At 65.8% G+C, this 227342-nt stretch carries 218 protein-coding genes, 10 tRNA genes and 3 pseudogenes (2 of these 231 only partly in view); 145 read left to right on the top strand and 86 right to left on the bottom strand.

Annotated features, from left to right (window positions below):
• The 3 genes in view from ACOOHB_RS15520 to hutU are tightly spaced (at most 23 nt apart) and all read right to left on the bottom strand, a layout consistent with a single transcriptional unit that may run on beyond the window.
• A protein-coding gene (locus ACOOHB_RS15520; protein ID WP_420445715.1) for a formimidoylglutamate deiminase crosses the window boundary here: on the bottom strand, positions 1-690 show its 5' portion. 678 nt of this gene lie to the left of the window's left edge; 690 of the gene's 1368 nt are visible here — the first part of the coding sequence; it begins with the start codon at positions 688-690; the stop codon falls past the left edge of the window.
• Positions 687-1256: a peptide deformylase gene (def, locus tag ACOOHB_RS15515; protein ID WP_420445714.1), complete on the bottom strand. Its 570-nt coding sequence runs from the start codon at positions 1254-1256 to the stop codon at positions 687-689. Before def ends, ACOOHB_RS15520 begins: the two co-directional genes overlap by 4 nt.
• 23 nt (positions 1257-1279) lie before the next feature.
• On the bottom strand, positions 1280-2971 hold the full coding sequence (gene hutU, locus ACOOHB_RS15510; protein WP_420445713.1) for a urocanate hydratase: 1692 nt from the start codon (positions 2969-2971) through the stop codon (positions 1280-1282).
• A 66-nt stretch (positions 2972-3037) separates the two neighbouring features.
• On the opposite strand from hutU, the gene ACOOHB_RS15505 reads away from it, so the two are divergent.
• The 4 genes from ACOOHB_RS15505 to ACOOHB_RS15490 all read left to right on the top strand — a co-directional run bounded on the left by ACOOHB_RS15505 (position 3038) and on the right by ACOOHB_RS15490 (position 6291).
• Entirely contained in the window at positions 3038-3757 is a 720-nt protein-coding gene (locus ACOOHB_RS15505) for an IclR family transcriptional regulator (RefSeq protein WP_420445712.1), read from the top strand.
• Complete coding sequence (gene hutH / locus ACOOHB_RS15500; protein ID WP_420445711.1) at positions 3754-5283, top strand: histidine ammonia-lyase; 1530 nt, start codon at positions 3754-3756, stop codon at positions 5281-5283. The genes ACOOHB_RS15505 and hutH overlap by 4 nt, the downstream gene beginning before the upstream one ends.
• Before the next feature lie 106 nt (positions 5284-5389).
• On the top strand, positions 5390-5716 hold the full coding sequence (locus ACOOHB_RS15495) for a hypothetical protein (protein ID WP_420445710.1): 327 nt from the start codon (positions 5390-5392) through the stop codon (positions 5714-5716).
• Entirely contained in the window at positions 5713-6291 is a 579-nt protein-coding gene (locus ACOOHB_RS15490; protein WP_420445709.1) for a hypothetical protein, read from the top strand. Before ACOOHB_RS15495 ends, ACOOHB_RS15490 begins: the two co-directional genes overlap by 4 nt.
• A gap of 77 nt (positions 6292-6368) precedes the next feature.
• Here the strand turns inward: ACOOHB_RS15490 and ACOOHB_RS15485 are convergent, their stop codons facing one another.
• The 4 genes from ACOOHB_RS15485 to ACOOHB_RS15470 all read right to left on the bottom strand — a co-directional run bounded on the left by ACOOHB_RS15485 (position 6369) and on the right by ACOOHB_RS15470 (position 8958).
• Complete coding sequence (locus ACOOHB_RS15485; RefSeq protein WP_420445708.1) at positions 6369-7682, bottom strand: ATP-binding protein; 1314 nt, start codon at positions 7680-7682, stop codon at positions 6369-6371.
• 95 nt (positions 7683-7777) lie between these two features.
• On the bottom strand, positions 7778-7987 hold the full coding sequence (locus ACOOHB_RS15480) for a hypothetical protein (protein ID WP_420445707.1): 210 nt from the start codon (positions 7985-7987) through the stop codon (positions 7778-7780).
• Between the two features lie 111 nt (positions 7988-8098).
• Positions 8099-8500: a hypothetical protein gene (locus tag ACOOHB_RS15475; protein WP_420445706.1), complete on the bottom strand. Its 402-nt coding sequence runs from the start codon at positions 8498-8500 to the stop codon at positions 8099-8101.
• A 373-nt stretch (positions 8501-8873) separates the two neighbouring features.
• Positions 8874-8958 (bottom strand) — tRNA-Ser (locus tag ACOOHB_RS15470).
• A gap of 93 nt (positions 8959-9051) precedes the next feature.
• Here ACOOHB_RS15470 and ACOOHB_RS15465 point away from each other — a divergent pair.
• The 3 genes from ACOOHB_RS15465 (at position 9052) to ACOOHB_RS15455 (ending at position 11712) form a co-directional block, all read left to right on the top strand.
• Positions 9052-9142: transfer RNA gene (locus ACOOHB_RS15465), tRNA-Ser, on the top strand.
• A gap of 117 nt (positions 9143-9259) precedes the next feature.
• Positions 9260-10933, top strand: coding sequence for a chloride channel protein (locus ACOOHB_RS15460; protein WP_420445705.1), 1674 nt, complete (start codon positions 9260-9262; stop codon positions 10931-10933).
• Positions 10933-11712, top strand: a complete 780-nt coding sequence (locus tag ACOOHB_RS15455) for a nitroreductase family protein (protein WP_420445704.1) — start codon at positions 10933-10935, stop codon at positions 11710-11712. Before ACOOHB_RS15460 ends, ACOOHB_RS15455 begins: the two co-directional genes overlap by 1 nt.
• Positions 11713-11817: 105 nt before the next feature.
• Here ACOOHB_RS15455 and ACOOHB_RS15450 read toward each other — a convergent pair whose 3' ends face one another.
• The gene (locus ACOOHB_RS15450) at positions 11818-12678 is read right to left on the bottom strand and encodes a sulfurtransferase (RefSeq protein WP_420445703.1); all 861 of its coding nucleotides are present in this window, start codon (positions 12676-12678) and stop codon (positions 11818-11820) included.
• Between the two features lie 38 nt (positions 12679-12716).
• The gene (locus ACOOHB_RS15445) at positions 12717-13466 is read right to left on the bottom strand and encodes an MBL fold metallo-hydrolase (protein WP_420445702.1); all 750 of its coding nucleotides are present in this window, start codon (positions 13464-13466) and stop codon (positions 12717-12719) included.
• 192 nt (positions 13467-13658) lie between these two features.
• Here ACOOHB_RS15445 and ACOOHB_RS15440 point away from each other — a divergent pair, with 192 nt between their 5' ends.
• Positions 13659-14831, top strand: a complete 1173-nt coding sequence (locus ACOOHB_RS15440) for an acyl-CoA dehydrogenase family protein (protein ID WP_420445701.1) — start codon at positions 13659-13661, stop codon at positions 14829-14831.
• Positions 14832-14858: 27 nt separating this feature from the next.
• Positions 14859-16304, top strand: a complete 1446-nt coding sequence (locus ACOOHB_RS15435; protein ID WP_420445700.1) for a DUF4349 domain-containing protein — start codon at positions 14859-14861, stop codon at positions 16302-16304.
• A gap of 66 nt (positions 16305-16370) precedes the next feature.
• On the opposite strand, the gene ACOOHB_RS15430 is transcribed toward ACOOHB_RS15435, so the two are convergent.
• A complete protein-coding gene (locus tag ACOOHB_RS15430; protein WP_420445699.1) occupies positions 16371-16727 on the bottom strand; it encodes a hypothetical protein in 357 nt (118 codons plus the stop codon).
• An 11-nt stretch (positions 16728-16738) separates the two neighbouring features.
• The gene (locus ACOOHB_RS15425) at positions 16739-17845 is read right to left on the bottom strand and encodes a helix-turn-helix domain-containing protein (RefSeq protein WP_420445698.1); all 1107 of its coding nucleotides are present in this window, start codon (positions 17843-17845) and stop codon (positions 16739-16741) included.
• A gap of 159 nt (positions 17846-18004) precedes the next feature.
• Here ACOOHB_RS15425 and ACOOHB_RS15420 point away from each other — a divergent pair, with 159 nt between their 5' ends.
• Together ACOOHB_RS15420 and ACOOHB_RS15415 are read left to right on the top strand one after the other, a co-directional pair.
• Complete coding sequence (locus ACOOHB_RS15420; RefSeq protein WP_420445697.1) at positions 18005-19564, top strand: AlkA N-terminal domain-containing protein; 1560 nt, start codon at positions 18005-18007, stop codon at positions 19562-19564.
• Positions 19565-19592: 28 nt separating this feature from the next.
• Complete coding sequence (locus ACOOHB_RS15415) at positions 19593-20132, top strand: methylated-DNA--[protein]-cysteine S-methyltransferase (protein ID WP_420445696.1); 540 nt, start codon at positions 19593-19595, stop codon at positions 20130-20132.
• Positions 20133-20212: 80 nt separating this feature from the next.
• Here the strand turns inward: ACOOHB_RS15415 and ACOOHB_RS15410 are convergent.
• Positions 20213-20296, bottom strand: a tRNA-Leu gene (locus ACOOHB_RS15410).
• Positions 20297-20346: 50 nt separating this feature from the next.
• Here ACOOHB_RS15410 and ACOOHB_RS15405 point away from each other — a divergent pair.
• From ACOOHB_RS15405 to ACOOHB_RS15375, 7 genes are all read left to right on the top strand, one after another.
• Complete coding sequence (locus ACOOHB_RS15405; RefSeq protein ID WP_420445695.1) at positions 20347-20625, top strand: FHA domain-containing protein; 279 nt, start codon at positions 20347-20349, stop codon at positions 20623-20625.
• The gene (locus tag ACOOHB_RS15400) at positions 20625-21092 is read left to right on the top strand and encodes an FHA domain-containing protein (RefSeq protein WP_420445694.1); all 468 of its coding nucleotides are present in this window, start codon (positions 20625-20627) and stop codon (positions 21090-21092) included. The genes ACOOHB_RS15405 and ACOOHB_RS15400 overlap by 1 nt, the downstream gene beginning before the upstream one ends.
• Positions 21093-21189: 97 nt before the next feature.
• Positions 21190-22029 (top strand): PP2C family protein-serine/threonine phosphatase, encoded by an 840-nt coding sequence (locus ACOOHB_RS15395; RefSeq protein WP_420445693.1) that lies wholly within the window; start codon positions 21190-21192, stop codon positions 22027-22029.
• 47 nt (positions 22030-22076) lie between these two features.
• On the top strand, positions 22077-23537 hold the full coding sequence (locus ACOOHB_RS15390; protein WP_420445692.1) for an FtsW/RodA/SpoVE family cell cycle protein: 1461 nt from the start codon (positions 22077-22079) through the stop codon (positions 23535-23537).
• Positions 23534-24805 (top strand): penicillin-binding transpeptidase domain-containing protein, encoded by a 1272-nt coding sequence (locus tag ACOOHB_RS15385; protein ID WP_420445691.1) that lies wholly within the window; start codon positions 23534-23536, stop codon positions 24803-24805. Before ACOOHB_RS15390 ends, ACOOHB_RS15385 begins: the two co-directional genes overlap by 4 nt.
• Positions 24806-24868: 63 nt before the next feature.
• Positions 24869-27172, top strand: a complete 2304-nt coding sequence (gene pknB, locus ACOOHB_RS15380) for a Stk1 family PASTA domain-containing Ser/Thr kinase (RefSeq protein ID WP_420445690.1) — start codon at positions 24869-24871, stop codon at positions 27170-27172.
• Positions 27173-27236: 64 nt separating this feature from the next.
• Positions 27237-27503, top strand: a complete 267-nt coding sequence (locus ACOOHB_RS15375) for a cell division protein CrgA (RefSeq protein ID WP_420445689.1) — start codon at positions 27237-27239, stop codon at positions 27501-27503.
• A 165-nt stretch (positions 27504-27668) separates the two neighbouring features.
• Here the strand turns inward: ACOOHB_RS15375 and ACOOHB_RS15370 are convergent, their stop codons facing one another.
• A complete protein-coding gene (locus ACOOHB_RS15370; RefSeq protein ID WP_420445688.1) occupies positions 27669-27926 on the bottom strand; it encodes a hypothetical protein in 258 nt (85 codons plus the stop codon).
• A 37-nt stretch (positions 27927-27963) separates the two neighbouring features.
• Here ACOOHB_RS15370 and ACOOHB_RS15365 point away from each other — a divergent pair, with 37 nt between their 5' ends.
• On the top strand, positions 27964-28224 hold the full coding sequence (locus tag ACOOHB_RS15365) for a hypothetical protein (RefSeq protein ID WP_419551375.1): 261 nt from the start codon (positions 27964-27966) through the stop codon (positions 28222-28224).
• Here the strand turns inward: ACOOHB_RS15365 and ACOOHB_RS15360 are convergent.
• A complete protein-coding gene (locus tag ACOOHB_RS15360; RefSeq protein ID WP_420445687.1) occupies positions 28221-28619 on the bottom strand; it encodes a DUF3499 family protein in 399 nt (132 codons plus the stop codon). The genes ACOOHB_RS15365 and ACOOHB_RS15360 overlap by 4 nt on opposite strands.
• 165 nt (positions 28620-28784) lie before the next feature.
• On the opposite strand from ACOOHB_RS15360, the gene ACOOHB_RS15355 reads away from it, so the two are divergent.
• Positions 28785-30110, top strand: coding sequence for an acyl-CoA dehydrogenase family protein (locus ACOOHB_RS15355; RefSeq protein ID WP_420445686.1), 1326 nt, complete (start codon positions 28785-28787; stop codon positions 30108-30110).
• On the opposite strand, the gene ACOOHB_RS15350 is transcribed toward ACOOHB_RS15355, so the two are convergent.
• Positions 30107-31738: a class I adenylate-forming enzyme family protein gene (locus ACOOHB_RS15350; protein ID WP_420445685.1), complete on the bottom strand. Its 1632-nt coding sequence runs from the start codon at positions 31736-31738 to the stop codon at positions 30107-30109. The two genes, ACOOHB_RS15355 and ACOOHB_RS15350, sit on opposite strands and share 4 nt — an antisense overlap.
• 162 nt (positions 31739-31900) lie before the next feature.
• On the opposite strand from ACOOHB_RS15350, the gene ACOOHB_RS15345 reads away from it, so the two are divergent.
• The gene (locus ACOOHB_RS15345) at positions 31901-32929 is read left to right on the top strand and encodes a TIGR03617 family F420-dependent LLM class oxidoreductase (protein ID WP_420445684.1); all 1029 of its coding nucleotides are present in this window, start codon (positions 31901-31903) and stop codon (positions 32927-32929) included.
• A 38-nt stretch (positions 32930-32967) separates the two neighbouring features.
• On the top strand, positions 32968-33768 hold the full coding sequence (locus tag ACOOHB_RS15340) for an SDR family NAD(P)-dependent oxidoreductase (RefSeq protein WP_420445683.1): 801 nt from the start codon (positions 32968-32970) through the stop codon (positions 33766-33768).
• On the opposite strand, the gene ACOOHB_RS15335 is transcribed toward ACOOHB_RS15340, so the two are convergent.
• Both ACOOHB_RS15335 and ACOOHB_RS15330 read right to left on the bottom strand, forming a co-directional pair.
• On the bottom strand, positions 33765-36221 hold the full coding sequence (locus tag ACOOHB_RS15335; protein WP_420445682.1) for a CoA transferase: 2457 nt from the start codon (positions 36219-36221) through the stop codon (positions 33765-33767). The genes ACOOHB_RS15340 and ACOOHB_RS15335 overlap by 4 nt on opposite strands.
• 250 nt (positions 36222-36471) lie before the next feature.
• Positions 36472-37224, bottom strand: coding sequence for an enoyl-CoA hydratase/isomerase family protein (locus ACOOHB_RS15330; protein WP_420445681.1), 753 nt, complete (start codon positions 37222-37224; stop codon positions 36472-36474).
• A 459-nt stretch (positions 37225-37683) separates the two neighbouring features.
• Here ACOOHB_RS15330 and ACOOHB_RS15325 point away from each other — a divergent pair, with 459 nt between their 5' ends.
• The 4 genes from ACOOHB_RS15325 (at position 37684) to ACOOHB_RS15310 (ending at position 45306) form a co-directional block, all read left to right on the top strand.
• Complete coding sequence (locus ACOOHB_RS15325) at positions 37684-42153, top strand: PQQ-dependent sugar dehydrogenase (protein ID WP_420445680.1); 4470 nt, start codon at positions 37684-37686, stop codon at positions 42151-42153.
• 139 nt (positions 42154-42292) lie between these two features.
• Positions 42293-43321 carry a homocysteine S-methyltransferase family protein gene (locus tag ACOOHB_RS15320; RefSeq protein WP_420445679.1) on the top strand — a complete coding sequence of 343 codons (1029 nt, stop codon included), beginning with the start codon at positions 42293-42295 and terminating at the stop codon, positions 43319-43321.
• 69 nt (positions 43322-43390) lie between these two features.
• Positions 43391-44470: a hypothetical protein gene (locus ACOOHB_RS15315; protein ID WP_420445678.1), complete on the top strand. Its 1080-nt coding sequence runs from the start codon at positions 43391-43393 to the stop codon at positions 44468-44470.
• Entirely contained in the window at positions 44467-45306 is an 840-nt protein-coding gene (locus ACOOHB_RS15310) for a UGSC family (seleno)protein (protein ID WP_420445677.1), read from the top strand. The genes ACOOHB_RS15315 and ACOOHB_RS15310 overlap by 4 nt, the downstream gene beginning before the upstream one ends.
• Before the next feature lie 153 nt (positions 45307-45459).
• On the opposite strand, the gene ACOOHB_RS15305 is transcribed toward ACOOHB_RS15310, so the two are convergent.
• The 3 genes from ACOOHB_RS15305 to ACOOHB_RS15295 form a co-directional block, all read right to left on the bottom strand.
• The gene (locus ACOOHB_RS15305; RefSeq protein WP_420445676.1) at positions 45460-46368 is read right to left on the bottom strand and encodes an IS982 family transposase; all 909 of its coding nucleotides are present in this window, start codon (positions 46366-46368) and stop codon (positions 45460-45462) included.
• 563 nt (positions 46369-46931) lie between these two features.
• Positions 46932-47771, bottom strand: a complete 840-nt coding sequence (locus ACOOHB_RS15300) for a hypothetical protein (RefSeq protein WP_420445675.1) — start codon at positions 47769-47771, stop codon at positions 46932-46934.
• On the bottom strand, positions 47768-48517 hold the full coding sequence (locus tag ACOOHB_RS15295; protein WP_420445674.1) for a TIGR04255 family protein: 750 nt from the start codon (positions 48515-48517) through the stop codon (positions 47768-47770). The genes ACOOHB_RS15300 and ACOOHB_RS15295 overlap by 4 nt, the downstream gene beginning before the upstream one ends.
• Positions 48518-48647: 130 nt before the next feature.
• Here ACOOHB_RS15295 and ACOOHB_RS15290 point away from each other — a divergent pair, with 130 nt between their 5' ends.
• From ACOOHB_RS15290 to ACOOHB_RS15275, 4 genes are all read left to right on the top strand, one after another.
• Positions 48648-49646, top strand: a complete 999-nt coding sequence (locus ACOOHB_RS15290) for a hypothetical protein (RefSeq protein WP_420445673.1) — start codon at positions 48648-48650, stop codon at positions 49644-49646.
• A gap of 48 nt (positions 49647-49694) precedes the next feature.
• Entirely contained in the window at positions 49695-50990 is a 1296-nt protein-coding gene (locus ACOOHB_RS15285) for a tetratricopeptide repeat protein (RefSeq protein WP_420445672.1), read from the top strand.
• Positions 50991-51315: 325 nt separating this feature from the next.
• Positions 51316-52551: a Fic family protein gene (locus ACOOHB_RS15280; RefSeq protein ID WP_420445671.1), complete on the top strand. Its 1236-nt coding sequence runs from the start codon at positions 51316-51318 to the stop codon at positions 52549-52551.
• 584 nt (positions 52552-53135) lie between these two features.
• Entirely contained in the window at positions 53136-57464 is a 4329-nt protein-coding gene (locus ACOOHB_RS15275) for a hypothetical protein (protein WP_420445670.1), read from the top strand.
• Positions 57465-57550: 86 nt separating this feature from the next.
• On the opposite strand, the gene ACOOHB_RS15270 is transcribed toward ACOOHB_RS15275, so the two are convergent.
• Positions 57551-57627: transfer RNA gene (locus ACOOHB_RS15270), tRNA-Ala, on the bottom strand.
• Between the two features lie 105 nt (positions 57628-57732).
• Here ACOOHB_RS15270 and ACOOHB_RS15265 point away from each other — a divergent pair.
• The 4 genes from ACOOHB_RS15265 (at position 57733) to ACOOHB_RS15250 (ending at position 63538) form a co-directional block, all read left to right on the top strand.
• Positions 57733-58941, top strand: coding sequence for an MFS transporter (locus ACOOHB_RS15265; protein ID WP_420445669.1), 1209 nt, complete (start codon positions 57733-57735; stop codon positions 58939-58941).
• Positions 58942-59028: 87 nt separating this feature from the next.
• Entirely contained in the window at positions 59029-59931 is a 903-nt protein-coding gene (locus ACOOHB_RS15260) for an LLM class flavin-dependent oxidoreductase (protein WP_420445668.1), read from the top strand.
• Positions 59932-60080: 149 nt separating this feature from the next.
• Positions 60081-60977 (top strand): TIGR03564 family F420-dependent LLM class oxidoreductase, encoded by an 897-nt coding sequence (locus tag ACOOHB_RS15255; RefSeq protein WP_420445667.1) that lies wholly within the window; start codon positions 60081-60083, stop codon positions 60975-60977.
• 440 nt (positions 60978-61417) lie between these two features.
• Positions 61418-63538 carry an HNH endonuclease gene (locus ACOOHB_RS15250; RefSeq protein ID WP_420445666.1) on the top strand — a complete coding sequence of 707 codons (2121 nt, stop codon included), beginning with the start codon at positions 61418-61420 and terminating at the stop codon, positions 63536-63538.
• 632 nt (positions 63539-64170) lie between these two features.
• Here ACOOHB_RS15250 and lgt read toward each other — a convergent pair.
• Positions 64171-65205 (bottom strand): prolipoprotein diacylglyceryl transferase, encoded by a 1035-nt coding sequence (lgt, locus tag ACOOHB_RS15245; RefSeq protein ID WP_420445665.1) that lies wholly within the window; start codon positions 65203-65205, stop codon positions 64171-64173.
• On the opposite strand from lgt, the gene ACOOHB_RS15240 reads away from it, so the two are divergent.
• Positions 65204-65941 carry a maleylpyruvate isomerase family mycothiol-dependent enzyme gene (locus ACOOHB_RS15240; protein WP_420445664.1) on the top strand — a complete coding sequence of 246 codons (738 nt, stop codon included), beginning with the start codon at positions 65204-65206 and terminating at the stop codon, positions 65939-65941. The two genes, lgt and ACOOHB_RS15240, sit on opposite strands and share 2 nt — an antisense overlap.
• A gap of 57 nt (positions 65942-65998) precedes the next feature.
• Here ACOOHB_RS15240 and ACOOHB_RS15235 read toward each other — a convergent pair whose 3' ends face one another.
• The 11 genes from ACOOHB_RS15235 to dnaA all read right to left on the bottom strand — a co-directional run bounded on the left by ACOOHB_RS15235 (position 65999) and on the right by dnaA (position 77806).
• Positions 65999-66985, bottom strand: a complete 987-nt coding sequence (locus ACOOHB_RS15235; RefSeq protein ID WP_420445663.1) for a Gfo/Idh/MocA family oxidoreductase — start codon at positions 66983-66985, stop codon at positions 65999-66001.
• A gap of 15 nt (positions 66986-67000) precedes the next feature.
• A complete protein-coding gene (locus ACOOHB_RS15230; protein WP_420445662.1) occupies positions 67001-67138 on the bottom strand; it encodes a hypothetical protein in 138 nt (45 codons plus the stop codon).
• 20 nt (positions 67139-67158) lie between these two features.
• Positions 67159-67232 (bottom strand) — tRNA-Ile (locus ACOOHB_RS15225).
• 63 nt (positions 67233-67295) lie between these two features.
• Complete coding sequence (locus ACOOHB_RS15220; RefSeq protein WP_420445661.1) at positions 67296-67991, bottom strand: DUF3566 domain-containing protein; 696 nt, start codon at positions 67989-67991, stop codon at positions 67296-67298.
• Positions 67992-68008: 17 nt separating this feature from the next.
• Complete coding sequence (locus tag ACOOHB_RS15215) at positions 68009-68542, bottom strand: pilus assembly protein TadG-related protein (protein WP_420445660.1); 534 nt, start codon at positions 68540-68542, stop codon at positions 68009-68011.
• Positions 68543-68551: 9 nt separating this feature from the next.
• Positions 68552-71098, bottom strand: coding sequence for a DNA gyrase subunit A (gene gyrA / locus ACOOHB_RS15210; protein WP_420445659.1), 2547 nt, complete (start codon positions 71096-71098; stop codon positions 68552-68554).
• 36 nt (positions 71099-71134) lie between these two features.
• Complete coding sequence (locus tag ACOOHB_RS15205; RefSeq protein WP_420446920.1) at positions 71135-73105, bottom strand: DNA gyrase/topoisomerase IV subunit B; 1971 nt, start codon at positions 73103-73105, stop codon at positions 71135-71137.
• Positions 73106-73369: 264 nt separating this feature from the next.
• Positions 73370-73690: a DciA family protein gene (locus ACOOHB_RS15200; RefSeq protein WP_420445658.1), complete on the bottom strand. Its 321-nt coding sequence runs from the start codon at positions 73688-73690 to the stop codon at positions 73370-73372.
• Between the two features lie 38 nt (positions 73691-73728).
• Complete coding sequence (gene recF / locus ACOOHB_RS15195; RefSeq protein ID WP_420445657.1) at positions 73729-74838, bottom strand: DNA replication/repair protein RecF; 1110 nt, start codon at positions 74836-74838, stop codon at positions 73729-73731.
• A gap of 33 nt (positions 74839-74871) precedes the next feature.
• Entirely contained in the window at positions 74872-75981 is a 1110-nt protein-coding gene (gene dnaN, locus ACOOHB_RS15190; protein WP_420445656.1) for a DNA polymerase III subunit beta, read from the bottom strand.
• A gap of 325 nt (positions 75982-76306) precedes the next feature.
• A complete protein-coding gene (gene dnaA, locus ACOOHB_RS15185; protein WP_420445655.1) occupies positions 76307-77806 on the bottom strand; it encodes a chromosomal replication initiator protein DnaA in 1500 nt (499 codons plus the stop codon).
• Positions 77807-78354: 548 nt separating this feature from the next.
• Between dnaA and rpmH the strand changes: the two genes are divergently transcribed.
• The 5 genes and pseudogenes from rpmH (at position 78355) to ACOOHB_RS15160 (ending at position 80759) form a co-directional block, all read left to right on the top strand.
• Positions 78355-78489 (top strand): 50S ribosomal protein L34, encoded by a 135-nt coding sequence (gene rpmH, locus ACOOHB_RS15180; protein WP_419551349.1) that lies wholly within the window; start codon positions 78355-78357, stop codon positions 78487-78489.
• A complete protein-coding gene (gene rnpA / locus ACOOHB_RS15175) occupies positions 78486-78833 on the top strand; it encodes a ribonuclease P protein component (protein ID WP_420446919.1) in 348 nt (115 codons plus the stop codon). The genes rpmH and rnpA overlap by 4 nt, the downstream gene beginning before the upstream one ends.
• Positions 78834-78856: 23 nt before the next feature.
• A pseudogene (gene yidD, locus ACOOHB_RS15170) lies at positions 78857-79048 on the top strand (membrane protein insertion efficiency factor YidD); the annotation flags it as partial.
• A 56-nt stretch (positions 79049-79104) separates the two neighbouring features.
• Entirely contained in the window at positions 79105-80352 is a 1248-nt protein-coding gene (yidC, locus tag ACOOHB_RS15165; RefSeq protein WP_420445654.1) for a membrane protein insertase YidC, read from the top strand.
• Positions 80353-80390: 38 nt separating this feature from the next.
• Positions 80391-80759: a Jag N-terminal domain-containing protein gene (locus ACOOHB_RS15160; RefSeq protein ID WP_420445653.1), complete on the top strand. Its 369-nt coding sequence runs from the start codon at positions 80391-80393 to the stop codon at positions 80757-80759.
• Between the two features lie 28 nt (positions 80760-80787).
• Here ACOOHB_RS15160 and ACOOHB_RS15155 read toward each other — a convergent pair whose 3' ends face one another.
• Positions 80788-82830 carry a cytochrome P450 gene (locus ACOOHB_RS15155; RefSeq protein WP_420445652.1) on the bottom strand — a complete coding sequence of 681 codons (2043 nt, stop codon included), beginning with the start codon at positions 82828-82830 and terminating at the stop codon, positions 80788-80790.
• Positions 82831-82948: 118 nt separating this feature from the next.
• On the opposite strand from ACOOHB_RS15155, the gene ACOOHB_RS15150 reads away from it, so the two are divergent.
• Positions 82949-84046, top strand: coding sequence for a Rieske 2Fe-2S domain-containing protein (locus ACOOHB_RS15150; protein ID WP_420445651.1), 1098 nt, complete (start codon positions 82949-82951; stop codon positions 84044-84046).
• 120 nt (positions 84047-84166) lie between these two features.
• On the top strand, positions 84167-84667 hold the full coding sequence (locus tag ACOOHB_RS15145) for a protein jag (protein ID WP_420445650.1): 501 nt from the start codon (positions 84167-84169) through the stop codon (positions 84665-84667).
• Between the two features lie 27 nt (positions 84668-84694).
• On the opposite strand, the gene ACOOHB_RS15140 is transcribed toward ACOOHB_RS15145, so the two are convergent.
• Positions 84695-85315: an RsmG family class I SAM-dependent methyltransferase gene (locus tag ACOOHB_RS15140; RefSeq protein ID WP_420445649.1), complete on the bottom strand. Its 621-nt coding sequence runs from the start codon at positions 85313-85315 to the stop codon at positions 84695-84697.
• 202 nt (positions 85316-85517) lie between these two features.
• On the opposite strand from ACOOHB_RS15140, the gene ACOOHB_RS15135 reads away from it, so the two are divergent.
• Entirely contained in the window at positions 85518-86387 is an 870-nt protein-coding gene (locus tag ACOOHB_RS15135; protein WP_420445648.1) for a ParA family protein, read from the top strand.
• Positions 86384-87289 carry a ParB/RepB/Spo0J family partition protein gene (locus tag ACOOHB_RS15130; protein ID WP_420445647.1) on the top strand — a complete coding sequence of 302 codons (906 nt, stop codon included), beginning with the start codon at positions 86384-86386 and terminating at the stop codon, positions 87287-87289. The genes ACOOHB_RS15135 and ACOOHB_RS15130 overlap by 4 nt, the downstream gene beginning before the upstream one ends.
• Before the next feature lie 113 nt (positions 87290-87402).
• On the opposite strand, the gene ACOOHB_RS15125 is transcribed toward ACOOHB_RS15130, so the two are convergent.
• From ACOOHB_RS15125 to ACOOHB_RS15080, 10 genes are all read right to left on the bottom strand, one after another.
• On the bottom strand, positions 87403-88365 hold the full coding sequence (locus ACOOHB_RS15125) for a peptidoglycan-binding protein (RefSeq protein ID WP_420446918.1): 963 nt from the start codon (positions 88363-88365) through the stop codon (positions 87403-87405).
• 14 nt (positions 88366-88379) lie between these two features.
• On the bottom strand, positions 88380-88703 hold the full coding sequence (gene trxA / locus ACOOHB_RS15120) for a thioredoxin (protein WP_420445646.1): 324 nt from the start codon (positions 88701-88703) through the stop codon (positions 88380-88382).
• A 74-nt stretch (positions 88704-88777) separates the two neighbouring features.
• Positions 88778-89737 (bottom strand): thioredoxin-disulfide reductase, encoded by a 960-nt coding sequence (gene trxB / locus ACOOHB_RS15115; RefSeq protein WP_420445645.1) that lies wholly within the window; start codon positions 89735-89737, stop codon positions 88778-88780.
• A complete protein-coding gene (locus ACOOHB_RS15110) occupies positions 89734-90078 on the bottom strand; it encodes a hypothetical protein (RefSeq protein ID WP_420445644.1) in 345 nt (114 codons plus the stop codon). Before ACOOHB_RS15110 ends, trxB begins: the two co-directional genes overlap by 4 nt.
• A gap of 59 nt (positions 90079-90137) precedes the next feature.
• Positions 90138-91637 carry a hypothetical protein gene (locus tag ACOOHB_RS15105; RefSeq protein WP_420445643.1) on the bottom strand — a complete coding sequence of 500 codons (1500 nt, stop codon included), beginning with the start codon at positions 91635-91637 and terminating at the stop codon, positions 90138-90140.
• Entirely contained in the window at positions 91634-92503 is an 870-nt protein-coding gene (locus tag ACOOHB_RS15100) for a DegV family protein (RefSeq protein WP_420445642.1), read from the bottom strand. Before ACOOHB_RS15100 ends, ACOOHB_RS15105 begins: the two co-directional genes overlap by 4 nt.
• A complete protein-coding gene (gene murJ / locus ACOOHB_RS15095) occupies positions 92500-94287 on the bottom strand; it encodes a murein biosynthesis integral membrane protein MurJ (RefSeq protein ID WP_420445641.1) in 1788 nt (595 codons plus the stop codon). Before murJ ends, ACOOHB_RS15100 begins: the two co-directional genes overlap by 4 nt.
• 23 nt (positions 94288-94310) lie before the next feature.
• Positions 94311-94793 (bottom strand): CarD family transcriptional regulator, encoded by a 483-nt coding sequence (locus ACOOHB_RS15090; protein ID WP_420445640.1) that lies wholly within the window; start codon positions 94791-94793, stop codon positions 94311-94313.
• A gap of 148 nt (positions 94794-94941) precedes the next feature.
• Positions 94942-95337, bottom strand: a complete 396-nt coding sequence (locus ACOOHB_RS15085) for a DUF5318 family protein (protein ID WP_420445639.1) — start codon at positions 95335-95337, stop codon at positions 94942-94944.
• Positions 95338-95380: 43 nt separating this feature from the next.
• Positions 95381-96706, bottom strand: a complete 1326-nt coding sequence (locus ACOOHB_RS15080) for a CCA tRNA nucleotidyltransferase (RefSeq protein ID WP_420445638.1) — start codon at positions 96704-96706, stop codon at positions 95381-95383.
• An 85-nt stretch (positions 96707-96791) separates the two neighbouring features.
• On the opposite strand from ACOOHB_RS15080, the gene ACOOHB_RS15075 reads away from it, so the two are divergent.
• The 7 genes and pseudogenes from ACOOHB_RS15075 (at position 96792) to ACOOHB_RS15045 (ending at position 102279) form a co-directional block, all read left to right on the top strand.
• Positions 96792-98528 carry a transglycosylase domain-containing protein gene (locus ACOOHB_RS15075; RefSeq protein WP_420445637.1) on the top strand — a complete coding sequence of 579 codons (1737 nt, stop codon included), beginning with the start codon at positions 96792-96794 and terminating at the stop codon, positions 98526-98528.
• A gap of 272 nt (positions 98529-98800) precedes the next feature.
• Positions 98801-99136 (top strand): 30S ribosomal protein S6, encoded by a 336-nt coding sequence (rpsF, locus tag ACOOHB_RS15070; RefSeq protein ID WP_420445636.1) that lies wholly within the window; start codon positions 98801-98803, stop codon positions 99134-99136.
• A gap of 11 nt (positions 99137-99147) precedes the next feature.
• A complete protein-coding gene (ssb, locus tag ACOOHB_RS15065; RefSeq protein WP_420445635.1) occupies positions 99148-99615 on the top strand; it encodes a single-stranded DNA-binding protein in 468 nt (155 codons plus the stop codon).
• Positions 99615-99866 (top strand): annotated as a pseudogene (rpsR, locus tag ACOOHB_RS15060) (30S ribosomal protein S18); the annotation flags it as partial. The gene ssb and the pseudogene rpsR, both read left to right, overlap by 1 nt.
• Before the next feature lie 191 nt (positions 99867-100057).
• Complete coding sequence (gene rplI / locus ACOOHB_RS15055) at positions 100058-100507, top strand: 50S ribosomal protein L9 (RefSeq protein ID WP_420445634.1); 450 nt, start codon at positions 100058-100060, stop codon at positions 100505-100507.
• Between the two features lie 195 nt (positions 100508-100702).
• The gene (gene dnaB, locus ACOOHB_RS15050; protein ID WP_420445633.1) at positions 100703-102067 is read left to right on the top strand and encodes a replicative DNA helicase; all 1365 of its coding nucleotides are present in this window, start codon (positions 100703-100705) and stop codon (positions 102065-102067) included.
• Between the two features lie 5 nt (positions 102068-102072).
• Positions 102073-102279, top strand: a complete 207-nt coding sequence (locus ACOOHB_RS15045) for a hypothetical protein (protein ID WP_420445632.1) — start codon at positions 102073-102075, stop codon at positions 102277-102279.
• 3 nt (positions 102280-102282) lie between these two features.
• Here ACOOHB_RS15045 and ACOOHB_RS15040 read toward each other — a convergent pair.
• Positions 102283-102353: transfer RNA gene (locus tag ACOOHB_RS15040), tRNA-Gly, on the bottom strand.
• A 128-nt stretch (positions 102354-102481) separates the two neighbouring features.
• Here ACOOHB_RS15040 and dcd point away from each other — a divergent pair.
• The gene (dcd, locus tag ACOOHB_RS15035; RefSeq protein WP_419551324.1) at positions 102482-103060 is read left to right on the top strand and encodes a dCTP deaminase; all 579 of its coding nucleotides are present in this window, start codon (positions 102482-102484) and stop codon (positions 103058-103060) included.
• A 121-nt stretch (positions 103061-103181) separates the two neighbouring features.
• The gene (locus ACOOHB_RS15030; RefSeq protein WP_420445631.1) at positions 103182-103739 is read left to right on the top strand and encodes an EcoRII N-terminal effector-binding domain-containing protein; all 558 of its coding nucleotides are present in this window, start codon (positions 103182-103184) and stop codon (positions 103737-103739) included.
• Positions 103740-103774: 35 nt separating this feature from the next.
• Here ACOOHB_RS15030 and ACOOHB_RS15025 read toward each other — a convergent pair whose 3' ends face one another.
• Positions 103775-104746, bottom strand: coding sequence for an HNH endonuclease (locus tag ACOOHB_RS15025; protein ID WP_420445630.1), 972 nt, complete (start codon positions 104744-104746; stop codon positions 103775-103777).
• Positions 104747-105003: 257 nt separating this feature from the next.
• On the opposite strand from ACOOHB_RS15025, the gene ACOOHB_RS15020 reads away from it, so the two are divergent.
• Positions 105004-105183: a hypothetical protein gene (locus ACOOHB_RS15020; protein WP_420445629.1), complete on the top strand. Its 180-nt coding sequence runs from the start codon at positions 105004-105006 to the stop codon at positions 105181-105183.
• A 432-nt stretch (positions 105184-105615) separates the two neighbouring features.
• Here ACOOHB_RS15020 and ACOOHB_RS15015 read toward each other — a convergent pair whose 3' ends face one another.
• Together ACOOHB_RS15015 and ACOOHB_RS15010 are read right to left on the bottom strand one after the other, a co-directional pair.
• Positions 105616-107793: a heterodisulfide reductase-related iron-sulfur binding cluster gene (locus ACOOHB_RS15015; RefSeq protein WP_420445628.1), complete on the bottom strand. Its 2178-nt coding sequence runs from the start codon at positions 107791-107793 to the stop codon at positions 105616-105618.
• A gap of 104 nt (positions 107794-107897) precedes the next feature.
• Positions 107898-108329, bottom strand: a complete 432-nt coding sequence (locus ACOOHB_RS15010; protein WP_420445627.1) for a Crp/Fnr family transcriptional regulator — start codon at positions 108327-108329, stop codon at positions 107898-107900.
• 278 nt (positions 108330-108607) lie between these two features.
• Here ACOOHB_RS15010 and ACOOHB_RS15005 point away from each other — a divergent pair, with 278 nt between their 5' ends.
• Positions 108608-108961: a P-II family nitrogen regulator gene (locus ACOOHB_RS15005; RefSeq protein ID WP_420445626.1), complete on the top strand. Its 354-nt coding sequence runs from the start codon at positions 108608-108610 to the stop codon at positions 108959-108961.
• A gap of 25 nt (positions 108962-108986) precedes the next feature.
• Here ACOOHB_RS15005 and gpmA read toward each other — a convergent pair whose 3' ends face one another.
• Entirely contained in the window at positions 108987-109751 is a 765-nt protein-coding gene (gene gpmA, locus ACOOHB_RS15000) for a 2,3-diphosphoglycerate-dependent phosphoglycerate mutase (RefSeq protein WP_420445625.1), read from the bottom strand.
• A gap of 201 nt (positions 109752-109952) precedes the next feature.
• On the opposite strand from gpmA, the gene dnaK reads away from it, so the two are divergent.
• From dnaK to purQ, 11 genes are all read left to right on the top strand, one after another.
• Positions 109953-111770, top strand: a complete 1818-nt coding sequence (dnaK, locus tag ACOOHB_RS14995; RefSeq protein WP_420445624.1) for a molecular chaperone DnaK — start codon at positions 109953-109955, stop codon at positions 111768-111770.
• Positions 111767-112441 (top strand): nucleotide exchange factor GrpE, encoded by a 675-nt coding sequence (locus tag ACOOHB_RS14990; RefSeq protein WP_420445623.1) that lies wholly within the window; start codon positions 111767-111769, stop codon positions 112439-112441. Before dnaK ends, ACOOHB_RS14990 begins: the two co-directional genes overlap by 4 nt.
• A gap of 9 nt (positions 112442-112450) precedes the next feature.
• Positions 112451-113518: a DnaJ C-terminal domain-containing protein gene (locus tag ACOOHB_RS14985; protein ID WP_420445622.1), complete on the top strand. Its 1068-nt coding sequence runs from the start codon at positions 112451-112453 to the stop codon at positions 113516-113518.
• Positions 113519-113543: 25 nt separating this feature from the next.
• Positions 113544-113990 carry a heat shock protein transcriptional repressor HspR gene (locus tag ACOOHB_RS14980; RefSeq protein ID WP_420445621.1) on the top strand — a complete coding sequence of 149 codons (447 nt, stop codon included), beginning with the start codon at positions 113544-113546 and terminating at the stop codon, positions 113988-113990.
• A 179-nt stretch (positions 113991-114169) separates the two neighbouring features.
• Positions 114170-115450 carry an adenylosuccinate synthase gene (locus ACOOHB_RS14975; RefSeq protein ID WP_420445620.1) on the top strand — a complete coding sequence of 427 codons (1281 nt, stop codon included), beginning with the start codon at positions 114170-114172 and terminating at the stop codon, positions 115448-115450.
• A 26-nt stretch (positions 115451-115476) separates the two neighbouring features.
• A complete protein-coding gene (purD, locus tag ACOOHB_RS14970; protein WP_420445619.1) occupies positions 115477-116733 on the top strand; it encodes a phosphoribosylamine--glycine ligase in 1257 nt (418 codons plus the stop codon).
• A gap of 172 nt (positions 116734-116905) precedes the next feature.
• Positions 116906-117352 carry a 5-(carboxyamino)imidazole ribonucleotide mutase gene (purE, locus tag ACOOHB_RS14965; RefSeq protein WP_420445618.1) on the top strand — a complete coding sequence of 149 codons (447 nt, stop codon included), beginning with the start codon at positions 116906-116908 and terminating at the stop codon, positions 117350-117352.
• A gap of 7 nt (positions 117353-117359) precedes the next feature.
• Positions 117360-118790, top strand: coding sequence for an adenylosuccinate lyase (gene purB, locus ACOOHB_RS14960; protein WP_420446917.1), 1431 nt, complete (start codon positions 117360-117362; stop codon positions 118788-118790).
• A 49-nt stretch (positions 118791-118839) separates the two neighbouring features.
• Positions 118840-119745: a phosphoribosylaminoimidazolesuccinocarboxamide synthase gene (locus ACOOHB_RS14955; protein WP_420445617.1), complete on the top strand. Its 906-nt coding sequence runs from the start codon at positions 118840-118842 to the stop codon at positions 119743-119745.
• Positions 119742-120014, top strand: coding sequence for a phosphoribosylformylglycinamidine synthase subunit PurS (gene purS, locus ACOOHB_RS14950; RefSeq protein WP_420445616.1), 273 nt, complete (start codon positions 119742-119744; stop codon positions 120012-120014). Before ACOOHB_RS14955 ends, purS begins: the two co-directional genes overlap by 4 nt.
• Positions 120011-120709 (top strand): phosphoribosylformylglycinamidine synthase subunit PurQ, encoded by a 699-nt coding sequence (gene purQ / locus ACOOHB_RS14945; protein ID WP_420445615.1) that lies wholly within the window; start codon positions 120011-120013, stop codon positions 120707-120709. The genes purS and purQ overlap by 4 nt, the downstream gene beginning before the upstream one ends.
• A 61-nt stretch (positions 120710-120770) precedes the next feature.
• Here purQ and ACOOHB_RS14940 read toward each other — a convergent pair whose 3' ends face one another.
• The gene (locus tag ACOOHB_RS14940; RefSeq protein WP_420445614.1) at positions 120771-121172 is read right to left on the bottom strand and encodes a hypothetical protein; all 402 of its coding nucleotides are present in this window, start codon (positions 121170-121172) and stop codon (positions 120771-120773) included.
• A gap of 62 nt (positions 121173-121234) precedes the next feature.
• Here ACOOHB_RS14940 and purL point away from each other — a divergent pair, with 62 nt between their 5' ends.
• The 4 genes from purL to ACOOHB_RS14920 are packed head-to-tail and all read left to right on the top strand — an operon-like array spanning position 121235 to position 127672.
• Complete coding sequence (gene purL / locus ACOOHB_RS14935; RefSeq protein WP_420445613.1) at positions 121235-123565, top strand: phosphoribosylformylglycinamidine synthase subunit PurL; 2331 nt, start codon at positions 121235-121237, stop codon at positions 123563-123565.
• Positions 123562-125109: an amidophosphoribosyltransferase gene (gene purF / locus ACOOHB_RS14930; protein WP_420445612.1), complete on the top strand. Its 1548-nt coding sequence runs from the start codon at positions 123562-123564 to the stop codon at positions 125107-125109. The genes purL and purF overlap by 4 nt, the downstream gene beginning before the upstream one ends.
• Positions 125106-126203 (top strand): phosphoribosylformylglycinamidine cyclo-ligase, encoded by a 1098-nt coding sequence (purM, locus tag ACOOHB_RS14925; protein WP_420445611.1) that lies wholly within the window; start codon positions 125106-125108, stop codon positions 126201-126203. Before purF ends, purM begins: the two co-directional genes overlap by 4 nt.
• A gap of 47 nt (positions 126204-126250) precedes the next feature.
• Entirely contained in the window at positions 126251-127672 is a 1422-nt protein-coding gene (locus ACOOHB_RS14920; RefSeq protein ID WP_420445610.1) for an NAD-dependent malic enzyme, read from the top strand.
• A 41-nt stretch (positions 127673-127713) separates the two neighbouring features.
• Here the strand turns inward: ACOOHB_RS14920 and ACOOHB_RS14915 are convergent.
• Positions 127714-127786 (bottom strand) — tRNA-Phe (locus ACOOHB_RS14915).
• 1 nt (position 127787) lies between these two features.
• Positions 127788-127862, bottom strand: a tRNA-Asp gene (locus tag ACOOHB_RS14910).
• A 199-nt stretch (positions 127863-128061) separates the two neighbouring features.
• On the opposite strand from ACOOHB_RS14910, the gene ACOOHB_RS14905 reads away from it, so the two are divergent.
• Together ACOOHB_RS14905 and ACOOHB_RS14900 are read left to right on the top strand one after the other, a co-directional pair.
• Positions 128062-129111, top strand: a complete 1050-nt coding sequence (locus ACOOHB_RS14905; RefSeq protein ID WP_420445609.1) for a DNA methyltransferase — start codon at positions 128062-128064, stop codon at positions 129109-129111.
• A gap of 134 nt (positions 129112-129245) precedes the next feature.
• Positions 129246-130031, top strand: coding sequence for a hypothetical protein (locus ACOOHB_RS14900; RefSeq protein ID WP_420445608.1), 786 nt, complete (start codon positions 129246-129248; stop codon positions 130029-130031).
• Between the two features lie 46 nt (positions 130032-130077).
• Here ACOOHB_RS14900 and ACOOHB_RS14895 read toward each other — a convergent pair whose 3' ends face one another.
• The 5 genes from ACOOHB_RS14895 to ACOOHB_RS14875 all read right to left on the bottom strand — a co-directional run bounded on the left by ACOOHB_RS14895 (position 130078) and on the right by ACOOHB_RS14875 (position 133735).
• A complete protein-coding gene (locus ACOOHB_RS14895; RefSeq protein ID WP_420445607.1) occupies positions 130078-130803 on the bottom strand; it encodes a GIY-YIG nuclease family protein in 726 nt (241 codons plus the stop codon).
• Positions 130804-130852: 49 nt separating this feature from the next.
• Positions 130853-132118, bottom strand: coding sequence for a winged helix-turn-helix domain-containing protein (locus ACOOHB_RS14890; RefSeq protein ID WP_420445606.1), 1266 nt, complete (start codon positions 132116-132118; stop codon positions 130853-130855).
• A gap of 58 nt (positions 132119-132176) precedes the next feature.
• Complete coding sequence (gene rpmG, locus ACOOHB_RS14885) at positions 132177-132341, bottom strand: 50S ribosomal protein L33 (protein ID WP_419930576.1); 165 nt, start codon at positions 132339-132341, stop codon at positions 132177-132179.
• Entirely contained in the window at positions 132341-132577 is a 237-nt protein-coding gene (gene rpmB / locus ACOOHB_RS14880; RefSeq protein ID WP_420445605.1) for a 50S ribosomal protein L28, read from the bottom strand. The genes rpmG and rpmB overlap by 1 nt, the downstream gene beginning before the upstream one ends.
• Positions 132578-132649: 72 nt before the next feature.
• Positions 132650-133735, bottom strand: a complete 1086-nt coding sequence (locus tag ACOOHB_RS14875; protein WP_420445604.1) for an LLM class flavin-dependent oxidoreductase — start codon at positions 133733-133735, stop codon at positions 132650-132652.
• 74 nt (positions 133736-133809) lie between these two features.
• Here ACOOHB_RS14875 and ACOOHB_RS14870 point away from each other — a divergent pair, with 74 nt between their 5' ends.
• The 7 genes from ACOOHB_RS14870 (at position 133810) to ACOOHB_RS14840 (ending at position 139036) form a co-directional block, all read left to right on the top strand.
• The gene (locus tag ACOOHB_RS14870; protein ID WP_420445603.1) at positions 133810-134367 is read left to right on the top strand and encodes an NUDIX hydrolase; all 558 of its coding nucleotides are present in this window, start codon (positions 133810-133812) and stop codon (positions 134365-134367) included.
• A 67-nt stretch (positions 134368-134434) separates the two neighbouring features.
• Complete coding sequence (locus ACOOHB_RS14865; RefSeq protein ID WP_420445602.1) at positions 134435-135154, top strand: response regulator transcription factor; 720 nt, start codon at positions 134435-134437, stop codon at positions 135152-135154.
• Entirely contained in the window at positions 135151-136542 is a 1392-nt protein-coding gene (locus ACOOHB_RS14860; RefSeq protein WP_420445601.1) for an ATP-binding protein, read from the top strand. Before ACOOHB_RS14865 ends, ACOOHB_RS14860 begins: the two co-directional genes overlap by 4 nt.
• Positions 136543-137005: 463 nt before the next feature.
• Entirely contained in the window at positions 137006-137332 is a 327-nt protein-coding gene (locus ACOOHB_RS14855; RefSeq protein WP_420445600.1) for a hypothetical protein, read from the top strand.
• Positions 137333-137361: 29 nt separating this feature from the next.
• A complete protein-coding gene (locus tag ACOOHB_RS14850; protein ID WP_420445599.1) occupies positions 137362-137604 on the top strand; it encodes a hypothetical protein in 243 nt (80 codons plus the stop codon).
• A 438-nt stretch (positions 137605-138042) separates the two neighbouring features.
• Positions 138043-138222 carry a hypothetical protein gene (locus ACOOHB_RS14845; protein ID WP_420445598.1) on the top strand — a complete coding sequence of 60 codons (180 nt, stop codon included), beginning with the start codon at positions 138043-138045 and terminating at the stop codon, positions 138220-138222.
• Positions 138223-138289: 67 nt separating this feature from the next.
• Positions 138290-139036 (top strand): transposase, encoded by a 747-nt coding sequence (locus tag ACOOHB_RS14840; RefSeq protein WP_420446916.1) that lies wholly within the window; start codon positions 138290-138292, stop codon positions 139034-139036.
• Between the two features lie 19 nt (positions 139037-139055).
• Here ACOOHB_RS14840 and ACOOHB_RS14835 read toward each other — a convergent pair.
• The 4 genes from ACOOHB_RS14835 to ACOOHB_RS14820 all read right to left on the bottom strand — a co-directional run bounded on the left by ACOOHB_RS14835 (position 139056) and on the right by ACOOHB_RS14820 (position 141172).
• Positions 139056-139128, bottom strand: a tRNA-Glu gene (locus ACOOHB_RS14835).
• A gap of 94 nt (positions 139129-139222) precedes the next feature.
• The gene (locus ACOOHB_RS14830) at positions 139223-139711 is read right to left on the bottom strand and encodes a DUF2017 family protein (protein ID WP_420445597.1); all 489 of its coding nucleotides are present in this window, start codon (positions 139709-139711) and stop codon (positions 139223-139225) included.
• A gap of 59 nt (positions 139712-139770) precedes the next feature.
• A complete protein-coding gene (clpS, locus tag ACOOHB_RS14825) occupies positions 139771-140040 on the bottom strand; it encodes an ATP-dependent Clp protease adapter ClpS (RefSeq protein WP_420446915.1) in 270 nt (89 codons plus the stop codon).
• A gap of 43 nt (positions 140041-140083) precedes the next feature.
• Positions 140084-141172 carry a COX15/CtaA family protein gene (locus ACOOHB_RS14820; RefSeq protein ID WP_420445596.1) on the bottom strand — a complete coding sequence of 363 codons (1089 nt, stop codon included), beginning with the start codon at positions 141170-141172 and terminating at the stop codon, positions 140084-140086.
• A 36-nt stretch (positions 141173-141208) separates the two neighbouring features.
• Here ACOOHB_RS14820 and ACOOHB_RS14815 point away from each other — a divergent pair, with 36 nt between their 5' ends.
• The 8 genes from ACOOHB_RS14815 to ACOOHB_RS14780 all read left to right on the top strand — a co-directional run bounded on the left by ACOOHB_RS14815 (position 141209) and on the right by ACOOHB_RS14780 (position 149748).
• Positions 141209-142093, top strand: coding sequence for a heme o synthase (locus ACOOHB_RS14815; RefSeq protein ID WP_420445595.1), 885 nt, complete (start codon positions 141209-141211; stop codon positions 142091-142093).
• Positions 142094-142295: 202 nt separating this feature from the next.
• Positions 142296-143972: a cbb3-type cytochrome c oxidase subunit I gene (locus tag ACOOHB_RS14810; protein ID WP_420445594.1), complete on the top strand. Its 1677-nt coding sequence runs from the start codon at positions 142296-142298 to the stop codon at positions 143970-143972.
• Positions 143972-144613, top strand: a complete 642-nt coding sequence (locus ACOOHB_RS14805; RefSeq protein WP_420445593.1) for a cytochrome c oxidase subunit 3 — start codon at positions 143972-143974, stop codon at positions 144611-144613. Before ACOOHB_RS14810 ends, ACOOHB_RS14805 begins: the two co-directional genes overlap by 1 nt.
• Before the next feature lie 7 nt (positions 144614-144620).
• Positions 144621-145409 carry a hypothetical protein gene (locus tag ACOOHB_RS14800; RefSeq protein WP_420445592.1) on the top strand — a complete coding sequence of 263 codons (789 nt, stop codon included), beginning with the start codon at positions 144621-144623 and terminating at the stop codon, positions 145407-145409.
• Complete coding sequence (gene coxB / locus ACOOHB_RS14795) at positions 145409-146578, top strand: cytochrome c oxidase subunit II (protein ID WP_420445591.1); 1170 nt, start codon at positions 145409-145411, stop codon at positions 146576-146578. Before ACOOHB_RS14800 ends, coxB begins: the two co-directional genes overlap by 1 nt.
• Before the next feature lie 29 nt (positions 146579-146607).
• The gene (gene ctaD, locus ACOOHB_RS14790; protein ID WP_420445590.1) at positions 146608-148686 is read left to right on the top strand and encodes a cytochrome c oxidase subunit I; all 2079 of its coding nucleotides are present in this window, start codon (positions 146608-146610) and stop codon (positions 148684-148686) included.
• Complete coding sequence (locus ACOOHB_RS14785) at positions 148679-149347, top strand: cytochrome c oxidase subunit 3 (protein ID WP_420445589.1); 669 nt, start codon at positions 148679-148681, stop codon at positions 149345-149347. Before ctaD ends, ACOOHB_RS14785 begins: the two co-directional genes overlap by 8 nt.
• A gap of 11 nt (positions 149348-149358) precedes the next feature.
• Positions 149359-149748, top strand: coding sequence for a cytochrome C oxidase subunit IV family protein (locus tag ACOOHB_RS14780; protein WP_420445588.1), 390 nt, complete (start codon positions 149359-149361; stop codon positions 149746-149748).
• 39 nt (positions 149749-149787) lie between these two features.
• On the opposite strand, the gene ACOOHB_RS14775 is transcribed toward ACOOHB_RS14780, so the two are convergent.
• Positions 149788-151524: a UGSC family (seleno)protein gene (locus ACOOHB_RS14775; protein ID WP_420445587.1), complete on the bottom strand. Its 1737-nt coding sequence runs from the start codon at positions 151522-151524 to the stop codon at positions 149788-149790.
• On the opposite strand from ACOOHB_RS14775, the gene serS reads away from it, so the two are divergent.
• Positions 151523-152857, top strand: coding sequence for a serine--tRNA ligase (gene serS, locus ACOOHB_RS14770; protein WP_420445586.1), 1335 nt, complete (start codon positions 151523-151525; stop codon positions 152855-152857). The two genes, ACOOHB_RS14775 and serS, sit on opposite strands and share 2 nt — an antisense overlap.
• A 21-nt stretch (positions 152858-152878) precedes the next feature.
• Here the strand turns inward: serS and ACOOHB_RS14765 are convergent, their stop codons facing one another.
• The 10 genes from ACOOHB_RS14765 to orn form a co-directional block, all read right to left on the bottom strand.
• The gene (locus tag ACOOHB_RS14765; protein WP_420445585.1) at positions 152879-154738 is read right to left on the bottom strand and encodes a hypothetical protein; all 1860 of its coding nucleotides are present in this window, start codon (positions 154736-154738) and stop codon (positions 152879-152881) included.
• Between the two features lie 42 nt (positions 154739-154780).
• A complete protein-coding gene (locus ACOOHB_RS14760) occupies positions 154781-155110 on the bottom strand; it encodes a CrcB family protein (RefSeq protein ID WP_420445584.1) in 330 nt (109 codons plus the stop codon).
• On the bottom strand, positions 155107-155490 hold the full coding sequence (locus tag ACOOHB_RS14755; RefSeq protein ID WP_420446914.1) for a FluC/FEX family fluoride channel: 384 nt from the start codon (positions 155488-155490) through the stop codon (positions 155107-155109). The genes ACOOHB_RS14760 and ACOOHB_RS14755 overlap by 4 nt, the downstream gene beginning before the upstream one ends.
• Positions 155491-155530: 40 nt before the next feature.
• On the bottom strand, positions 155531-156229 hold the full coding sequence (locus tag ACOOHB_RS14750; protein ID WP_420445583.1) for a poly-gamma-glutamate hydrolase family protein: 699 nt from the start codon (positions 156227-156229) through the stop codon (positions 155531-155533).
• A gap of 6 nt (positions 156230-156235) precedes the next feature.
• Positions 156236-157153, bottom strand: coding sequence for a cytochrome c biogenesis CcdA family protein (locus ACOOHB_RS14745; RefSeq protein ID WP_420445582.1), 918 nt, complete (start codon positions 157151-157153; stop codon positions 156236-156238).
• A gap of 78 nt (positions 157154-157231) precedes the next feature.
• Entirely contained in the window at positions 157232-157960 is a 729-nt protein-coding gene (locus tag ACOOHB_RS14740) for a TlpA family protein disulfide reductase (protein ID WP_420445581.1), read from the bottom strand.
• Between the two features lie 182 nt (positions 157961-158142).
• Positions 158143-158487: a WhiB family transcriptional regulator gene (locus ACOOHB_RS14735; RefSeq protein WP_420445580.1), complete on the bottom strand. Its 345-nt coding sequence runs from the start codon at positions 158485-158487 to the stop codon at positions 158143-158145.
• 128 nt (positions 158488-158615) lie between these two features.
• Positions 158616-158861, bottom strand: a complete 246-nt coding sequence (locus ACOOHB_RS14730; RefSeq protein WP_420445579.1) for a hypothetical protein — start codon at positions 158859-158861, stop codon at positions 158616-158618.
• 168 nt (positions 158862-159029) lie between these two features.
• Positions 159030-160118 carry an MBL fold metallo-hydrolase gene (locus ACOOHB_RS14725; RefSeq protein ID WP_420445578.1) on the bottom strand — a complete coding sequence of 363 codons (1089 nt, stop codon included), beginning with the start codon at positions 160116-160118 and terminating at the stop codon, positions 159030-159032.
• A 31-nt stretch (positions 160119-160149) separates the two neighbouring features.
• Positions 160150-160773: an oligoribonuclease gene (gene orn / locus ACOOHB_RS14720; protein ID WP_420445577.1), complete on the bottom strand. Its 624-nt coding sequence runs from the start codon at positions 160771-160773 to the stop codon at positions 160150-160152.
• 51 nt (positions 160774-160824) lie between these two features.
• Here orn and ACOOHB_RS14715 point away from each other — a divergent pair, with 51 nt between their 5' ends.
• The gene (locus ACOOHB_RS14715) at positions 160825-161889 is read left to right on the top strand and encodes a potassium channel family protein (protein WP_420445576.1); all 1065 of its coding nucleotides are present in this window, start codon (positions 160825-160827) and stop codon (positions 161887-161889) included.
• Between the two features lie 81 nt (positions 161890-161970).
• Here the strand turns inward: ACOOHB_RS14715 and ACOOHB_RS14710 are convergent, their stop codons facing one another.
• The 3 genes from ACOOHB_RS14710 to ACOOHB_RS14700 form a co-directional block, all read right to left on the bottom strand.
• Positions 161971-162264 (bottom strand): hypothetical protein, encoded by a 294-nt coding sequence (locus tag ACOOHB_RS14710; RefSeq protein WP_420445575.1) that lies wholly within the window; start codon positions 162262-162264, stop codon positions 161971-161973.
• Positions 162265-162321: 57 nt separating this feature from the next.
• Positions 162322-162768: a dUTP diphosphatase gene (gene dut, locus ACOOHB_RS14705; protein ID WP_420445574.1), complete on the bottom strand. Its 447-nt coding sequence runs from the start codon at positions 162766-162768 to the stop codon at positions 162322-162324.
• Positions 162769-162916: 148 nt separating this feature from the next.
• Positions 162917-162989, bottom strand: a tRNA-Lys gene (locus ACOOHB_RS14700).
• An 80-nt stretch (positions 162990-163069) separates the two neighbouring features.
• Here ACOOHB_RS14700 and ACOOHB_RS14695 point away from each other — a divergent pair.
• Complete coding sequence (locus ACOOHB_RS14695) at positions 163070-163252, top strand: hypothetical protein (RefSeq protein ID WP_420445573.1); 183 nt, start codon at positions 163070-163072, stop codon at positions 163250-163252.
• Positions 163253-163290: 38 nt separating this feature from the next.
• Here the strand turns inward: ACOOHB_RS14695 and ACOOHB_RS14690 are convergent, their stop codons facing one another.
• Complete coding sequence (locus ACOOHB_RS14690; RefSeq protein ID WP_420445572.1) at positions 163291-163995, bottom strand: histidine phosphatase family protein; 705 nt, start codon at positions 163993-163995, stop codon at positions 163291-163293.
• A gap of 51 nt (positions 163996-164046) precedes the next feature.
• Here ACOOHB_RS14690 and ACOOHB_RS14685 point away from each other — a divergent pair, with 51 nt between their 5' ends.
• The 12 genes from ACOOHB_RS14685 (at position 164047) to ACOOHB_RS14630 (ending at position 175325) form a co-directional block, all read left to right on the top strand.
• On the top strand, positions 164047-164289 hold the full coding sequence (locus ACOOHB_RS14685; RefSeq protein WP_420445571.1) for a MoaD/ThiS family protein: 243 nt from the start codon (positions 164047-164049) through the stop codon (positions 164287-164289).
• On the top strand, positions 164286-165299 hold the full coding sequence (locus tag ACOOHB_RS14680) for a hypothetical protein (RefSeq protein WP_420445570.1): 1014 nt from the start codon (positions 164286-164288) through the stop codon (positions 165297-165299). The genes ACOOHB_RS14685 and ACOOHB_RS14680 overlap by 4 nt, the downstream gene beginning before the upstream one ends.
• Positions 165300-165377: 78 nt before the next feature.
• Positions 165378-166697, top strand: coding sequence for a glycosyltransferase (locus ACOOHB_RS14675; RefSeq protein ID WP_420445569.1), 1320 nt, complete (start codon positions 165378-165380; stop codon positions 166695-166697).
• A 19-nt stretch (positions 166698-166716) separates the two neighbouring features.
• Positions 166717-167193, top strand: coding sequence for a YbjN domain-containing protein (locus tag ACOOHB_RS14670; protein WP_420445568.1), 477 nt, complete (start codon positions 166717-166719; stop codon positions 167191-167193).
• A 229-nt stretch (positions 167194-167422) separates the two neighbouring features.
• Positions 167423-168214: a pyrroline-5-carboxylate reductase gene (gene proC / locus ACOOHB_RS14665; protein ID WP_420445567.1), complete on the top strand. Its 792-nt coding sequence runs from the start codon at positions 167423-167425 to the stop codon at positions 168212-168214.
• Between the two features lie 31 nt (positions 168215-168245).
• Positions 168246-169070 (top strand): SAM-dependent chlorinase/fluorinase, encoded by an 825-nt coding sequence (locus tag ACOOHB_RS14660; protein ID WP_420445566.1) that lies wholly within the window; start codon positions 168246-168248, stop codon positions 169068-169070.
• Positions 169071-169210: 140 nt separating this feature from the next.
• Complete coding sequence (locus ACOOHB_RS14655; RefSeq protein WP_420445565.1) at positions 169211-170524, top strand: glutamyl-tRNA reductase; 1314 nt, start codon at positions 169211-169213, stop codon at positions 170522-170524.
• Between the two features lie 11 nt (positions 170525-170535).
• Positions 170536-171423 (top strand): hydroxymethylbilane synthase, encoded by an 888-nt coding sequence (gene hemC / locus ACOOHB_RS14650; RefSeq protein WP_420445564.1) that lies wholly within the window; start codon positions 170536-170538, stop codon positions 171421-171423.
• On the top strand, positions 171416-172204 hold the full coding sequence (locus ACOOHB_RS14645) for a uroporphyrinogen-III synthase (RefSeq protein WP_420445563.1): 789 nt from the start codon (positions 171416-171418) through the stop codon (positions 172202-172204). Before hemC ends, ACOOHB_RS14645 begins: the two co-directional genes overlap by 8 nt.
• Positions 172205-172232: 28 nt before the next feature.
• Positions 172233-173519, top strand: coding sequence for a glutamate-1-semialdehyde 2,1-aminomutase (hemL, locus tag ACOOHB_RS14640; RefSeq protein ID WP_420445562.1), 1287 nt, complete (start codon positions 172233-172235; stop codon positions 173517-173519).
• 188 nt (positions 173520-173707) lie between these two features.
• Positions 173708-174427, top strand: a complete 720-nt coding sequence (locus ACOOHB_RS14635; RefSeq protein ID WP_420445561.1) for a TerB family tellurite resistance protein — start codon at positions 173708-173710, stop codon at positions 174425-174427.
• Between the two features lie 232 nt (positions 174428-174659).
• The gene (locus tag ACOOHB_RS14630) at positions 174660-175325 is read left to right on the top strand and encodes a hypothetical protein (RefSeq protein WP_420445560.1); all 666 of its coding nucleotides are present in this window, start codon (positions 174660-174662) and stop codon (positions 175323-175325) included.
• 664 nt (positions 175326-175989) lie between these two features.
• Here the strand turns inward: ACOOHB_RS14630 and ACOOHB_RS14625 are convergent.
• Positions 175990-177156, bottom strand: a complete 1167-nt coding sequence (locus ACOOHB_RS14625; RefSeq protein ID WP_420445559.1) for an ATP-binding protein — start codon at positions 177154-177156, stop codon at positions 175990-175992.
• 137 nt (positions 177157-177293) lie between these two features.
• Between ACOOHB_RS14625 and ACOOHB_RS14620 the strand changes: the two genes are divergently transcribed.
• Positions 177294-177806, top strand: a complete 513-nt coding sequence (locus tag ACOOHB_RS14620) for a type II toxin-antitoxin system RelE family toxin (protein WP_420445558.1) — start codon at positions 177294-177296, stop codon at positions 177804-177806.
• Entirely contained in the window at positions 177787-179664 is a 1878-nt protein-coding gene (locus ACOOHB_RS14615; RefSeq protein WP_420445557.1) for a 3'-5' exonuclease, read from the top strand. Before ACOOHB_RS14620 ends, ACOOHB_RS14615 begins: the two co-directional genes overlap by 20 nt.
• Before the next feature lie 193 nt (positions 179665-179857).
• Here ACOOHB_RS14615 and ACOOHB_RS14610 read toward each other — a convergent pair whose 3' ends face one another.
• Together ACOOHB_RS14610 and ACOOHB_RS14605 are read right to left on the bottom strand one after the other, a co-directional pair.
• Positions 179858-180049, bottom strand: coding sequence for a type II toxin-antitoxin system HicB family antitoxin (locus ACOOHB_RS14610; protein WP_420445556.1), 192 nt, complete (start codon positions 180047-180049; stop codon positions 179858-179860).
• An 87-nt stretch (positions 180050-180136) separates the two neighbouring features.
• Positions 180137-180379, bottom strand: coding sequence for a hypothetical protein (locus ACOOHB_RS14605; RefSeq protein ID WP_419551251.1), 243 nt, complete (start codon positions 180377-180379; stop codon positions 180137-180139).
• Positions 180380-180391: 12 nt separating this feature from the next.
• Between ACOOHB_RS14605 and ACOOHB_RS14600 the strand changes: the two genes are divergently transcribed.
• The 4 genes from ACOOHB_RS14600 to ACOOHB_RS14585 all read left to right on the top strand — a co-directional run bounded on the left by ACOOHB_RS14600 (position 180392) and on the right by ACOOHB_RS14585 (position 183418).
• Entirely contained in the window at positions 180392-181084 is a 693-nt protein-coding gene (locus tag ACOOHB_RS14600; RefSeq protein WP_420445555.1) for a uroporphyrinogen-III synthase, read from the top strand.
• Between the two features lie 121 nt (positions 181085-181205).
• Positions 181206-181466, top strand: a complete 261-nt coding sequence (locus ACOOHB_RS14595; RefSeq protein ID WP_420445554.1) for a hypothetical protein — start codon at positions 181206-181208, stop codon at positions 181464-181466.
• 162 nt (positions 181467-181628) lie between these two features.
• Positions 181629-182915 (top strand): glutamate-1-semialdehyde 2,1-aminomutase, encoded by a 1287-nt coding sequence (hemL, locus tag ACOOHB_RS14590; RefSeq protein ID WP_420445553.1) that lies wholly within the window; start codon positions 181629-181631, stop codon positions 182913-182915.
• Entirely contained in the window at positions 182912-183418 is a 507-nt protein-coding gene (locus ACOOHB_RS14585) for a hypothetical protein (protein WP_420445552.1), read from the top strand. The genes hemL (ACOOHB_RS14590) and ACOOHB_RS14585 overlap by 4 nt, the downstream gene beginning before the upstream one ends.
• Before the next feature lie 72 nt (positions 183419-183490).
• On the opposite strand, the gene ACOOHB_RS14580 is transcribed toward ACOOHB_RS14585, so the two are convergent.
• Positions 183491-183676, bottom strand: a complete 186-nt coding sequence (locus ACOOHB_RS14580; protein WP_420445551.1) for a type II toxin-antitoxin system HicA family toxin — start codon at positions 183674-183676, stop codon at positions 183491-183493.
• Positions 183673-183864, bottom strand: a complete 192-nt coding sequence (locus ACOOHB_RS14575; RefSeq protein ID WP_420445550.1) for a type II toxin-antitoxin system HicB family antitoxin — start codon at positions 183862-183864, stop codon at positions 183673-183675. Before ACOOHB_RS14575 ends, ACOOHB_RS14580 begins: the two co-directional genes overlap by 4 nt.
• A gap of 264 nt (positions 183865-184128) precedes the next feature.
• Between ACOOHB_RS14575 and ACOOHB_RS14570 the strand changes: the two genes are divergently transcribed.
• The 3 genes from ACOOHB_RS14570 (at position 184129) to ACOOHB_RS14560 (ending at position 187215) form a co-directional block, all read left to right on the top strand.
• The gene (locus ACOOHB_RS14570) at positions 184129-184353 is read left to right on the top strand and encodes an antitoxin (protein ID WP_419551246.1); all 225 of its coding nucleotides are present in this window, start codon (positions 184129-184131) and stop codon (positions 184351-184353) included.
• Positions 184350-184748, top strand: a complete 399-nt coding sequence (locus ACOOHB_RS14565; protein ID WP_420445549.1) for a TA system VapC family ribonuclease toxin — start codon at positions 184350-184352, stop codon at positions 184746-184748. The genes ACOOHB_RS14570 and ACOOHB_RS14565 overlap by 4 nt, the downstream gene beginning before the upstream one ends.
• A gap of 70 nt (positions 184749-184818) precedes the next feature.
• Entirely contained in the window at positions 184819-187215 is a 2397-nt protein-coding gene (locus tag ACOOHB_RS14560) for a 3'-5' exonuclease (protein WP_420445548.1), read from the top strand.
• 402 nt (positions 187216-187617) lie between these two features.
• Here the strand turns inward: ACOOHB_RS14560 and ACOOHB_RS14555 are convergent, their stop codons facing one another.
• Positions 187618-188895, bottom strand: a complete 1278-nt coding sequence (locus ACOOHB_RS14555; protein ID WP_420445547.1) for an ATP-binding protein — start codon at positions 188893-188895, stop codon at positions 187618-187620.
• 591 nt (positions 188896-189486) lie between these two features.
• Between ACOOHB_RS14555 and ACOOHB_RS14550 the strand changes: the two genes are divergently transcribed.
• Positions 189487-189681 (top strand): hypothetical protein, encoded by a 195-nt coding sequence (locus tag ACOOHB_RS14550; RefSeq protein ID WP_420445546.1) that lies wholly within the window; start codon positions 189487-189489, stop codon positions 189679-189681.
• On the opposite strand, the gene ACOOHB_RS14545 is transcribed toward ACOOHB_RS14550, so the two are convergent.
• The 3 genes from ACOOHB_RS14545 to ACOOHB_RS14535 all read right to left on the bottom strand — a co-directional run bounded on the left by ACOOHB_RS14545 (position 189629) and on the right by ACOOHB_RS14535 (position 194528).
• Positions 189629-192139, bottom strand: coding sequence for a fibronectin type III domain-containing protein (locus ACOOHB_RS14545; RefSeq protein WP_420445545.1), 2511 nt, complete (start codon positions 192137-192139; stop codon positions 189629-189631). The two genes, ACOOHB_RS14550 and ACOOHB_RS14545, sit on opposite strands and share 53 nt — an antisense overlap.
• Positions 192140-192397: 258 nt before the next feature.
• Positions 192398-193669: a geranylgeranyl reductase family protein gene (locus ACOOHB_RS14540; RefSeq protein WP_420445544.1), complete on the bottom strand. Its 1272-nt coding sequence runs from the start codon at positions 193667-193669 to the stop codon at positions 192398-192400.
• Positions 193670-193757: 88 nt separating this feature from the next.
• Positions 193758-194528, bottom strand: coding sequence for a c-type cytochrome (locus tag ACOOHB_RS14535; RefSeq protein WP_420445543.1), 771 nt, complete (start codon positions 194526-194528; stop codon positions 193758-193760).
• A gap of 331 nt (positions 194529-194859) precedes the next feature.
• Between ACOOHB_RS14535 and ACOOHB_RS14530 the strand changes: the two genes are divergently transcribed.
• The 33 genes and pseudogenes from ACOOHB_RS14530 to ACOOHB_RS14370 all read left to right on the top strand — a co-directional run.
• Positions 194860-195294 carry a hypothetical protein gene (locus ACOOHB_RS14530; protein ID WP_420445542.1) on the top strand — a complete coding sequence of 145 codons (435 nt, stop codon included), beginning with the start codon at positions 194860-194862 and terminating at the stop codon, positions 195292-195294.
• 12 nt (positions 195295-195306) lie between these two features.
• Positions 195307-195723, top strand: a complete 417-nt coding sequence (locus ACOOHB_RS14525; protein WP_419551238.1) for a 4Fe-4S dicluster domain-containing protein — start codon at positions 195307-195309, stop codon at positions 195721-195723.
• A 148-nt stretch (positions 195724-195871) separates the two neighbouring features.
• Positions 195872-196588: a selenite/tellurite reduction operon b-type cytochrome ExtP gene (gene extP, locus ACOOHB_RS14520; RefSeq protein ID WP_419554789.1), complete on the top strand. Its 717-nt coding sequence runs from the start codon at positions 195872-195874 to the stop codon at positions 196586-196588.
• A gap of 28 nt (positions 196589-196616) precedes the next feature.
• A complete protein-coding gene (locus tag ACOOHB_RS14515; RefSeq protein ID WP_419551237.1) occupies positions 196617-197381 on the top strand; it encodes a menaquinol-cytochrome c reductase cytochrome b subunit in 765 nt (254 codons plus the stop codon).
• A gap of 12 nt (positions 197382-197393) precedes the next feature.
• The gene (locus ACOOHB_RS14510; RefSeq protein ID WP_420445541.1) at positions 197394-198281 is read left to right on the top strand and encodes a ubiquinol-cytochrome c reductase iron-sulfur subunit; all 888 of its coding nucleotides are present in this window, start codon (positions 197394-197396) and stop codon (positions 198279-198281) included.
• 1 nt (position 198282) lies between these two features.
• The gene (locus ACOOHB_RS14505; RefSeq protein ID WP_420445540.1) at positions 198283-199416 is read left to right on the top strand and encodes a c-type cytochrome; all 1134 of its coding nucleotides are present in this window, start codon (positions 198283-198285) and stop codon (positions 199414-199416) included.
• The gene (locus ACOOHB_RS14500) at positions 199413-200240 is read left to right on the top strand and encodes a hypothetical protein (protein WP_420445539.1); all 828 of its coding nucleotides are present in this window, start codon (positions 199413-199415) and stop codon (positions 200238-200240) included. Before ACOOHB_RS14505 ends, ACOOHB_RS14500 begins: the two co-directional genes overlap by 4 nt.
• 69 nt (positions 200241-200309) lie before the next feature.
• On the top strand, positions 200310-200825 hold the full coding sequence (locus tag ACOOHB_RS14495) for an NADH-quinone oxidoreductase subunit A (protein ID WP_420445538.1): 516 nt from the start codon (positions 200310-200312) through the stop codon (positions 200823-200825).
• Positions 200825-201364, top strand: a pseudogene (locus ACOOHB_RS14490) (NADH-quinone oxidoreductase subunit B); the annotation flags it as partial. The gene ACOOHB_RS14495 and the pseudogene ACOOHB_RS14490, both read left to right, overlap by 1 nt.
• A gap of 53 nt (positions 201365-201417) precedes the next feature.
• On the top strand, positions 201418-201948 hold the full coding sequence (locus ACOOHB_RS14485) for an NADH-quinone oxidoreductase subunit C (RefSeq protein ID WP_420445537.1): 531 nt from the start codon (positions 201418-201420) through the stop codon (positions 201946-201948).
• Positions 201945-203258 carry an NADH-quinone oxidoreductase subunit D gene (locus ACOOHB_RS14480; protein ID WP_420445536.1) on the top strand — a complete coding sequence of 438 codons (1314 nt, stop codon included), beginning with the start codon at positions 201945-201947 and terminating at the stop codon, positions 203256-203258. Before ACOOHB_RS14485 ends, ACOOHB_RS14480 begins: the two co-directional genes overlap by 4 nt.
• A gap of 58 nt (positions 203259-203316) precedes the next feature.
• A complete protein-coding gene (nuoE, locus tag ACOOHB_RS14475) occupies positions 203317-203955 on the top strand; it encodes an NADH-quinone oxidoreductase subunit NuoE (protein ID WP_420445535.1) in 639 nt (212 codons plus the stop codon).
• Positions 203955-205451, top strand: coding sequence for an NADH-quinone oxidoreductase subunit NuoF (gene nuoF / locus ACOOHB_RS14470; protein ID WP_420445534.1), 1497 nt, complete (start codon positions 203955-203957; stop codon positions 205449-205451). Before nuoE ends, nuoF begins: the two co-directional genes overlap by 1 nt.
• Complete coding sequence (nuoG, locus tag ACOOHB_RS14465) at positions 205444-207939, top strand: NADH-quinone oxidoreductase subunit NuoG (protein WP_420445533.1); 2496 nt, start codon at positions 205444-205446, stop codon at positions 207937-207939. Before nuoF ends, nuoG begins: the two co-directional genes overlap by 8 nt.
• Positions 207936-209228: an NADH-quinone oxidoreductase subunit NuoH gene (gene nuoH / locus ACOOHB_RS14460; RefSeq protein WP_420445532.1), complete on the top strand. Its 1293-nt coding sequence runs from the start codon at positions 207936-207938 to the stop codon at positions 209226-209228. The genes nuoG and nuoH (ACOOHB_RS14460) overlap by 4 nt, the downstream gene beginning before the upstream one ends.
• Positions 209228-209971, top strand: a complete 744-nt coding sequence (nuoI, locus tag ACOOHB_RS14455) for an NADH-quinone oxidoreductase subunit NuoI (RefSeq protein WP_420445531.1) — start codon at positions 209228-209230, stop codon at positions 209969-209971. Before nuoH (ACOOHB_RS14460) ends, nuoI begins: the two co-directional genes overlap by 1 nt.
• Positions 209971-210579, top strand: coding sequence for an NADH-quinone oxidoreductase subunit J (locus ACOOHB_RS14450; RefSeq protein ID WP_420445530.1), 609 nt, complete (start codon positions 209971-209973; stop codon positions 210577-210579). Before nuoI ends, ACOOHB_RS14450 begins: the two co-directional genes overlap by 1 nt.
• Positions 210576-210890, top strand: coding sequence for an NADH-quinone oxidoreductase subunit NuoK (nuoK, locus tag ACOOHB_RS14445; protein WP_420445529.1), 315 nt, complete (start codon positions 210576-210578; stop codon positions 210888-210890). The genes ACOOHB_RS14450 and nuoK (ACOOHB_RS14445) overlap by 4 nt, the downstream gene beginning before the upstream one ends.
• Before the next feature lie 4 nt (positions 210891-210894).
• On the top strand, positions 210895-212796 hold the full coding sequence (gene nuoL, locus ACOOHB_RS14440) for an NADH-quinone oxidoreductase subunit L (RefSeq protein WP_420445528.1): 1902 nt from the start codon (positions 210895-210897) through the stop codon (positions 212794-212796).
• A complete protein-coding gene (locus ACOOHB_RS14435; protein ID WP_420445527.1) occupies positions 212793-214439 on the top strand; it encodes a complex I subunit 4 family protein in 1647 nt (548 codons plus the stop codon). The genes nuoL (ACOOHB_RS14440) and ACOOHB_RS14435 overlap by 4 nt, the downstream gene beginning before the upstream one ends.
• The gene (locus ACOOHB_RS14430) at positions 214439-216046 is read left to right on the top strand and encodes an NADH-quinone oxidoreductase subunit N (protein ID WP_420445526.1); all 1608 of its coding nucleotides are present in this window, start codon (positions 214439-214441) and stop codon (positions 216044-216046) included. Before ACOOHB_RS14435 ends, ACOOHB_RS14430 begins: the two co-directional genes overlap by 1 nt.
• A gap of 192 nt (positions 216047-216238) precedes the next feature.
• Positions 216239-217945: an RNA-binding domain-containing protein gene (locus ACOOHB_RS14425; RefSeq protein WP_420445525.1), complete on the top strand. Its 1707-nt coding sequence runs from the start codon at positions 216239-216241 to the stop codon at positions 217943-217945.
• A gap of 329 nt (positions 217946-218274) precedes the next feature.
• On the top strand, positions 218275-218403 hold the full coding sequence (locus ACOOHB_RS14420) for a hypothetical protein (protein WP_420445524.1): 129 nt from the start codon (positions 218275-218277) through the stop codon (positions 218401-218403).
• Positions 218393-218632 (top strand): NADH-quinone oxidoreductase subunit A, encoded by a 240-nt coding sequence (locus ACOOHB_RS14415; protein ID WP_420445523.1) that lies wholly within the window; start codon positions 218393-218395, stop codon positions 218630-218632. Before ACOOHB_RS14420 ends, ACOOHB_RS14415 begins: the two co-directional genes overlap by 11 nt.
• Before the next feature lie 13 nt (positions 218633-218645).
• Positions 218646-219257, top strand: a complete 612-nt coding sequence (gene nuoB, locus ACOOHB_RS14410; protein ID WP_420445522.1) for an NADH-quinone oxidoreductase subunit NuoB — start codon at positions 218646-218648, stop codon at positions 219255-219257.
• A 2-nt stretch (positions 219258-219259) separates the two neighbouring features.
• Entirely contained in the window at positions 219260-219982 is a 723-nt protein-coding gene (locus ACOOHB_RS14405; RefSeq protein WP_420445521.1) for an NADH-quinone oxidoreductase subunit C, read from the top strand.
• Positions 219979-221193: an NADH-quinone oxidoreductase subunit D gene (locus tag ACOOHB_RS14400; RefSeq protein ID WP_420445520.1), complete on the top strand. Its 1215-nt coding sequence runs from the start codon at positions 219979-219981 to the stop codon at positions 221191-221193. The genes ACOOHB_RS14405 and ACOOHB_RS14400 overlap by 4 nt, the downstream gene beginning before the upstream one ends.
• Positions 221190-222236: an NADH-quinone oxidoreductase subunit NuoH gene (nuoH, locus tag ACOOHB_RS14395; RefSeq protein ID WP_420445519.1), complete on the top strand. Its 1047-nt coding sequence runs from the start codon at positions 221190-221192 to the stop codon at positions 222234-222236. Before ACOOHB_RS14400 ends, nuoH (ACOOHB_RS14395) begins: the two co-directional genes overlap by 4 nt.
• On the top strand, positions 222237-222914 hold the full coding sequence (locus ACOOHB_RS14390; RefSeq protein ID WP_420445518.1) for a NuoI/complex I 23 kDa subunit family protein: 678 nt from the start codon (positions 222237-222239) through the stop codon (positions 222912-222914). It abuts the gene before it with no gap.
• A 9-nt stretch (positions 222915-222923) separates the two neighbouring features.
• Entirely contained in the window at positions 222924-223418 is a 495-nt protein-coding gene (locus ACOOHB_RS14385) for an NADH-quinone oxidoreductase subunit J (RefSeq protein ID WP_420445517.1), read from the top strand.
• Between the two features lie 29 nt (positions 223419-223447).
• Entirely contained in the window at positions 223448-223747 is a 300-nt protein-coding gene (gene nuoK, locus ACOOHB_RS14380) for an NADH-quinone oxidoreductase subunit NuoK (RefSeq protein WP_420445516.1), read from the top strand.
• 10 nt (positions 223748-223757) lie between these two features.
• The gene (nuoL, locus tag ACOOHB_RS14375) at positions 223758-225971 is read left to right on the top strand and encodes an NADH-quinone oxidoreductase subunit L (RefSeq protein WP_420445515.1); all 2214 of its coding nucleotides are present in this window, start codon (positions 223758-223760) and stop codon (positions 225969-225971) included.
• A 55-nt stretch (positions 225972-226026) separates the two neighbouring features.
• Positions 226027-227342, top strand: partial view of a complex I subunit 4 family protein gene (locus tag ACOOHB_RS14370; RefSeq protein WP_420445514.1) — the 5' portion only. The gene runs 247 nt beyond the window's last position; the window shows 1316 of its 1563 coding nt (coding positions 1-1316); it begins with the start codon at positions 226027-226029; its stop codon lies off the right edge, out of view.

The following is a 227342-nucleotide window of genomic DNA, read 5'->3' as shown; positions in this document are numbered from 1 at the left end:
GGCCCAGTCCGCGGCCACCTTGATGGACGGCGGATCGACAGCCCTCACCGAGTGCACCGCCGCGCCGACCCTCACCATCGGTCCCGACACCGTCGAGGCCAGGCCCTCGATCCGATCGGCCCACCGGTCGGCGCTGCCGTCGCTGAACCGGGCCTGCTCGGGCGCCAGCGGCTCGTAGCCGCCGTCGTGCGCGGGGTCGAGCCCGCCATGGAGATACAGCGTGTCGAGCAGGGTCAGGCGGATGCCGGCGTCGCGGGCCGCGGCCACCACGGCTGCGCCCATGGCGTCAGGGTCGTCATAGTTGCCCCCGCCGGGTCGGTGATGGACATAGTGGAACTCGCCGACGATGCCGATGCCGGCCAGAGCCATCTCCGCGAACACCGCTCGGGCCAGCCGGTAGTAGCAGTCGGGGTCGAGCCGGGCCGCCACCCGGTACATCAGGTCGCGCCACGTCCAGAAGTTGCCGCGCCCTGCGTGGGTTCGGCCCCGCAGGGCTCGGTGGAAGGCGTGACTGTGCGCGTTGGCCAGCGCCGGCAGGGTCAGGCCCGCCAGTGGCACGGCTTCGGGGGGGCAGGCCGGCACACCGGCACGGACCTCGGTGATGCGATCCCCGTCGATGGTGATCACCACGCCCTCTGCGGCCCCGGACCCACCGAGCCAGGCCAGCTCGCACCAGTACTGAGCGGTCATTCCCCGACCCGCTCGTTGAACCGGGAGATGCGCTCGATGAACGCGTCGCGGTGGTGCCGTTCAAACTCATCCCAGGTGCACAGGGTGGACGGGTCGGCCCGGTCGGTGATCAGGACACCGTCGAGGTGGTCGCACTCGTGCTGCCAGGTTCCCGCGGTCAGGCCCCGTGCTTGGGTGCAGTGTTCGGTGCCTTCACGGTCGAAGTAGCGGACCCCGAGATTGACCGAGCGGACCACGTCGCCCCGCAGCGGCACCGAGAGGCAGCCCTCGTTGATGACCACGGTCTCGTCGTCGCGCACCTCGAGCTCCGGGTTGATGGCGACGGTCAACTCAATGGGCGGCTTGTAGGGGTAGCGGGGGTTCTCGTTCACTTCGATGACGACAATCCGGGCCGTCTCGCCGATCTGGTTGGCGGCCAGGCCTGCCCCGTTGGCGTGGCGCATGGTGTCGATGAGGTCGTCGACGATGCCCTGGGTTCGCTCGCTGGCGATCTCCGACTGCGGGACGACCGCAGCCGCCCTCCGCAGCGCCGGATGGCCGATGGAGAGAATGTCGCGGACGGTCATGTCCCTGCCTTCACCGCCCGGGCCTACTGCGCGGCCGCCGGAGCGGCCGGTATCTGAACGCCGCGCTCGGCGGCCACTTCCCAAGCCCTGTCGTAACCGGCGTCGGCATGGCGCATCACGCCGGTACCTGGATCGTTGAGCAGCACCCGTTCCAGTTTCTGAGCGGCCAGGTCGGTCCCGTCGGCCACGCTCACCTGGCCGGCATGGATCGACCGGCCGATGCCCACCCCGCCGCCGTGGTGGATGCTCACCCACGACGCTCCCGACGACGTGTTGACGAGCGCGTTGAGCAGGGGCCAGTCGGCGATGGCGTCGCTGCCGTCTGCCATGTCCTCGGTCTCGCGGTAGGGAGAGGCCACCGAGCCCGAGTCGAGATGGTCGCGTCCGATGACGATCGGCGCGGCCAGCTCGCCGGACCGGACCATCTCGTTGAACCGCAGCCCCAGCCGGTGGCGCTCCCCGTAGCCGAGCCAGCAGATCCGGGCCGGCAGGCCCTGGAACGCGACCCGCTCGCTAGCCAGGGTGATCCATCGCTTGAGACCCTCGTCATCAGGGAACTCCTCAAGCACGGCCCGGTCCGTAGCCGCGATGTCGGCCGGGTCGCCCGACAGCGCAACCCAGCGGAACGGCCCTTTGCCCTCACAGAACAGGGGCCGGATGTAGGCAGGAAGGAAGCCCGGATAGTCGAAGGCCCGCTCGCAGCCGCCGAGAGCGGCCTCGGCCCGCAGGCTGTTGCCATAGTCGAACACCTCGACGCCGACGTCGAGGAAACCCACCATGGCCTCCACGTGGGTGGCCATGGCCGCCCGGGACCGGCGCACGAACTCGTCGGGCTGGTTGCGCCGCAGCTCGTCCGACGCCTCGGGCGACAGGTCGTTGGGAACATATGCCAGCGGGTCGTGCGCGGAGGTCTGGTCGGTGACGATGTCGGCAGCGACGCCGTCAGCCAGAAGGCGCGGCATCACGTCGGCCGCGTTGCCGACCAGTCCCACTGACAGCGGGCGGCGGGCCCTGACGGCCTCGGAGCATCGGCGCAGCGCATCGGCGTAGTCGTCGGCGACCACGTCGAGATAGCGGGTCTCAACCCGGCGAGCCGCGCGTTCGGGGTCGACCTCGATACACAGGGCAACCCCATCGTTCATGGTGATGGCCAGCGGCTGAGCACCGCCCATCCCGCCCAGCCCGGCGGTGACGGTGAGGGTCCCTGCCAGCGACCCCCCGAAGCGTTTGCGGGCGATGGCCATGAAGCACTCATAGGTGCCCTGCAGGATCCCCTGGGTGCCGATGTAGATCCACGACCCCGCTGTCATCTGGCCGAACATGGTCAGGCCGAGCTGCTCCAGCCGGCGGAATTCGTCCCAGTTGCCCCACTCCGGGACAAGGTTGGAATTGGCGATCAGCACCCTGGGCGCCCACTCGTGGGTGCGGACCACCCCTACCGGCTTGCCCGACTGCACCAGCATGGTCTCGTCGTCGGCCAGATCGGTCAGCGTCGCGATCATGGCGTGAAAAGCGGGCCACGACCGCGCCGCCCGACCGGTGCCCCCGTACACGACGAGATCGTCGGGGCGCTCGGCCACGTCGGGATCGAGATTGTTCTGCAGCATCCGGAAGGCGGCTTCTTGGGGCCAGCTCCGGCACGTCAGCGCAGTCCCGGTGGGAGCTCTCACTCCGCCCCGAGGGGCGCTGGCGCTGTGCTGTGTGCTGCCTGCCATAGAGGACCTCGCGCTGGCTGCTGTGTGGTGTGCACACGTTACCGAACGTCGGCCTATGATGTCAATATGCAGCAAGAGATTTCATGCACTGAAATTACTGCTGCCCCGCTGCACAGGTCACGCTCGGCGGAGCGGGTGCTGTCGCTGCTGGACGCCGTGATTACCAACGGCGAACTCAGCCTGACTGCGGCAGCCGCCCGGACGGACATGCCGGCCAGCACGGCTCTGCGACATCTGCGGGTTCTGACCGACCGTGGCTACCTCGTCAAGGACAGATCCGCTTCCTATTCCGTGGGTCCGGCGTTCGTGCGCACCGCCTTGGCATCGTTGCAGTCCGGCCCCTACGCCCGGCTCCGATCGGCAGCCCAGCCAGAGCTCGAACGATTGGTCGAGGCCACCGAGGAGTCCGCATACCTCGCCGTGCGCGACGGCGACGCTGCCGTCTATATCGCCACGGTCGAGAGCCGTCGGGCCATCCGCCACGTCGGCTGGGTGGGCCGGTCGGTTCCCATCGACGGCACCGCGGTGGGGGCGGCGCTGCTCGCCGCTCCGCTCGGGCGCGGTGCCCGCCCCGCGCCCGTCTTCAATACCGGCGCCATCGAGTCCGACGTCACCGCGGTCTGCGCGCCAGTCCACGGTTTGGAGGGCCCGGTAGCGGCTCTGTCGGTGCTGGGTCCGGCGGAGCGGCTCGTCGGCACCCGCCTGCAGACCGCCGCCGACGCCGTGACCGAAGCGGCCGTCGCCACATCGGCCGCGCTCTCGTCCGTCGAGGCATTCTCGGCATGACGGTGGTACTCGACGGCCCTGGCGTCACTGTCTCTGATGTCGTCGCGGTTGCCCGGCACGGCTCAAAGGTTCGCCTCAGCGACGACGCCCGATCCGCCATGACCGCAGCCCGCGGCATCGTCGAGGCCCTAGCCGACGGCGAGCCGGTCTACGGGATCTCCACCGGCTTCGGCGCCCTCGCCAACACCACCATTCCGGCCAGCCGTCGGGCCGCTCTGCAGCAGTCCTTGATCCGCTCCCATGCCGCCGGGATGGGCCCGGCGGTAGAGCCCGAGGTGGTCAGGGCCATGATGTTTCTGCGGGCCCGGACGCTCGCCTTCGGGGCCTCAGGGTCGAGGCCGCAGGTTGCGGAATCGCTGGTGCGTCTGATCAACGCGGGCGTGGTGCCTGCGGTGCCCGAACACGGCTCACTGGGTGCCAGCGGCGACCTTGCGCCGCTTGCCCATGCTGCGCTCGTGCTGATCGGCGAAGGCGAAGTCCTCACCGACGACGGGGGCACGATTGACGGGGCCGAGGCCCTTTCGATGGCGGGCATCGAGCCCTTGGTCCTCGCTGAGAAGGAGGGCCTGGCCCTTACCAACGGCACCGACGGGATCCTGGGAATGCTCTGCCTGGCCGTCCACGATCTCGCCGGCCTGCTGAGGGTCGCCGACATCGTGGCCGCCTGCAGCGTCGAGGCTCTGCTGGCCACCGATCGGGCCTTCGCCGCCGACCTGGTGGCGCTGCGGCCCCATCCCGGCCAGCAGGCCTGCGCAGCCAACCTCCGGGCCTTGCTGGCCGGCTCGCCCATCGTGGCCAGCCACCGCTTCGGCGACGACCGGGTGCAGGACGCCTACTCCATCAGGTGCACGCCCCAGGTGCACGGAGCGGCCCGCGACACCCTCGACTTCGCAGCAGCCGTGACCGATCGGGAACTGGCCTCGGCCATCGACAATCCGATGGTGCTGCCCGATGGCCGCGTCGAGTCGTGCGGCAACTTCCACGGAGCGCCGGTCGCGCTGGCAGCCGACTACCTCGCCATCGCTGCGGCCGAGGTCGGCGCCATCGCAGAACGCCGCATCGACCGGCTGCTCGACCCCAAGCGTTCGGCTGGTTTGCCCCCCTTCCTGGCCGACGATCCGGGCGTGGACAGCGGCCTGATGATCGGCCAGTACACCGCTGCCGCCCTGTGCGCCGAGAACCGGCGCCTGGCCGCGCCGGCCGCAGTGGACTCGCTGCCCACCTCCGCCATGCAGGAAGACCACGTGTCCATGGGCTGGGGCGCGGCTCGCAAGCTGCGCCGGGCCATCGCCAACCTGCGCCGCATCCTGGCCATCGAATGGGTGACAGCCGCCCGCGGCATCGAACTGCGAGCGCCCTTGGCGCCCGCGGCGGGAACCGCCGCGGCGCTCAACTTGCTGCGGACCAAGGTGCCCGGCCCGGGTCCCGACCGCTGGCTGTCGCCCGAACTCGCCGCAGCCGAGCAGATGCTCGCCGCCGAGGCTCTGGTGACCGCGGTAGAGACAGCGACCGGTCCCTTGGCCTGAAACACCTCTGCGGAGGGAGGGGGATTCGAACCCCCGGAGGCTTGCGCCTCAACTGAAGTCGCTGCGTCGCCTCGTCCGTTGAGCAACGCTCGCCTACCTTGTGACCATGGCGGCACAAAGCGATGACGCTCACCATGGCCCAGTTGGTCGCTTGGCTCCCCATGAGGCCGATCCTGAAGCGATACGGCCTGCGGACACGTCGCCGGAAGCCTGGAATCGGCTCACCCAGACGTGGTCATCGATGACGCCATTGCAGCGAGCGAATCTGGCCGCTTCGATGTCATCGGCCATCGAGTCCGCAGCCCGTGCAGGCATTCGAAGCGATGAACCCGACGCCCGCGAGGGCCGCATCCGTTACCTCTTGGCGCAACGGCGATACGGCACCGAGATCGCTACGGCCGCGTTCGGTCCCGACGGTCGCTGGCCGCAGTGACCGATCCCTTCGCGCTGGCAATGCGCGTGGCGGACATCCTCGATGATCACGGCATCCCCTACGCACTGGGCGGTTCGCTCGCCAGCTCGATGTTCGGTGAACCACGGGGCACCGTCGACATCGACATGGCCATCCGCTTGGAAGGCCACCAACTCGAGGACTTCGTGGGGTCGCTCGAAATCGAGTTCTACGTGCCCGTCGCGGAAGCGCAACGCGCGGTCGCTGCGCACACGTCGTTCAACCTCATCGACGACAGTGGCTTGAAAGTGGACCTCTTCGTGCTCGGTGAGAGCCTTCTGGACACGCTCCAGCTCGAACGACGTCGACGCGTCATCGTCCGCGACAATCCGCCGCAGCACCTGTGGGTCACGGCGCCGGCCGAGCAGATTCTCCGCAAGCTGGAGTGGTACCGCGACGGAGGGCATGTCTCCGAACGTCAATGGCGGGATGTGGTCGGGCTGCTGCAAGCCCAACACGCGTCGCTCGACATTGCCGAACTGACCCACACAGCAGCATCGATCGGACTCACCGACCTCCTCGCTGCCGCGTTGGAGGCTGCGGACGCAAGTCCCTGAGACGCCTTGGCGGTTCTGGCTGACTTAGCGAGCGGAGGGAGTGAGCTTCAGTGAGCGCAGATCAGCGCCCATTTCTGTTACGCCGATCGGTGCGGACCGGGGTGGCCTTTCCGGCGAATGCACCTGGCATTGACCCTGGGCATCAGGTAGTGACAACGGGGTGCAAGACGCCGGCCCGTCCGCGAGATGACCGCACCCGCATCTCCGAGGTCGTAACGAGCTTCGCGGGCCGCCGCTTCCAAGACGACCTCGGCATTCATCACAGCACCGAACTCAACGCTCCCGTCTGGGCGCACGTTCACGCAGCCGACGTTGACGAGCCGATGTTCGATGTCAGCTAGCTGGGACTTGGGCATCCCCGTCCGCTGCGCGATGCGCAAGGGTTCCGCAGTTCCGCCGAGGTAAGCAACTGCGTGCAAGAACGTCTGCTCGGGCTCGCTGAGATCGTGCCACGTAGGGCGGAACACCCGGTCGGACATAACGCGATCTGTCTCACGGATGGCCTCGCTTGCCGCGTGATCGTCGATTGGCGACAGCGGCGCGTCAGCAATCAACCACGCGTGGTAGCCGAGCAATTGCATGCGGTACGGCAGCGGACCAGTCGCCTCCGCCAGACTGCGCAGCGCTGAAGTCTCGATCGCGCCGCCGGCATCGCTCACCGTCCGCTTCAGACACCGCATCACGTCGGCAACCGTGAGGGGCGGCATGTCGAACTTGCCACCACGGTGAAAGAACGTCAGCTTCTTGTCACGCAGAACGGTGTGCTTCATGTCCGACAATCCGGCGCCGATGAACGCGACCGGGAGTTCTTCACGCTTCGTGGTGTGCTGCAGGTCGGCCGCGAGGCGCCGCATCTCGTCTCGCTGAGCACCGTGCATCTCGTCCAGGCTGAGCAGCACTCCAGTCCCCCGCTGTGCAGCGTGGATCCCCAGCACCGTGAGCTGCCGCCGCAAACTCCAGTCGTGACGCACCTCGCGCACTACTTCACGCTGCACCGATGCCAGCCTGGGACCCAGTCGCGAACTCACGGCAGTGCGCTGGGAGCGACCGCTGACATCGGGGTAGTCCTCGTACTGCTCTTGGCCCCACAAGATCATGTCGCTGATGCGGTCCCCGATTCCGGCGGTACTCGCATCCAGCGCGAACACCACCCAGCCGTCTCGTTCGGCGGCATCCTCGATCATGCCGAGCGTCACCGTCTTGCCTGATCCGCGTGGGCCGAGAACGACCGAGGTGATCCGATCGTCACGGGGACCGCTGTGCAGCGCGGTTCGGACATCGGTGAGCATGGCGTCACGACCGACAAAGAAGTGCGGGGCATGACCGAATCCGGGCGTGAACAGGTTCGGCGCCGGTACCGAACCGCCTGCGCCGCGCGACTTCCGAGCCATATTGTCAGCCTACGCTGATGTGATTTCTTGCACTGTGCTTTGCAAGTTGCAACATTGTTTGCAACTTGCATAACCCCGTTGCACCAACCAGCAACTCAGAAATCTCGTTGCGGAGCGCCGCTCGCGCTGGCAGTGTCGAGGCGTGCTTGCTGTTCGGTTGTCATGTCGGCGCCGAGGGGCCCGGCAGGTGCCTCACAATCGGTGCCGACGACTCCGGCGAGCGTGACGGCGTTGTAGATGTCCGACTGCGCCGTGCCGAGACTCGTTGAGACCTGTCGTGGCCGATGAGCCCATTCGCGAGCCATTCGACACACATCACGCCCGCGAGCAACTCGCAGACGAACTCTCGGGCAAGCACCAGGTCTCGTAGAGACGTACGAGAACCTGAGGCTCAAATTCTTCGACGCCCACTCGGGCTAGGCGGGCACCGATTCGCGAGCGTCCTGCACCTGCTGGCTGTGCCGTGTCAGCATGGTCGTCGACCGAGTCAACGTCGTGGTGCGACGGCCCGCGGCCGCACCCGACAGATTGCGCCATTCCGCGCCCAGCGCCGCCCCAGCGTCATGAACGATGTCGAAGACTTCGACATCAGTGTCGGAAGTCGCTACTGGACGCAGCAACTCGAACGTGATCTCGATCTCACCTTCATCCGCGTCCCCGGACGCCACGGGGTCAATGACGCGGTCGTCGCCGAGCAGGTGCTCCATGAGATCGCTCACGAATGTGCACACTTCGTCGTAGGTCAACGGCCTCGCACCGTTTTCGTCCTCATGCACGATGCCGATCTTGCAGGTTGCCTCGGTGCGTGATCCGCTCATCCCCACCCCTCGGTTGTCTTGCACTTCCTCATGTGAACTCTTGTATTTCGCAGGCTGCGATGGTCTGACGGCGTAGCGGACACGGCCACGATGTGCTTGCCGCACTCAGCCGGACAGTACAAAGCAAAGTGTCTCTTGGTTTTCTTGATGCGCCAACCATGGTCTTCCGCTTGCCGGAATAGCCGCTCGTAGTCTCGGTTCTGGTGCCTAGTCCGATCGCTCGCCATGAACGACGGACGCTAAAGCGTACGTTGCATTCCGTCGCCCGATTTATTCGCTCGCGTCCGCCGATGAGCCGCTGGTCGCCGTGGTCGTAGTGGCTTCCAGCCGCCTGGTCCGAGACACCTCAGAGAGGGTCGGAGATCCCGGTGAGCGGAGGGAGGGGGATTCGAACCCCCGGAGGCTTGCGCCTCAACGGTTTTCAAGACCGTCGCAATCGTCCGCTCTGCCACCCCTCCGCAGGCCAACTTATCGTCGGGGACATCGCGGAAGCTTTCTGCTCGGGGCTATCTTGTTGCGGTGCGCCTGCCGCCCAGCGGCTGGTTGCGAATGGAGAGGTGGCCGAGTCCGGTTGAAGGCGCTTCCCTGCTAAGGAAGTAACTGCCGCAAGGTGGTTCGTGGGTTCGAATCCCACCCTCTCCGCACACGTGATTTCGTCACCGGCAGGTCGTGTGCCCGCTCGCGAGCCGGCTTGCATCGCCGGGAGAACTCTGGCGATTGGACGCGCCTTGTGGCAAAAAGAATTAGAAATGCAGCAGCATGAGAAACCGGCTGCTCCGCTTCGCGACGTATGTCGCCGTGGGCGTCGTCACCGGTTTGATCGTGGCCGCCGTAGCCGTGCTGAGCGAGAAGGTGCTGCTCGAACGGGTGCTGCACCTGCCGCCGTGGCAGCGAGTGCTGGCACCGGCGCTCGGACTGTGGGCTGCGGTGCTGATGCTGCGCTGGGCCGATGCCGGTCGCCGACTCTCGCCGTCCACCGCGGAGGAGTACATCCGGGCCTTCCACGACCGCAACCATCCGATGCGGTTCCGCGACCTGCCCTTCCGGCTGGCGGCCGGCATCGTCACCATCGGGTCCGGAGGCGCAGTCGGCCTTGAAGGCCCGTCCATCTATGCGGGTGCCAAGGCGGGGAGCGCGATACAACACGTCGCCCGGCGACTGTTCCGCAACCGGGAGGGCTACGCACTGCTGGTGGCCGGCGCTGCGGCGGGCGTCAGCGCCATCTTCCAAGCACCCGCCACCGGAGTGCTGTTCGCCCTCGAAGCGCCCTACAGAAGTGACCTGGGCCGCCGGGCCCTGCTTCCCGCACTGCTCTCAAGCGCGTCCAGCTACGTCGTGTACGTGCTGGTCACCGGCTTCGACGACCGCCCATTCGAAATCGGCACCGAGATGGTGAGGGTCGGATTCGGCCGCCAGGAACTGCTGGGAGCAGCCGTCGTGGGCGCCCTGTGCGGGCTTGCAGCGTCAGCGTTCTGCCGCATTCTGGGAGCCGCCAAGCGGATTCAGGAGTCCGACCGGCCCTGGTGGCTGGTGGCATTGTGCGGCGGCGGGATCCTGGTGGGCCTCGCCGTGCTCTGCGAGTTCCTGTTCGAGGCGCCGTTGTCGCTGGGCCCGACCGCCGAGGGTCAGCTGGTGAGCTGGTCGCTCGATCCCGACCAGTCGCTCGTGCTGCTCGGAGCACTGCTGGCGGTGCGCGTCTTGGCGACATCGACGGTGCTCGCATCGGGCGGCGTGGGCGGCGTGTTCATCCCGTTGGCCGTGTTCGGGTTGATCATCGGGCGCTTGGTCGGGGGCTGGATCGAGCTGGGTCCCGAATCGCTGGCGTTCTTCCCCTTCATCGGCGTGGCCGCATTCCTGGCGGCGGGCTACCGCACCCCGCTCGCAGCGGTGATGTTCGTGGCTGAATCCACGGGCGCTCCGGCGTTTGTCGTGCCCGCCTTGGTGGCGGTGGCCGTGTCGCAGGTGCTCATCGGCAACTCCTCGGTTTCGCGGTACCAGCGGGACAGCCGCACGGGGCACCTCGAGCGTCGCCTGGAGATGCCTGTCAACTCAGCGATGTCAACCGATGTGCCCACGGTGAGTGCCGACGCTCCGCTGGCTGATTTCGTGTGGGGCATCGCGCTGCCTCGCAAGCAGCTCGAAGCCGTCGTGGTGGGGCCCGAACGGAACTTCCTCGGTGTTATCCGGCTCAGCGATTCCCGCCATGTGGATCGCAATGACTGGATGTCGGTCACGTGCGGCGAGGTGATGACGACCGACATCGAACCAGCACGCCCGTCGTGGACACTGCGCGAAGTCACCGAAGCGATGGCTGACACGGAGATCGAGCTGTACCCCGTCGTCGACAGCGGTGGGCGGATCGCGGGCGTTGTCACCGAGAACGCCATCGTCAAACTGGTGGACTTCCTCAACGAGACACAGGGTGACAGGTGATGAGTCAAGCTGAGACGGACACTGGGACTGGCACTGGGGCTGACACTGGGGCTGCCGGGTCCGACACTGGGGCTGAGCCCGGGTCGATCGGGCTGCTGGAAGGCCTGGCGACCACCCGCTCCATCCGTCGCTACCTTCCCGACCCGATCCCCGACGAGGACCTGGCGTCAATCCTGTGGCACGCGAGCCGAGCACCCAGCGGCTCCAACCGGCAGATGTTCCGCTTCGTCGTGCTGCGCGATGGCCCGGTTGCGCGCCAAGCGAAAGCGCTGCTGGGCCGGTGCTTCCGGGAAGGCTGGAACTCGAAGCGCTCCGGCGACGGTTACACCGAAGGCTCCGGCGCCGCCGACAACTCGCCCAAAGCTCGCATGGCCCGCACCATGCAGCACTTCGTCGATCACTTCTCCGAGACGCCAGTGGTGATCCTGGCGTGCCTGGTGCGATACCGGAAGCCCACGTTCACCGAAGGCGCTTCGGTGTTTCCAGCCGTGCAGAACCTGTTGCTGGCGGCACGGGCGCTGGGATACGGCGGCGTCATCACTGGCTGGCACCACGATGTCGAAGACGAACTGTGCGAGCTGCTCGGCATTCCCGAGGGCGTGGCGATCCATGCGACCATCCCGCTCGGCCGGCCCGCTGGACGCCACGGCCCAGTGCGGCGACGGCCATTGCGCGAACTCGTCTTCGAGGACCGCTGGGACCAGGAAGCGGCCTGGGCCGTCGACCCGCCCGACACGCACTTCACCTCGGCAGGCCCGCCGCCCGGCTCACCGGTCTGACTCGTGGTGCCTTTTCTGTGCAGAAATGTTCGCTGAGCGAGCTTTATTGCACAGAAAAGAAGCGGAACAGTCCCGTCAGCAGGCGCGGCGGCGAGGCTAGATCGCTCAGACAGTCTCGGCGGGGCGGTCGGTGTGGCTCCACTGCGACCACGATCCGATGTAGACGCTCGGGCGGCCGAGCCCGGCGTGCTCCATCGCGAGCGCGTCCGTGCAGGCGCTGACACCCGATCCGCAATAGATGACGGTCTCGTCTGCGTCTGCGACGCCTTCGAATTCGTAACGGGCTCGCAGCGTCGCTAGGTCAGCGAAGAAGCCGCCGGCGTCGAAGTTGTCGGCGAACGGCACGTTGGCCGCCCCGGGGATGTGCCCTGGCCGGGCGTCGATCGGCTCGGTCTCGCCGCGGTAGCGATCGCCGCCGCGGGCATCGATGAGCACGCTGTTGGCGCCGGCACCGGCTGCCGCTGCTGCGTCGATGTCAACGAACGCGCCATCGGGCCAGCCCCGCACCGGGCACGTCACCGGCGCACGGTGGTTCCGCTCGGTCGCCGTCGAGCCGGGCCACGCCTGCAGACCGCCGGTGAGCAGCGCCGCGTCGTGGCCGAGCACACGCAGCATCCACACGAGCCGGCTGGCGGGCAGCCCGCCCTGATCGTCGTAGGCCACAACGGTGTCATCAGGGCCGATGCCAAGCTCGCCGAGCGAGTCAGCGAAGCTCTGCGCACCCGGCAGCGGATGGCGGCCATGCTCTGGCCCGCCGTGCGCCGACAGGTGAACGTCCAGATCCACCCAAATGGCGCCGGCAATGTGGCCGTCCAGGTAGGCGTCGAGCCCTGAGCGGCCATCGAGGTACCAGCGCACGTCGCACATCACGACGTCATCGCGGCCCGCAATCTGGGCCGAATCGACAATGGGCGGCAGCGGCGCAGCAGACCCAGGCATCAGCCCTGCCCGAACATCATCAGCCACTGCGCCACCATCACACCCTCGGCGCAGAACACATCACGTCAGCCCTGCCCGAACATCATCAGCCACTGCGCCTCGCTGCTTGGCTTGAAGACGTAGTTCATCTGGCGTGTCTGGCCCATGGTGGCGCTCGGCTCGAACGAGTACCGGTGCCCGGGAAACAGCACAGTCGAGTCGGGCACCTTGGCAAGCGTGTCGTGCAGCGAGCGGTACATCGCAGCAGGATCGCTGCCGGGCAGGTCCATGCGCCCGCAGCCGTCGAGGAACAGCGTGTCGCCGGCCACCAGCGCCCCTGCCACCAGGAAGCACTGACTGCCGGGCGTATGCCCCGGGGTGTGCAGCAGCTCGATGTCGATTGCCCCCACCGACACAACATCGCCCGGCGCGTGCAGCTCCATGTCGCTCACCGAGATGCCCGTCGTCTTTCGCACCAGCTCGGCTTCGGGCGCCTGCAGGTGGATCTTGGTGCCCTGGCGCTCGAGCAGCTGAGCCACGCCTTCGATGCTGTAACCCATCATGTTCCCGCCGATGTGGTCTGCGTGGAAATGCGTGGCCAGCACACCGGTGAGCGCCATGTCGTCTTCGGCGAGGATGCCGAGCAGGTCGTCGACGTCGTAGGCCGGATCCACAACGACCGCCTCGCGGGTCTCCCTGTCGCCGATCAGGTAGGAGAAATTCACCATCTGGCGGGCGATCGGGTCACCGGTGGCGAAATCCTGACCCGACAGCAGCTGGCGGAAATAGAGCCTGCTCTCGGCGGGCGGCGGCGTCGCCTGTGGGTCCTCGGACATAGCAGCGCACAGTACTGCGATTGGAGACGGGAAGGCACTGGGGACCGCACCGGCGACGGCACTGCGGAACGCCACAGATCTATCGCGGCGACAGGTTTCGCCGCCGGGCAGCCCATGTCGGATGCATGTCTGTTCGGCGACGATCCGAGCGGCTGGCTGGCCCGCCCTTCGCCAGCGCGGCAGTATTCGCCCATGAGCCTCACGCCTGCCCCGCTGTCGGATTTCTACGAGATGGACGAGTTCCTCACCGACGAGGAGGAGATGATCCGCGACACCGTCGCCACCTTCGTGGCCAAGGAGTGGGATCCGATCGTGGGCGACCACTTCGAGGCGGGCACCTTCCCGATGGAGCTGGTCCCGACGATCGCCGACATGGGCCTGCTGGGCATGCACCTCGACGGCTACGGCTGTGCGGGCGCTTCGGCCATGGCCTACGGCGTGGCCTGCCGGGAGCTGGAGGCCGGCGACAGCGGGCTGCGCAGCTTCGTCTCGGTGCAGGGCTCGCTGTGCATGTTCCCGATCTGGCGCTACGGCTCGACCGAGCAGAAGGAGACGTGGCTGCCGCGCATGGCCGCCGGCGAGATCATCGGCTGCTTCGGGCTGACCGAGCCCGACCATGGCTCCGACCCGGTCTCGATGACCACTCGGGCGGTTCGCCGGGGCGACACCTGGATCCTCAACGGCGCCAAGCGCTGGATCACCAACGCCGGGCTGGCCTACCTGGCCATCGTGTGGGCCAACACCGACGACGGCTTCCGGGGCTTCCTCGTGCCCACCGACTCGCCGGGCTTCGAGGCCCGCAAGATCCAGAACAAGCTCTCGCTGCGGGCCTCGGTGACCGGCGAGTTCTACATGGACGATGTCGAAGTGCCCGAGTCGATGCGCCTACCCGATGCGCTGAGCATCGGCGCGCCGCTGAGCTGCCTGTCAGAAGCGCGCTTCGGCATTGTCTTCGGGGCCGTGGGCGTGGCCCGCTGCTGCTACGAGGCAGCGCTGGACTACCAGCTCGAACGCCCCCAATTCGGCAAGCCGCTGGCCAGCTTCCAGATCAGCCAGATCAAGTTCGCCGACATGCTCACGTCGATCACCAACGCCAACCTGCAGGCAATGCGCCTTGGGCAGCTCAAGGAACAGCACCGGCTGCGACCGCATCACATCTCGATGGCGAAGCGGCACAACTGCCGGGTGGCCATCGATGTGGCCCGCACCGCTCGAGCGATGATGGGCGCCAACGGGGTCTCCACCGAATATGCGCCGATGCGCCACGCGGCGAACATGGAATCGGTCATGACCTACGAGGGCACCGAGGAGATCCACGGGCTGATCCTCGGCCAGCAGATCACCAACATCCCAGCTTTCCGCTGACACCACCGCTCACAAAAGGAGCACGCCATGACCGCCGCCACCGACCACGTTCGCCGACAACGCAAAGGAGCTGTGTGGCAGTTCATCGCGGCGGCACTTGCCCTCACGCTGCTGGCTGCGGCCTGCGCTGGTGGCGATGATGACGCCTACACCTCATACACCGAGGAAGCGGCCGCGGCGTTTGCCACCTCCGATTCGGACATGCCCGACGGCGAATTCGCCATGGCCGATGACATGGAAACGGCCATGGCGGAGGAGGAAATGGACGAACCATCCTCCCTCGGGGGCGCGGAGACGGTTGAAGTCAGATTGCTCCAAGACTCGGACGAGTCGGGCTCAGCCTCCTTGGCTGGCACACCACCGGTTGTACTCACCGATCTGGGCCGCGACATCATCCGCACGGCCTGGATCTCGGTCGAAGCTGCCGACGTGGCCGCCGCGGCTGCGCAGGCCACCTCGATCATTCAAGGGCTGGGCGGTCTCACGTTCGGCCAGGAGACCTACACCCAGGGTCGGGCCCACACCACGCTGACGTTCAAGGTGCGACCCGAACAATTCTCGGTCGCGCTGGAGCGCCTGTCGAACGTCGGCGAACTTGTGGAACAGAGCGTCAGCGCCGAAGACGTCACCGACATCGTCGTCGACCTCACCAGCCGCATCTCCACCGCCGAGACCAGCGTGGAGCGGCTTCGGGACTTCCTCAGCCGTGCCACCGACGTGGAGGGCGTGGCCGAGCTGGAACGCGAGCTCGCCCAGCGCGAGACGAACCTGGAGCGGCTCCGAGGCCAGCTGCGCTCGCTGCGAGACCGGGTCGACCTGGCCACGATCACGCTGATGATCACCGAGTCGGTCGAGGCGGTGCCGCCGACGTCGGTGATTCTGCGTTCATGGCTGGCCTCCGGCGACGACGACCCCTGCCTGGGATTCACCGATCTCGTCGCACCGTCCGAAGGCGAGGTGGGAATCTGCATCGAGCTGGAGAACGACGGCGAGACCACCCTCACCGAGGTGACTCTCAGCTCGAATGCGCTGCGGTTCGGCAACGACGACCTGACGGTTCCCGAAGGCATGAACCTCGAGAGGATCGAACCCGGCGAGCGCGCCGTCGCCACGCTGCACGAAACGGTCGAAGACGGTCGCATTGCCGGGCGGGTGGCCACCCGGGGCCTCGAGGTTGATGTCCGGCTGAGCGCCGTGCCCGTGACCGACAGCGGGCAAGAGGGGCCGCGCCTGGCTCGCAGCCACACGCTCCACATCTTGATTATCGAGGACGACTCGCCACCGGGCTTCGGCGATGCGCTGAGCGGCGGTTGGGATGCGCTCGTGGCCGTGGGCAACGGAGTGCTGCTGGTCATCGGCGCTCTGCTCCCGTTCTTGCCAGTCATCGCGATCGCGCTCTGGGTGGCGTGGTGGTGGCTGCGTCGCCGCCGAGCCCGGCGAGCTGTCGCCAGCGGCACCGAACATCAAGGCTGATCTAGGCGACCCACGGGTTCTGAAGTCGTCAACGAACATCGATCGGCGATTCCTGTTGACCGACAGTCACGCCACGAGAGCCGCGCTGTCTCGGGGGAGATACATGCCAGCCGAACGGAGCTGATCAATCAGCGTTATGGCGGCAGATCGGTCAAGGAGATTCGATTTCACACCGAGCTGGATCAACCACAGCGACCCGTGAACAGCTATGCCGTCTTGGTGCGCGATATCCCGAGCACGGGATTCATCGATAATGGCCGTGCCGCCGGTGCTCGCGCACCACGCGAGAACAGCCGCCTCGCCGAGGTTCTTACTCGGGCCGCCGCCCAATTCCCGCTTGTAACGAGCGAACAAAGCTAGGTCGCTAGCCGAGAGTTGAACGTTTCCGAGGGCGAAATAGTTCAACGCGGTGGTGTCGAACACCAACTCCCGCGTCACTCAACCGATCCAAACTCCCGTCGATACACCTCGGCCGACAGTTCGACTTGGTCTGGCAATTCCGCGACGGTCAGTGTTTCCCAGAGAAGTTCCGCCGCGCGCTCGGCGGTTAGCTTCCGGCGCCTATATGCCGAGAGCACACGCCGCCCGTACTTGGGAGGCACCGCGGGTGCCTCCAACTCTGGTTGCCACCGCTCGCCCAATTCGATGAAATCGACACGAGAAGGCGGTTGAGCCACCAAGTCCTCATATGAACCCGCATCCACGAGTCCGGCGTTGCGCAGCTGTGCACACACGGCCGTCCAGCTCAGCCGAAACCGCACGCCGGCAGCAACGGCTGCAAGCCGCACATCGGCTGAGAACTCTTCAACGAGCGATCGCGCATCGCCGAGCGGCAGCAACAGGTGAATCGCGAAGGCGTTGATCAAGCGCTCGGTGTCGTCTTGAGGCGAGAGTCGGACTTCTGGTGCATAGGCGTCCTGAAAGACATGGTGCCCAAGTTCGTGTGCGAGATTGAATCGACGTCGCCCGGGGTCCATCTTGCCGTTGATCACCACCACGCCAGCGTCCTCGACAGCAACGTATGCAGCATCGCCGCCGTCGACGCCAAGGTTGAGCGAGAAGACGAATAAGCCGATTCGCTCAGCAAGAGCTTGCAGATCACGCAGCGGGCCATCGGGGACTTCAAGATGTCGTCGAAGTGCACCTGCCGCTCTCGCTGCGCCGTCCACGGACTCAGGTGGCGCCTGCACAAACCGTTCGTACTTCGGCAGCTCGTCCAACTGATGCAGGTCAGCAATGTCCCGGGCAATCCAGTCGACCCTGGCATCCAGCGGCGCCGACAGCCCGCGAATGTTCGGGTCAGAGCGCCTGCTCACCACCGCCGGGGGGGATTCCAAGAAGAACCAATCCACCGGACGACGGAGAGACTCCGCGAGACGGACAAGTTCGGCGGCACCGAGCTTGCGAGAGCCGGCCTCAATCTTGGCAATGACGGTCCGACCCAAGTCACTGACCGCCGCCAACTCGGCCTGCGTCATTCCCGCAAGCTCACGTGCCTCAGCTACCCGGATGCCGAGGTCGCTTGCTGTCTCGGTCTTCACTGTGCCATATTCGCACATTCGAGACTAATTTCCACCCTGGGATGCGGCGATTGCTTGCTCTCGGCAAGCGTCATGAGCTGATGCCAAGTGAATCGGACACATTCGGACCTCCATCGCAATGTCCGTTTATGTCCGATCGTTGCGGGCCAGACTCGCTGCATGCAGGTAGAAGCCGTTCTCACCACGGGCATCTACTGCCGAGCAGACTGCTCGGCACAGCCATTGCCGCACAACGTGACGCACTACTCCAACCCGGTGGCCGCCGAGGTGGCTGGCTTCCGTCCATGCCTGCGTTGCCATCCAGAACGTCGCGCCGGCTCTCTGGCTGATCTGGATGTGCCCTCGCCGGTCGGAGCGGCACTGCTGCGCATCAACGACGGCTTTCTCGATCACCACGACGAAGAGGCACTGGCGGCCCACGTGGGATACAGCGCCCGCCAGCTACGGCGGCTGTTCGAGCACCATGTCGGCGCGACTCCCACAACCATCGCCCGGTCGCGCAGGGCGCACTTCGCCCGCTGCCTGATCGACGACACCGATCTGACGTTCACCGAGATCGCCCGTGCTGCGGGCTTCGGCGGGCCGCGCCAGCTTCACAGAGCCATTACTTCGGTGTTTCGTTTCACCCCCACGGAGTTGCGGTCGAAACGGCGCCGAGGCGAACGGCCTCGCCTCGACGGCGGCCTTGTGCTCGCATTGCCGTACTTGGCGCCGTTCGACTTCGAGGCGTTCATCTCGCACCAGGCCTCCAGAGCCATACCAGGTGTCGAGGCCGTCACCGGTGCTGGCGGCTCAGCCGCTTATGTCCGCAGCTTCAGCGCGTACGGGCACGCCGGCATCGTCGAGGTGGCCCAACCAGCGCCGCCTCCAACCCGTGCCAGCGCCGCCTCCATGGCGGCCGTGCCACCCAGCGCCGCCCCAATGGCGGCCGTGCTAGGCAACGGCGAACAGCTTCAGCTGCGGCTGCACCTGCCGACGTACGACTCAATCATCGACGCCGTGAGCCGCGCACGGGCCTTGCTCGGTACCGACACCAATCCTTCGGCGGCTGCAGCTGCGCTCGCCGACGATCCGCTCATCGGGTCGCTTGTGCGGGGCGCACCGGGCTTGCGCGTGCCGCGCTCATGGGACCGCTTCGAGACCGCTATCCGCATCGTCGTCGGGCAGCAGATTTCGCTCGCCGCAGCGTCCACGATGTCCGGCCGGATCGCCCAGCGCTTCGGCACACCGATTGATGCGCTCTTGGAATGCTGCCCAGGTTCAACTGCGCGCATCGAGCACGGCGAAGACGTTTCGGTGCCACTGACTCACCTCTTCCCGGACGCAGCGAAGCTCGCTGATGCCGGACCGGCAGGGCTCGCGGGGCTGGGATTCACCCAGCGACGAATCGACACCATTGTCGGCATCTCCCGTGCAGTGGCCAGCGGCGACGTGGACCTGAGCGCCACCGACACCCTCGAAGCCACCGTGGCCCAACTCTGTGAACTGCCCGGCATCGGGCCCTGGACCGCACATCTCATCGCGATGCGGGTGTTCGGCCACGACGACGCATTCCCCGCCTCCGACCTCGGCCTGCGCCGGGCAATTGAGCGCCTGGTGGGCCATCCGATGCAGCCACGGGAAATCGACTCGCTGGCCCAACGCTGGCGCCCCTACCGTGCGTGGGCTGCGCAGCATCTGTGGCACTCCGCCGGCCAAGCAGTACCGACCCTTCGCTGAGGGGCCTATGAGAACTCTGGAGCAACACATGAGCCCATCGAATTCCAGCACCGGTCCCGCCGACACGGCAGCCGCCAGCGCGGACACGCACTGGCACACGACCATCGACAGCCCGATCGGACCGTTGGGCTTGGTGGCAACCGAACAGGGGTTGCGCGCCGTCTCATGGCGTGGCGAGGAGACCTCCGTCAAGCTGCCCGACGACATGGTCGAAGATCCCGCCCACCCGATCCTGCACCAGGCCGCGCAGCAACTCGACGAGTACTTCGACGGGAAGCGCACCAGCTTCGACCTGCCACTCGACTTGCGAGGCACCCCTTTTCAAGTGGCGGCGTGGCGGGCGCTCGGTGACATCCCCTACGGCAGCACCCGCAGCTACGGAGAGCAGGCGTCGCTGATCGGCAGGCCGAAAGCCGTGCGGGCCGTGGGCCAGGCGAACGGCCGCAACCCCGTGCCGATCGTGCTGCCATGCCACCGGGTCATCGGCGCCAACGGCTCGCTCGTGGGCTTCGGCGGCGGCCTCGACCTCAAGTCGCAATTGCTCGAACACGAGGGCGCCCTCGACTGAACAGATCGACTGAACAGATCGACTGAACAGCAGTCCGCTGGCCACGCCCCGCACCGGCTGCCACCACGTCGTCGCCGCAGTGCGCGAGGAGGGACTTGAACCCTCACACCCTTACGGGCACAGGCACCTGAAGCCTGCGCGTCTGCCAATTCCGCCACTCGCGCGTGGGGCGGTCAGGCTAGCCCGCGAACCTGCGCTCCTACACTGGGCCGTCGTGGTTGGCGCCAGCTTGGTCGGCAGCGACGGACAGTGCCACGAACTGGGGCATTCGACCGTCATCGGGCGGCGCGACGACTGCGACATCGTGGTCGACGGCCCCAAGGTCTCACGACGACACGCCCAGATACGCGAGGACGCAGATGGCCTGCTCCTGGTGGACCTGGCCAGCGTCAACGGGACGCTGCTGAACGGGATCGAGATGACCAGCGATCGTCTGGCCCACGGCGATGTCGTCACCATCGGCACCCACGAACTGCGGCTGGAGCTGAGCTGATGTCCGAGCAGCTGGTGCGGCTGCTCGCGCTGGGCGTGCTTGTCCTGCTCTACCTGTTCTTCTTCCGGGTCATGCGCGCCGTGTGGGCCGGTGTGGCGACACCCCGCAATCACCTCGGCTGGAGATCGCTGCTTGCGCTGCGAGGCGACGGGCCCCCCAACGGCAACGCCACCCCGCAGCCATTGGCGCTCGTCGTGCGCTCGCCGCTGAGCGCTCAGGGCGAACGGCATCTGCTGGCCGACACGCTGACCATCGGGCGCAGCGCCGAGTGTGACGTGATCATCTCCGACAGCTACTCATCGCAATCTCATGCCCGTCTGTACCGCAACGGCGCCCAGCACCTGCTGGAGGATCTGGGATCGACGAACGGGACCTACCTGAATCGCCAGAAGGTCGCCAACGCCACCGTTGTGCGCCTCGGCGACTACGTGCAAGTCGGCTCCACCGTCTTCGAGGTCAGCCCATGACAGAACCCCGCTGCGCCCACATCGCGGACTGGCCGCGCCCTGCGTGCGCGGCACTCGGCTGTGCCGATGCCCGGCAAAGCCGCGAGACTGGTCCGCAATGAGTGCCCCCGCCCGCCAGATGCGCATCCGCTGGGGCGGAGCGTCCGACCGGGGACTGCGCCGCGCCGAGAACCAGGACGCCATGTACGCCGACATCGGTCTGTTCGTGGTGGCCGACGGAATGGGCGGTCACCTCGGCGGCAGCGTCGCATCCAGCCTCGCCGTGAAGACCGTTGCGGCCAACTCCCCCTCAACGCCGGCGGAGCTGCAGGCGGCCGTCCGCCACGCCAACCAGGTCGTGCACCATCGCTCGACCGCCCATCCAGATCTCGCCGGCATGGGCACCACGTTGTGTGCCATTGCCGTGGTGCAAAGAGACGACAGCCGGGTGTGGTGCCTGGTCAACGTCGGTGATTCGCGTGTCTACCGCTTCCAAGGGGGCGAGCTCACCCAGCTCACCATCGACCACAACTTCGTTGCCGAGATGATCCGGGCCGGCGATCTCACGGTCGAGCAGGCCGCCGACCATCCCCGGCGCAACACGCTCACTCGAGCCATCGGCGTGGAACCAGATGTGCTGATCGACGACTGGATCCTCGGCCTCACCGGCAATGACCGCTTCCTGCTGTGCACCGACGGCGTCACCAACGAACTGGCCGAAGACGAAATCGCCGAGCTGCTGGACACCGATGAGCATCCATCAGACGTGGCACGCTCGCTTGTGCGTCAGGCCAACGAACGCGGGGGACGCGACAACTCCACGGCGCTGGTGGTGGACGTCAACATCGAAGGGATCGAGATCGCCCCGACCGCTCCCGACGCCGAAGTCACACGGATGGGCGACAGCACGCAAAGCACGCCCAGACGGCGCAGCTGGCGGCGTTCTCGCTCACGCTGAGGCCACCTCTGCGCGCGCGACGCCGCACCGAGTCTGCGCTTGCAGCAATGGCGACCGTGGTGGTCTGTGCTGCCTTCGCGGTCGCCGCCATCGGTGTGTCGCGCAACGACGACACTGGATCGCTGTGGGGCACGGCGGTCTGGTTGGGAACCGTTCTGCTCGGCGGCGCGGCGACCCGTGTCGCAATCAGGCGATTGGCTCCGAACAGCAACGAGATTCTCTTCGGCGTCGTCGGTTTGCTCATCGGCATCGGCTGGGTCTTCGTGGTCCGGATCGATCCGGCACTGGCACGGGGCCACACGTTCGCGGTGCTGGCGGGGTTCGCAGCCCTCGTGGGGACCTTGGTCGCCATGCGTCGCCTCGACTGGTTCATGCAACGTCCAAGCGCCTGCGGTCTCATCGCCGCAGTGCTGGCTGGGCTCGGCAGCTTCGCCAGCGGGATCGATGTGTCCGGCGGCGCCTACGAACCGGCCCGGCAGTGGCTGAGCCTCGGATCGCTCAACGTGCAGCCGTACGGCGTGGCCAAACTCGGCGTGATCCTGGCGGCCTGCGGGCTCACGGTCACCGCCCCGCGTTGGCTGCCGGCTCGCTTGGTGCCTCACCGCCATGCCGTGGGCGCAATCGTCGCTGCGGTCGGAGCGTGGACGCTGCTCATCGCCCAAGGCGACCTCGCGTCGTCGGTGTTGATCTTCGCAGCGGCATGGTTGCCGCTGTGGCTTGACGGCGACGATCTCGTCGGCAGCGAACTGCCGACGGTCGCTCGGGCAACACGCACACGCGCACTCGGCGGCGTGATCGCCACCTACGGAGTCGGCGTCATCGTGCTCGCCTCGGTGTACGACTGGCTGTCCGCACAGATGCGCCACTGGCAGGACCCGTGGGCTGTTGGCGAGGGGGCATCCACCGTCGAGGCGGCGTTCGCGATCAGCGCCGGCGGGATCAGCGGCGCGGGCCCCGGCCTCGGCGCTCCGCAACGGATCGCGGCGGTACACAGCGACTTCGTCTTCGCCGTCATCGCGGAGGAACTCGGCATTCTGGGCGGCGCAGCGCTGCTGGCTGCGTTCATGCTGCTCGTCGGGGTCGGCGCTGGAATCGCCCAGCGGGCACGGAAGACGCATCGACTGCTCGCTGCCACGGCAACCGCCGTGATAGGGCTGCAGGCGCTTGCCACCATCGCAGGGGTGCTGCGGCTGCTTCCGCACACCGTCGGCGCCCTGCCGTTCGTGGCCCATGGACCTGCGGCACACCTCGGCAACTGCATCGCCGTCGCGATGCTGCTGGCAGTTTCCGATGTCAGCGGCACCTTGCGACTCGAGCAGAGCGCGCCAAGGGTGTCCGAACCGACGCAACTCCGTATGCCCCGCCGTCCGGGCCACGACTCAGCGGCGGGGGACGATCCGACGGGCGAACTCCGTGCCCCCACCGTCAGGCCAGCGCGTCGCAGACGTCGACCCGCGAGCGATCCCTCCCACGGCGAGCCTCAACAGCTGCCACTGGTTGACCCGTGAACCGGCGCATCACACGGTTGGCCGTCGCGCTCGCAGTGAGTTTCGCTGTGCTGCTGGTGCAGCTCACCAACATCGGCTTCCTGGGCGCCGACGAGCTGCGCCGTCACGAACTCAACACACGTGCAGCGGCGGCCGCCATCGGTTCGGCGCGCGGTGCGATCATCAGCGCGGACGGTGAGACGATCGCGCCCGGCATCGGCCCAGACGACTCCGGCGCCGTGCAGGTGCGCACCTACCCTCACGGCTCGCTCTACGCCCACATCGCGGGCTACCTCTCACCCGCTGCGGGCGCGAGCGGTCTCGAGCGCAGCTGGGATGCCGAGCTGTCAGGAACCGCGATTGATGTCGCCGTGACACAGCTGGCCGACCTGTTCGCCGACAGCGGCCGAGTCGGCGACGTGATCTTGACGGTGAACCACGGTGTGCAGCTCACCGCCCGCGCCGCGCTCGGAGACCGTGACGGCGCCGTCGTTGTCGTGGACCCCGCGACCGGCGCCATCGTGGCGATGTGGTCGCGTCCCAGCTTCGACCCCAACGCGCAAGTTCTGCTGGCACCCGATGCAGTTGCAACCAGTGCCTCGCCGCCGGTGGCACGCGCCTACCAACGCCACTACCCCCTCAGCGCCGACGCCGCGCTCGATGCGACCGGGGACGAATTGCTGGACGGGGCGCGCCGGCAGCTTGGTTCGACAGGCATCGATCTGCCCGGCGAACCCGACGGCGCCGTCTTCGGCGTCGGGGTGCCCCTGACACCGCTTCAACTGGCGTTGGCCGCTGCTGCGATCGCCAACGACGGGGTGCGGATGCGCCCCTACGTGGTGCAACGCGTTGACGCGCGCTCGGCCTCCCGCTCGGGCGAGGGCGAGCCGCCCAGCCCGGATGGATCCGCACAGACAACGCCGCGCGACGCCGGTCGCATCTTCGAGATCGCTGATGCAGCTGGGTTGCTGGCGCGCATGGCAGCACAGGCGCAGCTCGCTTCGATCAGCCTCGCACCGACCGACGGCGTCGAGTTTCCCGCAGCGGTCGCGACCGGCCAACTGCTTGATCCAAACAGCGACCGCGAACGAACCGGCAGTTGGGCGGTGCTGCTGGCCCCAGCAGAAGCACCCACGGTCGCCGTCGCGGTGCTCCTCGAACCCGACACTGGTCTTGACGTGGGCGACCCGCAGGCCGGCGGTACCTTGGCAATGATGATCGCTGCGACCGCAGCGGAAGCCGCCCTAGCGCTGCGGGCAGTCCCGACCTCATTCGAAGTCGGCCCGTAGCCCGAACCTTGCAGCCACCCCGCCGGCACGACGGCCCGACCTGGCAGCAATTGCCCTGTGCCCATGGCAGACACCGACAACCCAATCTTCGGCGGCCGCTACGAGCTGTTCAGCCGTATCGCCCGGGGCGGGATGTCCGAGGTGTTCCTGGGCCGCGACCGCCTGCTCGATCGGCCTGTCGCCGTCAAGGTGCTGTTCCCCGAGTTCGCGACCGACTCGTCGTTCGTCGAGCGGTTCCGGCGCGAGGCCCAAGCCGCAGCGAACCTGAGCCAGCCGAACGTGGTCGGCGTGTACGACTGGGGCAACCACGAGGGCACCTACTTCATCGTGATGGAGTACGTCGAGGGACGGAGCCTGGCTGAGGTCATCCGCAGCGAGGGTCCGCTGCACCCCGATCGCGCCGCCGACATCGCCATTGACATTGCCGCGGCGCTGGCGTTCGCTCACAGCAACGGCGTCGTGCACCGCGACATCAAGCCGGGCAACGTCATGATCACCCAGTCCGGCCAGGTCAAGGTGGCCGACTTCGGCATCGCACGGGCGCTCGGCGGCGGTTCTGACGACCTGACACGCACCGGTTCGGTGATGGGCACAGCCACGTACTTGTCGCCCGAGCAGGCCCAGGGGCAGGACGCGGACCCGCGCAGCGACGTGTACTCGCTGGCCGTCGTGCTCTATGAGGTGCTCGCGGCGGGGCCGCCGTTCACCGGCGACAGTCCGGTGGCCATCGCCTACAAGCACGTGCAGGAGGTTCCGGTCCCGCCGTCGCGCTACAACGCCGACGTTCCCCACGAGCTCGAAGCCATCTGCCTGCGCGGGCTCGCCAAAGATCCCGATGCCCGCTATGGCTCAGCCGCCGAGATGCGCAACGACCTGCTGCGGTTCCGGGCAGGCCAGCCGACTCATGCCTCAGCGATCGATGTCACGGCGTATTTCCCTGTGGTGACGGCCTCCACGCCGTCGGCGGCACAGCAAGCGCCCGGGTCCGCCCAGGCCGCACCGCCCGCCTACCCGCAGCCGCCCGCTACCCCGCCTACGAACCCTTACGGCCACACGCAGTACCCGCCGCAGTACCCGCAGGGCCCACCGCCCAGCGCTGTCGAGCCGCCGGACCGCACGCCGATGTGGATCACGCTGCTCGTCGTGTTGCTGCTGGTCATCGCGGGGCTGGTGTTCCTGCTGGTCAACGACCGTGGCGAATCGGAAGTCGTGACCGAGCCCGAGAGCACTTCCGACGTGCGGTTGCGAGTACCCAACGTGGTGGGCTTGCACTTCGCCGAAGCCGAGCGCGAGCTCGCCGACGTCGGCTTCGATCACGCCAGCATCGAGTTCTCCGAACGCGACGACGTCGACGAGAACGTCGTCTTCCAGCAGAACCCCCGCGCTGGGCTGCTGCTCGCCGAGCCGAACGATCCCGACAACCCGATCACCCTGTTCGTCGCTGCGCCACGCACCCTGGTCCTGTTGCCCAATGTGGTCGGGCGAACGTACCAAGAGGCTGAGACACTGCTGGTGGCGGCCGGCTTCAGCGTCGAGCGCATCGACGTGCGCAACGACAACCTGTCGATCGGGCTCGTGACCGAGCAGAGCATTCCGAGCACCGAACAGCGCCCGGCAGGCACGATCGTGACGCTGACGGTTTCAGCAGGCCGGGGCGAGGTGGAGGTGCCGCGCCTGATCGGGCAGACGATCGACGACGCGAGGGTCACGCTGGCCCGCCTCGGGCTCGTCGACCGGGTCGAGCGGGAGTTCTCCACCGAGTTCAGCGAGGGGACCGTCATTCGCAGCAGTCCCGAGGCCGCTGCGGCGGTGGAACGGGGCAGCGTCATCACGCTGGTCGTCTCCGATGGGCCTGAAGTACTGGTCGTGCCGTCGCTGGACGAGCTGGGCACTCGTGACGCTGGCGACGTCCAGATAGCGCTCGAGGCGCTCGGTTTCGACGTGAAGCGCTCGTTTCGCGAGGCCTCGAACCCAGATGTCAATCCCGACTATGTGCGGGAACTCAGCCCCGTGCCCGGCACGCAGCAGATCGCCGGGTCCGAAGTGATCATGTTCCTGTGGAAGCCGCCGGTCATCGCCACGGTCCCGAGCCTGCAAGCGCTGGGATCCTTCGATCCCGACGAGATCACCGCCGCCATGACCGAGCTTGGCTTCACGGTCACCCGTCGCACGCAGTCTGTCGCTGAGGGCGACGCGGCAGACGGGCAGGTCATCGCCCTCAACCCGGCGCCGGGAACCGAGATCAAGCTCAACTTCGCCACAGTGACGCTCGTCATCGCCGAAGCCGCCGCGGGAAGCGGCGAAGGCGGAGCCGGAACAGAGGGCGAAGCCGATCCCGGCGGGGACGACGGTTCGAGCGATTCCTGAGCTGGGCCTGGCAGTGCTGCGGATCGCCCGACAATTCACCGACAGACCACTAGGTTGATCGGCCATGGCACGGCCCCGCAAGACCAGCCGCATTACTCCCAAGGGCACGCGACCTCCCAGCGCGCCCGCCCAGCAGCTCAGCGCAAGCAGCCATGGCGAACCGAGCGGCTCGTGGTTTGGCTGGCTGATCGTGGCGCTGCTCGGGTCCGGCACAGCGGTGATCGTGGCGAACTACATGAGCTGGTTGCCCGGCAGTCCCGACAGCGCGTGGATCGCTGTTGGCCTTGGCATCGTCTTGGTGGGCATCCTGCTCGCGACACGCTGGCGCTGATCGGCGGTTCGCCGGCCCGTCCCGAGGCCGCGAGACGCTGATTTCATTTGCGGCAGTTGTCGTTCACGACAGCTCGCATTCGTAGCAGTCATGCAAATGTCGCAAAAAGGTGAACTACATCGATGTGACTTTCCCCAATTTGTGGAAAACCTGTGAACTGGGGCGCTACTCGTCCGCGTTGGCAATGAGATCCATGTCCTCGCTGCAGCAGCGAGGCGGATCCGGGTTCTGCACCGGGGCGCGAGTCATGCGCATCTCGGTGCCGCACAGACTGCACCGGAAGGTGAGCCGCACACGGCGCAGCTCCCCCGGCGGGGGCGGCGGCGGGATCGGCCGTGAGAACGTCGCCATCATCCGCAGGCCAAGCCGGTACACGATGTAGATGAACACCAGCGACAGCGGAACAGCCAGCCACAGGCTCACGCTGCCAAGCTACTGGCGCTTATGCGAAAGTGTCCCTATGCGGCCGAGTGGGACTGAGCCCGGGGACTTTGTCGAGTACGACATGGACCTCTACGAGGCGCAGCGCCGCAGCGCCATGCGTGCTGCTTTGGAGGCCAGCCGGGCTGAGCTGTCCGCGGAACTCGGCATCGAGCTGCAGGTTGCCAGCGAAGGCAACGAACTGGTGCTGGTCGACTCCGAAGGGGTGCGCTACCGGGCAACTCTGAATCACCATGGCCGGCTTGTGCTCACCGCAGCGCGAGGCGCGAGCCTGCTCTAGCGGGTGGGGGCGGCTCGGAAGGCTCGTTCGAGCAGTGATGCCGGGGCCAGCTCGGACTCCGGCTCGGGCTCGGTCATTTCAGCCGGTTCGGGGCGTGACCGGGGCTCGAAGAGCGGTGAGGCGGCAGCACTCTGGGGGGCTCTTGCGCTCGGACTGGATCGCTCCATGACGGGTTCGGGCTCGGGCGCCCGACGATCCACGAACTCCCAACCGACCGGAACTTTGATCCGGTCCGCATGGGCTCGGCACAGCGGGACGATGATGTCGCGCTGGCGAGATGTGCCAGCGATCGTGGCGGCATCGAGGTCGTAGAGCCACGCCCTTGTCTGGGGCACCTCGTAGCCCAGCCCCGCGGTGGCCGTCTCGGTGCACATCCCTCGAACACACTGCAACATGGGTTTTCAAGGTACCGGCGCTCCCGCGACGGGTCGGGGATAGGGACGTCGATCCGGTGCCGAACATCCGATCTCGCTAGGGTTCTTTGCGCCAGAAGCAGGCACGCAGCTGGCAAACACACAAGGGGAGCTGCTGTGGTTGGCGGAGCATTGAAGTCAGCGAGCATGGACGATTTCGACCTGCGGATGTCGACATCGGTCGAGCCGCTGTACGAGGCCGTGAAGACGTTCATCCGCGAAGAGGTCGACCCCATCACCGAAGAGTTCCATCGCCTCGGCGAGAACCGGCCCGAGCGCTGGAGCTGGGGGGCCGGTCAACTTGAACTGCTAGAAGTCGCCAAGACCAAGGCACGCGAGCAGGGCCTGTGGAACTTCTTCCTGCCCGACGCCGAGACCGGCCAAGGCCTCAGCAACCTCGACTACGCCTACATCGCCAACGAGCTCGGCAAGAACCGGCTGGCCTCGGAGTGCCTGAACTGCTCCGCGCCTGACACCGGCAACATGGAAGTGCTGGAACGAGTCGGCACCGCCGAGCAGAAGCAGCAGTGGCTTGAACCGTTGCTCGAGGGCAAGATTCGCTCGGCATACGCGATGACCGAGCCCGCCGTGATGAGTTCGGACGCCAAGCAGGTGCAGACCAATGCTGTGCTCGACGGCGAAGAGTGGCTCATCAACGGCGAGAAGTTCTACATCTCGGGGGCGGGCGACCCGCGCTGCAAGATCATGATCACCATGGTCCGCACCAACCCCGACGCGGACACCTACAAGCAGCAGTCGCAGATCCTCGTGCCGATCGACGCACCGGGCGTGAACATCCTGGGCCCGATGCACGTCTTCGGGTCTGACGACGCACCGCACGGACACATGCACATCACCTTCGAGGACGTGCGCGTGCCCAAGGACAACATCCTGCTCGGCGAGGGCCGGGGTTTCGAGATCAGCCAGCTACGTCTTGGCCCGGGTCGCATCCACCACTGCATGCGCTCCATCGGTGCCGCCGAGAAGGCCATCGAGATGATGGTGGACCGGGGCTTGTCCCGTGAGGGCTTCGGCAAGAAGCTCATCAACCTGGGCAAGAACATGGAGATCGTGTCGCGCTCACGCATCGAGGTCGAGGCAATGCGGCTGATGGTGCTTCGTGCCGCGAAGGCCATGGACACGCTCGGCAACGCAGAGGCTCGCGTCTGGGTCAGCGCCGTCAAGGCGATGGTGCCCGAGAAGTGCTGCGACATCATCAACGAGGCCATCCAGATGCACGGCGCTGCCGGCGTCTCGCAATGGTTCCCGCTGGCCGACATGTGGCACGCGCAGCGCACGTTGAGGCTTGCTGACGGTCCCGACGAGGTGCATCACCACGTCGTGGCACGGACAGAGGTCAAGAACCGCGAGAGCGAGCGGTCCATGGGTCTGGCTGTCGACCACACGTTGGACGGCCCGCGCCAGCCCGCAATGGCGTTCTCTGGCCCCAGCCGCCCGGGGAGCGGGTCTTAGGCGTGGGCGGGGTCGCCTAGGTCTCGCAGCGCCCAGTCGCGGAGCTCTACTTTTCGGATCTTGCCTGAGGGTGTGGTGGGCATCTCGTCCACGAAGATCACTCGGCGGGGGATTTTGAAACTCGCTATGCGGCCGCGGCAGCGCTCCAGGAGGGCATCTTCAGTGAGGTCGTTGGGGGCTGTGGCGGTGCGTTGCACGAAGGCGACCGGGACCTCGACGAGGCGGGGATCGGGGTAGCCGACGACGGCGATCTGTTCGACGCCCTCGACGTCAAGCAAGTAGCCCTCCACCTCGGCGGGCGAGACGTTCTCGCCGCCCACTTTCAGCATGTCCTTGTGGCGGCCGATGAAGACCGCGTGGCCGTCGGGCCGCATCCGGGCGATGTCGCCGGTGTCGAGCCAGCCGTCGTCGTCGAGCACTTCGGCGGTGGCTTCGGGGCGGCGCCAGTACTCCTCCATCACCGTGTAGCCCCGGACGAACAGCGCCCCGGGAACGTCGGGCGGGCATTGGTGGCCGGTCTCGGGGTCGCGGATCTGGTACTCGATGCCGTCCATCGGGTAGCCGGAGGCCTCGGTGCGCTGCTCGACGCTGTGGGTCGGATGGCTGCAGCTCACGAACGCCCAGGACTCGCTCATGCCCCAGCCCGAAACCGTCGGGCAGAACACCTCTTGTGCGCGTCGGGCTACGGGGGTGGACGACTCCATGCCCGCAGCCAGCGTTCCCATCCGCAAGCTGGACACGTCGCGGGGGTGCTCTTCCTGAGCCCGAAGCAGGTCGCCCCAGTGCGAGTCGAATCCGTGCATAACCGTGCCGCCGCGTGACTCGACTTCGGCCAGGATCGCTGCAGGGTCGAAGATGTCGAACAGCACTTGGCAACCGCCGGACAGCACCGCTTGGATCGACACCTCGCCGAATCCGAACAGGTGGAACAGCGGCAGGTAGCTCATGTGAATGTCGTTGGCGGTGTGGCCCAGCAACATGGCGCGCTCTCGGCTGTTGCGCAGGGGGCGGTGGGTGTGCACGACGCCCTTGGGGTGCCCCGTCGTGCCCGAGGTGTACGCCAGCATCATGCGGTCGGCGACGGTCACGCTGGCGGCCCGTTCGGCCAGCTCGGCGTCGGAAACGCTCTCGCCGGCGGCCAGCAGGTCGCCCCAGCTCGGAGTGTCCCCAAGGCTGTCATCGCGAGGTTCGCCGGTGAACACGAGGCGCTCCAGATGCCCTGCCTCAACGATGCCGGGGTAGGCCTCGCACAGCATCTCGCGGAAGTCGATCGGCCCTGACCGGTCGATCGAGATCATGAACCGGCTTTCGGACTGGGCCACCGTGTAGGCGACGTCGTCGGTGCGGTAGCGAGTGTTCAGCGGCACGATGCAGCACCCCACTTTGGGGATCGCGTACTGGAGCCACAGCCACTCGGGCAGATTGGTCATCCAGACGGCCACATGGTCGCCTCGCTGCGCGCCCAGCGCTATGAGCCCCTTGGCCACCCGGTCCACCTCGGCGGCGAAGTCGGTGTAGTCCCAGCGCTGCGAACCGAAGACCACCGCCGGGCGGTCCCCCCACATGCGAGCCGCACGGTCGACGGCGTCACCCAGCAGCAACCAGTCGTATTTCGCACCCTCAGCCATCGCCGCAGCGTAGGTCAATGTTCCCGTGGCACGCCCAGCCGGTGGGCCGTCCCGATGAGTCACTGCGGACGGGAAGCGGTGGTGGGGCTACGTTGAGCGGGTTCGTGCGTTCGTGGGCACTGGTGGGGCGAGCCACCTGCAGCCCGAAGGAGTGGTGCCGCCGTGGAATTCGACCTGATGACGGGATCCTCAACGTGGGGTGAGGCCGCCGAGCTGGCGCAAGCGGTCGAGGGCGCCGGTTTTTCGGGGATGCTCTACACCGAGACCGGGCAGGTGCCGTGGATGCAGCTCGCCGCGGCCGCCATGGCAGCCCCCAGCCTGACCTTCACCACCGGCATCGCGGTTGCGTTCCCACGCAGCCCGATGGTGTCGGCCCAGCTCGCCTGGGAGCTCGCCGGCGAGACCCGTGGCCGTTTCCGGCTGGGGCTCGGCAGCCAGGTCAAGGGCCACGTGGTCCGGCGTTACTCGGCTGAGTTTGATCGACCAGCTGCACGAATGCGCGACTACGTGCTGGCAGTGAAGGCGTGCCTGCGGGCGTTCCGGCGGGACGAGAAGCTCAGCCACGAGGGCGAATTCTTCAACCTCAGCCTGCTGCCGGCGCAATGGATGCCACGCAGGCACGACTACGGCGACGTCAAGGTCGATATCTCGTCGGTGGGGCCGATCATGAACCGGGTGGCGGGCGAAGTGGCCGACGGGGTGCATGTCCATCCGATGCACACGATGCACTACATCCGCGAGCGGCTGCTGCCCGAGGTGGCCCAGGGCGCCGAGCGGGCCGGCCGCGATGTCACCGAGCTGGACCTGATCGTGCCGGTCTTTGCGGCTCCCGGCGACTCGCCCGAAGAGCTGGCACCGCTGATCCGGCGTGCCAAGACGCAGGTCGCCTTCTACGGCACTACGCCGAATTATTCGTTCCAGTTCACCGATCTGGGGTACGAGGGCGTCACCGAGAAGCTGCGCGACTTGATGCGCACAGGCGACATCAACGGCATGGCCGACGTCATCACCGACGACATGCTCGAGCACTTCGCCGTCGTCGCACCGTGGGACGAGATGGGTGACCGGCTGAAAGACCGGTACGGCGGCACTGCGGCCCGGGTGGTCATGTACTTGGCCGAAGAGCAGATCCGCAAGAACCCTGACATGGTTCACAAGTGGGGCGAGGTGGCGCAGGCCACACGCTCCTGAACGCAGCTTCAACGCAGCGTTTGGCGACAGGAGATGACGTGACTGACGATGGCAACGCGGACCGGGTGGCCTTGGTGACCGGCGGTGGCCGGGGCATCGGGCGGGAGATCTGCCTGGGGTTGGCCCGCGCCGGGCGACGGGTTGCCGTAGCCGACCTGCGAGTGCCCGAGGCCACCGACACAGCCGCGGCGATCAACACTGAGAGCAGCACCGGCCGCCATGGCGGCGGCGAATCCAACAGAGCAATTGCCGTGGCGATGGACGTCGCTGACTCTGATTCGGTGGCCCAGGGACTGCTGGCGGTGGCCGATGAGCTCGGCCCGGTCGAAGTCCTCGTGAACTGCGCCGGCTGGGACGAGCTGAAGCCGTTCGGAACGACCGACGAGGCGTTCTGGGACCGCATCATCGAGATCAACTACAAGGGTCCGCTGCGGACTACGCATGGGTGCCTGCCCGCCATGATCGAGGCAGGCTTTGGCCGGATCGTGAACATCGGATCCGACGCCGGACGGGTGGGTTCGTCGGGCGAGGCCGTCTATGCCGGTGCCAAGGGCGGCGTCATCGCCTTCACGAAGACCATTGCCCGTGAGGTGGCGCGGCGTGGCATCACCGCGAACGTGGTGTGCCCTGGGCCGACGGACACGCCGCTGTTGGCAGAAATCGCCTCGGCTACCGACACGAGCGACAAGATCATCGGCGCAATGGCCCGGGCCGTGCCCATGAAGCGCATCGGTCAGCCGCACGAGGTGGCTTCGGCTGTCGTCTACCTGTGCAGCGAGGAGGCCGGGTTCATCACCGGCCAGACGCTGTCGGTCAGCGGCGGCCTCACGATGGCTTAGGTGCGCGGAGTGGTGGCGATGGTGTTGCTGTCGTAGAGGGCGGCGATCTCGCTAGGCGTGAAGTCGAGTTCGGTCAGGATCGTCTCGTTGTGCTGGCCCAGCTTGGGCGGTGGACTGACATCGGCAGGCGTGGTGTCGAAACGGAACGCCAGGCCGGGGAACAGCTGCGGCCGCTCGCCGGGGCGGGCGAGGTCAACCATGAGGCCGCGGGCGGTGCTGTGGTCGTCGTTGACGATGTCGGCGATCGTCATCACGGCTGACGCTGCGATGCCGGCTGCCTGCAGTTCGGCGGCGGCCTCGTGCTTGTCGCGGGCGTCGGCCCAGCGATTGATGATGGCATCGATGGCGTCGTGATCGGCTCGACGGGCCGCAAATTCTGCCCATTGCGGCGAACAGCACTCGTCGCCGAACTCGCTGCAGAGGATTCCGGCCAGTGCCGTCCAGGCCCGGGCGTCGGTGACCGTCAGCGCCAGCCAGGCATCTTCGCCCGCGCACCGGTACACACCCGACGGGGCTGAGTCGCGTGAGCGCGCCCCGCGGCGCGACGGCAGCGGAGACTCGGGCGGGCGCAGCGAGGCCTCCCCGAACTGGTCGCCGGCAACCGCTATGGCGGTCTCGAGCTGGGACAGGTCGACCGCGACCGACTCGGCGCAGCGCCAGTGCTGCCACAACGCAGCTAGAGCGATAACCGTGCCGTGCAGGCCGCCGACCACATCGGGGAAGGCGATGCCCTGCTTGTAGGGGCCCGAGTCTGGGTAACCAGTGGCGGAGGCCAGACCCGAGGCGGCATCGAGCACTGGACCCCAGCTGATGCGTTCGGCGTCGGGTCCCGTGGCGCCGAACCCCGACATGTCCAGCGTCACGATGCCGGGATTCATCTCACGCAACTCGGCCGGCGTGATCCCGAGCGATCGAACGCCTCGGGGGCTGTAGTTGTTCACCACGATGTCGGCGTTCGCCACTATCTGGCGCAGCACCTCGCGCCCGCCGGGCGCCTTTGCATCGAGGCAGAGGCAGCGCTTGGAGCGGTTCATCTTGTTCCAATAGCCGAGCCGGTTGAACCAGTCGTCGCCCGGGTCGTTGTTGGCGAAAACGCCGTTGCGCGACAGCGGCCCGGGAAGCTGTCCCCATTCCCAATCACCTCGCTCAGCGGCGATCATCTCTGCCGGCGGCATGGCGAGGCCTCGGGCGGTGGGGTGCTCGATCTTGACGACGTCGGCGCCGAGATCACCCAGCAACCGGCCGACGAGGGGCCCCGCCCAGGCGATGGCGAACTCCACGACACGAACGCCTGCCAGGGGCTTGATGCCCTCGGGCCAGGTTCGTTCTCTCGACGCCGGGTCCTCGGCGCCCTCGCCAAGTGCTGGGGCGCGGCAGAACGCGGGCGTCGCACCCTTGATGCGGGCGGGCGGGCCGGGCAGCCGGGCATTCTCGGCAGCGGCGTGTGGGGCGGCACTGGTGCCAAGAGGTACCCAGAAGTCGCGTGCGGCGAGCTGCGGACTGGCCAGCATGTCGTCGAGACTGGCGACCGGACCAGAGGGAACCTGGTTGTCCTGCAGCGCAGCCACCGCTTCGGTCACGGTCTTGGTGGCAGCCCAGGCGCAGATGATCTCGTCGAGCTCGTCGGCGTAGTCGAAGCGCACGGCAGGCACGTAGAAGTCATCGCGGGCCAGCAGCTCCACCTGGTCCATGGCCACACAGAGGCCTTCCCACTGGTGCGCGGACACCGCCGCAATGCACACCCAGCCGTCGATGCACTCATAGAGCGCGAGCGGGTGATGCTGCTCGCCGAAGCGATTGCCCCAGCGCTGCTTGGTGACGCCGTTGTGCGTGTAGAGGCTGAAGCTCCACTGGTGGGCGTTCGCCAGGGCCTCCAGCGCGGAGATCTCCACCAGGTCGCCGCGGTCGGCCGTCGCGGCGTTGACTAGCGCAGCCTGAGTGCCGATGGCGGCCGTGGCGCCGACCAGGTGCGTGAGCCACGGCCCGCCGCCCGGCAGCGGATGCCGGTCAGGCTCGCCGTTCAGGCTCATGTGTCCACCGAGCGCCCAATGCTCCAGTGGGCCGGCCCGCCAGGCCGATTTAGGCCCGGTGAATCCGTATGGAGTGATGGCTGTCACCACCAGTTCAGGGTGCGCCTCTCGGGTCGCAGCAATGTCGGATTGGGTCTCGCTCAGCTCTCCCTCGACGTCGAGCACGACGACGTCGAAGCCGTCGGTCAGCTCTGAGAGCGGAGTGCCAGCGTCGACGATGACGCTTGACGTGTTCGCCCGCAAGTACTCCCAGGCGATCGAGACCTCGTTGCCGTCCCGGTCGGCGACGAGACCCATCCGCCGCAGTGCCGAACCCTCGGGCGGCTCGCCCACAACAACGTCGGCACCGGCCATCGCCAGCAACCGGGCGCAGTACGCACCCGCCCGCCCGTCACTCAGATCCAGTACTCGTACGCCCCGCACATCGCCCCTGAATCGCCGACAGCCCAAAGGTCTCGGAGCGTACCGACGCCCCCCGATCCGTGCTTCAGGGAAGGGTCAGGCTCAACCTGGCGAGGGACTAGCTGCCGTGACCACAAACGTTTGCGTGGTTGAGGCGGGCTGAATGCCTCGCGCTGGCCTCGACAAAATCGTTTTCTGTGCAGAAATGATCGCTGAGCGACTGATTTTGCACAGAAAAGCGACACACTGGCAAGCGTTTGCTGACACGGCACTAGCTGCCGTAGTCAGGGTCTCGGCGTTCGGCGAAGGCGCGGAGGCCCTCGGAGGCGTCGGGGGAGGCGAAGGCTGCCCGGGTGTACTCCTGGTAGAGGCGCAGGCCGTCGGGCAGGGACATCTCGCTGCCGCGCAGTGCCAGTTCCTTCGTCATCCGGATGGCGGCGGGGCCGTTTGCGGCGATCTGGTCGGCGATGCCGCGGGCGGTCGACTGCAGGTCTTCCGGGGCGGTCATCTCGCTGACCAGGCCGACCCGCAGCGCTTCGGCGGCGTCAACGAAGGCGCCGGTCAGCAGCAGCCGCATCGCATCCGACGAGCCGATCAGGCCGGGCAGCCGCAGCGCCCCGTATCCGTGCAGGATCGCCCAGCGCACCTCTGGGCAGCCGAACTGTGCGGTGTTGTCGCAGACCCGAATGTCGCAGAACAGCGCCAGCTCGAGCCCGCCGGCCAGGCAGTAGCCTTGGACCGCCGCGATCGTGGGCTTGGCGGTCTCGAGCCCTACGTCGAAGCGGTCCGGCCGCCACGGCATCCACGCAGTCCGGTCGGCGAACTCGCCGAGATCGTGGCCCGACGTGAACGCCCGGCCGGTCCCGGTGACGATCATGCACCGCACCGCCGGATCAGCGTCAGCTTCTCCCAGCGCGGCGCCGATGCCGTGGTACATCTCGTCGGTCATCGCGTTGAGCTTGTCCGGGCGATTCAACGTGATCGTCGCCACGTGCCCGTCGACGTCGTAGGTCACCTCGTCCATTGCGCTCCCCCTGTGCCGCCCGACTGTGCTGGTCGGTCTTGGGTCCACGTCGACACTAGGTCAGTAGTTCCGAGGGGTTCGTGGTCGCAAAGGGCGACTGAGCGGCTGGGGCGGGTGCGGTCGTTGTGGCGTTCGAGGCTGAACTCGCCTTTGAGGGTCTGGTTGACGGACTCGACAACAAAGCACAGCGTCGTGACGAGTCAAGTAGGAGCGTCACGGGCCCGTTTCAATGGAACGTATGTCGTTGTCTCATAGTTGATCCAGTTCGGGTCATACTTTGGCCGCATGAGCAGGTCGCGGCCGTGGGCGGGCAATACCCATTCCGTTGTGACATCGAAGGAACTGCCTGTCAGGCCGCGGGCCGCAATGGATGTGCTGCCGACCCTGTCTCACCGCAGCAATCGTCACCGCAGCATCGCCGGAAACCAGCGATCGCGCTGACAGTCCGGCATCAAAGCGATGAATGTGCTCCGCAGGAAATGGCTGTGCACACCGATACTCGGCGCAGCAGCACTGCTCGCGGTGACGTGGGGTCCGGTGGCCTCGTCGGTATCGGCCTCGAGACCGACAGGCGTCGCCGGAACGCCTCTGCGGACCGACGTCGATCTGAGCGCGAGCGCTGACGCCGAGATGCTGCCCACAGGCCGTGGTCCCGCAGCGGCCGAGCAGCTCCCCGACAACGGCAAGCCGTCTGTTTCCACGCGTTCAGAGAGCGAGACAGTTCCCGAGCTCAAGGTGCGCACCGTGGTCTCGGGACTGACGAACCCATGGGACATAGCGTTCGCCCCCGACGGGACCATGCTGTACACGCAGCGATCCGGGGTGCTTACTGCCAAGCTGGCCGATGGAACCACCACCGCGATCACGGCGGACATGAGCGACCTGTTCGCCCGCGGCGAAACCGGGCTGATGGCGATCGCCGTCGATCCCGCCTTCGAGACCAATCGCCGCATCTACACCTGCCAGGGTCATACGGGCCCCGAAGTGCAAGTGATCGCATGGACCTTGAACGATGACTACACCACGGCCACCCGCGTCAACGATCCGCTCGTGGGCGGCATACCGGCGGACCCAACATATGGCCGCCATGGCGGCTGCCGGTTGCGGTTCGGCCCCGCGGGCAACCTGTGGATAGCCACCGGCGATGCCACTGTCGGCACTCACCCCCAAGACCAGTCCACGCTGGGCGGCAAAGTGCTGCGCGTCAGCGCCGCCACAGGCAGCGCCGCAGCGGGGAACCCGACCGCCGGCTCGCTCGTCTACTCCTTCGGCCACCGCAACGTGCAAGGACTCGCGCTGCGTCCGGGCACCAGTGAGATGTGGTCAGTCGAGCACGGCCCCACGTTCGACGACGAGATCAACCTGCTCGTGGCAGGAGGCAACTACGGCTGGGATCCAATCCCGGACTACAACGAGCGGGTCTCGATGACCGACCTCACCAAGTTCCCGAGCGCCGTCGAGGCCAAATGGTCGTCGGGGAGCAGCACACTCGCCACCAGCGGCGGAGTCTTCCTCGACGGTGACATCTGGGGGGCGTGGGAGGGTCGGCTAGCTGTGGCCACGCTCAAGGACCGCAGACTCAGGCTGTTCGAGTTCGGCGACGACGGCGCATTCATGAGCCAGACGTCTCCGAGCGCTCTGCGCAACACATATGGCCGTCTGCGGACACCGGTGCTGGGACCAGGCGGGGCGTTGTACATCACCACGTCGAACGGCAGCGGCAACGACAAGATCCTGCGGGTCACACCGAAGCAGGCACCCAGCTTCGACGAGGCCTCTTACGCCGTCAGCGTTGCTGAGGACACCGCAATCGGAAGCGTCGTTGCCAGTGTCAGCGCACAAGATTTGAACGACGACGCGTTCATGTACTCGCTGAGCGGCACCGGCGCTGCGCTGTTCCGCATCTCCGACAGTGCAACAGGCGACATCGAACTCGCTGCCGCGCTCGACTATGAGACGGACACGTCGCATGAGATCATCGTCATCGCATCCGATGTGGACCAGATGGCTGCCACAGTGATCGTGACAGTGACGGTCTCCGACGTGAATGAGCCTGCGGAGATCACGGGCGACGCGTTGATCAACTTCGTCGAGAACGGCACCGGAAGCGTCGCGGACTACAGCGCGAACGACCCGGAGCAGAAGGAACAGGTGACGTGGTCGCTGTCGGGCGACGATTCCGCGTTCTTCGAGATCGACTCGAACGGAGGGCTGCGGTTCAAGCGATCCCTTGACCCGCCCGATCGTGAGGCCGTGCGAGGAAACGTGTACGACGTGACGGTGGAGGCTTTCGACGGCAAGGACGCAGACGGAAACGCCGACCCGTCGGTCGATGACCGGTTCGATGTCACGGTGACCGTCACCGACGAAGATGAAGCGCCGGTGATCACTGCGGGACCGACCACCGCGAGCGTCGCCGAGGGGCATACGGGCGAAGTGGCGCGGTTCGAGGCGGAAGATCCAGAGGGCGAGGGCGTTACTTGGGTGCTGCTGGGCGCCGACCGGGCGGACCTCACGATTGGGCGCACTGACGGCATCGTCTCGTTTGCCGGCACGCCGGACTACGAGCATCCAGACGATTCAGACGCCGACAACTCCTACGTGGTCACCGTGCAAGCTTCCGACGGCGAGCTGACGGCCACCCGCTCGCTGAGCGTGACGGTCGCCAACCAAGATGAACCCGGCACGGTCACGTTGTCGTCGCCCCAGCCCCAGGCCGGCACGGCACTGAAGGTGACACTGGACGATCCCGATGGAGGAGTTGGCGACGAAACATGGACCTGGGAGCGCTCGCAGGTGGCGTCGCGGTCGGGATGGACAACGATCAGCGCCGCGACATCGGGGTCCTACACACCGGTCGATGGTGACGTGAGCCGCTATCTGCGAGTAACGATGTCGTACCGGGACCGCGAGGGCCCCACCGATCCGCAAGACCCCAACAAGACGATCAGCACCGAGTCCGACCGTGCAGTTCGCGCAGCGCCCGCCGACAACGAGCCGCCCGCATTCCCGTCGACGGAGACGGGAATGCGCAGTGTCGAGGAGAACTCCGCTCCAGGCACCAACATCGGCACAGCCGTTGCTGCGGATGATCCCGACGACGATGACCTGACCTACTCGCTCGCGGGCGAAGACGCGGCATCCTTTGACATCGACGCCGATACCGGTCAGTTGCTGACCAAGGCGGCGTTGGACTACGAGGACAAGGCCGCATACCAGATCAGCGTGACGGTCCGTGATCCCTCGCTTCTGTCTGCATCGCAGCCGGTGACGATCCAGGTGGACGATGTGAATGAAGCGCCAACCGTCTTCGGGCCCGCTGTGCCGGGCTACGCCGAGAGTCGCACTGATGCGGTTGCGCAGTACACGGCGGCGGATCCTGAAGACGACAACGTCAAGTGGAGCCTGGGAGGCACCGACGCCGGCCGCTTCCAGATCGACGAGGACACGGGAGAGCTGAGCTTCGTCGAGACACCCGACTTCGAGCACCCCGCTGACGCAGATCTGCGAAACGACTACCAGGTCATCGTGTGTGCCTTCGACGGCGAACAGTGCGGCACCTTTGTGGTCATCGTGACCGTCGCAGATGAGAATGAGGAGGGGTCGCTGACGCTCTCGCTCACGCTGCCTGGAGTGAATTCGAGGCTGGACGCGTTCTTGTCGGAACCCGACGCAGGTGTCGCCGACGAAGCGTGGTCCTGGGAGCGCTCCAACGATGGGACCGACTGGACGCTGATCGACGGCGCGACATCGTCGGGCTACCGGCCGAGTGCCGACGACCTGGGCCACTGGCTCCGGGTCACGGTCACGTACTCCGACAACTTCGGATCAGGCCAGTCAGCATCGGTAGAGACTGTCAGCGCTGTTCAGGCGTCAGCGGTCATCGGCCGCCCGGCCACGAGACCTACCACCGGCGCTGCTGGTGGTGGCGGCGGCGCTGGTGGCGGCGGCGGCGGCGGATTTGCTGAGAGCACAGCGGTGCTGATTGTGGCGAATGGGTGGAGTGCAGCTGATATCGGTGTGGCTGCTGCATTGTCTGCGCGCACGCCCGAATCCGCTGTGATCTATACGGCCCCGGAGCGGTTGTCGAGTTCGGCTCGTGAATTGCTGGTCGAATACTTGCCCGCGGTGGTGATCGTTGTTGGCGGGGAGGCAGCGGTCAGCGATGCGGTGTTGGCGTCAGCGCGGCGCGCGTCGGAGGTCGACGCGGTGCATCGCATCACGGGTGCAGCCCGCACCGATACCGCAGCAGCGGTGGCACGACGCATATTGGGCCAGGCTGATCAAGCAAGCGCGACGGTCATTTTGGCGAATGGGTGGAGCCCCGCCGACATCGGTTTGGCCGCGGCACTGTCAGCACGCACGCCGCGCTCGGCTGTGGCGTACGTGCGGGCGGCGGCACTGCCCCAGGCCACCAAGCGGTTGCTGGAGGATTTCCGGCCCAGCCGAGTGGTGATCGTCGGCGGCACCGCCGCGGTGCATCCCGCAGTGGAAACGGCGATCCGTGAGGTGGTGCCCCGCGTTGCCTTCGAGCGCGTCAGCGGGCCGACCCGTGCCGGAACCGCTGCGGGGGTGGCTCGACGCTTCCTGGGGCCGCCTGAAGCGGCGGTGACCGACCAACTGACCGTCATCGTCGCGAACGGGTGGAGCCCGCCCGACGTCGGCGTGGCCGCAGCGCTGTCGGCTCGCACCAAAGGCTCCGTTGTGCTGTACACCGAAGCACGGCGCTTGTCTCCCGAGGCCGAGGCGGTGCTGCGCGCCTACCGCCCGTCGCGACTGGTCTTTGTCGGCGGTCCCGCAGCGATCACCAACGAAACCAAAGAACAAGCCCGCGCCGTGGTGCCCGGCGCCAGCGCACCCCGCTACAGCGGCTCCACACGCACCCACACCGCAGCAGCCGTCGCTCGCCGCATCCTCGGCAACCCCTAGCGCATGTCCATGCGGGCGGACCGCCACGAGCACGAGTTCAGCACCGCGGAGGCCGGGTCCCGTCGTACGATCCGAGTGACACCGCGCGTCGAACCGGACGCGCGGCCGCCGCCACTCGAAGGGCATGCATGATGTCAGTGTGGGCGCAACAACTGCAGCCGCCGAATCGACGAGCGCCGCAGTGAGCATCGCCGATCTCATAGCGGACAAGGGGTACGTCGTCGCCGACGGGGCAATGGGCACCCGGCTGTTCGCCATGGGCCTCAGCTCCGGCGATTCGCCTGAGGAATGGAACGTCAGCCACGAGGCCGAGGTGCGTGCGGTCCACCGGTCGTACCTGGCCGCCGGGGCCGACCTGGTCGTGACGAACAGCTTCGGGGGCACCCACTTCCGCATGGCACTGCACCGCCTCGAAGACCGGGTGTGCGAGCTCAACGGAGCCGCCGCCCGCATCGCACGCCTCGAAGCTGACGCAGAATCCGAGCGGGCCGGGCGGCCGGTGCTGGTGGCGGGTTCGATGGGGCCGACCGGTGAGCTGCTGGCGCCGCTTGGCAACATGACGGCCGGGGAATGCGAGGCGGCGTTCGCGGTGCAGGCGACGGCCCTGGCGGCCGGCGGGGCCGACCTGCTGTGGATCGAGACGATGAGCGCTCTCGACGAGGTGGAGGCCGCTGTGCGGGGGGCGCGGTCGGCGTGCGATCTGCCGGTTGCCGCAACCATGAGCTTCGACACCGCCGGTTGCACGATGATGGGCGTGACCGGCAATGAGCTGGCCGAGCGGCTGGCGCAGCTGGATCTGGCCGCCATCGGCGCCAACTGCGGCAACAACGTGCCCGACACCGAGTCAGCGGTGGTTGCCATTGCCGGGGCTGACCATGCAACCCCGGTCGTCTCCAAGCCGAACGCAGGTGTTCCGGTCTGGAGCGGGCATGGATTCGTCTACAACGGCACGCCCGAGATGCTGGCTGCCCATGCACACCGGGCCCTGCTCGCAGGCGTGACCGTGATCGGCACCTGCTGTGGCAGCACGGCGGAGCACACCGCCAAGATCGTCGCTGTTCTGAGCGGCGACGAGCCCCCGCCGGAGGTTGAGCCGACGCCTGACCCCGGCACCGTCATCGAGAACCGCCTGGCCCGTCGCCGCCACCGGAGGCGCCGGAGCGCGTAGTCGCACCCCGGCGAAGACGCCGGACGAAGTAACCGGACGATTCCCGCACATGCAAGACCCGTACATGCAATGACCGAAGACAGTGATCTTGAGGTTGACGATCTGTGGCAGGCCATCGAGGCCTGCTACGACGCCGGCTGGACTGACGGGCTGCCGGTGGTGCCGCCGACCGAGCGGTTGGTGGACGCCATGTTGGCCGGGGGTGTCTGGGACGGTGACGAGGTGCTGTTGCGCGAGCCGGCGAGAGGCCTGGCAGTGAGCGCCCGCAAGGCCGCCGCCAATGCGGTGATGGCCGGGTGCCTGCCCGAGTACTTCCCGGTGGTAGGCGCTGCGCTTGCCGCGATGGGCACGCCGGAGTTCGAATTGCATGCGGTGGCGGCCAGCACTGGCGGTGCGGCCATTCTCATCGCCGTCAACGGGCCGATCCGTGACGAGATCGGCATCCACTACAAGGAGAATCTGTTCGGTCCGGGCTTTCGGGCCAACGCCACCATCGGCCGCACCGTGCGGCTGGTGCTGCGCAATTGCCTTGCGGCCATCCCCGGCAAGCTCGACAAGAGCACCCAGGGGTGGGCCGGCAAGTACGCGATGTGCTTCGGAGAGGACGAGGTGTCGAGCCCGTGGGAGCCGTATCACGTCTCGCTCGGCTACTCGCCGTCGGCCAGCACCGTCACGGTGATGGCTGCGGAGTCGGGCCACAACGTGCTCAACCATGCGTCGCCCGATCCTGAGGGTCTGCTGGGCACGTTCGCCGACACGATGTCGGCGTTCGGCTCGCTCAGCTCGGGGCGTTCGCTGGTCGTGTTCGCTCCAGAGCACGCCCGCAAGCTCGGGGCGGCCGGCTGGAGCCGGGGACAGGTGCAGGAATACCTGTTCGCCCACGCCACCCGGACCTATGCCGAGGTGAAGCGGGGCGGCAAGGTCGAAGCAGCCGGTAATGTGGCCGGTTTCCATGCCACCCAGTGGATGGAGACCGACCCGACGGTGCAGCCGGGCGACGAGGACATCTCGGTTCCCCGCGGCACCTGCCCCGGCGACATCGCACTCATGGTCGGCGGCGGCGATGCCGGCGGCCACTCGTCGTTCTTTCCCACCTGGAGCAGGGACCGCAGCGTTCCGCTCATCACCCAGGAGATCTTCGCGCCATGACCGTCACCCTGGTTGACCCGACGCTGCCCGCCGCCGGTTCGGGCGCCACGCTGGCGCTGCGGCCCGACACTCTGGAAGGCGCCGTCATCGGGCTGGTGAGCAACGGCAAGACACACGCCCCAGGGATCCTCCAACGTGTCGCCCAGAACCTGATCGACTCGCACGGCGCACGCGACGCCGTGCTGATGCTCAAGCCCACCGCCAACCTGCCGGCCGCCCCCGAAGAGGTGGAGGCGCTGGCCGCCGACGTGACAGCGATCATCGCCGCCATCGGCGACTGAGGCAGCTGCTCGTCGAGCAGTGTGCTCGACGCCGTCCACTTCGAAGAGCTGGGCGTGCCCGCCGCGGCCATCCTGACCGAGCCGTTCGCCAGCACTGGTCAGGCGATCGCCGAACTCGCAGGCTTCGCCGACTACCCGTTCGCCACGGTGCCCCACCCCATCGGCAGCTTGACCACGGCCGAGGCGATGGCCGTCGCCGATGCGGTGACCCCGTCCGTGCTGCGCCTGCTCACCAACGCCGACCCTCACCCGGTCAGCAACCGCGAACCGATCGGCGCCGACGCATCGAGATCATCGTCAACCGATTCCGCGCTCGCCGACGTCGTCGAAGAACTGGCCACGGTCCTGCGTGCGGATCGTGCCGACCTCACTGCCTCCGTCGCAGGACGCCACATCACCCTTCGCCTCCACATTCCCGACGAGGCCTGCGCAGAGTGCATCCTGCCCGCCTCAATGCTCGTGCCCATGTTCGGGCACCGCTTCGACACCGAACTCGGCCCCGGCTGGACCCTCACCCTCAACGACCCCCGCCAACCTCACGATTTGACACGCTAACTATCTCATCGCGTCAAATGGACACACATATGACACGCTGAGTCACTGGGATCGTTCCAGATCGAAGACGTGATGCCCCCTTAAGTCAGGCCACCAAGGGCGCTGTCGCAGCCTGCCTCATCGCCGTTCACCTAGATGATTAGTTCCAAGGTTTTAGTGGTCGTATGCGGTGAGTGAGCGTGCTGGTCGGGTGTGTCGGTAGGTCTCGTTGTGCCAGAAGGCGGCGGTGAGGGCGAGGAGGCGGGTGCCGATGCGCACGGCGATGCCGGCTTTGGTGCGTGCTTTGTGGCGTTCGAGGGTGAGCTGGCCTTTGAGGGTCTGGATGATCGATTCGATGATCTGGCGCAGGGGCCGCAGGAATCTGGCGCCGGGACGTGGGGCCTCGGTTCGGGTGGCGGGGCGCAGCAGGGTGATGCCGGCGTTGTTGAGGTCGGCCTCGAATGCTTTGGAGCGGTAACCCTTGTCGGCGATGAGGGTCTGGCCCGGCCGGGCGAGGTCGGCCGCGTCGATCATGTCTGCGCAGACGTCGCGTTCGTCGGCTTTCGCGCCGGCGAGCGCGAACGCGATCGGCAGACCTGAGGGTGTGGCGACAAGGTGCAGCCGCAGACCCCAGAACCAGCGGGAATGCGACGCGCAATAGCCGTATTCGGCCCATCCCGCGAGGTCAGAGCGCTTTTGGGTCTCGCGGCTTCGGCCGCACTCGACCGGGGTGGAGTCCACCAGCCACACGTCGTCGTGCCACGACTCGCACTCGCGTGCGAGGCATCCCATGACACCTGCGATCATGTCGCCGCTGCGCCGCAGCCGCTTGTTGTAGCCGTCGCGGTTGGGCAGATAGGGGAACCACGGCCCCAGATGCGCGTGGGCGAAGCGCACGAACTGCGACTCGTTGTCATAGCCCAGCAGCGCCGAGATCACCGCCAGAGTGACCAGCTCCGCGTCCGACAGCTTCGGGGCGAACCCCACCACAGGCCGCTCGGGAGCCCACCCAGGATTCTGCGCCAACAGGTCATCGATCCTCACATACAGTGCGGTCGCGAGGGTGTCCAAGTCCGGGTTCATGCTCCGGTCCTCCGAGATCGAGGTGTTGTTTCACACCCCGAGCTTGGACACCCTCACCCCACCACAGGTGGACCCGACCCCTTGGAACTAATCATCTAGGGTGACGCCCTGAATTCCGCCAAGCTTTCGCGGACAAGAGCGCGAACGGCATCTCGATCAGAACCGTTTGGCGCCGAATGGATCCCACGCTTGACGACGTACTCAGATTCATCACCCGTGAGCTGCAAGTCACCAGAAATCTCTTCTGCATTGAAGTACTTTGACAAGTGTCTCGCGCACCATTCGGGCACATCGCTTGCCGGAGAGGGCACTGACAATCCACACGGCCTCGTTGCCGGCTGCTGCTTGCGAAGCACCGTGTAGAACGTTGTTTCGTCGACTTCGAGCTGCTTCAGGACGCCTGACTTGAATTTCTTGCTGTAGTCCTTGTGGCCCCGAGAAATGATTGTGTGCAGCAGCTTCCCACCTACACGTTTGAAATACCTCTCGTGGCCGGATCCCTCTCGCTTGTCCCAACGATCATGTTGAACAAAACGTCGATGCTCGTCGGTGTCAATCTCGAATCACCCCCCGAAGAGTATCTCTGCAAGCATTGAGTTTCTGTCCGCTTGCTTGAGTCTGGTCACTAGCTCTTCACGCGTCTTGTGCGGATCCTCGTAACGCAAGAATTCGTACCAATCGACGATGTAATCGCGCACTTGGGACAGCAGATCGCCTTGCGCCTCGTCTACGTCAGAATCTTCTGTCAAGAGGCCCAGTTGATCCAGTGAGATCACGAAGACGCCGTCTCCCAGTTCGATCTTGGCTAGGCCGTCTGATTTAGCCCTGTAGCTGGGAAAGACTCTCGCCAAGATGTCACCATCGGAGATCCCACGGTTGTAATGGCGCAGCGCCAGGCCGAAGTTGCCTGTAGACAGCACATCGGCAACTGAGAGGTGGGATTCGATCTCATCAGATAGTTGCAAGGGCGTCCTCAGCCAGTGCCCAGGATCGCCTCCACGACACTGCACGAGATTGGCAAAGGCGGCAAGCTTGCACAGCGAGCCGAAGCGGCGATTGTCCGGCAGCGCCTGTCCGTTCCGCCACTTCCGCACGGCTTGTCGGCTGATCCCAGCGACGCTCGCGACGTCATTCCACGCGATGCCATAATCCGAGTTCAGAAGCTCCAAGAGCTCAGTCGTCGGACGTCTTCGATATGCCCGCGTCAACTGCTCCAGTTCGTCAACGGCTCCGAGGGGCTCCACCACTCCTGATCGTTCGCGAGCAGATCGATAGGGACCCGATAGCCACGGCAGCAGGGCCGAAGTCATCGACAAGCTGAGCGCATCATCAATCGCGTATGCGTGAGTACTGGCGTTACACCAGCGCTCAAACTGGCGACGATCTGTCGTCTGCGATGTCATGCTTCGCCTCTCAGCAGATTCATCGAAGCTGGCGTGAGTACTCGCAAGAACGACTCCTTGATCACTTCATGGAGCGAGTCGAGCTCGCGAAGAGCCGCATCCTCGCTTGCATGATCTTCGAATCGGCACCATCCGGTCCACTCCACGGCCAGGACACTGTCCTTTGGCTCTTCGTAGTGCACGCGTAGTGGGTGGTCGTCTGAGATTGCCGGCTCATAAGTAGGTGCCCACTCGATGTTGACGTGCTTGTTGTCGTCGAGGTGGAGCACGAGGCCTCCATAGTGTCCTTCCACATGGTCGAGAACCACATCTTCGGTAACGACAGGCAGGTTTACGTATTTCGTCCACTCGAAGAGATCTGTTGAAGACGGGGGGCGAATCTCGTCAAGGAAACGGACGGAGCTGTACTCGATTCCTCGTCCCTTGGCAACGTGCCCAAGGAGTGCCTCTACGACACCGCGAAATCGCTCCCAACGTTCGTACTGGACAGTCAAGACGTGCAGGCCATCTTGCAGGACGGTCACCAGATCGGCCTCATGCACGGCTGTAAACAGCTCGCCTTCTGACTTCTCAGCACTCGGAGACGAGAGCACGACGTTGTAGCTGGCATCGAGAACTGGCCTCAGGATCGCGTCGTGGTCCGAAGCGGTGAGCTTGCCATCGAAGCTCACGTAGGCATTGACCAGCCTGACGAACGGGTACGGAAAGACCTCACGCTCAGGGTCAACAACCAATGATGCTCCCACGGCCACTGCCGACGGCCTGACCCGACGACAACCAAAATGTTAACCAGATCTGAATGCGCTTGACGATACGCCATGGCGACGAGACTGGTCGAATTCTTTTCTCGTGCCAGTAGCGATCTAGGGTTGCGACATGAACGGTCAGCTGCTCGCGGGTACCAACAAGGGCGTCTTCATTGTCGATGGCGCGGGGTCGCAACAGACGCTCGAAGCTCGCCATGTCCGCGACCTCACCTTGGTTGACGACCGGCTTTTCGCGTCGGCAGCCCCGGGTCTGTACGCCAGCGATGACGGGGGTCGCACGTGGTCGGCACCTCAGCTCACCGGGTACGACGTGTGGCAGGTCCGGGCCGCCAGCAACGGTCTGCTCTATGCCAGCACCGAGCCGGCCCACCTGTTCCGAAGCGACGACCTGGGCGAGACCTGGACCGAGATCGAGTCGTTCGCCAACCTTCCTGAGGCGGCTGGGTGGTGCGTGCCCGTGGAGCCGCCCATGCCGGGGCGAGCCCGGGCTCTCGCCATCGACGAGGACGATCCGGACCGCATCTGGGTGGGCGTCGAGGTCGGCGGGGTGGCCCGCACACCCGACGCAGGCCAGACCTGGACGGTCGACCTGCCCGGCGACAATCCCGACATCCACATGATGTTCGCCCATCCCGCCGAGCCCGGTGTGCTGTTCATCAGCACCGGCTATGGCCGCTTCGACGGCGTCGCCGAAGAGCTCGAGGGCAACGCCGGCGTGTTCCGATCCGACGACTTCGGCGAGACATGGGCCTACGCCTGGAAAGGCGTCACGCCGCGCTACTCACGGCCGCTGTGCATCGACCGCCGCGACCCCTACAGCGTCACGGTCGCCAGCGCCCCCACCGCGTTCTCGCATTACAAGGACGACGGCGGAGCCCATGCAGCCCTCTACCGGTCTGACGACCACGGCCAGTCGTGGCGGTCACTCTGCGACAAGGCCCATTCGCCGTCGCCTGCCAATTTCCATGGCCTGATCGCCGACCATGAGAACGTGAGCGGCGTCCTGGTCGGCACCGACACCGGCGAGGTGTGGCGGGTGTCCGACGACGCCCAGTGGACCGCGCTCGGGTCCGGCCTCCCCCTCGTCTGGTCGCTGGCGGTGGTCTGACAGGACTCCTGGGAGCCGTGTAGATCCAGGACCTTGGAGGCCGAACGCATGAAGGACCGCTACGGCCTCGATCTCAGCACTTCGTCAGCGGCCGCCCGTGACGCGTATGTCGACGGCATCGATCGGATGCTCGCCGCCGAGGCCGGGGTCGAGGCCTCCCTCGCTGAAGCGCTTGAGGCCGACCCGGACTTCGCCCTCGCCCATGCCGCCATGGCCCGCCAGCACCAGCTCTACGTGCGGCCCGCCGAAGCTCAGGCCTCAGCAGAGGCCGCCGTTCGGCTGAGCGACGCGGCCACAGCAAGGGAACGCCAGCACGTCGAGATTGTCCGCCTGCTCGTGTCCGGCAAGGTCCCCCAAGGGCTCGACCTCATCGGCCAGCACGTCGCCGACTATCCCCGCGACGCGTTCGCGTTGTCGCCCGCGTGCGGCGTGTTCGGTGCCATCGGCTTCAGCGGTCGCATCGGCAGGGAAGCCGAGCTGCTCGCATTTCTCGAACCGCTCGCCATCCATTACGGCGACGACTGGTGGTTCGCGACCGTGCATGCGTTCGCGCTGATCGAGCAAGGGCAGTGGGACCGGGGCCGGCGGATGGCCGAACGGTCGCTCGAACAGCGGCCGACGAGCGGGCATGGCGTCCACACGCTGATACACGCGCTCTTCGAGGCCGGCGACGATGACGAAGCAGTCGATTTCCTCGACGGCTGGCTTCCCGCCTCCGACCGGTCGAGCGTGCTGCACTGTCACATCTGGTGGCACTACGCGCTGGCGCTGTTGGCGGTCGAGCGGTTCGATGCAGCTTGGCAGGCCTTTCGACACAACTGCCTGCCCGGCGCGACCACCAGCCCGCCGATCACCGTGTTCTCCGATTCCTCGTCGTTCCTGTGGCGTTTGGAGCTGGCCGGCAACCCGCGCGATCGAGACACCTGGGAGAGGGTGCGCGAGTTCTACGAGGAGAACTTTGCCCAGCCCATCGTGTTCGTCGATGCCCATCTCGGTCTCATGTACGCAGCACTGGGAGAGACCGAGCAATTGCAGGCCAGCATCTCGCTGCTGACCGAGCTCGGCGAAGCCGGCCGCTTGCCCGCCGAGACCACCGGGGCGACGCTCGCCCGGGCCTATGCCGCCTTCATCAATGAGCGGTGGTCGACGGTGGTCGATCTCCTCGAGCCGTTGATCGGTCAGGTCGTCCGCATCGGTGGCAGCCGGGCCCAGCGCGACCTCGTGACCAACACGCTGCTCGCGGCATACGTCAACGGCGACCGCATGGCCGAAGCCAGAGCCTTCCTGGAGCAGGTCGTCGACCGCCGACCCACACGGCCGGTCGCCGGCCTCGGTGTGCGCTGAGGGCGGTCGACAACAGCCGGTCCAAAGAAGTCTGTCCAAAGAACCGGTATGGCTGCTTGGATGCGCCCGAGTTGTCGCCAATCCAGCCGTAACGACATTTCAGAAAGCTTCGTCTCCGGAATTGTCGCTAACATCGAATTGAGCGACAACTCGAGGAAGTGAGACCGTGGGTCGGAACGAGCGACGATTTTGGGATGACCGAACCCTCACGTCTCGAGCGGCGCTGCCGTCCGATCCCGCGCAACTGATCTTCGATGCCTACGTCCCTCACCCAATCAGCGGCTGGGAACCCGACCTTCATGCCAGCACATGGAGACAGGTCTCGATGGCCACAGACCGATGCGCTGACCTCGCGAAGACGACGAGTACGCAAGCAGTTGCCTCGGAATGGCTCCTGGACCGAGCCGAGAGCATCGCCTCGAGCACAATCGAAGAAATCCGTCCGTCACCTCGCCGCGTCGCCCGAGCAGAGACGCAGATCAGCCTCTTCGGACAGCAGCCCGCGGACATAGAGATGCAAGCTCTGCGAAATGTTGCAGCGACGCAACGTGCGATTGATCTAGCGACATCCGGCGCTGACTTGACCGTCGCGGGGCTGTGCGACGTGCACGCGACACTGATGGGTGAGCAAGACCCCATCGCCGGCCAGATTCGCGATCACCAGAACTGGGTCGGTAGCGGCGCCTTTGGCGGGCCGCTTGACGCTCGGCACGTCGGGCCGCCGCCGGAGTTCGTCAACGAGCTGCTTGATGATCTCGTCGAGTTCATCAACGAGAAGGACGGGATCCCAATTGTCCGTGTAGCGATCGCTCATGCCCAGTTCGAGACGATCCATCCCTTTCCGGACGGAAACGGACGAACCGGGCGAGCGCTGATCCAGTACATGTACGTGCGTGAGGAAGTGATGAGCAACGGTGCGTTGCCTGTCAGTTCGTCGCTCATGTTGAACAAGGAGCGCTACTTCGACGCGCTTGACGGATTTCGCGTTGTCTGCGCGCCAGATGACCCAGAACGTTCCAAGGCGTATCAGCCATGGATCGAATTGCTCGCCCAGGCGACCGATCATGCATGCGTTTTGCGGAGGCGCTTGACCAAGCATGTTGAGGCGCTCTCGCAACGCTGGACGAATCAGGCTCGTGCAGCAGGCATCCGTACGTCAAGCGCTGCGTTCCGGTTGCTCAATGCGCTCCCGCAACACCCGGTCGTCACCGCAGAAAGCGCAGCCGAGCTGCTTTCGATCGAACAAAGAACAGCTCAGCGCGCCGTCGCTCGTCTTGGCGACCTGGGCATTTTGGAACAACGCAGCGCCGGCCGTCGCAACAGGGTCTTCGAGTGCGGCGACATGATGGACGCCTTCACCGAATCTGCACGCCAGCAGCCCGCCGCCAACCTCACGCTCGCGACTCCAGACGATGCCACGGCCACGGCAACTGCGGCGAAGGGAACCGCGCAGGACGGCGGTGGTGGCATCTGCGCCGCACCGACCCGCCGACAAAGGCCGTGCGGCCATCCACGTCCACGCCCGGGCGGGAAGTGCCCAGCGGGGCACCGTCGGAGTTGACGCAGCCCCGACGGTCTGGCGACAAGGAACACATCGCCAACGTTCACTGAGTTCACATCCGCCAGCTCGAAGCGGTGCTGTCGCGCACTCTGGCGCGCGCCTGGGGACTGGGCGCCGACACCGGCGAGGTGCTCGGCGCCCGCATGCGCACCGGTTCCGCCCAAACCACACCCCCAACAACCCGACGCGACCCCAACCCGCCACCGACCCGGGAACCCCGCGCTCACCAAAGGCCAATCGGTGGATTCAGGCTGGGAGCTAACAAAATTGCTGCCGCGAAAGTGTGATTTGACACGTACCAAAGCCTTGAAGAGTTGCTATAGGTTTCATGGGTATATGAATCCAATTCACCAAACAAGCGGAATCACCGGCTGCTGTGAGCGCTCAGGGGATGTCGCGGTCCACAACAGCTTCGTGCAGGACCTGGCGGCGACGGGCCACACCGACCTCCACAACCGCCCGCTCCGAGCGGGCTGATCCAAGGGGACATCAATGGAACGCAAGAATTTGATCCGCTCCGCCCTTATTGTCGGGGGGGGGCATCCCGCCGCGTCATCAGGCTTGCCCCACTGTTGCTGGCAGCGGTGGCAGTACTGGCAGTGATCTCGAATCCCCTGCAGACCGCCTCGGCCCACGTTAAGGACGACCACACACACGTCTGTACCAGCCCGCCGGCCGCCAGCTGCCCCAGTTACGAAGACGACGTCCCGGCGGAGATCACCATCTGGTCAACGACCATGACGGTGGGAATAGGTGGCTTTACCTCAGGCTCCACAACTCAAGAGACTACGGGGTATAGCGAAAATATCGGCAGTCTTAGCTCCACCGAATTCACATACAGTGGAACGACCTATACGGTAACCCTACTCTATCTCGATAAAACGACATTCTCCGGTTCCGTAATCAGCGACACGCTCTCTATCGTGCTAAACGCCTTGATCCCATCCCAGTACGAACACAAGGTCGTACTCGAACTAAACGGAACAAAATTCCCACTGGCAGACGCAATTAAAGGTACCAACAATTACCAATGGGTCGGCCACGGCCTCACCTGGACGGATAACGAATCCGTCACGGTAAAGCTCACCGAGCCCCCAACGCCGAACGCTTACGGCTACAGGACCATCTGGTCGGCATTGATGACGGCGGAGCAACATCCAACTGTAACTACCCGCTACGGATACTCCATTGAAAGTTACGGCGAAATAACCAACAACCTGATCGTGGACGGGCGGGACGAGACCGTAACAATCGGAACTAAAGACCAGCTCCGGTTCCCCTGGACTGGGTTTGAAATCGTGAGGTTGAACAATCCTGGCAGTTCTGCTACCGATCTCGTTTTTGATTCAGACTCCTACCCAAGTGCTGATGAAGTCGCCGGGTGGACGCTGGTGCTTGACGGGAAGGAGTTGCCGTTCGCGAACGCTACAAACGACGCATTGACACCTCACCTATGGTCCTTTTCCTACGCTCCGGGCTGGACCGCTGGAGACCAAGTGTTGGTCTCCATCCGCACCAAAGACGTACAGAACCGTTTCGGTCAGGTAGCCCTCAAGGCAAGAAGAAGTATAAGCAGAGGTGGTAACGACAACATCGTCTACGGAAAAACCCATTACACGTACGCAAGAGAAGACAGCGGGTTCGGCCCAGGAGAGTCATGGGATCTGCAGAATCTGCGGGTAAAAACCGATAAAACCGGCGACACGGACCCGGTCTGGATCACTGCCACATTCACAGCGCCGAACGCATCTGTCGCCTGGCCGGGGTACTGGGAAGGCGAGTTCGAGCACTTCCACACGCTGTTCCTCAGGTGGATTTACCAGGTCGACGGCGTAGGCGAGGGCGCAGCCACGTACACGCTCCCGCTCAGAACGGCCGCTACCGAAGGCGGCGTCCGGCTGGACAGGTCGGGCCGCGACATCACCTTCACATGGGTGCGCACGTACAAGGAATTCCAAGACAGACACCTGGACCTGGCAAACCACACCACCATCTTCGCCGACATGCTGACCGCCCCACGGCCGGTCACGGCCAGAAGCACGTTAACCAGCCAGAACACCGGCAATCAGCAAGGCCTGCACCAGCGGCAAGGCCTGTACACCCCGGCTCCGACCGTGACGTCAGCCGAGTTCACCTCAAGCCCAGGGGATGACCAAGTCTACGGCCCGTGGTCAATCATCCAGGCTACCCTCACCTTCGACCAGGACGTAACGGTCGGGTACGTCGGGTCCAAGCGCAACGCCGCCAGCCTGGAGCTGGAGATGAACGGCGAGACAAAGACCGCCTACTACGAACGGACCGAAGGCAACAAGGTCATTTTCGAATATACGGTCCTGCCCGGCGATGAAGCGCCGGTGGCCCTCAGACTCCCGATAAACAGCCTGAAGCTGTTCTCAGAACGGGGCCACCACCGCGACGACTCGATCCGCAACTCCGAGGGCACCGACGCGGTCCTGGACCACAATGGGATCCTCAGCACGAAGCACCGGGTGGACGCAGTAGACCCGGAGTTCTCCAGCGCCGAAGTGTCCAATGACGGCGCCCAAGTAATGGTCACCCTGACCGAGGACATCAAGTCTCCGTCGATCCTGAGAGCCTTCGGACTGCAGACCGGCCTGCTCCAGAGCCTGGCCCTCGACGTCTGGGTGGACGGCGAATTGCCCGTTCGCAGCGACGCAACGGTCTCTGGAGACACCGTCACCCTGACCATGTCGGAGCCCATCACCGAGGGCCAGACGGTGACCGTCTCCTACAACAACCTGTTCACGAACAGCGAGCCCATCTTCAGCGACCTCCACGGCAACAACCTGCTCGCCTTCACCAAGCAGCCGGCCGCGAACCACTCCACGGTTGCCGACGTGACCCAGCCCGGAGGCGGACTGGCGCTCAGCCGGACTGACCTCATCATCAAGGAAGGGTCCACCGGTACCTACACCGTGGTACTGACGTCCCAGCCCACCAACGACGTCACCGTATCCGTCGACGATCACCCGCCAGGGCGGGCAACAGTGAGCCCATCCAGCCTCACCTTCACCGCTGAGAGCTGGAACACGCCCCAGACGGTGACAATCAGTTCTGCAGAGGACTCGAACTACCTCGACCGGTGGGTGATGCTCCGGCACACGGCCACGGGCGACAACTACCGGGCCACTGCCGCTGCGTGGCTGATCCTGCGCGACAACTACAACCTGACGACGACCACGCCGAATACGCCGGCCGCCGGCAGCCCCACCATCAGCGGCACCCCCGAGGTGGGGCAGACACTCACGCTGGACATCTCGTCAATCACCGACGCCGAGGGCTTGACCAACGCCTACTACACCTACCTGTACCAGTGGCTCCGCAATGGCGCCGAGATCCGGGATGCCACGGACACCTCCTACACCCTGGTCGACGCAGACGAAGGCGAGACCATAAAGGTCAAGGTCTCCTTCACCGACGACGCGAACAACGCGGAAAGCCGCACCAGCGCGGCGACGGTGGCAGTGGCGCCCCGGCCAAACAGCGCGCCGACAGGGGCGCCCGCCATCGACGGGACGCCCCAGGTGCGCCGGACACTGATGGTGGACACATCGGAGATAGCCGACGCAGACGGCATGGAAACCGCCGTCTTCAGATACCAGTGGCTCGCCGCCACTGACTTCGCCACGCTGGAATTCCACGGAGAGACGAGCCCGACCTACACACTGGGCCCAGCCACCGAGGGCCTGGCGATACAGGTCAAGGTCTTCTACACCGACGACCGCGGCCACACCGAGACCCTGACCAGCGCGGCCACGGAGGCGGTGATAGCGGCCGAGCCGAATTCTGAGCCCACGGGCCTTCCCACAATCGACGGCACGCCCCAGGTAGGCGAGACACTGACGGCGGACACCTCGGCCATTGGTGACGCCGACGGGTTGGACAACGTGTCCTACAGGTACCAGTGGGTCGCCAGCCAGTCGGTCATCGACGCCGGCACCGGAGTCGCCTACATCCTTACGCTTGAAATACCGGACCAGACGGGTTCCACCTACACACTGGCCCCAGCCGACGAGGGCTGGACTTTCGAGGTCAAGGTCTCCTTCACCGACGACGCTGGCAACGCCGAGTCCCTGACCAGCATGGCCACAACGGCCGTAGCCGACCACGACGGCAGCCTGCTTACGGCCAGCTTCGCGAATGTGCCAGCCGACCACGACGGCAGCAACTTCACCTTTGGCCTGAACTTCAGCGAAAACGTGAACGCCGGCTACGCCAGGATCCGCGACGACGCGTTCACCGTCAGCGGCGGCACCATCGCCAGCGCCAGCCGGATGACCCAGGGCAGCAACCAGGGCTGGACCGTGGAGGTGGACCCCGACGGAAACGGCCCCGTAAGCATCACCCTGCCCGAAACCACCGACTGCGACGCCAGCGGCGCAATCTGCACGCATGACAGCACAAAACTGTCCCAGTCCACATCGGCGACAGTGGCCGGGCCACCCGCCATAGCCATCAGCGACGCCACCGTCACCCGCACCATCGAGAACGGCGAATCGTCTTCGGGAACACAGGAGGACCCACCGGCCGAAGACCCGCCGGCGGAGACGCCGGCGGTACTCCTCACCGCCAGCTTCGGCAACATGCCAGCTACCCATAACGGCGCCGCCTTCACCTTCGACCTGACCTTCAGCGAGGAGTTCGGAATCAGCTACGTGACTCTGCGGGACAACGCCTTCAGTGTTACGACCGGCGATGTGACCAGTGCCCGACGGCTGACCCAGGGGAGCAACATCGGGTGGACCATCACCGTGACGCCCGACTCGGCCGCCGATGTGACCATCGTCCTGCCCGTGACCACGGACTGCAACGCCAACGGGGCCGTCTGCACCGCGGACGCCCGGATGCTGTCCAACCGGCAGGAGTTCACCGTCTCCGGGCCGGGCGAATAGACCGGGATGCCACGTCTGAGGCAGTTCGCAGACGACATGCTCGGTGTTCCTCTTCAAGATCTGTGCGACGCTACGCCCGGTTGATCTGGTGGAGCTGACGGGACTCGAACCCGTGACCCCCTGCTTGCAAAGCAGGTGCTCTTGCCATCTGAGCTACAGCCCCAAGGAGTCGAAGGGCTGTGAGGGTACCGGCCAGCGTGCCCCGTAAATCCGTGCCAATGCAGCGAAACCGCCGGGTCGGGCTGGCACAGGGCAGGCTTGTGGGTTGGTGCCCGACACATCAGATCTGACGCCCTCCGGGGAATCTGCGGACCCCGCAGCCCCGTGGTCGGTCGCGGCGGCGGCGTTCGCTGCGAACTTCGTGACCTTCGGGATCCTCTTCTCGTTCGGGGTGTTCCTGACGCCGATTGCCGACGACTTCGGTACCACCACTGGGCCCGTGGCTGCGCTGTTCTCCACGGCCATCTGCACCTACTACCTCGGCGGTGCGATCGGGGGTCGGATCGGCGACCGCTTCGGCGCTCGACCGCTGGTGGCGGTGGCCGCGCTGGCCATGTCGGGCGGTTTGCTCGGGACCGCCTGGTCGACGGCGCTGTGGCAGACCTACGCGGCCTTCGGCGTGCTTGTCGGGCTGGCCACGGGGTTCTGCTATCCCTCGATGATCGGCCTGATCGGGCGCAGCTTCAGCGAGCGGCAGCGTCCGGCGGCGATGGGGTTCCTGCTCGTCGGCGTCGGTGCGGGGACGCTGGTGATGCCGTGGCTGGGCCACCAGCTGATCTCGGTGATCGGGTGGCGGCAGACGTATGCGGTGCTGGCTGCGGTGGCGCTCGTGGTCATCGGCTGGGCCGCCACACGGGGCGACCGGGTTCGCACGTCGGGCGCCCGGCTGATGCGCATCTCGTTGCTGGCACGGTCGCGCCGCTTCCTGCTGTTCTTCGCGGCCGTCGTTGCGATCGGGCCGGGTTTCTACGCGCCGGTCGCGTTCTACAACGACTACGCGATCGACGCCGGGGTGGCGGCCGGGCTGGCCGCCGGACTGATTGGCATTTCCGGGGCCACGAGCGTTGTCGCCCGCCTGGCGTGCGGGGCGCTGGGCAATCGGGTTGATCCGATGTGGCTGTGCCGTTTCGCGTTCGCCTGCCTGACTGCTGCGCTGGCGATCTGGTGGGTATCGGGTGGCAGTGCGGCGGTGCTGGTCATCAGTGCTGTGACTCACGGTGTGGGCTGGGCGGTGTGGGTGACCGCCACGCCGTCGGTGCTGGCTGCGTGGTACGGCGTGGAGAACCTCGGCGGCGTCATCGGCATCTATTACACGGGCCTGGGGGTCGGCGGGCTGGTCGGCCCTGCGGTGTGCGGTTTCGTGATTGATGCCGCCGGCTTCGGGCCCGCCATAGCGCTGGTCACCGTCACCAGCCTGATTGCGCTGGGCCTGCTGGCGCTGCCGATGCGGGACGGGGCGGCTGCAAGTTCAGGTTGAACTCGAGACCCAACCGGCCCAGCAGCACGCCGCGTCGGGCACCGCGCCAAACGACTCGACTGGCACCCGTCTGCTAGGAAACCCCGCATGAACATGCCTGCCATTTCCCTGGCCGCAGTGCGCGGCCGTCGTGAGCGCACCCTCGAGATCGCCGCCGAGATCGAGCAGCGAGGCTTCAGCGGGATTTTCTGCCCGTCGATGGGCGACCCCGTCGCGCTGTGCCAGTCGATCGCCCACGCCACGAACGAGATCGTCTTCGGGACGTCGGTGCAACCGATCTACTTCCGCAACCCCGTCGACATGGCGTCGACCGCTGCGTTCATTCACGAGATCTCCGGCGGGCGGTTCCGGCTGGGCCTCGGCGTGACGCACGGGCCGGTGCACGATCGTCTGGGCATCACGCCGGGCAAGCCGCTTGCGGACACGCGGGACTACATCGCCGCCATGGAGGCGGCCTCGCAGCAGCACGGCGCGCTGCCGCCGATCGTGCTGGCCACGCTGCGCCAGCGCATGGCCGAGCTGTCAGCGGAGATCAGCTCGGGGGCGGTGTGGGCGAATGCAAGCTGCAACGACTTCGCCAACTCGGTGGCGCACCTCGGCGATGCCGGCCAGCAGGACGACTTCTTTGTGGGGAACATGATTCCCACGGTCATCGATGACGATCGGGCGGCTGGGGCGGCTCGCAACCGCAAGACGCTGTCTGGTTACGTGGCGCTGCCGAACTACCGAAACTACTGGAAGCAGGCCGGGTGGGTCGATGAGATGGAAGCTGTCGAGGCCGCCACTGCGGCAGGCGATACCGAGGCGTTGCATCGGGCGATGACCGACGACTGGCTGTCGAACGCGACGCTGTATGGCTCGGCTTCGCAGGTGCGGGACGGGGTCGAGGCGTGGTTCGACGCTGGGTGCAAGACGCCGATCCTGGTGCCGTCGAGCACGAGCGGCGGCCAGCTCAAGGCGCTCGAGGAGATGTTCGACGCGTTTGACTGATCCGCGGGGCGCGGCGGCGATGCCTGCCAGCCTCGACTGCCCAGACTTTGTGCAGAAATGCCGCCACACACGGCAAATCTGCACAAAGAGGACGTGACCATCGTTTCTCGAACCGTGACCCATCCGCTCGATCTCTTACGCTGCGGGGCATGCACATTGAGCTGTTCGGATTCGACACAGGCCCTGCGCGTTTCGAGGCCAGCATCCGCGATGCCGCGGAGCAGGGCTTCAGGCGCTACTGGACCCCGCAGATCTTCGGCCATGACGCGCTGACCACCATTGCGGTGGCTGGCCGTGATGTACCGGACATTCGCATGGGGACCGCGGTGGTGCCCACCTACCCGCGCCATCCGATGATGCTGGCCCAGCAGGCGCTCACCACCCAGGCCGTCATCGGCGGGCGGCTGGACCTGGGCATCGGCCCGTCGCACAAGCCCGTGGTGGAGGGCATGTGGGGCTACTCCTTCGACCGGCCTATTGCGCACATGCGCGACTACCTGACGATCTTGACCAAGCTGCTGACGGACCGGCGCGTCTCCCACGGCGGCGATGCCGTGGTGGGGCGTGGCGAGATCACTCCCCCGGCTGCGGACGCGCCGCCCGTGTTCGTCGCTGCGCTCGGCAGCCAGATGCTGCGCCTGACCGGCCGCATGGCCGACGGCACGTTCACCTGGATGACGGGGCCGGCGACGCTGCGGGACCACACCGCGCCGACCATCAACGAAGCGGCCGCCGAGGCCGGCCGTGCCGCGCCGCAGGTTGTGGCCGGCTTCCCGGTGTGCGTGACTGACGACGTCGACACCGCCCGGGCGCGGGCCGCCAAGGACTTGGTGGTGTACGGCACCCTGCCGAGCTACCGGGCCATGCTCGATCGGGAAGGTCTCAGCGGGCCCGAGGACATCGCCATCATCGGAAGCGCCACCGAGGTGGCCGACCGCATCAGCGCCATGGCGGACTGCGGCGTGACCTCATTCGCCGGCTTGGCCTTCGGCACCCTCGATGAGCAGGCCGACACCCGCAAGACCCTCATCGGCCTGCTCAGCTAACGCCGGCGCTGGGAGCGCTGGTGGCGCTGGTGGCGCTGATGGCGCTGCACACCAGACGGTGACGCAGACCAAGAAGCAGCTATCGGTGCCTGTCGCTACCGGCTGGGATAGTTGCGGAGGGTAATGGGCACCCGAAACAGCACCCGGCGCCAGACATCCAAGACCGCCGCACGCCAAATGGTCGCGCAAGCCAAGAAGCCTGTGCAGCGGTGATCCCGTGTCACTGCGCGAACCGTGCCACAACGCGATTCCGAGCCCGACGCTGACGCTGATTTCGCGGCTGGCCGTCGCTGTGAGCGCTCAGGGGATGTCGCGGTCGATGCTCGGTGAAAGTCGCGGTGGGGTGTGGGGGTTGCGCTGGTGTCAATTCGGATTCGGTGATGCCGTTGCGGGGTTGTTTCAAGGCCTTCGTGTAACACCCCATATTTACAGTCACTGTCATGAAGCGCTCAGACGTTCGCAGCGATTCGGCGGCGGGCATGCCGACTGGCTCGATCCCGGCGAACGACGCGGCCGTGACCGTTCTACCCGCGCTGTCGTCGCCGGTTGCGCCCGAGTCGCTTCGGGTTGAGCCGGCCAATCCCGTGCCGCCGATCGAACCCACGCCACATCGAGCCGAACCCGTGCCGCCGATCGAACCCACGCCACATCGAGCCGAACCCGTGCCGCCGGTTGCGCCCGAGTCGCTTCGGGTTGAGCCGGCTGAGCCGGTGCCGCCGGTTGAGGGTGTGTTGTCGGTGCTGTGCGGGGCGCGTGACGTTGTCGCTCGGGCCTCGCGGGTGCCGTTGGGCGATGCGGACTGCGACATGCTCGGCGATGTCGTTGATGTTGCGTCTCGGCTGCGTTCGGCCGCGGACGCGGTGGTGCTCTCAGCAACTGCTGCGCTCGAAGCCGCCCGACCTGGGTCGGGTCGAGTCGCGCTGGTGGGCCGGGCGCGGCTGAGCAGGCGCAACGCCAAGCGAACCGTTGAGTCCAGCGAACAGATCGCCCAGATGCCCAATGTGGCACGGGGCCTGGCCGCTGGAGCGCTCACAGCCGAGCATGCCCAAGTGCTCGCCGACGCTGCACGGCGTACCAGCCCCGACGCGGTCGACACCGCTGCTGAGCTGCTCGAAGCCGCCGCGGTGGTGTCGCCTGAGAAGCTGCGCGAACAGGCCAAAGCGTTCGTGGCGCGTCACGATCCTGCCGCTGTGGAGTGCGAGCTGGGCCGTCAGCGCCGAGAGCGCTGCGCGTCGCTGTTCGTCGATGAGTCCACCGGGATGGGCGTGCTGCACGCCGAGTTCGACCCGGTCAGCTTCGCGCTGATGCGCCAAGCGCTCGAGACCTACAACGACGCCCTGTGGCGTCTCGACGGCGGACGCGACGCCACACCGAGCCAGATCCGCGACAACCGCCAACGCCTCGCCGACAGCCTCTTCGAGATGATCACCGACCGCAACGCCCTGGCCACCATCGACCACCCCGCCGCCCACCCCCCCAACACCGCCCGCCCCCCACAAACCAACGACAAACACCGCAAACACAACGACACCGACCGCGACCACAACAGCGATACCGGCCGGGGCCACCGCAGCGACGCCGACCGCGACGGACACAGCGACGGTGACCACGGCGGATATCGCGAAGGCGACCACGGCGGACACAACGACACCGACCGCGACCACAACAACGATCACGGGCCCGACCGCAACAGCGCCGCCGACCGTGGCGGACACAACGTTGCCGGGCAAGGCCACAACAACGATGTTGGCCACGACGCACATAGCGACGCCGACCACGGCGGACACAACGACACCGACCGCGACCACAACAACGATCACGGGCCCGACCGCAACAGCGCCGCCGACCGTGGCGGACACAACGTTGCCGGGCAAGGCCACAACAACGATGTTGGCCACGACGCACATAGCGACGTCGACCACGGCGTACTTAGCGTTCGCGGCCCCGGCCACTACGCACAGGCCCGCGACCGCACCGAACGCCCACGCCATGGCGGTGCCGGCGAGGCGAGGCACGGCTCGGGCGGCGACGTCCCCGACAGCCCGGCGGGCCGTTCGATCGATCGATGGCGGCCTGCCCAGGCACCCAACCAGCTCATCGTCATCGCCGAGATCGGCGTCATCGACGGCACCAAACCCGACGGAACCTGCGAACTCCTCGGCGCCGGACCCGTCCCGCCCGCGATCCTCGACAACCTCTCACCCGACACCCGCATCCGCGGCGCACTGTTCGACACCAACGGAGAAATCCTGTGGCTCGGACGCAGCCGCAGACACGCCAGCGCCGCCCAGCAACTCGCCGTCGCGATACGCGACCGCGGCTGCGTGCTGTGCCGCGCACCCATGCACCGCTGCCACGACCACCACATCAACGAATGGGCCGCCGACAACGGCACCACCGACATCCCCAATCTCGCAGCCCTCTGCAACGACTGCCACAACAAACTTCACAACAACAACGAACGCCTCGAACGCCGCACAGCCCCACGCCGCTGGAGCACCACACCGCGCACCAACACCACCAGCCAGACCAACTACACAACGGCCAAAGGACCACCGTGACCGTGATCCCAGCAGCGACCTCAGGGCATTGCTCTGCGTCTGACTTCGCCACGGAGGGCCCGATCGACGACACAACACCGACAGGACCACCGTGACCGTGATCCACCCCCTCGCGGCTGGCGACACACCCACCGACGCCAACCCCAACGACACACCCGGCAGCGCGAACGACACCCCTACCAACACCACACCGAGCAGCAGCGCGAACGATTGTGGTCACAGCACTAGCAACGACAGTGCCAACGCAACGCGGAGCCTTCGCGCACCGGGAGTGCTTGACCCCCGACGAGTTCCCCGACTAGCAACGACAGTGCCAACGCAACGCGGAGCCTTCGCATTCAAACGCGACTATGCGAGATTGCAGACCGCCTAGAAACGTCGATTTCTTGCGGCGTTTCGGGCCATCGTCGCGGACGTGCAAGCAATGGAGACGGCTGAACGCGACAAATTCAGAACTGGCCTACGAGTGAAGCCGTTACCGATATCCCCGACGTACTTCAACCGATATGACCCCCACCCCACCCCAGAGCGCGACCAAACTGCGCTATGAAGCTCTGCTGGCGGTGAGGACATCCCTCGACGCTGCGAGAGTGAAGTCCGGCTGACAAGTGAGGCGCTGGGAGGCCTCCAAGTCAGCGGACCGGATCGTCGGGATCTTCGACGTCGCCGACAGCGGAAATCCTCTCGCTGATCGGCGCGGGATCGGGAGTCACCCGCCCACCGTCGTCTGGATCGGGAGTCACCCGCCCACCGTCGTCTGGATCGGGAGTCACCCGCCCACCGTCGTCTGGATCGGCTGCGGGAGCGAGTTCAGCGGCAGGGGCGGGGCGCAGGCCTACGAATAGTGCGGCTAGTGCTGCTAGGCCGACCACGATGCTGGTCCAGACGTTGATGCGCAGGCCGCCTAGCTCGGTGGCGTTGTCGATGCGGAGCAGTTCGATCCAGACACGCCCGGCGGTGTAGCCGAACACGTATGCCGCGAACAGGTAGCCGGTGCGCAGGCGGGGCAGCGCCTTGGGAACCACCCAGACGAGCGTCGCTGCCAGCGCCAGATTCCACAGGGCTTCGTAGGCGAACGTCGGATGAAACGTCTCTTCAAGGCCGTAACCGGCGACACGATGTGCCTGGTCGATCTCAAGTGCCCACGGAAGATCGGTGGGGCGCCCGTACAGCTCCTGGTTGAACCAGTTCCCCAGCCGGCCGATGGCCTGGGCCACAGCGAGCGCCGGTGCCAGTGCGTCGAGCATCGTCGGGGTGCTGTGCCCGCCGCGGCGCAGCATCCACACCGCTAGCAGGACGCCACCCGAGATCCCGCCCCAAATGCCCAGGCCGCCATGCCAGATCTTGGGAATGTCGCCGAGGCTGTCCCGATAGCGATCGAAGTCCGTGATGACGTGGTACAGCCGGGCGCCGACGAGGCCGGCTGGCACAACCCAGACCGCGAGCGTCCCGACAAGATCGCTCGCGCCGACCACGTACGAAGCGTCCTGGCCAGCAATAGCCCGGCGCCAGCGGCGGCTGGTGATCCACACCGCAACCAGCACGGACAAGCCAATAGCAACGCCATAGGCTCGAATGTCGAGCGGTCCGAGCGAGATGTAGCTGCGCGACGGGCTCGGGATCGCCGCGAGCGCACCAGCGATCGGAAAGAGAGAGCCAACAGCCATGACGCAGCAAGGGTACGCACAGTGGCAGGAAACAGAGGGTCGGCGGCTCAATGAGATCGCCGCCCGGGCCGACAGCACGCCCGGCGACTGGCAGCGGCCCATCCCCGAATGCCCCGGTTGGGACCTCGAGGGGCTGATCGGTCACTGCGCCGGAGTGTGGACGTTCGTCGGCTCCAGCATCGCCGCGGGCGGCCCCGTCGACCGCGACAGCATCATCCAGCCCGACTGCACGCTGTCGCAATGGCATGCCGATGCCCTCGCCCGCCTCACCGACGAACTCGCAGCTCGGAACCCCAGTGATCCCTACTGGAGCTTCAACCCCCGCGACCAGACCATGGGATTCTGGCAGCGACGCATGGCCAACGAAGCCGTGATGCACCGCTGGGACGCCGAATCCGCGTTCGACGGCACACCGAATCCGATCGATGCCTCCGCGGCCGTCGACGGCATCGACGAAGTCTTCGACTTCTTCCTGCCGGTGCGTCAGCCGACGGTCTTCGCCGGCAACGGCGAGACCATCCACCTGCACGCCACCGATGCCGACGGCGAATGGGTCATCACCCGCACATCCGAAGGCCTTGAGGTCGAGCATGCGCACCGCAAGTCAGATGTGGCCGCCCGGGGGTCAGCGCAGGACTTGATGCTGTTCGTATGGGGCCGCATGGGTCCCGAGACACTCGACACGTTCGGCAACTACGAACTGCTCGAGGACTGGCAACGCGAAGTGCGCATCTGACCGGCTGGGCTCGCTGAACTGGACCGGCACGGCAGCTCGGTTGCAATTGCGGCTGAGCTACAGGCGGGCGCCCTCGTAGGCAGCGGCGCGCACGCCACGTTCAGCCAACTCCGCTAGCCACGGCAGCGGTTCGTCGAGCATGCCAAGCCCCCACGCCCCCGAGGGCAGCTCGTCGGCCAGTGCCCATCCCGTGGCAGTCGCGGCCACCGCGGCCGCCGCCGCGCTCGGATGGTCGATTACACCGAGCACATCGGTGCAGTGGCGGCCGTCCCGAATGCCTCGCAACTCAACGCGCACTCCCCCAGGCCCGCCCTCGGGATGGGGTGGGCGCAGCATCGGCAGCATCGCCGTCAGGCGATCGCGGCGGGTGCCCGCAACACGCGCCGTCACCCGTTCGATGTCGTTGAATGCCGGCACCAGCAGCAGTGCGTCCGAGAGCGCAGCCCGGTAGCAGTCGTGCGCACCGAGCGGATCAGGAAACCACACCAGCTCCCGGCCCGAGCCGCCCCGGCGGCGGCGCCAATCCCCGTCCCGCCAGTCGATCGAGGTCCCAGTCCGGGCACGGTGCAGTTGGCGCTGGGAGGCAGGACCTCCCGTGCCCACACGAGCAATGTGAATCTCAGTCACCACGTCGAATTGCGCAGCGCCGTGGCGTGCCAGCAAGCAGCTATACCCGGGCGAGAAACCCGCCCCGACCACCACGGACTTCTTGGCGTTCTTGGCCCGCTTGTCGAGTTCAAGCAATTTCTCCACATCGGTGACGGCGCCCGAAAGCGACACCACGTGGGCGCCGCGCTCAAGGGCCTTCTCCGCCAGCGCAGTGTGGCCACCGCTCGGCAGGCTGAGTACCACGACATCGACTTCGGGCAACGCGCCCGGTTCCACGACCTCGACATCCACGTCAAGCAACTGCGAGGCAAACCCACGCAACCGGGCGGGGTGGCGCGAGCCCAGCACTAGGAGATCCACATCCTCTCGAGAGGCCAGCTGCCGGGCGATGCGCTGACCGACCGCTCCCGCGCCAATGACTGCTGCCGAGTTCATCGAAAAATCATCCGATCACCGCAGGTCGGGCCCAGAAAGCTCACGCCAGCTGCCCTCACGCCGAGGCACGTCTTGGGAAAAACGCAGTCGCAGAATGATGGTGACCAGCCCGCCGACGACGCTGGCGAGCAGCACTCTGCGAAGAAAACTCACCATGACCGCTTCGGATTGTGTGGGGCTAGATGGAATCGAACCAACGACCTCACCCTTATCAGGGGTGCGCTCTAACCGACTGAGCTATAGCCCCGCGAAGTCGCTCACACTACAGCCCGCCGGCGGGCATATCCAAGTGCGAACTCCCCTCGAGCACTCAGCGGGCAGGCGGGCGGCGCTCGTCCTCGAGCACCGTGACACGCACGCCGCCGGTGAGATCGCTGATCAGGTTGAACATGATTGCCATCACCACGTTGAAGGCGACACCGACGGTGGCGGCGATGAGACCGATGATCCGGGCGCGCTGGTAAATGACCATGCCGTTGATCGTCCAGCTCTCGTAGGAGCCCACTTCTGTGATGAACGATTCCACCTTGTCGACCAGACCCGACCGCTGAGCCGCATTCCACAGCAGCACGCCCGCGGCCACCACCGCTACGTACAGGCAGGCATAAAGCAGAGCCGACACCTTGAAGACCGACCAGGGATCGATGTGGCGAAGGATCCGGTGCGTCCGCCGCACTCGCGCCCGGCGCTGGCTGAGCCATTTCCAGCGGACGGGCTCCATTTCCTGCGCAGGGGGCGGGGCATCGTGGCCCGGCGGCGCATGGGATGGCGCAACCTGACCTGGCTGCGCATGGCTCGGCGCCTGCGGAATCTGGCCCGGTGGCGCGTGCGGTATCTGAGGGGGGGCACCTGGACCGGGCGACGCGGTGTCGGGCACCGGAGCACGGCGGCGTCGGGAGCGACCCGCCGGGGTAATGCCCAGCGCTTCAGCAAACAGCTCGTCGGTGGGAGTTGGTCCGCTCGGCTCCGGCGACGGCGGCGCCCCACCCGATGTCGGATCGGCCACGCTTCGCAGTGTAGGAGTCAGCCGCCAGACAGCCCGTCAGGGGAACCGGGCAGCCGGCCGGGCACCGGGCCCAACGACAACGGCACCGGCACCGGCACCGGGCCCAACGGCACCGGTAGCGGTAGCGGTACTTGTGCCGCCGCGGCTGCCGCCGCGCGCTGGCCGCCGAGCTCCACGACGACCTCGACTTGCACAGTGCTGCCACTGACGTGGAGATCAAAGGCGAGCAGTGTCCCGCCTGCATCGCGAACGACGGCCGTTGCCGCGCCGTCATCGGGCAGCACACCGTGGGGAACCTCGCTGAGATCCGCCACAGTCAGCGTCGCCAGCGCTGCCGCGTCAGCGGCGGCCTGAGCACGCGAACTCGCCAGCGCAGCATGACCCCAGCGAGCGACGAGGCCCAATCCGACCAGCAGCCCAAACGCCAGCAGCGCCACCGGCAACGCGGTCTGACCGCACTGGCTCTGCCGGAAACGCCGGACAGGCGAGACAGGCGAGACAGGCGAGACAGGCGAGACAGGCGAGACGTAAACAAGCACAGCCGACATCATCGAGCGACCTTATGCCGGTGGGCTCTCCTCGTCCGAAGAGATTTCGCCAGATTCCGTGCCGACATCATCGAGTTCGGGCTCGTCGACCTCAAGGTCGACAGGGGCAATCGCCACCACGGTCTCGCCGTCGCCCAGGGCCATTGCCCGCACGCCAGAAGCTGCGCGGCCCTGCTGAGAAATGTCCAACACGCGAGTGCGGATAAGCACACCGCTCGACGACACCAGCAGCACCTCATCGTCGGGGCCGACCAGTCGCGCACCCACGACATGAGCCTCGGCGTCCGGCATCTTGACAGCGATCATGCCCAGACCGCCACGTCCCTTGCACCTGAACAGCGCCGCAGCGGTGCGCTTGGCAGTCCCGGTGCTCGCCACGACCAGCAGGTCACGCTCATCGCCAGGCGACAGCGCATCAGCAGCAGCCACAGTGTCGTCACCGCGCAGGCGCATGCCCCGAACGCCGGCTGCAACTCGGCCCATCGAACGCACATCGTCTTCGGAGAACCGGATGGCCCGACCCGCTCGCGACACGATCATCACGTCGTCGTCGCCCGAAGTCTCGAGCACACGCACCAACTCGTCGCCGTCGCGCAGGCTCAACGCAATGAGGCCATTGGAGCGAATGTTCTCGTACGCGCTCAGCGCAGTCTTCTTGGCCAGACCTTGGCGCGTGATGAACATCAGGTACCGGTCCGAGGGGAACTCCCGCGCCTCCACCACCGCCTCGACGCGCTCGCCAGAGGCCAACTGCAGCAGGTTCACCAGCGCGGTCCCCCGCGCAGTGCGGTTCGTGAGCGGCACCTCGTAGGCCTTCAGCCGGTGCACCCGGCCGCGGTTGGTGAAGCACAGCAGCCATGCGTGTGCCGTTGTGAGCATCACACGGTCCACGACATCGTCTTCCTTGAGCCGGGCGCCTTGCACGCCACGCCCGCCGCGACCCTGGGTGCGGAACATGTCAGGCGAAGTGGCCTTCACATAGCCCTCGCGGGTGAGCGTCACCACCAACGGCTCGTCGTCGATGAGGTCCTCGGCGTCCATGTCGCCCGGGTCGAAGACGATCTCGGTGCGACGGGGAATTGCGTGATTTGAACGCAACGCGCTCAGCTCGTCGATGATCACCTGCCGCAGGCGCGCATCGTCGCCGAGGATGGCTTCCAGCTCGGTAATAGTGCGTGTCAGCTCAGCCAGCTCGTCGGTCAATCGGGTGCGGCCCAGCCGGGTGAGGCGGCTCAGCTGCATGTCGAGAATGTGGTTCGCCTGCTCGCCACTGAACGACATCGGCTCAGCGCACAGGCCCTCGAGCGCGGCAGCGCGATCCGCACTGGCGCGTATCAGGGCGATGATCTCGTCGATCAGGTCCAGCGCTCGCAGCAGACCTTCCACGATGTGCGATCGAGCACGCGCCACGTCCAGGCGATGCTGACTGCGCCGCGTCACCACCTCGATCTGGTGGTCGACATAGGCGACCAGCGCACTGCGAAGGTTCAGCGTGCGTGGCACCCCGTCCACGAGCGCCACCATGTTGACCGCAAAGCTGGACTGCAGCGGCGTGTGCTTCCACAGATTGTTGAGCACCACATTGGCCGGCGCGGACTGCCGCAGCTCGATCACGAAGCGCGTCTTGCCCTTTGCGGACTCGTTGCGCAGCTCGGTGATGCCGTCGATGACCTTGCGGTTCACCGCATCGGCAATCTTGCGCTCGATGCCCTCGACGGAGGTCTGGTACGGAATCTCGGTCACCACAATGCTCGACCGCCTGCCGTGGTCGACAATCTCGGCCCGGGCGCGCATCTTCACCGAGCCGCGGCCCGTCGTCAGCGCCTCGCGTGCGCCGGCTCGGCCCAGCATCCGGCCGCCCGTCGGGAAGTCGGGACCGTGCACGAACGCCATCAGGTCCTCGACGGTGGCGTCGGGATTGGAGATGAGATGGATCGTGGCGTCGATGATCTCGCCGAGGTTGTGCGTGGGGATGTTGGTGGCCATGCCGACCGCGATGCCCTGACTGCCGTTGACCAGCAGGTTCGGGAAACGTGACGGCATCACCAGCGGCTCGGTACGGGAGCCGTCGAAGTTGGCAGCGAAGTCCACCGTCTGCTCGTCGATGCCCTCGGCCATCGTCATGGCCAGGTTCGTCAAGCGACACTCGGTGTAGCGGTAGGCGGCGGGCGGGTCCGACGGCGAGCCGAAGTTGCCGTGCGGGTCGATCAGCTTGTTCGCCAGGCTGAACGACTGGCCCATCCGAACGAGCGCGTCATAGATCGAGCCGTCGCCGTGGGGGTGGTAGTTGGCGATGACATCGCCGACCACAGTGGCGCACTTCTTGTGGGGACGGTCCGGTCGCAGGCCGGTGTCGAACATCGACCAGAGGATCCTGCGATGCACCGGTTTCAGGCCGTCACGCGCATCGGGCAGTGCCCGGGACGTGATGACCGACATGGCGTAGTCCAGGAAGGACTGCTCCATCTCGGTCTGAATCTCGACATCCACCACGCCGATTCCAACGCCGGTGTCGGGACTGTCGGGACTCTCGGGACTGTCGGGTTGGTCGTCGCTCATGGGGTATCGGGCCGGTGATCCATCGCTGTGCTGGGCCTAGACGTCCAGGAACCGCACGTCGCTGGCGTTGTTCTGGATGAAACCCCGGCGAGCTTCCACGTCGTCACCCATGAGGATGCTGAAAATGAGGTCCGCTGAGGCGGCCTCCTCGAGCGTGACGCGCAGCAGGGTCCGGGTAGCCGGATCCATCGTGGTGTCCCACAACTCCTGGGCGTCCATCTCACCGAGGCCCTTCAGGCGCTGGAACTCGTTGCGGTGGTTGGTCCGCTCGGCAAGGAAGGCCGTCTTTGCGCGGTCGTCCTTGAGGTACACCGTCTCGGACCCGACCTTGGTGGAGTACAGCGGCGGCTGGGCGATGTAGACGCAGCCGAACTGCAGCAGATCGCGCATGCGATGGAAGAAGAAGGTCAGCAGCAACGTCCGGATATGGCTGCCGTCGACGTCGGCGTCGCACAACAGGATCACCTTGCGGTACCGCACCCGGTCGACGTCGAATCCGCCCTCGCCGGTCGCGCCGTCGACGCCGGCACCGATTGCCGAGATCAGCGCGCCGATCTCGTTGTTCTCGAAGATGCGCTCTGGGCGGCTGCGCTGGACGTTGAGGATCTTCCCCCGGATCGGCAGGATCGCCATGATGGCCGGATCGCGTGCCTCTTTGGCCGATCCCCCAGCCGAGTCGCCCTCGACGATGTACAGCTCGGACTCGTCGGGATCGCTGGATGAGCAGTCGGTGAGCTTGCCCGGCAGGCCGGCGCCCCGCAGCGCCGACTTGCGCACGGTGTTGCGTGCCTTCTGAGCGGCGACTCGGGCCCGGCGAGCGTCGACCGCCTTGCCCACAACCAGCTTGGCCTCGCTCGGGTGTTCCTCGAACCATTCGCCGAGCCCGCTGTAGGCAGCCTTCTGCACAAGGCTGCGCATTGCGGTGTTGCCCAGCTTGGCCTTGGTCTGGCCTTCGAACTGCGGCGACTCCATGCGGACGCTTACCACAGCAGTCAGTCCCTCGCGGATGTCGTCGCCCTGGAGGTTCCCATCGTCGGGGCGCAGCATCTTGCGATCGCGGGCGTAGGCGTTCACCGCCGAGGTCAGCGCAGAGCGGAACCCCTCAGCGTGCATGCCTCCCTCGATCGTGTTGATGCCGTTGGCGAAGCTGTGAATGCCATCGGTGTTGAAGCCGTTGTTCCACTGGAAGGCGATCTCCACCTCGTCGCCGGCTTCTGCCGCTGACAGGTAGCCGACACCGTCGAACAGCGCCTCGGACGTTTCGTTCAGATGCCGCACGAAGTCACGGATGCCACCCGGGTAGCAGAACTCGTGGCGTACGGGCTCGGCCCGCCGCTCGTCGGTGAAGGCGATGCGCAGACCCGCATTCAGGAACGCCATCATCTGCAGCCGCTCGGTGAGCGTCTGGGCTCGGAATTCGACGTGATCGAACACCGTGGCGTCGGGCTGGAAGGTGATGATGGTGCCAGTGTTGGCATCGGGCGAGGGGCCGATGTCGGTCAGCTTGCCGACAGGCTCGCCGCCGTCGCGGAACAACAGGCGCCAACGTCGCCCCTCGCGGTCGATGATGACTTCCAGCTCCGAGGACAGGGCGTTGACAACGGACACGCCGACGCCGTGCAGGCCGCCGGACACCTTATAACCGGCGCCGCCGAACTTGCCCCCTGCATGCAGCACGGTCAACACGACCTCGGCAGCTGACTTGTCGGGATACTGCGGATGGGCCTCAACGGGAATGCCTCGACCGTTGTCGGAAACGCTGCACGTACCGTCTGCCCGCAGGGTCACCTCGATGGAGGTGCAGTGCCCTGCCATGGCCTCATCGACGGCGTTGTCCACCACTTCGTAGACGAGGTGGTGCAGGCCTCCCGGACCGGTTGAGCCAATGAACATCCCAGGCCGTTCACGCACGGGCTCGAGACCTTCGAGCACCGTGATGGCATCGGCGTTGTAGTCGCCTACGACGGGACTCCTCGGCGTATCCGCGCTGTTGTTCGAGGCTGGCACGTTGTTGTTGGGCACTGGCGTGCCGTCGTCGGGCGCATCTGCGCCGTCCACTGGGGTCGCCGCGGTCGGCGCCAAGGAGGTGTCGGTCACTGTGCGAGTCGGGGTCTCAGGCGCGGCATGGATCAGCTCACTCTCCAAGTCCTGGTCCTGGTGTCCAACGGCACTCTTCCTAGTGCCTCAGTCTACCGGAGAGCAAGCCATTTTCGGTGCCAAAACGCCCACAGAAAGAGAAACAAAACCGCAGGTCACACGGGGTTTTTTACCTTATCCGCCAGGATGCACACGCAGGTGCAGTTCTGAGATGGTCGCAGCACCGGTTTCAGCGTTCAATGCGGCCAGAATCCGGCTGGAGTGATAGCGCAATTCCGTCGCCCAGGCGGGGTCGTCGACAACGACGATCAAGCGGCCGGCTTCGAGCCGCTCGGGCTGTGCGTGGGCCGCAATCGCCTCGCCCACGGCTTGGGCCCAACGCTCGCCCAGGTCGATCGCCCGGCCCCGCGAACCGAAACCAGAGGTAACGGCCCGCAGCGAGTCCTTGATCGGCCGAGGCTCGCGCCCAGTAGTGCCGTGGCGACGTCTCTTCATTTGATGCCCATGCTCGCATGCCCAAAGGCGCGCACCGATCAGTTGGTGCTCTCGCCGCGCGGAGCGTCTTGGGGAATCGCCTCACCGTCGCGGATCTGAATGTGGCGGCGAATCTCGATTCCGGGCGGCACGTGCCCGGTGGCCGAAGTCACCACGGTCTGTGCAGAAGGAAGGCAGCCGACGAGGCGTTGAGCGCGGCCCTCATCGAGCTCGGAGAAGACATCGTCAAGCAGGATGATCGGCTCGACCCCCCCGGTCTCGGCTGTGTAGCGGTGCTGCGCCAGCCGCAGCGCCAGCGCAATGCTCCGCTGTTCTCCCTGCGAGGCGTGCGTCCGTGCGGGCAGTCCGTCCAAGAAGATCTCCATGTCGTCTCGGTGTGGGCCCACTGTGGTGGTACCGCGCCGCAGATCGTCCGAACGCGCCTGGTCCAAGGCGGCGGCGAGCGTTCCATCGCGCCACGGAGCTGCGTAGGACAGCTCCAACTGAACTGTCGTCCCGGCAAGTCGGCAGTAGGCGTCCTGTGCAGGGGGCGCCAGTGCGGTGCACAGCGCGACGCGGCGGGCCGCGACCGTCTCGCCAGCAGCAGCGAACTGTGCATCCCAGACTTCCAGCGTGGTCAGGGCTTCGTTGTCGAGACGAGTGCCGGCCTGCTTCAACAGGTTGTTGCGCTGTCGCAGAATCCGTTCAAAATCGAGACGAGCCGCCCGGTACTCGCGATCGGTGGCGGTGAGCACGTCGTCGAGCAGTTCCCGCCGCACGGCTGGTCCGCCAGCAGGGATCGACAGGTCTGCTGGGCAGAACACCACAGCACTGACCACATCGGCAAGATCGCGCAGCGATCGCACACGCTGGCCATTCACCTGGGCCCGGGAACGGCCCGCGGCTGCAATCTCCATCTCCACCAGGTACTTCCGACGCTCCCGGCGGATCTCGGCGCGCACGTAGGCCCGCTCGCAGCCGGCCCGCACGAGAGTCTCCGCGTTCGCCCCGCGGAACGAACCCGAGCCATTGAGCATCGCGATGGCCTCGAGCAGGTTTGTCTTGCCGTGCCCGTTGGGCCCGACCACGAGCGTCCGGGTCTCGTCAAGCGACAGCTTCGTAGATCGATGGTTCCGGAAATTCTCGATGCTCAGCCAAGCAACGATCACAAGAGTTGGCTCTGCAGGCGGCGGTTCAGCTGACTACGACACCCGCACTGGCATCAACAGGTACAGAAACTCGCCATGGCCAGGCGTTCGAAGCACGGCGGGCTTGAGGGCATCGAGCCGGACCAGCTCGACGGTGTCGCCGCCAGCCGCTTCAAGGCCTTCGATCAGATAGTCGGGGTTGAAAGCGACCGTGGTCGGCGTTCCCTCGTACGTGGCGTCGATTTCCTCGCTCGCGCTCCCGACGTCCTGGGAGATGACGGTGAGCTCGATGCTGTCGTCGCGCAGTTCCATTCGCAGCGGCGCATTCGTGTCGCGCGCCAGCAAGCGGAGCCGGCGAGCCCCGTCGAGCAACGCGGCACGGTCCACTTCCAAGCGGTTGTCGTGCGAATCGGGGATCAATGGTTCATAGCTAGGGAAGTCGCCCGCAATGAGACGGCAGGTCACCTGGGCGGTTTGGGACTCGTCGGAGACTTCGAAGGTGACCTCACGTTCGCCCAGGCGCATGGTCACGTCCTTGCTGGGGTCCAAGATCCGTCCGAGCTCCTCGAGTGCTCGAGACGGAACGAGCACTTGTTGCCCTGGCGCCAGGACTTGAGCCTCGGGCAGGTCGCGCAGTGCCAAGCGGTAGGAGTCGGTGGCCACCAGGCGCAGTCCGTCTCCGCGAGCTGCCATGAGCACACCGGTCAGGATCGGGCGGGCGTCGTCGGAACTTGCAGCACGGACAACCTGGCGGAAGGCTTGCGCCAAGTCGACAGCGGGAACGGTCACGTTGTTTCCAGCCGGCTGCGCCAGTGTCGGGAAATCGGCTGTCGGCAGCGTCCGTACGGAGAACTGTGCCCGTGCGCCACTGATCTGCACTTCGTCGTCAGTCACTTCCAAGCTGATCTCGCCGGCAGGCAGCGCTCGGGCGATATCGGTCAGAAGACGAGCTGGGACCACGGTTTCGCCTTCGGTCTCCACCGGAGTCCGCAGCCGGGTCCGTACGGTGAGGTCCAAGTCGGTTCCCGTGACCGTGAGGCCTTCGCCGTCAGCACGCAGATGCAATCCGGTGAGTACGAACAAGCCGCCCCCGCGCGCATTGACCCCACGGCTGGCCAAGGTCAGCTGGTCAACCAGTGCGTCTCGTTCAATGCGCAATTTCACGGGCGGTTCTCCTTGGCCGTACGAGACCGATGAAACAGACAATCCTCAATGTGATGGTTGAGACTTATGCAGTAGTAGTTGTAGGGGCTGTGAATTGTGGACAATGAGCCGTTGTCGCAGATCAGCGCCATAAGGCCCATCAACAGTCTTGCTTGCCGCGTCCACAGCTACACCCTCCCTTTTCCTTGATCGATGGCGCGGCGGTGGATAAGTGCGACTTTTCCCGAGGGCTGTCGAGAACTTTTCCACTCGTTGTCCACAACGTGTGGAGACACCCTAGATCCACTTGTCGGCCGCACAGCGGACAGCGGATGTCAAGTCAGCCTCAGGCGGCTCGGACTCGCGCAATGAGCTGAGCTACCTGGTCGTACACCTTGCGTTCCGAAGGCAGGAGACCGTTGATCTTCTTGACAGCGTGCATGACCGTGGTGTGATCGCGGCCGCCGAACACGCTGGCAATGGCGGGGTAGCTCAGATCGGTGAGTTCGCGCATCACGTACATGCTGATCTGGCGTGCTTTGACCAGGCCTTGCTGACGGCCTGGGCTGGTGAGCTCGATCACGTTGTAACCGAACATGTCCGCGGTCATGTGCAAGATCCGCTCGGTGGTGATGGGTTTTTCCAGCGGTTCACGGATGTCGCTGAGGATTTGCTTTGCCATCTCGAGCGAGACGGTGCTGCGGGTGAGACTGGCGTAGGCGGTGACGCGGACCAGCGCGCCTTCGAGTTCACGGATGTTGTTGATGATGATGTAGGCGATGTGCTCGAGAACCTCGTCGGGCACATGCCTGTGCTCGGTCTTCTTGCGCAAGATGGCCACCCGGGTCTCGAGGTCGGGCGGTTGGATGTCGGTGATCAGGCCCCATTCGAATCGGCTGCGCAGCCGATCTGACAGCGTGGCGATGCTGCGCGGCGGGCGATCTGAGGAGATCACGATCTGCCGGCCCGCGACGTGGAGCGAGTTGAAAGTGTGGAACAGCTCTTCTTGCAGGCCTTCCTTGCCTTCCATGAACTGGATGTCATCGAGCAGCAGCACGTCGAGCTCGCGGTAACGCCGCTTGAATGCCGGCGTCGTGTTCATACGGATTGCTTCGATGAACTCTGAGAGGAAGGTCTCGGTCGAGACATACCGGACCCGATGCTCGGGCAAGGTCGTGCCCAGGAAGTTCACAATGGCCTGCAGCAGGTGGGTCTTGCCCAGTCCCGTGCTGCCATGAATGAACAGCGGGTTGTACGCGATCCCCGGAGTCTCAGCTACCGCGAGGGCCGCGGCTTGGGCGAACCGGTTGCTGCTGCCAGTGACGAAGCTCTCGAAGGTGTAGCGGGGGTTGGTGATGTCGACGCCCGCCACCCTGCGCGGCATTCCGGCGGGACCGGGCGACGCAGCGTCACTGGCTGAACTCGCGGCGGTTGGTGCAAGCTGGGTAGAACCGCTCGCTGGGTGCCATTCCTCGGCTTCGCTCGGGACGGAGGCATCGTCGTCGGGGACTGCATCGACGTCGTGTTGGTCCGCGTCGGTGCTGTCGAGATCTCCGAGCTCGGGACGGGTCTCGATCTCGTAGGTCTGCGGCCGGACTGGCAGCCGCTCGAAGGCGGCATGGAGCATGGGGATGTATCGCCGTTGGATGCGATCCCGGATCATGTTGCTCGGCGCGATCAGCACCGCCAGTTCGCCGTCGATGTGCAGCGCCTGCAGGTGGCGGAAGTAGCCCAACCAGAGTGCGTCCGAGACAGTCGTGCGGAGGATCTCCCGGCACTTCGACCACAACTCGTCGGTGTTCGCCCGCGTGCTTTCGGCCGCGTCTGATGGCTCCTGTGAAGTCACATGAGATTGCTCAAATGGGGCTGACTGCTGTGAAATGTGGGGTTTATCGTCAGGTGCGGGTGCTGCGGCACCCTCCTGCGGAAAACTCACCACAACAACCTCATTCGCCTGTGACTGTCTTGCACCCGGAGAACCCATTGTTCTCCAGCGAGCCACCAAGCGGCATCCGTGAAGTGAACTTATGGCCGCGCACCCACCGTCGCAAGCGCGTGTTGGTGCACCGCCATCATGTCGAAGATGACGCGAGCTCGACAGTTCATCGCCAGGCCCATAACACCCGCAAAACAGGCAGGTGACATGGTTGTTTGCGGTCCCGGCAACCCGCCCGACCGCAGCCAGTGACGGAGGGGAACAAGGTGGCGTGCTCGAATGACGCGCGCGAATACGCGCGTTGGCACGCGCGTCTTCGTGTTGCCCCCACCCCGGTGCCGCCTTGTGCCAGCACCCGTAGGCTGTCAGCGCTCTCGGGTCGACATTCGGGCACGCTCCGGTCGCCGCACCGCATTTGGCGGACCTGCCCGCGGCCTGAACCTCCAGGAGGCTGCAGCGTGAAGCGCACGTACCAACCCCACAACCGCAGACGGGCACGCCGGCACGGCTTTCGTCATCGCATGTCCACCCGCGCGGGCCGGGCAATTGTGAATTCTCGCCGACGCAAGGGCCGGCAACGGCTGAGCGCCTGATCGATTCGTGCCGCAGCAAGGCCGACTTCGCAGCGCTGCGACGCGGCCGTCGCTTCGACAGCGAGCTGCTGTGGATGTCTTTCGCAGCCGACGCCGGGCTGGCGCGGCCCCGTGTGGCGTTTGCGCTCAGCCGGCACGCCGGCACCGCGGTGGTGCGCAACCGGGTGCGTCGACGCCTGCGGGCCCTGTTTCGCGAACACGCGGACGACTTGGCGCCGGGCCGCTATCTCGTGGGCACGCGCGGAGCAGCCTCTGCGGTGACCTACCGGCGCGCCCGAGCCGAGCTGGCAAGGTTGCTGGAGACGGCGGGGGCCTTTCCGAGAATCAAGCGCACGCCGACGTGAGGACTGGACCCGTCGCACGAGCGCTGGTCGCTGTGGTCAGGTTCTACCGCGCACTCCCCCGCTCGAGGCCGCCGTCGTGCCGCTTCGATCCGACGTGTTCGCAGTACGCACTCGATGCCGTGCGGACCTGGGGTGCGGCACGCGGTGGTTGGCTGGCTATCCGGCGCATCTGCCGCTGCCATCCGTGGGGCGGCCGGGGCTACGACCCGGCACCGGAGAGAAGCGGCCGGGATCGCCGTGCGGATGCCGCTACTGGATCCTGGGAGCACTGATGTTCGATTGGGCTGATCCGATATTTAACGGCATCGCCGGTGTGCTGGCGTGGTTCTACTCGCTGGTGCCCGACTACGCGTTCGCGATCTGCATGCTGACCCTGGCGATCATGCTGCTGTTCACCCCGCTCACCTTGCGGGGCGCCCGGACGATGACCAAGACGCAGGCACTGCAGTCGGAGCTGGGCCAGCTACGCAAGAAGCACGCTGGCGACCGCCAGAAGATCAACGAAGAAACGATGAAGCTGTACCAGGCGAACGGGGTGAGCCCCCTGGGCGGGTGCCTGCCGAATCTGGTCCAGATCCCCATCTTCATCGTGCTGTACCGGGTGATTCTCAACCTGCGCGTCACTCCCGACAATCCGTACCCGGATTATCCGCGCAACCTGAGCGAAGACTCGGACTTGTACACCGATCTCGTCGACGGAATCGGGAGCAACGGTTTCGGGGAAATGCGGTCGCTTGGCATGGACCTCGCCAAGGCGGCCCGGGAAGTCGTGCAGGCCGACTTCGTCGAAGGGCTGCCGTATCTGGGGCTCGTAGCGGTCACGTTCCTGCTGGCCTGGCTCCAGCAACGCCAGATGGCGGCTCGGCGCGGCAACGCGGCCATGCCGAACCGTCAGATGGAAATCATGATGAAGTACATGCCCTTCATGCTGCCGGTGTTCAGCTTCTTCGTGCCGGCGGCGTTGGTGCCCTACTTCATCGTGTCAAGCATCTACCGGATGCTGACCCAGGCCTTCATCCACGCCACGATGAAGCCGACGAAACCGCTGGTCGCATCCGAGTCCTCCGACGCTGTCATCGAGGCCGAGACGGTGTCGCAGCCTGAGCCACCGCGAAAGGTGCCGAATCAGCGGTCACGCAAGGCGCTCGACGCTGAGGCGGTCCTTCGAGAGGCTCGCGAGCAACGCCGCAAAGAACGGCGGTCAGGCTCAAGCAACTCGTCGCACCAGAGAGCGCCGGAGTCCGCACCTCCGGAGTCCGCACCCTCAGATTCCGCACCGCCAGAGTCCGCAACGGCGGAACCTTCGGAGATTCCTTCGGTCCGGCGGACCCGTTCGTCGGAGGAGCGGGTCGAAGATGCCCGCAAGCGTTCACGCCGGGGCGGATCCAGTTCGCGTCGGTACCAGACCTCTGAACGTGGCCGCAAGCGCCGTCGGGGCCAGGCCGAACCGGAGTCGAAGCCCATCCAGAGTCGCCGGACCTCAGGAGACGGCAGGACGCGCAAAAGTCGCAAGCGATGAGTGCGACGGCGATTTCTGCGGGGAGCTAGGGCTGCGTCATGGAGTGGATCGTGATGACGGGCCCCACCGTTGACGAGGCGCGACAGCGTGCCCTCGATGCGCTCTCGGTTGCCGTCGAGGACGTCGACATCGAGATCTTGGCGGAGCCGACGCGAACTCGCTGGGGATTTCGGCGCCATCCCGCTCGCGTTCGAGTGCGGGTGCGCCCGACCGGTCCACCGCCCCGCGTGGGCGACGACCGGCGAGGTCGTCGCCGGCCGCGCCGCCGCTCCGGTGGGGGACAACGTCCCCGACAACGGGGGAAGGGCCAAGGTCAGGGCCAGAACCGCGGCGGCCGATCATCTCGCCGGCGATCCCGGTCAGGCAGCCGCGGCAACGCGTCGAAGCCGGCGAGTTCGGCTTCATAACGACGGCCGGCCTGGGGGCCGGCGTTTGTCAGACGGCCAGTTCGTGCCGCCGCTTGGCGATCGTGAACTTGAGCTTCCTGTTCGGCGACATCGACGGGAATGGGCTGATCTTGAGCTTGTAGCTCGCCGGCGAGACCTTGAACTCGAAGAAGTGGACGAGCATGAGCAGGCTGAGGGCAAGTTGGGTCTCGACCAACCGGAAGCCTAGGCAGCTGTGTGTGCCGAGACCGAACGGGGCGTAACCCGGAGTGCGGTGCTCGCCACGTGAGGGCAGATAGCGATCTATGTCAAACGCATGGGGATCTGGAAAGACGTCGTTCATGTAGTGCGACGCGGTCTGGGCAATAAAGACTCGTGCACCGACGGGCAACTCGAAGTCTTCGACAACGCACGCATTCATCACTGTGCGAATCGACATGGAAATCGTCGGGTAGAGACGCAGGCACTCCATGATGAAGCGCTCAGTTACATCGATCGCCGACGAGTTGAGGTCTTCGGGAGTGGGATTGCCGTTCTCAAATACGGCGTCTGCTTCTGTACGGACCTTCTCGTGCAGGTCTGGCTGGGTCACCAGGGCGTACAGCATGAAACTCAGCTCGTCTCCGGCGTACATACTGGCGAGCATTGGTGCCGACAACACGAAGCGAAGATTCGATTCCGGCAGGAACTGAGGGTCGCTGCTGTGCAAGCTGAGCAGGTCGTCGGCGTGATCTCGCGGACAACCTGCCCGCTGCGCGGCAGTGTGAGAATGCTGGATTCGATCGAGGACTGTGTCGATGGCCTGTGCACGCCGTTTCATGCCAGGCGTATTAAGCATGAACTTCGGCAGCACCTTCGCAACGTGAGTGGACAGCGCGCGTTCCTTGTAGGCGATCAAATCGTCGACGACGTCTTGCGAATCGATGCTGACGAACAGCGGCGACAGTTGCGCATTGACAAAACGGCGGCACATATGCACGCCCTCAAGTGTGTCGCCGACCTTCCATTCGGCCATATGGGTTTGAGCGTCATGGCATAGCTTGTCGAAGTGCTGTTCGAGCTTTGCGCGGGCGTAGCTGGGGCGCATGACTTTGCGCATTCGGAAGTGGTCTGCGCCGTCGAGCGCAGGTATCAGTCCGGATGCGTGATATGCGCTCTCCAAGTCCCGGAAATAGTCCCTCGAACGCAGGTACAAACGACCGTAACGGTGGACCCAGCGGTTTGTCCGCGTTCCGGCCAGGAAGTACATGGGGGACTTCGTAAAGGGTGGGCTGAGCTTGAAGACTGGGCCGTATTCTTCGGCAAATTCGGCAAACCCAGCTGGGATATTTCCATTGCGCAGGTGACGGTTCGTGAGAACTCGACGGAGGGGCAGGTCGGGAATCGACTTGGTCAAAGACGAGTGTCGAAGCAGCGGGCCTGCGAGATTATGTGTGACGGCGTCGGCAATCGCCCTGCCGATCAGGTCTAGCTGGCAAATCAGTTGGATCCGATCTTCGGCCTCCTCATCGAGTTCAAAGATGAATCGCAATACGTCGCAAGTATTCACGAGACCAATGATGATGACGTCCCTGGGGCTGGGAACTTCACCGCTGAAGATCGATTTTCCGATGCGTGTCTTGATGAATTGCACGGCCGTGTCTTCGCCGTCGCTGGCGAGGAGATCGCTTTGCCAAGCGGTTCGGGCCAAGGTCCAGAAGTCGCCTTCGTGATGTTCTAGGAGTCCGAGTTGAACTAATCGATCGAGCGTCAGGTCGATCATCATTTCGGCACGCGGGGCAAATCGTTCGATCCAGAACTGAGCGCTGTGCTGGTCGGGTTCGTTGCCAATCTGCAAGAGCACGAGGTCCAAGACTGCGTTGCCGGTGGGTGTTTTGTCGAGGAGGATCAGCGACTGGGTGTCGGAATCAATGCGGGCCTGAAGAGACAATTCGGCAAGCGCGGCGCCGGCGATTGCGCAGTTCAAGTTCCAACCGGGAACCTGATGAAAGTAACCACTTTCCTCGTTGAGGAGCATCAAGATGAGCTCTTCGGGAAGGCCGAGCGTTCGCGTTGCGGCAGCCTCAGTGGAGTGGATCGTCACGTTGCGCATCCCGTGGGTGATTGGGGGTAATCTGTGGTATGTATGGTAGTTATAACGACTATAAGTATAAAACCTCGTGTTCCAGTGGTGATCGTATGCTAGTGATCCCGCCTGCGATCATAAACTTATGAGCAATTGGGCACACGTCGAGGTGGGCGAGGAGTATGGAGTTGTGTCGACTGGAGGTCGCGAGCTAGCGAACATTAGTTCGCTTCCACCGTTTCCCGAGGGTTGGTACTTCCTTGCCACGCGGCAAGCGGTGGAGAAATCGAAGCTCCGAGAGCAGACGTGGATGGGCCAGAACATCATCATCTGGTGCGACGAGCGCGGCCGTATCAGCGTGGCCAAGTCGGTGTGCCCTCATTTTGGTTCACAATTGGGTCCAGCTGCAGGGGGACGTGTGGTCGATGGCCGGCTCGTGTGTCCCTTTCATGGTTTTGAGTACGACGCAGACGGGCAGTGCGTCGCTACCCCATCTGCGGCTCCCGCTCGATCTACGCAGCTGAGCGTCTTCGAGACTCGGGAACTCAACGGCCTGATCTTTGCCTGGTGGGGGATGGGCGGACGTCCCCCGCAATGGCACCTCCCCGCCGAGCCGCCGGATGCAGGTGAGTGGAGCAACATCCAAATCCGGACTGTGCGTTTCCGGGGTCATCCGCAGGAAACGAGCGAGAACTCGGTGGATATTGCCCACTTGAGCCATGTCCACGGCTACGGCAATGTGACGAACGAGACGCCGGTGTCGATTGACGGTCCGTACCTCGAGATCCGTTTCGGCTTCTCGACCACCCACAAGATCGCCAAGATTGCGAGACTCAGCCACGAGGTATCAGCCGTTGCACGGGTCACCGGCCTGGGCTACTCGTATGTGGAGTTGCAGGAGCTCTCCATCGGCATGGATGTACGGCTGTGGGTGTTGGCCACGCCTGTCGATGGCACGCTGATCGACCTGTCGATCGTCTCGCAGGTGCGTGAGATGCGCAGCCCGAAGCGACGAATTGCCGGCTTGGGATTCCTGCCGTGGCGGATGCGGGCGCCCATCATGAACAAGTTCGTTGCGGACCTGTTCATCCAGGACGTTCAGCAGGATGTGGTCGTCTGGAGCCGCAAGCAATACGTGCCGCGCCCGAAGCTCGTTCGTTCTGATGGCGAGGTGATGAAGTACCGGGCGTACTGCGCCCAGTTCTACCCAGATCTGCGCCAGTGTGAGTCGACGGCTCGCTGACGCGTGCCCGTAGGCTGAGCGTCCCTGAGGGCGCGACAACGATTCCAGAAAGCGTCCGCAAGCGAGCACGGCAATGGTGCGACGGGCCAGACGTCGAGGGCCCCATCAGAGGAGACGAAGATGACAGTCGAGACAACGACAACAGAACAGCAAGCCATGGTGCAGGAGTTCCTCGATGGCTTGGTCAACGCCTTCGGTATCGATGCCACCGCAGTGCCAGTTGCTGCAGATGACGACAGTTTCGAGATCAATCTCGAAGGTTCGAATGAGGCGTTGGGGCTGCTCATCGGCCCACGAGGGCGCCATGTGGTCGCGCTGCAGGAAGTCGCCAAGACCATGCTCCAGCGCCGGCTGCCGGGCGAGCGCCGGGCCCGGGTGAGGGTTGATGTGGCCAGCTACCGCCAGCGGCGTCGCGAAGCGCTCGAGGCGTACGTTCGTGAGCTCGCCGAAGCTGTGGCAGAGGTTGGCACTGAGCGCGGGCTCGAGCCCATGAACGCAGCCGACCGCAAGGTCGTTCACGACACCGTCAATGAGATCCCCGGCGTCGACACCATCTCGGTGGGCGACGAGCCGAGGCGGCGCGTCGTGCTGGTACCCACCAGTTCAAACGACGCGGAGTAATCGCGCTCACCAATCAGCGCCCACCAATCAGAAGAGCGGCCGTTTTCGGATCTGCTTCCACGTCCGGGGATACGCCGCGCCCGGCTGCGACTGGCGTTCCATCACGGCGAACGCTGGCGTCGTGCTGGTATGCCGCACGAAGTGCAACCCGAGTTGGGCAAGGGCTTCGGCCGGCCAACGCTGATCGTTGCTGTCAGGCGGCTCGCTGACGACAAGCCTGCCCCCGGGACACAGCAGGCCGACGCTGCACTCCGCAACCGCTGCTGGGGGACCGAAAGCCCTGCTCACCACACCGTCATAGGCATGACGGTGCTCGGGACGATGGGCGAGTTCTGCGGCATCTCCGAGTGCGAGGGTGACCCGATCCCCGATATCGAGGTCGCTAATCGCCGTGTTGAGGAAGTCAATGCGGCTCTGTGAGCGATCCAGCAGCACGAACTGGACGCCGGGTTGCTCCAAAGCCATCACCAGGCCCGGCACTCCCCCACCGGTTCCCAGATCGCACCAGCGCTGACCAAGCTCTGGTTGAGCTGTTTGTGCGTGCGCTCGTGCATGTTCCACGTGCGTGAGAAGATCGCCCGGGCCCAGAAAGCCCTGGTGCTGGCTGCGAGCGAGGACGGTGAGGAGGCGTTTATCGACTTGTGCCATGACGCCAATCACGGTACTTCGGAGGTTGCGTGAGTCTGGAGGCATCCCGCTGCGGCATCGTAAGTTTCCCGCTCTTGTTCGCTGCGCTCACAGGCCGCTCGGACCTCTGGGACGTTTCACGTGAAACATTGCCGACCTCAGCCCTTGCGAATGGGGCCAACTGGCGTACCCTGATCTCCAATTGTCGGCGAATGGAGACCGAATGGATCGGATCATTGCGGTGACGAACCAAAAAGGCGGCGTTGGTAAGACCACCACGGCGGTCAACTTGTGCGCCGCACTCGCCGAATTTGGTCACAACACACTGCTCGTCGACATGGATCCGCAGGGAAATGCGGCTACCGGTGCAGGCATCGATCCACGCGTTTTCGAAATCTCGATGTACCAGGTCCTTCTTGGTTCAGCAGAACTCACTGAGTGCATCCGGCCCACCGGGATTGATGGCTTCGACGTAGCACCGGCACGCTTGGAAATGTCTGGCGCGGAGATCGAACTTGTCTCAGCCTTCAGTCGCGAGTTGAAGCTTCGGCACGCGCTCGCGCCGATTGCCGACGATTACGACTACATCTTCATCGACTGCCCGCCGTCGCTTGGGCTCTTGACCGTCAACGCGTTGAGCGCGGCCACCGAAATCCTGGTGCCAGTCCAGTGCGAGTACTACGCGCTCGAGGGGCTCGGTCAGGTGCTCCACAACGTGGAGATGGTGCGGGAAGGACTGAACTCGGCCCTCGTCATCAGTGCCATCGTCATGGTGATGTACGACGCCCGGACGCGACTCGCTGCAGAAGTGGTCTCCGACGTTCGCCAGCACTTCGGGGACCGAGTGTGCCGAGTTGTCGTCCCTCGGACGGTGCGCCTGTCGGAAGCCCCGAGTGTCGGGCAACCGGTGACGGTGTACGCACCGAGGAGCCGAGGCGCCATTGCCTACCAGGAACTTGCCCGAGAGATCCATGAACGCGGTGACCCCCACCAAGCTGCAGCGGACAGCGCTGGTGACGGGCATGCCGATGGACTCAGTGATCGGAGAGAGGTCGTCGAGCAGTATCGAATCACCGAAGGAGCGCCGACATGAACGCCCAGCGAGGACTTGGACGAGGGCTCGGCGCGCTGATTCCAACCGGACAATCGGTATACCGCGAGGTTCCGCTCTCGGCTGTCGAAGTCAATCCCCTGCAGCCCCGGCAGCATTTCGAAGCTACGTCCCTCGAGGCGCTCTCGGACTCGATTCGTCAGATTGGGGTCCTCCAGCCGATCGTCGTGCGAGAGACCGGCATCGTCGGGCGCTTCGAGATCATCGCGGGCGAACGCCGCTGGCGAGCAGCGCGGAGCGCAGGCTTGGACACCATTCCGGTTGTCATACGAGCTGCCGACGACGAGACCAGCCTGACTCATGCCCTGATTGAGAACGTCCACCGGGCAGACCTCAATCCCTTGGAAGAGGCGGCTGCGTACCGGCAGCTCATCGATGATTTCGGGGTCACGCACGACGAACTCGGCCGCCGCATGGGCCGCAGCCGAGCAGCAGTCACCAACTCGCTCCGGCTCCTGTCGCTGCCGGTGATCGTCCAGCGCTACCTCATGGACGGTGAGCTCTCAGCTGGCCACGCCCGGGGGCTGCTGGGCTGTGACGATCCAATCGAGCTCGAGCTGTTGGCAGAGCGAGCGGTGGATGAGGGCTGGTCAGTGCGCACCGTCGAGGAAGCGGTCCGATCTCTCAGCGCGGTGCCTGAATCTGGACCCTTGGCGGAGCCGCCAGCCGCAGAAGTCGGCGAATTGGAGCCCGCAGTCGACGCCGACCGCCCAGCTGCGGTGCTGGAGGTCGAAACCGCCCTCGCCGTCGCTTTGGCGACCTCTGTCGAGGTCCAACTCGGGCGTCGAGGGGGTCAGATTGTCATCAGGTTCGCTGATTTGACCGATCTTGCCCGGCTCTACGAGGCGATGAGCGACAACCTTGACTCATCACTTGAAGGTTAAGTGGCCTAGGTCGCCCAGTTCAGACTTCAGGTCGAACGAGCGCTCTCACCCAGATTCGTAGCTTCAATCTGAACTTGTTGTCCACTAACTGTGGAAAACCTGGGGAGAACGGGCTACTCGGACAACGACGAGGCGACTTGCAAGTCGGAGAGCAGGTCGCGAGTCGACTGAGCAACGACGTCGGCAACCTCCCGGTTTCGCTCGAGCAGGAGGTCAATCCGCTCGAACCTGCACAGCACTGCTGGCATGCTACTTTCACGCAGCATCGGGAGGCCCATGCCGTTGGTCGGGATGGCACCGAACATTGGTTCGAGCCTGTGCGCGATATCAGCAGCGAGTTTCTGACCTGCGCGGCTCACAAAGTGACGACCCTGGAAGAAGCTGATCGAGGGGGACGCAGGCTTCACTTCGAAGCCGATGTAGACAGCCGCACCGAACCGGTTGACCTGTGCGGCCTGTGCCGACCAGTCGGGATGGTGAACGGTCAGCACCTCGGCGCCGTTGCGACCGATCTCGCGCCTCACCGACGCCGTGACCGGTTCGAGCCCGCCGGCTTCTCCCACAGCGATGCGACGTCCCGCCAGCAGGCCGCCGGCGGACTCCAGGCGCTGGCTCTCAGTGATATGCGCCACGACCGACGCGTCGCCGAGCGGACGCACTAACCGTTGCAGCGTCTGCAAGGTCTGCCCGCCGCAGACGCCGTCACCTCCGAGACCCATGTTGAGCTGGAAGTCCGCAAGGGCTGCAGAGGTCAGCAGGCCCCAGATTCCATCGATCCGCCCGACTGTGAAACCCAGTGTGCTGAGCATCCGCTGCACTTCAGCAGCGTCGTCACCGCGCAGGTGCGGAGTGCGCAGGTACAGCAGGCGATCTCCGAGCCGCTGACCCGCTTCGATCAGCAGCGACCACGTCACAGGACCGCAGATGCCGTCGATATCGATGGAGCGCTGAACCTGGAATGCCTTGACGGCAGTGGCGGTCACCGAATCGAATGTTCCGGTGATGGGGCCATGCCAATGGCCCGTCGCGTTCAGCCGGTGCTGGAGGTCTCGTACGTGCGGACCTGCTGCGCCGATGCCGAACGGTCGGATCAGAGGAATTCGCCGATCTCAGCCAGCAGGGCGCTCTTCGGCTTGGCGCCCACGAGACGCTTTGCCGGTTCGCCGTCGGTGAACATGATGAGCGTGGGAATGCTCATCACCTGGAAGCGCATCGCCAGGTCAGGACTCTCGTCGACGTTGACCTTCGCGATGCGGATGTTGTCGTTCTCAGCGGCGATTTCCTCGAGGATGGGGGCGATCATCTTGCACGGCCCGCACCACTCGGCCCAGAAGTCCACCAGCACCGGGCCGTCGGCGCTGCCGACGGTTTCGTCGAATGTGCTGTCGTCCAAGGTGGAAATGCCTTCGGCCATCGCCGGCTCCTCATCTCGTGATTGCCGCGAGGCTACCGCTCGGTCTGGCTCGATGTCGGTTGGACCGGCGGTCGTCAGTGGCCCTGGGATTCCAGCCAGCGCTCGGCGTCGATAGCCGCCTGGCATCCCGAGCCGGCAGCCGTCACCGCCTGACGGTAGTAGTCGTCTTGCACGTCGCCGCAGGCGAAGATGCCGGCGATGTTGGTGCGCGCGCTGCCGGCCTCGGTCACGAGATAGCCGTTGGGCTTGAGCTCGAGCCAGTCTGCGAACAACTCGGTATTCGGCCGGTGTCCGATCGCGATGAACAGGCCTGTGACATCGAGCGCGCAACGCTCCTGGGTCACGGTGTCCGCCAGCGTGACGCCTGCGAGCTGCTCATCACCCCGGATCTCCACCACTTGACGATTCCACAAGAACTCGATGCGCTCGTTGGCCAACGCCCGGTCCTGCATGATCTTCGAAGCCCGCAGCTGGTCGCGCCGGTGCACGACGTACACCTTGGAGGCGAATCGGGTCAGAAACGTGGCCTCCTCGAGCGCGCTGTCGCCGCCTCCCACCACTGCAATCTCCTGTCCCCGGAAGAAGAAGCCGTCGCAAGTGGCACAGGTGGACACTCCGTGGCCGATGAGGCGTTCCTCGTTGGGCAGCCCGAGCAGCAGGCTCTGCGCTCCCGTCGACACGATCACCGTGTGGCTGCGGTAACAGTCGTCACCGACCCAGACTGAGAACGTGTGTTCGCTAAAGTCGACTCTTGTGGCTTTGGCAGTGATGAACTCGGCGCCGAAGCGCTCCGCCTGGGCCCGGAAGCCCACCATCAAATCGGGACCCATGACGCCGTCGGGGAATCCGGGATAGTTCTCCACATCGGTGGTCAGCATGAGCTGGCCTCCCGGCTGATCGCTGGTGGAGGACGGCTCGCCCTCGATGACGAGGGGCGCCAGCCGGGCGCGAGCGGTGTAGATGGCAGCGGTCAGGCCAGCGGGTCCGCTTCCGACGATGATGACGTCGCGCGGCTCGGCGCCGTTGCTGCTCATGTCCCCTTCGCCGTGCCTGGCCGCCGCTTGGACCACGCCCATGCGCCAACGAGGCCGAACGCGCCGCTCGCAATCAGGTAAGCCGACCACACCTCGCCCGGCACGGCGATGTCGAGTGCTCGGATGGCCGCGATTGCCACAAGCACCACGACGCCGACGGCTGCGGTGGCGATGACAAGGCCGTACACCAATGCTCGAACGGCCGTGACCAGCGGTCCGCTGGTGCGGGCACGCACGGCCTCGACCGCGTCCACGAAGCGAGCGACCGCTGCGTCCACACTGTCGTCGTCCGCCTCGTGAGCGTCCGCCTTCGAGCTGCGTCGCCCCCGCTTGGAGATCATCGGCGGAAGCCTACGAGAACGCGCACAAAGGCGAACCCGCCGGCCCCGCCGCTCGACCTCTAGGGCGTGACGGCATCGGTGCCCGGTGGCGCCTCGGCAGTGACGGCACTGGCGCCGATTTCGATCCGGGAAATGGTCACCCGGTGCCCCCCGCTGGGCAGTTCATCACCGAGATCGGTGATCCACACGAGCACAGCCGCAGCGTCGGTGGCGGGCACGTCCAGAGAGGTCGAACCGGTGATGTCCTGCGCGGCGGCCAGAGCGCGGCCCCAGTCGATCAGCGTGCGATTGCGCTCGCCCGATGCGTACACCTCGAAGGACCAACCCACAGAGGGGGAGTCGACAGCCACGCGCTCGATCGGGCGCGGCTCGTCACCCGTGAGCACGACAATGAGTCCGACACCGTCCTTCAGGCCGCCGAAGTCGCGCGAGCTGTAGCGCGCCGTGCTCCATCCGGTCGTCAGGTCGCCGTCGTTGATGAAGATCAACCGTTCGGGATGCTCGATCCGGTCGTCACCGGCGGGATCGAAATCGGTGATGGATTCGAGGAGGATCGGCGTGTGGCGGACTTGGGTCGTTGTCGGTGCGGGCACGATTGCAGGCGTCGTTTGCGGCGCGGCAGTCGCGCTCGCGCTCGCGGCCGGGGCAATCGTGACGACCGTCGGTGCATCAGGATCCTGGACTGTGGTCTCGACCGATGGCGCGGCGTTTTCGCTGCTGCGATCAGCCGGCTGCTCGATGAGCAGTGCGATACCAACCAGCGTCGCAGCAGCGGCCACGAGCACGCCAACAGGGGCCAACCAGTGCCGTTCCGCCTGCCACACCGACCTGCGGTCCGTGCGCACGCCGTCGAATATCGGCAAGTCGTCCACAATCGACCGCAGCGCGAGCAGCATCGACGGCACGTCGGGCCACGGATCAGACGCACTCATTGCCCGTGCCAGCACAGGTGCCACAACGTCAGGAATGACGGAGTCGAGCTCCCACGTCCCGTCGGAACGCCGCTGAGGCGCCGCCCCGACGATCAGGCGATGCGCGAGCACAGCGAGCGACACCAAATCAGCTCGCCGAGTGGCCGGGATGGTCACGGCATCGTCGGTCGGCGGGCCGTTGAGAATGACCCATCCCACCTCGGCGCGCCATCCGATGTAGTCGGCGTCGACGCCGCCGTGAGCGAAACCCGCGCTGTGCAGGACGGCCAGCGCCTCCGTTACTGCAATGACGATGCGGACTGCTTCGGGCGCGGCAAGCCGCCTCGTGTCTCCGTTGGGGGCCGTGAGCTCGTCGACGAGCAACGTCGTGGGCAACTGCTCGGTGACGATCGCGAAGTGGTCCGCATCGTCATAGGTGTCGAGGATGTGCAAGAGGCCGTGGTGCTCCACCCGCGCAAGCGCCTTGGCCTGCAGGCGCAGCCGGTGCCCGATCTCGCTGTCGGCATTGGCGCGGCGAATGGTGACGGGTCGGTTGAGCGTCCGGTCGAGCCCCGACCACGTCTCCACAGCCCCCGGCTGCAGCAGCTCGCGTCGTTCGTACCGTTCGCTCGAGGCGGTGTTGGTCACTCCTGGTGCGGCGCGGACTCTCGCTCGATGAAGACCACACCGATGGTGCCGACACCCGTGTGCGCGCCGACCACGGGGCCGATCAGGATCACCATGGGCTCGATGTCGGTGAGCGGCGCGATCCGTGCCACGAAATCGTCGATGTCAGCGCAGTCCGCATGCATCACGGCGAGCTGGGAAATGTTGGCGCTCTCGGCTGACACCAAGTCGACCAGGTGCGTGAGTGCGCGAGTGCGCGTCCGCTGCTTGCCCGCAGGTTCGACGCGGCCGTCGGTGACCGTGATCAGCGGCTTGATCGACAGCACCGAACCGAGCAGTGATTGCGCCGCGCCGATCCGGCCGCCCTTGCGCAAGTTCTCCAAGGTGTCGAGGGCGGCGTGAACGCGGACCCGCGGCGCGGCCGAGCGCACAGCTTCGGCAATCTCGGCCCCGCTGGCGCCGCCCGAGGCGAGCTGCGCCGCGCCCATGACGAGCAAGCCGAGGCCTGCGCTCACGGAGCGGCTGTCGACAACGTGGCATGTGATGCCGTCCGGGGGCTGCGATGCAGCTTGCTGTGCTGCTTCGATCGTGGCGGAGAGGCCACCGCTCAGCGTGATGACGACGACCTCGCTCGCGCCAGCGTCGCCAGCGCGTTGATACGCCTCGGTGAAGGCACCGGGAGAGGGCGCGGCAGTGGACGGCAGATCATCGCTTGCTCTGCACCGTTCCCAGAAATCGGCCGTGCTCAGCTCGACGCGGTCGGTGAACGTCTGCATGCCGAACCGGATTTCCAGCGGAATGATCGTGATGCCGAGCTCTGTGGCTACGTCGTCGCTGAGGTCGCAGGAACTGTCGGTGATGATGTGCACCGGGGCTTGCGCTGTCATTGGGTCACGCCTCCTTCATTGTCGTCAGTAGGGGACTGAACTGTGTCGTCGCCCGTGGTACCGCCCGCGTTGTCGTGCGGGCGCTGCCGCCGGTTCAGTACGAGTCGGGACAGTTGCGAAGTTAGTGCTCTGGCCGCGGGCAGCCGGAGTGCAAGCCCGCAGCCAAGGTGGAACCCTGCCATGACCAGCACCGCGACGGCAGCTCGCAGTACCGAGGGCAGGCCCTCCAGCGCCAGCGCTATTGGGAGGCCGACGACGAATGCCACGGCGGCCGGCACCAGATGACGGCCGAGCGCGCCGCCGAACAGCCGCTGGTTCGGCCAGTCAGCTTGGCGCGGCAGCCCAGTTCGAGCGGAACGGCGCCGCAGGAGAGCTCGGCGCAGCAATCCCAATTCGACCCATGCCCCGACTGCTGCGCCGATGGCCAGACCTACGGCGCCCAGGCGGGCCGGGAGCGCGGGATTGGAGCGAATCTTGGAGTCCAGCAACGACCAGGTGGACTCCAGCGAGAACAGATCGATGTCGCCGAACCCGGTGAGGGCACCGTCGAGGACGAGCACCCGGTCCAGCGGCAGCATCACCGCAGCGCCGATGGCCAGCGATACGGCCAGCCGGATTGCTGCGATGGTGGCGGCCGTGCGCGTGTCGCGGGCAGCAAACAGGACGTTCTGGCAGAGCCGCGAAGCCACCAGCGGCACCAGACCCACTGAGTAGGCGCCGAGCACCAAGGCGATCAGGGTGATGTCGTCAGTTGCGATCGCGTTGCGGAGGCCGGCCAGATTGAACACCGTGTCAGTGAGGGGTCGTCCGGCTGCGAAGTAGATCGCCACTACGCCCGAGACCGCGAAGGCGGTGGCGCACAGGCGTCGAGTTGTGCGCTCTGCAATGGCTGCGGGATCGCGGACCCGGCTCAACTCGGTCAGCTCGGCTGCGGCGATGCTGGTGCCGATCAGGCTCAACGGCAACAGGTACAGCGTCTGTGCAGCGGCCATTGCTGCCGCCGCCCCCACGCTGAGCAACGAAGCCAGCGCGAGATCCAGGAATGCGGAGATCTGCAGCACACCCCGTCCAGCCACCGCAGGACCGAATCGCTTGATGACACCTGCCGCCTCCCGCTCGCGCCAGCCGAAGTTCAGCGCGATCTGAGGGTCTGCCCGCCAGACGCCCCGCAGCTGCACCAACACTTGGGCAGCCGCGCCTGCGGTCACGCCCCAGGCCAGTGCTGTTGCGCGGTCGGCGCCCGCGACTCCCCACGCGAGCACGCCGACGAGCACCGCAATCTGGGTGGCGTTCCACACCACCGGCGCCACATAGGAGAGGAAGAAGCGTCGGTGGCTGTTGAGCACGCCCAAGCACCACGCGCTCAGCACCGCCAACGCCGTGCCGCACACCGTGATGCGCACGAGAGTGACGGTCAGCTCGAAGCGTTCACCGACAAAGCCCCAGGCGATGAGCCGCACCAATGGCCGTGCGACGAAGACGCTGATCAGCGCTGCGGTGGCCGTGATCGCCACCAGGAAGGTTGCGATCGCTCCGGCGAGCCGTCCCGCCGCACGCTCATCGCGTTCGGTCAGCGAGCTGTACGCCGGGACGAATGCCCCCGACAGCGCACCTTCGCCCAGGAGGTTCTGCAGGAAGTTCGGGATACGCATCGCTGCCGCGAAGGCATCGCCGATGGTGCCGATCCCGAGGATGTTGGTGATGAGCGCCGTGCGTGCGAGACCTGACAGGCGAGAGACGCCGATGCCAGCGGCAGCTGCCCCGGCGCCCTGCGGTTGGCGCATCTTCGCGCCCGGTCGCTGCTCGCTCAGCCGGCGAGCCGCAGTTCCACCTGTTGGCGAGCCTCGTCCTCGGTGACGTCCATGCTGATGGACAGCTCCGACACGAGGATCTGCCGGGACTTCTCGAGCATCGATTTCTCGCCGGCCGAGAGACCCTTGGCGTTCTCACGAAGCGCGAGGTTTCGCACCACCTCGGCGACTTGGTAGATGTCGCCGGACTTCAGCTTCTCTTGGTGATTCTTGAAGCGCCGACTCCAGTTGGCCGGCTCACGCACGTCCTTCTTGGCGAGCAGCTCGAAGAGATCCTCGACGTCGTCGGTGTCGATCGGCGGCCGCATGCCGACTTCGTCGACCATGTCGGCGGGGACTTTGACGGTCAGATCGCCGTGAGCGGTCTTGAGCACCAGGTACTCGCGGGTTTCGCCGAATTCGTCGCGCTCTTCCCGGGCTGTGATTTCCGCTGCACCGTGGTGGGGGTAGATCACGCGGTCGCCAAGCTCAAACTTCATCGTCACCTGCTCCGCCGCCGGCTGCTGCGGGAGCCCGTAGAGGCCTGCGCCGGACAGCTAGAAGGATGCCAGAAACTCCCACTGCTGCCACTGCCGGGCCCGACTCACTGAGCGGACGGCATTCAGGCTGCCCAGGTGTGTCGCCTCATCAGCTGGGGCCCAGCGGATAGCGCCGGATGAGGTGGTTCCAGCCGCACTTGGGGCAAACCTCCACCTCGTAGGCCACGAAGTTCCCGGTTCGCTGTGCGACGCGTTGGAGTTCTGCATCCGAGAGCACGCACTTGCCTCCGCTGCCCATGCGGGGGCCGAACACATAGCCGACGACGCGGAGATCACCGTCGGGGCACAGCGGGCAGCTGCGGCCCAGCGGCGGGGCTGCGTTGCGAGCCGCCCGCAACAGATCGGGGTGCGCATCGCAGGCTTCGGCACGTGAGACCACACCCGCCTCCACGTCGGCAAGCAGGCGCCGTCGCCTGAGGCGGTAGTCGACCGATCCGGGAACGGCCGGAGCGGGCTCGGGTGCAATGTGAGGCTGGAGCGTCACGCGGCTCACGCTAGTGCGCGGCTTCAAATGCACCCGTCCCCTATTACGGCCGTCGCCGATCCCACTCCGCGAGCAGCTCGCAGGCACGTTCGGAGCTCAACGGGCCGTATTCGATCTGCTGGTTGCGCAGCCATGCCAGAGCTTCACCCACCACGCGACCCGACTTCCCGAGCACCTCCATGACGCGGTGGCCGTCCACGGGGAGACGCCTGAGGGCTTCGCCTTCGGCTGCTTTGACCTCCGCCAGCGACCTGGCGAACGTCTCGCTCAGCGAGCCGCCCCAAGCGGTCGCGGTGACGGTGGCGGCGTCCAGCTGCGGGCCATGATCCGCGACCAGTCGACGAGCAACCGGTCGCCAGTTGTCGGATCCGTCGACACCTGACGCCGTCGCATCAGCGGAGGCCGTCTGGAGCGCACGCGCAGCCCGCCCGATCGCGATGGCCCCGGTGATTGTCGCGCCCCTGATACGAAGCGCAGACAGGCAGCGAGCAGCGGTGGTTTCGTCGTCGCAGACGAGTCCCAGCAGAATCGCCCAGCGAATCTCGACTCGCTCGTCGAGGTCGCCGACGACGTCCAACGCCGGAGCCGGAACGGCAGTGCCGGATTGCTGCCACGGCGGCAGCAAGTCGCCCAGCAGGCCCGTGTCGGCGAGGAATCTCACTCCGGCGGAGGGCCGCGGCAGCTCCAGCAACTTGGTGAGTTCTGTCCCAATGCGCTCACGCGACACGATGGCCAAGCGCGGACGCATGTGGCGAATTGCCGTGACCAATTCCTGCGTAGGGGTGAGCGCGAGCTGCGCGCTGAATCGAGCAGCTCGCAGCATCCGCAGCGGATCATCGGTGAACAATCCCTCTGGCTCCGACGGCGTGCGCAGGACACCGTTCGCCAGATCCGCCAATCCACCGAACGGGTCGTACAACGTCCAGCCCGGCACTTCGATGGCCATGGCGTTGACGGTGAAATCGCGCCGCCCCAGATCGGTCGCGATGTCGTCGGAGAAGCGCACGTGGGGCTTGCGCGAACCGCTGTCGTAGGACTCGGCTCGATGCGTGGTGATCTCGACTGTGATGTCTTTGCGGCGCGCACCGATGGTGCCGAATGCCTTTCCCTGTTCCCACACCGTGTCCGCCCAGCCGGCGACCAGTTGGGTGATCTGGTCGGGAATCGCGTCGGTCGTGACGTCGATGTCGCCGGTGAGCCCGTGACCGAGCAGCGTGTCGCGCACAAGCCCGCCAACGAGGAAGAAGCGGTACCCCGCGCGGGTGAACGCCGCTGCAAGCGGACCGATCCGCCCGTACAGCTCGCGCCGGTCATCGTCGCTCAGCGCTGGCGTGCCCGACCGGGGTGCTCGGGTCGGGTTCGATCCCACCACTGTGAGGGTACAAATCGGCTGCGCCCATGTTGGCAACCATGTTGGCCCGCACGTTCGCTGTACTCTGCGCCGCGCGAGCGACATGGACCGCCCCAGCCCTTCTGGCACGCCCACCTCATCGGGGTCCCCGACCTCGGGCGCCCCTGTAGAAGCCGCCCGTGAGCCGGTCCGGTCGGGCCGAAGTGCCCGGGCGGCGCCGGCCCCTCAGCGCTGGGCGCGCCGGCTGTTGTGGCTGATATTGGCGCTGGCAATTGCGGTGGGTGTCGGCAGTCGAGTGTTCGACAGCCTGCGGTCGCCACCTGCCCATACCGAGGTGGTGCCGAGCGTGCTGTATGACCGCTACGGCACGCCGATTGCCGAGATCGGCCCGAGCGTCGCGCACGCTTCGCTCGGCCTCGAGGACATGGCACCTGCACTTGTCGACGCCATCGTTGCGGTGCTGGACCCGAGCTTCTTGGAGCGCGACGGCGTCGATGCCAGGTCATACGCAGATTCCCTGCGGCGGGTCTGGGATGAGCCGGACGCTCCGGGTGACGGAGACGGTTCCCGTTCCGGTGACGGGATCATGCGCAGGTATCTCGACACCGTCCACGACGACGACACCGGCGCGGACGCCGAGGCGCGCATGTTGTTGGCAGAGCTGCGGCTGGGCCGCCAGCTCAGCCGACCAGAAATCCTTGAGCGCTTTGCCAACGTCGTGTACCTGGGCCGCGGCGCCTACGGCGTGCATGCCGCCGCCACTGTTTGGTACGGCGTCCCGGCGTCCGATCTCACGGTGACCCAAGCGGCCTACATCGCTTCGCTCATTGACGCTCCTTGGGGTGTCGACGCGACATCGGATCGTCCCGACGACCCGTACCGACCGACCCGACTCGGTCGAGACCGGGTACTGGTGGCCATGTACGAGCACGGTGTTCTCACCTCCGATGAGCTGGCAGCAGGGCGATCGGTGCCGGTCGAGTCCGACGTCCGAGCGGCTGGCTCCGACGCACTGGGGGAGGCGGCGGGCGGGTACGTCCGGATGCTCGTCGCCGACGCCGGCCTCGTGACGGCGGTAGGGGAGGCGTACTTGCAGCTGGTCGAGCGGTACGGCATTCATCGGGTCGTCACTGCCGGCCTGCATGTCACGACCAGCCTTGACCTGCCTGCCCAGCATGCCGCTGTTGAGACGGTTCGCGATCAGCTCGGTCCCGCAGCCGGCGCCGACGTCGTCGTGCTGGACCGCAGCGGTGACGTGCGCGTGCTCGTGAGTGTCGCCGCCGGGCCGGCGAACGACGTCGATGTTGTGTCCAGATTGCGCCCACGGCCACTCGGCGATCTCCTCGGCTCGGCCGCGAGCGCCCTGGGTCCATGGATCGCTCCGAACATCTCCTCCGACGTCGTCGCGCAAGCTGCCGACGTCGCCCAGGTTGCAGCAGCGTTCAGCGTTGTCGCCACCGGCGGGGAGGAACGCCCCTCTCGGATCGTGCTGGAGGCAGATGACGCAGCACCGAGTCGATCGCTGCGAGACCGCGACACCGACCGTTGGCTGATGAATCGCACGACCGTCTTCGAGGCGGCCGCGGTCTCCGAGCTGCGTCCGGACATGGACACGATCACTCTGCCGTCGGGTGCCACAGCGCTCGGCCGAGCGGGGATCTCACCAGAAACCGGCGATGCATGGTTCGTGGGGTGGACTTCTCACTACACCGCTGCGGTGCGCATCACGTTGAGCTCACCACGCGGCCCGGTCGACGCTGCTTCGCGGGCGAGTCGGCTGTTCGCGGCAGTGCTGGATCTCTTGCAGTACCCGCCCGGGACACCGCAAGACTCCGGCTGAACGTGGTCTCGCGGCACCGCGGGACTGCCGCTCGGCATGAGGGGCAGCGGGTCGAAGTCACAGTCGCGACAGAAAATGCAGGTGCGATCGCCGGGCGCCGGGCCTAGCGTTGCGAGAGCACCACGGGCACTGCGTGCCCGTTCGGCCACAGGCGTCAGTGACGCTTGCCGCAAGTCCGCTCATTGGGGTCGGGCTCGCAAGGTGGGTGCATCAACCAGTCCCTGCCCCGAAAGGGGCCCCGCCCCGGCGGGTCCACAGGAGGTCGCCCCCAATTGCGCGCATACGAGCTAATGGTCATCTGCGATGGTGACCTGGAAAACGCTGAAGCCCGCAAGGCCATGGATGATGTCCAAGGCCGGATTTCGGAGATCGGCGAGGTTGCCTCGTTCGACTTCTGGGGTCTGCGCGATTTTGCGTACGAGATCAACCACAAGACACGCGGTTATTACTCGGTCATCGAACTGCGGGCTGAGCCCGGAGCGATGGACCCGGTAGAGCGATACCTGCGGATCGCGGACGAAGTCGTCCGCCACAAGCTCATTCGACTCCCCGACGACGAAGCGCAGCGACGCGGATTGATCGACGCGGGGTCGACCAACAGCCACTAAGCGGAGGCGTCATGGCTGACAACACCATCACCGTGGTGGGTAATCTCACCCGCGATCCCGAACTTCGATTCACCCAGACCGGCCGCGCCCGGGCAGTGCTCGGCATGGCCGTGAACCGGCGGTGGATGAATCGCCAGACCAACGACTGGGAGGAGCAAGTCAGCTTCTTCAACGTCGTCTGCTGGGCCGAACTTGCCGAGAACGTCAGCGAGTCGCTGGCCAAGGGCAACCGCGTGGTCGTCACCGGTCGGCTCGAGCAGCACAGCTGGGAGACACCGGACGGCGAGCAGCGCAGCGTCGTCGAGATCGTCGCCGACGAGATTGCACCGTCGCTGCGCTGGGCGACTGCCGAAATCACACGAACCCCACGGGGACCTGCGGGCGAAGCTGGCGGGACCCGCGAACGTCGCGGGGGCGGCCCCGCTTGGGAGGCCGGCGACAGCCCGCCGCAGCACTCACCAGAGGAGGAGCCCTTCTAATGCCACCACGCAAGCGAACCGGTCGAGCGCGCACAAAGGATCTGCGCAATCGTCCGCGGAGGCGAAAAATCAGCCCGCTCACGACGTCTGGTGCGACCTATGTCGACTATAAGGACGCCGAACTGCTCCGGTCTTTCATCTCGGAGCGAGCCAAGATCCGCGCCCAGCGAGTATCTGGGAACAATCGCCAGCAGCAGAGCGAGGTGGCGCGTGCCATCAAGACCGCTCGGGAGATGGCGTTGATTGAGTACGCGCGCCGGCCGATGACGCAGCGACGCGGTGACAAGCGACGCGGTCCACGCCAGGGCGACGACCGCCGGCCGCCCTCCGACCGGGCAGATGGGCCTGTGGTCGACGAGCAGAAAGACAACGACAACGGGGCTGAAGAGCTCCTCGACGTCGTCGTTGAACAACTGCCTGTGGCGGTTGACGGAGAGCAAGCATGAAGGTCGTGCTGCGAAGCGACGTCGACGGTGTCGGCAACGCAGGTTCTGTCATCGACGTCGCCGACGGGTTCGCCCGGAATCACCTGATACCCCGTGGGCTGGCCTTGCGAGCGACAGACGGCACGGTCAGCCAGGCTGCTGCCATGGCTCGGGCACGCTCGGTGCGTGACCTGCGCGAGCGCGAGACGGCCGAGCGTGTCGCACAGCAGCTCGTCGCGGACGGTGTGACGATCGCTGCCCGGGCGGGATCGGGTTCGCACCTGTACGGATCGGTCACCACCAGCGAAATTGCCGTTGCGATGACTACCCGTACGGGCGTCGAGATCGATCGGCGCAAGCTGACGCTGCCTGCGCCGATCCGGACCGTGGGTTCGCACGAAGTCTCGGCGCAGCTTCATCCCGAGGTGGCGTTCACGTTCAACGTCGAGGTCGTCGCGCTCAGCTAGCGCTGCGCCGGCTGGCCCCTCCGACGAGGGGTTCGCCAGTTTTGGTGTGACACCCCATCTGTTTGATGGGGGTGTGATCTCATCGGCTGCGCAGGGCATGTGGACAAGCGGCTGTTTGTCCACATCTTTGGGCCGAGATATCCACCGGAAGTGGGACTGTCGGTCCCCAGGCAATGCGCGAGAGAGTCACTGGCGATGAGTCTCGCCGAGCTTCAGATCGATGTCGCGCGCCGACCCAGTGGCCGGGTCCCGCCGCAGAACGTCGATGCTGAGGAGTCGGTGCTCGGCGCGATGCTGCTCTCGAGAGATGCCATCGGCGCTGCGGTCGAGCGTCTCGGTGCCGACCATTTCTACGTGCCGGCGAACGGTCTCGTGTTCGAGGCGATCGAGGCGCTCTATACCGCCTCGGAACCTGTCGACTGCCTGACAGTCGCCGATCAGCTCGAACGCACCGGCAACCTCGTCGCCGCCGGGGGATCCGAGCGCCTGCTGACACTCGAAGCCGTCACGCCGACGCTGACTCACGTCGACCGCTACGCGCGCATCGTGGAGGACACCGCGTTGCTGCGGCGCCTCATCGCTGTCTCATCGGAAATTTCCGAATTGGCCTACAGCCGGCCCGGTGACACGGCCGCTGCCATCGACCAAGCGGAATCCCTGGTATTCAGCGTGGCCGAGCGCCGCATCATCGACTCCACCCAGTCGTTGCACGACTTGTTGGACGAAAGCCTGGATCGGCTGGAGGAACTGTACGAACGGGGCGATGCATTCTCCGGCCTGGCGACCGGTTTCAACTCGTTGGACCGCATTCTGGCTGGCATCCAGCCGTCGTCGTTGGTGGTCGTGGGCGGCCGGCCCGCGATGGGCAAGACAGCGTTCGCATTGACGCTGGCTTCCAGCGTGGCTCTCGAACTCCAGGAGCCAGTTCTGCTGTTCTCGCTGGAGATGAACCATGCCGAGCTGACGGGCCGGCTGCTGGCCTCTGATGCCCGCGTCGATGCCACCCGGGTGCGTACGGGCCAGCTGCGTGCCGAGGAGTGGAACCGCATCACGCGCAGCGTGGGCCGCTTGGGCGACGCGCACATGTGGATCGACGACAACCCGAACGTGACCGTCACCGAGATCCGTGCCAAGGCCCGCCGGCTGCGCAGCCGTCTGGGCAGCTTGGGACTCATCGTGGTCGACTACCTGCAGCTCATGAGCGGCCGAGCGAACGCCGAGAACCGCCAAGTGGAGATCGCAGAGATCTCACGCGGCTTGAAGATCTTGGCCCGAGAGCTCGAGACGCCGATCGTGGCGCTCTCGCAGCTGAGCCGCAACCTGGAATCCCGCGGCGACAAGCGGCCAATGCTGTCTGACCTACGCGAATCAGGCTCGATCGAGCAGGACGCCGACATCGTGATGTTCATCTACCGCGACGAGGTCTACAACGAAGAAACCGCTGAGCGAGGCATGGCCGAGATCATCGTTGCGAAGCACCGCAACGGACCGACGGGCACGGCGCGCTTGGCGTTCATGCCGCAGTACACGCTCTTTGCCGACATGGCCCACGAGAACTGAACACCGTGTTTCTTGGCGAAGATCTCATCCCGTACCTGGTCTTGGCGCTGGGTGGCGCGCTGTTCGTCGGCAACGTGGCAGCCATGGCGCGGCCGCGGCGTGCCGGCGACGGGGGAGAGCTGGTACGAGCGCCCGCGCGACGCGCCGTGCCGCTCGCGCTCGTGGGGCTTGTCGCGGCCATCTGGGGGCTCGCGACCCTCCTGTGGGGGTGAGTGAGCGGGTGAGGGGAATCGAACCCCCGTTATCAGCTTGGGAAGCTGAAGTTCTGCCATTGAACTACACCCGCGGACCGACGCCAGAGCCTATTCAGTGCAGGCATCTTGACGGGCGTCCTGAAAGGCTTGGCGACACTATCGTCGCCCGTCGGCCCACCCCAGGAGTGGCGCCGGGAGCGTGCGGCAGAGGGAGACTGCGGTGATCCTGTCGGACCGGAGCATCCGTGAAGCCTTGGAGACCGGCCGTATCGTCATTGAACCGCTGGGCGATGCAGCAGTGCAGCCCTCATCGGTGGACCTACGGCTGGATGCCAGCTTCCGGGTCTTCCGCAATCACACTCGCCGGGTCATCGACGTCATCGAGGACCAGACGGACCTGACCGAGGAGGTCGAAGTCGCCGCGGGTGACGCGTTCATCCTCCATCCCGGCGAGTTCGCGCTGGGCTCCACCCTTGAGCGGGTGGCGGTGCCAGACGACCTCGTCGGGCGCATCGAAGGCAAGTCGTCGCTGGGGCGTCTCGGCCTGCTCATCCACACCACAGCAGGATTCGTCGATCCCGGATGGGACGGCTACCTGACCCTCGAATTGTCCAACGTGGCCAACCTGCCGATCACGCTGTACCCCAGCATGAAGATCTGCCAGATCAGCTTCATGGAGATGACCACACCGGCCGAGCACCCATACGGCGCCGAGCTGCTGGGGTCCAAGTATCGGGGCCAACGCGGCCCGACACCCAGCCGCTACCACGAGAACTTCCGCTCCCGCCGCCTGTTGTAGGCGTTGGCGGGCACCCACGGCTGGGCAACAAGGCCAAGATGCTCGCCCAATCGTCGGCGCGTCGGCGGTGCTGCGCCTCCGTTCGTCCTGGTCGCGCCAGTGGCATGGTATGCCAGGTTGCATGAACGAAATTGATGCGACTGATTGGCTCGCCAAGGCGATACGTGATGCTCGAATCATCTGCGCCAAGCGGCTGGCCTACCCAGAATTGGGAGGTGACGATGGCAGATCCGACGGCCTGCATCTACCTCGCAACTTGATCTTTGATCTCGCTCCGGAGTTCCGCTTGCGCGGCGGAAACGACCAGACAGCGCCCGTGGCTCTGGTGGGTGCATTCGGGGACACCAGCGCCGGGGTCCTCGTTTGGCACGGTCTTGGGTCTGGTAAAGGCACCCAAGGCCGGGCGCGGCTCCACGATCTCTCCGGTGTTGCGTCGCCACTTCGAGATCCCGAGAACTCTGGCGCCTTGGCGGTGCTCGCGTTCGAGCGCTCGCGGCGAGGAATCCAATGTGACTATGTCGTATGTCGAACGATCAAGGAGGAAGACCAGATTGAGGACCGCCTGGGACCTGTTGAACCCGGCTACGCGGTTATTTGGGGCGCTCGCGCGGCGCGGGTATCTGGCGATGATCGACTGCCGAGGTGGCTGCCACACGAGATGCCTGCAGACGAGTGGTGATGCGTCGGAGGGATGGGGCGAGATGTTCTCGGCGGTCAGAGAACGTCGGCGAATACGTGCTGCTGGTGCCAGTCGAGGTACAGGGACTCGGGCGCTGCGCGTTCCGGTGCCCGCAGGGTGCTTCGCAGGGTTCGTCCGAAGTTGTGATCGACGCCGGGGTCGACCCGGACGCTCTGCTGCAATCGACTCGCTCGATGGACGCGCAGACCTCCGTTGATAGTGATGAGGCCAGCGTCAAACGCTGCGTCATGCATGGGACACGCAGCGATCCCATTCGAAGCATCGAGCCGTTCGGCGTCGTTGCAGGCAGCCCACGGCTTGATGTGAGATGCGATGAGTAGCCGCTTGCGAGGTAACGAACGCGGGGCGAAACTGCAAAACCCGCATTGATGTTTGTAGTTGGCAAGCACTTCCTTTGCGAACCGATGCTGCCCAAGCCGGATGGTCTGTTCTGCGATTCGGGCCGTCTGGGCGTCACTGGCAGCGAGTTGACGCGCTCGAATCTTGGCCGCGAGCAGTTCGACAGCTTCGACGAGCGGTTGTTGAGGCAGGTGATCCTGTCCAAGGAGCACGATGCCGCCACCTGGGTCGCGTTCGACAAAATCAGGCAGTCGCTCGGGAGTGATGCCCATGTGGCGGGCTGCGATCAAGACCCGCTCGTACAACGCCGAAAAATGCGCCGGATCTGCTGCCATCGCGTCGAAGAACAGCGCCTCGTTGGCCGCGGCATTGGCGCGTGAGCCGTCGAGATTCAACATCTTGCTGGTGATGGAGGCGGGCGACCGAACGAAGAGATCCGCGAGGCGAGTGATCTCATCCGGTACATGGTCGATGTTGCGCCCGCCAAATCGATGCGGATCGACGATTCGGAATAGCGCACAGCACAGGATGACTTCGACGGAGGTGTACGGCTCCTGCTTCTTCCTCGGTACGCGGCGGTCGATGCGCCCCCATTGGGCGCGAGCTTGGGCGTCCGTCAATTCCAGGTAAGCAGCCAGCGATGGCATCCGATGATCCTAGGAAATTCCGCGGTCGGCCAAGGCTCGCAGCCAGCGATGCGACGAGGGCGTTAGTAGTCCACTGCTCTCACAAGGGAGTGATCGCCGGGCGGTCTGAAGTGAAGCGAGTTGGCATCGATCCAACGGCCCATCACGAGGTCGTCGTCAGAGAACCTCGCCGAAGGGCTATATCGGCTGTACATCCCGCTCTGGGTTGCGTAGCGTGGCTACACAGCCGTATTGGTCGCGGCAGGAGGACACGGTCCATGTCTCCCGACACCACAGCGCGTAACACCGGGCATGCCAAGACCAGTGCGTCACGTGCCCCGCCGCCCATGCCGAATCCTGATCCCGTCCCCGACCCGGATGGGGATTTTGCGGCTGGCCGGTTCGCCCGTCACTACACGTCTGAAGACCTGATCACGTCGCTCGAAGAGCTCGTCTGACCGACGCTCGTGCCGACATACGACACGTCGGCGGCGTTCCGACGCGACTTCGCTGGCATGTCGTCGGACCACTGTCGTCGCTTCCTGGCGGCGCTACAGGCCTTTGTCGCAGACGTGCAGGCGATGGAAGCTGGAGAGCGGGACAGATTTCGACCAGGTCTGCGAGTGAAGCCGGTCACAGATGTGCCAGGAGTGTTCGAGATGTCTTGGGCACCTGACGGGCGGGCGACTTTCGAGTGGGGCGAGTCAATTCGCGAAGGCCAGCGACATGTGAAGTGGCGGCGATGCGGCGGGCACGACATCTTCACCCGTCCTTGAGAACCCTGCTATGCAAGCTGCGTCTTGGCCCGTGACTTGGCGCTGACGACGCGCTGGACGGGCCTGGCATCTCGGTCTCTTGTGCCGCTCGAGCGTTGGTGGATGCCTTGGGGCTCAGCCCTCGCCGGCTTCGAGGGCGTCGATGAGGTGGATGGAGATGTCGGCGACCTTGACCTGGTCGTCTTCGACCCCGTGACCCTTCACTCCGTCGTCGATCATGATGAAGCAGAACGGGCACGCCGTCGCGATGCGATCGGCACCGGTGTCGAGCAGTTCGCGCGAGCGCTCGTCGTTCACCTTGGTGCCGATGGTTTCTTCCATCCACATGCGAGCGCCGCCCGCACCGCAGCACATGCCCTTGGTGCCGTTGCGGGGTGCTTCCACGATCTCGACGCCGCCCAGGCTGCCGATGACATTGCGGGGTGCCAGATAGATGTCGTTGTGGCGGCCGAGGTAGCACGAGTCGTGGTACACGACACGCTCGTCGAGCCGGGCACCGGAGAGGTCCAGCCGCCCGTCGGCTACGAGCTGTTCGAGGAACTGGGAGTGATGGATGACCTCCCAGCTGCCGCCGTATTGCGGATACTCGTTTTGCAGGGTGTTGAAGCAATGCGGGCACTGCGTGATGATCTTGCGGACGCCCATGCCGTTGAGCGCAGCGATGTTCTCCGATGCGAGCATCTGGAAGAGGTACTCGTTGCCGGACCGCCGGGCGCTGTCGCCGGTGCAGTTCTCGCCCGGCCCCAGGATGGCGAAGTCGACCCCGGCGCGTTTGAGCAGCTTCGCCGTGGCCACCGAGACGCGACGATTCTTGTCGTCGAATGATCCTGCGCAGCCGACCCAGTACAGGTACTCGTGGTCGAACGCGTCGTCGGGATCGACCACCTCGACGTCGAGCCCATCGGCCCAGTCGGCCCGCTCGCCGTTGTTCAGGTTCCACGGATTGGCGTTGTTCTCCATGCCGCGGAATGCGCTGCCCAACTCGGCGGGGAAGTCGCTCTCCATCAACGTGAGGTAGCGCCGCATGTCGAGGATCTTGTCCAGGATCTCGATATTCACCGGGCAAGCCTCGTCGCACGCCCGACACGTCGTGCACGCCCAGAGCTCGTCATGGGTGATCCGCTCGAACATCGAATCGGCTGACACCGTGATCTCGGCGTCGGTGCCGATGGGCGGCGTCACCGTGCCGTGGGAGCCAGTTGCCGCCATGATCTCGCCGGTCTTGAGCACGATCTCGCGGGGATCGAGCGGTTTGCCCGTGAGGTGAGCCGGGCAGACGGCGGTGCATCGGCCGCACATGGTGCACGCGTCGGTGTCGAGCAGCTGCTTCCAGGTGAACTCGTTGATCACCGACACACCGATGGTCTCGATGTCTTCGGCCTCCATGAGGTCGGGGACCATGCGCATGGCGCCCTTGGGCCGCTCGCGGTCGCGCAAGTACATGTTGAGCGGCGACGTGAACATGTGCCGCAGCATGGTGATGGGCAGCATCGCCAGGAACGCCATGAAGCAGCCCACGTGGGCGATCCACAGAGCTTGGTGCCACCCGGCGATGGGGCCGACGCTCTCGAATGCCGCCGACAGCGGGTAGCCGATGAACGACCACTGCTCGTAGGCGGGCCGGCCGTCGAGGACGATCCGCATGGCCTCGGTCACGAACCCGGTTGCGCCCAGCCCAGCGAGCACAATCAGGATGACCATGTGCTCGGGCCGGGACTTGATCCGGATGCGATACGGCCGAGCCGCGTACCGGCGAACGATCGCCCACACTGCGCCCAACAAGAAGATCAGCCCGGCCAGATCGCCGACGAAGCTGAATCCTTGGTACGTGGGGCCGACGAGGAACTTGGCCGCCGTGGGCAGCTGGTGATTGATCTCGAGCGTGGTGGTGACGGCCAGCAGCACGAGGAAGCCGTAGTAGAGCAGCGCGTGCATGACGCCTGCCGCCGGGTCACGCAGCAGCGTCTGCATGAGCACGCCGCCGCGGTAGTCATGCAGTCGTCGGCGGGCGTTGGCCGCCGTGGTGGAGCGACGGTCGGGTGCGCCGCGCTGCCAGTTTCGCGTGCGCTGAGCGAAGTTCCACGCTCCGTAGATGATCAGCACACACGTCAAGACGTAGAACGTGAACTTGACCCCGCCCGGCACGTTGCCGAACACCTCGCGATGCGCGGCGTCGGTGTCTTCGTGGAATCCAAAGGCTGCCGCCGCAATGCCCGAGGCAGCGGTGATTGCAGCGAATGCGATGCCGATGCCCAGCACGAGCTGGTGCGGCCGGAGGGGTGGCTTGCTCACGCTGGCGAAGTTAGTTGACAACCCCGCGGGTAACGGGAGCCATAGACGCCTGCGGCGTCGAAGGGCTCACGAGGCCGCAAGAACGCTGTGGGTGCTGGGGCGGCTCAGCCGTAGAGCTTGCGGTTTGCCTTGCGCAGGCGGGCAGCGAGCTCCGACAGCAGCTTGTGCGCAACCGACGGGGTGCTGTCGATGATGCCCTTCAGCGCTCGGCGCGACAGCATGATCGTTTCCATGTCGGTGGCAGCCACCACCGATGCGGTGCGCGGTCCGTCGTCGAACAGCGCCATCTCACCGATGGTCTCGCCTTCGCCGATCTCGGCAACCTTGCGGCCGTTGCGGCGAACCACAGCGGTGCCGTGCACGATCACGTAGGCATAGCTGGCAGCGGCACCGCCGCTGCCCTCCTCGACAATGTTGTCGCCGGCGGTGTAGTCGACCTGCTCGGCGGCACGTGCGATGTGCTGGAGTTCCTTCTTGCTGCAGTCGGAGAACAGATCGATCTCACGCAGACTCTCCACACGATTCGCCACAGACATATCCCGCTCCCCTTGCCAGAGTGGCCGATTGCGCCGGGACCCTTAGGCCCTGCAAACGCCGGACCGTAGCACTCGCCCGGTCCCCACGACGCGCCAGAGGTTAGCGCTTGCGTCCCAAGTTCAAAGGAAAGCCTCGCCACGATTCTGGTTGGCGTCGGGTCTGACGCTGGGGATTGCGTGCGCATGCGCGCTGTTCAACAGGTTGCGTGCAATCGATCACGCGGCGTGCGACCCTTGGGGTAGACGGCCTATGGGAATGGCGCAGTCGGGAGGGCCCAATGGTTGAGGCGTCGGTCGCAATGGTGACGGCAGTCATCAAGCCGCACCGTCTGGAGATGGTGCTCGAGGCACTCCGAGATCTCGACATCACAGGACTTACGGCATCAGAAGTACGGGGGTTCGGCCGTCAGGGCGGGCACATCGAGACCTACCGGGGCACCGAGTATCACGTTGACTTCATTCCGAAAGTTCGGATCGAGGTGCTGGTCGCTACCGAGCTGGCGGAGCGGGTCGTGGATGCCATCGTGGAATCCACGCGCACCGAGCGCATCGGCGACGGCAAGGTGTGGGTCACCTCGGTGAACAGCGTCGTGCGCATCCGCACCGGTGAGCGGGGCATCGACGCCCTCTAGCCGTGACAGCCGGAGACGTTGCCGCTCAGCGCAGATAGCGGTCTTCGACCGAGCACTCCGAAGCGACAGTGAGGTCGGCGCCGAGTTCGTACACCAGAGGAACCCCGGTTGGGATGTTGAGTTCGGCGATCTCGGCGTCGCCGATCCCGTCGAGGTGCTTGACCAGACCCCGCAGGCTGTTGCCATGGGCGGCCACGAGCACGGTGTGTCCCGCCCACAGGTCGGGGGCGATGCCGTCGTACCAGTAGGGCAGCAACCGCTTCACGACGTCGGCGAGGCACTCGGTGCGCGGCACGTCGCCCGCGGCCAAGCCTGCGTAGCGCGGGTCGCCGGCGACGTCGAACTCATGGCCGGCGGGCATCGACGGGGGAGGCACGTCGTAGCTGCGGCGCCAGAGATGGACTTGGTCGGCACCATGGCGAGCCGCCATCTCTGACTTGTTCAGCCCCGTGAGCGCTCCGTAGTGCCGCTCATTCAGGCGCCAATGACGACGTACCGGCAGCCAGCCTCGGCCCATCACGTCAAGCGTCGTGTTGGCGGTCTGGATGGCGCGCCGCAGCAGCGATGTGTGGACGACGTCGGGCTCGATGCCTGCTGACGCGAGAGCGGCGCCGCCGGCGCGAGCCTCAGCCTGGCCTTCGTCGGTCAAACCGACGTCCCACCAGCCGGTGAAGCGGTTCTCGAGGTTCCACGCGCTCTGGCCGTGGCGCACGAGTACAAGCGTGTGCGCGGGTGCACCCGGTCGGCGTGAGGCGTGCTGATCGACGGGTTCGCCGGGTGCCGATGCCATGGGCGTGCACGGTAGCCCGCCGTCGTGTCCACCGAAATGCCCCGACGCAACGCTCCTTGGCAGCCCTTGGAAGCCCCCGTTCCAGAGGGTCACTTAAGGAAGTTGCTAATGACGCACTCAAGTTATATGCTTGCCTTAGACAAGTTATCGACATTCCGGCCCGAACCGGCGTCGGGATGACTCATTACGAAAGGCACAACGATGCCCAAGGCTGTCGGAATCGACCTGGGAACCACGAACTCGGTGGTGGCTGCGATGGAGGGCGGCGAGCCTGCCGTCATCGCCAACGCCGAGGGTGATCGCACGACGCCATCGGTCGTGGCCTTTGCCCGCAACGGCGAGGTGCTGACCGGCGAGGTCGCCAAGCGGCAGGCGGTCACCAACCCTGACCGGACCGTTACCTCGGTCAAGCGGCACATGGGCACCTCCTGGGGCAAGAAGATCGATGACAAGAACTACACACCGCAGGAGATCTCGGCCCGCGTACTGCAGAAGCTGAAGCTCGACGCTGAGCAGTACCTCGGCGACACCGTGACCGAGGCGGTGATCACGGTGCCGGCGTACTTCGACGACGCGCAGCGGACCGCCACCACAGAGGCCGGCAAGATCGCCGGGCTCGACGTACTGCGCATCATCAACGAGCCCACAGCTGCCGCGCTGGCGTACGGCCTCGACAAGGAGACCGACGACCAGACGATCCTGGTGTTCGACCTCGGCGGCGGCACCTTCGACGTATCAGTGCTGGAGATCGGCGACGGCGTCTTCGAGGTGAAGTCCACCGCGGGCGACACCCACCTCGGCGGCGACGACTGGGACGCCGCGGTGATGGCGTGGCTGGTGGCGTCGTTCAAGGGCGATCACGGGGTCGACCTGAGCACCGATGCCATGGCATGCCAGCGGCTGCGTGAGGCGGCCGAGCAGGCCAAGAAGGACCTGTCCTCCAAGCAGACCACCCAGATCAACCTGCCGTTCATCACTGCAACCGACAGCGGTCCGCTCCACCTCGACTACGAGCTGACCCGAGCCAAGTTCGAAGAGCTGACCTTCGACCTGCTGAAGCGCTGCCGGCCGCCGTTCGAGCAGGCCATCACCGACGCAGGCCTCGCAAAGACCGACGTCGAACACGTCATCCTGGTAGGCGGCTCCACGCGCATGCCTGCCGTGCAGAAGCTGGTGACCGAGCTCACTGGCCGCGAGCCCCACAAGGGAGTGAACCCCGACGAGGTGGTCTCGGTTGGCGCAGCGATCCAGGCCGGGGTGCTGAAGGGCGAAGTCACCGATGTACTGCTGCTCGACGTCACGCCGCTCAGCCTCGGCATCGAGACCAAGGGCGGTGTGATGACGCGGCTCATCGAGCGCAACACCACGATCCCCACGCGCCGGTCGGAGATGTTCACCACCGCCGAAGACGGCCAGCCGTCGGTGGAGATCCACGTGCTGCAGGGCGAGCGGGAGATGGCCGCGGGCAACAAGACGCTGGGCAAGTTCCAGCTGGTTGGCCTGCCGCCGGCACCGCGGGGCGTGCCGCAGATCGAGGTGGCATTCGACATCGACGCGAACGGCATTGTCCACGTCTCTGCGAAGGACAGCGCAACCAGCAAGGAGCAGTCGATCACCATCACTGGGCAGACGGCCATGTCGCCCGACGAGATTGAGCGGATGATGTCCGACGCCGAGGCGCATGCCGCCGAGGACACTCGCCGACGTGAAGAGGCCGAGGTACGCAACAACGCAGACACGCTCGTGTACCAGACCCGCAAGCTGCTCGATGAGCAAGGTGACAGCATTGCTGCGCAGGACAAAGAACCAGTGGAGTCCGCGCTGTCGGCTGCCAGCGAGGCGCTGGAGAGCGACGACCTCGACGCGATCCGGTCGGCAACCGAGACGCTTGCTGCCGCCAGCGGCGCCTTGAGCCAGAAGCTGTACGAGGCAGCGGCCGCGACCTCCTCTGGGGGCGCTGACGGTGCCGGATCCGACGACGATGTCGTTGACGCGGAGATCGTGGACGAGGAGAAGTGAGCCGCTCAACGTCCCAGCCGGCTCCGGCCGCCGATGAGCCCGCGGCGCGTCTCGACGCCAGCGAGCACGAGATGCCCAACGATGACGGTGCCGACGTGAGCGCGAGCATCGATGCGGAGGCTCCTGAATTGGCCGCCCAGCTCGAGACCGTGACGGCTGAGCGCGACGACTATCTGGATCAGCTACAGCGCCAGCGAGCGGAGTTCCAGAACTTCCGACGAAGGGTCGAAGCAGAGCGACGCCAACAGGTGTCCGCTGGAGTCAGTCGTCTGGTCGAATCGCTGCTGCCAGTGCTCGACGGGTGCGACGCGGCCACCACGCAGGGCCACAGCGAAGTGGCAGCCGTGGGTCAGGCGCTCATGGTGGCTTTGGGAAAGGCGGGTCTCGAACGCATCGACGCCGTCGGGGAGCCGTTCGATCCCACCCAGCATCAGGCCGTGACCATCGAGGCCGCACCCGAGGAAGATCCTGATCCCGACGAGGACGGCTCCGGCAATGGCGAGGCATCCGGTGAGACAGTGGGGAGCGATGGTGCGGCTCCGACCGCATCCGGCGACCCATCCGACGATCGCAACGACCACTACCAGGTGGTGACCGAGGAGTTGCGCAGCGGGTTCCGTTTCGACGGTCGTGTGCTGCGTGCCGCCATGGTCAAGGTACGCACGGCGTAGGGGACGACGATGGACCCACGACGCGAGTGGTTCGAGACCGACTACTACGCGGTCTTGGGAGTCTCGCCCGATGCGTCGGACCCCGACATCACCAAGGCATACCGGAAGCTCGCACGCCAGCACCACCCTGACTCGAGCGACGGCGACGAAGAGCGCTTCAAGCAGATCTCCGCGGCGTACGACGTCATCGGGGACTCGGAGAAGCGGGCCTCCTACGACGAGGCCCGTCGCATGGGTCCCGCAGGGTTCGGTCCTCAAATGGGCGGTTTCGCATCGGGGCCCGGCGGCTTCAGCATCCGCATCGAGGACTTGGGCGACCTCGGTGGCATCTTCGGCCACTTGTTCGGCGACGGCCGCGGGCGAGGCGGCCGCGGCGGCCCGATGCCGATGCGGGGCCAGGATCTCGAGACGCGGGTTGGCGTCTCGTTCCGCGACGCGGTCGAAGGCGCGATCACCGAGGTCGCCGTGCCGGACCCGTCGTCGGGCGGCATGCGCAAGGTGAAGGTACGCATCCCCGCTGGCGTTGACGATGGCGGGAGGATCCGGCTGGCCGGCAAGGGATCGCCGGGTTCAGGCGGCGGCCCGAATGGCGATCTCTTCGTGATCGTCGACGCTGCGACCGATGCCGATTTCGGCCGGGACGCTCGCAACTTGACCGTCAGCGTGCCGATCACGTTTCCAGAAGCAGTGTTCGGCGCGGACGTTCGAATGCTGGACTTCGGTGGGAACTCGGTCACGCTGCGCATCCCGCCGGGGACACCGTCGGGAAAGACGTTCCGGGTGCGCGGCCGCGGCGTCAAGACGCGCCGTGGCACCGGCGATCTGCTGGTGAGCGTCGAGATCGCGGTGCCGACGAAGCTGTCTGGCGCCGAGCAGGCTGCCGTCGAGGCGCTGCGCGACGTCACCGACTTCGAGGGGGGCTCGAGCCGGCGTCAGCGCAATGCAGATCCGGAGCCGGCCACGCTCGCAAATGGCGAGCCGTCAGCCAACCGCTCCAACAGTCACGCCACCAGCGGCGACAGCAACGCTGCTGGTGAGACCGACACGAACTCCGATACCGCAGGAGTCACGCCGTAGGACTCAGGCCTCAAGGAAAGCTGCCATGAGCAACCAACCCCGTCCCAACCAACCAAGCCGCAAGCCATCGGCATCGGCATCGGCATCGGAACGCAACCGGGCGTTGTACGTCATCTCGGTAGCGGCCGAGCTCGCCGGGGTGCATGCTCAGACGCTGCGCATCTACGAGCGAAAGGGTCTGGTGGCTCCAGCGCGTACCTCAGGCGGCAGCCGCCGCTACAGCGACCGCGACATCGCCATGCTCGACCGCATCAGCCAGCTCACCAGCGAGGGTCTCAACCTGGCTGGTGTCAAGCGAGTGGTGGAGCTGGAGGGGCGCGTGGCGTTGCTGGAACGCCGGCTGGCCGAAGCTCAAGCAGAGACAGCGGCCCTCGTGGCCGCGACACACCGCCAGTACCGGCGTGAACTGGTGCCGCTGCCGCAGACCGATCTCATGCGGCGGCCCGGTCCTGGGCCGGCCGCATCCACTTGAGGCTGCACCGAAGCCGCACAGCCGCTGTCACGAGCCTCTTGAAGGGTCCTGTCGACAGCAAGAACCGGCTCGCGACGGGTGCGCGCTCGTAGGCTGGCTCAGTGACTGGCTTGGTGACGACTCGCCGAATTGCGCCCGCAACGGCGACCGGGCTTGCGGACACCCTGGCGAGGTAAGCAGTGCCCGGCTCGATCGTCGTAGGAACGCAGTGGGGCGATGAGGGCAAGGGCCGCATCGTCGACATCGTCGCCAAGGAATGCCAGCACGTCGTTCGCTACCAGGGCGGCCACAACGCCGGGCACACAATCGTCGTCGACGGCGAGACCTTCGCCCTGCAGCTCATTCCCAGCGGGGTGCTGTACGACCACGTGACGCCGATCATCGGCAACGGCGTGGTCGTCAACCCGTGGGTGCTGATCGACGAAATCGACATGCTGGCGCGCCGAGGCGTCGACTGCAGCAAGCTGATGCTGAGCCCCGCGGCGCACCTCGTGCTGCCATACCACCAGATCGCCGACGAACTCGCCGAAGCCCGGCGCGGCGACGCCAAGCTCGGCACCACCAAACGCGGCATCGGACCTGCGTACGCCGACAAGGCGGCACGGGTCGGATTGCGCGTCGAGGATCTGCTCGAGCCGCTGGCACTTCGCGAGCGACTGCTCAGCGTGCTCGCCGATCGCAACTCCTACTTGCGGCAGGTGTTCGACCATCCCGGCGTCGATCCCGATGAGCTGGCCGATCAGCTCATCACCGAGGTGGCGCCCCGACTTGCGCCGCTGGTGGGCGACACCGTTGGCTGGCTGCACGAGGCGCTGCATGCAGGCGAGCGCGTGCTGTTCGAGGGCGCTCAGGCAACGTTCCTGGACCTCGACCACGGCACCTACCCCTTCGTCACGTCCTCGAACCCGGTGGCGGGATTCGCGCTGGTCGGCTCGGGTATCGGTCCTGGTGCCATCGACCAGGTCATAGGCATCGCAAAGGCGTACACCACCCGGGTCGGCTCGGGACCTTTCGTGACCGAACTGCACGATGAGATCGGTGACGAATTGGTCGAGCGTGGTGCCGAGTTCGGCACCAACACCGGCAGGCGCCGCCGTTGCGGCTGGTTCGACGCCGTCATGGGTCGTCAAGCAGTGCGGCTCAACGCCTGCACTGAGATCGCGCTCACCAAGCTTGACGTGCTCGACGAGATCGACACGATCAAGGTGTGCGTGGCCTACGAAGTAGACGGTCGCCGCTACGACTACCTGCCGCACCTGCGCTCGCTGTGCGACCGTGCTGAACCGGTGTATGCGACGCTGCCCGGCTGGAAGACACCGCTCGACAAGGTGACCGAGCGGTGGCAGCTGCCACGGCAGGCCGTGGACTACATCGTGTTCCTCGAACGCCAGCTCGGTTTGCCGATCCGGTACGTCTGCGTCGGCCCGGGCCGCGAGCAGTACATCCGCTTCGCGGCCTGAGTCGGGGAGCGTCGATGAGGGTCTGCGTGGTTGGACAAGGTGGGCGTGAGCACGCGTTCGCAACCACCTTGGGGAGAACGACCGAGGTGGTCGTCACGCCCGGGAATCCCGGCATCCCGGGGAGTACCGGGGCACCCCCGACCGAGATCGATGCGGACCTCTACGTCATCGGGCCGGAGGGTCCGCTGGCAGATGGCTTGGCGGATCGCCTGCGGGCAGACGGCCGGCTGGTATTCGGACCAGGTGCCGACGGCGCAGCGCTGGAGGGTTCCAAGGCGTGGATGAAGGCAGTCGTCAGCGCTGCGGGCGTGCCGACCGCGGCCTACGCCACCTTCAACGGCGAGCCGGAGCAGCGCCGAGCAGCGCATGCCTACCTGGAGGCGCTGTCCCCGCCGTACGTCATCAAGACCAGTGGGCTCGCTGCAGGCAAGGGCGTGCTGGTCACCGACGAGCTGGCGGAGGCCCACGCTGACGTCGACGCCAAGCTGGACGGCACTGCGTTCGGGGATGCCGGCCGTCGCATCGTCATCGAGGAGGGACTGCGAGGTCCCGAGGTGTCGCTGTTCGCACTCTGCGATGGCCGTCGTGCAGTGCTGCTGCCCACAGCCGTGCGCGACCACAAGCGCCTTGGCGACGGCGACACGGGGCCGAACACCGGCGGCATGGGCTGCGTCTCGCCGCTGGCAGATGTCGATCGGGCAGCCTGCGAAGAGCTGGCCGCGATGGCCTTCGAGCCAACGCTGGCCGAACTGAACCAGCGGGGCGTCGACTACCGCGGTGTGCTGTACGCGGGCTTCATGCTGACGCCCGTCGGGCCGCGCCTGCTGGAGTTCAACGTTCGGTTCGGCGATCCCGAGGCTCAGGTCACGTTGCCGCGCATCGAGAACGATCTCGCTGGATTGCTGGCGTCGGCTGCAGCGGGTGAGCTGACTGACGAGGTCGTCATGTCCGACGACGCCATGGTGTGCGTCGTCTGCGCCGCCGGGGGCTATCCGGTCGCACCCCGTACCGGCGATGTCATCGAAGGCCTCGAGCGCGCGCGCGAGGTCCCCGGCGTGACGGTGTTGTGCGCAGGAGTCGCGGAGTCGGACGGACCCGATGCGCCGGGAGGATCTCTGGTGACAGGAGGCGGCCGGGTGCTCAACGTCTGCGGACGCGGACCCGACGTGGCAACTGCTCGTGACCGGGCATACGAAGCTGTTCGACGCATCAGCTGGCCCGGCATGACCTACCGCACCGACATCGCTGCAGCCGAAACCCTGCTCGTCGCTGGCGACCGCTGATGGCTGTGCGCGCGGGTGCGATTCGGCGCTGCGAGCGCGGACTTGGATATCTCCCTCTTGGGTGCTCCGGGCGGCGAGACTTGGATCGACCCGTCACTGTTTCATTCACCGGCTCCTTCGCCGGCAGGCAGCGGGCCCTCCGCCGCGCAGGACACCTCAGGGGAGCACATCGATGAAGGTCGCAATCTTGATGGGTTCGCTGAACGATGCGCCGAAGATGGAAGCCGCCGCCGAGATGCTCGACCGGTTCGGCGTCGGCCACGTCACCGAAGTGATGAGCGCCCATCGCACACCAGCAGCCGTGGCGGAGTTCGCTTCGGGAGCACGGGACGCTGGCTTCGCTGCCGTCATCTGCGGCGCGGGAATGGCGGCTCATCTCGCTGGGGTCGTGGCCGCACACACGACTCTGCCGGTGATCGGCGTGCCGCTCAGCGGCGGCCTCGCCGACGGCCTCGACGCGCTGCTGTCCACCGTGCAGATGCCGAAGGGCATTCCAGTCGCGACAGTGGCAGTCAACGGAGCAGCCAACGCTGCGGTGCTCGCCACCGAGATCATGGCGGTGAACGATGAGCAGCTCGCTGCCCGTCTGGCAGAGTTCCGCGCCGCGGGTGCACGGTGAGGCTGACGTGAACCGAGCCGAGGTCCCCAACTATCTGGCGACGCGTTACGCCTCTGCGGAAATGGCTGAGCTGTGGTCGCCCAGCCACAAGGTCATTCTTGAACGCCGTCTGTGGGTCGCTGTGCTCGAGGCCCAGCGCGACGCCGGCGTCGACGTTCCCGATGGCGCGCTGGAGGCCTACCGCGAGGTCATCGACCAGGTTGACCTCAATTCCATCAACGAGCGCGAGCGGGTCACGCGACACGACGTCAAAGCGCGCATCGAGGAGTTCTGCGCGCTGGCCGGCCACGAACAGATCCATCGCGCAATGACCTCGCGGGATCTCACCGAGAACGTCGAGCAGTGCCAGGTGCGTGCAGCGCTGCAGCTGGTCACCGAGAGGATGGCGGCGTTCATCATGCGCGTTGGGGCTCTGGCGACCGCCCACCGCGATCTCGTGATGACCGCCCGCACCCACAATGTGCCTGCGCAGGTCACCACGCTGGGCAAACGGTGGGCCAACGTCGGCACTGAAGCGCTGGTGGCCACCGAACGCCTCGAAGATCTGATCGCCCGCTACCCGCTGCGCGGCCTGCGCGGCCCTGTGGGAACGCAGCAGGACCTGCTCGAACTGCTGGGCGGCGACGCCCAAGCAGCCGACCGTCTGGAGCGCCGCATCGCCGACGATCTGGGCTTCGCCCGTGTGCTGGGCTCGGCTGGTCAGGTCTATCCCCGCTCGCTCGACCTCGACGTCGTCGCTGCACTCGTGGGCGCCGCCGCCCCGCTGGGCAACCTGGCGCTCAGCGTGCGCCTGATGGCCGGACACGAGTTGGTGACCGAGGGCTTCGCAGAGGGCCAGGTGGGATCGTCGGCGATGCCGCACAAGATGAACACCCGCTCGAGCGAACGCATCAACGGTCTGGTGACCATCCTTCGAGGACACCTGACGATGGCATCGCAATTGGCGGGCGACCAGTGGAACGAAGGCGACGTCAGCTGTTCAGTGGTCCGGCGCGTGGTCCTTCCCGACGCCTTCTTCGCACTCGACGGGGCACTCGAGACAGCGTTCAGCGTCCTGGACGGCTTCGGCGTGTTTCCCGGGCGCGTCGCAGCCGAACTGGACGAGTACCTGCCGTTCCTCGCGACGACTCGCCTGCTGGCCGCGGCGGTCGCGGCAGGTGCTGGCCGGGAGCAAGCGCACGAGCGCATCGGTGCCCACGCGACCGCTGCGGCACTGGCGCTACGCGAGGGAACGGCCGACCACAACGACCTTGCCGACCGCATCGCCGCCGATCCCTCCTTGGCGCTCAACGCCGACGACGTCGCAGCGGCGCTCGCCGATCCGGCCTCGTTCAGCGGCCGCGCTGCCGATCAGGTCGATGCCTTTGTGGCAGCTGCCAGCGAAGTAGCGGAGCGATACCCCGCAGCTGTGACTTACATGGGCGGCGAGGTGCTGTGAGCCTCGCAGCACTGAGCGCACCGAACAGTTGGATCTCGAAGGGAGCACAGTGAGCGAGCTTGAGTTGATCCACCGCGGCAAGGTGCGCGAGATGTTCCTCGTGGACGACAGGCACCTCTTGATGGTCGCAAGTGATCGCATTTCGGCATTCGATGTCGTGTTCACAGAACCAGTGCCCGACAAGGGCCGCGTGCTGACCGCCATGACGGCGTGGTGGTCGCACTGGCTCGGTGACATCGCGCCGACCCACGTGGTCTCCAGCGACCCGGCCGACTTTCCGGCTGCCGCACGTCGGAGCGAGTGGATCGGCCGCTCGCTTCTGGTCCGTCGGGCGGAGATGCTGCCGATCGAGTGCATTGTGCGCGGCTACATCACAGGTTCGGCGTGGAAGGAATACCGGGAACACGGCACGATGCACGATGAGCCGTTGCCGGCTGGGTTGCTCGAATCGCAACAGCTTCCCGAACCAGTCTTCACACCCTCGACCAAGGCCACTGATGGCCATGACGTCAATATCTCGTTTGCGGCGGCCGCCGACTTGGTCGGAGCCGAAGCGGCCAAGGCCGCGCGCGCGATATGCGTCGATGCGTACAGCACTGCGGCCGCCCATGCGTTCGAGCGAGGCATCATCATCGCCGACACCAAGTTCGAGTTGGGCTTCGTCGACGGCTCGCTGGTCATCGCCGACGAATGGTTGACACCCGATTCGTCTCGCTTTTGGCCCAAGGATCACCACAAGCCCGGCGCAACGCCCCCGTCGCTCGACAAGCAGCCGGTTCGGGATGCCACCGAGGCCACTGGCTGGAACAAGGAGCCACCGCCCCCGCCACTGCCTGTCGATGTGGTCGTTGCCACACGTGCTCGGTACATCGAGGCGTACGAGACATTGACCGGCGAGTCATTCGAGGACTGGATGGCACGGCCAGGTGTGTTGGCGGGAGCCACCGCCTCATGAAGCGCTGGGACGTCTTGGTAGAGGTATCGCCCCGAGCTGAGATCGCCGACCCGGCCGGAACCACGATCCAACGCGCACTGACGGCGCTGGGTTTTGACGGCGTCAGCGGAGTCAGGGTCGGCAAGGCCATCCGCATGGAGCTCTTGGCGACAGACGCGGCCGAGGCGCGGATGATGACCGAGCAGATGTGCGATCGCCTGCTGGCGAATCCGGTGATCGAAGATGCCCGTATCGAATTGCGTGCCGCGGAGCAGGATCACGGCTCGTGAGTGTCACCGTCGGCGTCGTCCGATTTCCCGGCACGAACTGCGATCTCGACACACTCGATGCGTTGGAGGAGTTGGGGACGAAGACCGAATTGCTGCGGAGTGACGACACGTCGCTGCAAGGCGTCGACGCAGTCGTGATACCGGGAGGATTCGCGCACGGCGATTACCTGCGAACCGGAGCAATCGCTCGATTCTCGCCGATTATGGACGCAGTGGCTTCGTTCGCGAGCGCTGGCGGTCCCGTCGTTGGCATCTGCAATGGATTCCAAGTGTTGACCGAAGCAGGCCTACTTCCTGGGGCCCTGCGTCCGAATGCCGGGCTCTCCTTTGTGTGTCAACCGCAGCAGGTCGCCATGGCTTCGGTGAATCATGTGCTCGGGCATGGGCTGGCACCGTCGGAAGAACTGAGCATTCCGATCAACCACTTCGAAGGCAACTACGTATGTGATCCCGTGACTTTGCAGCGTTTGCACGACAACGACCAGGTCGTGATGCGATACATCGGCAACCCGAATGGATCGTTGGACGACATAGCCGGGATCTGCAACGAATCGCGCAATGTCGTGGGCCTCATGCCCCACCCAGAACGCGCTACGTCCGAGCTATTGGGGTCAACAGATGGGAACAGACTGCTCGAAGCGTTGCTGCACGCGGCAGCAAGCACTTGCCAAACTGATGAGCGCCACCCGGCTTGAAGGAAAGTAATAGGTATTATGACCCAAGCTTCTTGCGCTGTGGCCGAGGCGGTCTGAGGTGTCAGCCGCCCCGTGTGATTCCAGCACGGGCCAGCATTTCTGCTTGGACGCCGAATTCACGCCAAGTGGCGTACTGGATTCCCTTGCGTTGTCCGTAGTTGACGGCGTGGGTGACAAAGCCCTCTTCGACAGAAGCCATATCGGGTTCGACCTGCAACGCCTCAATAGCCGCTTCGACGTCCCGGCGCTCTTGCATCAAGAGCAGGCGTTTGATCGGCTTTGCCTCGGCAATCTGGGTATCGATTGCGTCCTTCTTGGCATTCAAGGACTCGGTGCTCTGCCGGCGACCTGGCCGCGGCCGATGCGTTTCGAGGGCCTCAAGGTAGTCGCGCACTGCTGCGGCTTCGATGCGCCCAGCAGCAATCGCAGCCTTGTGCTCGTCAGACATTGTTCGTTCACTCATGGTGCTTGTATAGCACGTTTGCAACCCAATTATTTGCCCCAAAGTTGAAATGACTGGTTGATGTGACTGCAGTGCCTTCCACTCCGTCGAGCATTCATGTGGCGCTCGGTCTCACTGACCCCGAATACAACCGCATCTGTGAACTTCTGGACCGTGAGCCAAATCATCTCGAGCTCGCGATGTACGCAGTCATGTGGTCCGAACATTGTTCGTACAAGTCATCGCGTCGGCATCTTGCTCGTTTGCCAACTGAGGCGCCGTGTGTGCTCGTCGGCCCCGGTGAGAATGCGGGGGTAGTCGATGTGGGCGACGGGATCGCCGTTGCATTGCGCATCGAGAGCCATAACCACCCCTCAGCTATCGAGCCGTATCAAGGTGCGGCGACCGGAGTCGGGGGCATCTTGCGCGACATCTTCACCATGGGCGCGCGACCTATTGCCTTAGCCGATCCCTTGCGCGTGGGGCCACTTGACGAGCCACGAAGCAATTGGATTGCTGAGGGAATCGTCAGCGGGATATCTGGTTATGGCAATAGCGTCGGTGTACCCACCATTGCGGGTGAGTTCGTGTCGTGTGAGACCTATCGCGACAATCCGCTCGTCAATGTGGCCGCACTCGGGACCATGCCGACCGAGCGTCTTGTCTTGGGTCGTGCGACCGAAGTGGGCAGCTTGGCCGTCCTGATGGGAGCGAGCACGGGTCGCGATGGCATTGGTGGCGTCAGCGTGCTGGCGTCAGCGGGTTTCGACGAAGGGGCCGACGACGCAGCCAAACGGCCGAGCGTTCAGGTCGGCGATCCCTTCGAGGAGAAGCGTCTCATCGAGGCGTGCTTGGAGATGCTCGATGCAGGACTCGTCAGCGGAATCCAAGACCTTGGTGGCGCCGGGTTGACTTGCGCCGCGAGCGAGACAGCTTCACGGGGCGGGACCGGCATGGAGGTTGATGTCACCGCGGTGCCGTTGCGCCAAGCCGGCATGGCCCCGTTCGAAATCATGACGTCGGAATCTCAGGAACGAATGCTGGCGATTGTCTCGCCGGGCAACGTTGATCAGGTGCGCGCGATCTGCGAAGCGTGGGACGTGAGGGCAACGGTCGTCGGGCGTGTGACCGGCGACGGGATGCTGCGCGTGCGCGACGGTGCCGACGGCTCGGTTCTCGCCGAGATTCCTGCCGCCACATTGCACGACGACGCACCGACCTATGACCGGCCCATGCGGCCGCCCGCCGACCTGACCGCACGCCGGGACGTCGACCCAGCCACCGGCTGCGGCGACACCAGCCCAGGCGACTGCGCGGATGATCTGCTGGCGATGCTGGCGGATCCTCGCTGGGTGTACCGGCAGTACGACCACCAGCTGTTCGCCAACACGGTCGTCGGTCCCGGCCACGACGCCGCGCTGCTGCGACTACGTGACCCCCGCTCAGGCAGGCCCACCGGCCGGGGCCTCGCGGTCTCGGTCGACGGAAATCATCGCTGGTGCGATGCTGATCCTGGCCGGGGCACTGCGATGGTCGTGATCGAATCGGCGCTGAATCTTGCCTGCGTCGGGGCCGATCCGCTAGCGCTAGTGAACTGCCTCAATTTCGGCAATCCGACGCATCCCGAGGTGATGTGGCAGCTGTCAGAGGCCATTGACGGCATGACCGAAGCCTGCGACGCGCTTGGAGTGCCGGTCGTCGGAGGCAACGTCAGCCTCTACAACGAGACCAACGGCATCAATATCGCTCCGACGCCGGTGGTGTGCATGATCGGTATCCACCCTGAACTCGTGCGGCGTCCGGTCCCCGACAGCTTGCAAGCTGGGACCGAACTCGTGCTCCTGGCTGCTCCCGAGGCTGCGGCCGACAACATTCGCGCGGCACAAGCCCCCTCGGCGCCACCGATCCCGCTCGGCGGCAGCCGGTGGGCATGGGAACGCCGCCACTGCCGAGACGGAGCGCTGCCGGCGGTCGACCTCGCCGGTGCGGTCGCCACCGCCCGCTTCGTGGCCGCAACGGTGCGGGACAACCTCGTCGGGTTCGCCCACGATGTCTCTGAGGGGGGTATTGGGGTGGCCATTGCAGAGATGTGCTGCCATGGGGGCGCCGGCGTGCAAGCCCGGATCCCGCCGCTTGGAGCATCTGCGCCCGCGGTCCGTGCGTTATTCGCAGAGCCACCGGGTCGCGTCCTGGCGGCCGTCGAACCCGGTGACGTCGAACGCCTCGAGCGCGCGGCTTCGTCGGCGGGCGTCGAGTGCCGCCGCCTTGGCCGGTTCGGCGGATCGAGAGTGCTGATCGGCCGCCCTGGCGAGCCCGGCTACGACATCGATCTTGCACTCGCCGACACCGTCGCCCGGTGGTGCGGCGCCTTGCCCCAATCGTTCGCGGGGCCGATCGATGGAGCAGCGGCATGAACGAGGCTCCCGACGAAGGCGTGGACCTCATCAAGCCGCGCGAGGCCTGCGGTGTCTTCGGCGTGTACCTGCCGGGTGGACCCGTCGCTCACCTGTGCTACCTCGGGCTGTACGCGCTGCAGCACCGTGGGCAGGAATCAGCCGGCATCGCAGTGTCCGATGGCACGCACATCACGGTGGTCAAGGACATGGGCCTTGTGGCCAGCGCTTTCGACGACCGGGTGCTGGCAGGCCTCGAAGGCGACCTCGCCATCGGTCACACCCGCTACTCCACAACGGGTTCGAGCTCGTGGCGGGCGGCGCAGCCGTTCTACCGCGGTCTCGATGGAACCGAGTTCGCCCTGGGTCACAACGGGAACCTCACCAACACCGCAGAGCTGGCGACCTCGTCGGGGATGCTGGACGGCGTTGTCACCAGCGACAGCGACTTGGTCGCCGAGCTGATCGCGCAGCGCATCACCGCTACTCCGCAGATAACCCGCACCCGCCAGCGCGAGGCAGTGACCGAGGCGCTGGCACACGTGCTGCCCAGCTTGCGCGGCGGATTCACCTTCGTGGTTGCCGACCGCGACCGCCTGATCGGGGTTCGCGATCCGCACGGCATCTGGCCGTTGTGCGTCGGGCGCCTTGACGGCGGTTGGGTGCTGGCTTCGGAGAATCCCGCGCTGGAGGTTGTCGGGGCAACGTTCGAGCGTGAGATTCAGCCGGGCGAGATGATCATCATCGACGCCGCCGGGTGCCGCTCACTGTGGCCCTTCCCAGGCGGCGGAAGAGCTGGCGAAGGCGCGTCCTCGCGCCTGTGCATCTTCGAGTTCGTGTATTTCTCGCGACCCGACACCACCCTGGCCGGTCAGAACGTCCACGCTGCACGCCAGCGCATGGGGGCTCACCTGGCGACCCATGCGCCGGTCGAGGCTGACTTGGTCATGCCTGTACCCGAATCGGGCATTCCCGCAGCACAGGGCTACGCACGCGCCAGCGGAATTGCCTACGGCGACGGACTGGTCAAGAACCGCTACATCGGTCGCACGTTCATCGCTCCGAACCCGCTTGTCCGGTCGCTGGGTGTACGAACGAAGCTGAATCCGATCAGCTCCAACATCGACGGGCGCCGGCTCGTGGTGGTCGACGATTCGATTGTGCGGGGCACCACCACTCGATCCATAGTGGACCTGCTGCGCGGGGCTGGCGCCACCGAGGTGCACCTGCGCATCTCCTCGCCCCCGTACCGCTGGCCGTGCTTCTACGGCATGGACACCGGCACGTCCGATGAGCTGCTGGCAGCGAACCGCGATCTGGAACAGATCGAGGAGTTCTTGGGGGTCGATTCGCTGTCCTACCTGAGCCTCGACCATCTCATCGACGCAACCGGCGTGCCGGGAGGCGGTTTCTGCCATGCATGCCTGACGGGCGAGTACCCGGTCGAGATTGGCGCTGCGACACGAGCAGAAGTGTTCGGCGGCGGCGCCAGCGAGCCGAGCCGATCGCTCATCGCGACGGGCAGCGTGCAGCCGGCTGCCGCCGCGGGATCCGTCGCGAGATGACAGACGATCCTGTCGCCACGCCTGCCGGCATCGCCGCGGCCAGCGACACGGGGCCGTTGACGTACGAGACAGCAGGGGTGAGCATCGCAGCCGGGGAGGAAGCGGTCCGCCGATTGGCTCCGCATGCCCGCAGCACATTCCGGCCAGAAGTGCTGAGCAACATCGGGGCCTTCGGCGCGGTCACGGCGCTGCCGGACGGCTTCACCGAACCGGTGCTGGTGAGTGCGAACGACGGTGCCGGCACCAAGCCGCTCATCGCCGCGGCGCTGGATCGCTGGGACACCATCGGGATCGATGTGGTGGCCATGTGCGTCGACGACATCGTCACGCTCGGCGCGCAGCCCTTGCTGTTCCACGACCAGATCACTGCGGGACGTCTCGAACCTGACGTGGTGGAGGCGATTGTGTCCGGCTTGGCGGCCGGCTGCCGCAGCGCCGGCTGTGCCCTGGTCGGCGGCGAGCTCGCAGAGCATCCCGATGCGCTCGCACCAGGAGAGGTTGACATCGCTGGCTTCGCTGTGGGCGTCGCCGAGCGCGCGCGGCTGCCTCGACCGCTCACCGGGGAACCCGCTGTGCTCGTTGGGCTGGCATCGGGCGGGTTGCGATGCAACGGCTACAGCCTCGCCCGCCGCGTCCTGCTCGGCAGCCCGCCCGAGCCGGGCCTGCTCGATGCGCCGGCTTGGCCAGGTGCCGATCGCACGCTGGGCGACGAGCTGCTGGCGCCGTCGGTCATCTACGCCCCGACGGTGCTAGCGCTCTTCTCAAAGTGCGATGCTCGCGGGGCCGCCCACATCACGGGCGGGGGACTGGCCGCCAACGTGGCGCGCATGCTGGGACCCGCCGCCGACGCGGTGGTCCGGCGCGGCACCTGGCCGGTGCCGACCATCTTCAGCCACATCGCCAGCACCGGACCGGTGATGGGGTCGGAGATGGAACGCGTCTTCAACCTGGGGATCGGCATGGTGGTTGCTGTGCCGCCTTCACAAGCAGATGCTGGCGTCGCCACGGCTCACGCTGCGGGCCACGAGGCTTGGGTGATCGGCGAAGTCGGGCCCGGTAGCGGCACCGCCCACCTCGTTGACCCTGATACCTAGCCGACGCCCAATACCCTGCCAGCGCTGCAGCCGCGCCAGGAGCACTGATGACTGCCACCGCAGGGTCTCGACCCACCGCCGCCTATTCCGCCACTCTCGAAGTCGAGCTTGCCCACGTACCGGGCACGCTCGGCCGGCTGTGCATGGCCATCGGTGACGTCGGGGGCAACATCCAGAGCCTCGACGGCTTCACCATCGTGCAAGGAACCCTGACTCAGCACATCGTCGTGGACGCTTCCAGCGAGGCCCACATCGCCCAGATCTGCGCGGCGGTGAACGGCCTCGAAGGCATCACTGTCATCTCAGCCCTCGACCGCACATTCGAGCTCCACGCCAACGGCAAGCTCGAGACGGTCAGCCGCATCCCGCTGCGAAATGCCGATGACCTCTCCATGGCCTACACGCCCGGTGTGGCCCGGGTGTGCCGGGCAATCGTGGACGAACCCGAGCGTGTCCACGACCTGACCATCAAGGGCAACACGGTGGCGATCGTCACCGACGGCACAGCGGTGCTCGGTCTCGGCGATATCGGTCCCGCCGCGGCGATGCCGGTGATGGAAGGCAAGGCGCTGCTGTTCAAGGAATTCGCCGGAGTGGATGCCTTCCCGATCTGCCTCGACGTCAACGAGCCCGCCGAGATCGTCGAGACCGTCATCCGGCTCGCGCCCACCTTCGGCGGCATCAACCTCGAGGACATCGCTGCGCCCGGAGCCTTCGAGGTGGAAGAGGCGCTGCGCGCCGCGCTTGACATCCCCGTGTTCCACGACGACCAGCACGGCACTGCGGTGGTGGCGCTGGCTGCGCTCGAGAACTCGGCGCGCATCGTCGGCAAGGAGATGGCGAATCTGCGCTGCGTCATCCTGGGCGCGGGCGCCGCGGGCGTTGCGACGGCCAAGATCCTGCTCGGTGCGGGCATCGGTGACGTGATCGCGTGCGACCGCAAAGGCACCATCCATCCCGGACGCGCTGACTTGAATCACTCCAAGGCGTGGCTGGCGAACAACACGAACGTCGATCGCGTGGCGGGGTCGGTGTCCGACGCGATGGCGGGCGCTGATGTGTTCCTGGGCCTAAGCGGCCCCGGCCTTGTCACGCGCGCCGACGTCGAGACGATGGCCGAGCGGCCGATCGTGTTCGCGATGGCCAATCCGGATCCCGAAATCCTGCCCGACGCCATCGCCGACATCGTCGGGGTCATGGCGACGGGTCGCAGCGACTATCCCAACCAGATCAACAACGTGCTCGCATTCCCGGGCATCTTCCGCGGCGCATTCGACGCTGGCGCCACCGACATCACCGAGAACATGAAGATTGCGGCTGCCGACGCCATCGCGGCAGCGGTGTCCAGCGACGATCTCAGCCCCGATCTCGTCATCCCCACCGCGTTCGACCGCTCAGTCGTTCCGGCAGTTGCGAACGCGGTAGCCACGGCCGCAATCAGCGACGGCGTAACACGCAACACCAACTGAGGCTCACGAGTGCGGCGGAGCCTTGCACTCGCACTAGTTCGTGGTCGGGACCGGCGTCGATCCGGTGACCTCACGCTTTTCAGGCGCGCGCTCTGCCAACTGAGCTACCCGACCGCGGTCCCGACGGGATTTGAACCCGCGACCTCTGGCTTGACAGGCCAGCGTGAACTCCAGACTTCACCACGGGACCAGCTGTATTGCTGTGTGCTTGCACCGGCGTTGGGGCCGAGGTCCCTGCTGGTGCAAGGGGAGCAACGATAGCCACCTCGATCATCAATCAGCGCCGATTTTGATCTGGTCGTCCAACCGTCGTGTGGCCGGTGTGCGATCATCGGCGACCTCTGACAATGAGCAATGAGTTGGTGACACCCCCTGCCTATTCTGGTCGCATGGCGACCGAACAAACGCGCGCTCCAACTGCGTCCGACGATGCGCGCCCGCATTGGTCGCTACACCGTGGCGATGTCCTCGATGTCTACGTCGAGTGGCCGCGACCTGCACTGATCGTGTCCGACGGTGCGTACGGTGTCGGCGGGTTTCCTGGTGATCCGCGCACGCCATCAGAACTTGCGAATTGGTACGCGCCCCATATCGAGAATTGGTCCAAGTTTGCTCATCCAGCTACGACGTTGTGGTTCTGGAATACGGAAATCGGCTGGGCGAACGTGCATCCACTGCTGGTTGAGGCCGGATGGGACTACGTCCAGAGCATCGTCTGGGACAAGGGGTTGAGTCACATCGCAGGCAACGTGAATGGCGACACCATCCGTCAGTTCCCCGTGACGACAGAGGTGTGCGTCTTCTACCGGCGCAGGCTCGAGTTCGAGACATCGGACGGCGTCATGTCCGCAAAGCGCTGGCTGCGGCACGAGTGGCAGCGGGCAGGTTTGCCTTTGTCCCGCGCCAATGAGGCCTGCGGTGTCGCGAACGCAGCGACTCGCAAATACCTCACCCAGGACTGGCTCTGGTACTTCCCCCCTCCGGAGATGATGGAACGGCTGGTGCGCTACGCCAATCGACACGGTGATTCGCGAGAGGCGCCCTTCTACTGCATCGAAGGAAACGTACCTGTCACAGCAGCGGAGTGGTCTCGCCTTCGTCATGTTTGGTCTCACGCCCACGGGCTGACCAACGTGTGGGCGGCACCTCCGTTGCATGGAGATGAGCGGTTGAAGGGCAACGGCGTACGCTCCGCTCCTCGCGTTCACCGGCCGGGACCCAACGCAGCGGTTCACCTCAACCAGAAACCGGTCGAGTTCATGCAGCGCATTATTGCGGCGGTGACTGCTCCAGGCGATTCTGTCTGGGAGCCCTTCGGTGGATTGTGCAGCGGTGCCGTCGCGGCGATCATGGATGGCCGTCAGGCATTCGCCGCCGAGCAGATTGAGCATTTTGCCGATGTAGCTGAACAGCGACTCACTCAAGTAGCAACCGAGTGAGTGTGATGCCCGGCAGCGACCTTCAAGCACCGTCTCTGCCTGCACTCAACGCCGAAGATCCGCGGACAGCGTTGACTGGTCGCGTACGTGATGCACTCGGGGCGCTGCCTATCCATTTCCGTTCGCCAACCTTGATGGAGGGACTAGACGCCACTGACTTGTTCGCCCTCAATACCGTCCTCGGTGCGACCATCGAGGTGCAGGTCGTCGAGGCACTCAATCGCATGCGGGAGGTTTGGGATCCCTCGGGCGAATGGCCGCTTCATTCGTTCGTTCGGCAAGCCCAGACCTTCCCCGATGTCTTGTTGCGCCGCCGCTCTGACGACGGTGCCGATGACATCGCAATGGGAATTGAGCTGAAGGGTTGGTACCTGCTTGCGAAGGAAGCAGTTCCGAGCTTTCGCTACACAGTGACGCCGACAGCATGCACCGATTGGGACTTGCTTGCTGTCGTGCCGTGGTGCCTGTCCAATGTCGTTTCTGGTCGCCCAGAGGTGCGTTCGCCCGGCATTTGGCCAGCCCGATACGTTGCTGAGTACCGGAACTACTGGTGGCAGCATGTTCGAGACGCCCGTAGCGAAACGACGATTGAGATGCCGGATGGCGTCGAGCCGTACCTTGGCCGAGACCACACTGTGGATCGGCCAGTGTCTGACGGTGGCAGCAATTTCGGTCGAATCGCCCGAATCGGCATTATGGACAGTTGGATTAAGGACGCGATGCGGCAGCCGTTGGCCGGAATTCCAGCTCAGGACTGGAGCGCCTTCTTGCGCCGCCACTCGGATGACAGCAACCCGGACGAGGTCTTCTCGATTCTGAGTTCCGAAGCGGCAGAGGCATTAGTTCAGCGGAACACAGCGCGCGCAGATGAGGTCTTGGCAACTCTGCGTCGACTGACCGCTCTGCTCGCATCCGATTGACACCGCAGCGCGAACACGCCGATCGCTCAGTGCTCGGTGGTGGTGCTCAATTCACCGGTCCATGGACTTCGTTGTAGACGTCGTTCAGAAGACGGCCGTCCTCAGTGAGCCAGTAGCGCGTCGGGGCAACATTGCGTTCCAAGCCGAGTAAGGCGGCAGTCAAGGGCGACAAGTGCCACAAGTCGTCGCTCATCCGCAGCCCGTCGTAGCTGCCGTCGGGGATGGACAGCAGCCGTACTTGACGTCCATTGACAATTTCAGCCCGTACGCCAGCGTCGTTCTCGTACACAAGAAGTGCTCCCGGATCGAGGCCGAGCTCTCTGAATTCGAGTCTGGGACGCCTTAGGCGTTCGCGCGCTCGTCTGTCAGCCGGAGACTGTTCAGCGTCCACCTCAGCCCGCACATCCTCGGTGATGTCCATCGAGTTGACGAGCTGCAGGATGGCTATCGGTTGTTCAGGAGCAATCTCAAAGAACTCCCGCTTGGGATGAACGCGTTGCGGAGCAAACGCCTTGTGGAGAGCTTGTTCAACTGCCGTGGCGTCACCGGTGACAGCTGCTGCGTACTCCATCTCAAAGGGCACGGGCACGCTGGTGTTGAAGAGGGAACTGATGCGACTCTGAGGATCGTCCATGGCGGTGCTGCCAATCTTGACGATTCCAGGCATCGCCGGGTTGGTCGCGACGTACACGTAACCCGACTGCGTTGATCGCTCGTCGGCGCTCTCGTGATCGGGGTCGGTGGGGTGATTGTCGGCGCGGTCCTTGCTCATGTGCACGGCTGCTTACCGGGTGTCATCCGAATAAACGTCATCTCTCAATTCAAGCGGTTGAGGCGGCCGCCCTGCGGAGACGGTCCGCGAGGTCGCCGCGCGGCCCCACCGATACACCCGCGCCTCCGCACCACGTCGACAGGGCACGCAATTCCGCGGACAACGCCTCGAGCGCTCGGTCTTCGGCGGCGATGTCGGTGGGCCACCACCCTGGCTCGGCCCAAGCGGCGGGTACCTCGAGCCGTCCGCGCTCGCGGTCGAAGCGCAGGTCAAGCCGTGCTACGAGGGCGTCGTCGTGCAGGAACGGCAGTACGAAGTAGCCGTACTGACGCTTCGCCTTGGGCGTGTAGATCTCGATCCGGTAGTGGAACCCGAAGAGCCGTTCAGCGCGCGGGCGGTACCACACCAGGGGATCGAAGGGGCTGAGCAGCACAGAACGGGAACGCTTGCGGGCGAGCTGAACGTTTGCGGGAACGTACGCGGGAACGTCCCAGCCCTCGACCGCCCTTTCGCACAAGGCACCGTCTTCGGTCAGTTCACCCAGACGCGCCCGCGCAATGCGCTTGGGCAGTCGGTGGTAGTCGATCAGATCATCGGCTGTCGCAATGCCCAGACACGCCGCCGCCTGACACAGCAACGCCCGATGAGCGTCCGGTTCGTCGATGTCGCGTGCCAGCACATCACCGGGCAGCACTCGTTCGATCAGGTCGTAGCGCCGTGTGAAACCGACACGCGCTGCCACCCCCACGTGGCCAGCCCAGAACAGCCAGCCCAGCGCCAACTTGGCGTTGCTGCGCGTGCCCCAAGGACCGCGCACGCCGGGACCCCAGCCCATTGCCGTGTCCAGCTCAGAAGACGTGGCAGGCCCGTTGCTGGCGAGCCATCCGATGACGTCGTCGATGCGCGCTCGCTCGTCGCGCTCGAATCGGACGTACAGGGGCCACATCTCGCCCTCGGAGCCCCGCCGCATGCGCCAGCGGTACAGCGGCCAGTCGCGGACCCGCACGAACGAGGCCTCATGGCCCCAGTACTCCGTGAGCTCGCGCCGCTCGGGCTGACGTGGGTATGCCGCCCTTTCCAGCAGCCCCAGTGCGGCCTCATGGCTGCCGCCGAGCCGGGCCCGCAACACCAGCAGGTGTGAACGTGCCAGCACGCTGACGGCGTCGATCTGCAGCAGACCCATGCGGTTCATGGTCGTGCGCAAGTGCCGAACATCTCCACGGCCGGCTGGCAGCGGTGCCGCCAACCCCTGGGTGCCGATGGCGAGGCGCCGCGCTGCCCGCAGGCTCAGGCGCGCCGGCCGCGCTTGTGTCATTCGAGGCCGGTCGGCGCATCGCATGACGATGCGCGCAATCAGAAATCTCCGGCGCCGCTCAGCGTTCTTCTCTGAAGATGACGTGGCGACGAAGCACTGGGTCGTACTTGCGCAACTCGATGCGGTCGCGGGTGTTCGTCTTGTTCTTGCGCGTCGAGTACGTGTAGCCGGTGCCTTCGGTGGACTTCAGCTTGATGACCGGCCGCTTGTCGCTCTTGGGCATCAGATCTTCTCCCCGCGCCGACGCAGGTCAGCAACCACCGACTCGATGCCGCGCTTGTTGATGGTCTTGATGCCCTTGGCGCTGATCGTCAGCGACACCCAGCGGTGCTCGTTGGGCACCCAGAAACGCTTCCGCTGAATGTTCGGCTTGAACCAGCGCTTCGTGCGGCGGTGCGAGTGGGACACGTTGAAGCCCGAATGCGGCCGACGACCGGTGACTTGGCAGATGTTGCTCATTCCCAGCATCTCCAGCGGGTGGGCTTGACAGCAGCGCACGAGGCTACCGAGGTGTCGGCGCGCATCGTCGTGCTAGTCGGCCGGTAGCTGAGGGAGGATCTCGCGGCCGACGCGCTCAAGTACTTCGTAGCGGGGGTCGAAGTTCGGCAGGATCATGACCTGATCGAGTCCGCGCTCTCCCAGGTCCATCAGGCGCTCGGTGACCACCTCCGCGGTGCCCACAATGCAAGTGGCGTTGATGAGCTCGTCGGTCAGGAACCGAGTTTCCTCTGGCAGCACCCAGCAGTTGTGGCCGGCGTGGATCCGCTGGTGGATGCGTTCGGGATCGGTGTCGTCGAGCATGGCGCAGTACTCGTCCCAGATGGCTTCCAGCCGGGTGCCGGGAGCACGGCCGTATTGGCGGTACTGGTCGTAGGAGTAGTGCACCGAGGCCATCGCGAACGCTCCGGCCTCGTGGTACACGCGCTCGCGCTGGCTAGCCAGCGTCTCGCCGTCGTCCAGCACCACGATGGTCGTGAGCGAGCACATCAGATAGTCGCTGCGGTCAATCGTGCGGCCCGCCTCGGCGGCGCCGGCTTCGATGAACTCCCACACACGTGCGGTGGCCGAGCCGTCGGGCGGCACCGACAGGACTGCGCCGTCGCCGTACTGGCCCGCAAGACCCAGCGAACGCGGCCCGAAGCCGGAGATGTACAGCGGGATCGGATCGTCGAAGTTGACGAATCCTGCGTCGGGCATGATGTGGCGGATCGGCTCGGCAGTGCCGCCGAAGTGATGGACGGCTTCCTCGCCGCGCAGCAGCGGCCGCAGCGCCGCGAGATACCGGTCGAATTCGGCGATGCGTTGCGGCTTGTGCCCCATGATTCGCATCGCTGTGTTGCCCGTGCCGATGCCCAGAAACGTCCGACCCGGAGCGAGCGCGTTGATGGTGGCGATCGAAGCCGCCGTCACGGGTGCGGGACGAGTGCCCGAGACCGATACGCCGGTGCCGAGCTGCATCGTGTTGGTCCGCTCGGCCGCGAGTGCCAGCGTGGCGTAGCAGTCCGACCACAGCATGTGACTATCCGCGAACCAAGCGTGGGTGTAACCAAGCTCTTCAGCGCGAGTGACGTATTCCAGGTCGCCGATGTGCGATGCGATACAAATCCCTAAGTCCATGATGAATCCTCGTGCTGAGTTCTGTTGGCCTGATAAGCACGCCGCGGCTGGCGCAGACACGCTAGACACGAACCGTGGCACAGGACAGGCCTGAGTTATCCGAGAAGAGGTCTTCGGAGAAGGGGTCCGCAAGGAAGAACCAGAAGAACATCCCCTCCGAGGCGTCGGCAAAGCCTCGCCGCCGTCACGTCGAGTGGGGTCGCTATACCAACGCTCCCATGGACCGGGCAGCCGGAGGCGTGGTGTGCCACGAGGGTTCGGTGCTGGTGGTGCACCGCCCTCGTTACGACGACTGGTCGCTGCCCAAGGGCCACCTCAAGCGCGGCGAGACCTGGGCCGAGGCGGCGCTGCGCGAAGTCCGTGAGGAGACCGGGGTGCGATGCGCGATCACTTCGGCGCCGTATCCGGTCAGCTACCTGATTAGCGATCAGGTGCCGAAGCTGGTGCTGTTCTACGCAATGACGCCGGCGAAGATGCCGAAGCGGCTGAAGGGCGATCCCGGCGAAGTGGACGAGGTGGCCTGGTGGGACATCGCTGATGCCGTCCGGGCGCTGAGCTACGACATCGAGCGCGACGCCTGCTCGGTACTCACGATCCCGCACCTGCGTCGCCGCAACTCCGCCGCTGGATGAGCGGCCATCGCCCGGGTCCGCCGACATTCTTATGGGATTCTCACCGTCTGGATTCCAGAATGGGGCTGTGGACCCTGACCGGCCAGGCGGCACCGGTCCCGCGGTAGCCGTCGTCGACGACGATCAGCGGATCCGTGCGGCATTGCGTCGCGCCCTGCAGATCGAGGGCTATTCGGTGCTCGAGGGTCGCGATGGCCTCGAGGGAGAGGCATTGGCCCGCAGAGCTGACGTGATGGTGCTCGATGCCACTATGCCGAATCTGGGTGGCTTCGAGCTGTGCCGTCGCTTGCGTGCTGCCGGGAGCCGGTTGCCGATCCTGCTGCTGACGGCCCGGGGCTCGACTGTGGACCGGGTGGAAGGCCTCGATGCCGGAGCCGACGACTACCTGGCGAAGCCGTTCGCGCTCGACGAACTTCTGGCACGGCTGCGGGCGCTGCTGCGCCGGGGTACAGCCTCCGAGGCCTCTGGAGGCGATGAGCGGCTGGCCTGCGGCGACATCGTCATGGACACGGCCAGCTACGAGGTGACTTGTGCCGGCGAGACGTTGACACTGACGCGCACCGAGCATCAGCTGCTGGAACTGTTCCTGCGCAACCCCGATCGCATCCTGATGCGTGATGAGATCTACGACACGGTCTGGGGTTACGACGCCTCGCTCGCCTCGAATTCGCTGGAGGTGTACGTCGGCTACCTACGCCGCAAGCTGGCCGCAGTGCACGGTGGCTCTGACGGGCACAGTCCGATCCGCACAGTGCGCGGCGTCGGCTACGTCCTGAGAAACTCGTGAGCTTCCGAACACGCCTGAGTCTGTTGGTGGCTGCTTCGGTAGCGGTCGCAGTGTTGGCGGTGTTGGGGGTCATGTTGTGGATCGCGCGCAGCGAGGCCCGCTCGGCGATTGACGAGCAGCTCGAGGAACGTGCACACGTCCTGGTGACTGCTGACGGCCGCTTTCGCCAGAGCGTCGGGATTCGCGCGTTTGGCAAGCACGTCCCCTATGACGTGCTGGTCCAGGTGATCGGTCCCAAGGGCACGGTGAGATACATCTCCGATGACGTGATTCCGGTCTCGCGCGGCGACCTTGAGGTCGCCACGGGCCAAGCGAAGACTCATTCCGCCGATGTCGCCGCCGACACGGTGAGGCTCCGCGTGTTGACGGTCTCGCTGGGGCCACGAGGAGCACTCATGGTCGCCCGACCGTTGAGCGAGTTCGACCACTACGCCCACGGAGTGCGTGAGGCGCTCGCAGTAGTGGCGATCGCTGGCGTCGCCCTCGCGGGTTTGCTGGGCTTCCTTGTGGCTGGCCGCGCGATGGGCCCGGTGCGTCGACTGACGGCCGCGGCACAGAACGTCGCACAAACCCAGGATCTCGACCAGCCCATCGAGCCCGAGCGTGACGACGAGCTGGGCGAGCTGGCGCGCAGCTTTAACGCGATGCTTGAAGCGCTTGCCCTGTCGCGCGCCCAACAACAACGGTTGGTGACCGATGCTGGCCACGAACTTCGGACGCCGCTCACCAGCATTCGCACCAATATCGAGCTGCTGTCGCGTGCCGAAGCCACACAGGACTCCGATGGGGTGGCCGCGGTGCTCGATTCCAGTGAGCGCCGCCGGATGCTTGACGATGTCCAGTTCGAGCTGGATCAGCTCACCGAGCTGGTGGGCGAGCTCGTCGAGTTGGCCAGTGATCAGCGTGCGCAGGGCGAGCCGACGCCAGTCGATCTCGTCGACATTGCGGCCTCGGTGGTGGACCGGCACCGTCGTCGCGCCGAGGTCGACTTCGTGACCGACTTTGAGTCGTGTGAGGTGGTGGTCAACGTGGCGTTGGTGGAGCGTGCCATCAGCAACCTCATCGACAACGCCCTCAAGTGGTCACCGCCCGGCGAGCCCATCGAGATCAGCGTTGCCCATCGCGAAGGACTGGCGATCGTTCAAGTGTGCGACCGCGGTCCCGGAATCGACCCCGCCCTGCGGGAGGTGGTTTTCGAACGCTTCTACCGGGCTCCCGAGGCCCGCTCGCAGCCCGGTTCGGGCCTCGGGCTGTCCATTGTCGACTATGTCGCTCGCACCCACGAGGGCTCCGTGGCCGTCATCGACACCGAAGGCCCGGGAGCCACTGTCGAACTCCGCCTCCCGCTCGCGCTCGAGCCCGAATCGCCCCCTGCCGACACTGGCTGAACGTCAAGGCTCCCGCATCGCGGCTTGGATTTAGGTCGGCAGGAAGACCAAGAGGAAGGTCAAGAGGGGGGTGAGCCGGAGGAAGGCGAGCCGGAGGACGCCAGCGTACGAGAAGCGTTCGCAGGATCGAACCCGCTGGCAATCTCGTCGTTATTCTGACGGCAACGGCATGAGCGCCGCGGAATACCCTGAGAATATGAGCGCTGACAGCAAGACGCTGACTCCGCCGCAAAAGAAGCGCGACTCTTGGGGTTGGGCAGGCGTTCTAACCGGGGCCGTAATAGGAAATCTCATAGAATGGCTCACGGATTGGTCGTGGTGGGTCTACGGCGCACCCTTCGGGGGCATCGCCGTCTTGATCCTTGCCTACGGCTGGACCAAGAACAGGCGCATGGCCGCGAAGGCGGCAGTCCGGTAGAGCCGACGTTCTCGGCACGGCTCGGCAGTCGAAGCTAGGCATGGTTTGACTGGGCTTGGCACGGAGAGGTACCTCGTTGGCTTCGGCCGCGGGGTTCCTCGCCATCGTCGGGTTGAGAACGGCCGCAATGCGGACGATGACGACTTCGACGGCGATTCCGACGACGGCGGCGACCAAGCATCACCGCCCGCCGAACCTGAGACTTCGACCGGCAACTACTGCACGCCGTGGGAGTCATTCGCGCAGTACGGGCTGCCCCATCTCGGAAAGGTCAACCTCTATGAGAACGGTGTCTTCGTCACTCAGTACCAAGGCAGTCGAGAGTCGGCCACAGCACGATGCCAAGCGTCCCTCGCTCGCCTAGGCCAATGACCCGCACAAGCGAGAGATATCTTGAAACCATGGCGACGGCAGAGTGCCACACTCCGCCAGCACGACAGCGCTGGTTCCTCAGGTTCTTTGTTGTGGCCACCGCGGCCGGCACGGCGTCGACTCCCTTGTGGCGCGCTGTGCACCAATCAGGCAGCTTTGTGCTGGTGACGGCCGCGTGGGGCGCAGTACTGACCTTCGCAATCGTGTCGTATGTGAGGTTCACGAGGCGAGAGCGCCGCCGGGAGACAGCGAAGGCGGCAGTTTGGGCCTGATCGAGCGCTCGTGCGGATGGCTCACCCGTGGTAGCGGATCGGCGCTGTTGGGCTGCTGCGGGCCGTTCTGCGCTCCTCTTCGGACGGGGCCGCAGCGGTGCTCTAGCGGTCCGCACAGCGCCGCTGGAACCACAGCGCAGTCGTCGTGTAGGGCCGGGGAGGGCCGCGGGGGTGGGTATCGACGTTCACTCGCGGGGCGATGGCACCGCCCGTCAGCGCTTCCGGGCAGGTACCGGCGAGGGGGTCAGCCGTACTGAGGAATATCGTCGCTCCATGATCGCTGACGTTGCGAGCAATGCGAAACGGAGGCCTGTCGATGAGCGCGGCGAATACCCTGAAACCATCCCTGAAACCATGACGACGGCACAGCGTCACACGCCGCCAGCACGACAGTGAGGGTTCCGCAGGCTGTTTGTTGTGACCAGGTTCCTTGTTGTGATGACCGCGGTCGGCATGGCGACGATCACTTTGACCGAGATGGGCGGCGGCGTGGCACTGGTTACGCGGGCCGTCTCGCTGTCGTGCTTGGCCATCGGCATTGCAGGCATGGCGTTCTACACGGTGCGGGGAATGCGACTGCGCCGCCGCGAGACAGCGAAGGCGACAGACCGGGACTAATCGAGCGCACGTGCGGGTGGGTCACCTGTGCTAGCGGATCGGCGCTGTTGGGTTGCTGCGGGCCGTTGTGCGCCCGTGGGGCGCTCCCCTTCGGGCGGGGGCATTGTTGCCCGCGAGGCCGCAGCGGCGCTCCAGCGGCCCGCACAGCGCGGCTGCGGGGGCCCCTTCGCGGTCGCCGTGTCGGTCCGGAGAGGGCCTAGGGGCGGGTGCCGAGCATCACTCACGGGCCGTTTGGCACCGCCCGCCATCAGCGCTTCGGGGCAGGGACCGGCGAGGGGCTCATCCATGCAGGCATTTGGTCGCTGGCCACAATCTGGTAGCACGGGTGACTCCGTCGCCGGTACCTGAGCGACGCTGCGTTGGGGCGGTGCCATCGTGGGGCGCAGGTTGCCCGTGTGGAGCGCTGTGCGGCCCGTGGCGATCGGGTGCGGTGATTGCCCCAGCGAAGGCGTCAGGGGCGCTGTATTCGATCCGTTCGGAGCGGGCGTTTTGTGAGCGGCTGAGCTACGACATGTTGTTCAAGTGGTTCTTGGGGATGCGCATCGACGAGCGCGCCTTCGACCCCTCGACGTTCTCCAAGAACCGGCAGCGCTTGTTGGATCACGAGATCTGTGACCGGTTCTTCGCTGCGGTGGTGCACCGCGCCAGGCTGCGCCGGTATTGCTCGAGTTTTGATCGAGAACCGCAACGGGCTCAGGGTCGACGCCGAGCTCACCCAAGCCGACGGCTACGCGGAGCGCGGCACCGCCATGCAGATGCTGCAAAGAGCCCCCGAACGAGTTCAGCGCCGCCAGCTACAACCTCGTGCGCATGACGCGGTCGCGGATCTGCAGCACCCCCAACGGGATTCGAACCCGTGCCGCCGGCGTGAAAGGCCGGTGTCCTAGGCCGCTAGACGATGGGGGCCGGGCGTCTCAGGCTAGGCCGGAGCCGTCTGGGGCCCACGACTTCGGGGACACGTCAAGCACACTGCGCGGGCACTGCACGGACACCGCCGCGATCAGCGGTGCGCCGCGTCAATGAGTTCGGCGAGCAGGCCCCCGAGGTAGTGGTACCGCAGGCGCGGCCGCTGGCCGGGATCGTGCGGGTCGACCTCAGTCGAGTCATCTTCCTCGGCGATGTCGAGCTGGGTGCCGAGGACCAGGCGCAGCTCGTTCAGACCCTGCACCCAGGCGGTCAGCTGTGCGTCGTCGAGGTGATCAGCTTCAAGCGTGCCATCAAGCAGATCGAGGTGATCGAGCCGCTCGGCTAGCAGCTCGTCGCGCATGAGGCGCTGGTAGTCGGCGTCGCGATCGGGATCACTCAGGTAAGCCGGCGGGAACAGGCGCCGGAGCGATGGATCCAAGCCGTCCCCGCCGTCGCGTGCTGGCGTGTGATCCAGCAAGTTTCTGCGCAGCTCTCCCACCATCTCGGCAAGGAGTCGCCGCTCCCAATCGGCGAGATGCACGCTCACCATGGATCCGCGAGCTCCAAAACGCGTTCCGGTCACGAGGTCATCTTTGTCGGGCCACCGACAGTCGGCCGCCAGCAGCGTGCAGCGGACACCGCTCAGGTGTCCTTCTGCATGGTGGCCCACAGGCCGTACTCGTGCAGGCGAAACACATCGAGCTCGGCTTTCTCACGTGTTCCCCAGGCCACCGCCGCACGGCCCTTGTTGTGTACGTCCAGCATCAGCTCGGTCGCCTTGGCCTCGTTGTACCCGAACAGCTTCTGGAACACATACACGACGTAGCTCATCAGGTTGATCGGGTCGTTCCAGACCAGAACCACCCATGGCACATCGGTGCTGTGTTCGTCCTCGGTCGTCGGATCATGGATGACCTCTGGGTCGGCGACGACCGGTGCAGGCGGGTTCACGGCCTCATTGTGCGAAGCCGCGGGGCGCGATGCCAACCGATTCGCCGACCGGCGGCTGCGCTGAGAGGGTTTGGGTGGCCCCAGGCTGTGTCGCTTGGGCCTGCGCAGACGCAGGCTGTGTCGCTTGCATCCCGGTTGCCAGCACCAAGCGGGTCATGGCGATGGTTGCCAGCGTGGCACCGCCAACGTGCAACGCAACGAGCAGCACTGGCAGTTCGGTGAAGTACTGCACGTAGCCGATGGCGGCTTGTACGGCCATGACACCGATCACCGTGCGCACCCTCCGCCACAGTTGCGACGCACATGCACCGAGCGCGCTACCGCGATGAGCGATGGCCGCGCGCCGAGCGCGAGCGCCGAGCAGCAACGTGACGAGGGCCAGGATCACCACCGTGATGCCGTGGATGCGCGCTACCGACGGCAGCGCGAACTGCAATCGCTCGACGTGCTCGTCACCGCCGTGGGGCCCCGTGCCGGTCACCACGGTCCCGGTCCACAGAGCGGCCGCAGTCAATGCCGCTGCGAACCAGGCGTGCGCCCGGATCGATGCCCCCAGCGCAGCGCTCGGGTTCCTTCCGGCCAACGGCTCGATGCCCGCCCGGTGTTGCAGGACGACCGCTGCCGCCACCAGCACCTGGGATGCCAAGAAATGCGACATGACGATCGGCGGCGACAGGTGCGTCAGCACGGTGACCGCACCGAGACCGATCTGAAATGCGACGCCCACAACCAGCGCAAGCGACCACCAGATCAGGTCAGCCCGCCGGGGATCCCGCCACAACGACGCGCCGACGGCCAAGACAACCGCCACCGACACCAAACCGGTCACGATGCGGTTTCCGAACTCCACCCAGCCGTGGAAGTCCGCAGCCGGCACGAACTCGCCGGGCTCGCAGTTCGGCCAATCGCTGCACCCGAGCCCGCTCCCAGTGAGTCGCACCAGCGCGCCGGTGATCACAATTGACACGAGCGCCCAGAGCGCCCAACGGGTTACCAGTGCGAACCGCCTCGGCGTTACATACGGCCCGCGCCCCCGCATGCGCATCAGGTCCAGCCTGCCCTCCCCGACACGCGCCAGACGCAGCAAGCTCACGCCGAAACGCTAGAGGCGACACGTACGCTCACAGCAATGCTGGCGACGCTGCGTCCAACCCTTGGTGGGTATGTCGCGCTCACGAAGCCGCGCATCATCGAGCTGCTGCTGGTGACAACGGTGCCGCCGATGTTCGTCGCCGAAGGTGGCGTGCCCAGCCTGGCGCTCGTGGTGCTCACCGTCTTCGGCGGCACGCTGTCCGCGGCCGGTGCCAACACCTTCAACATGTACATCGATCGTGACATCGATGCCACGATGGCCCGCACGGCGCACCGGCCGCTGGTCGTCGGCACTGTGACGCCCCGCGCAGCCTTGATCTACGGCGTGGTGCTCGAGGTGCTGGCCTTCGGGATTCTGTGGTGGGGCGCCAATCTGCTGGCAGCGCTGCTGGCGCTGGCGGCATGCCTGTTCTACGTGTTCGTGTACTCGCTGTGGCTGAAGCGGACGTCCACCCAGAACATCGTCATCGGCGGGGCGGCGGGCGCAGCGCCGGTGCTCGTCGGCTGGGCGGCCGTGACGGGCTCGCTGTCGCTCGAGGCCTGGATCGCTTTCGCCATCGTTTTCTTCTGGACGCCGCCGCACTTCTGGGCGCTGGCAATTCGCTATGCCGACGACTACGGCGCTGCCGCCGTGCCGATGCTGCCCTCGGTAGCGAGCGAACGCTCGGTGCTGGTGCAGATGACGCTGCACATGGTTGCGGTGATCGCGCTGTCTCTGTGGTTCGCCGTGGTCGCCGAAACAGGAGCGCTGTACTTGGTGGTAGCGGTGTCTGGGGGTGCAGCATTCGGGTGGCAGCTGCTGGCGCTGTGGCGCTCCCTGAACCCTGGTTCGGCAATGCGCGTCTTCCACAGCTCCATCGCATACCTCGGCCTGCTGTTCGTGGCGATGGCAGCCGACGTGATTGTGCGGTTCGGCTGGTGACGGGGTTGTGGTGGGGCACCGGCGTTCCGCCAGTGCGGAAGGCCGCCGCGATTTGGTCGCAGACAATCTGGTTGAGGTGCCCGCGGGTCGCTAGAGTGCCCCGTTGGTGTCGCCCCAAAGCGGCGCTGCCAGCCGAGTCCGGGAACCACTTCGCCGCATGACCGACGCCACTACCGAAGCTGAGCATTCGGAAGGATCTGCCGTGGCTTCACAGGCAGAAGACCCAACGGCTTTCGGCTTGCTCAATACCACCGACCACAAGCGCATCGGTCGGCTGTTCATCGGCTGTTCCTTGCTGTTCGCTCTGGCTGGTGGGGTCACCGACATGCTGGTGCGCTTCGATCTGGCATCAGCAGACGGCCACACCGTTCTGAATTCCGACACCTTCGTACAGGTGTTCACCTTCACGCGGGACGCTTTGGTGTTCGGCATGCTCATCCCGCTGTTCCTGGGCATTGCGATGTATGTGGTCCCGCTGCAGGTGGGTGCCCCCAACGTGGCATTCGGCCGGGCAGCAGCGCTGTCGTTCTGGGGCTGGCTGGTCTCGTTCGGGGTCCTCGTTGGCGCGTACATCGCCAATGGGGGGCCGGCCGGCGGCTGGGCAGACGGCGTCGATCTGCACTTGCTGGCCGTCGCCGGGCTGGTGATATCGCTGCTCACCGGCGCCATTTGCGTTGCCGTCACCACGCTCACCATGCGTGCGGGGGGCATGTACATGGACCGCACGCCACCATTTGCCTGGTCGGCGCTCGTCACGGCGTCGATGCTGGTCGTCAGCCTCGGCGTGGTGCTCGGCCAGATCGTCATTCTCTATATCGACCACCGCTACGGCCGCACGTTCCTCGACGGCAACTACGGCATCTGGTCCCGCATCGACTGGATGTATCGGACGCCGCAACTGTTCATCTATGTAGTGCCAGTGCTGGGCGTGGCCGCCGAAGTCATGCTGGCCTCTGCACGGCGCTGGGTTTTCGAGCCGCTTGCGCTCTACTTCACGATGGGCCTCGTCGGGCTCTTCGGATTCGGCGCCTGGGCCAACTTCGGCATCACCACCGAGGGCGCCGACATCGTCGATGGCCTCGAAGGCATCGTGCTGGTCGGCCTGTACGCCGGCGCGCTGGCGGGTGTCTCCGGATTGCTGGCGCTGCTGGGCTTCACCGTGTGGCAGAGCCGCAAGTGGCCGCGCCCTAACACGGCGGTGCTGGCTGCATTCGTCGCCGGCAACCTCGTGGCGGTCGCCGCGCTCATCGGTCTGATCGGTGCTGGTGTGGATTGGCTGCAAATCGCTGGCCGAGGCATTGACGGGAATGCCCCGCTGCGCTCTACCACTTGGGTCACGGGCCAGCAGAGCCTGCTCATCTATGGGGCAGGACTGCTCGGCGCGCTGGCTGCGCTGCACTGGTGGGCGCCAAAGATCTGGGGCCGGCGCTTGTCTGAGCTTGCAGGCTTGGCGAGCTTCGCAGCGATCGGAGGCGGCGCCTTCCTGGCGTGGCTCGGCCCGACGCTGTCGGGGGCCTTCACCGAACAGCCGCAGTTCGTGTATCACGCGCCGAACGAGACCACTGACTATGCCCACCTCGTCGACACCTCTGGTGCGGCGGGCCTCTCGGTGCTCGGCGCGGTCGGTGTGCTCATCGTCCTGGCCGGCCTGGCGCTCTTAGTGCTCAACCTGTTGGTCTCGGTTGCAATGGGCAAGGGCGCCGAAGCCGAAGCCGACCCATGGGGTGGTCTCACACCCGAGTGGCTGCTCGACTCGCCGCCCCCGCTCGGCCCCGCAGAGGCATTGCCTGAGCTCACGTCCGGCACGCCGCTGCTCGACGCGGAACTCAACGGCAGCGCTGCTGCAGGCGAACGTGAAGCGACGGAGGTGCCTGCCTGATGCCAGTGTCTGTCGCCAGCCCAGCTACCACGTCGAGCACCGTCGACGTCCCGCAGCCCGGCCGCTACGTCGTTCCCGGCCCACCACCGCGCCCGCGCAGCCAGCTTGTGGGCACGGGCTTCGCGATTGCGGCCGGGGCAATGGCAGTCGCCGGCGCTTTGGGCCACTACATGGCTCGTCGTCATGCATCGGGCATGGACCCGGGCCACGAGTGGCTGGCCGGCCACTCCGTACCAAGTCCGCAGCTCGTCTATGCCCTCATCACGCTGGGAGTTTCGGTGGTGACTGCGCACTGGGCCGTGTGGGCAAGCGGCCGTGGCGAACGCGGCCACACCTGGGTGGGCATGACCATCACGCTGGTAATGGGCTTCGCCTTCTTCAACATGGTGATGTTCAGCCTGAACCGGATGGAGGTGGAACTCGGCTCGGGCGAGTGGGCCAACCTCGCGTTCGCGGTAACCGGGCTCTCGCTGGCCATCCTGATCGTCGGGATGTTCTACCTCGGCCTCATGACGCTCCGGTCGCTTGGCGGCGGCGTCGGCCGGGACCGTTCAACGCCGCTGGGCGCAGCGGTCTTCTTCTGGGACTTCGCCGTGCTTGCGTGGGCAGCCACCTGGTACGCCGTGTACGTGGTGAAGTAGGGGATCGATGGTTGGCATCGCCAGCAGATACTTCGCCGGTCGCATCGCGCTGGCCGCCGTAGCCGCAGTGGTTGTCGGCGTGCTCACCGGCATGGACAGCACGGGCAATGTGGTCATGTACGCCACCATCGTGCTGGGTGTCGCTGCTGCGGCATTTGCGTTGCTGTTCGCCCTGGCACTGACGGTGGGCGACGGCGACTCGCCCGACCGGGCGCATTCGCACGACTACCGGCCGACACCGGCCTACTGGCCGATCATGGCGGCAGTGGGCATGGGGGTGCTCATGGTCGGCTTAGTGACGGGCTCCCTGCTGACCATCGCAGGCGTGGCGCTGCTGCTCATTTCCGCTGTCGAGTGGACGATGAGCGCGTGGGCCGAGCACCTTTCCACTGACGCAGCATCAAATGCGGTCGAGCGGGCCCGGTTGCTGCGACCCTTCGAGATCTCGCTCTATGGCGTGCTGGGCATCGGCGTGCCGGTGGTGCTGGCCTCCCGGATCTTCTTGTCGGTGAGCAAGAACAAGGCGAGCTTGGCGGCAATCGTGATTGCAGCGATGATCCTGGCGTTCGCGTTCGTGGTGTACGCCAAGCCACAGATCAGGCGTTCGGTAATGGCCACGACGCTGGTGCTGGGCGGCGTTGCACTCATCGTGGCTGGCATCGCTTTTGGTGTGAGGGGTGAGCGCGAGTTTCACCCGGAGGACGGCGCTGAGATTGCTGGCGATCACGGCGAACCTGGCGAGGAGGGCTCAGGCGAATCGGACGAGTCTGGCGAAACCGGCGGGGGACACGAGTGATGGGCACCGGCTTCCCTCGACGCTGGCGCCTCGCCGGCCTGGCGCTGCTGGGGCTGGTCTTGGCTGGCTGTGCCACCGGCCGCCTCGACGCCACCAAGCCAGTCGGGAAGAACGCGCAAGAAATCGACGGCCTCATGCGCCTGTCGGGCTGGATGGCCATCGGCGTGGGCATCCTTGTGGCGGCTGCGGTTGCCACGATCATCTTGAAGTTCCGGGCCAAGCCCACCGACGATCCCGACGACTTGCCACCGCAGATCCACGGCAACCGCAAGGCCGAGCTCACGTGGACGATCATCCCGACGATCTTGCTGATCTTTCTGACGGTCTACACACTGCCGACCGTGTTCGCGCTTGCCTCGGAGGGCGACGGAATGACGATCAAGGTTGAGGGCCAGCAGTGGTGGTGGCAGTTCAGCTACGACATCGACGAAGACGGCCAGTACGACATCGTCACTGCGAACGATCTGGTCATCCCAACCGGCGAAGAGGTCAACCTCGAACTCCATTCCAACGACGTCATCCACTCGTTCTGGATCCCCCGGCTCAACGGCAAGAAGGACGCCGTGCCCGGGCGTGTGCACGATTGGCGGATCAGCTCCGACGTGCCGGGAATCTTCTACGGAGAGTGCGTCGAGTTCTGCGGCCTGAGCCACGCCAACATGCAGATGCGGACCATTGCGCTCGACCCCGACGATTTCGATCGCTGGGTGCGCCAGCAGTACGACGGGCAGACACAGGCCGCAGACGTCGCATCCGCCGAGGGGACGCCCGAACAAGCTGCCGGAGCGACCCTCTTCGAGACCCACTGCATCAGCTGTCACGTCGTCGACGGTGCGTACGAGAGCGCCGCCGGCGGCAATGCGAATCTCCTCTCAGGCCTCGCGCCGAATCTCACCAACTTGATGAGCCGCACGGCGTTCGCCGGGGCGCTCTACGAGACGTACCTGCTCGGACCCGACGGAGAGTATCTACGCGGACCCGACGGAGAGCTCAGGCTCAACATCGCCGAGCTGCGGGAGTGGGTGCGAAACGCGCCGAACATGAAGCCGGCCCGAGCCGACAACCAGCAGGGCATGCTGGACTTCTCCGAGGTGCTGACCGATCAGGACCTCGACAACTTGTTGGAATTCCTGAAGACCCTCGGCAGCCCGCCCGTGCTGCCCCAGTGAGCACGGCCTGGGCTTAGGAGGACGACCCAATGGCAATCATCACCGATCGCCCAGAAGGCGAAGCACCCGGCACCGAGCTCGAGGTAGCCGGCGATGCTCCCCACGTCACTGACGACTCGCCACGCACCGGCGTCTTCGCACGCCCCACTCATGCGACGGGCTGGCGCTCGTGGCTGTTCACGGTGGACCACAAGAAGATCGGAATCATGTACGGCGCTGCCGCCATGTTCTGGTTCCTCGTGGGTGGCATCGAGGCTGGGCTCGTCCGCCTGCAGCTGTGGGGGCCGGACGCCGGGGTGTTGAGCGCGGACTCGTACAACCAGCTCTTCACCATGCACGGCGTAACCATGGTCTTCCTGGTGATCATGCCGCTCGCGAACGCGTTCGCGAACTATCTGGTGCCGCTGCAGATCGGTGCCCGAGACGTGGCCTTCCCACGGATGAATGCCCTCGGATTGTGGATTTTCGCCTTCGGCGGGATCTTCTTGAACCTCAGCTGGTTCCTCGGCGGTGGCGCTGACGGCGGCTGGTTCGCCTACGCACCCAATACCGGGCTGGCGTTCAGCCCCGGGAACGGCATGGACTTCTACGCGATCGGCCTGCAGATTGTCGGCATCGCCTCGCTGCTGGGCGCGCTCAACCTGCTCGTGACCATCATCAACATGCGCTGCCCGGGCATGTCGCTGCTGCGCATGCCGGTGTTCACCTGGATGATCCTGGTGGTGCAGTTCCTGCTGGTCTTCGCACTGCCGGTCATCACCGTGGCGCTCGTGCTGCTGACCTTCGACCGCACCTTCGATTCGAACTTCTTCGACGTGACCGCGGGAGCCGATCCGTTGCTGTGGCAGCACCTCTTCTGGATATTCGGCCATCCCGAGGTGTACATCCTCGTCCTGCCGTCGTTCGGCATCGTGTCTGAGACGCTGCCGGTGTTCAGCCGCAAGCCGCTGTTCGGCTACCCGATCGTGGTGCTGTCGGGTGCCGCCATCGGCTTCATGGGCTGGGGCGTGTGGGCGCACCACATGTTCACCTCCGGCATGGGACCGGTCTCGGTGGCGGCGTTCTCAGCGACGACCATGTTCATCGCGGTGCCCACCGGCGTGAAGATCCTGAACTGGATCGCGACCATGTGGGGTGGGAAGGTCCGCTTCACGGTGCCGATGATGTTCTCGGTATCACTGGTCTCGATGTTCACCATCGGCGGCCTGTCCGGCGTCATGCACGCCATTGCGCCCGCCGACACCCAGCAGACCGATACGTACTTCATCGTGGCGCACTTCCACTACGTGCTCTTCGGCGGCGCGCTCATGGGCCTGTTCGCCGGCATGTACTACTGGTGGCCCAAGGCATTCGGCTTCCACCTGAATGAGCGGCTCGGACGCTGGCACTTCTGGCTGGTGCTGCTGGGCTTCAACCTCACATTCGGGCCGATGCACATCGTGGGCCTGCAGGGCATGGCTCGGCGCCACAGCGTCTACGGGGAATTGGACGGATTCGAATTCTGGAACAAGGTCGCCACGATCGGCTACTTCATCATCTTCATTTCCATGGTGATCTTCGCCGTCAACATCTTCCGGACGTGGGGCCGCTTCCGCCGGGGCCTCGAGCCGAAGGCCGAGGCCGACCCGTGGGACGGCCGCACCTTGGAATGGGCGATTCCTTCGCCAGCGCCTGAGCACAACTTCGACTATGTGCCGGTGGTGAGCGACGTCGACGACTTCTGGCACAAGAAGTACCAGCATGACGAAAGCGGCAAGTTGCGCCGGGTCGCCTATGGCAACGACATCGCCCAGCTTGGCGACCAGCACCCGCACCTGCCGTCGCCGTCGTACTGGCCCATCGTGCTCGCCATGGGTCTCCCGCTGATCGGCTTCGGGCTGATCTACAACCTCTGGATCACCGGCATCGGTCTGCTGCTGCTGGTCGGTTCGATGTTCGGCTGGACTCTCGAGCCGCCGACGGATCCCGATGCGGGGCATGGCCACGGCCACGATGACCACGGCCATGACGGTCACGACGACGATCATGACGGCGGTCCCGACGGCCACGCTGACGGGAACGGCGTGCTGGCGGCCAGCGCGCCGAATGGGGAGGCCACCGGTGACTGAGACCGCTGAAGCCGCCGTCGAGCCAGTCGATCCTGACGAGCCGCAGATCGCGTACCCGCGCACCTCGTGGGACGACTACGAGATGGTGCCGCCCACCACAACCCTGTCCAACGAGAAGATGACGATGTGGGCCTTCCTGGGCTCGGATTGCCTGCTCTTCGGCGCGCTGATCTCGACGTACCTGCTGTTGCGCAACCGCAAGCCGCCATCGGGACCCGAACCGCTGGCGGCAGCTGATTTGTTCGACATCCCGTTCACGTCGGTGAGTTCGTTCGTGCTGCTGATGAGCTCGCTCACGATGGTGCTGGCGGTGTCGTCGATTACCCGTCGCGAGATGGAGCGCTGCAAGCTGTGGCTGATGACCACCGCCGCGCTGGGCGCGGTGTTCATCGCCGGGCAGGTGTACGAGTTCACGAGCTTCTACCGGGAGGGACTCGGGTACACGGTCAGCATCTCGTCGTCGGCCTTCTACACGCTGACCGGCTTCCACGGCGTCCACGTGTCGCTGGGCATCGTCATGCTCGTCACGTTGTGGGTGCTGGTGAACCGTGGAATTCTCGGGCCCGAACGGGCGGAAACCGTCGAGATCATCGGCCTGTACTGGCACTTCGTCGACATCGTCTGGATCGTGATCTTCGCGGTCGTCTACCTGATCCCGTAGGGAGTGCAGCGATGAGCACCGCCACCGAAGAAACCACCCCCGCAGAGGTTCACGACGACCACGGCGAGCACGACGACCACGACGATCACGAACATGGCCTGAGCGACCTCGGCTACATCAAGGTCGCCCTGCTGCTGGGTGCGCTGACAGCAGCGGAGGTGATGACGTACTTCGTGAACTTCGGTCCGGTGGAGGTTCCGGCGCTCCTCATCCTGATGGTGGTGAAATTCTGGATCGTCGTCGCCTATTTCATGCACTTGCGGTTCGACAACAAACTCTTCACGTGGCTGTTCGTGGGTGGCTTGGTGCTCGCTGTCGCCGTCTACGTGGCGTTGGGCACCTCGATGGTGTTGTGGACCGACCCAGCGGGCTGCGACCTCAGCCCCAACCCGAGCTGCTGATAGTCGTCCAGCGACGTGGTTCCCGAGTACAGCGGCTCGTCAGTCGCTCTTGAGCCGTTCTATTGCCGAAGCGGTGTAGTCGCCGTGCGGGCCGTCTTGGCTGAACACGTACGCATTCGTGCGGTTCGCATCGCCCGCCACGGCAATCACGAACTTCGACGGCTCTGACACGATCGGCACCAGCCGATCTGGATCGTTGGAGGTTGCGAACTGCGGCGGCAGCTTGCCGGCGGCGACGACGTCGGTGAGCCGGGGACGGCCCGCCGTCAGGTTCGTCCACTCGCCGATGAGCTTCTCAAAGCGCCACGCCGGGATGCGGGCATGTTCGAACAAGGCCTCGGCCAAGCGCGCCTTGGTCCACCCTGCCGCAGAACAGGTGCGTGCCAGGATCGGCGACAGTACCAGCAGCGGCCGGTAGTGCAGGTGGCCAAGGCCGTACAGGTGGCCGAGCTCCCAGCCGGTGATGCGAGCCAGTCCGTCGCTCAGGTAGGGCACCATCTCGTCCGGTGTCGATCCGAACACGCTGCCGACGATCGCGCCACTGTTGAAGCGGGCCATGGTCAGCACGTCGTCGTCGGGGCCAAACCCGAACTCGGCACTGACGGGTTCCCAGCCGATGTCAGCCAGCGTCGCGGAGTCCTCGCACAGCACGACCCGAAATGTGTTCCCGAACGTGCACTTGTCGTGTTCAGTGGCGGTGAAGCCGAACACGTTGCGCTGGTACAGCCGCAGCCAGCGGCCGACGCTGGTGTTGGCGCGCACGCCGTCGCGCAGCGCCCCGACACCGGAGTTGAAGCCGAGTTCTGCCGCCTGGGCCCCGTTGAGGATCATCAGGGCATCGGCGCCGGTGGTGTTGCCCGAGTGCTCGGCGCCGTAGTGCGGGTCGGCCAGGATGCGGGCCGCGGCGAGCAGCACCGGAAGGTGCCGCGCTTCGCAGCCCGCCATGACGGCGTTGGTCGCCACCGACCACACGGTCATGTCACGGCCGGTCGTGCGAGCGAGACCCAGCGACTGCGCCGGATCAAGGCCAGAGCCGGCCAGGAATGCCTCGACACGGTCGCGTGTCGGCGGCACGATCGGCAGGCCGTCGGACCAGCCCCGGCTGGCAAAGACGTCGTTGATCTCGTCGATGGATCCGCTGGCTACTGGGTCGTAGGGAGCTCGGTCGTCAGGGAGCGGATCGACGTGGGAGGTGGCACCGTTCGTGCCGTTGCTGACCGCCGACTCGCCGGTGAGGCCCTCGATGACTGCGTCGACGGTGTGAGAAACGAAGTTGGCCACCATCTCGGCGGCGGACTGGGCATCGACATGCCCCACGGTGAGGGCCACTGGCAGCCCGTCGAAGCCGTGACCCCGGGCGGTGGCGATGGCCTGGCCGTCGAAGCTCTCGCACACGACCGAAACCGACGGCACTCCGGCGGTCTCGGCCACCACTGCTGCCCGCGCCACGGCGGGCGTGCAGCTGCCTCAGCAGCCCATGCCCGACACCACCGCGTCCACGGCTCGTGAACGCAGCGAATCGGGCAGGCGGTCGATCACTTCGGCTTCATCGGGGCCGTGGGTGTTGCCGAACGTGTCGTAGCCGATGAACTCCACGTTCTCGAACCGGTTGGCGAGCTCGCGCTCGAGGATCGGGAACAGCTCGTCGCCACGGAACAGGTAGTCCCACAGGAACCCGATGCGCTTGCCGGCCAGTGTGTCGAGCCGCGGCGCCAGTTCCCGGTGTTCGATTCCCGAATGGGATCCAGGCCAGACGACGTCGTAGGAGGGTTCCATGGATGTTCCTTCGCAGTGGGTGAACGCCACAGTTTGCAGTGTGGCTCGCATCGCTGCGGGGCCGGTAGCTTCAGCCGGCGTGATCGACCTCCGCCGGCTGCGTGACGAGGCCCCGTACCGCGACGGCGCTGTGCGCAAGGGCGTGTCGGCGGAAATCATTGACAGCGTGCTCGCGGCAGACGAGACGTGGCGGTCGGTGACCCATCAGGCCGAGCAGGCGCGTGCCGCCCAGAATGCCGCCTCACGCGAGATCGGCCGTGCGGCACCCGACGATCGCCCGGCCAAGATCGCCGAGGCGGGGCGCCTCAAGGAAGAGGTTGAGCGCCTTGAGACCGAAGAGCGCGCCGCTGCCGAGCAGCGCACCGAATTGGCGCTGCAGGCTCCGAACCCTGCGGCGGCCGATGTGCCGTCGGGTGGCGAGGAGGATTTCGAGACGGTGCACGAGGTGGGGGAGTGCGGCGAGCCGCCTGCCCACGATCACGCCGAGATCGGAGCGTTGACCGGCCTCGTCGACTCGGAGAGCGGGGCCCGCAACAGCGGTTCGCGGTTCGCCTACCTCAAAGGCGCCGCAGTGCGGTTGGAGTTCGCCCTCGTGCAGTGGACGATGGACTTGCTGGAGCGAGACGGTTTCGTCCCGATCGCGCCGCCGGTGCTGGTACGCGAGGAGATGATGGTCGAGGCCGGGTTCTTCCCCGCAGACCGTCATCAGGTGTACGAGATTGCCGGCGACGATCTGTTTCTCATCGGGACATCTGAGGTTGCGTTGGCTGGCCTGCACCGGGGCGAGCGCTTGGGTCGGGCTGAGCTGCCGCTGCGTTATGCCGGGTTCTCGTCATGCTTCCGCCGCGAGGCCGGCACGTATGGCAAGGACACCCGCGGCATCTTCCGGGTGCACCAGTTCGACAAGGTCGAGATGTTCTCGTTCTGCGATCCGGACACGAGCTGGGACGAGCTGGAGGCCTTGCGCACCATCCAGGAGGAGATTGTCGGTTCGCTCGATCTGCCCTACCGGGTCATCAACGTGGCGGCCGGCGACCTGGGGGCAGCAGCGGCCAAGAAATACGACCTCGAGGTCTGGTTGCCATCGGAGCGGGCGTACCGCGAGGTCACGTCGTGTTCGAACTACACCGACTACTCGGCTCGTCGGCTGGGCACCCGCTGGGCGGACGACGACGGCACCGGCCTAGTCCACACGCTCAACGGCACGGCTTGCGCAGTAGGCCGCACACTCGTGTTCATCATGGAGAACCACCAGCGCCCCGACGGCTCGATTGCCGTGCCCGAAGTGCTTCACCCCTGGCTCAACTTCACCGAGATCCCCGCTCCCGCCTGAGCTTCCAGCCAGCGGCAACCGTCAGGGTGTCGTGGTCACGAACCAGATGGGATCACCTTCCATCGGCTCGACCGAAGCGATCACGAAATCGCGCCCGACCGCGACCTCGGCATCCCTGAGTCGGGTGCTGAGTCCGAAAGCGTCCACCTCCGTCTGCCAGTCCCAATTGATGCCGTTCCGGGACCAACCGATCCAGACCGGGCCTCGCAAGGACCTGGCCGCTTTGCGCCTGAGGGGAATTAGATGTTCCTCAAGATCGTCCATCGCGAAAATCACGAGTTCAGCGCTGCTGTCAGGATCTTCGAACGTCACTTCGTACTCGTGGTCGGTACCGCTCTCGCGCACCCACGGTGAGGGGCCCATTCTTAGAGTGTCGCCCCATTCATAAACGGGAGATTCCTGGGCAACGTCCCACAGCGTGAGGCCACCCTCGGGTTCATTGAGGCGAAATTCGAAGCCATTCTTGGCGATTCGACCCGAGGGCAGGAAGAGCAGCGCGTCGAGCATCTCGAAGCCAAAGAGCGATCGGAACTCTGGCACGGGTCGAGCGATCGCGACGAAGCCACCGTCACCGACACGGAGCCCTGCACCACGCGGTCCGCCCACGATGAGGCCGCCGAGCACTGCCAAGCTCTCGGGAGCCTGACCACATTGCAGGCTTGCGATGGTGCTGGACGTGCCGTCTCCGGTGGCAACTGTCCATATCGACCCATCGGCACCGACGTCAGCAAACTGTGCACGGACAGGTGCACCGGTGGGGATCTCATTCCATGCGCGTCCGTCCGAGGAAGCATGGTAGCGATAGCCGTCGGAGTCGTCGTCGGCGACAGTCAGCATGAAGCCGTCACGAGTCGCTGCGCCCCGAGCTATATCGGTGTCGAACTCGCCCGTGATCGCTAGGCCGTTCTCATCCCCGGCGTAGACGCGGACGTAGCCGACTTGCCCGCTGCCCAGGACCGTCTTCCAGAACTCCGTCAGCGTCTGTTGTCGTTCGCTGAGGTCCATTTCGTCGTACGTGAAGAGGATCGTGGAGTGTTCGAACTCGGGATCATCGGAGGGCACCAGCATCATCACGCTGTCGACTCCGACGCTCCCAAGATGTATCTCGTCCGCATCTGCCACAAGACCGCGATCGACCAGCAGGTCGGCCAACTGCGGTGAGGGGAATACTGCGGTCGCCAGCGCGATGCGACCTTGCGAGACCATGAGATCGAGCGTGGACAGGTGCTGTTCGTTGAAGAACGGGGGCGTGCCCGGATCGATCGGCACCTCGGTCCAAGTCACGCCTTGATCACGAGAGAGCAGCACCTGGTCGGGTGCCCACGGATCAATGGCTTCACCGGTGGCGTCCAACGCGGGCCCAACGATCACCCAGCGATCGCGCGAGATGTGTATCTCCGTCGGATCGATGTCCTGGGGAAGGGGGAATGCATCCCAGTCAGTGCCGTTGGACGTGATCTCGAGCCGGTGCGCCCCGTCTTTGTTGACCACGACCACGATTCGTCCATCCGCTGTCGTGTGGAAGTCCGAGACCAGGCCGGTGCGCTGGACAGCGCCATCGTCTCGCGTGCGAGTTCGGTAGAACTGCTCGACGGGTGCATCGACCTGCGTCCACTGCAGTACCGGTTCTGCAGACAGGGTCTGACGGACACTTGGCGGCGGATCGGCTTCGAGGGTTGCGGGTGCGCTCTCGACAGCGCAGGACTCCGGAGACGAATCGAACAATTCGAATGCATCGTCGCCTGCAACCAGCACCGTGGCACCAACGAAGACGGCCACGACGATGACAGCGGCCACGATCGTTTGCAGGCGCGACGGCCGCCGCTCCGAGTCCGGCGGATCGGCGTCGTCGGACGCTCCGTCAGCGGCGGCGTCGGCCATGCGGTCGAGACTAGATGCGCCCTCTTGGATGGTTGATGCGCGCTAGACGAGCGCGAGGCCGAGGTAGGCGGCGGCGGTTGCGCCTGTGATGGTCAGCGAGACGTAGCCGAGCGCCAGCACAGGGCTAGCCCTGCTGAGACGTGCGCTTTCTCCGAGGATGCCCGACACGGTGGTAAGGGCGCCGAGACCTGCGGTGCCCACGATGGTTGCGGCGGCGCCCGAGGTGCTCGCCAGCAGGCCCAAGGCGAAGGCGCCGGCGATGTTGACCAGCAGCGTCCCGCCCGGCCCGAGCGCAGTGCTCGTTCGCCAGCGGAGCATGGTGCCGACGGCCGCTGCGACGCCGAAGCCGAGCATGACTGCGATTGTCGTCATGGCCGTGGCCCTTGGACGAGAGCTGCCGCGCGGCCTGCGACATATGCCGCGGTACAAGCTGCAACCGTCAGGCCGAGCCATGCACCGGCGGTTCCGACCCGACCGTCGTCGAGGAGCCTGGCCAACTGAAGTGCGAGCGCCGACATGCTGGTCAGTGCCCCGCAGAAGCCAGCGGTCAGCCAGGGCGATGGCACAGCAGGGCTCCCGGGCGCACCGTGGGAGCCCGGCCGAGGGTGACGCTGGGCATGAAACCGCCCGGCGCGAGCTACGGCCCAGCCGATGAGGCCGCAGCCCACGACGTTTACAACGAGCAGAGCCCAGTCGTCATTGATCCGTGTGGCCACAACCCATCTGCCCGCGGTACCGACGATGCCGGCCATCGCGACCGTCACTGCGATGCGGCGCCGCATCGGGAGTCCCTCAGCCGGCGAGCGACGCCGCGGGCACCAGACCGCGGCCATCGCCTGCTGGTTCCTCGGTGAGCGTCCATGCGCGAGCCGCAGCCGCCAGACCTTCGATGAGTGCCTCGTGATGGGGTACACGGCCGGGTCCACGGAATCCCGTCCACATCGGGCTCTTGCCGCGGATGCGTGGGGGCAGCTCGATCTGCACACCACCGCTTCGCGGCAGGTTGCAGGGGTTGCGCGGGTGCTGGCCCGACAGGGAGCGGGGGATGTCGTCGAGACGGTGAAGGATCTCGTAGTGCGGCAGCCGCCCGATCAAGTGCACGGCGACGTGGGCCGCCAGCGCGCGATTGCGGCCGCCCAGCAGCACCGCTCGCAGCAGCCGGGGGCTGCCGAAGCCGTGGACGGCGACCACCACATCGACATGGTCGAGGAACCGGTGCAGCACCGGAGAGTCGGTTGGATCGAAGCAGTGGCTGGGCAGGTGCCACTGGTCGTCGGGGCCTTGAAGGCAGGCATACACCGAGGCACCGCTGCGTTCGGCGGCCACCGTGGCGATGTCATCGGTGACCTCCTCGAGCCACCCGCCATGAAAGGCCATGAAGCCGAAGCGAGAGCGCAGTTGCAGCACTTCGGTCACACCAGGCCGGTCGAGGAGTTCGGCGAAGGGCCGTTCGGCGTCGAGGAGCGTGCGGTCGGCCAGGTGCAGTGCCACAGTGGCTCAGTTCAGCATCTCGGCGGCACTGTCCGCTTGGTCCGTCCCAGACGGTTCATCGACGTCATCCGTCCCAGTCTCATCGCTGTCGCCACGACCCGCCATCAGCATCGCCATGCCACCGACCGCGAGCACGATGCTCATGACAAGACCCAGTCGCACGCCGCCCACCGAGGCGACCCAGTTGCTCAGGCTGCTGCTCCAGCGCTCGACGGTCACCACCAGTCCGTCACCGCTGCGGTCAGTCAGATCGTTGATCCAGTACCAGATCGTGAACGCACCTGCCGCAATCAACAGCACCGCGGCGATGGTGTCGGTGTGGCGCATCAGCACGCGCAGCTTGCCGAGCAGCCAGCCGCGAGCCAGCGCCAGGCTGACTGCCAGCGAGGTGAGCACCAAGCCCATGCCCAGCGCATAGAGCACGAACGACACGATTCCGCCCACGAAGCTGTCGTTGCCAGCCGATGCGGTGACCACGACGAGGAAGGTCGCCAGCCCGCACGACACTGAGGCCACGGCGTAGCTGACGCCGAACAGGAACAGCGAGCGCACATCCCGACCGGCGCCTCCGCGCTCGAACTTGGGCAGATACGCCGTCATTCGGAATCCGGCGAGAATCGCGACGCCGAGTGCGATGAGCCCCACGCCGATGACAATGGCCGCCCACGGCACGTAGTCGCGCAGGGCGCTCAGCCCTGCCGACAGCGCGATGCCGACGATGCCGAACACTGCGACGATGCCGGTGGTGACGACGGCGCCGGTGGCCAGCGCCCGCCCGACGCCGACGCGGGAACTGCCCTCGGCGGCTCGGCGGTCGATCCCCAAGAAGAACGACAAGTAGGCGGGCAGCATCGCGAAGCCGCACGGGTTGACCGTTGCGACGATGCCGGCCGTAAAGGCGAAGGTGAGGCGTGCGCCGTTCACAAGCCGCCCCTGCGCAGGAGAGACCCGACTGGTGTCACTTCTGCCATCCGGCTCATCATTGCGCCCCTCACGGCATCTTCATAGCCCGAAGTGCTCTTCGGCACGGCTGGTGATGTCGTCGAGGGTCAGCAGGCCGCTGTGAGTCTCGAGAATCTCACCGTCGGGCGACACAAAGACCGTCGTGGGCATGCCCAGCCCGCCGAAGTCGATGAACAGCTCGCCCTCATCGAGCCCGGTGGGATAGGTCACGCCGCGTTCGGCCACTGTGGCGATGGCGTCTTCGAGCCGATCATTCGCCGCAAGGCCCAGCACCGCAACCGTGGCCCCGTGGGTATTCCAGAAGCGTTCGAAGTCGGGCATCTCGGTCACGCACGGCGCACACCACGATGCGAAGAAGTTCACGATGAGCGGGCAGCCCACATAGCCAGCGAAGGCGGCTGGTCGTTCATCGAGCGTCACGAAAGCCAAGGCGTGCACGGCGCCCAGGCTCGAGTCGACACTGTGTTGCGAAGGGTCGATGTCGCTGCACGGAGGAGGCGGTTCCGGTGCCGCGGCCACAACTGTTGAGGCGGGCACACCCGAAGCGGGCACAGTCGAATTGGGGGTGCTGGCCGGGTCGGAGTCGACGTCGACCCCGCCGCTGCCCACTTCGGCTTCCATTGCCACCAACGACGTCATCGCGGGCTGGCCGCCACCCGCCAGCAGGAACACTGTTGCCCCAAGCGCGTACAGGCCAAGCAGGGCGAACAGCCCACCGCGCCAGCCTGATAGCTGCGTTCGCAAGCGCGCCGCTCGCTGTGCATCCATGCAGTGGCGAGGCTACTTGCGCTTCATGTGACGCCCGTTTCAGGGCTGCCAACGCCCTGACGGCCCGCCCCGGGGCTGTCAGCCGCCCATTTCGGGCAACCTCAGTCCACCGGGGCAGGCTGTGTCCGATGGGCCTGTCAGGGGACAGGCCGTGTCGAGGACGCGCCTGAGCGGGGGAGGACTCAGGCGCGAACCAGATCGGGAGGCAGTGGCACCTCCTCGATGATCAGTGGCGGCCGCGGCCGTTTGGGCGGCCGGCCGCGTGGGCGTTTGTCCCTGCAAACTCGGCCGTTCTCGAAGAGCTCGCCGCCCCACACGCCCCATGGCTCGTGGCGCGCATTGGCGCCCTCGAAGCACTCGTTCATCACTGGGCAGGCCGAGCAGATTGCCTTGGCCCGAGCGATCTCGAAGAAGTTCTCCGAGAAGAACAGCGGCGTCAGGGTTCCCACGAGGTCGCGGCAGCGACCCCGAGCGCGCCAGCCCTCATTGGTGAGGGTCGGTGGGGTGTCGGTGATGAGTTCCAGCATGTGTGTGCTCCTTTGTGATGCCGGTTTGGGGTGGTGGTCGGTGGTGGATTTCGCGCTTGGGCCGAGAACGCAGAACGGCCGCCGGGTTGTCCCGGCGGCCGTTCGGAGAGTTCTGGTGTCTCAGTGGACTACATCAGACACTCCGAAGGCCGCAGGCCGTGGCGCTTGATGGTTGCGGTCGGGTGGGTACCGAAAACGCGCACGGCGTGCCGGAACACCGTTGGCATGGGGCCGGCCGCAGTGCGGCCGCAAATGGCCATGCCGCGCTCGCGACGCCACATGACGGGCTGCTGGTCGCAGCGCGCGCCGAGTGCAGGCACCCGTACGCGGCCGTTGCAGGCACGCGCCGTGTTGTAGGTGCCGACGTCGGACATCCGGAGATCCAATCGAGCCAATGGTCGGGGCAGGTGATCAGCTGCGGTCACCCGACGATACGCCGCAGTGCCGTCAAGAGCACCACTTCGCTGCGGGTCGTGTCAAGTTGTTTTCGGCCCGCCGCGCAGCGTCGCCCGCGCCGAGCGAGCTTTGCCATGCGCGGGCGCTCAGCTGAACTCGTATTCGAGGACGTCGTCGGGTCGGCGGGAAACGTTGACTTCGCCGATGTAGCGGAGGTGCTCGAGATGGGCGAAGGTCTCTGACTCGGCCATCGGACCCCACGAGCGCTCCTTGAACAGCTGCTTCATGTAGTCCTGCACGGGGGCACGTCCGAGCCGGTCAGATGAGGTGCGGAGCAGGTCCAGGCGCTCGTTGTGGTGGCGCTTGATGTCGTCAACGCGACCCGCGAGATCGGTGAAGGGCTGGCCGTGAGCCGGCAAGCCCATCGTGACGCCGTCGAAGGTGGCGACTCGATCGAGGCTGGAGAAGAAGTCCTTCAGCGGATCACGCGCTGTCGTGATACCTGAGATGTGCGGTGTGATCGTCGGCAGCACATGGTCGCCGCAGATCATCAGCCCACCCTCAGGATCGAACAGGCACAGATGATCGATGGTGTGCCCGGGCGTGTGGATCGCCACGAACTCGCGTCGTGCCAGCTTGATCCGGTCGGCGTCCTCCACGTGATGGGTGGGATGCGGCGTGGCGAACCAGCGACCGCCCCAGCCATTGCGCATCGCGAAATACCCGACCTTGGCTCGCAGCGGCATCTTGTAGCGCTGACCGCCCCAAGGTGTGGGTCCGCCCGGACCGGTATCGCGCCCGCTGTACACCGGGTCGGCGACAAGTTCGTTGTTCTCGCCGTCGGACGACACCGTTTCGAGCGCTTCTTCGTCCTCATCGGCCGTGTCCCACCACAGCCGGAACCGTCGATGGGTCACCAGGTCCGCGCCGAACTCGCGAGCGAAGCGCCCCGCTGCTCCGAAGTGGTCCGGGTGGCTGTGGGTGACGATGATCGAGTGGACTCTCTCGGGCGGAACTTCGGCTTGCGCCAGCCCAGCCATCAGTGCCTTCCAGTTCGCCGGACCGGGCAGGCCCGGATCGACGAGAGCGGCGCCGCGGTCGTCGTCGAGGATGTAGCAGTTGACGTGCCCGAGGCCCGGCATCGTCATGGGCAGCTGCAGCCGGCGCACGTCCGGTGCAAGCTCCGTGATCTTGCCGTCGGGCGGCATCTGCTCCTCGCGGGTGGGACGCGACACGGGCTGCAGGCTAGCGAGCTATTTGATCCTTCTAACGAGCGTTCGATTCTGGGTCAGGACCCCGAACCGGTCCGGCGACTGATCCGGCGGCGGACTCGGTCACGTCCGATCTCAGCCACTGCTCGCGGTAGAAGCGAAGCTCGTCAATGCTCTCCAGCACATCGTCGAGGGCCCGATGCTTGGTGGTGCCAGCACGAGACCTGCTCAGACCGGCCCACGCCTCGGCGACCTCGGGCCGCCAGCGCTTGGCGAGCTCCTTGACCGACGACACATCGATGACCCGGTAGTGCAGGTGCTCTTCCAGCGCCGGCATGTACTGGTCCAAGAAGCGGCGGTCGGTCCCGATCGAGTTGCCGCACAGCGGCGCCGTGCGGGGCTCGGGAACGTGCTCGATCACGAACGCGAGGGTGCGTTCTTGCGCTTCGGTCACGGTGATCTGCGAGGTCCCGATCTCATCGAGCAGCCCGGTGGCCGTGTGCATCTTGTGCACCTCAGGGTCCATCGCGGCCAGATCTGCCCGCGACGCTCCGATCACCAGCGACGGGCCCGTGGCAACGACGGTGAGCGAGTCATCGGTGATGACCGTCGCGATCTCCACGATGCGATGGCGGCGATGATCCAGCCCGGTCATCTCGAGATCCAGCCAGACCAGCACGGCTGCATCGTAGGCACGACCGACGGTGCTGGCCGTTCTAGCGTGCAGGCGATGAAGGGCCTGTCTCGCATGAGACTGTCGCGCCAGAGCCCCGGGCGACGGCTCACGTCGTCCGGGCTTGAGCCCAGTCAGCGGCTTCTTGCAGGCCTCGCTGTCCTCTTCACCATCTTGGTGGCCGGCACGACGGGCTATGTGCTGCTGGGGCTCGACGTGCTGGACGGGCTCTACCAGACAGTGATCACGATCTCGACGGTCGGCTACGGCGACCCCGAAGGCGTGGGCGGTCGGTACCAGCTGTTCACGATCGGTCTCATCCTGCTCGGTACCGGCACTTCGCTGTACACGATTGGTGTCGTCATTGAGATGCTGTTCGAGGGACGGCTCGACGACCAGTTCAGGAGGCGGCGCATGCAGCGCTCCATCGACAATCTCTCCGGTCATTCGGTCATCTGCGGTTATGGCCAAGTAGGCCGGGCAATTGCTGCGGCCATGGACGACGGCGGCACAGAAGTCGTGGTCATCGACCGGGATCCCGACATCATCGCTGATGATCTCTTTCTCATACCCGGCGATGCCACGAACGACCGCACCTTGCGTGACGCGGGAATCGAGCGCGCCAAGTCAATGGTGCTGGCGCTCGATTCCGACGTCGACAATCTCTACGTTGCTTTGAGTGCCCGCTCGCTGTGCCCGGGACTGTTCATCGTGGCCCGTGCGAACTCGGCGGGAGCGGTGCCGAAGCTGCACCAGGCAGGAGCGAACCGCGTGATCAACCCGCACCAGATCGGTGGTTCGCGTATGGCCGCGATCGCCTTGCGACCTGGCGTGGCCGGTTACTTCGAAGAAGTCCTCCGCCGGACCGACCAGGACGTACGTCTGCTTGAGCACCGAATACCCGAGGGAAGCCATTTCGTGGGTCGGCCCCTGTCAGAACTCGAACTGACCCAGCGCACGGGCTGCGGCATGCTGGCAATCCATCGTGGCGGCCGTTGGCTCACCAACCCCCAAGGCGGCCACCAACTCGCGGCGAACGACGAGCTGGTCGTGCTGGGCACGGACGAGCAGCTCAGCTTGGCGCTAGCGCTGTTTGAGAGCGAATCGCCGTCAGGCGTCTGACGGTCACGTCGGCCGAGCATTGATCCTCCGAGTCCCCGAACCAGGGCGCTGGACGAACGATGCCGGCTCAATCGGCTTGGCTCAATCGGCCACGAGGTGCAGCCCCCTGCGGGCCTGTTCGATGCGCTCGTAGCTCTCGCTGTCAGCGAGGTAGCGACGCTTCGCAAGCCGTGCCCGAGCGCGCCGCCTACGGGCCTTTGCCGCATCGGCGTCGACAGCGATACTCCTGGCGGCAATCGCGGAGGCGAACACACGGGCGTACAGCCCCCGTGTCGCGTAACGATTCGGCGTCTTCGTGTCGGGATCGGCCTCGAACTCGAACTGCGAGACATCGAACAGCGTGAGCGGCGGCTGTGTCGGTGGCTTCGTCGTCATGACGTCATGACTACTGAGGGGGTGTGACAGTCATGACGGGAGGGTCCGCGGCCAGGTTCAGCGTCCCGAGTGTCCGAAGCCTCCAAGACCCCGCTCTGTCTCGTCGAGTGCGTCCACCTCTTCCCACTCGGCCCTCTCGATGCGCTGGATGACCAGCTGCGCGATCCGATCGCCGCGCTGGATCTCGTAGGGATCGGTGGGATCGGTATTCAACAGCAACACGCGCAGCTCATCGCGGTAGCCGCTGTCGATCAGGCCGGGCGAGTTCACGCATGTGACACCGTGCCGCAACGCCAGCCCGCTTCGGGGCTGCACGAAACCCGCATAACCGGGCGGGATCGCCACGGCGATGCCCGTCGGGACCATGGCCCGGCCCCCGCCCGGAGCGAGCGTGACCGTCTCAGCGGCAAGCAGGTCGCATCCCGCGTCACCTGGCTTGGCATAGGTCGGCAGCGGAAGGTCGGGGTCAAGGCGTCGTATCGGCACAGCCACCACGGCGAGCACTGTAGGTGAGGCTCCGGCTGGTGCCGTGGCTGCGTTCGTCCTCTGCGGTAGGCCGCCCGGGGCTCGAACCCGGCACCTTGGGATTGGCAGAGGCCTGCTCTACTCGATGAGGTAGCGGTCCGACGTCGTGCCTGCGTGGTCGTTGCGGTAGGCCGCCCGGGGCTCGAACCCGGCACCTTGGGATTAAAAGTCCCCTGCTCTACCCGATGAGCTAGCGGCCCGACGTCCGCAGGCACCGATGCGGCCCTCCGGCACTCGTATCGAGGCTACTGGCGAGGATTCTCGCTCTAGCCTGATGTCGGTGCCCGAAGAGCCGTCTCCACTCGTCTCTGCGCAAACTTCGCCGACGGGGTCGGAGCTGCTGAGCGACGCTGAGCTCGACGCCATGGAGGACGACCTGGCACGAGCTGAACGGACCTTGGGCCTGCTGGCGGACACCGATGTCGACCCCGCAGCTGCAACGTCCTGGCTTGCCGAGCGCTGAAGACAGGTCCCGAGCGCGCGCCGAAGCCGATGGCGCGGCTACTCGATCATGAGGTCGACGTCGGAGGACACCAACTCGACTCTGTTGCGGGGCTCGAGCTGATCCCACGACCACTTCGCATCTGCAGCGGCTCCGTCAAGCCAGAACCATCGTCCTGCCAGGTTCGGCACCCGTTCGTCGCCGAGACCGACGCGGGCATCGATGGTCTTGAGCACGCCGGCGTGTCCGACGAGCAGCACTCGGCCGCAGACCGACAGGTGCCGCTGCAGCGCGGGCAGCAGACGTCGGGCAATGCTGTCTTCTGACTCGAAACCGGGCGGCCACCGCCGGGCAGCGACGTCGCCCGGCCAGCCCTCGTCGATCTCGACCCGGGTGAGGCCCTCCCAGGGACCCGCGCTGCGCTCACGCAATGATTCGTCGGTCACGACATCGCCGACGCCGAGCTGCTTCGCGATGATCTCGGCGGTCCGGCGTGCCCGCTGCAGGTCGCTGGAAACGATGAGGTCGAATGCCGGCAGATCAAAGGCCCTTCGACCGGTGTGCAGGTCGCGACCACTCATCACGGGGGTGCGCCAACTGTCGTCCGCGGCAGCGAGCGTCGCTGCCAGGGCGTCGGCGGCAATCTCGGCTTGCCGCTCTCCGAGACCTGTCAGGGGCGGGTCGGCCTGTCCCTGCCAGCGGCCGCGCAGATTCCACTCGGACTGGCCATGGCGCACCGCCAACAACTCTGAATGCTGTGTCACGGCGCCTGACCGTAGCGGGCCGTCGCAGAGACGATCGGTAGCATCACGGCGATGCCGACGGTGACGATCCGCCTTTTTGCGGGGGCACGTGAGGCGGCCGGCGTCGGCAGCACCCAGACCGAGGCCTCATCGGTCGCCGACGCGCTCGAATGGGCCAAGACGAACTTCGGCGATGGTTTCAGCGCCGTATTGGCAGCCAGCCGCGTCTGGCTGAACGGCGAACCCGCAGATCCCGACTCGCGGCTCAGCGCCGGCGACGAGATCGCCGTTCTGCCGCCGGTTTCGGGCGGTTGAGCAGCGGCGGCACGGTGGCGTCGCCTCCCCGAGCACCGGCGCACGTCCCGCAAGCCGTGCTGTGGCTCGGCCCCGCAGTGGCGTTGCCTGACGCCAGCATCGGTGCGGGATTCTTGTGGTACGCCGCACTGGTGGGTGCCATCTGGGCAGGGGCGTTGACGTTCGGGCTGCTCATGACGGCGATTGCCGTGCTTGGGGCCTGGCAAGCGGCGAGTATTCGCGGCGGCGCGGACGCGATGTCCCAGCCGGACGGCGATGACACACCTGCGGTGTTTGCCACCCTCGAGGTGAACCATCGATTGCCCGCTGCCGCGCTCGCTGGTGCAGTTGGATTCGCGGGCGTCCTCGACACCCGGCTCGCGGGAGCGGTGCTCGGAGCAGCGATCATCGCCAGCTTCATCGTGGTCGGGGCGTTGCGAGCCGCCCGCAACGGCGCCGGCGCAACTGCCAGTGAAGATGCACTGCCACCGGCTGTTCTGGCTCGTGCAGGGCTGCTGATTCGCACCTGGATGCATGTCGGGGTCGCCGCCGCGTGCTCGGCAGCGATTGCCCGGTACTCGCTTGGTGCGGCCCTGGTGCTGGTAACCGCTGCGGCTGCCTACGACGCAGGCGCTCACGTCACCGCGGCGGGGCGGCCACCGGGAGTGCGGGGCCCGTTTGTGGGTGTGGTCGCAGCCGTGATCGCCATCTTTGCGCTGACCGGTCTGAGCGTGCCGCCGTTCGCGCCCTCTGACGTCATCGAGTTCGGTGCGCTTGCCGCGCTGACACTGCCAATCGGACCCGCCGTAGCCCGGCCCATCACGGCCTTCGCGGCGCGGCCGCGGCACCGGCTGGCGGACTCGCCGAACCCCGTGAACCAAGCACCGGCCGATTCCCGAGCAGGCCAGCGCCCCCGAGCGCGTGAGCGAGTCTGGCTGCGACTCAGCGGGGAGTGGGCAGTTCGCAGGATCGATTCGCTGGGCCTCACCGCGCTGGCTTGGATGTGGGGGCTGGGCCTGCTCGCTGTCTGAACATTCGAATCGAGCGAAACCGCTGACGCTGCCCGGCCAGTTCGTGCCGGTCGGGCGATCTGCGTAGCGTTATCGACCGTGGCTCCCACCGCATCCGATGACCCCGGGTACCGGGCGACTCGGTTCTCCGAACACGACGCCCCAGGCCGGCTGGCGCGCCGCGAGCCCAGCCGTGTCTCGTCGGTTGCGGTGCTGTGCATGCACACCTCGCCGTTGCACCAACCCGGCAGCGGCGATGGCGGCGGTTTGAACGTCTACGTGCGTGAACTCACTGCGGCGTTGGCGCATCTCGGCGTCGAGTGTGACATCTACACCCGGCGCACCGACTCGTCGCAGCCCGATGAAGTGGAAGTGGAACCTGGGGTGCGCGTCACCCATGTCGATGCTGGCGCTCCCTCGCTCGACAAGGACGACCTGCCAGCAGTGGTCGCCGCGTTTGCCGACCACGTCGGCGAGCAACTCGTTCTCCGACCGGTTGACGCCATCCACGCGCACTATTGGCTGAGCGGCATGGCGGGACACGAATTGAAACACCGCCTCGACGTGCCCCTCGCAGTCACCTTTCACACATTGGGGCGCGTCAAGACGAGCACCGGTGATGCCGAGCCGCGCCACCGCGGCGACGCGGAACAGCGGATCATCGACTGTGCCGACGCCGTGTTCACCTCGGGAGACGCCGAGGCCAGCCAGCTGCGGTCGCTGTACGACGTTCCGCTTGAACGGGTCCACGTGCTGACCCCCGGCGTCAATCGGGCCATGTTCGCGCCCGGTCAGCGCCACGCGGCGCGGACGGCGATCGGGCTTCCGCCCGGACCGGTGCTCTTGTTCGTCGGCCGTCTCCAGCCGCTCAAGGGCGCCGAATTGGCCGTCGAGACCCTTGCAGCCACCAGAGCCGCTACCTCCGAAGGAGCCCAGGCCCAGCTGGTCATCGTGGGAGGACCCAGCGGTCCGCAAGGCCCCTCCACGCTGGCCCGGCTGAGGGCCATGGCTGACGACCTGGCGGTCGCCGACCATGTGCGGTTCGTCGAACCGCTCCCGCATCACCTGCTGTCGACCTACTACCGAGCGGCCGATGTGTGCCTGGTTCCGAGCCGCTCGGAATCGTTCGGCCTGGTTGCGCTCGAGGCCGCTGCGTGCGGGACACCAGTGGTCGCGTCCGATGTGGGCGGCCTGCGCGACAACGTTGTCGAGAGTCAGACCGGGTATCTCATCGCCGGCCGAGACGCCGACACCTACGCCCGCCGGGTCACCGACATCCTCACCGATCCGCTGCTGGCGCTGCGCCTCGGTGATACCGGCTCTCGCCGCGCGGAACGCTTCAGCTGGCGCGCGAGCGCGGCTGCGGCGCTCGAAGCACTTGACACCGCTGCGCGCCGCGAACTCGTTGCCTGCGTGTGAGTCACCCGGCCACCGACTCATGACACGTCGCCCGGCCACCGACGCCGAACTCGATCAGCTCGAAGCTCGCATGGATGCCTGGTTGGCGCAGTGGGCTCGCTCACAGGCCGAAGGCGCTCCCGACGAGCGCCCCATGTTGATTGACGTGACCCGAGACGATGCAGTGCCGCGCCGCTGGTATGTGCGCTTGGCGGGGGAGTCCCGCGACGTCATTGCCATATGGCTGACGCTGCGCCAACGCACGTTGACCTATGAGTCCTACGTGCTCCCAGCACCCCCGCAGCGACCCGAGCAGGTGGCCGACTTCGTCCTGCGCCGCAACTACGCGCTGGTGGGCGCCCAGTACGGCATCGGTCCCGAAGATGCGCTGTACCTGACGGGAGAGCTGCTGACCCACTGCGTCGACGAGGACGAATTGGATCGGATCGTCGGATCGCTCTGGGCGTACATCGAGCGCGACTTCACGACGCTGCTTCGCTTGGGCTTCGGGAAGTAGATCCTGAAATTCATTTGACAACTTTCATTGTCTTCTGATTGATTCAGCCCCTGCCGGGGCATTCGCCAGCAGGCATGCAGGGAAGTGCCCCACTCACGGCGAGTGCCCCGGCACCGTGTGTTCAGGCCCCTCGCGAGATCCCGGAGATCGCCTGAGCCCGACATTCGATGCTGACGACATCGGAAACATCGGCGGAAGAGGTTCGGATGCGGTCCGGTACCGTGACCGCATGGCTGAGGTGGTCGAACTGCTGATCGTGGGCGGCGGCAAGATGGGCGAGGCGCTGCTGGGCGGAATGCTCGCGGCCGGTCGCAACGCCGAGAGCATCTGCGTGAGCGAACCGATCTCGGCTCGCCGGGATGAACTGGCCGGTCGCTACGGCGTGTCGACCTCAGACGACGTCGTGGCTTCAACCGGCGCCATTCTGGCAACCAAGCCCGACGTGATCCCGGCTGTCGCGGGTGCCGTCACTGCCGCGGGCACCGACCGCATCCTCTCGATTGCCGCCGGAGTGACGCTGACAACACTCGGCAGTGCTGCTGGCAGCGGCACCCCCATCGTGCGTGCGATGCCCAATACGCCTGCGCTGGTGTCGCAAGGTGCGGCGGCAATCTGCGGAAACGACCAGGCAACCGATGCGGACTTCGCATGGGCCAGCGAGATCCTCGGTTCGGTGGGCAGCGTCGTGCGAGTTTCCGAGCACTTGATGGACGCTGTCACCGGCCTGTCGGGCTCCGGTCCGGCGTACGTGTTCCTTGTCGCCGAGGCGATGATCGAAGCGGGCGTGCTCATGGGCCTGACCCGCCCGGTGGCGGCCGAACTGGCCAACCAGACCTTGCTGGGCGCCGCGACGTTGCTGGCCGAAGGCCGTTCGCCTGCCGACCTGCGGGCCGACGTGACCTCGCCTGGCGGCACGACTGCGGCCGGGCTCCGAGAACTGGAACGCCATGGCGTACGGGCCGCATTTGCTGCGGCCGTCGAGGCCGCGACCCGCCGGTCGGCCGAACTCGGCAAAGCCTGAGCGAAGGCCGAACGAGGACCGGCGACTCGACATGACGGGCTTCGACACCGTCACCTGCGTGAGCGACCTGGGCACCGCAGACGACTCGGTGGGCGTCATCCATTCGATCCTGCGCCAGGCCGCGCCTCACGCGGCTGTCATCGACTTGTGCCACGAGATCGACCCGGGCGACACGCGCACGGCAGCGTTGATGCTGGTGCGCAGCGTGCAGCATCTCGCCCCGGGCATTGTGCTGGCATCGGTGGGTCGGCGGTTGGATCGACCCGCAATTGCGGTATCGGTCGGCGGCGGACAGTCGATGCTGGTCGGCCCGGACAATGGCGTGCTGGCTGGAGCCACAGCAGCGGTGGGTGGCGCGGACGCAGCGGTCCGGATATCCGATGGCGGCGACGCGGATCACCAAGCGGTGCTGCATCCGGCCCGTGACGTGCTTGCACCCGCAGCGGGCCGGCTCGCAGCAGGTGAGCCCATCGAGGCGCTGGGATCACCGGTCGACCCGGCGTCGTTGCTGCCCTCGCTGGTCGCCGTGCCACGCATCTCCGACGACGGCTCGGTGGCCGCAGAGGTCCTCGCGGTGACGCGCTGGGGCACGGTGCAGCTCAACGTGGACCGCGACACGCTGGCACCCCTCGGCCAGCAGATCGTCGCGGAATGGACTGCCAGCGCCAGCGTCGGGGTTTCGGCGTCGGCCAACTCCCAATCGGTCCAGCTGGCTGAGCCGGGCTCGGCAGGCACGGGCAGCCTTGCACTGTCGGATGATCCCTACGGCCTGCTCGAGTTCACCGTCGCGGGCGGGAGCGCACACCATCTCGGCTTCGATGTGGGAACCGAAGTGCGTCTGCGCAGGTTGACATGAGACCCCGCACCGCCCTCGTGCTGGCCATGCTCGCTGCACTCATCCTGCTTACGGCCACGATCCGGTTGGTCTTCTTCTTTGTCTGAGCGCCCCAGATCCATATTTCTTACGCGACATTTGCCCGATCGCGTGGAAACGGGGTGTCTGATCGGCGAGACTGTGCGGGCCGCATTCCCGACCCCGGGGTAGTCCTCGTGTCCATCGTTGTCATGGGCGTGAGCCACCGCAGCGCACCGCTCGAATTGTTGGAGCGGTGCACGGTTGCCACCGCCGACGTGCCGAAACGACTTGGCGATCTCGCGGGCTGCCCCAACGTCAGCGAAGCCGTCGTGGTTTCCACCTGCAACCGCACCGAGGCGTACGTCGTTGCCGAGAAGTTCCATGCGGCCTTCGGGGAGCTGCGCGACTTCTTCTGCACGCTGTCGGGCGCGGCACCCGCCGAGCTGTCCGACCATCTCTATGTCCTCTATGACGACGACGCAGCGCGGCACCTCTTCCGTGTGGCCAGCGGCTTGGAGTCGGCGGTGCTCGGGGAGCACGAGATCTTGGGTCAGGTGCGCACTGCGTGGGACACGGCGCGTGCCGAGGGCACTGCAGGCACGGTGCTCAACCAGCTTTTTCGTCACGGCATTAGCGCCGGCAAGCGTGCACGCACCGAGACCGGGATCGCACGGGGCACCGCTTCGGTCAGTCACGCAGCGGTGAGCATGGCCATCGAGTACCTCGGCACGCTCGAGGGCTGCCGCGTGCTCGTCGTGGGTGCGGGCGAGATGGCCGAGGGCATGATCGTTGCCGTGGCAGCCGCGGGCCCGGCGGCGGTGCAGGTAGCAAATCGAACCCCGTCGCACGCCGAGGCCCTGGCCACGCGTGTCGGCGGCCACCACCTGCCGCTCGGGAACCTTGAAGACGCCCTCGTCGAGGTCGATCTGCTGCTGACCTCGACCGGCGCGACGTCGGTCATCGTCGACCACGCCAGCGTGGGAGAGGTCATCGAGCGACGTGCCGGACGCCCCCTGCTCATCGTTGACATTGCCGTGCCACGCGATGTCGACCCGGCCGTGGCTCGCATTCCGGGTGTCACCCTGCTCGACATGGACGACCTGTCACGCTTCGCCGACGCGGGCCAGACCGGCCGCCAAGCGGAGGTGGCGGCGGTCGAGTCCATCCTGGCCGCCGAGACGGAGCGCTTCTCGGGAGACCGCACCGCCCGAGAGATGGCACCGCTCATCGAATCGCTGCGCGGCAAGGCCGAAGCGGTGCGCCAACGGGAAATCGAACGTGCGCTGGCCGCGCACCCCGAAATCGACGACGACGCTCGCGAAGCGCTCGAACGTGCGACAACGGCGCTCGTCAACAAGCTGCTGCATCAGCCCACCGTCGCCCTGCGGTCGGCGGCGGGCAAGGCCAAGGGCGACAGGCTCGCCGACTCGGTGCGCGACCTGTTCGATCTGTAGAACCTGGCAGCGTGAGGATCGCGACACGATCGAGCCCGCTGGCACTGTGGCAAGCGCGCGCCGTCGCGACAGCGCTGGCGGCAGCCGGATCATCCCCTTCCGACATCGAGCTCGTGCCGGTCTCGACGAGCGGCGATCTGGATCTGTCCACACCAATCTCGCAGATGTCCGGTCAGGGTGTCTTTGTGACCGAGGTGCAGACGGCGGTGCTTGACGGGCGGGCCGACGTGGCGGTGCACAGTGCGAAGGACATGCGCTCAGAGCCGACCCCGGGCTTGACGCTGGCGGGCTGTCTTGGCCGAGGCGACGTGCGCGATGCGCTCGTGGGTCTGGCTCTCGACGCGATTCCCCGAGGGGGAGTCGTGGCGACCGGATCACAGCGACGCGAGTGCCAACTGGCCGCGCTGCGGCCCGATCTGCGCTTCGCCGGCCTGCGCGGGAACATGGCCCGCCGCATCGCGGCCGCGGAGAATCCAGACATCGACGCCGTGATCGTGGCCGCAGTGGCGCTGGAGCGTCTCGGCGAGTCACACCGTATTGCGCAGCGATTCAGTCCCGATGAGTTCGTGCCCCAGGTTGGCCAGGCCGCCATCGCAATCGAGCATCGGGACGGCGACGCTGTAACCGCAGCCGCAGTTGCGGGGATCATCGACCAGATCACGACACGATGCGTGCATGCAGAACGCTCCTTTCTGCGAACGCTCGGCGGCGGTTGCGAGCTGCCCACCGGGGCCTACGCCACCACCGGCGCTGACGGGAGCATCGAGATGACGGCACTGCTGGCAACACCCGATCATTCCGAGATTGCGCGCACCTCTGGCAATGACCTCGACGGCGAGGCGCTCGGCGAGGCGCTCGCACGCGAGCTACTCGCTCGGACGGGGACAAGCGGTGCCTGAGAAGCGCCTCGACGTGTTGACCGACCGCACGGTCGTCGTGACGCGGGCGTCGCACCAGGCCAGCGGGTTGGTTGAAGCCCTTCGCCGTCACGGCGCCCGTCCGGTGGTTGCCCCAGCCATAGCAGTGGTGCCGCCGTTGGACGGGGGCCAACCGCTCGACGATGCCCTGCTGCGGCTCGAACAGTTCAGCTGGGTTGCGTTCACATCGCCCAACGCGGTCGCGGCAACGCTCGCACGCGCCGACCGTCGCGGGGTGCGCCGCCGCTTCGCACGCATCCGCGTCGCGGCCGTCGGTCCTGCCACGGCAGCCCGCGTCGAGGCCGAGTTGGACCGACCGGCCAACCTCGTGCCCGACCGGAACGACGCAGTCGGCCTCGCCGAGGCCTTCGGCGATCCACGACCGGGCGACGCGTGCTTTGTGCCGCACTCTGCGCAGGCCCGCCCCGAACTCGTCGACGGCCTGCGAGCACGCGGCTGGACCGTGGACGCAGTCAGCGCGTACCGCACGGTCACGCCCACGCTGTCAGACCATCTCATTGCCGATGTGGCTGCCGCGGATGCCGTGATCTTCGCTTCGCCGTCCGCGGTGGGGGGCCATCTGAGCCAGATCGGCGAGCGAGGGGTCCGCGGCAAGGTGGTCTGCATCGGCGATACCACGGCCGCTGCGTGCGTCGAATCCGGTCTGTCGGTGGCGGCCGTCGCCAGCCGTCCCTCCAACGAAGGTCTCGTCGAAGCAGTCGCGGCGGCCCTGCGCGCTGGTGAGCATCCGGCGAGCTCGTGAGTGCGCCGGCACCCCTACGCTGCGAGCCGTGACGGACCCGCATCCAACGAACGCCGGGTTGTTCGACGCGGCCCGGCGCGTCATTCCGGGCGGCGTCAACTCACCGGTTCGTGCCTTCGGGTCCGTCGGCGGCACGCCCTACTTCGTGGCATCGGCCAGCGGGCCGTACGTGACCGATGCAGAGGGTCGGCGGTACATCGACTTCGTGCAGTCCTACGGGGCGATCATTCTCGGCCATGCCGATCCGGCGGTCACCGAAGCGGTGGCATCTGCCGCGGCGGAGGGCACTTCCTACGGAGCGCCCACGGCGCGCGAGGTAGCGCTGGCTGAGCACATCGCCAGTGTGGCCCCAGGTGTGGAACAGGTACGGCTGACCAGCAGCGGAACCGAGGCCACCATGACCGCTGTGCGGCTGGCACGCGGTTTCACCGATCGGTCCCGCATCGTCAAATTCGCCGGCTGCTACCACGGTCACGCTGATTCGCTGCTGGCCGCAGGCGGGAGCGGTGTCGCCACGCTCGGCCTGTCGGGCTCAGCCGGCGTGCCGCCGAGCGCAGTGGCCGACACGGTGATTGCGCCCTACAACGTCGTGCCCGCACTCGACGAGCAGGTTGCTGCGGTCGTGGTCGAGCCGGTGGCGGCGAACATGGGTCTGGTGCCTCCTTCGCCGGGATTCCTGGAGGGCCTGCGGAACGCCTGCAACGAGGCGGGCGCGCTGCTGATCTTCGACGAGGTCATCACCGGATTCCGTCTCGGCCCGGGCGGCGCGGCCGAGCGGTACGGGGTCACGCCCGATATTTCGTGCTTCGGCAAGGTCATCGGCGGCGGCTTGCCGATCGGCGCGCTCGGCGCACGTACCGAGATCATGGAGACGCTGGCACCGACCGGTCCCGTGTACCAGGCAGGAACGCTTTCGGGGAACCCATTGGCGACCGCAGCAGGACTGACGGCACTCGAACGGCTCACGCCGGAGGCCTATGCAGAGCTGGAAGCGCGGGCCAGCCGGTTCGCCGACGGCGCGCGCGACGCGCTGGCTGACGCTGGCTTCGATGCTGCCGTCTGCCAGGTCGGCACGCTCCTCGGCTTGTACTGCGGCGCAGGGCCCGAACCGGGCTGGTTGCCGGTCGACTACGACGATGCCCGTACCACCGACGAGCAGGCCTACGCGCGACTCCACGCCGAGCTGCTCGCACGTGGCGTGGCGTTCGCCCCCGGTGCCTACGAGGCGATCTTCGTGGGCCTCGCACACACACCCGACGTCATCGAAGATGCCGTCGCTTCCATCGCCGATGCCGCCTCCTCGACCCACTCCTGACTCGTCGCCGATTAGACGCGGTCAGCCAGTTGGCTCAGGCTATGCATTAGATTGCCTCATGTTTCTTGGGTCCTAACTGCCTCGACATGCACTCCTCGAACGTTTGGCCATGTATCTAAACCCCGAGTGATACCGCGCGGATTTCGCAGGCAGGAAATCGACGATTTGGAGACAGAGCGGATGCAATTGTGATCATCTTCGGATGGAAGTCTCGCGCTCGCGTCGTCTCAAGCGGCTCTTTTCGTTGCCCTCGGTGCGGTGACAAGCGTTGGTACTCAAATGTCTCGGTACGAAGATGGTTCACTCTGTTCTTCATCCCACTGATCCCTCTGGACGAGCTGGGTTCCTATATTGAGTGCCGGTCTTGTGGTTCCACATACAGCCAGGGGGTACTGACGACTTCGCGTCCGGTGCCGGCGCCGACGAATTCTGCAGGTGTTGCGGGACGCCCTCCACAAGACTCAAGTCCGCGTTTGACTCAGGCTCCCGCTCATTCGACGACTGAGGAGGCCATTCGACGCCTTCTGGTTTCGATCTCGTTGGCAGACGGCGAGGTCACACCAGACGAAGCGGCGTTCCTGATTGTCATCGCACAAGATTTCTTGCCGTACCCCTACTGTCTTGACGACTTGATCGAAGACATAGCTGCGTTCTCCGATGACGATGTCCTAGCGACGATGAGATCAATGAGGCAGCTGTCAGGAACCTTGAACAATCAGGGACGGGAGCTATTGCTACAGGCCGCAGCTTTCATCTCCGCGTGTGACGGGGAGGTTCATGAGGCCGAGTTCAAGATGCTGCAAGACTTGGCTCGCGCATTTGGGCTGCCGCGGTCTCAGGTAGGGAAATCGCTAGAACTCGCTCGTACGTCGCTTGCCCGCACGGAAACAACCGAAGAACCATTCTGAGATCCCGAAATAGGATCGGCCATAAGCACCAGAGCGCCGAGGCTCGACATCGTCCGCTTCCCAGGGTCTGTCAGATTCTGACAGACCCCATCGCCCCCTATGACCGTCACCGAAGCACTCGGCGTCCTACCATTCACGCTCGTGCTCATCGCCAGTGTCTCGAAGACACGACCAAAGCCATGACACGACGCTCGCCGGCAGACACGACGGCACGTCACCACGCTGCGAGGCGATGACATCACGCCCGCGCTCATTCGCCGCGGTCGCCTGTGCCGTGGTGCTGCTCGCCGCCGGATGCGCCTCGGGCGACGACAACGCCGCCGCTCGCACTGCCGACCTCGAAGCCCGAATCGCTGACCTCGAATCCGACCTCGAAGCAGCACTCGAAACAGCCGCGCCAACGACGACCACGACCACCACCACATCGACGGCCACCACGACGGCTGAGCGTTACCTGTCGCCCGCCCAGCGAGAGGCCAATTGCGACGAAGTGTCCACGGCCAACGGGGTGCTCGTTACCGCCTACAACGAGGCCATCGAGGCGAGCCACGAGACCCTCGACGCGTTGCGGGCAGCAGGCGATGCCTACGAGGCCACCCCGACCGACGCCAACTGGGACCGATACGTGGCTGCCGCCAATGCGCACGCGACGACACGGGCCGCCAATGTCGCCCCCGCCGTCGGACTCCGGGCGTCGTACTTCGAGTTCATCGCCGCCTGCGACGGAACCGACCTGTTCGGACCGGCAAACATCCTGAATGCGAAAGCCGCCGTGCTCGCCATCGACGAAGACCTCGCATGGTTCGCCGACCAGTGCGCCGACCTCGAACACCTCGTTACCTGCCCGCCCGAAGCGCTGCGCCTCGCCGAAGCCGACTACCCGCCGATCCCGGACTGACGTCGCCACGGTCCGAAGCCATGACACAACGACACGGCGGAGTGCCATGACCGACAGCGGGACTCAGACCGTCGGGTAGGGATTTGACACCCCGACGGCACCGAAGCTGCCCCCACCCGCAGCGCCTCTTGCTGACGTCGCAGCGCCAGCGATGAACCGGCGCCTCCGGTCGGATTGACGGACGGCACGACCGAAGCAAGGCTGTGGATGTACGACGACCCGGCGCGCCGCTGGATACTGCTCGTGGCCCCGTGGGCACTGCTCGTTGTCGAGTCGCCCGTCGCTGCTGTCGCCTGCACCGCAGCGCTCACCGGCCGAGCGCCCGACACCCGGGGCGCTGTAAGGCGTCCTGAGTGTCCGCAGCCGTCGGGGCCACAACGGTGCTCACAGTCCGGCGACGTCTCGCCGCCGCAACCACGCCGGCGTCCACATCGAGCTCGTCGACGCAGTCGAAGCCGTCGGGTACATGCACCGCCCGCCGAACCCAGCAGCCCCCGATCCCACAAAAACGCGAAGGCTCAAGCGATTTGGTTCGATTTCTCCAACGCTTGAATTGGGATACCAATCGGCATATGCCACTGCCAGTGAGCGAAGATAGATGGCGGATGTCGTCGCCGTTCACGAGGGCGGCGAGTTTGGCTTCGACGGCGGCGACGCCCTGGTGCTATGGCGCGAGGCCCTCTTGCCAGAGGCGGCGGGCGAAGTGGTCTGCGGGGATGATGTCGATCCCATCGTGAGTGCGGCGTGGCCGGTCTTCGAGACAAACCACCACTCGGGCCGCTAGCTCAGGGTGCTCCTCGGCCAGCTTGCGCAGCCCTCGTAGATGGCGTGTCGTGACGGTGGCGGCGGCCTTGGCTTCGACTGCGATGCGCATGTCGCCGACGATGAAGTCCACCTCGATGCCGCTGGGCAGCCGCCAGTAGCTGAGCTCCTCGCCGGTCTCGTGATACGCCGTCATCGCGCACAGCTCGTGGAACACCCAGTTCTCGAACGCCTTGCCGTACGCGTCTGAGCCCCGCTCGACGGTGCCGCGACGGGCGAGGCGGTTCACCACGCCCACATCCTCGAAATACAGCTTGGGCGCCCCGGCCAGACGGCGCTTTGCCCGTCGCCGCCAGCGCGGCAGCCAGCGGGCCAGCAACGTGTCGGTGAGGATGCCGAAGTGCGCCTTCGCCGTCGGCCCCGAGACGCCGCATTCGCGGGCGATGTTGGCGAAATTGACGGGGTCGCCGTCGCTGAGGGCGGCGGCGTCGAGGAAATCGGAGAACGCCGGCAGATTGCGCACGAGGCCCTCCGCGGCGATCTCCTGCCGCAGGTAGTCGGCGATGTAGGCATCCAGCAGGCGGTGGGGCCGTTCCGATTCGTACATGCGCGGCAGATACCCGTGGTTGAGCATCCGGTCGAGGCTGAACGCATCGCCGAGCTCGCCGGAGGTGAGGCCGCGGAGCTCATAGCGCAGCGCTCGCCCGCCGAGCAGGTTCGCCGCACCGTGACGGACTCTTCGTGCACTTGACCCGCATAGCGCGAAGTGCAGCCCGTGACGTTCGATGAGCCAATGCACTTCGTCGAGCAGCGCGGGCACCTTCTGGACTTCGTCGATCACAACCTGGCGGGTCGGGTCCGGGCCGTGAGGGCCGGCCGCTTCCAGTTCCTGTCGCAGCCGCTCAGGTCGGGTTGCGTAGCGGCGGAAGTCGTCGGCCTTGAGCAGATCCACCCACACGCCATCGGGGTACTGCTGGCGCAGCAGGGTGCTCTTTCCCGCCTGCCGAGGTCCCCACAGAAAGAACGTTTCGGTGCCCGACGGCGGCAATGTCAACTTGCGCCCATACATTGCCTTTAGATTATCATGACAATCTAAAGCATCAATTTCACCGATGTCTGACCGTACGTATGCGTGCGGCAGTGCATACGACGAGGCATCGCCCGAGCCTTGAATCTGCGCGACCGACTCGCATAGCGTCGCCGGTCGTGACCCCGCCTGCCGTTGCCGGTTTGCCGAGTGTGCGCCTGTCGCCGGATTACAGCGACTCATTGCGCCGCCTTACTCGCGACGAGCAGCATCAGGTCAACGCTGCGGTGATGCTCTACTTGGAGAACCCGGCACTGCCTGGGCTGAAGCTCAAGAAGCTGCGCGGCAAGAGCCCGGCCGATCAGTTGTGGTCGATGCGTGCATCCAAGGAGCTTCGCATCCTGCTGACGCGTCACGGATCGGTCGCTCACCTCGTGTATGTGGACCACCATGACGCGGCGTACAGCCGCGCCGAGACCATCGGAGCGCCGCCGCCCGCACCGGTAACGCCGGAATCGGCAGGCTGCGTGGTCTCCGCCGACGGCGACGGAAAGCCGGTGCCGACGAGCCGCCATGACAAGCCAAGGGCGGCGGATGTGTCGGAGAAGTCGGAGACCCCGTTTGAGGCAACTCAGCGGCCTCTGCTGTGGATGTGGCCCGTCGAAGACCTGCATGAGTATCTCGGTTCGTAGCAGCGAATCGGCTGGAGGGGCTCAGAGTGATCAGTTCGTCGCAATCTCGGAAGCGCAGGCAGCGGCGCTGGTCGGCGCGACGGAAGATGACGTCGAGGACGTGCTGCTGACCGGTTGGCCAGGCGATGCCAAGGCGTCGGTGCGCGCAAATCTGCTCGACTTGCTTGTCGATCTGTCCGAGATGTCCCCGCAAGACTGGCGCGAGGCAAGGCTGACCGACGACGAGACGGCCGCGGTTGAGCGGTTTGCCAGGGACATCACTGAGCAAGGGGCGGCGGCGGCGCTGTCGGCCGAGCTTGGCACCGAGGAACTGCGGCATCTTGCGGCCGCACCCATTGAAGATTGGATGCTTTTTCTGCACCCCGATCAACGCGAGATCGTCGAACACAGCTTCGCTGGCCCAGCTCGCGTCAGCGGCTCGGCCGGCACAGGGAAAACCACGGTGGCGCTGCATCGTGCAGCTTGGCTCGCCAAGCACCCGCCTGAGGCCGACATGTTCGGCACCGAGCCGCTGTCGATCCTGTTCACCACCTACGTGAAGACCTTGGTGCCCGTTCTCGAGGCGCTCTATGGGCGGCTGCCCGGCTCGGTGCCCGACGCTGTCACGTTCACCAATATTGACCTGCTTGCAGCCGAGTTGTGCGAAGAAGCTGGTGACCTGGGCAATTGGAACGGGGCGCAGAACGAGAACACCTTTGCGCTCGCCAAGAAGGAGATTGTCAAGCCGGGCACGCCGCTGCACGAACTGGGCTGCTCTGACGGCTACCTGCGCGAGGAAATCCAGCGAGTCATCATTGGCCGCGGTATCGACGACCTCGACGGCTACCTGAGCATCGACCGGATTGGTCGCGAGATGCCGTTCCGGCGTTCCGTGCGGGAACAAGTCTGGGAGCTCTGCTTGGCGTGGCGCGACCTTATGGACGCGAAAGGACTGGAGCACTTCGAAGACCGGATGCGACGCGCCCGCGACTACGTCCGCTCGCTGACAGAGCCGCGCTATCGCACGGTCATTGTGGACGAGGCGCAGGACCTGACTCAGACCGGCCTCGAACTGCTGTGCGCGCTCGTAGCTCGTCGGGTTCCGACGACTCAGGGACCGCCCCACCACGAGTTGGGACGGGATTCCGTGCTGATTGCTGGCGACGCGGCGCAGCGGGTCTACGCAGGCGGGTACACCCTGCGAGCTGCCGGGGTAGACGTGCGCGGTCGCAGCCACAATCTCGGGCGCAACTATCGCAACACACGCCAGATCATCGAGACAGCCATCGCGTGCGTCGGCAGCTTCGCTGTCGCCGACCTTGAGGCCGAACAAGGAAGCGGGTCGGTCGTACGCCGTAGTGACGCCGAAAGCGACGCGGCGACCGATGGCGTGCGGCCCAGGCTGGTCATAGCCGCCAACAAACCAGGTGAGCGTCGCTGGGTCGCTGCTGAGATCGCACAGCTACGGGACGCCAACGAGGAACTCGCCCTGAACGACTTCGGCGTGTTCGCTGCCCGAAACGACGATGTCGACGCTGCCCTCAACATGCTGAAGAGTTCGGGCTTGGAGGCTCAGAATCTGAAGAACTCAACGCTTGGCGGCGGTGGAGTCAAAGTCGGCACGCTTGACCGGGCGAAGGGTCTCGAGTTCAAGGTGGTGTTTCTTCTCGGCATCTCGCACGGAGCGTGGCCGTTCACCGCGAACAAGGGCCTCCACCCAGGCGAACGGACCGATGCCGAGGCACTGGCAGCATCCAAACTCTTCGTCGGCATGACCCGCGCCCGCGACTTTCTCTACGTCGTGTGCAGCGAGAAGCCGCACTCGCTCATTGACCATGGCCGTGACCATTTCGAGACGATCCGCGTCCCGGCTGCCTGACGGTTCACACGTCAGTCGTTCGGTGGGCTCAATTGCTTGATGATCCGCCGGGCGAGTCGTTCATTGATCTCGTTGTGGCGCGGCACCGCCTGTTACGTGCTGGTCTCGGGGTTCCGATACCAGTCGTGCTTGGAACCGTGCCGAACCAAGACCGATCCTGTCGCACGGATCCGCCGGACCAGTTCGGCCCGCTTCACGCCAACGTGAGGTCAGCGACGTGATGAACCCCAGGCAGTTCACCGCTCGTCAGGTCAGCGTGGAGATCGCGCAAGTGCTCCTCGAGGTCTTCCAGCGTCGTGCCCTGAACCCAATAGTCAGGGAATTCCTCGAGGTAGCCGAGCCACCACCCGTCCTCTTGCCAGTAGACGATCTTCGTGGTCCGCACGCCCGCATCTCCCAGCTGGCCGTTTGCGTTGAACATAGCGCCCGTGGAGCGCTAAACCCGGCGCGGAATCGGCGCCGGCCGCGGGGCTCAGGTGCGGTCTCGCCAGAGCCGCGCCAGCGAGGAGGCCGCTCGGTAGATCTGCCTGTCCGCGCGAGGACCATCGGGACTCGCCAGCAGATCGTTCGAGACGCGCATGGCCAGGTTCCCCATCCGGGGGGAGCGGATCGCCAGCTGCGTCAGCTTTCGCATCAACCCGGGCTGGCCGAGCGCACGCAAGGCCAGATCGGCGTGCTCGGTGGTCACACGGTTGTCGTCACGCGGGCTTCGCACCAAGCGAGTCTCTTGGCGGAGCTGCTTCGCGAGCACGGCGCGCACCCGGTGATCGCGCCGGCCATCGCGGTGGTACCCCCGCTGGACGGCGGCCAGCCGCTCGATGATGCACTGCTGCGGCTCGAACAGTTCAGCTGGGTTGCATTCACGTCACCCAACGCGGTCGCGGCGACGCTCGCTCGCGCCGACCGTCGCGGAGTGCGCCGTCGCTTCGCGCGTATTCGTGTCGCAGCCGTCGGTCCTGCCACCGCCGCCCGCGTCGAGGCCGAATTGGACCGCCCTGCCAACCTCGTGCCCGACCGCAATGACGGTGCTGGCCTCGCTGCGGCCTTCCCCGATCCACGACCGGACGACGCGTGCTTTGTGCCGCACTCGGCCCAAGCCCGCCCCGAACTCGTCGACGGACTGCGAGCACGCGGCTGGACGGTGGACGCGGTCAGTGCGTACCGCACGGTCACGCCCACACTGTCGGACCATCTCATTGCCGATATGGCTGCCGCGGATGCGGTGATCTTCGCTTCGCCCTCGGCGGTGCACGGGCACCTGACCCAGATCGGCGACCGACCGGTCAGCGGCAAGGTGATCTGCATCGGCCGCACCACTGCGGCTGCGTGCGCCGAGGCGGACCTGCCAGTGGCAGCCGTTGCCAGCCGCCCCTCCGACGACGGTCTCATCGAAGCAGTGATTGCTGCTGGGAATGGCTGATAAGAGCGCTCTGCAACACTGGTGCCGTGACTCGCACGCCAGAAAATCATTCGAACCCCATAGACGCCGCGCGTGAGACTCCCCGCCGCGGACGACGGATGCCGTCGTTCCGCGCCAACACTTGGAGGCCATCGGCATCACGCCGAGAACCAAGCGCACCTTCGAGCTCGCCGATGGCACCTCGAAGGAGTTCGACATCGCCTTGGCTGAGTTCGAATTCATGGACGAAGTCGTCGCTGGCAGGGTGATCTTCGTCGACGACGACACCGAGCCGCTGCTCGGCCTGACAGCGCTCGAATCCGTCGGCATCGAGGTGGACCCGCGGAACCAGCAACTGAAGCGATTGTCCGCGGTACGGCTCAAGTCGCTCGCGCCTGTCTGAGACCGGCGCGCCCGGCGGGCGGGTGCCAAACCGGTCAGCAGACTGCGGTAGACGCGGCGAGTCACAGTACGTTTGGTGCGCTTCTGACTCCGTGATTGCTCGTTGCTCGCCCCATGATCAGCCGGTGATTGCGTGCTGAGACATGGCCTACGCTGCGGGGCCGTGACGCAGCCGCACCCGACGAATGCAGCACTGTTCGAGGCTGCCCAGCGTGTGATTCCTGGCGGGGTGAACTCGCCAGTGCGGGCCTTCGGGGCTGTCGGCGGCACCCCGTACTTCGTGGCACGGGCCGAGGGGCCGTATGTCTTCGATGTCGAAGGTCGCCGGTATCTGGACTTCGTGCAGTCCTACGGGGCGATCATTCTGGGTCACGCACACCCGGAGGTCACCGAAGCGATTGCCGCGGCTGCTGCTCAAGGCACGTCGTACGGCGCGCCGACCGAGCGGGAGGTTCGGTTGGCGAGCCTGATCGCCGAGGCTGCACCCGGTGTGGAGCAGGTGCGGCTGGTGAACAGCGGCACCGAGGCCACGATGACAGCGGTGCGCCTGGCTCGCGGGTATACCGGGCGGCCGCGCATCGTGAAATTCGCGGGTTGCTACCACGGCCATGCAGATGCGCTGCTGGCGGCAGGGGGCAGCGGTGTGGCCACGCTGGGCTTGTCTGGTTCGGTCGGCGTGCCGCCCAGTGCAGTGGCCGACACCATCGTCGTGCCCTACAACGAGGTACCCGAGTTGGACGATCATGTGGCAGCGGTGATCGTCGAGCCGGTAGCAGCCAACATGGGTCTGATTCCTCCTGTGCCCGGATTCTTGGAGGGCTTGCGCCAAGCCTGCGACGAGATAGGCGCGCTGCTGATCTTCGATGAGGTCATCACCGGCTTTCGCTTGGGCCGAGGCGGTGCGGCCGAACGCTTCGCAGTGACACCCGATGTCTCATGCTTCGGCAAGGTGATCGGCGGGGGGCTGCCCATCGGCGCCATCGGTGCCCGCGCCGAGATCATGGAAACACTCGCACCACTCGGCCCCGTGTACCAAGCAGGCACTCTGTCAGGAAATCCCCTTGCCACCGCTGGCGGCCTCGCTGCCCTTGAGCACATGACGCCGGACTTCTACAGCGACCTCGAAGCAACGGTCACCGCTACGGGCACCGACCTCGGGACCATGCTCGCTGAGGCTGGGTTCGAAGCAAGAGTCATCCAAGAAGGCACGCTCCTGGGTCTTTACATGGGTCCGTCTCCAGGCGGTAACCCGGAGTGGCAACCCAAGAACTACGACGAAGCCCGCACCACCGACGAGCAGGCCTACGCCCGCCTCCACGCCCACATGCTCGACCAGGGCATAGCCCTAGCCCCCGGTGCCTACGAAGCGATCTTCGTCAGCCTCGCCCACACTCCCGAGGTCATCGACGCCGCCCTCGCCGCTCTTCATCGACATGACCCGCGCCCGTGACCGTCGAAGAAGAGCAGATGCGGGCGAGCGTGGTCAAGCGCCATGCCACCATCATCCTTTCGCCGCTGGCCGTGCTCGTCCTGGTCGAAGGATTCGGCTGGTATTTGCACACATGGATACCGGTGCTATTTGCCAATTTCGCCATCGCGAACTCGCTTTCCGACCGGCTTCGGGATCTGCGCCGTCATCGGGTGGAGCGAAGTGGGGAGTCGTCGGTCGGGGAGCGGGCCTATGACTGGGCCGTCGTGGCTTCCGCCTTCGGGCCGATGGCCGCGGGTGGAATGGCTGGTGACGTAGACGGCCTCGGCTGGTCCGTGACTGCGGCGTGCTGGCTGGCGGTGTTGGGCAACCTGCTCATCTCGTCCATCGGACTGCTCATCTCGTCCATCGGCCTCAGGCTTCGTCGACGCCGGGTACGACGGCGCCCGTCACCAGCGGCCTGGGCGGCGACATCGTGGCGGCACTCGAATATTTCGGGCGCCTTGACGGCTCCCGGAGCCTGAGCATCGAGCGCTGGCAGCCCGTCTCGCCGGTTACACAAACTTCATGACAGGCCCGGTCTAGGGACCCAGACGTCAATCGCTTGGTGGGCTCAGTTGCTTGATGATGCGCCGGGCGAGTCGTTCATTGATCTCGTTGTGGCGCGGTACCGCCTGATACTCGCCGGTCTCGGGGTTCCGATACCAGTCGTGCTTGGCGCCGTGCCGAACCAAGATCGATCCGGTCGAGCGGATCCGTCTGACCAGTTCGGCCCGCTTCACGCCAACGTGAGATCGGCGACGTGACGAACCCCAGGTAGTTCACCGCTCGTCAGGTCTGAGTGGAGGTCGCGCAAGTGCTCCTCGAGGTCCCCCAGCGTCGTGCCCTGGGTCCAATAGTCGGGGAATTCCTCGAGGTAGCCGAGCCACCACTCGTCCCCTTGCCAGTAGACGATCTTTGTGGTCCGCACGCCCGCGTCTCCCTGCTGGCCGTTTGTGTTGAACATAGCGCTCGTGGAGAGTTAATCCCGACGCGGAATCGGCGGTAACCGCGACCTCCCCGACAGCGCGTCCTTGCGTCCGGTCATCTCGCCGGTCACAACCGGAAGTCCCGCCGCTGGCCCGCCATCGTGACGGGCGAGCCTGTGACGCTCGTGGCGGGGAGCAGGGTGGCTGTCCGTCGCTGTTGCGCCGCGGCCTTGCGTATCATTGCACATCGATGTTATGATGCGGTGATGCGCACCACCGTCGATTTGCCCGACGACCTGCACGCTCTCGCCCGCGAGCTGGCCCATCAGCAGCACAAGACCCTCAGCGGGGTCATCGTGGAGATGCTCCGTAAGGCCACCGGTACCGGAAGCGCCACCCGTGACTCATCCCACGAAACTGGGTGGCCCACGGTAAACCTCGACCGACCGATCACCATCGAGGACGTCAGGTCGCTCGAGGACGAATGGTGAACGTGGCGCTGGCGGACAGCAATCTGCTGATCGCACTGACGGTGCCGAGCCATGTGCATCACGGCATGGCGCACTCGTGGCTTGCGCAGCATCAAGGTGTGGTTGCCACATGCCCGATTACCCAGGGAGCGCTGTTGCGACTGTTGATCCGAGAAGGCAGATCCGCAGAAGCTGCTCTCACGGCACTCGAAGCCATCTCACGGCAACCGAATCATGTCTTCTGGCCCGACAACCTCGGCTACGGGGATGCGTCACTGCGTGGGGTCATCGGCCACCGGCAAGTCACCGACGCCTACCTTGCGGCGCTGGCCGAGCACCACGGTGGCGTTGTCGCGACCCTTGATCGCGGCCTCGCGCTGCTCCGCCCCGACGCGACGCTGCTGATCGGGGCCTGAGCGCACGAACCGGAGCTCTTGGCGCACCGAGCACGGCTGGCGACAACGGGTGGGCCTAACCTCATCGCTCGTGTCGAGCACGACGGTGCATGTCTCCCTCGATCTGCGACTCGCGCCTGGGTTTCGAAACTCGGTGCACGAACTCACCAGGAACGAACAGATCAGCGTTTGGGATGCAGTGGGACAGCTCGCCGAGGACCCATCGCATCCCGGATTGAAGCTCAAGAAGCTGAACGTCAGGAGTTCAGTCGATTGGCTGTGGTCCGCACGGGCATCTAAAGATCTGCGCCTGTTGCTCCGGCGCCTCGGAGCAACGAGCGAGCTGGTTCACGCCGGTCATCACGACGCGGTCTATGAGCGGGCCGAGCGCATCAGAACCCTGCCGACTTCGCCGCCACCGACCGAGGCGATGCCCGCAAGCGAGCCGGTTGAAGATGGCCTTCCGTCAACAGAACGCCACGCCAAGACGGACCCGTATGTCCAAGAGCCTCAAGAACACCTGCCGACGAAGGACGAGCCGCAACGACCGCTGCTGTGGATGTGGTCTGCCGCAGACGTGCTCGACATGTTCAAGGTGCGAGACGAGTTCGGTGGCGTGAGCACCGATCAGACGGAGGCGCTGGTTCGGGCGACCGATCTTGACGGGGACGACGTGCTACTGCGTCATTGGCCGGGCGACGACAACATCGCCTTGCGACTTTCGCTGCTCGAACTTTTGTTTGAACTGCACGAGGTTCATCCTGACCAATGGCGCAGCGATCAACTGACCACAGCAGAGCAAGCGGCTGTCGAGCAGTTCGCTCGAGACATCACCGAGCGTGGTGCCGCGGCCGCGCTGTCGATCACGCTGAACGCCGACGAAGTCAAGCGCCTCGCCGAAGCTCCTATCGAAGACTGGATGATCTTTCTGCACCCCTCGCAGCGCGACATCGTCGAACGCGACTTCACTGGCCCTGCCCGGGTAAGCGGATCAGCGGGTACCGGCAAGACCACCGTGGCACTGCATCGAGCGGCCTGGCTGGCCAAGCGCCCGTTGCAAGAAGGGATATTCGGCGAGGAACCCCGGCCGATCCTCTTCACGACCTTCATCCGAAGCCTGCCGCCCGTGCTCGGGAGTCTGTATTTGAGGCTGCCCACGTCGGTCTCGGGATCGGTCGAGTTCACGAATATTGACCAGCTCGCGGACCGCCTATGCCAAGAGATCGACGAGCATTGCGGTGGCCCTCAGGCGAGCGTCAACATCTCGCAGTCGAAGAGCGCGTTCGCGCGGGCGAAGCGCGACGTGGTTCGACCCGGTTCGCCGTTGCACGTGCTGGGACTCTCCGACGACTACCTCATCGACGAGGTGACCAAGGTCATCATCGGGCGTGACATCGGAGACTTGGAGACCTATCGCAAGGTCAGGCGCCATGGCCGCGAAGTTGCGTTCCAGCAACCCGTGCGCGACCAGATGTGGGACCTCCATCTCGCATGGCGCGAAATGATGGCGGATAAGGGCCTCGAACACTTCGATGACCGCATCCGCCGAGCGCGTGACTACGTGCGATCGCTCCCGCAGCCTCGATACCGCGCCGTGCTTGTCGACGAATCGCAGGACCTGACCCAGATTGGCCTAGAGCTGCTGAGCGCGTTGGTGGCCGAACGCGTCCCTTACGAGACCGGCGAAGGGCACGGCTTCGTGCTTGGCCACAACTCGCTGCTGATTGTCGGCGATGCCGCCCAGCGTGTCTATCCCGGAGGCTTCGCACTGAGTGATGCGGGCATTGAAGTTCGAGGCCGCAGCGAAGTGCTGGTCGTCAACTACCGAAACACGCGTCAGATCATCGAGGCAGCCATGGCCTGTACCGGCGCGCAGGAAATTGACGATCTCAGCGACGAGACAGACGACGAACCGTCTGGCTCAGCATCTGCGGTGCCGACATCAGCGCGGCCGCGGCGACGCGCTGATGTGCAATGGGAAACTCACCGTGACGGTGTGACGCCGCGCCTCGTGATCGCCGCAGATCAAGGCGATGAGCGCCGGTACGTGGTGGAAGAAATCACCTTGCTCGCCGCAACGAACCCAGCGCTGAGTCTGGGTGACTTCGGTGTCTTTGCGGCCACGAACAGCCGGGTCGATGCGGCGATCTCGGTACTGGAGCAGGCCGGCCTGAGCTGTATCAACCTGAAGGACTTCGCTGGCAAGGCGTCCGAAGAGGTCAAGGTGGGGACCTTCGATCGGGCGAAGGGCCTGGAGTTCAAGGTCGTCTTTCTGCTCGGTGTGTCGCACGGCGCATGGCCGTTCACGGCCTCCAACAAGTTCCCTCCCGCCGAGCGCGCCGATGCAGAGGCGCTCGCCGCCACCAAGCTCTTCGTCGCCATGACCCGTGCTCGCGACGCGCTCTACGTCGTGTGCAGCGAGAAGCCTCACTCGCTGATCGACGCAGGCCGCGATCACTTTGAGGCCATCCGCGTCCCGGCCACCTAGAAACTCAGCTGTCAATCGCTTGGCAGGCTGAGCTGCTTGATGATCTGTCTGGCTAATCGCTCATTGATCTCGTTATGGCGCGCACCGCCTGATACGCGCCGATATTGGGGCGCGATACCAGTCGTGTTTCGAGCCATGCCGAACCGAGACCGACCCTGTCGCGCGGATTCGCCTGACCAGCTCAGCCCGCTTCACACCAGCGTGAGATCGGCGACGTGGCGGACTCCAGGCAGTTCACCGCTCGTCAGATCCGCGTGGAGATCGCGCAGACGCTCCTCGAGATCCTTCAACGTCTCGCCTTGCGTCCGGTCATCTCGCCGTTCACAACCGGAAGTCCCGCCGCTGGCCCGCCATTCTGAGGCCCAAGACTGCGAGCGCACATCGGGACCGATGGTGGACAGTTCAGGGGCGGAGGTGGGTGATGGGCACGACGGCGATGTCGTCATTGGTCTCGAAGGCTCGGCCTACCGCTGTGACGACGATGAGGCGCGAAGGTTCGCCGGCGCGTCGGGGGTCGACCCTGGCGCGCAAAGAGCGCAGCGATGTGATCGCTGCTTCGATGGCGGCGGTACCGCCGAGTTTGATCTCGACGGCGGCCCAGTCGCCGGCACCTTGCGTGATGATCGCATCAGCTTCCAGGCCCTTGCTGTCGCGGTAATACATGACATCGGCACCGAAGGCCCCGGCGTAGACACGAAGATCTCGGATGACCAGAGACTCGAACAGCAAGCCGAGCGCTTCGAGATCAGCGACCAAGCCGTCCGGGGAGGCCCGCAGTGCGGCGGTCGCGAGGGACGGGTCGACGAAGTAACGCTTCGGTTTGGAACGAAGCGTTGCCGTGCTGCGCAGGTGCGTTGACCATGCTGGCAATGGCTCGATGACGAATGCATCGGTCAGCCTGTCGAGGTATCGGCTAACCGTGTCGCGATCTGACGGCCCGCCAAAGCTCGCGGTGTCGTTGACCAGGGTCGTCAGCGCGGCTGATGTCGCTTCGTTGCGGGCGAGCGAGGTGAACAACGCAAACATCTTGTGTGGGTCGTGAGCCGCGGTGTCGCCCGTCACCAGGTCGATCTGAGAAAGGTCGTGCAGGTAATCGCGCAGGCGCGCCCGCGCATCGAGTGGATCCATCGTGACGAGACGCGGAAAGCCGCCGCGGCAGATCAATTCCCCGATGCGGGTGAGATCCGCTTCGCAAGGATCGGCTGCACAGATGTCGCCAGCGAGCAGGCCCGCCAGCGAAACGACGCCGGTCGAGTCACCGGACTCCCACAGCGACATCGGGCGCATTCGCAGCCGCGCGACGCGACCCGCTCCGCTGTGGTCGGTGACCGCTACGACGGGTTTCACTGAGCCGGTCAAGATGAACTGGCCGCTCGCACCTCGGTCGTCACACGCGTGACGCATCGCGTTCCACAGACCGTCGGCCAGATGCCACTCGTCAAGCAGCCGTGGCGTGTCGCCGACGAGAAACGAAGCCGGGTTGACGGTCAACGCCAGGCGCGTCGCCTCGAGTTGGTCGAATCGCACCATGCTGTTGGCGAACATCCGGCCGGTCCATGTCTTCCCGCACGCACGCGGGCCTTCCACGACCACGGCCGGTGCGGTCCGCAGCAGCGCTCGCATCTGCTGGTCGACGACTCGGGGAACATAGTCTGCGGGCGAAAGCGGAGTCGTTTCCATGCCGCAGAATATACCTTATGAGTACCGCAAAATATCCTATTTTTATACCGCAAAATAGACCAGGGTGATGACGATGGGATAGGGGATGGTGAGGACAGTCTGGGGTGGTCAGGTGCGGTCTCGCCAGAGCCGCGCTACCGAGGAGGCCGCCCGGTAGATGCCGCGGGGGCCGATGGGACCAGCCTTGGCCGCCAGCAGGTCGGTCGAGACGCGCATGGCCAGGTTCCCCATCCGGGGGGGAGCGGATCGCCAGCTGCGTCAGCTTCCGCATCAAACCGGGCTGGCCGAGCGCGCGCGTCGTCAGCCGGCCGAGGTGGTGGTACCGCTGCCAACGGGCAGCCAGCGCGGCCTCGTAGTGCCGCAGCTCGAGGCCGCCGTCGGCGTCGAGTGCTCGTCCGATCACCTCAGCAGCCGGCCGACCCGTTGTCAGCGCCGGACCGATGCCATCGCCGTTCCAAGGGTTGATGCTGCCGGCCGCATCGCCAACCACGACCCAATGACGTCCTTGCGGACGCTGGGTTCGACGCGATCGTCTGCCAGGTCGACACCCTCGTCGGCCTGTACTGCGGTTGGGCTCCCGAACCAGGCTGGGTGCCGGCGGACTACGACGACGCCCGCACGACCGACGAGCAGGCCTACGCCCGACTGCACGCCGAGCTGCTGGCTCGTGGGGTGGCATTCGCGCCTGGTGCCTACGAAGCGATGTTCGTCAGCCTCGCCCACACCACCGAGGTCATCGGAACGACGCGACGACGGACGCCGGAACGGCAGCCTGACCTCCAATGACATGCACGGCGACGCCGTACTCTCGAATCAGCGCGAGCAGGTACCGCTTGGTGGCATGCGTCAGCCCCTCAGGCGAGCTCAGCAGCAGCGGAGCGCATGACTTGCCAAGCATCGGTGCTGCGCTCAACGCATCCATCGAGCTCGCCAACGCCGCGAGACCGACCACCGAGGTGCCGTAACACTGCGCGCCTGGCCCGGCTTCGGACCCGCCAATGGCGAACTTCGCCACGGCGATCGCGGTCGCATATGGATCTGTTCCGGCCAGACGAGTGACCTGAAGCCCCAGATCGGCGATGGTCTGGGCTGTACCGGCGTCCACGGCAGCCTCGTTGCCCACCAAGATGGCATGGGTGACCGCGCCCGAGGCCAGATACGCCTCGACATCGGGATGCAGGCGATCGGAGCGCGTCAACAGGACTGGGTGTCCGCCGCGCGCTGCGACCGGGCCAATCGAGATGCCGTGTTCGTGCGACACGCCGCTGATCACGAATGCGACCCGGCCGAAGTCCTTGAGCCAGCCCCCGGATCCGAGACGGCGTGCCGCTGCCGCGGAGGTCGCGTAGCGGTCAGAGCCAGAGACGCGTTCCACAGTGACGCCGGGGCTTAAACCTGCCAAGCTCGAGGCCGGCACGGCCGCTTCGCCGCCGACGACCACGACCCTTCTGGCACCGGTCTGGGACAAGAATCTCAGCGCGTCGCTGTCGAGTCCCTCTTTGGGGACGAGCACAATCGACGCGCGCAGCCGTCCCGCCAACCCTGCAGCAGCCACCGCGTCAGCCCAGCTTTCGCCCGAAACCAGCACAACGGTGCTTCCGCTGGTGTCGCGCGCCACTCTTCGCGCTATCGCCAACGAGGTCGCATAGCGATCTGGGCCGCTGAAGCGCGTGATTGTCGGGCGAGGATTCTGGGGCGCTGGAGACCGTCGAACATCTCGATTCGATGTAGTTGGCGACGTGGATGGCGGTGCGGTCGGGCAGGTGCCTGCCTTGGCGCCAGTGTCATACGCAATCGTCAGCTCGTCGACGTGGCGGCCCGCCCCATAGCGGTTCTTGGCACGAACGCGCACGGCATAGGACTCGCCCGTCACCAGCATTGCTGTGGTCACATCGATCATGTGCTGAGGGCTGCTCCCACTGACGGAATCGCGGTCTTGGTCTTGATACCCGGCTGCGCCGAGCGGCTTCCAGGAAACGGCGTATCCCGTGATGCGATCTCCGCCATGGTCGACCGGCACGTCCCACAGCACAGATATGCCGCCATAGTTGACCTTCAGGCAGAATCCTCGAGGTTCCGAGGGCGGATGGCCTCGCAACCGGATGGTCCGCTCGTCCCAGTCGCTCTGGCCGGCGCTGTTTGTTGCCGCTATCCGCACCGTGTAGGTCGCACCGTCGTCTAGTCCCGGAATGAGGTAGTCGAGCACGGAGCCGGCCTGGCTGTCCACAAGCGATGCCGGCACGTCGATCCGGACTTGCCGGTCGGCGATGCCGTAGCTGCTGCCCGTCGGCCAGGCGTCCGCGCCCGTTTTCCACTGCAAGGTGTAGCTCGTGACCGGGCTGCCGCCGTCTCCGGGAACCGTGTCAGTGTCCGGCGGCTCATACCACCAGACGATGCCGACGCCGTGGCCTCCTGCTGATCGGTAGCCATCCGGCGGTTGTGGCGCCACTGACGGCGATGGATCGGCAGGCGCGGAATACGTCACTGACGGCGGCGAGGCAGTATCAGTCGGCGATGCTGCCAGCCACGGCGTGAAGCGACCCGCACTCAGTCGGGTGTGGAACGCGGCAACCCGCACCCGGTAGGTGGTCCCGTTCGTCAGGCCGGAGATGGTGTGGGACAGATTGGAGATCCGATCCTCAAGGTCCGTTAGACCAACCGGCTCACCGGCGCCGTCCAGCTCCTGCCATTCCAGCCGGTAGCTGTCAGACTCGCCGCCGCCGTCGTCGTTCGGCGCGCCCCACGTCGCGGTGATTGCCCCATCACCTGGCGCCAGCGTGATATCAGTCGGCGGCATCGACAGCGTGGAGAACGTGCTGGGGGCCCTCAGCCTTCCGAAGTTGCTGAAATTCGAGGACTCATCCCACGGTCCGATGCCGTGAACGTTTACTGCTGCAACACGCGCGTGGTAATCGGCACCGTTAGTGAGGTCGGTGATCCGATACCACAGGTTCGACAGATCAGTGATCTCGACTTGCCGGTGTGCATCGCCAAAGTCGTTGCCGGTCGGCCAGCCCTCACTCGCGGTCAGGTTGCGCCATTGCACCCTGTACTTCGTGACCGACGATGCGCTGCTGTCGTCAGGTGCCCCCCACAGCACGGTGATCGTGCTGTGGTTCGCGAACATCCGCACTGCGTACGGCTCGGACGGCACGGTCGCGGTTTGCGCTGCGACGGCCGGGATCAGTACCAGACTCGAGAACAGGAATGCGATGGTCAGCACTGCGCCACATGCGCGCCTCATGCGAGGGGGAGGGGGGTCTGACAGACAAGTCTTCTGCATGCTGAACTCCTATGCGCGCCGCGCGGCAAACATGAATGCAGATGTCTACCAGCATGAGATTGATTCATTGGGGAATCCCTCGGTACGCCGCGAATCGACGACCAGGAGGACTCACGATTCCGCCGAGTCGCGGTGGTCGGCACCAACGGTGACCGCCATCAGACATCCATCGACTATCGCCACGGTTGGAAAGCCCGAGGGCCCCTGTCCGCTAGTGCTCTAGGTGCGGTCTCGCCAGAGTCGCGCCACCCCCGAGGCCGCCCGGTAGATGCCGCGGGGGCCGATGGGACCAGCCTTGGCCGCCAGCAGGTCGGTCGAGACGCGCATGGCCAGGTTCCCCATCCTGGGGGAGCGAATCGCAAGCTGCGTCAGCTTCCGCATCAAACCGGGCTGACCGAGTGCGCGCGTCGTCAGCCGGCCGAGGTGGTGGTACCGCTGCCAACGGGCAGCCAGCGCGGCCTCGTAGTGCCGCAGCTCGAGGCCGTCGTCGGTGTCGAGTGCTCGACCGATGACCTCAGCGGCCAGCCGACCCGTTGTCAGCGCCGGGCCGATGCCGTCGCCGTTCCAAGGGTTGACACTGCCGGCCGCATCGCCGACCACCACCCAATTCGGCCCCGAGCGCGGCCGCACCGACCCTCCCATTGGCAGTCGGCCACCTGCTGGCGCGGAATGCAGTCCAGCGGGGTCGATCTCCCAACGATCAGGAATCTGGGTGGTCCACTGCTCGAAGAGGCGTTCGAGCGAGATGGCCTCGTTGCCGTAGTGATGGCTGAGCAGACCCACGCCCACATTTGCGGTGCCATCGCCGACCGGGAACACCCAGCCATAGCCCGGCAATTGGCTGCCTGCATGATCGGTGAGTGCGAAGACCGACTCGATCCACGGCTCGGCATGGCGCGGCGTGGGGTAATACGCGCGCATCGCCAAACCCTGCGCGTACGTCCGGGTTCGCACGGTTCCGAGCGCCCGGCCGAAGTTCGAGCGCGGCCCGTCAGCGATTACCACATAGCGGGCATGGGCTGCCATCGGCCCTTGGCGCGCACTGCCCGCGCCGGTGGCGATCGCAGTGCATCCCCGCAGGTGACCATCGGTGATCAGCGGAGCCGTGACCTCTGTGCCCGTCAGCACGCGTGCCCCCGCGGATTGGGCTCGGGCCGACATCAGGGCATCCAGCCTCGGTCGGCGCACGACGACGCCGTAACCAGGCCACTGCTCACCTTTGGGCCAAGGCACCTCGAGGCTCTGACCGTGGGCGGTGATGCGCAGCCCAAGGTGCCGGTGCCAGCGCGCGGCGCTGGGATCGCAGCCCATGTCGATGAGTTCGCCCACCGCGACTGGAGTGAGCGCATCGCCGCACACGCGCTCGCGTGGATAGCTAGCGCGCTCGATGAGCACGACGTCGCGCCCCGCGCGTGCCGACCAGTAGGCAGCGGCACAGCCGGCAGGCCCGCCGCCGACGACGAGCACGTCGCACGCCAGTGTGTGGGTCACGGTGTGTGGGTCACGCTGTCTGGGTCACGGCCACGGCGCCCTGCGGAACGGGGCCCGGCAGGTGCGCCGCAGCGCTGAGAACTGGGCCTCAGTGGCCGCCGCCCTCACCGGAATCGGAGCCGCCGCCACGGTGTTCCCACTCGGCGTCACGCTCAGCCGCGACCTCGTCGCTGATCTCTTCACCGCCGATGACCTCGCGGACATAGCGCGCGACCGAGTACAGCTGGTGCTCGCTGAGCACATCGCCAAATGCGGGCATCTTGGCCGCGTTGTCGCTGCCGCCGGCGATGTGTGCGCCGCCTGGGCGGTTCGGGTCGCCATAGGCCTGCCCCAAGCCGATCCCCTCAGAGCCGACCGAGATCCACTCGATGAACGAATCGTCCAGGCCGGGGAACGTCAGCAACACCCCGCCGTTCCACAGCGGTCGGCCCACGGCACCGCCTTCGGAACCGGAGCCATCGCCGCCATGACAGCTCGCGCAGCGCACTGAGTATGTGGTCGCGCCTTCGGTAATCGCCGTGATCGGCTCGGGCGGCGGCTCGGTCAGCTTCACGTACACGAACGCCCAGAGCGGCAGGCAGAACAGCACGGGCAGCACCCAGATCGGAATCCGGTGACGGGTCTGGGCCGCGACCACCCATGGGGCATCAGGCGGCGGTGCGGGTTCGATTTCGAGCTTCGCCGCTTCGCGCGCCGCAGCGATCATCTCAGCCTGGCCCGACGCTGCCGCCGGAGCTGCGCCGGCCGCCGGCGCAGCAGCAGCGGCGCCACCGTCCCCGCTGCCGTCGTCCTCGAGCACCCCTAAGGCAACGCGACGCTGTCGCGAGCGCTCCAGCAGGTACTCGGGAACATCGGTCACGGGATCCTCCGCGGGGTTTCCCCCAGGGGTTCTGGCACGGCCGGCGGGGCCAAGTTCGCAGCGCACGATACGCGCCCGAGCGCACCGAGGCGCAAGTCTGCCACGCAGTCACTCCAATGGCGCAGTAGAAGTCAGCTCGGATTGCGGTGACGGATTGCGGTGACACGGTGGCGACCGCAGGTTGTCGTGCTAGAACATCACGCGCCATAGCCGGGGTGCCGGTAATCTTTGACCCGGTCTCGTTGCGGCTGACGTACTCGGTAAAGCATCGAATGCGCCAGCTTGCAGCGGTCCTGACACGCCGACGACCGAACGCGGGAGGAACGAAAGAGTGGTTGCACTCATCACCTCGATCCTCGTCACCGCGCTGATGGTTGCGGGCTTCATGTGGTACGGCAAGCGCCGTCCCGCTGACCGTCCCACCACGTGGGGCGAGGCCATGTTGGGGGCGGCCTACGTGTTCATGATGATGCTGCTGGTCTTCGGGATCGTGCCCGACCGCTGGATCCGCCTCACCGACAACGAATGGGGCTGGTCGGTCGAACGTTTCCTGGTCACTGAGGGACAGTTCATGACGTCTCCCATCACGTTCCCGCCGATGCGCATCGACCTCAAGAAGGTCAGCGACACCGTGATCGTGATCGAGCACCTTGCGGCCCTCGTCGGCATTCCGCTGCTGTCGAAGTGGTGGCAGCGGCGTGACAAGGCCCAGCTCATCGCCGAGGCGACCTCGGATTACGGTCGTCCCCTCATCAAGGGCAACTGAGAGAGCGAACCCATGGCTGCGAACGACGCGAACCCGCCAATGCCCAAGTTCCGGGACGATTACGTCCTGCATCAGGTCGATGCCGCGTACCTCGACGCCGCGGTCAAGCCGAAGCAGTTCATCAATATCGACCAGTCCGAGTGCATCCAGTGCGAGGGCTGCGTAGATATCTGCCCATGGAAGTGCATCTGGTACGTGTCCACCGAGGCCGTCGACGAGGCCGTCGGCGTGGACCTGCCGGGGCTGGATCCCACCGACAACGCCATCTTCATCATCGACGACGACGTGTGCACCCGTTGTGCGCTGTGTGTCGACCGCTGCCCGACCGGCGTGATCACGCTCGGCAGGGTCAGCAACACCCCTCCGCCGTCGGGCGATGTCCACGGCCGGACCCACACCCACGGCTACGCCTACGGAATGCGTCTGTAGCGCGAGCCCCGATGCTTGAACTGTTGCGACAGCGAAGGACCCGGTCGACCTAGATCGAACACATATGGCGAACACTCTCGAGTCCCCCAAATCCAAGCCGAACCTGCCGCAGCGTCTGCAGAACGCGCAATCGCAGGCGGCCGATTGGATGCAGGACAGCCAGTTCTGGACGTCGGTCTTCCGCCCCGGTTCGATCTTCCGCAAGGGCTACACCGACAGCCCCCGGAACCGCTCGTACGTCGTCATGAACAGCGTCCTGTACCACCTTCACCCGGTGAAGGTGAAACGGCACGCGGTGAAGGTCAGTTACACGCTATGTCTGGGCGGTCTCAGCTTCTTCCTGTTCATCCTGCTGACGATCACGGGCATCTTCCTGATGTTCTTCTACCGACCTACCGATACAGCGGCTTGGGCGGACATCGAGAGCCTCCACACGCAGGTTGCGTTCGGCCTGCTCGTACGAAACATGCACCGATGGGCTGCGCACCTCATGGTGCTGACGGTCTTCTTGCACATGGCGCGGGTCTTCTACCACGGCGCCTACAAGGCACCCCGGGAGTTCAACTGGGTCGTCGGCGTGATGCTGCTGCAACTGACGTTGCTTCTCAGCTTCACGGGTTACTTGCTCCCGTGGGACCAGCTCTCACTGTGGGCGGTGACGGTGGGCACGAACATGATGGGGTTCACGCCCGTCTTCGGTGACCAAGTGCGCTTTGTGCTGCTGGGGGGCCAGCAGATCGGAGCGGAGACGCTGCTGCGGTGGTACGTGCTGCACGTCTTGATGCTTCCTTTTGTGATCGTCATCTTCATGGCGATCCATTTCTGGAGAGTGAGAAAGGACGGAGGTATATCGGGACCCCTGTAGGAACCCTGAACGTCCCGCAACGAACGCCATGACCGAGATCCCCGAACACCTCCTGAGGCGCAGCGCCGAAGCCAAGGCACGCGCCACCGGCGCGCCCGCGCCTGGCGACGCCGCGTCCTCGGCTGCCGCGCAGCCCGATGACGACGACGGTGTCACGATCCCGCGCTCACTGCTGGAAGCCAGCCAGCAGCCCGGCGGCGCGCCCGCTGTTGCGGGCATGGCCGCGGGCGGCCCAGCAGCTGCCGGCGGGGGCGTGGCCACCACGCTGCCGCCGCTCATGGCGGGGCCGGCGGGCAACACCCACCGCCTGCTGACGGTGGTCAAGTCGGGCTCGATCCAGGATGTCAAGGCCAGCCCGGGCGACAAGGTCCATGTCTGGCCGCACTTGCTGGCAGCAGAATTCACCGCCGCGCTGTTCATCACGGCCTTCACGCTGGTCTTCTCGCTGTTCATCAACGCGCCGCTGCTGGAGCTCGCCAACCACAACGAGACGCCCAATCCCTCTAAGGCCCCCTGGTACTTCCTGGGCCTGCAAGAACTGCTCACGATGTTCGATCCGATGATCGCCGGCGTGACTATTCCCGGCGTCGCTCTCGTGCTGCTGGCCTTCGCTCCTTACATCGACAAGAACCCGTCCATGCGGCCGGAGGACCGCAAGTTCGCCATGTCTATCCAGACGATCCATCTCATGTTCTGGGCGGTGCTGGTAATCATCGGCTCGTTCTTCAGGGGGCAGGGCTTCAACTTCACCTACCCGTGGGACACCGGTCTGCACGGCATCTTCCACCTGTAGGAGCACGTCGGCATGTCCACCGGAACGATTCTCGCGATTGCCATCCCGGTCATCGTCGTGCTGGGTGCGGTGGTCGCGTTCGTCTCCCTGCGTCGCCGGGATGCCACCGGCCTGGGGTACCTGTCGCGCGAGACACGTCGGCGCGACGAACTGGCGGCCACCGCGGCGGGCGAGGCCGCGGCGGGCGATGACGCTGGCGCGTTCGGGGCCAGCTCACAAGCCCGGGAGCTGGAACGCTCAGTTGCACTGGAGCGCCGCCCGGCACCCGTGGCGGTCGCCGAGCCTGAGCTGCCGCAGGACTGGGCACCTCCGCCTCCCAGCGAGGTGGGCGTCACGCGCCGGCAGTTCCTGAACCGGTCCTCGGTCATTCTGATGGCGACCGGTCTGGGCACCTTCAACGCCGCCATGATCGCCTTCCTGTGGCCTCGTCCGACGGGCGGCTTCGGCTCGAAGGTCAAGATCGGCACGATCGCATCGGTGGACGAGGCCATCGCCTCGTCGACCCCGGCGGCCAACTTCTCGTACTTCTCCGAGGCGCAGAGTTACATTCAGCCGTACCCGACCGACTCGGCCACGCAGGCCGCAGCCGAGACCGTGTATTCAGGCGCCGTGCTCGATGCCATAAAGCTGGGGTACGTCGCACTGTGGCAGAAGTGCCCGCATCTCGGCTGCAAGGTGCCGGTGTGCGGCAGCTCGCAGTGGTTCGAGTGCCCCTGTCACGGCTCGAAGTACAACCGCGTCGGCGAGAAGAAGTCTGGCCCAGCGCCTCGTGGCATGGATCGGTTCCCGGTGACCATCGAGGAGGGCAACGTGTACGTGGACACCGGGAGCGTGTCGCAAGGTCCTGCAATCGGCACCGACTCCACGGGGCAAGGCCTCGAGGGCCCGCATTGTGCTTGACGTGAGCGGGCCCGGCGCCCTTCAGTTGCTGGCCGCCAGTACGGAGCGGTCGATCGCGATCGTGCTCATGGCCATTGTCGTTGTCGGCTGGGCGATCTATGTCTTCGTCAACATCCGCCAAGCCAAGGTGGAGGTGGGCAGCGAGGTCGAGCTGGCGCCGAACCGCGGCAAAATGCCCGACGACGAGGAACTTGAGGGCCGTCGGCTCGAGAAGGTGCAGGCTTTCGGTGTCCTGATGCTGCTGATCATGGCGCTGGTCCTGCCGATCTACTGGATGCTCGAAGGCGGTCGCCGTTCGGGTGCCGAGATGGCATTTTCCGAAGCCGCCGAGAACCGCGGTGAAGCACTGGCGGCCGAGCAGGAGTGCACCGACTGCCATGGCGCCGACCTAGGCGGCGCGCGTTTCGCTCCGGTGGTGCTCGACATCGGCCACCAGTTCTCCGACAAGGAGTCCTACGTCATTAGCACGACGTGGGAGGCCCCGTCGCTCGACGACGTCTTCACTCGATTCGACACTGATGCCGAGACGCTCGACGAGGTCAGCGAGGTGCGACAGATCCTCGTGTATGGCCGAGGCGTGATGCCGGCGTGGGGTCTCGATGGCGGTGGCCCCCTCAACGATCAGGAGATCGACGACCTGGTGGCGTGGCTGTGGCGGGAGCGCATCAGCGACGAAGAGGCACAAGAGCGCGCTAAGGCGCGCCTCGCCATCGAGTCGGCAGCGAACCCCGACAGGTCCGAGGGTGCGGTCCTGTTCGACCTGCATTGCGCGCGCTGTCACACGCCTCGCTGGCCTGGCCGCGGTCCCGCGCAGCTTCCGAACAACGGCGGACTGATCGAGGTAAAGCCCGGCCCCGACGGCGCCGGTCGCTACGGCCCGTCGCTTAACGGCGTGAGCCTGGAACGGCTGTTCCCCGAAATAGAAGACCACATCTCGTTCATTTCCGACGGCGCAGCCGACAATGTGCCCTTCGGCGAGTTTGCCCGGCTGGGGAACTACGGCATGCCGGGCTTCGGCCGGGTACTGGATGAAGACGAGATCCGGGCCATCGCGGAATATGAGCGCGGCCTCGACCAGGAGAGCCAGGCTGTGGTCGGCTTCGAGCTGCTGGACGAAGCGGGAGATGACCAATGACCGCCTCGAACCTTCTCGGGATCGTCCGCTGGGATCCGGTTCTCACCGGCTACCTGGCCGTCATCCTCGCCGTGGCCGTGCTGTGCGGTTCGGTGTACCTGCTGCTGGCCACCAACCTGGGAGTCCGGCTCGGATTCTTGGTGGCGTGGACCGGCCTGTGGGGCTGGATGTTGCTGATGTCCATCACGTGGTGGGTGTTCGGCATCGGGTGGATCGGCAGCCAGCCGGGCTGGAATGTCCTGCAGGTGGCGACCAATCCAGCCGTCGTGCCCACCGAAGAGGTGCAGCAGTTGTCGGCGTACGGACTCGAGGGGCTACCCCCCGACTGGATCGTGGTCGATGAAGCCGATGTCCGCTCGGCGGCCGACAGCCACGTGGTTTGTAACGACGCCGACCCTCGGCGCTTGCTGGCCGTGAACTCGTGCATCTTCTCTGCCGCCACTGACTACTTCACGCACCGGGTAGTCGTGACCGGGGGCGAGCGGTATCGCCCGCTCGGCATTCCCGACAACGTGATCACGCAGTACTTCTTCCCGAGTCGTGGACGGCCCAACTACGCGGTCGTGCAGATCCAGCCGTTCGCGCCGGTCGCAGACGTCGACCCGAACCGGCTCGACGAAGAGGACGAGGTCATCCTGCCGCAAGCCGAGATTGACGACGACGCGCCGGTGTACTCGGTCGTGATGGTGCGTAACCACGGCAGTGTCCGACTCCGCCCGGCCTTGCTGTCGATCTTCTCCGCGCTGCTGTTCGGCTTGGGCTGTTATCACCTGCATCGACGGGACCAGGCGATCTGGGCGGTGCGCGAAGCTGCGGGCCAGTGACCGGCTGGCCGTTCTTGGGCCAGACTGGGACCGGCATCGAATCGACGACACGCTGAGGAGGTCAGGGGCATGAACAGCGGCTTGGCGGAATACCTGCCGGTGTTGGTGCTCGGCGTGCTCGCTGTCTTGTTCGTGCTGCTCAGCATCGTTGCGTCGCGACTGTTGGCACCGCAGCGCAGCACCAAGCCCAAATTGGCGCCGTACGAGTGCGGCATCGTCGACCAGGCCGCCATCCCGGAGCGATTTCCCGTCCGCTTCTACCTCGTGGCGATGCTCTTCATCATGTTCGACATCGAGATCGTCTTCCTGTACCCGTGGGCGGTCGCGAACGCCAGTCTCGGTCTCTTCGGCTTTGTAGCGATGCTGGTCTTCGTCGTGATTTTCTTCCTGTCGTTCGTCTATGAGCTGGCGATGGGCGGGCTGGAGTGGGGCCCGCGCAAACGCCGGGTCCTCCCGCTGCCCCCCGCTACCCGCAGCGGAGTGACCGCCGTGCGCACTGTCGGGCTGACGGGACGTGAGCACGTGCCGGCTGGCGCCGCCTGGAGCGGCGCCCCGCAGCACGGCAGCGGGACGGGAGCGGGCTAATGGCGGGCATCGACGAACTCAAGGCGAAACTCGGCATCGACGACGGCCTGGCAGGGCTCGGGCACAACGTCTTCACCGCACCGGTGGAAGAACTGGTGAAGTGGGCGCGGCGCCGCAGCCTTATGCCTGCGACCTTCGGGCTGGCGTGCTGCGCGATCGAGATGATGGCGACCGGCACGGCTCACTACGACCTGGCTCGCTTCGGCATGGAAACGTTCCGCGCCTCGCCCCGCCAAGCTGACCTGATGATCGTGGCCGGACGCGTCAGCCAGAAGATGGCACCGGTGCTGCGGCAGATCTACGACCAGATGATGGAGCCTAAGTGGGTGCTGTCTATGGGTGTGTGCGCATCCAGCGGCGGGATGTTCAACAACTATGCCATCGTGCAGGGCGTCGACCAGGTCGTGCCGGTTGACATGTACGTGCCCGGCTGCCCGCCGGGTCCTGAAACGCTGCTGCACGCCATCCTTGCCCTGCACGAGAAGATTCGCACCGGCGAACTGACCCAGCGACGCGCCGAGCGCGGTGGCGGAGCTGCAGTGGCCCTCGAGACACATGGGGTTGGCCAGTCGACTGCTGTGGTGACGCGCTAATGGCAGACGAAGGCGTTGAAGCCGACGACACCGCGCCGACCGCAGAAGCGGCCGAGCAGCCGACGATGTTCGGCGTGTCGTGCACTGACGAGCGCGGCCAGCAGGTCGTGCATCCGAGCCGTGACGAGTACCTCGATGTAATGGGCATGGCCGCTGCCGACGGTTTCGAGCTGTGCGTCGATGTGTGCGCCACGGATGGGCTCACGAACCGCAGCCGGACCCTGCCGCCGGGTATTGAACCGGAGCGTTTCGAGGTCGTGGTGAACCTGCTGGATCTCCGCGGCCGTCGCCGGTTGCGCGTTCGCACCCAAGTGCCTGCAGACGACCCGCAGGTGCCCTCGGTGGTCGGTCTGTACCCGGGGGCTGAGGCTCCCGAGCGAGAAGCCGCCGACTTGTTCGGCATCAGCTTCAGCGACCACCCTGATCCCAGCCGCATCCTCATGCCGCCAGACTGGGACGGCCACCCGCTGCGCAAGGACTACGCCATCGGCGCCATCCCGGTGCAGTTCAAAGCGGTCGAAGGCCGATGAGCGCCACGACGGAGACCGTCATTCGCCGGCCGGCCGATGCAGTGCTGCGCATCTCCGAGGACGTCGCTCTGGCTGCCGCCGATGTTTCATCGGCGCAGGCAGGCACAGCCGATGTTGGCGAGGGCTCTGTTGCAGCCCATAGTGGCGACGAGCCGATGCTCATCAACATGGGCCCGCAGCATCCGTCCACCCATGGCGTGCTGCGCATCGCGATGGAACTGCAGGGAGAGACCGTGCTGCGGTCCAAGCCGATCATCGGCTACCTGCACACCGGGATGGAGAAGACCGCCGAGGACCTCACCTACCTGCAGGGGCCGACGAACGTCACCCGCATGGACTACGCCTCGCCGCTGTTCAACGAGTTGGTGTTCTGTCTCGCGGTCGAGGACCTGCTGGGAACGGAGATCCCGCCGCGAGCGACCTGGATCCGCATGCTCATGTGCGAATTGAACCGCATGAGCTCGCACCTGCTGTTCCTCGCGACGAACGGCATGGACCTCGGCGCAGTCGGGATGATGCTCTACGGCTGGAAAGAGCGCGAGGAGATCCTTCGGTTCTTCGAGAGCGTCACTGGCTTGCGGATGAACCACAACTACATCCGCCCTGGCGGTGTGGCGGCCGACCTGCCCGATGGCTGGCAAGACGATGTGGAGCGCATCTTGGCGGTGCTGCCCGGACGGCTCTCGGAGTTCGACACGTTGATGACTGGCCAGCCGATCTGGCGAGACCGCACTCAAGGCGTCGGCGTCATCACTGCCGACGAGGCCATCGCCATGTCGGCCACGGGGCCGCTGCTGCGCAGCACCGGCGAGGCGTGGGATCTGCGCCGCACCATGCCGTACCTGGCCTACGACGAGGTCGAGTTCGACGTCGTTGTGGGTGCCTACGGCGACACGTTCGACCGCTATTCGATCCGCCTGAACGAGATCCGCGAGTCGATGCGCATCGTCGAGCAGTGCCTCGACAAGATGCCGAAGGGTCTCTACCGCACCGAGGACCGCAAGGTCACGCCGCCGCCTCGGGCTCGCATCGACGAGTCCATGGAAGCTCTGATCCACCACTTCAAGATCTTCACTGAGGGCTTCAAGGTGCCGCCAGGAGAGACCTATGTGGCGGTTGAGTCGCCGCGCGGCGAGCTGGGCTGCTACCTGGTGTCCGACGGCGGGCCCAAGCCGCAGCGGGTGCACATCCGGGCCCCTTCGTTCGTCAACCTGCAGAGCCTCCCGCACCTGATGTACGGCGGCCTGCTCGCCGACGCCATCGCCATCATCTCCTCAATCGACCCGATCATGGGGGAGGTTGATCGGTGAGGGTTTGCGACCGCCGCGTTGTGGTTCACCCAGCGTCCGACGGTGGAGGGACAGCTAGGTGAACTTCTTTTCGGAGGAGAATCGCATGTTGGCGCGCGAGATCATCGGCCGCTACCCGAAGCGTCGCTCTGCAATGATCCCGCTCCTGCATGTCGCGCAGGCACAGGCCGGCTGGGTCTCCAATGAGGCAATGGTCGAGATCGCTGAACTCGTCGACACCACACCGGCCGAGGTGCTCGGCACCTGCTCGTTCTACGAGATGTTCAAACGAGAGCCCGTCGGCAAGTACCTCGTGAACATCTGCGTCACGATGTCGTGTGCACTCGCCGGTGCCGCCGATCTCATGGAACGCGCACAGGAACGCTTGGGCGTGCGGGTCGGCGGCACCACTCCCGACGGCATGTTCACGCTGGCCTCTGCGGAATGCCAGGCCGCCTGCACCGAGGCCCCATGCCTGCAGGTGAACTACCGGTACCGCTACCGGGTCGACGCCCCGCAGTTCGATCAGCTCATCGACGATTTGGCAGCGGGTGCCCTCGATGACGAGATCCCACCGCACGGCATCACCGCACGCATTCGGCAGCGCATCCCGGCCGAGCGAGCGGTCGGGGCCGTGCCGCCCGACCAAGTCCACGAAGCACCCGTATGGCTGACGCTCTCAGCAGCAAACGGAGCGTCCGGCGGGGGAGCGGGCTGATGGCGTCCTACACGATTCCTCATGCACCCGGATTCGTGGCGAACGACGCGCCGCGCATCGTCACCGAGCGCTTCGACCATCCCGACAGCTACACGCTCGAGCGCTACCTGGCCACGCGCGGCTACGAGGGTTTGCGTGCCGCGCTGGAGCGCGCGCCGGCCGATGTTCACGGCGAGGTGCGCGACGCGACCCTGCTGGGGCGTGGCGGTGCTGGCTTCCCTGCAGGTGTGAAGTGGGGCTTTTGCCCGCCAGGCGTGTGGCCCCGCTACCTCGTCGTGAACGGCGACGAGTCCGAGCCAGGCACCTACAAGGATCGCCTGCTTATGGAGCTCGATCCGCACCAGCTCATCGAAGGTTGCTTGATTGCCTGCTACGCGGTGGGGCTGTCGCAGTGCTTCCTGTACATCCGCGGCGAGATGGTGCTGGCGCAAGAACGTGTCGCGCAGGCCCTCAACGAGGCGTACGACGCCGGCTGGGTGGGCCGCAACATCTGCGGCACCGATTTCTCGGTGGACATCGTGCTGCACTCCGGTGCCGGCGCGTACGTCGTGGGCGAAGAAACAGCCCTCATCGAGAGCCTCGAAGGCAAACGGGGCATGCCGCGGCTCAAGCCCCCGTACTTCCCGGCCGCGATCGGGCTGTACGGCCAACCCACCATCGTCAACAACGTCGAAACCCTCGCGAACCTGCCGTGGATCCTGCGCAATGGAGCGGCGGCTTTCACCGCCATCGGCACCCCCACCTCGCCCGGCACACGGATGGTGGCCGTGAGCGGACACGTCCAGCGCCCCGGCGTCTACGAGATCACTAACGGCTCCACTACGTTCCGCGACCTGATCTATGGCCCCGATTACTGCGGTGGTCTGCGTCCGGGCAGGGAACTGAAGGCCTTTGTGCCCGGCGGCGGTTCCGCGCCGTGGTTCACACCCGCCCAGCTGGACTTGCCGTTCGAGGCGTCCGAAGTGGGTCCGCAGGGATCGATGCTGGGTTCGGGAGCGGTGATGGTGATGGATGACACCACCGACATCTGTGCAGCGGCGCTCACCCTGACGAAGTTCTATGCCCATGAGTCGTGCGGCAAGTGCGTGCCATGCAGGGAAGGGGCGACGTGGTTGGAGCGGGTGCTGCGGCGAGTCTGCGACGGCACCGGCACGCGGCGCGATCTCGACCTGCTGTTCGAGGTCGGGGCCTCGATCTGCCCGGGCGACTTCCCGCACGCTGCGGTGCCCGAACGCGGCCTCGAACCGAAGCCGTTCCCGTACCAGATGACGACGATCTGTTTCGTGGGCCCGTCGGCATTCGCGCCGGTGCACTCGGCCATGACGCTTTTCCCGGAGGAATTCGAGGCCCGGGTAGCGCCGAACGCCCACTTTGACGCTGAGTTGCCGGGCAGCCCGCAATCAAGCACCGGGCTGCCGGGCAGCCCGCAATCAAGCACCGGGCTGCCGGGCAGCCCGCAATCAAGCTCAGTCTCGGAGGTGGCCATCCGTGTCTGACGCCACGGCTGCCGAAACGGCACCGAGCACGGTCGAGGTGACGATCAACGGCGTCGCAGTCGATGCGCGGCCGGGCGAACTCGTCATTGCGGCTGCGGACCGCGCTGGGGTGTACATCCCGCGGTTCTGCTACCACGAGCGGATGAGCCCGGTGGGCATGTGCCGCATGTGCCTCGTCGAGATCGACACCGGTCGTGGGCCCCAGCTGCAGCCCTCCTGCGTGGTCTCGGTCTCGCCGCAGATGGTGGTCGACACCACTAGCGAGCGCACGCGGCGGGCACAGGAAGGTGTGCTGGAGCTGCTGCTCATCAACCACCCTCTGGACTGCCCGGTTTGCGACAAGGGCGGCGAATGCCCGTTGCAGGACCAGACCATGGCCTACGGCCCGGGCGAGTCCCGCTTCGTCGAGGAAAAGCGGCACTTCGAAAAGCCGATCCCAATCTCGGACTTGGTGCACCTTGACCGGGAGCGCTGCATCCTGTGCGACCGCTGCACCCGCTTCGCAAACGAGGTGGCAGGCGACCCGCTCATCGATTTCACCGAGCGTGGCAACGAGACCCAGGTGCTCACGTTCCCCGGCGAGCCCTTCTCGTCGTACTTCTCAGGCAACACGGTGCAGATTTGTCCCGTCGGAGCGCTCACCGCAGCGCCGTACCGCTTCAAGGCGCGGCCCTGGGATCTGGTCCAAACCGAGTCCACCTGCACGACGTGCGCCGTCGGTTGCCGGATTGCAATCCAGTCGTCGCGAAATGAACTGGTGCGCTATCTGGGAGTCGATATCGACCCGGTGAACCATGGCTGGCTGTGCGACAAGGGCAGGTTCGGCTATGGCTCGGTCGCAAGCCCCGATCGGGTGACGACGCCGCTGGCTGCCCGTGCGCCATCGGCTGCCGGCACTTCCGAACTCGCCGATGCTGAGCCGCTGCGCCGCTTTCAGCCGACCGACTGGGCAAGTGCCCTTGGCGCTGTGTCCGCCGCTGTGTCCGCCGCCCGACCCGGAACGATTGCCGTTCTCGGCGGAGCCCGCGGCACCAACGAGGACGCGTACGCATGGTCGAAGCTGGCACGCACGGTGCTGCGAACCGATCACGTCGACGCTCAGCTGGGCGACGGTTTGCCTGCGGAGCTTGTCGTCGGCCTGCCAGGTGCGACGATCGACGACGCATGCAGCGCTGACACCACACTGCTGGTGTGCGGCGACCTCCGCGAGGAGCTGCCGGTGCTGCACCTGCGGTTGCGTGGCGCAGCACGAGCGGGCACAACTCGCCTGGTCGAGATTTCTCCGACCGAAACCGGCCTGACCCGCAACGCAGCCCGGAGCGAGCAGTGCCGCGGCGGCGAGACCGCATCGGTGCTGCGGGACTTGCTCGGCGGCGACGATCCGTTGGCTGCCGAGCTGGCGTCTGGATCGGTGGTGGTGGTGCTGGGCCGCTCGTCGGTCGCAGAGTCGGCCGAGGCAACGGCCGAGGCGGCTTCGGTCATCAGTGCTCGTGTCCCCCATGCGCGCTTCCTCGTTGCCGCACGCCGCGGGAATGTCCGCGGCGCGCTCGACATGGGCCTTGCGCCGGGCCTCCTTCCCGGACGCACGCTGAGCGCCAGCCCGTCGCCGACCTTGGCGGCGGCGTGGGGCGAACTGCCGACCGAACGAGGGCACGACGCAGCGGGGATCCTCGCGGCGGCCGCTTCCGGGGAGATCGACGTGCTCTTCCTGATCGGCGCGGATCCCCTGACCGATTTCCCCGACAGCATGCTGGCGCGCCTCGGCGTGGCCGGCGCGGGCACGGTCGTAGCGGTGGATTCGTTCGTGAACCAGTCCACCGCAGAAGCCGACATCGTTCTGCCTGCCGCTGTGTTCGGTGAGAAGTCAGGCACTACGACCAACCTGGAGGGACGCATCTCGGCCGTGGGCGAGTTGGTGACTGCGCCCGGCTCGGCCCGTCCCGACTGGATGATCGCCGCCGAGCTGGCGGTGCTCTGCGGGGGGGACCTGGGCTTTGAGTCCACAGAGGAAATCACCGCCGAGATTGCCGCCTTGTGCGCTACGCACGCTGGAGCGATCGGGGCTGAGTTTGGGGCTGACGGCGTGGTTGCTTCGGGAGCGGCTTTCGAGCCTGAGTTCCCGGCTGAACACGCTGCACCACCTCGAGACGCATATGGCCTCCGGTTGGTGTGCGGCCGCAAGCTTTACGACGGTGGGGTGGCTGTCAATCAGACGCCGGCGTTGGTGTCGCTGCAAGCCGAAACGGTCCTGCGCGTGCACCCGGTCGACTTGGAGCGTGTCGGCGTCGACTCGGGAACTGAGGTCGAGGTTCACTCTGAGCGCGGTGCGCTGCGGTTGCCGATCGTGGCTGATGGCGGTGTCGCCCGTGGAAACGTCGTGCTGGCGTTCCCCTCATCTGATATCGACGTGGGCGCTCTGATCGACGCGACTGCTCCGGTCACCGACGTGCGGGTCGAGACCCGAGCCGGCGGTGGGGCGTTGCGATGACTGGCGACCCGCTCTTTGCCGATGGGGTCGACTGGGGCGACATCGCCGTCATGGGCGTCAAGGTCCTGGTGGCCTTCGGCGCCCTGCTGGTCGCCACCATGTTCATGATCTGGTTCGAGCGCAAGCTGATCTCGGACATGCAGCACCGCATCGGTCCCAACGTGGCCGGACCGTGGGGTCTGCTGCAGGCCTTCGCCGACGGTGTCAAGTTCTTCTTCAAGGAAGACCTCCGCCCCGCCAACGCAGACCCGCTCGTCTTCCGTCTGGCCCCTTACATCTCGGCGGTCACCGCGTTTGTGGCGTTCGCGATCGTGCCCGTCGGCGGCGTGTTCATCGACACTGGATCTTCAGCAAGTGAGGTCCGCACCGGCACGGTCACGCTGTTCGGCAAGGAGACCATCCTGCAGGTGGCTGACCCGCCGATCGGCATCCTGCTGTTGCTTGCGATGTCCTCGGTCGCCGTCTATGGCGTGATGCTGGCGGGCTGGTCGTCGGGATCGAAGTACCCGCTCATCGGCTCAGTTCGCGCGTCGGCGCAAGCCATCTCCTATGAGGCGGCGCTGGGTATGGCGGTGGTGGCCGTGGTGATCGGAGCGGGGACGCTCTCCACCCAGGGAATCGTGGCGAAACAAGCCGGTGGTGTGAACACCTGGTTCGTGATCTCCAGCGGCATCGTGCCGTTCGTCGTGTTCCTGATTGCTGCAACTGCAGAGCTGAACCGCCCGCCATTTGACATGGTCGAAGCCGAGCAGGAACTCGTCGGCGGTTTCCACACCGAATACTCGTCGATCCGATTCGCCCTGTTCTTCCTTGCCGAGTTCATGAACGTCATCACGATGTCGGCGATCATGGTGACGCTGTTCTTCGGCGGACCGGCCGGACCCGTCTTCTTCGGCTGGACCTGGCTATGGCCGACAGTGTGGTTCTTGGTCAAGGTGCTGGCGTTCCTGTTCATGTTCGTCTGGTTCCGAGCCACGCTGCCGAGGCTGCGTTACGACCAATTGATGTCGCTGGGCTGGAAAGTGCTCATCCCCGTGATGCTCTTCTGGCTGATGTTCCTGGGTCTGCGAGAGCTGGCGAGCGTTGAGGGCTGGAATCAGGTCTGGACATTGATCGCGGGTGCGATCGGATTCGCGATCGGGTGGGCACTGCTGTCGGCGGCACTGCGGGCCGCCAAGCGCAGAGTCGGCGACGTCGATGAGCCTTTCGACGCCGACGTCGACGCCGACGCCGACGTCGGCTTGGCGCCGCAGGACGGCGCGCCAACCAACACGGGAGGGGGAGGCTGATGGGCTACCTCGACGGTTTCATCGTCACGTTCGGCAAGCTCTTCGGTGAGCGGGTCACCACCGAATACCCGCACGAGAAGCGACCGAAGCCGCCTCGCTTCCACGGGCGGCACGTGCTCAACCGCTATCCGGACGGCATGGAGAAGTGCATCGGGTGCGAGCTGTGCGCCGGTGTGTGCCCTGCCCGGTGCATCTACGTCCGCGGCGCCGACAACCCACCCGATGACCCGGTGTCTCCGGGGGAGCGCTACGGCTACGTCTACGAGATCAACTACCTGCGCTGCATTCACTGCGACCTGTGCGTGGAAGCCTGCCCGACCGAGGCCATCACCGAGACGAAGGTCTTCGAGTTCAGCTTTCCGACGCGCCGCGACGCCATCTACACGAGAGACGAATTGCTCACCGATGATGACGGTCGCCCCCGGCGCCAGCCGTGGGAACTGTGGCACGAAGGCGACGACGAGCACACCTCTGGCTGGATGCGGGCCACCTCGCCCTCGGGCCAGCCAGATTACGAGGGGCGCGTCGGGTGGAGCGGTGAGCTGGGGTACGGCGTGAGGGCTCCCGAACAGGGCCAGCACGCCGAGTACGACGACTCGATCGATCCTGACAGCGAACCCTCCGAAGACGACGGGCCCTCCGACACCGACGGGCCCTCCGAAGACGACGGGCCCTCCGACACCGACGGGCCCTCCGACACCGACGGGCCCAGTCAGACCCGTGCAGCGGGGAGTCACCACTGATGGCTGAAGTGGTCGTGTTCGCGGTGGCTGGCGCCGCGTGCCTCATCGGTGCGATCGGCGTGGTGCTCTCGCGCAATCCGGTGCATGCGGCGCTCATGCTGGTGATGACGCTGTTCGGCATCGCGGTGCTGTTCGTCGCCCAGCAGGCGCACTTCATTGCCGCAGTGCAGGTCATCGTCTACGCGGGCGCCATCGTGGTCCTGTTCCTCTTCGTCATCATGCTGCTCGGCGTCGACAGGGCCGCCGGGCTGTCGTTGGGGGCACTGCCTGCCCAACGCTGGACTGCTGCCGCGTTCGGCATCGGTGGCTCAGCGGTATTGGTCTGGCTGGTGGCAGCGGTCGACCGGCTGTTCATGGGTGCTCATTCCTACGAACTCGAGGAAGCGGGCGTTCTCGGCAACGAGGTTGAGCCTGCCGCCACGAGCTACGCCGCAGACGTCGGCGACATTGCCCGATCACTGTTCTCCGATTACGTGTACGCGTTCGAGCTGACGTCGCTGCTGCTCATCGTGGCGGTCATCGGCACGGTGATCTTGGCTCGGCGCAGCTCGTATGGCGCCATGGCGAACTTCGAGAGCGCCGAGACGTCGCAGGAGGCTCGTCGATGAGCGGCCTCGAGGTAACGACCGGCTGGTACTTGGTTCTCGGCGCGATGCTCTTCATCATCGGGGGCACCGGGCTGCTGGTGCGACGCAACCCGCTGATCATGCTCATGTGCGTCGAGCTGATGCTCAACGGGGTCAACCTCAGCTTTATTGCTTTCGCCGATCGTTTCGGCGATGTGCATGGGCACACGGTGGTGCTATTCGTTCTGGTCGTCGCTGCCGCCGAGGTCGTCGTGGGTCTCGGCTTGATGGTTGCGGTGCTGCGAGCCTCCCCCCGCGCGACGGCGGACGATCTGTCGGCTTTGAGGGGCTGAGGCAATGGTCTCGGTGGTCTGGCTCATCCCCGCGCTGCCCCTCGCGGGGTTCGCAATTCTCCTGTTGGCAGGCCCGCGCCTGGGCGAACCTCGTGTCGGCTGGCTGGCCACTGCAGCCAGTGCCGGGTCGTTCCTGCTCACTCTCATCACCTTCGGCGGGCTGCTCGGCCTCGACTCAGCGGCCGAGGGCGGTGCGGGTGGGCGCGGCGGGCGCTGGTTCATCTCGACGCTGTTCGAGTGGATGCCGATCGGGGGTCTCGAGGTAGACGCGGCGTTGCTGGTGGACCCGCTCTCGATGACGATGGCGCTGTTCGTGACCGGCGTCGGAACGCTCATCCACCTCTACTCGGTCGGCTACATGGCGGGAGACCCGAAGTACTCCAAGTTCTTCCTGTACCTGAACCTGTTCCTGTTCTCGATGCTCATGCTGGTGCTGGGCGAGAACCTCGTCGTCACCTTCCTGGGCTGGGAAGGGGTCGGTACCTGTTCGTACTTGCTGATCTCGTTCTGGCACGAACGGCCCACCGCGGCAACCGCCGGCAAGAAGGCATTCGTCACCAACCGCATCGGCGACTTCGGCTTCATGGTCGCCACGTTCCTGCTGTGGACCACGCTCGGAACGGTGTCCTACGCCGGGTTGGCGACCGCCGCGCCAACGCTGGCCACCGGAACCGCCACCGCTGTGTCGCTGCTGTTGTTGCTGGCCGCTGCGGGCAAGTCAGCGCAGTTGCCGCTGTACGTCTGGCTGCCCGATGCCATGGAAGGCCCCACACCGGTCTCCGCGATGGTGCACGCCGCCACGATGGTGACCGCCGGTGTGTACCTGCTGGTGCGGCTCAACCCGGTGCTGACCGACACGGCCCTGCTCATCATCGCCATCGTGGGTGCAGCTACGGCGCTCTTTGCTGCGCTTGCCGCCGTGGCTCAGCACGACATCAAGAAGGTGCTGGCGTACTCCACCATCAGCCAGCTGGGCTACATGTTCCTGGCGATCGGCTCGGGCGCGTACGTGGCGGCGATCTTCCACGTGGTCACGCATGCGTTCTTCAAGGGGCTGCTGTTCCTGGGCTCGGGCTCGGTCATCCACGGCCTCGGCGACGAGCAGGACATGCGCCGCATGGGCGGCCTGCGGTTGGCCATGCCCATCACCGCGGTCACGTTCATCGTGGGCTGGCTGGCGATTGCCGGCGTGCCGCCGCTGTCGGGTTTCTGGTCGAAGGACGAGATCCTGCTGGCGGCGTGGGAACAGCCCGATATCGGGCCCCTGCTGTGGATTGTGGGCCTGGTCACCGCACTGCTGACCGCCTACTACATGAGCCGCCTGACCTTCCTGGTGTTCTTTGGCGGCCAGCGCTGGGATGACAACGTCCACCCGCACGAGTCGCCGGCGACTATGACTCTGCCGCTCGTGATGCTGGCCGGTGCGGCGGCCATCGGCGGTGTCGTGAACTTGCCGCTGGTGGGCGATTGGCTGGTGCTCGAGCACTTCCTGGAGCCGGTGCTGGCCCATCCGCTTCACTTCACTTCGGGTACCGGTACCAAGCTGATCTTGGCGCTTGTCGCCATCGTCATGGCGCTCGGCGGGATTGCCGTCGCGGTGGGCGCGTGGCTGCGATCGCGCATCCCGACGGACCGCCTCGAGCCAGCGTTGCTGGAGAACGTCTTCTACGTCGACTCCACCATCTCCAACTTCGTGAGCGGACCCGGAACTGCCGCATTCGAAGCAGCCGCCACTGTTGACCGAAAGGTCGTCGACGGCGCCGTCGACGGCGTCGCCAAGCTCGTGCGGCAGCTCGGTCAGGCAGTACGGCCCCTGCAGTCGGGCTACCTGCGGCACTACGCGTCGGGTGTGGCGGTCGGCGCGATCATCCTTGTTGTCTGGCTGGCGCTGCGGGGCGTCTCATGAGCACGGGCACCCTGCTTGCGGCCGCCGGAGCAGGCAGCGATTTCCCGCTGCTGAACGCGCTGATCTTCGTGCCGGTCGTGGGTGCGCTGGTGGTGGCACTGCTGCCGCGGAGCCGCCCCGACCTCGCCCGCCCGATCGGCACGCTCTTCGCCGCCATCGGCGGCGCGTTGGCGTTGGCGTTGGCATGGCAGTTCGACACGAGCGCCGCAGCCGCCCAGCTCAGCAACGGCGACGCGGCGTTCCAGTTCGAAAGCACGGTGTCGTGGATCCCGGCGCTCGGCATTTCGTGGAAGGTCGGCGTCGACGGCATCTCGCTGTGGCTCGTGGTGCTGACCAGCTTGATCGTGCCGATTGTGTTGGCGGGGGTAGACCCGCATCACAATCCCAAGCCCTACACGGCGTGGATGCTGCTGCTGCAAGCAGGTTCGGTCGGCGCATTCTTGGCGCTCGACCTGTTCCTGTTCTTCGTGATGTTCGAAGTCGTGCTGGTGCCCATGTACCTGCTGATCGCCGGCTGGGGCTACGAGGGACGCCGCTACGCCGCCACGAAGTTCTTCATCTACACAATGGCCGGCTCGGCGCTGCTGCTCGTGGCGATCGTGGCCACCGCCGTGCTCGGCAAACCCGACAGCGGCATCACCTTCGACCTCGTGACGCTGGCTGAGGGCCAGCACCTGGCTACCAACACCGCACGCCTGTGCTTCGTGGCGTTTGCGATCGCCTTCTTGGTGAAGGTGCCGGTGGTGCCGCTGCACACCTGGCTGCCCGATGCGCACACCGAGGCACCCACGGCGGGTTCAGTGGTGCTGGCGGCCGTGCTGCTGAAGCTCGGCACCTACGGCCTGCTGCGGTTCGGCCTGTACCTGTTCCCAGAGGCCTCGGAGTGGGCGGCGCCCGTGCTGGTCACCGTCGGCGTGGTGGGTGTCATCTGGGGTGCGGTCACCGCTGCCATGCAGCGTGACCTCAAACGGCTCGTGGCCTATTCCTCGGTGGCGCACATGGGCTTCATCGTCCTGGGCATCTTTGCCTTCACCACCCAGGCAGTCGGCGGTGGCGTCATCTTGATGGTCAACCATGGCATCACCACCGGCGCCTTGTTCCTGCTGGTCGGGATGCTGTATGAGCGGCGCCACACCCGCCAGATCGACGAGCTGGCGGGCATCCAATCGGCCGCTCCGGTCTATGCCGGTGTGTTCACGCTGATGATGCTGTCATCAGTCGGCGTGCCGGGCCTGAACGGCTTCGTCGGCGAGTTCTTGATCCTGATCGGCTCGTTCGAGACGCGGCGCTGGTGGACGGTCGTCGCTGCGACGGGAGTGATCCTCGCGGCGCTGTACCTGCTGTGGGCCTACCAGCGGGTGTTCCACGGCCCTCCCGCTGCGGCCGACCGCCAGACGGCCGATTTGCGCCGGGGCGAGTTGCTCACGCTGGCACCGTTTGTCATTGCCGTGGTGGCCCTCGGCGTATATCCAAAGCCGTTGCTCAGCGCCGTTGAGCCGACGGCCGACAACCTGCTCGAGCACTTCGCCGAACACAGCGGGTTCGAGCTGCCTGCGCCCGATGACCCCGTCGAGGTGCCTGCTTCGAGCGAGCACTCTGATGCTTCCCATTCCGATGCTCCCCACGACGAGGACCGTCACTGATGACGTCGCTCGAAGCGCCGTTCATTTCTCCGTCCGTCGACTGGTGGGTGCTCGTCCCGCAGATCATCCTCGTCGGCACCGCTCTCGGACTGCTGTTGGTGGCCTCGCTGAAGACCCGCTCGCTGCCGGGCTGGGTGTCCACCATCACCTCGATCGCCGCCGCCGCCGCCGCCGCCATCGTTGCGGCCGTCCAATGGGCCGCCTGGGGCGCCACACCACGACCCACGCTGGCCGGTGCATTCGTGGCCGACAGCTTCAGCCTGCTGCTTACCGTGCTGGTCGGCGCCGGTGTGGTCATGACTGCGCTGGTCGCCCATTCAGCCCTCGACCGCTACGGCATGGCGCCGCCGGAGTTCGCGGCACTGCTGCTGGCGTCTGCTGCCGGCGCAGTCGTGATGGCTGGCGCAAACGATCTCATCGTGCTGTTCTTGGGCCTCGAGTCGCTGTCCATCGCCCTCTATGTGCTGATCGCGCTGGCGGGCCGACGAGCGAGCGCACGCGAGTCGGCCATGAAGTACTTCGTGCTGGGGGCGTTCAGCTCGGCGTTCTTCCTCTACGGCATCGCGCTGGTCTACGGCGCCACCGGTAGCACGAATCTCAGCGGGATCGGAGACTTTCTCTTCGGAACCATCCGAGAAACGGACCACTTGCTGCTCGCTGGCATCGCGTTGTTGCTCGTCGGACTGGGGTTCAAAGTGGCAGCCGTCCCGTTCCATTTCTGGGCACCCGACGTGTACGAGGGTGCGCCCAGCCCCGTGACCGGCTACCTGGCATCGATCGCCAAGGCAGCGGGTTTCGCCGCGATGGCGCGCGTGCTGTACGTGGCTGTCGGGGAGCAGAGCGTCGCCTGGACCCCGATCCTCGCCGGTTTGGCGTTCGCCACCCTGGCAGTGGGCGCGGTCATGGCCATCTGCCAGAACGACGTCAAGCGCATGTTGGCGTACAGCTCGATCAGCCACGCAGGCTTCGTGCTGGTCGGCCTGACGGCGGTCGACCTGGAGGTGCTGCGGGACATCTGGGCCCCCATCGGCGATTCGGCCAGCGTCTCCGTCGATGCGGGAAACGGGATCTCGTCGGCTGTCTTCTATCTGGTCGCCTACTCGTTTATGGCGCTCGGCAGCTTCGCGGTGCTGTCAGTCATCGGGTCCGCTTCGACGGAGCCGGCCGACGAGACCAGCCGCCATCACCTCAGTCGTTATGGCGGCTTGGCACGGCGACATCCTGTGCTGGCGCTGGCGTTTGCTGTGCTGCTCCTGGCTCAGGCCGGCGTGCCGCTCACGGCTGGTTTCGTGGCGAAATTCGTGGTCATTCGTGCCGCAATCGGTACGGGTGGCTACGTCCTCGCTTCGGTCGCCATGGGAACCGCTGTCGTGAGCGCCTTCGCGTACCTGCGCGTCGTGCTGGCGATGTACGCGCCTGAAGGATCGGCCGCAGACGGCGACAGCGCTCCTGTCGCCCGAGCGAGCCGCCCGCGTTGGGGTGGCCTGCCCCCCACCTCTGTTCTCGCGATCACGCTCGCCGTGGCGGTGACCTTGGTCGTCGGCGTCCTGCCCCAGACACTGCTCGAATGGAGCGCAGACGCCTTCGTCTCGATCATCATCCTGTAGCTCGCACCCCACGACGACCTCGTTTGCAAAGTTTTGAACAAGATTTCAAACCCATAGCAAGTTTCAACACTTTGATGCCAACACTGACGACATCAGGCGAAGCGCCCTGTGGTCCAACGGTCGAGTTTGCATTGTTTTGAATTAGAAGTCAAAATATTTGTAACATTCAAAACTTTGAACTAGTCTGCTGCCATGAACACTGTGGAACTGTGCACGGCCATTGCCGGCGGCGAGACGCTGACAGTGGAGTTCAAGTCCAAAGTTGACGCCTCGGAACTCGTTGAAGCCGTTGTCTGTCTCGCCAACACGGACGGTGGCCAAGTGTTGGTGGGCGTCGACGAGAAGACCGGCAAGATCGTCGGCGCAGAACCGTGGCCGAAGATGGATCTCGATCCGGTGCGCATCGAGGCCCACATCGCCGCGAACACCGAGCCGGCGGTCCGGGCGTCTGTCGAAGTTGTCGACGACGGCACAGCCTTGGTCGTTGTGGTCGCCGTGCCCGCTGGGGACACGGTCGTCGCGACCAGCAAGGGCAAGTTCGTGCGGCGGACGCTTGATGTGCGCGGGAAACCACAGTGCCTGCCGATGCGGCCGAGCGAAGTGCTGTCGCGAGCGGGAAGCACCGGCGAGCGTGACTTCACACGAACACCGGTGCCCAACCTGAGCATCGACGACTTGGATCCTCTCGAAATCGACCGTTTTCGTACGTTGGCGACAAGCGAGCACGGTGACGCGGTGCTGGCGTCCCTCAACGATGAGGCGCTGTTGCGCGCACTGGAACTCGTCGACATGGGAGGGCAGCTCAACCTCGCCAGCGTCTTGCTGTTCGGCCGAGAAGCCGCGCTGCGCACCCAGGTGCCCGGCGCCGAAGTGGCATTCCAGCATCTCGGCGCCCATCTGACGGTGCTCGCCAATGACATCGGTCATGTCCCTCTGTTGCGCGCCATGTCGGAGCTGTATGAGCGAGTGCAGGCTCGCAACACCGAAGAAGAACTCGAAATGGGCATGTTTCGGGTGCCGATACCGCGCTTTGCAGCGGTGACAGTGCGCGAGTTGATCGCCAACGCTCTGACGCATCGTGACTACACGGCATTGGGTCAGACACAGGTCGTATTGACGGACGCGGGTCTTGAGGTGTCGAACCCCGGAGGCCTCCCCGTCGGGGTCACGCTGGCCAATCTGCTCGTCACCCCGCCACGGCCTCGGAATCCACTGCTTGCTGACGCATTCAAGCGTGCAGGCTTGGTGGAGCGCACGAGCCGCGGAATCAACCTCGTGTTCCGGGGCCAGTTGCGGAGCGGGCACGGGCCGCCGGACTACAGCGGCACCACCTCGGAAACAGTCATGGTGCGCGTCGTCGCTGGACCTGCCGACCGAGAGTTCGCGGGCTATGTGGAGGAGGCTCGCCGGGAAGGCAATGAACTCGAGCTCGATGAACTCCTCGTGCTGCATGAGGTGCGCCGCGAGCGCATCGTGTCCACCCGGCGCGTGGCCGAGCTGATCCAGCGTGATCAAGCCCAGGCCCGCGGACTGCTCGCGACGCTCATCGAGAAGGGGCTCATCGAGCCTCGCGGCCGCGGCCGCGGCCGCGAGTACCACCTGTCAGCCTCCCTGTACCGCCGCTTTCATGAGGCACCTCGCTATGTGCGCACGCGCGGCTATGACCGCCTTCAGCAGGAGCAGATGATCCTCACCTACGTGCGCGCATATGGCTCGATCGCTCGGCGCGAAGCCGCGGACCTGTGCCAGATCGATTCGGGGAGTGCCGCTCGAGTGCTTCGCGAAATGCGCCACGCAGGCGTGCTTGATCTCGTCGGCGAACGCCGCACAGCACGCTACGTGGCCGCAGCCTCACAGATGGCGTCAGATGCCGTGAGGGAGCGACATGACGAAGCGTGATGGCGGCCGGAGGCGCATGCCCATCGCCGGCCACTCGCCTTCTCCCGGTCTCGAGGACCTTCTCGAATGTATGACAGCCCGCGGAATTCGCGTCGCGTGCCTTTCGAACGACGTGAGCGAGTGGGAAGCCCTTCAACGCGATCGCTTCGGATTGGCGGAACTCATCCGGCGACTACGGCGTGCTTGAGGTATTCGGGCGTCTCGACGTCGTCGGAACCAGTGCCTCGCAACTGCCGCGAAATCCCTCGCGCTCAGCCGTCTGACCTGCGCTCGACAACGAGGTCGGTGAATCGGCGCAGGCGGTCCCGCAGTCGCTAGCGTTGCGGTCCGTGTCCGATCTCTTGCGGAGCTATCTGACAGTCGCAATCTTCGGTGCAGCGGCGGTCCTGATGGCCTTCACGATGTTCGGCGTCGCCCGGATCCTGCGGCCGCACGCCTCAGAAGCAGATGGCGTATGAGAGCGGCGTCGACCCGGTCGGCAGCGACTGGACTCAGAGCCAGATCCGCTACTACGTCTTCGCGGTCCTGTTTGTCCTGTTTGACGTGGAGGCCGTGTTCATTTTCCCCTGGGCGACGCGGCTCGACGTCTACGCCCTGTTCGGCCTGGTTGAGATGGCGATCTTCATCTTCATCCTGATCTTGGGCCTGTTCTACGCATGGCGCAAAGGCGTCTTGCGCTGGGTGTGAGCGGGAGGACGTAATGGCACTGGTCGACAAGGTCAAACTGCCCAAGCCGCTCACCTGGCTGCTGAATTTCGGCCGGGCCCGATCGCTGTGGGTGTACCAGTGGGGCTTGGCGTGCTGCGCCATCGAGATGGGTGCCGCATTCGGCTCGCCCCGCTATGACGTCATGCGCCTGGGCGTCATCCCGTTCCCCGCCAGCCCCCGCCAAGCCGACCTGGTGGTGATCTCGGGCACGGTCACCGACAAAATGGCGCCGGTCATTCGACGCCTGTACGAGCAGATGCCCGAGCCCAAGTACGTGATCTCGATGGGCTCGTGTGCGAACTGCGGCGGTCCGTATTGGGACAGCTACTCCGTCACGAAGGGCGTCGATCAGATCATCCCCGTCGACGTGTACGTACCCGGCTGCCCACCCCGGCCCGAGGCACTGCTTGAGGGCATCGTGCTGCTGCAGGAGCGCATCCAGCGCGAGGACATTCAAGAACGCTGGCGAGGTGAGCCCATCGTGGTGCCGCCCTCGGCACCAGCATCGACACGGGTGCCGCCCTCGGCACCAGCATCGACACGGGTGCCGCCCTCGGCACCAGCGCCGGCGTTGCATGCCAACCCCGCTCGGGTGCAGGCGTAGCCATGGCGGACGACACCGACGGCGGCACCGAAACGCCCGGCGACGAGGCCCGTGAAGCCCTTGTGGCTGAGCTGGCAGAACTGCTGGGTGACGCCGTGGTCGAGACCCACATCGAAGCGGGCCAGAACCTCTGGCTGCGCATCGAGATCAAGCACTGGCGCACTGCGATAGAGGCGCTGCGAGACGCCGGCTTCGTCTATTTCGGCTTCCTGTCGGCCATCGACTGGACGGATGCGCCTGAAGGCCGCTACGAGGACACCCAGTTCGACGGCGCTGGTGTCGGCCCGGACGAAGAAGAGACCACGAGCGCCACCGCCTCCGAAACCGTGCGCTTGGGCGGCGGCGAAACACGCTTCCAGCTGCTTGCACATCTGCACGCCCCGGCACGGCACGCGGCCGTCATCCTCAAGGCCGACGTGACCGATGTCGACGGTGCCCCGGCATCAGTGCCGTCGATCATCGACGTGTTTGCCGGTGCTAACTGGCACGAGCGCGAAGCCCACGAGATGTTCGGCATCCGCTTCGAGGGCCATCCGAATCTGGAGCACATCTACCTGCCCACCGAATTCGAGGGCCATCCGCTCCGCAAGGACTTCCCCCTGCTGGCGCGTGCGGTCAAGCCGTGGCCCGGTGTGGTCGACATCGAAGAGATCCCGCCGGAGCTCGAAGCCCAGCTCGAGGCCGAGGTGATGGCCTCCTTTGAGGCGTCGGAAGCGGGCGCATGAGCCCCGCGACTATGTCCGATGGTGCTCGCAGGTTCGCATCCGGAGCCGCCGCGCTGCGCGAACAGCAGGCCTACGTGGCAGGGCAGGCTGCCGATGCTCGTGTCAACGTCGAACTCGACACGGGCGACATGACGCTGAACATCGGCCCCCAGCACCCCGCCACCCACGGGACGCTGCGCATCGCCTGCCGGCTCGACGGCGAGCAGGTCATCAGGGCCGAACCGCTGATGGGCTACATGCACCGCGGCTACGAGAAGCTCTGCGAGGTCCGTACCTACCCGCAGTGCACCACGCTGATCAACCGCATCGACTGGCTCGGCAGCTTTGCGAACGAGGTGCCGTTCATCCTGGCCGCGGAGCAGCTGATGGGCGTCGAGGCCCCGCCGCGTGCGCAGTGGATCCGAACCATCCTGTTCGAGCTGAGCCGCATCGCGAATGTGTCGCTGTTCCTCGGCGACATGGGTGTGCAGATCGGCGCCCTCACCCCGGTGTTCTTCGCCTTTCGCGACCGTGAGCGAGTGCTCAACCAGATCGAAGAAGTGACCGGTGGTCGCTTCCATCCCAACTTCGACCGCATCGGCGGCCTCAAGGACGACCTGCCGCGGGGCTGGATCGCCGAAACCCATGCCGTCATGGCCAAGATGCGCGGCTTCTGTGACGAGATGGAAGACCTGCTCATGGGCAACGAGATCTTCCAGACTCGCTGTCGAGGCGTCGGCGTGATCCCCAGTGATGTGGCTCTGGGCTACGGCCTCTCGGGCGCCAACCTGCGAGCCAGCGGCGTCGACTGGGACCTGCGTCGCGACGCCAACCCGGGCCTCGCCTGGGATCAGATCGACTGGCGGGTGTGGACGCACCCCGACGGTGACTCGTTCGCCCGCTACTGGGTGCGGATGCAGGAAACCCGCGAGGCCACCAAGATCGTCGACCAACTGCTCGACGCCATCCCGTCGGGGCCGATCATGACCAAGGTGCCGCTCATCATCAAGGTGCCTGCCGGCGAGACCTACGTCTCCACCGAGAACCCGCTGGGCGAGATGGGCTACTACGTGATCTCCAAGGGCGGCTTGGGGCCGTTCCGAGTGAAGATCCGCACGCCCAGCTTCAGCAACATCTCGATCGTGCCCTGGGTGATGCGAGGCACCTACGTTCCCGACATCATCACCATCTTGGGCTCGCTGTACTTCATCCTCGGGGACATCGACCGGTGAGCGCGATCGGAGACCTGAGCGCCCTGCTGGGATTGGCGTACTGGGCGGAGACCAGCATCAAGCTCGGCGTCGCGCTAGTCGTCATCCCGACGGCTGCGCTGATGCTCGGCTACCTGTTCCTGCTCAAGATGATGGCCTTCATGCAGAGCCGGCTGGGTCCCCAGGACGTGGGCCCTTCCGGCTCGCTGCAGCTCATCGCGGACGCGATCAAGTTCCTCCAAAAGGAAGACATTCACCCCGCCGCCGCCGACCGGCGCGTTTTCCGTGCAGCACCGGTGGTGGTGCTTGCCTCGTCGTTCTTGCTCTTCGTCGTGCTGCCCACCGGCCCCGACGCTGTCGTGGAAAACCTCGACACGGGCATCTTCTACGCGCTGGCGGTCTCGTCGCTGTCGGTGCTGGGCGTGCTGATGGCCGGCTGGGCCTCAGCCAGCAAGTACGCACTGCTCGGCGGCCTGCGAGCTGCTGGCCAGCTCATCGCCTATGAGCTGCCGCTGATCCTCGCCGTCATGGGCGTGGTCATCCAATCCAACTCGCTCAACCTGCAAGAGATCGTGCGGGCACAGGCCACCGGCGAGATCTTCGGCTTCGGCCTCATCGGAAACCCGTTCATCCTGACCCAGTTCATCGGCTTCTTGATCTTCATGATCGCTGCCCAGGCCGAGCTGACCCAGACGCCGTTCGACATGCCAGTGGCCGAGACCGAGCTGGTCGGCGGCTTCCACGTCGAATACACGGGCTTCCGCTTCCTGCTCTTCTTCATGGCCGAAGTGGCCACGACCTTCGCCTTCTCGGCGTTGGCCACCGTCCTGTTCCTGGGTGGCTGGTGGATTCCGGGCTTCGATTTCGACGCTCCGGTACTCAACGTGCTCGGCCCGATGGTGATGCTCGTCAAGATCCTGCTGGTGGCCTTCGTCATCTTCTGGATCCGCTTCACCTATCCCCGCCTGCGCGAGGACCAACTCCAGAAGTTCGCTTGGAAGGTCCTCATCCCGCTGTCGCTCGCCAACATCGTCGTGACCGGAATCTTCAAGGTGGTGCTCTAGATGCCGCAGCTCCCCGGATTGCTGAAAGGCCTTGGAGTGACAGCGCGCACCGCAGCGCGCACGCTGTTCCCCAAGCGCGGCATGCGCACGCTTATCCCCGCGCCGCAGCTGGGCTCGGTCACCGTGCAGTACCCGCACGAGAAGGAAGCCCCGCCCGCCCGCGCCCGCGGCGTGATCGCACTGCACGAGGAGAACTGCACCGCCTGCATGCTGTGCTCGAGGTCGTGCCCCGACTGGTGCATTTACATCGAGGGCCACAAGGTGAAGGCTCCGCCGCGCCGTGCCGGCGGCAAGGCCCGCACGGTCAACGTGGTCGACCGGTTCGACATCGACTACGCGCTGTGCATGTACTGCGGCATCTGCGTGGATGTGTGCCCGTTCGACGCACTGTTCTGGACGCCCGAGTACGAGTATTCCGAGCCGAACATCGCCGACCTGCTGCACGACCGGATCCGGCTCGGCGAATGGATGGAAACCGTGCCCGATTTCCTGGCCTACGAGCCGGGCTCGGAGCAGAAGGTGCGCACAGTGCCCGACTTCGGCCCCGATGACATGGCGCCGGTGCGCAAGCTCGGCGCCGATGAGGCAGGGCCGGTGCGCAAGCTCGGCGCCCCTGTGTCTGATCCCGCCAGCGGAGCTGGCGGCGAGGCAAGCACCGCTGGCGGAGCCGGCGGCTAGGCGGGCACCATGATTGCGCAGAACATCGCCTTCGGCATCATCGCGGCAGCAACCGTGCTGGCCGCGCTCGGGATGGTGACGACGCGCAACATCGTGCATGCGGCCCTGTTCCTGGTGGCCGTGCTGGGCGGTTTGGCGGCGAACTACATACTGCTGGCGGCCGAGTTCATCGCCACGACGCAGGTGCTCGTCTACATCGGCGCCGTGATGGTGCTGTTCCTGTTCGGCATCATGCTCACCCGGGCGCCGATTGGGCGAATACCCCATATGACCGGGGCCACGTGGCCGGTAGCGGCCCTTTCGGCGCTGGCACTGGGCGGGGTCACCGTCTATGCGCTCATTGACCGCTTCGGCACCGATTCGCTGGCTCAAGACAGCCAGGTCTTTCGGACAGCCGACGTATCGGACTCGGTCTTCTCGCAGTACATCATCCCGTTCGAAGCCATCTCAGTGCTGCTGCTCGCCGCGTTGATCGGTGCCGTCGTGCTGGCGCGGCGCGACTGAGGCGGGGGCCAGTTCGAGGTGATTGTTCGATGCTGCTGAACCAGTTCCTGCTCCTGGGCGCGCTGCTGTTCGCCGTGGGCGTCTATGGCGCACTGGCGCGCCGCAACGGCGTCATGGTGCTGATGTCGATTGAGCTGATGCTGAACGCCGTGAACCTCAACCTGGTGGCGTTCGGGCTGCAGCACGACGTCGTGTCGGGGCAGGTCTTCGCCCTGTTCATCATTGCGGTCGCAGCCGCCGAGGTCGGCGTGGGCCTGGCCATCGTGCTGTTGCTGTACCGCAACCGCCGATCGATCGCGGTCGACGAGTTCGACCTGATGAAGGGCTGATCGCACGCGCATGTGGATCCTTGAGAACGCCTACCTCATCCCGCTGATCCCGGCGATTTCTTTCGTCGTCATCCTGCTGTTCGGCCGCAGCATCATCGGCATCGAGCGTGTCCAGAAGGTGGGCATCACCGCCGTGGGCATCGTGTGGGTGCTTTCGATGATCGCGGCAGTGTCGTGGATCACCCAGGTGGAAGACAGCGCATCATCGGGCGGCTCGGAGGACCACGCACTCGTCGAAGTCAACGAGGGGCTGAGTGCGACGAGCGCGGGCGCAGCCGTTGACGGCGATCTGTATCTCGCCGCCGAAGACGATGGTCACGCCGAAGACGACGGTCACGCCGCGGCCGGCCCCGATCCGGTCATCTCCACGTTCGGCAGCTGGTGGTCGACTGGCGGTGTCGACTTCGCTGTGGGCACGCTCGTCGACGGCCAGACCGTGCTGCTGCTGGTGGTGGTCACGTCCATCTCGCTGCTCGTGCACATCTACTCCAGCGAGTACGTGAAGGGCGATCGGCGCTTCGTCCACTACTTCGCCTTCCTGAGCCTGTTCACCGCCTCGATGCTCTTCTTCGTCATGGCCCAGAACCTGATCCAGATGATTGTGGGCTGGGAGCTGGTGGGCGTCTGCAGCTTCGTGCTCATCGGGCATTGGTGGGAGGAACGCCCGAACACCGACGCCGCGGTGAAGGCTTTCTTGACTAACCGCGTCGGCGATATCGGCCTGATCGTCGGCGTGATCATCCTGTTCGGCACCTTCGGCACGTTCGGCATTCACGACATCAACGTGAAGATCGGCGAGGCGAGTCGCGACGCGAGTGAAACCGGGGGCGCCAACCCGTACCACTTCGCCCTGTTGATGGCGTCGATCGCGCTCATGGCAGCGGTGTGCTCCAAGTCGGGCCAGTTCCCGCTGCATACGTGGCTGCCTGACGCCATGGCCGGACCCACTCCTGTCTCAGCCCTGATCCACGCGGCGACCATGGTCGTGGCCGGCGTGTTCATGATCGGCCGGCTGTATCCGGTCTTCTACGAGGGTTTCTCCATCGGCACCTCGTCGATCAACCTCATGGCGTTCATCGGCGGCTTCACGGCCCTGATCGGCGCCGGGTTGGCCTTCACCCAGTGGGACATCAAGAAGGTGCTGGCGTACTCGACGGTCAGCCAGCTCGGCTACATGGTGATGGCGCTCGGCGTCGGCGCGTGGACCGCCGCCATGTTCCACCTGTTCACACACGCCTTCTTCAAGGCCTGCCTGTTCCTGGGGGCCGGGTCGGTCAGCCACGCTGCGCACCACACCTTCGACATGCGCGAGATGGGCGGCCTGCGCAAGTACATGCCGCACACCTACAAGACGTTCGTGATCGCGACGCTGGCGCTGGCGGGCATCTTCCCGTTTGCGGGGTTCTGGTCGAAGGACGAGATCCTGCTGGGGGCGCTCGCCGGTCAGGAGCGCGCCTACTGGCTCATGCTGATCTTCGGCTGCGTGGTGGCGTTGCTCACCGCCGCCTACATGACACGGGTCATCTGGTACACGTTCTGGGGCGAATACCGCGGCCACGGCCACCCACACGAATCACCCAAGGTGATGACCGTGCCGCTGTGGATCCTTGCCGGCATGGCGGTGGTGGCCGGTGTGTTCAACCTGCCCGCCGGGGTTCTGTCGCCGTTCGGATTGGAAGGCTTCGCTCACCGCGTCCAGACCTACGCCGAGCCGTCGCACTACCTGAATGCCCTCGGCCTCACGCATCCCGACCCGTCGCTGGTGATGGCGCTCGTCGGCCTCGTGCTGGCGCTCGCGGGCATTGCCATCACGTTCATGTACTTCTGGCGCAACACCGGGCCGCACGGGCTGACCGAGCGCAACCGCTACGCCAAAGCCGGGTACACGTTCCTCGAGAACAAGTACTACCTCGACCACCTCTACACCGACATCGTGGTGGGCTCGATCAAGGCGCCCATCGCTCGTGCCGCCAACTGGGTCAACGACAACGTGATCGACAAGGTCGTCGATACCGCCGGTGAGTCAGCCCGCGACAGTGGCAAATGGGTGTACCGCTGGATCGACCAGGGCGCCATTGACAACACCGTCAACGCGCTCGGCACTGGAGCCGATGCAGGCGGTCAGGGTCTGCGTGTGATGCAGACCGGCAAGGTCCAGAACTACGGCTCGCTGCTGTTCGGTACAGCGGCCGTGGCCGCCATCGTGTTCGTGATCGTCCTGTGAGCAGTGAGATGACGCAGGTGATGAGACAGAGCCGTAAGCAAGAGGGAGCTTCCTAGTGGACGCAACTGGATTCGACGCTTGGGCGCTGAGCCTTGCGGTGTTCCTACCGGTCATCGGCGCGCTCGTGATGATGCTGGTGCCGCGCGCCCGCGAGGCTGAGCTGAAGCTGATCGCGCTCATCTCGTCGCTGGCAGCACTGGCTGTCGGGGTGTACCTGCTGTTCAGCTTCGACTACGGCAACGCGGGGTCGCTGCAGTTCGTCGTGGAAAAGGGATGGATCAACGCGATCGACGCCAACTACATCCTGGGTCTCGACGGGCTGTCGATGCCGCTGCTGATCCTGTCGATGGCGATCATTCCGCTGTGCGTCATCTACTCGTGGGAGCACATTCCCGAGCCGGGCAACGCCAAGGCGTTCCTGATACTGATACTGATCCTGGCGTCGGGCATGAACGGCACCTTCGTGGCGCAGGACCTGATCCTGTTCTTCGTCTTCTTCGAGGTCGTGCTGCTGCCGATGTACTTCATGATCGGCGTGTGGGGCGGCGAGAACCGCCGCTACGCCTCGCTGAAGTTCTTCCTGTTCACGCTGTTCGGCTCGGCGTTGATGATTGTCAGCTTCGTGGCGCTGTACTTCGTGGCCACCGGCGGCGACGGGTCGCCGCTGAACACGTTCGACATGCAGGAGCTGGCTGCCGCGAGGGGCGGCGATCTGGCCCGGGGCACGCAGGCGATCATCTTCGCCGGCCTGTTCATGGGCTTCGGCATCAAGGTGCCGATGTTCCCCTTCCACACCTGGCTGCCCGATGCGCACACCGAGGCACCCACGGTGGGCTCGGTGATCCTGGCCGCGATCCTGCTGAAGCTCGGCACCTACGGATTCGTGCGGATTGCACTGCCGTTCCTGCCCGAAGGTGCAGCGGCGTGGGCACCATGGATCGGCCTGCTGGCGGTAATCGGCATCATCTACGGCGCGTTGGGATGCCTCGCGCAGACCGACCTGAAACGCCTCATTGCCTTCAGCTCAGTGGCCCACATGGGATTCGTGATGCTGGGCATCTCCACGCTCACCGACTTCGGCATCAACGCCGCAGTGTTCGGCATGGTGGCCCACGGGATCATCACCGGGATGCTGTTCTTCCTGGCCGGCTCGATCAAGGAGCGCTATCACACGCTGGAGATCAGCCGCTTGGGCGGGCTGCTCAAATCGGCGCCCCGGATGGGCTGGATCCTGGGCATCTCCGCAATGGCCTCGCTGGGCCTGCCGGGCCTGGCTGGTTTCTGGGGCGAGTTCCCAGCGATCCTGTCGGCCTACAACCCCGGTGCTGGCCTGCCAGAAGAGACATTCCGCACCTACATGGTGATCGCAGC

The sequence above is a fragment of the Candidatus Poriferisodalis sp. genome (assembly GCF_965215815.1).
In the GTDB taxonomy this organism is placed as follows: domain Bacteria; phylum Actinomycetota; class Acidimicrobiia; order Acidimicrobiales; family Poriferisodalaceae; genus Poriferisodalis.
This window is presented reverse-complemented; position numbering and strand designations above follow the sequence as displayed.

What these genes read in the sequence shown, in the direction of transcription:
- ACOOHB_RS14625 (WP_420445559.1), bottom strand. Translation starts at nt 177,156, where the DNA reads ATGTATGGGCGCAAGTTGACATTGCCGCCGTCGGGCACCGAAACGTTC.
- ACOOHB_RS15100 (WP_420445642.1), bottom strand. Translation starts at nt 92,503, where the DNA reads ATGACAGCGCAAGCCCCGGTGCACATCATCACCGACAGTTCCTGCGAC.
- ACOOHB_RS14755 (WP_420446914.1), bottom strand. Translation starts at nt 155,490, where the DNA reads ATGGCCGGCATCGTCGGTACCGCGGGCAGATGGGTTGTGGCCACACGG.
- ACOOHB_RS14385 (WP_420445517.1), top strand. Translation starts at nt 222,924, where the DNA reads ATGATTGCGCAGAACATCGCCTTCGGCATCATCGCGGCAGCAACCGTG.
- ACOOHB_RS15505 (WP_420445712.1), top strand. Translation starts at nt 3,038, where the DNA reads ATGCAGCAAGAGATTTCATGCACTGAAATTACTGCTGCCCCGCTGCAC.
- ACOOHB_RS15240 (WP_420445664.1), top strand. Translation starts at nt 65,204, where the DNA reads ATGACGCAGCAAGGGTACGCACAGTGGCAGGAAACAGAGGGTCGGCGG.
- ACOOHB_RS14415 (WP_420445523.1), top strand. Translation starts at nt 218,393, where the DNA reads ATGGCGTATGAGAGCGGCGTCGACCCGGTCGGCAGCGACTGGACTCAG.
- ACOOHB_RS15360 (WP_420445687.1), bottom strand. Translation starts at nt 28,619, where the DNA reads ATGTTGCAGTGTGTTCGAGGGATGTGCACCGAGACGGCCACCGCGGGG.
- rplI (WP_420445634.1), top strand. Translation starts at nt 100,058, where the DNA reads ATGAAGGTCGTGCTGCGAAGCGACGTCGACGGTGTCGGCAACGCAGGT.
- rpmG (WP_419930576.1), bottom strand. Translation starts at nt 132,341, where the DNA reads ATGCCCAAGAGCGACAAGCGGCCGGTCATCAAGCTGAAGTCCACCGAA.
- ACOOHB_RS15325 (WP_420445680.1), top strand. Translation starts at nt 37,684, where the DNA reads ATGAATGTGCTCCGCAGGAAATGGCTGTGCACACCGATACTCGGCGCA.
- ctaD (WP_420445590.1), top strand. Translation starts at nt 146,608, where the DNA reads ATGGCAATCATCACCGATCGCCCAGAAGGCGAAGCACCCGGCACCGAG.
- ACOOHB_RS15460 (WP_420445705.1), top strand. Translation starts at nt 9,260, where the DNA reads ATGAGAAACCGGCTGCTCCGCTTCGCGACGTATGTCGCCGTGGGCGTC.
- ACOOHB_RS14435 (WP_420445527.1), top strand. Translation starts at nt 212,793, where the DNA reads ATGAGCACGGGCACCCTGCTTGCGGCCGCCGGAGCAGGCAGCGATTTC.
- pknB (WP_420445690.1), top strand. Translation starts at nt 24,869, where the DNA reads ATGGCAGACACCGACAACCCAATCTTCGGCGGCCGCTACGAGCTGTTC.
- ACOOHB_RS14890 (WP_420445606.1), bottom strand. Translation starts at nt 132,118, where the DNA reads ATGACACAAGCGCGGCCGGCGCGCCTGAGCCTGCGGGCAGCGCGGCGC.
- hutU (WP_420445713.1), bottom strand. Translation starts at nt 2,971, where the DNA reads ATGGCAGGCAGCACACAGCACAGCGCCAGCGCCCCTCGGGGCGGAGTG.
- ACOOHB_RS14390 (WP_420445518.1), top strand. Translation starts at nt 222,237, where the DNA reads ATGCCGCAGCTCCCCGGATTGCTGAAAGGCCTTGGAGTGACAGCGCGC.
- ACOOHB_RS15130 (WP_420445647.1), top strand. Translation starts at nt 86,384, where the DNA reads ATGAACGCCCAGCGAGGACTTGGACGAGGGCTCGGCGCGCTGATTCCA.
- hutH (WP_420445711.1), top strand. Translation starts at nt 3,754, where the DNA reads ATGACGGTGGTACTCGACGGCCCTGGCGTCACTGTCTCTGATGTCGTC.
- ACOOHB_RS15290 (WP_420445673.1), top strand. Translation starts at nt 48,648, where the DNA reads ATGAACGGTCAGCTGCTCGCGGGTACCAACAAGGGCGTCTTCATTGTC.
- ACOOHB_RS15005 (WP_420445626.1), top strand. Translation starts at nt 108,608, where the DNA reads ATGGTTGAGGCGTCGGTCGCAATGGTGACGGCAGTCATCAAGCCGCAC.
- ACOOHB_RS15420 (WP_420445697.1), top strand. Translation starts at nt 18,005, where the DNA reads ATGCAGGTAGAAGCCGTTCTCACCACGGGCATCTACTGCCGAGCAGAC.
- purS (WP_420445616.1), top strand. Translation starts at nt 119,742, where the DNA reads ATGAAGCGCTGGGACGTCTTGGTAGAGGTATCGCCCCGAGCTGAGATC.
- ACOOHB_RS14630 (WP_420445560.1), top strand. Translation starts at nt 174,660, where the DNA reads ATGACATCACGCCCGCGCTCATTCGCCGCGGTCGCCTGTGCCGTGGTG.
- nuoF (WP_420445534.1), top strand. Translation starts at nt 203,955, where the DNA reads ATGGCGTCCTACACGATTCCTCATGCACCCGGATTCGTGGCGAACGAC.
- ACOOHB_RS15480 (WP_420445707.1), bottom strand. Translation starts at nt 7,987, where the DNA reads ATGGCTCGCGAATGGGCTCATCGGCCACGACAGGTCTCAACGAGTCTC.
- ACOOHB_RS14985 (WP_420445622.1), top strand. Translation starts at nt 112,451, where the DNA reads ATGGACCCACGACGCGAGTGGTTCGAGACCGACTACTACGCGGTCTTG.
- ACOOHB_RS15090 (WP_420445640.1), bottom strand. Translation starts at nt 94,793, where the DNA reads ATGAAGTTTGAGCTTGGCGACCGCGTGATCTACCCCCACCACGGTGCA.
- ACOOHB_RS14875 (WP_420445604.1), bottom strand. Translation starts at nt 133,735, where the DNA reads ATGGACTTAGGGATTTGTATCGCATCGCACATCGGCGACCTGGAATAC.
- ACOOHB_RS14980 (WP_420445621.1), top strand. Translation starts at nt 113,544, where the DNA reads ATGAGCAACCAACCCCGTCCCAACCAACCAAGCCGCAAGCCATCGGCA.
- ACOOHB_RS15250 (WP_420445666.1), top strand. Translation starts at nt 61,418, where the DNA reads ATGAAGCGCTCAGACGTTCGCAGCGATTCGGCGGCGGGCATGCCGACT.
- ACOOHB_RS15200 (WP_420445658.1), bottom strand. Translation starts at nt 73,690, where the DNA reads ATGAAGAGACGTCGCCACGGCACTACTGGGCGCGAGCCTCGGCCGATC.
- ACOOHB_RS14850 (WP_420445599.1), top strand. Translation starts at nt 137,362, where the DNA reads ATGGCGACGGCAGAGTGCCACACTCCGCCAGCACGACAGCGCTGGTTC.
- ACOOHB_RS14685 (WP_420445571.1), top strand. Translation starts at nt 164,047, where the DNA reads ATGCCGACGGTGACGATCCGCCTTTTTGCGGGGGCACGTGAGGCGGCC.
- ACOOHB_RS14845 (WP_420445598.1), top strand. Translation starts at nt 138,043, where the DNA reads ATGACCGCGGTCGGCATGGCGACGATCACTTTGACCGAGATGGGCGGC.
- purE (WP_420445618.1), top strand. Translation starts at nt 116,906, where the DNA reads ATGAAGGTCGCAATCTTGATGGGTTCGCTGAACGATGCGCCGAAGATG.
- ACOOHB_RS14525 (WP_419551238.1), top strand. Translation starts at nt 195,307, where the DNA reads ATGGCTGCGAACGACGCGAACCCGCCAATGCCCAAGTTCCGGGACGAT.
- ACOOHB_RS15390 (WP_420445692.1), top strand. Translation starts at nt 22,077, where the DNA reads ATGGCGACCGTGGTGGTCTGTGCTGCCTTCGCGGTCGCCGCCATCGGT.
- ACOOHB_RS15350 (WP_420445685.1), bottom strand. Translation starts at nt 31,738, where the DNA reads ATGGCTGAGGGTGCGAAATACGACTGGTTGCTGCTGGGTGACGCCGTC.
- lgt (WP_420445665.1), bottom strand. Translation starts at nt 65,205, where the DNA reads ATGGCTGTTGGCTCTCTCTTTCCGATCGCTGGTGCGCTCGCGGCGATC.
- ACOOHB_RS15415 (WP_420445696.1), top strand. Translation starts at nt 19,593, where the DNA reads ATGAGCCCATCGAATTCCAGCACCGGTCCCGCCGACACGGCAGCCGCC.
- ACOOHB_RS15305 (WP_420445676.1), bottom strand. Translation starts at nt 46,368, where the DNA reads ATGAACCCGGACTTGGACACCCTCGCGACCGCACTGTATGTGAGGATC.
- ACOOHB_RS15155 (WP_420445652.1), bottom strand. Translation starts at nt 82,830, where the DNA reads ATGCGCAACGTGACGATCCACTCCACTGAGGCTGCCGCAACGCGAACG.
- def (WP_420445714.1), bottom strand. Translation starts at nt 1,256, where the DNA reads ATGACCGTCCGCGACATTCTCTCCATCGGCCATCCGGCGCTGCGGAGG.
- ACOOHB_RS14805 (WP_420445593.1), top strand. Translation starts at nt 143,972, where the DNA reads ATGCCAGTGTCTGTCGCCAGCCCAGCTACCACGTCGAGCACCGTCGAC.
- dnaK (WP_420445624.1), top strand. Translation starts at nt 109,953, where the DNA reads ATGCCCAAGGCTGTCGGAATCGACCTGGGAACCACGAACTCGGTGGTG.
- ACOOHB_RS14715 (WP_420445576.1), top strand. Translation starts at nt 160,825, where the DNA reads ATGAAGGGCCTGTCTCGCATGAGACTGTCGCGCCAGAGCCCCGGGCGA.
- ACOOHB_RS15140 (WP_420445649.1), bottom strand. Translation starts at nt 85,315, where the DNA reads ATGGCACAAGTCGATAAACGCCTCCTCACCGTCCTCGCTCGCAGCCAG.
- ACOOHB_RS15475 (WP_420445706.1), bottom strand. Translation starts at nt 8,500, where the DNA reads ATGAGCGGATCACGCACCGAGGCAACCTGCAAGATCGGCATCGTGCAT.
- ACOOHB_RS15485 (WP_420445708.1), bottom strand. Translation starts at nt 7,682, where the DNA reads ATGGCTCGGAAGTCGCGCGGCGCAGGCGGTTCGGTACCGGCGCCGAAC.
- ACOOHB_RS14500 (WP_420445539.1), top strand. Translation starts at nt 199,413, where the DNA reads ATGACCGCCTCGAACCTTCTCGGGATCGTCCGCTGGGATCCGGTTCTC.
- nuoK (WP_420445529.1), top strand. Translation starts at nt 210,576, where the DNA reads ATGAGCGGCCTCGAGGTAACGACCGGCTGGTACTTGGTTCTCGGCGCG.
- ACOOHB_RS14900 (WP_420445608.1), top strand. Translation starts at nt 129,246, where the DNA reads ATGGAGGGACTAGACGCCACTGACTTGTTCGCCCTCAATACCGTCCTC.
- ACOOHB_RS14895 (WP_420445607.1), bottom strand. Translation starts at nt 130,803, where the DNA reads ATGAGCAAGGACCGCGCCGACAATCACCCCACCGACCCCGATCACGAG.
- ACOOHB_RS15445 (WP_420445702.1), bottom strand. Translation starts at nt 13,466, where the DNA reads ATGTCCGAGGACCCACAGGCGACGCCGCCGCCCGCCGAGAGCAGGCTC.
- ACOOHB_RS14480 (WP_420445536.1), top strand. Translation starts at nt 201,945, where the DNA reads ATGAGCGCCACGACGGAGACCGTCATTCGCCGGCCGGCCGATGCAGTG.
- ACOOHB_RS15135 (WP_420445648.1), top strand. Translation starts at nt 85,518, where the DNA reads ATGGATCGGATCATTGCGGTGACGAACCAAAAAGGCGGCGTTGGTAAG.
- ACOOHB_RS14400 (WP_420445520.1), top strand. Translation starts at nt 219,979, where the DNA reads ATGAGCCCCGCGACTATGTCCGATGGTGCTCGCAGGTTCGCATCCGGA.
- nuoL (WP_420445515.1), top strand. Translation starts at nt 223,758, where the DNA reads ATGTGGATCCTTGAGAACGCCTACCTCATCCCGCTGATCCCGGCGATT.
- purM (WP_420445611.1), top strand. Translation starts at nt 125,106, where the DNA reads ATGACAGACGATCCTGTCGCCACGCCTGCCGGCATCGCCGCGGCCAGC.
- ACOOHB_RS15020 (WP_420445629.1), top strand. Translation starts at nt 105,004, where the DNA reads ATGTCTCCCGACACCACAGCGCGTAACACCGGGCATGCCAAGACCAGT.
- ACOOHB_RS14765 (WP_420445585.1), bottom strand. Translation starts at nt 154,738, where the DNA reads ATGGCCGACGCCGCCGCTGACGGAGCGTCCGACGACGCCGATCCGCCG.
- ACOOHB_RS14615 (WP_420445557.1), top strand. Translation starts at nt 177,787, where the DNA reads ATGAGTATCTCGGTTCGTAGCAGCGAATCGGCTGGAGGGGCTCAGAGT.
- purF (WP_420445612.1), top strand. Translation starts at nt 123,562, where the DNA reads ATGAACGAGGCTCCCGACGAAGGCGTGGACCTCATCAAGCCGCGCGAG.
- ACOOHB_RS14815 (WP_420445595.1), top strand. Translation starts at nt 141,209, where the DNA reads ATGCTGGCGACGCTGCGTCCAACCCTTGGTGGGTATGTCGCGCTCACG.
- nuoI (WP_420445531.1), top strand. Translation starts at nt 209,228, where the DNA reads ATGGGCTACCTCGACGGTTTCATCGTCACGTTCGGCAAGCTCTTCGGT.
- ACOOHB_RS15145 (WP_420445650.1), top strand. Translation starts at nt 84,167, where the DNA reads ATGACAGTCGAGACAACGACAACAGAACAGCAAGCCATGGTGCAGGAG.
- ACOOHB_RS14570 (WP_419551246.1), top strand. Translation starts at nt 184,129, where the DNA reads ATGCGCACCACCGTCGATTTGCCCGACGACCTGCACGCTCTCGCCCGC.
- ACOOHB_RS15395 (WP_420445693.1), top strand. Translation starts at nt 21,190, where the DNA reads ATGAGTGCCCCCGCCCGCCAGATGCGCATCCGCTGGGGCGGAGCGTCC.
- ACOOHB_RS15150 (WP_420445651.1), top strand. Translation starts at nt 82,949, where the DNA reads ATGAGCAATTGGGCACACGTCGAGGTGGGCGAGGAGTATGGAGTTGTG.
- ACOOHB_RS14660 (WP_420445566.1), top strand. Translation starts at nt 168,246, where the DNA reads ATGACGGGCTTCGACACCGTCACCTGCGTGAGCGACCTGGGCACCGCA.
- ACOOHB_RS14730 (WP_420445579.1), bottom strand. Translation starts at nt 158,861, where the DNA reads ATGTCCGACGTCGGCACCTACAACACGGCGCGTGCCTGCAACGGCCGC.
- ACOOHB_RS14710 (WP_420445575.1), bottom strand. Translation starts at nt 162,264, where the DNA reads ATGACGACGAAGCCACCGACACAGCCGCCGCTCACGCTGTTCGATGTC.
- ACOOHB_RS15355 (WP_420445686.1), top strand. Translation starts at nt 28,785, where the DNA reads ATGGACGATTTCGACCTGCGGATGTCGACATCGGTCGAGCCGCTGTAC.
- yidC (WP_420445654.1), top strand. Translation starts at nt 79,105, where the DNA reads ATGTTCGATTGGGCTGATCCGATATTTAACGGCATCGCCGGTGTGCTG.
- ACOOHB_RS15330 (WP_420445681.1), bottom strand. Translation starts at nt 37,224, where the DNA reads ATGGACGAGGTGACCTACGACGTCGACGGGCACGTGGCGACGATCACG.
- nuoB (WP_420445522.1), top strand. Translation starts at nt 218,646, where the DNA reads ATGGCACTGGTCGACAAGGTCAAACTGCCCAAGCCGCTCACCTGGCTG.
- ACOOHB_RS14940 (WP_420445614.1), bottom strand. Translation starts at nt 121,172, where the DNA reads ATGAGTGAACGAACAATGTCTGACGAGCACAAGGCTGCGATTGCTGCT.
- ACOOHB_RS15315 (WP_420445678.1), top strand. Translation starts at nt 43,391, where the DNA reads ATGACCGAAGACAGTGATCTTGAGGTTGACGATCTGTGGCAGGCCATC.
- nuoL (WP_420445528.1), top strand. Translation starts at nt 210,895, where the DNA reads ATGGTCTCGGTGGTCTGGCTCATCCCCGCGCTGCCCCTCGCGGGGTTC.
- gpmA (WP_420445625.1), bottom strand. Translation starts at nt 109,751, where the DNA reads ATGGCATCGGCACCCGGCGAACCCGTCGATCAGCACGCCTCACGCCGA.
- ACOOHB_RS14450 (WP_420445530.1), top strand. Translation starts at nt 209,971, where the DNA reads ATGGCTGAAGTGGTCGTGTTCGCGGTGGCTGGCGCCGCGTGCCTCATC.
- ACOOHB_RS14515 (WP_419551237.1), top strand. Translation starts at nt 196,617, where the DNA reads ATGACCGAGATCCCCGAACACCTCCTGAGGCGCAGCGCCGAAGCCAAG.
- ACOOHB_RS15110 (WP_420445644.1), bottom strand. Translation starts at nt 90,078, where the DNA reads ATGATCTCCAAGCGGGGGCGACGCAGCTCGAAGGCGGACGCTCACGAG.
- ACOOHB_RS14670 (WP_420445568.1), top strand. Translation starts at nt 166,717, where the DNA reads ATGACACGTCGCCCGGCCACCGACGCCGAACTCGATCAGCTCGAAGCT.
- ACOOHB_RS14905 (WP_420445609.1), top strand. Translation starts at nt 128,062, where the DNA reads ATGGCGACCGAACAAACGCGCGCTCCAACTGCGTCCGACGATGCGCGC.
- ACOOHB_RS15235 (WP_420445663.1), bottom strand. Translation starts at nt 66,985, where the DNA reads ATGAACTCGGCAGCAGTCATTGGCGCGGGAGCGGTCGGTCAGCGCATC.
- ACOOHB_RS15300 (WP_420445675.1), bottom strand. Translation starts at nt 47,771, where the DNA reads ATGACATCGCAGACGACAGATCGTCGCCAGTTTGAGCGCTGGTGTAAC.
- ACOOHB_RS14405 (WP_420445521.1), top strand. Translation starts at nt 219,260, where the DNA reads ATGGCGGACGACACCGACGGCGGCACCGAAACGCCCGGCGACGAGGCC.
- ACOOHB_RS15375 (WP_420445689.1), top strand. Translation starts at nt 27,237, where the DNA reads ATGGCACGGCCCCGCAAGACCAGCCGCATTACTCCCAAGGGCACGCGA.
- ACOOHB_RS15280 (WP_420445671.1), top strand. Translation starts at nt 51,316, where the DNA reads ATGGCCACAGACCGATGCGCTGACCTCGCGAAGACGACGAGTACGCAA.
- ACOOHB_RS15495 (WP_420445710.1), top strand. Translation starts at nt 5,390, where the DNA reads ATGGCGGCACAAAGCGATGACGCTCACCATGGCCCAGTTGGTCGCTTG.
- ACOOHB_RS14920 (WP_420445610.1), top strand. Translation starts at nt 126,251, where the DNA reads ATGACTGCCACCGCAGGGTCTCGACCCACCGCCGCCTATTCCGCCACT.
- ACOOHB_RS14430 (WP_420445526.1), top strand. Translation starts at nt 214,439, where the DNA reads ATGACGTCGCTCGAAGCGCCGTTCATTTCTCCGTCCGTCGACTGGTGG.
- ACOOHB_RS15455 (WP_420445704.1), top strand. Translation starts at nt 10,933, where the DNA reads ATGAGTCAAGCTGAGACGGACACTGGGACTGGCACTGGGGCTGACACT.
- gyrA (WP_420445659.1), bottom strand. Translation starts at nt 71,098, where the DNA reads ATGAGCGACGACCAACCCGACAGTCCCGAGAGTCCCGACAGTCCCGAC.
- ACOOHB_RS15215 (WP_420445660.1), bottom strand. Translation starts at nt 68,542, where the DNA reads ATGATGTCGGCTGTGCTTGTTTACGTCTCGCCTGTCTCGCCTGTCTCG.
- ACOOHB_RS15285 (WP_420445672.1), top strand. Translation starts at nt 49,695, where the DNA reads ATGAAGGACCGCTACGGCCTCGATCTCAGCACTTCGTCAGCGGCCGCC.
- ACOOHB_RS15365 (WP_419551375.1), top strand. Translation starts at nt 27,964, where the DNA reads ATGCGGCCGAGTGGGACTGAGCCCGGGGACTTTGTCGAGTACGACATG.
- ACOOHB_RS15030 (WP_420445631.1), top strand. Translation starts at nt 103,182, where the DNA reads ATGAACGAAATTGATGCGACTGATTGGCTCGCCAAGGCGATACGTGAT.
- ACOOHB_RS15400 (WP_420445694.1), top strand. Translation starts at nt 20,625, where the DNA reads ATGTCCGAGCAGCTGGTGCGGCTGCTCGCGCTGGGCGTGCTTGTCCTG.
- ACOOHB_RS15440 (WP_420445701.1), top strand. Translation starts at nt 13,659, where the DNA reads ATGAGCCTCACGCCTGCCCCGCTGTCGGATTTCTACGAGATGGACGAG.
- ACOOHB_RS14545 (WP_420445545.1), bottom strand. Translation starts at nt 192,139, where the DNA reads ATGAGGCGCGCATGTGGCGCAGTGCTGACCATCGCATTCCTGTTCTCG.
- ssb (WP_420445635.1), top strand. Translation starts at nt 99,148, where the DNA reads ATGGCTGACAACACCATCACCGTGGTGGGTAATCTCACCCGCGATCCC.
- ACOOHB_RS14800 (WP_420445592.1), top strand. Translation starts at nt 144,621, where the DNA reads ATGGTTGGCATCGCCAGCAGATACTTCGCCGGTCGCATCGCGCTGGCC.
- ACOOHB_RS14425 (WP_420445525.1), top strand. Translation starts at nt 216,239, where the DNA reads ATGAACACTGTGGAACTGTGCACGGCCATTGCCGGCGGCGAGACGCTG.
- ACOOHB_RS15260 (WP_420445668.1), top strand. Translation starts at nt 59,029, where the DNA reads ATGAACATGCCTGCCATTTCCCTGGCCGCAGTGCGCGGCCGTCGTGAG.
- murJ (WP_420445641.1), bottom strand. Translation starts at nt 94,287, where the DNA reads ATGCGCCAACCGCAGGGCGCCGGGGCAGCTGCCGCTGGCATCGGCGTC.
- nuoK (WP_420445516.1), top strand. Translation starts at nt 223,448, where the DNA reads ATGCTGCTGAACCAGTTCCTGCTCCTGGGCGCGCTGCTGTTCGCCGTG.
- rpmB (WP_420445605.1), bottom strand. Translation starts at nt 132,577, where the DNA reads ATGAGCAACATCTGCCAAGTCACCGGTCGTCGGCCGCATTCGGGCTTC.
- ACOOHB_RS14485 (WP_420445537.1), top strand. Translation starts at nt 201,418, where the DNA reads ATGGCAGACGAAGGCGTTGAAGCCGACGACACCGCGCCGACCGCAGAA.
- ACOOHB_RS14760 (WP_420445584.1), bottom strand. Translation starts at nt 155,110, where the DNA reads ATGACGACAATCGCAGTCATGCTCGGCTTCGGCGTCGCAGCGGCCGTC.
- ACOOHB_RS14495 (WP_420445538.1), top strand. Translation starts at nt 200,310, where the DNA reads ATGAACAGCGGCTTGGCGGAATACCTGCCGGTGTTGGTGCTCGGCGTG.
- ACOOHB_RS15160 (WP_420445653.1), top strand. Translation starts at nt 80,391, where the DNA reads ATGGAGTGGATCGTGATGACGGGCCCCACCGTTGACGAGGCGCGACAG.
- dnaB (WP_420445633.1), top strand. Translation starts at nt 100,703, where the DNA reads ATGAGTCTCGCCGAGCTTCAGATCGATGTCGCGCGCCGACCCAGTGGC.
- nuoH (WP_420445532.1), top strand. Translation starts at nt 207,936, where the DNA reads ATGACTGGCGACCCGCTCTTTGCCGATGGGGTCGACTGGGGCGACATC.
- ACOOHB_RS14780 (WP_420445588.1), top strand. Translation starts at nt 149,359, where the DNA reads ATGAGCACCGCCACCGAAGAAACCACCCCCGCAGAGGTTCACGACGAC.
- ACOOHB_RS14735 (WP_420445580.1), bottom strand. Translation starts at nt 158,487, where the DNA reads ATGCTGGAACTCATCACCGACACCCCACCGACCCTCACCAATGAGGGC.
- ACOOHB_RS15075 (WP_420445637.1), top strand. Translation starts at nt 96,792, where the DNA reads ATGGACCGCCCCAGCCCTTCTGGCACGCCCACCTCATCGGGGTCCCCG.
- coxB (WP_420445591.1), top strand. Translation starts at nt 145,409, where the DNA reads ATGGGCACCGGCTTCCCTCGACGCTGGCGCCTCGCCGGCCTGGCGCTG.
- serS (WP_420445586.1), top strand. Translation starts at nt 151,523, where the DNA reads ATGGATGTTCCTTCGCAGTGGGTGAACGCCACAGTTTGCAGTGTGGCT.
- proC (WP_420445567.1), top strand. Translation starts at nt 167,423, where the DNA reads ATGGCTGAGGTGGTCGAACTGCTGATCGTGGGCGGCGGCAAGATGGGC.
- ACOOHB_RS15010 (WP_420445627.1), bottom strand. Translation starts at nt 108,329, where the DNA reads ATGTCTGTGGCGAATCGTGTGGAGAGTCTGCGTGAGATCGATCTGTTC.
- ACOOHB_RS15025 (WP_420445630.1), bottom strand. Translation starts at nt 104,746, where the DNA reads ATGCCATCGCTGGCTGCTTACCTGGAATTGACGGACGCCCAAGCTCGC.
- trxB (WP_420445645.1), bottom strand. Translation starts at nt 89,737, where the DNA reads ATGAGCAGCAACGGCGCCGAGCCGCGCGACGTCATCATCGTCGGAAGC.
- ACOOHB_RS14555 (WP_420445547.1), bottom strand. Translation starts at nt 188,895, where the DNA reads ATGGAAACGACTCCGCTTTCGCCCGCAGACTATGTTCCCCGAGTCGTC.
- ACOOHB_RS14510 (WP_420445541.1), top strand. Translation starts at nt 197,394, where the DNA reads ATGTCCACCGGAACGATTCTCGCGATTGCCATCCCGGTCATCGTCGTG.
- ACOOHB_RS15255 (WP_420445667.1), top strand. Translation starts at nt 60,081, where the DNA reads ATGCACATTGAGCTGTTCGGATTCGACACAGGCCCTGCGCGTTTCGAG.
- trxA (WP_420445646.1), bottom strand. Translation starts at nt 88,703, where the DNA reads ATGGCCGAAGGCATTTCCACCTTGGACGACAGCACATTCGACGAAACC.
- extP (WP_419554789.1), top strand. Translation starts at nt 195,872, where the DNA reads ATGCAGGACAGCCAGTTCTGGACGTCGGTCTTCCGCCCCGGTTCGATC.
- ACOOHB_RS15435 (WP_420445700.1), top strand. Translation starts at nt 14,859, where the DNA reads ATGACCGCCGCCACCGACCACGTTCGCCGACAACGCAAAGGAGCTGTG.
- ACOOHB_RS14740 (WP_420445581.1), bottom strand. Translation starts at nt 157,960, where the DNA reads ATGGATGCACAGCGAGCGGCGCGCTTGCGAACGCAGCTATCAGGCTGG.